General features: G+C 51.4%; 186 protein-coding genes and 1 pseudogene (1 of these 187 cut by a window edge). 162 read left to right on the top strand and 25 right to left on the bottom strand.

Features of this window, described 5'->3' with window-relative positions:
• Nucleotides 1-645 carry the 5' portion of a Dph6-related ATP pyrophosphatase gene (locus AC6ESO_RS19120; protein WP_497092740.1) on the bottom strand. It extends 60 nt beyond the left edge of the window, so only the first 645 of its 705 coding nucleotides appear in the window; its start codon is at nt 643-645; its stop codon lies beyond the left edge, outside the window.
• 106 nt (nt 646-751) lie between these two features.
• Between AC6ESO_RS19120 and AC6ESO_RS19115 the strand changes: the two genes are divergently transcribed.
• The 3 genes from AC6ESO_RS19115 (at nt 752) to AC6ESO_RS19105 (ending at nt 3,789) form a co-directional block, all read left to right on the top strand.
• A complete protein-coding gene (locus AC6ESO_RS19115) occupies nt 752-1,885 on the top strand; it encodes a glycerate kinase (RefSeq protein WP_497092739.1) in 1,134 nt (377 codons plus the stop codon).
• A 95-nt stretch (nt 1,886-1,980) separates the two neighbouring features.
• A complete protein-coding gene (locus tag AC6ESO_RS19110) occupies nt 1,981-2,568 on the top strand; it encodes a sigma-70 family RNA polymerase sigma factor (protein WP_494820884.1) in 588 nt (195 codons plus the stop codon).
• Between the two features lie 201 nt (nt 2,569-2,769).
• A complete protein-coding gene (locus AC6ESO_RS19105) occupies nt 2,770-3,789 on the top strand; it encodes an HD-GYP domain-containing protein (RefSeq protein ID WP_497092738.1) in 1,020 nt (339 codons plus the stop codon).
• A 79-nt stretch (nt 3,790-3,868) separates the two neighbouring features.
• Here the strand turns inward: AC6ESO_RS19105 and AC6ESO_RS19100 are convergent, their stop codons facing one another.
• Nucleotides 3,869-4,201 (bottom strand): winged helix-turn-helix transcriptional regulator, encoded by a 333-nt coding sequence (locus tag AC6ESO_RS19100; protein WP_494820882.1) that lies wholly within the window; start codon nt 4,199-4,201, stop codon nt 3,869-3,871.
• A 172-nt stretch (nt 4,202-4,373) separates the two neighbouring features.
• Here AC6ESO_RS19100 and AC6ESO_RS19095 point away from each other — a divergent pair, with 172 nt between their 5' ends.
• Together AC6ESO_RS19095 and AC6ESO_RS19090 are read left to right on the top strand one after the other, a co-directional pair.
• Nucleotides 4,374-5,312, top strand: coding sequence for an aldo/keto reductase family protein (locus AC6ESO_RS19095; RefSeq protein WP_497092737.1), 939 nt, complete (start codon nt 4,374-4,376; stop codon nt 5,310-5,312).
• A gap of 911 nt (nt 5,313-6,223) precedes the next feature.
• Nucleotides 6,224-13,051, top strand: a complete 6,828-nt coding sequence (locus AC6ESO_RS19090) for a LamG-like jellyroll fold domain-containing protein (RefSeq protein WP_497092736.1) — start codon at nt 6,224-6,226, stop codon at nt 13,049-13,051.
• Nucleotides 13,052-13,126: 75 nt separating this feature from the next.
• Here AC6ESO_RS19090 and ligD read toward each other — a convergent pair whose 3' ends face one another.
• The 3 genes from ligD to ku are packed head-to-tail and all read right to left on the bottom strand — an operon-like array spanning nt 13,127 to nt 16,020.
• Nucleotides 13,127-14,026 (bottom strand): non-homologous end-joining DNA ligase, encoded by a 900-nt coding sequence (gene ligD, locus AC6ESO_RS19085; RefSeq protein ID WP_497092735.1) that lies wholly within the window; start codon nt 14,024-14,026, stop codon nt 13,127-13,129.
• Entirely contained in the window at nt 14,023-15,075 is a 1,053-nt protein-coding gene (locus AC6ESO_RS19080; RefSeq protein ID WP_497092734.1) for an ATP-dependent DNA ligase, read from the bottom strand. The genes ligD and AC6ESO_RS19080 overlap by 4 nt, the downstream gene beginning before the upstream one ends.
• A gap of 3 nt (nt 15,076-15,078) precedes the next feature.
• On the bottom strand, nt 15,079-16,020 hold the full coding sequence (gene ku, locus AC6ESO_RS19075; protein ID WP_497092733.1) for a non-homologous end joining protein Ku: 942 nt from the start codon (nt 16,018-16,020) through the stop codon (nt 15,079-15,081).
• Between the two features lie 134 nt (nt 16,021-16,154).
• On the opposite strand from ku, the gene AC6ESO_RS19070 reads away from it, so the two are divergent.
• The 9 genes from AC6ESO_RS19070 (at nt 16,155) to AC6ESO_RS19030 (ending at nt 22,131) form a co-directional block, all read left to right on the top strand.
• Nucleotides 16,155-16,340, top strand: a complete 186-nt coding sequence (locus AC6ESO_RS19070) for a hypothetical protein (protein ID WP_497092732.1) — start codon at nt 16,155-16,157, stop codon at nt 16,338-16,340.
• A gap of 3 nt (nt 16,341-16,343) precedes the next feature.
• On the top strand, nt 16,344-16,532 hold the full coding sequence (locus tag AC6ESO_RS19065; RefSeq protein WP_090984223.1) for an H-type small acid-soluble spore protein: 189 nt from the start codon (nt 16,344-16,346) through the stop codon (nt 16,530-16,532).
• Between the two features lie 235 nt (nt 16,533-16,767).
• Nucleotides 16,768-17,634, top strand: a complete 867-nt coding sequence (locus AC6ESO_RS19060; RefSeq protein ID WP_497092731.1) for a YitT family protein — start codon at nt 16,768-16,770, stop codon at nt 17,632-17,634.
• Nucleotides 17,635-17,781: 147 nt separating this feature from the next.
• Nucleotides 17,782-18,954 carry a thiamine-phosphate kinase gene (gene thiL, locus AC6ESO_RS19055; RefSeq protein ID WP_497093008.1) on the top strand — a complete coding sequence of 391 codons (1,173 nt, stop codon included), beginning with the start codon at nt 17,782-17,784 and terminating at the stop codon, nt 18,952-18,954.
• 13 nt (nt 18,955-18,967) lie between these two features.
• Nucleotides 18,968-19,450, top strand: coding sequence for a tRNA (adenosine(37)-N6)-threonylcarbamoyltransferase complex ATPase subunit type 1 TsaE (tsaE, locus tag AC6ESO_RS19050; RefSeq protein WP_494820873.1), 483 nt, complete (start codon nt 18,968-18,970; stop codon nt 19,448-19,450).
• Between the two features lie 14 nt (nt 19,451-19,464).
• Nucleotides 19,465-20,358 carry a tRNA (adenosine(37)-N6)-threonylcarbamoyltransferase complex dimerization subunit type 1 TsaB gene (gene tsaB / locus AC6ESO_RS19045; protein WP_497092730.1) on the top strand — a complete coding sequence of 298 codons (894 nt, stop codon included), beginning with the start codon at nt 19,465-19,467 and terminating at the stop codon, nt 20,356-20,358.
• Complete coding sequence (gene rimI, locus AC6ESO_RS19040) at nt 20,345-20,848, top strand: ribosomal protein S18-alanine N-acetyltransferase (RefSeq protein WP_494820871.1); 504 nt, start codon at nt 20,345-20,347, stop codon at nt 20,846-20,848. Before tsaB ends, rimI begins: the two co-directional genes overlap by 14 nt.
• Complete coding sequence (tsaD, locus tag AC6ESO_RS19035; RefSeq protein WP_497092729.1) at nt 20,832-21,863, top strand: tRNA (adenosine(37)-N6)-threonylcarbamoyltransferase complex transferase subunit TsaD; 1,032 nt, start codon at nt 20,832-20,834, stop codon at nt 21,861-21,863. The genes rimI and tsaD overlap by 17 nt, the downstream gene beginning before the upstream one ends.
• Before the next feature lie 49 nt (nt 21,864-21,912).
• Nucleotides 21,913-22,131 carry a hypothetical protein gene (locus tag AC6ESO_RS19030; RefSeq protein ID WP_497092728.1) on the top strand — a complete coding sequence of 73 codons (219 nt, stop codon included), beginning with the start codon at nt 21,913-21,915 and terminating at the stop codon, nt 22,129-22,131.
• Nucleotides 22,132-22,755: 624 nt separating this feature from the next.
• Here the strand turns inward: AC6ESO_RS19030 and AC6ESO_RS19025 are convergent.
• On the bottom strand, nt 22,756-23,238 hold the full coding sequence (locus AC6ESO_RS19025; RefSeq protein ID WP_497092727.1) for a hypothetical protein: 483 nt from the start codon (nt 23,236-23,238) through the stop codon (nt 22,756-22,758).
• Nucleotides 23,239-23,519: 281 nt separating this feature from the next.
• Between AC6ESO_RS19025 and AC6ESO_RS19020 the strand changes: the two genes are divergently transcribed.
• The 5 genes from AC6ESO_RS19020 (at nt 23,520) to AC6ESO_RS19000 (ending at nt 29,793) form a co-directional block, all read left to right on the top strand.
• On the top strand, nt 23,520-23,666 hold the full coding sequence (locus AC6ESO_RS19020) for a hypothetical protein (protein ID WP_497092726.1): 147 nt from the start codon (nt 23,520-23,522) through the stop codon (nt 23,664-23,666).
• Between the two features lie 124 nt (nt 23,667-23,790).
• The gene (locus AC6ESO_RS19015) at nt 23,791-25,383 is read left to right on the top strand and encodes a 2-isopropylmalate synthase (RefSeq protein WP_497092725.1); all 1,593 of its coding nucleotides are present in this window, start codon (nt 23,791-23,793) and stop codon (nt 25,381-25,383) included.
• Nucleotides 25,384-25,432: 49 nt separating this feature from the next.
• Nucleotides 25,433-25,894 carry an HIT family protein gene (locus AC6ESO_RS19010; RefSeq protein ID WP_497092724.1) on the top strand — a complete coding sequence of 154 codons (462 nt, stop codon included), beginning with the start codon at nt 25,433-25,435 and terminating at the stop codon, nt 25,892-25,894.
• Nucleotides 25,895-25,921: 27 nt separating this feature from the next.
• Entirely contained in the window at nt 25,922-26,770 is an 849-nt protein-coding gene (locus tag AC6ESO_RS19005; RefSeq protein ID WP_497093007.1) for a class I SAM-dependent methyltransferase, read from the top strand.
• Nucleotides 26,771-27,582: 812 nt separating this feature from the next.
• Nucleotides 27,583-29,793 carry a YhgE/Pip family protein gene (locus AC6ESO_RS19000; protein ID WP_497092723.1) on the top strand — a complete coding sequence of 737 codons (2,211 nt, stop codon included), beginning with the start codon at nt 27,583-27,585 and terminating at the stop codon, nt 29,791-29,793.
• A gap of 48 nt (nt 29,794-29,841) precedes the next feature.
• Here AC6ESO_RS19000 and AC6ESO_RS18995 read toward each other — a convergent pair whose 3' ends face one another.
• Entirely contained in the window at nt 29,842-31,782 is a 1,941-nt protein-coding gene (locus AC6ESO_RS18995) for an ABC-F family ATP-binding cassette domain-containing protein (RefSeq protein WP_497092722.1), read from the bottom strand.
• A gap of 210 nt (nt 31,783-31,992) precedes the next feature.
• Between AC6ESO_RS18995 and AC6ESO_RS18990 the strand changes: the two genes are divergently transcribed.
• The 9 genes from AC6ESO_RS18990 (at nt 31,993) to AC6ESO_RS18950 (ending at nt 39,838) form a co-directional block, all read left to right on the top strand.
• A complete protein-coding gene (locus tag AC6ESO_RS18990; RefSeq protein WP_497092721.1) occupies nt 31,993-32,616 on the top strand; it encodes a 5-formyltetrahydrofolate cyclo-ligase in 624 nt (207 codons plus the stop codon).
• Nucleotides 32,617-32,620: 4 nt separating this feature from the next.
• A complete protein-coding gene (gene moaC, locus AC6ESO_RS18985; protein ID WP_497092720.1) occupies nt 32,621-33,088 on the top strand; it encodes a cyclic pyranopterin monophosphate synthase MoaC in 468 nt (155 codons plus the stop codon).
• A 135-nt stretch (nt 33,089-33,223) separates the two neighbouring features.
• On the top strand, nt 33,224-33,718 hold the full coding sequence (locus AC6ESO_RS18980; protein WP_090983463.1) for a MogA/MoaB family molybdenum cofactor biosynthesis protein: 495 nt from the start codon (nt 33,224-33,226) through the stop codon (nt 33,716-33,718).
• Nucleotides 33,715-34,746 carry a molybdopterin-binding protein gene (locus AC6ESO_RS18975; RefSeq protein WP_497092719.1) on the top strand — a complete coding sequence of 344 codons (1,032 nt, stop codon included), beginning with the start codon at nt 33,715-33,717 and terminating at the stop codon, nt 34,744-34,746. The genes AC6ESO_RS18980 and AC6ESO_RS18975 overlap by 4 nt, the downstream gene beginning before the upstream one ends.
• A gap of 111 nt (nt 34,747-34,857) precedes the next feature.
• The gene (locus AC6ESO_RS18970) at nt 34,858-35,091 is read left to right on the top strand and encodes a twin-arginine translocase TatA/TatE family subunit (RefSeq protein ID WP_494820860.1); all 234 of its coding nucleotides are present in this window, start codon (nt 34,858-34,860) and stop codon (nt 35,089-35,091) included.
• A gap of 147 nt (nt 35,092-35,238) precedes the next feature.
• Entirely contained in the window at nt 35,239-35,979 is a 741-nt protein-coding gene (gene tatC, locus AC6ESO_RS18965; RefSeq protein WP_497093006.1) for a twin-arginine translocase subunit TatC, read from the top strand.
• 217 nt (nt 35,980-36,196) lie between these two features.
• A complete protein-coding gene (groES, locus tag AC6ESO_RS18960; protein ID WP_090983460.1) occupies nt 36,197-36,478 on the top strand; it encodes a co-chaperone GroES in 282 nt (93 codons plus the stop codon).
• A gap of 72 nt (nt 36,479-36,550) precedes the next feature.
• Entirely contained in the window at nt 36,551-38,188 is a 1,638-nt protein-coding gene (groL, locus tag AC6ESO_RS18955; protein ID WP_091223635.1) for a chaperonin GroEL, read from the top strand.
• A gap of 435 nt (nt 38,189-38,623) precedes the next feature.
• Nucleotides 38,624-39,838 carry an MFS transporter gene (locus AC6ESO_RS18950; RefSeq protein ID WP_497092718.1) on the top strand — a complete coding sequence of 405 codons (1,215 nt, stop codon included), beginning with the start codon at nt 38,624-38,626 and terminating at the stop codon, nt 39,836-39,838.
• Nucleotides 39,839-39,852: 14 nt separating this feature from the next.
• Here the strand turns inward: AC6ESO_RS18950 and AC6ESO_RS18945 are convergent, their stop codons facing one another.
• Nucleotides 39,853-40,257: a DUF6691 family protein gene (locus tag AC6ESO_RS18945; protein WP_497092717.1), complete on the bottom strand. Its 405-nt coding sequence runs from the start codon at nt 40,255-40,257 to the stop codon at nt 39,853-39,855.
• Nucleotides 40,254-40,643, bottom strand: a complete 390-nt coding sequence (locus AC6ESO_RS18940) for a YeeE/YedE family protein (protein WP_497092716.1) — start codon at nt 40,641-40,643, stop codon at nt 40,254-40,256. Before AC6ESO_RS18940 ends, AC6ESO_RS18945 begins: the two co-directional genes overlap by 4 nt.
• Nucleotides 40,644-40,841: 198 nt before the next feature.
• On the opposite strand from AC6ESO_RS18940, the gene AC6ESO_RS18935 reads away from it, so the two are divergent.
• The 3 genes from AC6ESO_RS18935 to AC6ESO_RS18925 all read left to right on the top strand — a co-directional run bounded on the left by AC6ESO_RS18935 (nt 40,842) and on the right by AC6ESO_RS18925 (nt 44,111).
• Nucleotides 40,842-41,447, top strand: coding sequence for an MSMEG_1061 family FMN-dependent PPOX-type flavoprotein (locus AC6ESO_RS18935; protein WP_497092715.1), 606 nt, complete (start codon nt 40,842-40,844; stop codon nt 41,445-41,447).
• 74 nt (nt 41,448-41,521) lie between these two features.
• Nucleotides 41,522-42,430: an ATP-dependent DNA ligase gene (locus tag AC6ESO_RS18930; RefSeq protein WP_497092714.1), complete on the top strand. Its 909-nt coding sequence runs from the start codon at nt 41,522-41,524 to the stop codon at nt 42,428-42,430.
• A 94-nt stretch (nt 42,431-42,524) separates the two neighbouring features.
• Nucleotides 42,525-44,111, top strand: a complete 1,587-nt coding sequence (locus tag AC6ESO_RS18925; protein ID WP_497092713.1) for a hypothetical protein — start codon at nt 42,525-42,527, stop codon at nt 44,109-44,111.
• A 311-nt stretch (nt 44,112-44,422) separates the two neighbouring features.
• On the opposite strand, the gene AC6ESO_RS18920 is transcribed toward AC6ESO_RS18925, so the two are convergent.
• Nucleotides 44,423-45,247 carry an RMD1 family protein gene (locus AC6ESO_RS18920; RefSeq protein WP_497092712.1) on the bottom strand — a complete coding sequence of 275 codons (825 nt, stop codon included), beginning with the start codon at nt 45,245-45,247 and terminating at the stop codon, nt 44,423-44,425.
• Nucleotides 45,248-45,401: 154 nt separating this feature from the next.
• Between AC6ESO_RS18920 and AC6ESO_RS18915 the strand changes: the two genes are divergently transcribed.
• The 13 genes from AC6ESO_RS18915 to AC6ESO_RS18855 all read left to right on the top strand — a co-directional run bounded on the left by AC6ESO_RS18915 (nt 45,402) and on the right by AC6ESO_RS18855 (nt 67,876).
• A complete protein-coding gene (locus tag AC6ESO_RS18915) occupies nt 45,402-46,670 on the top strand; it encodes an FAD-binding protein (RefSeq protein ID WP_497092711.1) in 1,269 nt (422 codons plus the stop codon).
• Between the two features lie 584 nt (nt 46,671-47,254).
• On the top strand, nt 47,255-49,276 hold the full coding sequence (locus tag AC6ESO_RS18910) for a GxGYxYP domain-containing protein (RefSeq protein ID WP_497092710.1): 2,022 nt from the start codon (nt 47,255-47,257) through the stop codon (nt 49,274-49,276).
• Nucleotides 49,277-49,356: 80 nt separating this feature from the next.
• Complete coding sequence (locus AC6ESO_RS18905; RefSeq protein ID WP_497092709.1) at nt 49,357-50,553, top strand: GntR family transcriptional regulator; 1,197 nt, start codon at nt 49,357-49,359, stop codon at nt 50,551-50,553.
• Nucleotides 50,554-50,871: 318 nt separating this feature from the next.
• Nucleotides 50,872-53,706 carry a GxGYxYP domain-containing protein gene (locus AC6ESO_RS18900; RefSeq protein WP_497092708.1) on the top strand — a complete coding sequence of 945 codons (2,835 nt, stop codon included), beginning with the start codon at nt 50,872-50,874 and terminating at the stop codon, nt 53,704-53,706.
• Nucleotides 53,707-54,571: 865 nt separating this feature from the next.
• Complete coding sequence (locus tag AC6ESO_RS18895; protein WP_497092707.1) at nt 54,572-55,750, top strand: GntR family transcriptional regulator; 1,179 nt, start codon at nt 54,572-54,574, stop codon at nt 55,748-55,750.
• A gap of 257 nt (nt 55,751-56,007) precedes the next feature.
• Nucleotides 56,008-56,190, top strand: a complete 183-nt coding sequence (locus AC6ESO_RS18890; protein WP_497092706.1) for a hypothetical protein — start codon at nt 56,008-56,010, stop codon at nt 56,188-56,190.
• 157 nt (nt 56,191-56,347) lie between these two features.
• Nucleotides 56,348-57,334: a carbohydrate ABC transporter permease gene (locus AC6ESO_RS18885; RefSeq protein WP_497092705.1), complete on the top strand. Its 987-nt coding sequence runs from the start codon at nt 56,348-56,350 to the stop codon at nt 57,332-57,334.
• A gap of 3 nt (nt 57,335-57,337) precedes the next feature.
• A complete protein-coding gene (locus AC6ESO_RS18880) occupies nt 57,338-58,267 on the top strand; it encodes an ABC transporter permease subunit (protein ID WP_494820841.1) in 930 nt (309 codons plus the stop codon).
• A gap of 89 nt (nt 58,268-58,356) precedes the next feature.
• On the top strand, nt 58,357-59,823 hold the full coding sequence (locus AC6ESO_RS18875; RefSeq protein ID WP_497092704.1) for an extracellular solute-binding protein: 1,467 nt from the start codon (nt 58,357-58,359) through the stop codon (nt 59,821-59,823).
• 77 nt (nt 59,824-59,900) lie between these two features.
• Nucleotides 59,901-62,918 carry an alpha-mannosidase gene (locus tag AC6ESO_RS18870; RefSeq protein ID WP_497092703.1) on the top strand — a complete coding sequence of 1,006 codons (3,018 nt, stop codon included), beginning with the start codon at nt 59,901-59,903 and terminating at the stop codon, nt 62,916-62,918.
• Nucleotides 62,919-62,978: 60 nt separating this feature from the next.
• On the top strand, nt 62,979-65,189 hold the full coding sequence (locus AC6ESO_RS18865; RefSeq protein ID WP_497092702.1) for a hypothetical protein: 2,211 nt from the start codon (nt 62,979-62,981) through the stop codon (nt 65,187-65,189).
• Between the two features lie 281 nt (nt 65,190-65,470).
• Nucleotides 65,471-67,558 carry a GxGYxYP domain-containing protein gene (locus tag AC6ESO_RS18860; protein WP_497092701.1) on the top strand — a complete coding sequence of 696 codons (2,088 nt, stop codon included), beginning with the start codon at nt 65,471-65,473 and terminating at the stop codon, nt 67,556-67,558.
• A 183-nt stretch (nt 67,559-67,741) separates the two neighbouring features.
• On the top strand, nt 67,742-67,876 hold the full coding sequence (locus AC6ESO_RS18855) for a hypothetical protein (protein WP_497092700.1): 135 nt from the start codon (nt 67,742-67,744) through the stop codon (nt 67,874-67,876).
• Here the strand turns inward: AC6ESO_RS18855 and AC6ESO_RS18850 are convergent.
• On the bottom strand, nt 67,845-68,189 hold the full coding sequence (locus AC6ESO_RS18850) for a helix-turn-helix domain-containing protein (protein ID WP_497092699.1): 345 nt from the start codon (nt 68,187-68,189) through the stop codon (nt 67,845-67,847). The genes AC6ESO_RS18855 and AC6ESO_RS18850 overlap by 32 nt on opposite strands.
• A gap of 174 nt (nt 68,190-68,363) precedes the next feature.
• Between AC6ESO_RS18850 and AC6ESO_RS18845 the strand changes: the two genes are divergently transcribed.
• Complete coding sequence (locus tag AC6ESO_RS18845; RefSeq protein ID WP_497092698.1) at nt 68,364-68,780, top strand: hypothetical protein; 417 nt, start codon at nt 68,364-68,366, stop codon at nt 68,778-68,780.
• Nucleotides 68,781-68,856: 76 nt separating this feature from the next.
• Here AC6ESO_RS18845 and AC6ESO_RS18840 read toward each other — a convergent pair whose 3' ends face one another.
• A complete protein-coding gene (locus tag AC6ESO_RS18840) occupies nt 68,857-69,912 on the bottom strand; it encodes a LacI family DNA-binding transcriptional regulator (RefSeq protein WP_497092697.1) in 1,056 nt (351 codons plus the stop codon).
• Nucleotides 69,913-70,309: 397 nt separating this feature from the next.
• Here AC6ESO_RS18840 and AC6ESO_RS18835 point away from each other — a divergent pair, with 397 nt between their 5' ends.
• The 9 genes from AC6ESO_RS18835 (at nt 70,310) to AC6ESO_RS18795 (ending at nt 84,053) form a co-directional block, all read left to right on the top strand.
• The gene (locus tag AC6ESO_RS18835; protein WP_497092696.1) at nt 70,310-72,925 is read left to right on the top strand and encodes a cadherin-like beta sandwich domain-containing protein; all 2,616 of its coding nucleotides are present in this window, start codon (nt 70,310-70,312) and stop codon (nt 72,923-72,925) included.
• 184 nt (nt 72,926-73,109) lie between these two features.
• Nucleotides 73,110-74,216 carry a glycoside hydrolase family protein gene (locus AC6ESO_RS18830; RefSeq protein WP_497092695.1) on the top strand — a complete coding sequence of 369 codons (1,107 nt, stop codon included), beginning with the start codon at nt 73,110-73,112 and terminating at the stop codon, nt 74,214-74,216.
• Between the two features lie 200 nt (nt 74,217-74,416).
• A complete protein-coding gene (locus AC6ESO_RS18825; protein WP_497092694.1) occupies nt 74,417-76,165 on the top strand; it encodes a sensor histidine kinase in 1,749 nt (582 codons plus the stop codon).
• Nucleotides 76,162-76,935 carry a response regulator transcription factor gene (locus AC6ESO_RS18820; protein ID WP_497092693.1) on the top strand — a complete coding sequence of 258 codons (774 nt, stop codon included), beginning with the start codon at nt 76,162-76,164 and terminating at the stop codon, nt 76,933-76,935. Before AC6ESO_RS18825 ends, AC6ESO_RS18820 begins: the two co-directional genes overlap by 4 nt.
• A 200-nt stretch (nt 76,936-77,135) precedes the next feature.
• Complete coding sequence (locus AC6ESO_RS18815) at nt 77,136-78,866, top strand: type 2 periplasmic-binding domain-containing protein (protein WP_497092692.1); 1,731 nt, start codon at nt 77,136-77,138, stop codon at nt 78,864-78,866.
• 80 nt (nt 78,867-78,946) lie between these two features.
• A complete protein-coding gene (locus tag AC6ESO_RS18810) occupies nt 78,947-79,852 on the top strand; it encodes an ABC transporter permease subunit (RefSeq protein WP_494820828.1) in 906 nt (301 codons plus the stop codon).
• An 18-nt stretch (nt 79,853-79,870) separates the two neighbouring features.
• A complete protein-coding gene (locus AC6ESO_RS18805; RefSeq protein ID WP_494820827.1) occupies nt 79,871-80,755 on the top strand; it encodes an ABC transporter permease subunit in 885 nt (294 codons plus the stop codon).
• Between the two features lie 143 nt (nt 80,756-80,898).
• Complete coding sequence (locus tag AC6ESO_RS18800; RefSeq protein WP_497092691.1) at nt 80,899-82,005, top strand: glycoside hydrolase family 172 protein; 1,107 nt, start codon at nt 80,899-80,901, stop codon at nt 82,003-82,005.
• Nucleotides 82,006-82,040: 35 nt separating this feature from the next.
• Complete coding sequence (locus AC6ESO_RS18795; protein ID WP_497092690.1) at nt 82,041-84,053, top strand: hypothetical protein; 2,013 nt, start codon at nt 82,041-82,043, stop codon at nt 84,051-84,053.
• A 14-nt stretch (nt 84,054-84,067) separates the two neighbouring features.
• Here AC6ESO_RS18795 and AC6ESO_RS18790 read toward each other — a convergent pair whose 3' ends face one another.
• The 4 genes from AC6ESO_RS18790 to AC6ESO_RS18775 all read right to left on the bottom strand — a co-directional run bounded on the left by AC6ESO_RS18790 (nt 84,068) and on the right by AC6ESO_RS18775 (nt 86,211).
• Entirely contained in the window at nt 84,068-84,235 is a 168-nt protein-coding gene (locus AC6ESO_RS18790; protein WP_497092689.1) for a helix-turn-helix transcriptional regulator, read from the bottom strand.
• A gap of 75 nt (nt 84,236-84,310) precedes the next feature.
• A complete protein-coding gene (locus AC6ESO_RS18785) occupies nt 84,311-85,216 on the bottom strand; it encodes a hypothetical protein (protein ID WP_497092688.1) in 906 nt (301 codons plus the stop codon).
• 86 nt (nt 85,217-85,302) lie between these two features.
• Nucleotides 85,303-85,761 (bottom strand): Calx-beta domain-containing protein, encoded by a 459-nt coding sequence (locus AC6ESO_RS18780; protein ID WP_497092687.1) that lies wholly within the window; start codon nt 85,759-85,761, stop codon nt 85,303-85,305.
• Nucleotides 85,762-86,052: 291 nt separating this feature from the next.
• Nucleotides 86,053-86,211 carry a hypothetical protein gene (locus AC6ESO_RS18775; protein WP_497092686.1) on the bottom strand — a complete coding sequence of 53 codons (159 nt, stop codon included), beginning with the start codon at nt 86,209-86,211 and terminating at the stop codon, nt 86,053-86,055.
• Between the two features lie 150 nt (nt 86,212-86,361).
• Here AC6ESO_RS18775 and AC6ESO_RS18770 point away from each other — a divergent pair, with 150 nt between their 5' ends.
• The 14 genes from AC6ESO_RS18770 (at nt 86,362) to AC6ESO_RS18705 (ending at nt 106,906) form a co-directional block, all read left to right on the top strand.
• Complete coding sequence (locus tag AC6ESO_RS18770) at nt 86,362-86,724, top strand: VOC family protein (protein WP_494820821.1); 363 nt, start codon at nt 86,362-86,364, stop codon at nt 86,722-86,724.
• 48 nt (nt 86,725-86,772) lie between these two features.
• Nucleotides 86,773-87,351, top strand: a complete 579-nt coding sequence (locus AC6ESO_RS18765) for a GNAT family N-acetyltransferase (protein ID WP_497092685.1) — start codon at nt 86,773-86,775, stop codon at nt 87,349-87,351.
• Nucleotides 87,352-87,974: 623 nt separating this feature from the next.
• Nucleotides 87,975-88,946 carry an ABC transporter permease gene (locus AC6ESO_RS18760; RefSeq protein ID WP_497092684.1) on the top strand — a complete coding sequence of 324 codons (972 nt, stop codon included), beginning with the start codon at nt 87,975-87,977 and terminating at the stop codon, nt 88,944-88,946.
• A 27-nt stretch (nt 88,947-88,973) separates the two neighbouring features.
• On the top strand, nt 88,974-89,867 hold the full coding sequence (locus AC6ESO_RS18755) for an ABC transporter permease subunit (RefSeq protein WP_494820818.1): 894 nt from the start codon (nt 88,974-88,976) through the stop codon (nt 89,865-89,867).
• 73 nt (nt 89,868-89,940) lie between these two features.
• Entirely contained in the window at nt 89,941-91,659 is a 1,719-nt protein-coding gene (locus AC6ESO_RS18750) for a type 2 periplasmic-binding domain-containing protein (protein ID WP_497092683.1), read from the top strand.
• A gap of 176 nt (nt 91,660-91,835) precedes the next feature.
• Nucleotides 91,836-93,743: a cache domain-containing sensor histidine kinase gene (locus AC6ESO_RS18745; RefSeq protein ID WP_497092682.1), complete on the top strand. Its 1,908-nt coding sequence runs from the start codon at nt 91,836-91,838 to the stop codon at nt 93,741-93,743.
• A 1-nt stretch (nt 93,744) separates the two neighbouring features.
• Nucleotides 93,745-95,379: a response regulator gene (locus tag AC6ESO_RS18740; RefSeq protein WP_497092681.1), complete on the top strand. Its 1,635-nt coding sequence runs from the start codon at nt 93,745-93,747 to the stop codon at nt 95,377-95,379.
• 469 nt (nt 95,380-95,848) lie between these two features.
• Nucleotides 95,849-97,333 (top strand): glycoside hydrolase family 32 protein, encoded by a 1,485-nt coding sequence (locus AC6ESO_RS18735; RefSeq protein ID WP_497092680.1) that lies wholly within the window; start codon nt 95,849-95,851, stop codon nt 97,331-97,333.
• 217 nt (nt 97,334-97,550) lie between these two features.
• Nucleotides 97,551-99,566 carry a beta-galactosidase gene (locus AC6ESO_RS18730; RefSeq protein ID WP_497092679.1) on the top strand — a complete coding sequence of 672 codons (2,016 nt, stop codon included), beginning with the start codon at nt 97,551-97,553 and terminating at the stop codon, nt 99,564-99,566.
• A gap of 98 nt (nt 99,567-99,664) precedes the next feature.
• Entirely contained in the window at nt 99,665-100,618 is a 954-nt protein-coding gene (locus AC6ESO_RS18725) for an ABC transporter permease subunit (protein ID WP_494820812.1), read from the top strand.
• A gap of 56 nt (nt 100,619-100,674) precedes the next feature.
• Nucleotides 100,675-101,562, top strand: coding sequence for a carbohydrate ABC transporter permease (locus AC6ESO_RS18720; RefSeq protein WP_497092678.1), 888 nt, complete (start codon nt 100,675-100,677; stop codon nt 101,560-101,562).
• Nucleotides 101,563-101,653: 91 nt separating this feature from the next.
• Complete coding sequence (locus AC6ESO_RS18715; protein ID WP_497092677.1) at nt 101,654-103,411, top strand: extracellular solute-binding protein; 1,758 nt, start codon at nt 101,654-101,656, stop codon at nt 103,409-103,411.
• A gap of 137 nt (nt 103,412-103,548) precedes the next feature.
• The gene (locus AC6ESO_RS18710) at nt 103,549-105,330 is read left to right on the top strand and encodes a sensor histidine kinase (protein ID WP_497092676.1); all 1,782 of its coding nucleotides are present in this window, start codon (nt 103,549-103,551) and stop codon (nt 105,328-105,330) included.
• Nucleotides 105,323-106,906: a response regulator transcription factor gene (locus tag AC6ESO_RS18705; RefSeq protein WP_497092675.1), complete on the top strand. Its 1,584-nt coding sequence runs from the start codon at nt 105,323-105,325 to the stop codon at nt 106,904-106,906. Before AC6ESO_RS18710 ends, AC6ESO_RS18705 begins: the two co-directional genes overlap by 8 nt.
• 47 nt (nt 106,907-106,953) lie before the next feature.
• On the opposite strand, the gene AC6ESO_RS18700 is transcribed toward AC6ESO_RS18705, so the two are convergent.
• Nucleotides 106,954-107,817 carry a helix-turn-helix domain-containing protein gene (locus tag AC6ESO_RS18700; RefSeq protein ID WP_497092674.1) on the bottom strand — a complete coding sequence of 288 codons (864 nt, stop codon included), beginning with the start codon at nt 107,815-107,817 and terminating at the stop codon, nt 106,954-106,956.
• Nucleotides 107,818-107,977: 160 nt separating this feature from the next.
• On the opposite strand from AC6ESO_RS18700, the gene uxaC reads away from it, so the two are divergent.
• Complete coding sequence (uxaC, locus tag AC6ESO_RS18695; protein WP_497092673.1) at nt 107,978-109,387, top strand: glucuronate isomerase; 1,410 nt, start codon at nt 107,978-107,980, stop codon at nt 109,385-109,387.
• 51 nt (nt 109,388-109,438) lie between these two features.
• On the top strand, nt 109,439-110,269 hold the full coding sequence (locus AC6ESO_RS18690) for a phytanoyl-CoA dioxygenase family protein (protein ID WP_497092672.1): 831 nt from the start codon (nt 109,439-109,441) through the stop codon (nt 110,267-110,269).
• 67 nt (nt 110,270-110,336) lie between these two features.
• Here the strand turns inward: AC6ESO_RS18690 and AC6ESO_RS18685 are convergent, their stop codons facing one another.
• Nucleotides 110,337-111,431 carry a CobW family GTP-binding protein gene (locus tag AC6ESO_RS18685; protein WP_497092671.1) on the bottom strand — a complete coding sequence of 365 codons (1,095 nt, stop codon included), beginning with the start codon at nt 111,429-111,431 and terminating at the stop codon, nt 110,337-110,339.
• Nucleotides 111,432-111,672: 241 nt separating this feature from the next.
• Between AC6ESO_RS18685 and AC6ESO_RS18680 the strand changes: the two genes are divergently transcribed.
• Complete coding sequence (locus AC6ESO_RS18680) at nt 111,673-112,692, top strand: CobW family GTP-binding protein (protein WP_497092670.1); 1,020 nt, start codon at nt 111,673-111,675, stop codon at nt 112,690-112,692.
• An 82-nt stretch (nt 112,693-112,774) separates the two neighbouring features.
• Nucleotides 112,775-113,278, top strand: coding sequence for a hypothetical protein (locus AC6ESO_RS18675; RefSeq protein WP_497092669.1), 504 nt, complete (start codon nt 112,775-112,777; stop codon nt 113,276-113,278).
• A 373-nt stretch (nt 113,279-113,651) separates the two neighbouring features.
• On the opposite strand, the gene AC6ESO_RS18670 is transcribed toward AC6ESO_RS18675, so the two are convergent.
• A complete protein-coding gene (locus AC6ESO_RS18670; protein ID WP_497092668.1) occupies nt 113,652-115,055 on the bottom strand; it encodes an ADP-ribosylglycohydrolase family protein in 1,404 nt (467 codons plus the stop codon).
• 62 nt (nt 115,056-115,117) lie between these two features.
• Nucleotides 115,118-116,008 carry a helix-turn-helix transcriptional regulator gene (locus AC6ESO_RS18665; protein ID WP_497092667.1) on the bottom strand — a complete coding sequence of 297 codons (891 nt, stop codon included), beginning with the start codon at nt 116,006-116,008 and terminating at the stop codon, nt 115,118-115,120.
• A gap of 372 nt (nt 116,009-116,380) precedes the next feature.
• Here AC6ESO_RS18665 and AC6ESO_RS18660 point away from each other — a divergent pair, with 372 nt between their 5' ends.
• A complete protein-coding gene (locus tag AC6ESO_RS18660; protein WP_497092666.1) occupies nt 116,381-117,721 on the top strand; it encodes an MFS transporter in 1,341 nt (446 codons plus the stop codon).
• Between the two features lie 80 nt (nt 117,722-117,801).
• Nucleotides 117,802-118,185 carry a hypothetical protein gene (locus AC6ESO_RS18655; RefSeq protein ID WP_497092665.1) on the top strand — a complete coding sequence of 128 codons (384 nt, stop codon included), beginning with the start codon at nt 117,802-117,804 and terminating at the stop codon, nt 118,183-118,185.
• 124 nt (nt 118,186-118,309) lie between these two features.
• On the opposite strand, the gene murG is transcribed toward AC6ESO_RS18655, so the two are convergent.
• On the bottom strand, nt 118,310-119,401 hold the full coding sequence (gene murG, locus AC6ESO_RS18650; protein WP_497093005.1) for an undecaprenyldiphospho-muramoylpentapeptide beta-N-acetylglucosaminyltransferase: 1,092 nt from the start codon (nt 119,399-119,401) through the stop codon (nt 118,310-118,312).
• Nucleotides 119,402-119,690: 289 nt separating this feature from the next.
• Between murG and AC6ESO_RS18645 the strand changes: the two genes are divergently transcribed.
• The 29 genes from AC6ESO_RS18645 to AC6ESO_RS18505 all read left to right on the top strand — a co-directional run bounded on the left by AC6ESO_RS18645 (nt 119,691) and on the right by AC6ESO_RS18505 (nt 168,838).
• Complete coding sequence (locus AC6ESO_RS18645; protein ID WP_497092664.1) at nt 119,691-120,692, top strand: iron-hydroxamate ABC transporter substrate-binding protein; 1,002 nt, start codon at nt 119,691-119,693, stop codon at nt 120,690-120,692.
• Nucleotides 120,693-120,856: 164 nt separating this feature from the next.
• Nucleotides 120,857-122,632 carry a sensor histidine kinase gene (locus AC6ESO_RS18640; protein WP_497092663.1) on the top strand — a complete coding sequence of 592 codons (1,776 nt, stop codon included), beginning with the start codon at nt 120,857-120,859 and terminating at the stop codon, nt 122,630-122,632.
• Entirely contained in the window at nt 122,625-124,040 is a 1,416-nt protein-coding gene (locus tag AC6ESO_RS18635) for a response regulator transcription factor (RefSeq protein WP_497092662.1), read from the top strand. Before AC6ESO_RS18640 ends, AC6ESO_RS18635 begins: the two co-directional genes overlap by 8 nt.
• A gap of 230 nt (nt 124,041-124,270) precedes the next feature.
• Nucleotides 124,271-125,188, top strand: a complete 918-nt coding sequence (locus AC6ESO_RS18630) for an ABC transporter permease (protein ID WP_497092661.1) — start codon at nt 124,271-124,273, stop codon at nt 125,186-125,188.
• Entirely contained in the window at nt 125,188-126,102 is a 915-nt protein-coding gene (locus tag AC6ESO_RS18625) for a carbohydrate ABC transporter permease (RefSeq protein WP_497092660.1), read from the top strand. Before AC6ESO_RS18630 ends, AC6ESO_RS18625 begins: the two co-directional genes overlap by 1 nt.
• A gap of 70 nt (nt 126,103-126,172) precedes the next feature.
• Nucleotides 126,173-127,774 carry an extracellular solute-binding protein gene (locus AC6ESO_RS18620; protein ID WP_497092659.1) on the top strand — a complete coding sequence of 534 codons (1,602 nt, stop codon included), beginning with the start codon at nt 126,173-126,175 and terminating at the stop codon, nt 127,772-127,774.
• 221 nt (nt 127,775-127,995) lie between these two features.
• Complete coding sequence (locus AC6ESO_RS18615) at nt 127,996-129,006, top strand: LacI family DNA-binding transcriptional regulator (RefSeq protein WP_497092658.1); 1,011 nt, start codon at nt 127,996-127,998, stop codon at nt 129,004-129,006.
• A 164-nt stretch (nt 129,007-129,170) separates the two neighbouring features.
• Nucleotides 129,171-130,598, top strand: a complete 1,428-nt coding sequence (locus AC6ESO_RS18610) for an ABC transporter substrate-binding protein (RefSeq protein ID WP_497092657.1) — start codon at nt 129,171-129,173, stop codon at nt 130,596-130,598.
• Nucleotides 130,599-130,682: 84 nt separating this feature from the next.
• Nucleotides 130,683-133,655: an extracellular solute-binding protein gene (locus AC6ESO_RS18605; RefSeq protein ID WP_497092656.1), complete on the top strand. Its 2,973-nt coding sequence runs from the start codon at nt 130,683-130,685 to the stop codon at nt 133,653-133,655.
• Complete coding sequence (locus AC6ESO_RS18600) at nt 133,652-134,539, top strand: carbohydrate ABC transporter permease (RefSeq protein WP_497092655.1); 888 nt, start codon at nt 133,652-133,654, stop codon at nt 134,537-134,539. The genes AC6ESO_RS18605 and AC6ESO_RS18600 overlap by 4 nt, the downstream gene beginning before the upstream one ends.
• A 15-nt stretch (nt 134,540-134,554) precedes the next feature.
• Nucleotides 134,555-135,427, top strand: coding sequence for an ABC transporter permease subunit (locus AC6ESO_RS18595; RefSeq protein ID WP_494820787.1), 873 nt, complete (start codon nt 134,555-134,557; stop codon nt 135,425-135,427).
• 14 nt (nt 135,428-135,441) lie between these two features.
• The gene (locus AC6ESO_RS18590) at nt 135,442-137,472 is read left to right on the top strand and encodes a YIP1 family protein (protein WP_497092654.1); all 2,031 of its coding nucleotides are present in this window, start codon (nt 135,442-135,444) and stop codon (nt 137,470-137,472) included.
• The gene (locus AC6ESO_RS18585) at nt 137,459-139,726 is read left to right on the top strand and encodes a DUF5696 domain-containing protein (RefSeq protein ID WP_497092653.1); all 2,268 of its coding nucleotides are present in this window, start codon (nt 137,459-137,461) and stop codon (nt 139,724-139,726) included. Before AC6ESO_RS18590 ends, AC6ESO_RS18585 begins: the two co-directional genes overlap by 14 nt.
• Entirely contained in the window at nt 139,726-140,586 is an 861-nt protein-coding gene (locus AC6ESO_RS18580) for a carbohydrate ABC transporter permease (protein WP_497092652.1), read from the top strand. The genes AC6ESO_RS18585 and AC6ESO_RS18580 overlap by 1 nt, the downstream gene beginning before the upstream one ends.
• A gap of 12 nt (nt 140,587-140,598) precedes the next feature.
• The gene (locus AC6ESO_RS18575) at nt 140,599-141,534 is read left to right on the top strand and encodes a carbohydrate ABC transporter permease (RefSeq protein ID WP_497092651.1); all 936 of its coding nucleotides are present in this window, start codon (nt 140,599-140,601) and stop codon (nt 141,532-141,534) included.
• A 273-nt stretch (nt 141,535-141,807) separates the two neighbouring features.
• Nucleotides 141,808-142,599, top strand: coding sequence for a glycoside hydrolase family 16 protein (locus tag AC6ESO_RS18570; RefSeq protein ID WP_497092650.1), 792 nt, complete (start codon nt 141,808-141,810; stop codon nt 142,597-142,599).
• Between the two features lie 24 nt (nt 142,600-142,623).
• Nucleotides 142,624-144,624 carry a glycoside hydrolase family 2 TIM barrel-domain containing protein gene (locus AC6ESO_RS18565; protein WP_497092649.1) on the top strand — a complete coding sequence of 667 codons (2,001 nt, stop codon included), beginning with the start codon at nt 142,624-142,626 and terminating at the stop codon, nt 144,622-144,624.
• A 26-nt stretch (nt 144,625-144,650) separates the two neighbouring features.
• On the top strand, nt 144,651-146,237 hold the full coding sequence (locus AC6ESO_RS18560) for a DUF4091 domain-containing protein (protein WP_497092648.1): 1,587 nt from the start codon (nt 144,651-144,653) through the stop codon (nt 146,235-146,237).
• 1 nt (nt 146,238) lies between these two features.
• A complete protein-coding gene (locus tag AC6ESO_RS18555) occupies nt 146,239-147,927 on the top strand; it encodes a DUF4091 domain-containing protein (RefSeq protein WP_497092647.1) in 1,689 nt (562 codons plus the stop codon).
• Nucleotides 147,921-149,678, top strand: a complete 1,758-nt coding sequence (locus AC6ESO_RS18550; RefSeq protein ID WP_497092646.1) for a DUF5107 domain-containing protein — start codon at nt 147,921-147,923, stop codon at nt 149,676-149,678. Before AC6ESO_RS18555 ends, AC6ESO_RS18550 begins: the two co-directional genes overlap by 7 nt.
• A gap of 115 nt (nt 149,679-149,793) precedes the next feature.
• Nucleotides 149,794-153,117, top strand: coding sequence for a fused isobutyryl-CoA mutase/GTPase IcmF (gene icmF / locus AC6ESO_RS18545; protein ID WP_497092645.1), 3,324 nt, complete (start codon nt 149,794-149,796; stop codon nt 153,115-153,117).
• 203 nt (nt 153,118-153,320) lie between these two features.
• A complete protein-coding gene (locus AC6ESO_RS18540) occupies nt 153,321-155,090 on the top strand; it encodes a cache domain-containing sensor histidine kinase (RefSeq protein ID WP_497092644.1) in 1,770 nt (589 codons plus the stop codon).
• Nucleotides 155,091-155,092: 2 nt separating this feature from the next.
• Complete coding sequence (locus AC6ESO_RS18535) at nt 155,093-156,655, top strand: response regulator (RefSeq protein ID WP_497092643.1); 1,563 nt, start codon at nt 155,093-155,095, stop codon at nt 156,653-156,655.
• Nucleotides 156,656-156,787: 132 nt separating this feature from the next.
• Complete coding sequence (locus AC6ESO_RS18530; protein WP_497092642.1) at nt 156,788-158,128, top strand: ABC transporter substrate-binding protein; 1,341 nt, start codon at nt 156,788-156,790, stop codon at nt 158,126-158,128.
• A gap of 76 nt (nt 158,129-158,204) precedes the next feature.
• Complete coding sequence (locus AC6ESO_RS18525) at nt 158,205-159,092, top strand: ABC transporter permease subunit (RefSeq protein WP_494820773.1); 888 nt, start codon at nt 158,205-158,207, stop codon at nt 159,090-159,092.
• A 9-nt stretch (nt 159,093-159,101) separates the two neighbouring features.
• Nucleotides 159,102-159,938: a carbohydrate ABC transporter permease gene (locus AC6ESO_RS18520; RefSeq protein ID WP_497092641.1), complete on the top strand. Its 837-nt coding sequence runs from the start codon at nt 159,102-159,104 to the stop codon at nt 159,936-159,938.
• Nucleotides 159,939-159,980: 42 nt separating this feature from the next.
• Entirely contained in the window at nt 159,981-165,635 is a 5,655-nt protein-coding gene (locus tag AC6ESO_RS18515) for a CIA30 family protein (RefSeq protein ID WP_497092640.1), read from the top strand.
• Between the two features lie 342 nt (nt 165,636-165,977).
• On the top strand, nt 165,978-168,110 hold the full coding sequence (locus AC6ESO_RS18510) for a helix-turn-helix transcriptional regulator (RefSeq protein WP_497092639.1): 2,133 nt from the start codon (nt 165,978-165,980) through the stop codon (nt 168,108-168,110).
• A 65-nt stretch (nt 168,111-168,175) separates the two neighbouring features.
• Entirely contained in the window at nt 168,176-168,838 is a 663-nt protein-coding gene (locus AC6ESO_RS18505) for a DUF4386 domain-containing protein (protein ID WP_497092638.1), read from the top strand.
• A gap of 92 nt (nt 168,839-168,930) precedes the next feature.
• On the opposite strand, the gene AC6ESO_RS18500 is transcribed toward AC6ESO_RS18505, so the two are convergent.
• A complete protein-coding gene (locus AC6ESO_RS18500; protein WP_497092637.1) occupies nt 168,931-170,502 on the bottom strand; it encodes a methyl-accepting chemotaxis protein in 1,572 nt (523 codons plus the stop codon).
• A 389-nt stretch (nt 170,503-170,891) separates the two neighbouring features.
• Here AC6ESO_RS18500 and AC6ESO_RS18495 point away from each other — a divergent pair, with 389 nt between their 5' ends.
• From AC6ESO_RS18495 to AC6ESO_RS18475, 5 genes and pseudogenes are all read left to right on the top strand, one after another.
• A complete protein-coding gene (locus tag AC6ESO_RS18495) occupies nt 170,892-172,163 on the top strand; it encodes an ABC transporter substrate-binding protein (protein ID WP_497092636.1) in 1,272 nt (423 codons plus the stop codon).
• A 4-nt stretch (nt 172,164-172,167) separates the two neighbouring features.
• The gene (locus tag AC6ESO_RS18490) at nt 172,168-173,196 is read left to right on the top strand and encodes a FecCD family ABC transporter permease (protein ID WP_497092635.1); all 1,029 of its coding nucleotides are present in this window, start codon (nt 172,168-172,170) and stop codon (nt 173,194-173,196) included.
• A complete protein-coding gene (locus AC6ESO_RS18485) occupies nt 173,193-174,002 on the top strand; it encodes an ABC transporter ATP-binding protein (RefSeq protein ID WP_497092634.1) in 810 nt (269 codons plus the stop codon). The genes AC6ESO_RS18490 and AC6ESO_RS18485 overlap by 4 nt, the downstream gene beginning before the upstream one ends.
• A 29-nt stretch (nt 174,003-174,031) precedes the next feature.
• Nucleotides 174,032-174,418 (top strand): annotated as a pseudogene (locus AC6ESO_RS18480) (ankyrin repeat domain-containing protein); the annotation flags it as partial.
• 30 nt (nt 174,419-174,448) lie between these two features.
• Entirely contained in the window at nt 174,449-174,862 is a 414-nt protein-coding gene (locus AC6ESO_RS18475) for an antibiotic biosynthesis monooxygenase (RefSeq protein ID WP_497093004.1), read from the top strand.
• 362 nt (nt 174,863-175,224) lie between these two features.
• Here the strand turns inward: AC6ESO_RS18475 and AC6ESO_RS18470 are convergent, their stop codons facing one another.
• Nucleotides 175,225-176,700 (bottom strand): esterase-like activity of phytase family protein, encoded by a 1,476-nt coding sequence (locus AC6ESO_RS18470; RefSeq protein ID WP_497092633.1) that lies wholly within the window; start codon nt 176,698-176,700, stop codon nt 175,225-175,227.
• A 457-nt stretch (nt 176,701-177,157) separates the two neighbouring features.
• Between AC6ESO_RS18470 and AC6ESO_RS18465 the strand changes: the two genes are divergently transcribed.
• The 44 genes from AC6ESO_RS18465 to AC6ESO_RS18250 all read left to right on the top strand — a co-directional run bounded on the left by AC6ESO_RS18465 (nt 177,158) and on the right by AC6ESO_RS18250 (nt 216,950).
• Nucleotides 177,158-178,351 carry an outer membrane lipoprotein-sorting protein gene (locus AC6ESO_RS18465; protein ID WP_497092632.1) on the top strand — a complete coding sequence of 398 codons (1,194 nt, stop codon included), beginning with the start codon at nt 177,158-177,160 and terminating at the stop codon, nt 178,349-178,351.
• Between the two features lie 170 nt (nt 178,352-178,521).
• The gene (gene alr / locus AC6ESO_RS18460) at nt 178,522-179,697 is read left to right on the top strand and encodes an alanine racemase (protein WP_497093003.1); all 1,176 of its coding nucleotides are present in this window, start codon (nt 178,522-178,524) and stop codon (nt 179,695-179,697) included.
• 236 nt (nt 179,698-179,933) lie between these two features.
• Entirely contained in the window at nt 179,934-180,215 is a 282-nt protein-coding gene (locus tag AC6ESO_RS18455) for a CopG family ribbon-helix-helix protein (protein WP_090581236.1), read from the top strand.
• Nucleotides 180,216-180,218: 3 nt separating this feature from the next.
• Complete coding sequence (locus AC6ESO_RS18450; RefSeq protein ID WP_090581240.1) at nt 180,219-180,569, top strand: type II toxin-antitoxin system PemK/MazF family toxin; 351 nt, start codon at nt 180,219-180,221, stop codon at nt 180,567-180,569.
• 164 nt (nt 180,570-180,733) lie between these two features.
• Nucleotides 180,734-181,426: a hypothetical protein gene (locus AC6ESO_RS18445; protein ID WP_497092631.1), complete on the top strand. Its 693-nt coding sequence runs from the start codon at nt 180,734-180,736 to the stop codon at nt 181,424-181,426.
• A gap of 19 nt (nt 181,427-181,445) precedes the next feature.
• Nucleotides 181,446-182,117: a hypothetical protein gene (locus tag AC6ESO_RS18440; RefSeq protein WP_497092630.1), complete on the top strand. Its 672-nt coding sequence runs from the start codon at nt 181,446-181,448 to the stop codon at nt 182,115-182,117.
• A gap of 180 nt (nt 182,118-182,297) precedes the next feature.
• Complete coding sequence (locus AC6ESO_RS18435) at nt 182,298-183,020, top strand: SAF domain-containing protein (RefSeq protein WP_497092629.1); 723 nt, start codon at nt 182,298-182,300, stop codon at nt 183,018-183,020.
• A complete protein-coding gene (locus tag AC6ESO_RS18430) occupies nt 183,017-183,922 on the top strand; it encodes a CpaE/TadZ family protein (protein ID WP_497092628.1) in 906 nt (301 codons plus the stop codon). Before AC6ESO_RS18435 ends, AC6ESO_RS18430 begins: the two co-directional genes overlap by 4 nt.
• Nucleotides 183,922-185,337 carry an ATPase, T2SS/T4P/T4SS family gene (locus AC6ESO_RS18425; RefSeq protein WP_497092627.1) on the top strand — a complete coding sequence of 472 codons (1,416 nt, stop codon included), beginning with the start codon at nt 183,922-183,924 and terminating at the stop codon, nt 185,335-185,337. Before AC6ESO_RS18430 ends, AC6ESO_RS18425 begins: the two co-directional genes overlap by 1 nt.
• Nucleotides 185,334-186,272: a type II secretion system F family protein gene (locus tag AC6ESO_RS18420; protein ID WP_497092626.1), complete on the top strand. Its 939-nt coding sequence runs from the start codon at nt 185,334-185,336 to the stop codon at nt 186,270-186,272. The genes AC6ESO_RS18425 and AC6ESO_RS18420 overlap by 4 nt, the downstream gene beginning before the upstream one ends.
• Before the next feature lie 18 nt (nt 186,273-186,290).
• Nucleotides 186,291-187,181 carry a hypothetical protein gene (locus tag AC6ESO_RS18415; protein WP_497092625.1) on the top strand — a complete coding sequence of 297 codons (891 nt, stop codon included), beginning with the start codon at nt 186,291-186,293 and terminating at the stop codon, nt 187,179-187,181.
• Nucleotides 187,182-187,210: 29 nt separating this feature from the next.
• A complete protein-coding gene (locus tag AC6ESO_RS18410; RefSeq protein ID WP_177246046.1) occupies nt 187,211-187,363 on the top strand; it encodes a hypothetical protein in 153 nt (50 codons plus the stop codon).
• A 12-nt stretch (nt 187,364-187,375) separates the two neighbouring features.
• Complete coding sequence (locus tag AC6ESO_RS18405; RefSeq protein WP_494820754.1) at nt 187,376-187,522, top strand: hypothetical protein; 147 nt, start codon at nt 187,376-187,378, stop codon at nt 187,520-187,522.
• Complete coding sequence (locus AC6ESO_RS18400; protein WP_497092624.1) at nt 187,519-187,944, top strand: hypothetical protein; 426 nt, start codon at nt 187,519-187,521, stop codon at nt 187,942-187,944. The genes AC6ESO_RS18405 and AC6ESO_RS18400 overlap by 4 nt, the downstream gene beginning before the upstream one ends.
• A 26-nt stretch (nt 187,945-187,970) precedes the next feature.
• Nucleotides 187,971-188,456: a hypothetical protein gene (locus tag AC6ESO_RS18395; RefSeq protein WP_497092623.1), complete on the top strand. Its 486-nt coding sequence runs from the start codon at nt 187,971-187,973 to the stop codon at nt 188,454-188,456.
• Nucleotides 188,457-188,722: 266 nt separating this feature from the next.
• Nucleotides 188,723-189,694 (top strand): ABC transporter permease, encoded by a 972-nt coding sequence (locus AC6ESO_RS18390; RefSeq protein ID WP_497092622.1) that lies wholly within the window; start codon nt 188,723-188,725, stop codon nt 189,692-189,694.
• A gap of 15 nt (nt 189,695-189,709) precedes the next feature.
• Nucleotides 189,710-190,591: a carbohydrate ABC transporter permease gene (locus AC6ESO_RS18385; RefSeq protein ID WP_497092621.1), complete on the top strand. Its 882-nt coding sequence runs from the start codon at nt 189,710-189,712 to the stop codon at nt 190,589-190,591.
• A 90-nt stretch (nt 190,592-190,681) separates the two neighbouring features.
• Nucleotides 190,682-192,391 (top strand): type 2 periplasmic-binding domain-containing protein, encoded by a 1,710-nt coding sequence (locus tag AC6ESO_RS18380; RefSeq protein ID WP_497092620.1) that lies wholly within the window; start codon nt 190,682-190,684, stop codon nt 192,389-192,391.
• Nucleotides 192,392-192,493: 102 nt separating this feature from the next.
• Nucleotides 192,494-194,221, top strand: coding sequence for a sensor histidine kinase (locus tag AC6ESO_RS18375; RefSeq protein WP_497092619.1), 1,728 nt, complete (start codon nt 192,494-192,496; stop codon nt 194,219-194,221).
• A 66-nt stretch (nt 194,222-194,287) separates the two neighbouring features.
• On the top strand, nt 194,288-195,838 hold the full coding sequence (locus AC6ESO_RS18370) for a response regulator (protein ID WP_497092618.1): 1,551 nt from the start codon (nt 194,288-194,290) through the stop codon (nt 195,836-195,838).
• 128 nt (nt 195,839-195,966) lie between these two features.
• Nucleotides 195,967-197,223 (top strand): M24 family metallopeptidase, encoded by a 1,257-nt coding sequence (locus AC6ESO_RS18365; RefSeq protein WP_497092617.1) that lies wholly within the window; start codon nt 195,967-195,969, stop codon nt 197,221-197,223.
• Between the two features lie 228 nt (nt 197,224-197,451).
• Entirely contained in the window at nt 197,452-198,498 is a 1,047-nt protein-coding gene (gene uxuA / locus AC6ESO_RS18360) for a mannonate dehydratase (protein ID WP_497092616.1), read from the top strand.
• Between the two features lie 14 nt (nt 198,499-198,512).
• Nucleotides 198,513-199,382, top strand: coding sequence for a sugar phosphate isomerase/epimerase family protein (locus AC6ESO_RS18355; RefSeq protein ID WP_497093002.1), 870 nt, complete (start codon nt 198,513-198,515; stop codon nt 199,380-199,382).
• Nucleotides 199,379-200,551, top strand: coding sequence for a Gfo/Idh/MocA family protein (locus tag AC6ESO_RS18350; RefSeq protein ID WP_497092615.1), 1,173 nt, complete (start codon nt 199,379-199,381; stop codon nt 200,549-200,551). Before AC6ESO_RS18355 ends, AC6ESO_RS18350 begins: the two co-directional genes overlap by 4 nt.
• Nucleotides 200,552-200,587: 36 nt before the next feature.
• Nucleotides 200,588-201,391, top strand: a complete 804-nt coding sequence (locus AC6ESO_RS18345) for a sugar phosphate isomerase/epimerase family protein (protein ID WP_497092614.1) — start codon at nt 200,588-200,590, stop codon at nt 201,389-201,391.
• Nucleotides 201,378-202,463, top strand: a complete 1,086-nt coding sequence (locus AC6ESO_RS18340; protein ID WP_497092613.1) for a Gfo/Idh/MocA family protein — start codon at nt 201,378-201,380, stop codon at nt 202,461-202,463. Before AC6ESO_RS18345 ends, AC6ESO_RS18340 begins: the two co-directional genes overlap by 14 nt.
• A 92-nt stretch (nt 202,464-202,555) precedes the next feature.
• The gene (locus AC6ESO_RS18335; protein WP_494820741.1) at nt 202,556-203,425 is read left to right on the top strand and encodes a helix-turn-helix domain-containing protein; all 870 of its coding nucleotides are present in this window, start codon (nt 202,556-202,558) and stop codon (nt 203,423-203,425) included.
• 39 nt (nt 203,426-203,464) lie between these two features.
• Nucleotides 203,465-204,241 carry an SDR family oxidoreductase gene (locus AC6ESO_RS18330; RefSeq protein ID WP_497093001.1) on the top strand — a complete coding sequence of 259 codons (777 nt, stop codon included), beginning with the start codon at nt 203,465-203,467 and terminating at the stop codon, nt 204,239-204,241.
• 103 nt (nt 204,242-204,344) lie between these two features.
• Entirely contained in the window at nt 204,345-205,271 is a 927-nt protein-coding gene (locus AC6ESO_RS18325; protein ID WP_497092612.1) for a LysR family transcriptional regulator, read from the top strand.
• Nucleotides 205,272-205,479: 208 nt separating this feature from the next.
• Nucleotides 205,480-206,346, top strand: a complete 867-nt coding sequence (locus tag AC6ESO_RS18320) for a transporter substrate-binding domain-containing protein (RefSeq protein ID WP_497092611.1) — start codon at nt 205,480-205,482, stop codon at nt 206,344-206,346.
• A 30-nt stretch (nt 206,347-206,376) separates the two neighbouring features.
• Nucleotides 206,377-207,159, top strand: coding sequence for an amino acid ABC transporter permease (locus tag AC6ESO_RS18315; protein ID WP_497092610.1), 783 nt, complete (start codon nt 206,377-206,379; stop codon nt 207,157-207,159).
• Nucleotides 207,156-207,866: an amino acid ABC transporter permease gene (locus AC6ESO_RS18310; protein ID WP_497092609.1), complete on the top strand. Its 711-nt coding sequence runs from the start codon at nt 207,156-207,158 to the stop codon at nt 207,864-207,866. The genes AC6ESO_RS18315 and AC6ESO_RS18310 overlap by 4 nt, the downstream gene beginning before the upstream one ends.
• Nucleotides 207,863-208,615: an amino acid ABC transporter ATP-binding protein gene (locus AC6ESO_RS18305; protein WP_497092608.1), complete on the top strand. Its 753-nt coding sequence runs from the start codon at nt 207,863-207,865 to the stop codon at nt 208,613-208,615. The genes AC6ESO_RS18310 and AC6ESO_RS18305 overlap by 4 nt, the downstream gene beginning before the upstream one ends.
• Before the next feature lie 21 nt (nt 208,616-208,636).
• Nucleotides 208,637-209,647 carry an LLM class flavin-dependent oxidoreductase gene (locus tag AC6ESO_RS18300; protein WP_497092607.1) on the top strand — a complete coding sequence of 337 codons (1,011 nt, stop codon included), beginning with the start codon at nt 208,637-208,639 and terminating at the stop codon, nt 209,645-209,647.
• Nucleotides 209,648-209,681: 34 nt separating this feature from the next.
• The gene (locus AC6ESO_RS18295; protein WP_497092606.1) at nt 209,682-210,839 is read left to right on the top strand and encodes an amidohydrolase; all 1,158 of its coding nucleotides are present in this window, start codon (nt 209,682-209,684) and stop codon (nt 210,837-210,839) included.
• Between the two features lie 21 nt (nt 210,840-210,860).
• Nucleotides 210,861-211,871, top strand: a complete 1,011-nt coding sequence (locus AC6ESO_RS18290) for a GNAT family N-acetyltransferase (RefSeq protein ID WP_497092605.1) — start codon at nt 210,861-210,863, stop codon at nt 211,869-211,871.
• A gap of 19 nt (nt 211,872-211,890) precedes the next feature.
• Complete coding sequence (locus AC6ESO_RS18285) at nt 211,891-213,222, top strand: LLM class flavin-dependent oxidoreductase (RefSeq protein WP_497092604.1); 1,332 nt, start codon at nt 211,891-211,893, stop codon at nt 213,220-213,222.
• A gap of 95 nt (nt 213,223-213,317) precedes the next feature.
• Nucleotides 213,318-213,947, top strand: coding sequence for an RNA polymerase sigma factor SigY (gene sigY / locus AC6ESO_RS18280; RefSeq protein ID WP_497092603.1), 630 nt, complete (start codon nt 213,318-213,320; stop codon nt 213,945-213,947).
• Nucleotides 213,940-214,320: a DUF5345 family protein gene (locus AC6ESO_RS18275; RefSeq protein WP_497092602.1), complete on the top strand. Its 381-nt coding sequence runs from the start codon at nt 213,940-213,942 to the stop codon at nt 214,318-214,320. Before sigY ends, AC6ESO_RS18275 begins: the two co-directional genes overlap by 8 nt.
• A complete protein-coding gene (locus AC6ESO_RS18270; protein WP_497092601.1) occupies nt 214,302-214,502 on the top strand; it encodes a sigmaY antisigma factor component in 201 nt (66 codons plus the stop codon). The genes AC6ESO_RS18275 and AC6ESO_RS18270 overlap by 19 nt, the downstream gene beginning before the upstream one ends.
• 18 nt (nt 214,503-214,520) lie before the next feature.
• Nucleotides 214,521-214,727: a PLD nuclease N-terminal domain-containing protein gene (locus AC6ESO_RS18265; RefSeq protein ID WP_497092600.1), complete on the top strand. Its 207-nt coding sequence runs from the start codon at nt 214,521-214,523 to the stop codon at nt 214,725-214,727.
• Nucleotides 214,724-215,686 (top strand): ABC transporter ATP-binding protein, encoded by a 963-nt coding sequence (locus AC6ESO_RS18260; RefSeq protein WP_497092599.1) that lies wholly within the window; start codon nt 214,724-214,726, stop codon nt 215,684-215,686. Before AC6ESO_RS18265 ends, AC6ESO_RS18260 begins: the two co-directional genes overlap by 4 nt.
• Entirely contained in the window at nt 215,683-216,468 is a 786-nt protein-coding gene (locus tag AC6ESO_RS18255; protein WP_497092598.1) for an ABC transporter permease, read from the top strand. Before AC6ESO_RS18260 ends, AC6ESO_RS18255 begins: the two co-directional genes overlap by 4 nt.
• 101 nt (nt 216,469-216,569) lie before the next feature.
• Entirely contained in the window at nt 216,570-216,950 is a 381-nt protein-coding gene (locus tag AC6ESO_RS18250; RefSeq protein ID WP_497092597.1) for an ATPase, read from the top strand.
• Between the two features lie 496 nt (nt 216,951-217,446).
• Here AC6ESO_RS18250 and AC6ESO_RS18245 read toward each other — a convergent pair whose 3' ends face one another.
• On the bottom strand, nt 217,447-218,307 hold the full coding sequence (locus AC6ESO_RS18245; protein ID WP_497092596.1) for a hypothetical protein: 861 nt from the start codon (nt 218,305-218,307) through the stop codon (nt 217,447-217,449).
• Nucleotides 218,308-218,514: 207 nt separating this feature from the next.
• On the opposite strand from AC6ESO_RS18245, the gene AC6ESO_RS18240 reads away from it, so the two are divergent.
• The 9 genes from AC6ESO_RS18240 (at nt 218,515) to AC6ESO_RS18200 (ending at nt 228,888) form a co-directional block, all read left to right on the top strand.
• Entirely contained in the window at nt 218,515-219,306 is a 792-nt protein-coding gene (locus AC6ESO_RS18240; protein WP_497092595.1) for an ABC transporter permease, read from the top strand.
• A 6-nt stretch (nt 219,307-219,312) separates the two neighbouring features.
• Nucleotides 219,313-220,128 (top strand): ABC transporter permease, encoded by an 816-nt coding sequence (locus AC6ESO_RS18235; RefSeq protein WP_497092594.1) that lies wholly within the window; start codon nt 219,313-219,315, stop codon nt 220,126-220,128.
• 29 nt (nt 220,129-220,157) lie between these two features.
• Entirely contained in the window at nt 220,158-221,144 is a 987-nt protein-coding gene (locus tag AC6ESO_RS18230) for an ABC transporter ATP-binding protein (RefSeq protein ID WP_497092593.1), read from the top strand.
• 100 nt (nt 221,145-221,244) lie between these two features.
• Nucleotides 221,245-221,532, top strand: a complete 288-nt coding sequence (gene gatC / locus AC6ESO_RS18225) for an Asp-tRNA(Asn)/Glu-tRNA(Gln) amidotransferase subunit GatC (RefSeq protein WP_091223885.1) — start codon at nt 221,245-221,247, stop codon at nt 221,530-221,532.
• Nucleotides 221,533-221,568: 36 nt separating this feature from the next.
• Nucleotides 221,569-223,026, top strand: coding sequence for an Asp-tRNA(Asn)/Glu-tRNA(Gln) amidotransferase subunit GatA (gatA, locus tag AC6ESO_RS18220; protein ID WP_497092592.1), 1,458 nt, complete (start codon nt 221,569-221,571; stop codon nt 223,024-223,026).
• Nucleotides 223,027-223,060: 34 nt separating this feature from the next.
• On the top strand, nt 223,061-224,503 hold the full coding sequence (gene gatB, locus AC6ESO_RS18215) for an Asp-tRNA(Asn)/Glu-tRNA(Gln) amidotransferase subunit GatB (RefSeq protein ID WP_497092591.1): 1,443 nt from the start codon (nt 223,061-223,063) through the stop codon (nt 224,501-224,503).
• Nucleotides 224,504-224,610: 107 nt separating this feature from the next.
• A complete protein-coding gene (locus AC6ESO_RS18210; protein WP_497092590.1) occupies nt 224,611-226,518 on the top strand; it encodes a DUF4097 family beta strand repeat-containing protein in 1,908 nt (635 codons plus the stop codon).
• Nucleotides 226,519-226,601: 83 nt separating this feature from the next.
• A complete protein-coding gene (locus AC6ESO_RS18205) occupies nt 226,602-227,036 on the top strand; it encodes a transcriptional repressor (RefSeq protein ID WP_494820718.1) in 435 nt (144 codons plus the stop codon).
• A gap of 124 nt (nt 227,037-227,160) precedes the next feature.
• Nucleotides 227,161-228,888, top strand: a complete 1,728-nt coding sequence (locus AC6ESO_RS18200) for a glycosyl hydrolase family 18 protein (RefSeq protein WP_497092589.1) — start codon at nt 227,161-227,163, stop codon at nt 228,886-228,888.
• A 68-nt stretch (nt 228,889-228,956) separates the two neighbouring features.
• Here the strand turns inward: AC6ESO_RS18200 and AC6ESO_RS18195 are convergent, their stop codons facing one another.
• Nucleotides 228,957-229,331, bottom strand: a complete 375-nt coding sequence (locus AC6ESO_RS18195) for a YgzB family protein (RefSeq protein ID WP_497092588.1) — start codon at nt 229,329-229,331, stop codon at nt 228,957-228,959.
• 143 nt (nt 229,332-229,474) lie between these two features.
• Between AC6ESO_RS18195 and AC6ESO_RS18190 the strand changes: the two genes are divergently transcribed.
• Entirely contained in the window at nt 229,475-230,350 is an 876-nt protein-coding gene (locus AC6ESO_RS18190) for a nucleotidyltransferase-like protein (RefSeq protein WP_494820715.1), read from the top strand.
• The last annotated feature ends 336 nt before the right edge of the window (nt 230,351-230,686 follow it).

Here is a 230,686-nt window from a genome sequence, read left to right as displayed (position 1 = left end):
GATTTCACATTTGCGAACCGGAATTGGCGACTTGAAGATTGGCCCGTCCAGCACGGTTGTGTGAAATTCGCCGCCTTCTCCGCAAGGGTCGATGCCGCGTTCGAGGAGCTCTTTTACAAACTCATGGTCCAGCATGCGTCCGAGATCGGATTCTCGCATACCGAGCGATAAGTTGACGGTCACCACGATCGATAGGAAACCGAGATTGATGAACGTTTCTACGGTTTCTAGATGATCCATTTGCCAAAGCGGCATGCCAAGCTGTAATCCCGCCTTCGCCGAAACTTCGTCCTGCCAGCAGCCATAATCCGTCATTTCCAAGTCGCCTGTCACGAGCACCTCGGCTCCGCGTTCCTTGGCTTGTACCAATAGGCCGATAAAAGCTTGCTCATAATCAGTCCAGCTCGCAGCCGCAGTATAGAGGGGCAGTCCGATCGAATCCGCTTGGGCGCGTATAAGCTCGGGTGGCATACCATGGGATCTGGAACGTTTTCCTTCTTCCTCCAGCATCACGATAAGGCCGATCGCTTCACCAACCTGCATCGCTTTATATAAAGCTAGCGCGCTGTCCTTGCCGCCGCTGAAAGAGGCAATAAATCGATGTCCGACTTTCATGCCATTCTTCCAATCCTTCATTTCTTCCATCGTGATCATTCCCCGTTATGAATTGTAGTGATGTAGAACAAATTATATAGGATAATTGGAGCTATAATAAATAACATAGAAATATTCGACGGGAGTAGATAATGAGATGAAAGTTGTCATTGCACCCGATTCATTCAAAGGCTCCGCATCGGCAAGGGAGCTGTGCCAAGCCATTGCCCAGGGCATTCGGTCCGTCATGCCGGAGGCAGAGCTGCTGGAGCTGCCGATGGCCGATGGCGGAGAAGGCATTATGGACAACCTCGTGCACGCTACCGGCGGCAAGCGGATTGAGGCAGAAGCGACAGACCCGCTTGGTCGCGCCATGGCAGCCGCCTATGGCGTACTAGGCGATGGCGAGACCGTGATTATTGAAATGGCCCAGGCATCAGGTCTCCCGCTGCTAACCGCAGAAGAGAGACAGCCGCTGCTGACATCAAGCCGCGGCACAGGCGAGCTGATCAAGCATGCACTCGATCAGGGCTATCGCAAATTCATTATCGGCCTTGGCGGCAGTGCGACCAATGATGGAGGCGCCGGCATGCTGCGAGCGCTGGGTCTGCAGCTGCAAGACGCGAAGGGACAGCCCCTCGCCGAAGGCGGCGGTGCGCTGAGCAAGCTCGCGGAGCTGGATGCCGCCGGGCTGGATCCGCGTCTAGCGGAATCGCAGGTCACGATCGCTAGCGACGTCACCAATCCGCTGTGCGGTCCGCAAGGCGCATCGGCTATCTTCGGCCCGCAGAAAGGGGCAACGCCGGAGATGGTTGCGGTCCTCGATGAGGGGCTGCGTCTATTCGCCGAGCAGATCCGCGCCACGCGCGGAATCGATGTGCTAACCCTCCCGGGCGGCGGTGCTGCCGGAGGTATGGGTGCTGGGATTGCCGGATTCATGAATGCAGTGGTCCGCCCCGGCATTGAGGTGGTTATGGAAGCAAGCGGGTTTGCGGCAGCGGCGAAGGACGCCGATTACATCATTACCGGTGAAGGCAAGCTGGACGAGCAGACGTTATCCGGAAAGGTTGCGGCAGGGGTGTGCAAAGCTGCGGGGCCGCTTGGCGTTCCGGTTATTATTTTGTGCGGGCTGCGGGTGTTGGCGATGGACGAGCTTAGTAAGCTGGGGAAGGTGAGTGCATTCTCCATCGTTCCCGGCCCATGCAGCTTAGAAGAGGCGATGGCGCATACGGCCGAGTGGGCAGAGGCTTGCGCCGCTCAGCTGTTCGGACTTTTAAAAAATTCATTTTGATTTCTCCTCTTTTTCACATCATGTTCACAATGGCCTGTTAGACTGAGGGTCAGGATCAGTGAAACAGGACAAAAGCAGGAGGGAGACCAGATAGCATGAAGCCGTGGACCGAGTTCGAAGAAGCAATCAAGCCGCATCTCCGGCATGTGCGGACATATTGTTATTATTTGACCGCATCCAAATGGGAATCGGAGGATCTGCTGCAGGAGGCGCTGCTTCGGGCATTCAAGCATTATCGGGATACCGGCATTCTTCGTCACCCTAGGTCGCTGCTGTACAAAATCGCCCGCAACGTGCATATTGACGCACATCGCAGACGACGCGGCATAACCGTTCCGATCGATGAGGCGCTTCAGCTGCCGTATTACGATAACAACTACGCCAACATTCGCGGGACGCTGGAGTGGGTAACAGAGCATCTGTCCGCCCGCGAGATGGAGATGCTGCTGCTCGCAGAGGTGTTCGATTATTCCTACCAAGACATTGCCGATGAGCTGCAATGTACGGTTCCGGCTGTCAAAATGGTGCTGCACCGCTCCAAATCCACGCTCCGTAAGCGCGGAACCCAGCAAGAGCCGACGACTACTTCTCCTCGCAGTCGGGCCGGCAAGCGTAAAAGCCCGCCCGCACTTCCCTATATGGTAGACCGGTGGACAACGGCATTGATGACCGGCGAGTTGTAAATGATTTTGACCAGATAAAAAATGGGCCTCTTGGTAGAGAAAGAGGCTCTTTTTGGCGTTTGGAGTAGTTCTTTTGAATCATTATTACGGTCTGTAAAACAATACCATAGGACAATGGCTGCATCATCATGGTACAGTAGAGTAAACAGTAAACATTTACCTTGGAAAAAAGGAACAAGTACGACTTTTGTTGGAGGCGCTATGCGAAACTATTTGGGGAAAACCTTAAAAAATGAAGTCGTAAATGCATTTGGTGTCACCGTGCTGCCTGCTAACATCATGCTGCAAGAAGAGCACTTGGTCCTACTGGAGAAGCACAAAATCGATCATATTTCCGTTATCTTTGACGTAGTGGAACCGACGAAGACGGCAAAGCCGAGTGCCCCCCATTCCGCTGTGAGCCAGGTATCGAACCGGGCCAAGGAAATGTATAACTCGATTTGGGAAACAGGCAAGGTTCCGATGGACGAGCTGCAGAACAATATTATTCCCGCTGTTAAGAGCGTGGCCAGCCATCCGAATATTTTTGAGTTGTTCGAGGCGGTCAAGGCGCAGGGGGGTTATACGTATCAGCACAACATCGGTGTTGGCGTGCTGGCGACGATGATCGGCAAATGGCTGAATCTTAAAGAAGATGAATTGACAGCGCTTACGCTTGCGGCAACCCTGCATGATGTAGGTAAAGTGAAAATTCCGCCGGAAATTATTAATAAACCAGGCAAGCTGACAGAGGCAGAATTCGAGGTCGTGAAGAAACATACCATTTACGGCTATGAAATATTGAAGAAAACAAAAGGCATCAGCTACCGCGCTGCGTTAGTTGCGCTTCAGCATCATGAGCGCGAAGACGGCAGAGGATATCCGCTCGGACTAACCTCGGATAAAATCGATAGTTTCAGCAAAATCGTTGCGGTGGCGGATATCTTCCATGCGATGTCCTCCGATCGCCCCTATCATAAAGCATTGCCATTTTACGAGGTGGTTCGCCAGCTTCGCGAAGGCTATTTCGGGCAGTTGGACCCGCATATCGTATCGGTTTTCCTGGATAATATTACGACCAAAATGATCGGCCAGAAAGTCGTGCTTACAGATGACCGCGTCGGCGAGATCGTATTTATTAATCCGCATGACGAGGAAGCGCCGCTCGTGCGGATCGGAGAAGAGTTCGTGGATTTGTCCGCGGAGCGCCAGCTGCAAATCAAACAGATTATCGGACTGTAGCAGTTAGGGTTCGAGACATAGCAAGAGCAGGGTTCACGTCATGATGTGATGTCCCTGCTCTTTTTCTTTGTGCCGGAGATTAGGTCCACTTGGCAGCCCATAGCTTCATTTCATGCAAAATTTGATGCAGATCGACGCCCTTAGGCGTCAGCGAATATTCAACAGTTACCGGAACAGTAGGGAATACATGGCGCTCAAGCACGCCTTGTCCCTCCAAGTGACGAAGCGTACTCGTCAGCGCTCGCGGACTAACCGAGGGGATCAACCGCTGCAGCTCGCCAAAACGGCGCTTCTCGCAGAATAGCTCGCGCAGGACAAGAAAGGCCCATTTTCCGCCGATAACATCCAGTGTTCTCTCAATATTGCAGGCGATTTCGGCTGGTACCTTCGGGACATAATTGTTTACAGACATCAGGTAATCCTCCGTTTTAATTAGTTACATAAAGTATAGTATGTATATTAAGTATAATATAATGACAAATATTTCACTACTTTAAAATCTATAATGATATGAGTAGAATAGGGGGTGCGTCGGTTTGACAGCGCATGCAGGCAACTGCAATTATCTTTAGGAGGTTGGAGAAATGAATTTTAGAAGACTAGGCGGCAGTGGACTAAAGGTGAGCGAAGTCAGCTTGGGAAGCTGGCTTACATATGGCGGTTATGTTGAACGTGAGAATGCGGTAAAAGCGATCGAGAAGGCGTACGAGCTTGGCGTTAATTTCTTCGATACTGCGAATGTGTACGAGCGTGGTGCTGCGGAAGTATTGCTCGGCGAAACGATTAAGCAGTTCCCTCGTGAATCTTATGTGCTTGCTACCAAAGCGTTCTGGCCAATGGGTGACGGCCCGAATGACCGCGGCTTGTCCCGCAAGCATGTGATCGAGCAGGCGAATGCCAGCTTGAAGCGTCTGAATACGGATTATGTAGATATTTTCTATTGCCACCGTTATGATCCGGAAACGCCGCTGCAAGAGACGCTGCGCGCGATCGACGATCTGATCCGCTCCGGCAAGGTGCTGTATGCAGGTGTCAGCGAGTGGACCGCATCGCAAATGGCAGATGCTTTAGGAACGGCTGACCGTTATTTGCTCGACCGTATCGTAGTAAGCCAGCCGATCTACAACATGTTCGAGCGTTATATCGAGAAAGAAGTCATCCCTTACGGGGAGAAGAACGGCATCGGTCAAGTGGTCTTCTCGCCGCTTGCGCAAGGGTTGCTAACGGGCAAATACACATCCGCAGCAGACCTGCCGGAGGGCAGCCGTGCAGCGAAACTCGATTGGATGCGCAAAGGCATCACGGACGAGAAGCTTGCAAAAGTACGCGCCTTGTCCGAAATCGCGGGCGAGCTCGAGATTACGACCGGCCAACTGGCGCTCGCATGGATTCTGCGCCAACCGAACGTAGCAAGTGCCTTAGTAGGCGCAAGCCGTCCGGAGCAGGTCGTCGAGAACGTAGCCGCTTCCGGCATCAAGCTGTCGGAAGACGTGCTGGCACGGATTGAAACGATTTTGGGATAGGTTGTTGCGGCCGGACCGGCTTTGCTGGTCCGGCTTTTTTATTGCCGCTCTCAACGGTAAATGCTGTAACAGTGCTCCGAAGCTGCAGATTAGCTGATAGTGGCTATATCGCTATCGGTGGTTTTTGATACGACGATAGCGCCTGTGAGAGTCGCAGAATGGAACTCTCACAGGCGAAACCGCGAGAAAAAGCAGCTGAGAGTCTCGAAATCGAACTCTCAGCATCGAAAAACCCTTGATCTCGCCCAGTCTCGTCGGTGAGAGTCGCAGAATGGAACTCTCGCAGGCGAACCCGCGAGAAAAAGCAGCTGAGAATCTCGAAATCGAACTCTCAGCATCGAAAAACCATTGATCTCGCCCAGTCTTGTCGGTGAGAGTCGCAGAATGGAACTCTCGCAGGCGAACCCGCGAGAAAAAGCAGCTGAGAATCTCGAAATCGAACTCTCAGCATTGAAAAACCCTTGATCTCGCCCAGTCTTGTCGGTGAGAGTCGCAGAATGGAACTCTCGCAGGCGAACCCGCGAGAAAAAGCAGCTGAGAGTCTCGAAATCGAACTCTCAGCACCCACTATAACCCTATACAGAACGGCTGCCAGAACAAGGGGCAGCCGTTTTATTTTTGCTAGCTGCTCATTCCAATCGGAAGAAAGAGGCGTAATTTGGGACTTCAACATGTTTTGTCCGAAAATCGTAGAATAGTTCATTTTCTCCTTTTAGTGCTGACACTAAAATACAAGTTGACAATGAATAAGCGCTGCATCTTGACACCTGTTTTTGGAGTTGGGGCGAACAGCTAGAGTAGCTATCTTGCAACACGTCAAAAAAGTATTTCAATATGGGAGATGATGATTCCTTTGCCATGATGATAACCCATGATCGACTCACAAAATGTACCATAGAAGGGATGAGAAAATGAACAAGCACAAACTGACATCACGCTTGGCTTCACGTCTGACATCTTTGGTTCTCAGCATTTTGATGGTTGTAATTACACTCCTACCGGCGACAGCTTTCGCCGATACCCCTACCGGCGGCGATCCCTTCCAAGGCGAGATCCTGTTCCCCTTCAATGAGGGTAGCGGTTCGACCTCAAGCGCCTATTCGGGCGGTCTAACAGCTGCATTAGACAACTATGTGTGGGATCAAAACGGCCGGGGCAATACTTCCGCAATCTCCAATGACCAAACAGGCAAGAACGGGCTCACAATCGACTATGGCACTCCGTTCGCGAGTGTAAATGATCTTACCATGGGCGTTTGGGTAAAGCCTTCAGCTCCCAATTCTGGACAAACCAGTTCTTTGATGGCCCCGCCTTATGGCGGCACTACAGGCAACTGGGGATTCAGTAATGGAGAAATCTGGTGGAGCATCAACTGGGGCACCAGTGCAAACAACTTCGCTGACACAAGTATAAGCTTGTTATCTTACGGATCGGACGGTTCCGAATGGGATGGCGGCATTTCAGCGCCAGCAGGGAACCTGGCCGACGGCAACTGGCACTATTTGGCGTACTCCTTAAGTGCGACGGCGAAAACAATCGCGCTGTATGTGGACGGCAATCTGATCGGCGAAAAAGATTATAGTTCCCTATATCCTGTCAATCTGCAAGCATACAAATGGTTCGGCGGGAATGGGTACCAGGATAAGTCGTACACCGGCCTTCTGGATGAGCTGTCCGTTTTCCCTTCGGTTCTGGGCGACAGCGCGCATGAAGCGCTATATAACAGAGCGCCTAATACTAGCGTTGGCGGCAATCCGGGCGACCCTGGCGATCCCCTTCAGGGCGAGATTCTTTTCCCTTTCAATGAGGGTAATGGTTCGACCTCCAGCGCCCTTTCGGACGGTCTGACGGCCACATTGGACAACTATGTGTGGGGTCAAAACGGCCGGGGCAATACTTCCGCAATCTCCAATGACCAAACAGGCAAGAACGGGCTCACAATCGACTACGGTGCTGAGTTCGCGAGTGTAAATGAGCTTACCATGGGCGTTTGGGTTAAGCCCTCGGCTCCAAGTCCTGGAACATCCAGTTCTTTAATGGCCCCACCTTATGCCGGTACCACAGGCAATTGGGGGTTAAACGCCGGAGAAATCTGGTGGAATATCGGATGGGGCACCAGTGAAAACAATTACGATGACACAACAATAAACTTCACATCTTACGGATCGGATGGCTCTGAGTGGGGAAGCAGCCTTTCGGCACCAGCGGGGAATTTGGCCGACGGCGACTGGCACTACCTGTCGTTCTCCTTCAGCGCGACGGCAAAAACAGTCGCTCTGTATCTGGACGGCAGTCTGATCGGTGAAAAGACCTACACGTCCACCTTCCCTGTTAATCTGCAAGCATACAAATGGTTCGGCGGGGCTGGCTATAATGGAAGCGCGTACACGGGTCTTCTGGATGAGCTGTCCGTTTTCCCTTCGGTTCTGGGCGACAGCGCGCATGAAGCGCTATATAACAGAGCGCCTAATACGAGCGTTGGCGGCAATCCGGGCGATACCTTACACGATGAGATCCTTTTCCCCTTCAATGAGGGGAATGGTTTGACCTCAAGCGCTCTTTCGGACGGTCTGACGGCCACATTGAACAACTATGTGTGGGATAACGATCACAACGGCCGGGGCGACACTTCCGCGATCTCTACTGACAGCAGAGGTGCGAGCGGGCTCACAATCGACTACGGCGCACAGTTCGCGAATGTAAATGATCTTTCTATGGGCGTTTGGGTTAAGCCTGGAGCTCCAAGCCCTGGAACATCCAGTTCGTTGTTAGCCCCGCCTTATGGCGGCTCCGATGGCAGTTGGGGGCTAAATAATGGGGAAATCTGGTGGAATATCGGATGGGGCACCAGTGAAAACAATTACACAGACACCAAGATAAGCTTCTTATCTTACGGATCGGATGGCTCCTCTTGGGATAGCAGCTTATCAGCGCCAGCAGCGAATCTGGCTGACGGCAACTGGCACTATCTGTCGTTCTCCTTCAGCGCGACGGAGAAAACAGTTGCTCTGTATCTGGATGGCAGTCTGATCGGTGAAAAGACCTACACCTCCACTTTCCCGGTTAATCTGCAAGCATACAAATGGTTCGGCGGGGGCGGCTATAATGAAAGCGCGTATACCGGACTTCTGGATGAGCTGTCCGTGTTCCCTTCCGTTCTCGACGCCGCCGCGCATGCAGCGCTATATAACAGAGCGCCGAATACAGACGGCACCGGCCAGCAGGCTGATCCAGCCGACACCAATCAGGTAGGCGACAAAACCTATCATGTGGCCAAGACCGGCAGCGACAGCAACCCCGGCACCGAGGCCGAACCTTTCCTTACGATTCAGAAGGCAGCCGATGTTCTTCTGCCTGGCGAAACAGTAATCATTCACGAGGGCGTATATGAGGAATCCGTACGTCCCAAGTACAACGGCACGGCTGATCACCCCATTTCATATCAAACAAACAACGGAGAGAAAGTCGTTATCTCCGGCGCGAACCTGATTTCCGAGGCATGGCAGACGGCGTCAAACCCGAGCGCGGTGCAATATAACGCGAATGATGCAAACCTCTGGAAAGTAAACGTTAGCTTGCCGATGGGCAATTACCGCAATCAAATTTTTGTGGATGGCGAAGCCATGCTTCCTTCACGGTATCCGAACGTTGCGAAGGAAGACGCGTACTATCGTCCAAACTGGCTGACTTATGTGTTCGACGGCGAGAACGCAAGCACAGGGGGATGGTCTACCCCTACGGGCAAGCTGCGTGATCCCGAGCTGAACCAACCTGCCGGTACATGGGACGGAGCAGCCATCGTGGGCATGGACAACCGCGGATGGAACCTATCCGGTGGGGAAGTCGTCTCATCCACGCCAGGCTGGCTTAATCTTGCGAACATGAACTTCTACGAGCTGGGCCCAACCGGCTACGCCTCAGGCGACGATTTCCATTACTATATCCAAAACGCGATGGCCGCTCTGGACGCGCCATATGAGTGGTTCTATAACCAGAATAGCGAAACCCTGTATCTACAGCTCCCGAAAGGCATGAACCCCAACGACCTGGATGTTCGTTACAAGGCACGTGAATGGGGCTTGGATCTGTCCAGCCGTAAGTACATCCATATCGAAGGTATTGACCTGAACGGCTGCAGCATGACCATGCGTAACGGCGTGAGCAATGTAGTCGATAAAATGACGGCGAAGTACGTTACCGAATTTATGTCCCCACAGGGTGAGCGAGGCGGCATCATCGTGGGCGGAAAGAACAATACCTTGATCAACAGCGAGATCGCTTATTCTGCCGGCGCGCTGGTCACCGTCGAGGGCGAGGGCAACAAGATCGTCAATAGCAAGCTGCATGACGCTACTACCGGCCCTACCTTGTTTACCTTCTCGATTACCATTTCGGGAATAAACCACTTGATCAGCCACAACCAGATCTATAACGCCAGCGGCACGCTGATCGGCGGCAGCTTCTATGCCAGCGAAATCTCCTACAACGATATCCATGACGGTAACTGGCACAGCACCGACGCAGGTCTGATGTATTTTGCTTACAACGATTTTGGTAACAGCCAAATTCACCACAACAAAATCCATGATTCCCACAGCGAATTTTCCAATGGCGTGTACTTCGATCTGGGCTGCAAAAACGCTCTGGTATACGGCAATGTGTTCTGGAATTTGCCATGGACGGCTGTTTTCATTAACTCGAGCTCCGAGTTTATATCCGTGGTCAACAATACGGTATACAAAGGAGCAACCAGTCACTCGAACCCTGAAATTTATACGAACTCGCCCGGCGACGCGTACATGGACGTTTTTATGAACAACATTGTGGATTCCCGCGGTGTGGGTACGGACAACGTCAACGTTGGCGCGGTAGTGCTGGACAACTACAGCAGACCAAATGACGACCTTGATGGAACTGCAACGTTCAACAACCCATCGGCGTTAGACTTTACCTTGAAATCCGGTTCCGGTGCGGTCGGTATGGGCGCCTATCAGCCGGGAGATACCTGGACTGCGGGTCTGAAGGGCACTCCGGTAACGGCCGAAGAAGTTAGCAGCGGTCCGCAATTCCTGCCTTATGCGAACAGAAATCTGCTGTTCAACAGCGGTTTTGAGTGGCCGCGCGTAGACTTCCCGAGCATGGGCTCGATGCCATACTGGAAAAAGACAGGGACAGGAAGCGCATCGCTCGTCAGAGCCGGTTCATCTGCCGACAATGCTCATGCCCGCGATCAGAACGCCGTGGAGCTGACCGGTCAGAACACTGGACTAGAGCAGGAGATTACAGGTCTGGAGCCTGGAGTGGAATACGTGCTGCGCGGCTTTGCTCGTATGGGAAACGGCAGCAGCGCCGAAGGGCAAAAGGCGGAAATAGGCGTGAACGTCGGTGCAACTAACCTCAAAGATGAATTGGACCGGCCGGCATGGCGATCGGTATCGATCAAATTTACAGCTGACGAGACAGGAACAGCCACAGTTTACGCCAAAAAGACAACAACCGGATCACGGGCACTGGTAGACGACTTCTCGGTTGTGCGTGCCGACGTTACGCCGGATCAAGGACCGATCAGCGACGATCTGTACCCGATGCTTAATTCCCCAGTGGCATTGGTGGACGATATGTTGTTTGAGAATTCCAAATGGACTGCAGCCAACCAATCGTCGTTTGTAAAAGACGAAACGTCCGGCCTCACTCTGGTAGCGCAGCCCGGCCAGTCAGCCGCCGCGTTCTACACCCAGGATAAGTACAGTAACAAGGACTTCTATTTGAAATTGGATCAAAGTGAAAATCTTGACGATCTTGATCTGAACATCATACTCCGGGCAACCGCAGCGACGCGAGCTGCCAACAGGTATGAAATTGATATTCAAGGCACGACAGCCACACTGACCCGTTATTACAACGGATCGGGTCTCCAATTGGGACAGTGGACGGTAGACATTAACGACCGGCTCTTGAAGGCCGGCGCAGTATGGGATGACGTCAACGAAAGCGGCTACGGCGGCGTGACCGTGACGCTAAAGAGCGGAAACGAAACGCTGTTCTCCGTTCGAGATGAAAATAACTTAAACGTCTCCGCCCCAGGCTACTTCGGCCTGTCGACTGAATCCTCCATCAAACTCGGACGCGTGACCGAATATGTGGATATGGGCACAGTCATCGCGGATAAGAACAACTGGCAATCCGGAGGGACTTCCATCAACTGGGCGAATAACGATACCGAGTTGACCCCCGTCGGGGCTGGAACTGCAGGTTACACAGGCAGAAAATTCGGCGATGCAGAGTTCGTGGTTGGATTTGAGTCCGGCATGAACACCGGGGCATTCCCTAACTTTACCCTGCGGGCTCCGACCGACGTAGATCTGCTGAACAACCCTTGGAGCGGCACGAAATACAGCGTTATCTTCAAGGAGGGCTCCTTTGAAATTCAGCACTGGCCGGAACTCTGGAAGCCCGGTTCAAGCATTCTGTCGGATGACGGAAGATCGGCGCTGGCGGACAACAAAGGCTTTGTACCGGCGTATACAAACACACTCGTTAAAATTAGTACAGTGAACACCGACTATGGCGTGTGGATCCGAGTCAAGGCGGGCGACACGATCGTCGCAAGTTGGATTGACGAGAACAATTATCTTCCGAATGCTGGGTATTTGGGCATCTGCGGCTACACCGAGCCAATGACGATCTCAGCGCCAAGCGAGAGTACTTATATTCCTGTCATCGGTAACCCGGACGATAAGCCAGGCAATGTCACTGTGGATACCTCCGCGCTGCAACAGCTGATAGCCGAGGGCGGTGCGCTTGTTGAAGCCGAGTACACGGAGGCGAGTTGGGCAGCTTTAGAAACAGCCTTAGACGCTGCGATAGCTGTTGTGTCAAACAACGCCGCGACCCAAGCTCAGATTGATGCGGCGGTTACGGCACTGCAGGCGGCGATAACCGACTTGGTTCAAGCGGATGTAGCCGTTACCGACATTACCGTAACAGGAGCGAACGGCGCTTCCTCGATCTCGAGCCTCGGCGGCACGCTGCAAATGAATGCCGCAGTGACGCCTGACAACGCGACCGATAAATCCGTCTCCTGGACGGTCGTCGGCACGAATGGCAACGCAACGAACAAAGCGACGATCGACTCGAACGGCCTACTGACTGCGGTTGCTGACGGCGTAGTCAAAGTCGTCGCCACGGCGAAGGACGGATCGGGCGTAACGGCCGAAAGCCTCATCACCATTGATTCGACGCCGCCGGTAATCGTTGCACCGAGCGATCTGTCGTACTTGCAAACGGAAGCGGTATCGCTTGCGTTCTCCGCAAGCGACAGCGGAAGCGGCTTGCAATCGTTGACCGTATTCTTTAACGGCAAGACGACATCCGGAACGGTTTCCGTAAATCCGCTCGGCCTCGCGGTTGGAACGTATCCAATCGTTGTTACAGCGACGGATAATCTCGGTCATCAGACGACGAAGACGTTCAGCTTGGAAATCACGATGGAAGTCGCACAACTAGACGAAGTGATCTCTCTCGGGGAAACCCGCGGTTTGATCGCGGATGCCAAAACCGCGAAGTCTCTTCAATCGGAAATCGACAAAATCCAAAAGGCTCAAGCAAATGGCAAGCTTGACGCGAAAGATTTCAAACAGATAGAAAAGGATATCAACAAGGAGAAAGGCAAAAAGATCGACGCTGCTTTCGCGGATCAGTTGCTGCAAAGCATCGAAGCTCTGAAGAGTTCCCTATAAGAATAAGCAAAAAACCGACTTGCGAGTGCAAGTCGGTTTTTTATTTCGTTATCCAATCTCGGATAACTCAGCCGCTCAGCGTTTCCCGCCGCCGATAAACTGCAAGATCGAGCGGAGCGACTGCGGGGCGACCATGTCCAGCAGGTCGCCTTCCTTGTGCAGCCGAGCCTCGATGTTCAGCAGGTTGTAGTCGGCGATCGCGACGTTACGGCGCACTTCGTCCCAGTGGAGCGGTGTGGATACGCTGGCGGCTCGGCGGGCGCGCGGGGAGTAGGGGGCGATGATGGTTTTGCCCTGATAGTGCTGCAGATAGTCGATGTAGATCAGGTCGCCGCGGTTCTTTTTCAGCCGTTCGATGGTGAATAGGCGGGGGTGCTTGTCAGAGAGAAAAGCGCCGACAAACTCACCGATCCGGCGCAGTTCATCGAAAGTGAGATCCTGCACGATCGGAATAATGACCTGCACACCTGTAGCACCCGACGTCTTAGGCACAGAGGAGATGCCGAGCGAGCGCAGCAGATCCCCGACGAGCAGTGCGGCTTCCATAATACGCGGCTCCTCTTCAAGGGTCGGATCCAGATCAAGCACCCATTCCGTCGGATGCTCCGGGTTGCTCACTCGGTCGAAGGAAGCGTGATATTCGAGACAGGCCAAATTGCCGAGCCATAGCAGCACCGGGAGGGAGGTCAGCTTCACGTAGTTAATGCTCTCCCGGGTCACGGTTTCGACAAAGGCCGGCGCAGGAGAAGGGCTGTTTTTCTGATAAAAGGATTTCCCATTCACCCCGTCCGGGAACCGAATGGTCGTCAGCAGCCGATCCTGGCAGTGCTTCAGCAGCCATGGTGAAAGAGCGGCAAGCCGCTGCAAAAATATCGCCTTCGTAATCCCCATCTCCGGCCAAAACAGCTTCTCGGGATTGCTGACCGTCAGCTCCTGTCCGTCAACAACAACAGTGCCTTTGACAGAACGGCTCATGACAGCGGCTCCTTTGGCAGGAACGTCACGAGCTTCGGATGGCGAAGCTGCCCGGCAGTAGTGAGCTCAAGGCCGGAAACCCGGCATTTGAACGGCAGCGACAGCCACTGAATCTCCTCGCGCTTCAGATCCTCCGGCACCGCAGGGAAAGGACAAGCGACAACGGCTAAGTGCGAATGCTGCGGCTTAAAAGTCGCGGCCAGCACTCTGCGCAGCGCGTCATTTAACCCCAGCGACACACTGCCCAGATAGTAGCCCTCGTGCTCCATGACCAGACTTGCGACGATGCCGCCCCGCCACTTGAGTCCGACTATATCGACGTCGAGGACTAAGACGATCTTCTTCTTCAGCCAGTCGCGATGTTTCTTGCCTTCTCGATAAGGGCTGTTCAGCCGTTTGCTGACAACGCCCTCCCATTTATTCGTCTGCACCCATTCCCACAGCGCGGCACCATCCTGAAAAAGATCCGTCACGAACATGCGCGGATCGTCAGATGGACATAACTCGGTTAGCCGACGATGGCGCTCCTCGTATGGAAGGTCACGCAAATCGCCGGAGGCATCCGCGAGAATATCGAACAACACCAATACGAGCCCGCCTCGCGCACCCGCACCGCCACCAGCCCCAATAGTTGAACTGCCGCCAACAACCTCCGGTTGCGGCTGTCTCAAGAGCCCGCGCGATCGTTCCCTCTTCAGCACATGTTGAAAATTCGGCCGGACGCCATCCCACCAGACGATTTCGCCATCCAGCAGGCATCGGCCCAGAGCCGCTGCTTTCGACTCCAGCAGCGACGTGATTTCAGGATAAATACTGTTCTTCAAGTACAGTTTGCGCGAAAAGATCTCCACCTGCCCATGCCCATTCAATCGAGCAAGGATGCGCACGCCGTCCCATTTAAGCTGATAGCCCCATTCGCTGCCGACTGGGAGCTCATCATCGGAGATCGGGGCCATGGGCTCAACAGGCAAAGGCAGCGGCTGCTCATCATGAACTTCCTGATGCAAGCTCACATCAGGAAGCGATTCCTCGGACCACGGCTGTTCCATCGCCTATGACACCGTGTCCTTCTTCGTTTTGCGTGCACGCGGCGCTTTCACTTTGGCCACGACCTCGCTGGCTCCATCGGCAGCAGCTGAAGGATTTGAGGCAGCATCGCCTGCACCTGCCGCAACCCCGCCGGCTCCGGCCGTATTCGTGTCCAAGCCGCCGGGCGCATTCGGCGGCAGCTTAACCGCCTCCAGGCTGGCTTGCAGCGCAGCCATGAGGTCAAGCACATTCGTGCGCTGCTGCTCCGGCGCAACGCGTACGTCTTCGCCGGCGATTTTGTGCTGGATGAGATCCATCAAGCGATCCCGATAATCATCGGTATATTTGGCCGGCTCGAACGGGGTAGAGAGCTGCTCGATCAGCATGCGCGCCATCATGAGCTCCTTTTCGTTCACATTGACGGTTTCCGGCAGCCCCGGAACCTGATCGACGGAGCGAATTTCATCCGGATAGAAAATCGTCTCCATCGCTAAACAATCATCGATAATACGAATGGCTGCAAGCGAGCTTTTGGAACGGATCGACACTTTGGCAATCCCGATTCGCCCCGACTGCCGCATCGCTTCCATTAGCAGGTTATAGGCATTGCCGCCGGCCTGATCCGGAGAGAGATAGTAGGTTTTCTGAAAATAAATCGGGTCAATCTCCTCCAGCGCGACAAAATCCAGAATGGTGATCGTCTTAGTCGCATCGCTGGACAACGACTCCAGCTCGTCCTTCTCAAACAGCACATAGCGGCCTTTCTCATATTCATAGCCTTTAACGATCGCGTCCCAATCGACTTCAACGTCGCAGGTCGGGCATTTGCGGATATAAGAGATGTTGCTGCCGCAGTCGCGGTGAATCATTTTCAGAGAGATATCTTTATCCTCCGTGGCTGAAAACATTTTGACAGGCACATGCACGAGACCGAAGCTGATGGCCCCTTTCCATACGGTATGCATTTCATTTCCCCCTCAGATTAAAATGGATTAAAGTCCTATAAGTTCATTGTTCCCCGAATGCATGAAAGTAAGCTGGTTCGGGCATATTTTCGTGTAGCAAGAGCCAACATCATCATCTAAAGGAGGCAAATGGAATGACCGAAGCGGGCAATTCCCCGACTGGGAACAGCAACGATAAGCAGCATGAAGGCCGCGATGATTATTTTATGGACATCGACCGGATGGTGAATGAAGGATTAGGCGGCGGGCAAGTGACCTTGAACAACGGGTTAATTGCCGAGTCCACCACGGATACCATGGAGCCTGAAGCGAGGGATTAAGCAGTGGATACTAAACGCGCAATGCAGATTTACAGCTCGAAAGACACGTTTGCCGTTCATTTAGGCGATAAGCCGGTGTGGATTGAAAATGTAGACGAAGCCAATGGCATGGCAACCGTTCAAGTGGGTTCAGACCCGCTCAATACGCAAACCGTTTCGGTCGACCGTTTGAAAGAAGAAGGCGACGAATAGGAAGCGGTAATTTAGAGCAGGCCCTCGGACACCGACTAAATGTTGGATACCGAGGGTCTTATCCTTTTTATTAATAAATAGATTATTGTGAAAACGTTCGATATTTGACGATTTCGAGACATAACGAAATATAAATGGCGAAAAGATGTGCTTATTCTTGGAAATCGAGCTAAATTGGAGTATAATGAATAAATAAGCTTGATTTTTAAGTTTTTATCAGTAGAGGGGGGAAAGTATGGCGAAACAGCACTATAAGCTTACCAAGCTGGAGTTGCTGCTGCGGATTGTATTACTCACCATCGGTGCAGGGCTCGTTTCCGTAGCTCTTGAGATTTTTCTTGTACCAAACAACATTATTGATGGCGGAATAGTCGGTATTTCCATCATTGTGGCGCACCTGACGAACCTGCCGCTCGGTCTATTTCTATTCTTGTTCAACTTGCCGTTTCTAGTCATAGGTTACAAACAGATCGGTAAAACATTCGCGATATCAACGCTCTATGGCGTTGTGGTCATGTCCATCGGCACGACCTTGCTTCATCCGGTCAAAGCTTTAACGTACAGCCCGTTTTTGGCTCCGGTATTCGGCGGCGTCATTCTCGGCATCGGGGTTGGTTTGGTTATCCGTTCAGGGGGATCGCTCGATGGAACGGAGATTATCGCCATCTTATTTACGAAGAAAACACCATTCTCTGTCGGCGAAATTGTCATGTTTTTCAATCTATTTATCTTGGCGAGTGCAGGGTTCGTGTTCTCGTGGGATAGCGCGATGTATTCACTCATTGCCTACTACATTGCCTTTAAAGTCATAGATGTGACCTTAGAGGGGATCGATCAATCGAAGTCGGTTTGGATTATTAGCAAGGAATCCAAGGAAATCGGCGATGCCATCATGAGCCGGCTCGGTCGCGGCGTTACGTATTTGCATGGCGAAGGAGCGTTCTCCGGCGGCACGAAGCGTGTGATCTTCTGCGTCATTACGCGTCTGGAAGAAGCAAAGATGAAGTCCATTGTCCAAGAGCTCGATCCGACAGCCTTCCTCGCGGTTGGCAACATTCACGACGTGAAGGGCGGCCGCTTTAAGAAGCGAGCCATCCACTAACCAAGCAATCAAGCAGGTCTGCTCGCAGACATTCATACAGGCAAGGCTGTGCAACCAAGCATGGCCTTGCCTGCTTTTGTTGCGGGTCTTTGTGCTGACCGATATAATAGGGACAACTAACTGTGAAAATAAGGCTGAGGCCGGCGACTGGAGGCGGAGAAACTGGACGAGTTTGAGCGTATTCGAAATTGGACGGATGACCGCCAACATCAGTCCGCGCTGGCGGAGAAGCAAGGCGTGGTGCTTGGGATCGGCGACGATGCGGCTATTGTTGGGCTGCCGCCGGGTGAGCATGGCGGCAGTCTGGAATGGCTGCTCGCGGTCGACACGATGGTGGAGACCGTCCATTTCAACGACGCGACGATGGGCGAGGCCGACATCGGCTGGAAAGCGCTGGCCGCGAACGTCAGCGATATCGCGGCAATGGGGGGCGTGCCCCGGCATGCGCTCGTGTCCGTGAGCGTGCCGCCGGCATGGGGGCCGGCACGTATGCGCCTGCTCTATGATGGGCTTTACGCGTGCGCCGAGCATTACGGCGTCGCGGTAGTTGGCGGCGATACGACGAGTTCGCCGCTGCACTTGGTTGTGTCCGTGACGGTCGTGGGCACCGCCCCGGCCGGCAAGGCGATTCGCCGGGCAGGCGCGCAGCCCGGCGACGCCGTGTTCGTGACCGGAGCGGCGGGGATGGCCGCGGCCGGTCTGCATGGGCTGCTCGCCGCCGCGGCTGCGCGCGCGGGGGCTGCGGCGCAGCCGAATGGCGGCGGCGCGGGCTCGCCGCCGGCCTCTATGTCGCCGCCGGTGGCGGCTGCGCCGGGCACGGCGGCGCTGGTGCAGGCGCACCGCCGGCCGGCGCCTTCGGTGCGCGCGGCGCTGCTGCTTGCCGCGCGCGGAACCGTGACGTCGCTGAATGACGTCAGCGACGGACTGGCCAGCGAAGCCTGGGAAATCGCCGGGGCTTCGGGCGTAACCATCGTGCTCCGCGACTCGGACTTGCCGCGCAGCGGCAGCATGACCGCTTACGCGCACGGCTGCGGCGTGAATCCGCTGGAGTGGATTCTCTACGGCGGCGAAGACTACGTGCTGCTCGGCACGATAGCTGCCGCGGATGCGCGGGCAGCGAAAGCCGAGCTGGCCGAAGCCGGCCTGCCGATGTTCATCATCGGCGAGGTAGAAGCCGGCGGCGCAGGCGTGGAGCTGATTCGCGACCTAGACGGCGGCAATAGCGCCAACAGCGAAGGCGGCAATCGGCGCGGAACGGGGCGCTATGAAGTGCTGCGGGAAGCAATTGCGAAGCGCGGATATAATCATTTTGGGAATTAGGAGCGGCCGAAGCATGAACGAAAGCTACGAATTGATTTGGACGGCAGAGACCGAGGAAGATACGGTTCGATTGGCAGAGAAGCTTGCAGCGCTGGCGGTTCCGGGAACGGTACTGGCGCTAGACGGTGACCTCGGAGCAGGCAAAACGCGGTTCTCAAAGGCTTTTGCAGCCGGAATCGGCGTACCGGGCGTTGTGAACAGTCCTACGTTTACCATCATTAAAGAATATCAAGGGGCGCAATTGCCGCTTTATCATATGGATGTGTACCGACTATCCGAGCAAGAAGCGGACGAGCTCGGTTTGGACGATTATTTTTTCGGTGAAGGTGTCACGATTGTCGAGTGGGCCAGCCTCATTGAGGCGCTGCTGCCTCCCGATCGGCTTCAGCTTTACATTGCGCACTTAGGCGGTGAAGCGCGCCGCATTACGATTACAGGCATTGGCGCGCCGTATGTGGCTTGGTGTCAACAATTACAGGCAATTGATCATAGATAGGAGTACGTAATCAGATGAGTGAAATTACTACGCCGGGCAGCCGGGAAGGACAGCTTGTGCTTGCGCTGGATACATCAACCGCTTCGCTCGCCGCCGCACTCGTGCGCGGAGATGAGGTGCTGCGCGACATTCAGTCGCTTGCCGAACGCAATCATTCCGTCCATACGGTGTCGGTCGTCAAGGAGCTGCTAAGCGATTGCGGCGTTGCGCCGGAGGAGCTTGCAGGCATCGCGATCGGCCGTGGACCAGGCTCGTACACAGGCATGAGAATCGCGGTATCCGTCGGCAAAACCTTAGCATGGGTATGGCAGAAGCCGCTCGTTGGCGTGTCCAGTCTTGAAGCTCTCGCTTATGGGGCATGGCAAACGGGAGCAGACAAGAATTCAGCTACCGCCAACGCTTCTGCAGGGGATCGTCCGGTTTGGATCGTCCCGATTATGGATGCGCGGCGCGGTCAAGTGTATACTGGAGCGTTTGAGGCTTCTGCTTCAGGCAACTCTGAAGGGGCAGCTGCCTTCCCAGGGGCATGGAAACGGCTGGCCAAAGACGGCATCCGACTGATGCACGATTGGGTAGACCGGCTCGCTTCAGATGTGAAGGCGATGGACGTCGCTTCGAGACCTTCCGCGATTTGGATTGTCGGTGAATTACAGCTTCACGAGGCGGAGGCCGACCGATTGCGGAACATTTGCCCTGAGGCGGAAGTCGCGGCATTCACTTATATCTTAGAAGGACGATCCGTTGCTGCTCTGGGACTTTCGCGTCTGGCGGCAGGAGAATCCGATGATGTGCATACCTTTATTCCGAATTACACGCAGTTAACGGAAGCAGAAGTGAAACTGCAGGAACGGACGGCTTCGCAGCAGCAAAGCGCGGTGGAAGGAGCGGGTAAACGTGACGGTCATTGATGTCAACCGGCTTGTTTTTCGGTTAATGACGATGAGCGATGTGAAGACGATCGTTGCTATAGAGCAAGAGAGCTTCACTTCGCCGTGGACGGAAGAAGCGTTCGTTAACGAGCTGACTAATAATCATTTTGCCCGCTATATGGTGATGGATTACGAAGGCGAAGTCCTTGGTTACGGCGGCATGTGGACCATCATGGATGAAGCGCATGTGACAAATGTGGCCGTGCGCGAACCGTATCGCGGACGCGGACTTGGCGAGAAGCTCATGGTGGAGCTGCAGCGTGCGGCGGTTATGTTTGGCGCGAAGAGAATGACGCTTGAAGTGCGCGTATCCAACGAAGTGGCGCAGCGGCTATACAGAAAACTTGGCTTTGAACCGTCCGGAATCCGGCCCGGCTATTATTCAGACAATAAAGAGGATGCGCTCATCATGTGGGCTGAACTGGATGCCTCAGGTGAAGTGGAGAATATGTATGACGACTACAAGTGAACTGATTCTCGCCGTGGAAACAAGCTGTGATGAAACAGCGGTTGCGCTTATTCGCGGCGGCAAAAAGATTGTAACTAATATTGTTTCGAGCCAGATCGAGACGCATCAGCGTTTCGGCGGCGTTGTGCCGGAGATTGCATCCCGTAAGCATGTGGAATCGATCACGCTCATTATGGAGCAGGCGATGGAGGAAGCCGGAGCGGGGTTCCGCGACCTGTCCGCGATTGCGGTTACGCAAGGACCGGGACTTGTAGGCGCACTGCTGGTTGGAATCGTAGCTGCGAAGAGCTTAGCGATGGCCCTTGACCTCCCGCTAATCGGCACCCATCATATCGCAGGGCATATTTATGCCAACCAGCTGGTGCATGAGATCGAATATCCGTGCCTTGCGCTCGTAGCGTCCGGCGGTCATACGGAGCTTGTCGTTCTGGAGAGCGAAGGCGTGTTCCGGATCATCGGCCGGACTCGTGACGATGCTGTCGGCGAAGCGTATGATAAAGTGGCGCGCACGCTGAATTTCCCTTATCCCGGCGGGCCCTACATTGATAGGCTTGCGCAGCAGTCGGAGGAAGAGTTCCAGCTGCCACGGGCATGGCTGGAGCCGGATTCGTATGATTTCAGCTTCAGCGGGTTGAAATCTGCCGTTCTTGCGGCCATCAATTCGGCTAAAATGAAAGGCGAAACACCGCGCGAAGCTGCTCTAGCCCGCGGGTTCCAAGCGTCCGTCATCGACGTGCTTGTAACGAAGTCGCTTCGTGCCGTTCGCGAAGTCGGCGCCAAACAGCTGTTGCTGTGCGGCGGCGTTGCGGCTAACGGCGGCTTGCGCGCAGCCTTGACGGCGCGCTGCCAAGAGGCGGGCATACCGCTGCTCATTCCGCCGCTTAAGCTTTGCACGGACAACGCGGCGATGATCGGCGCAGCAGCGCACCTGAAGTGGAAGCGCGGCGAGTTTACGCCGCTCGACATGAAGGCTGAGCCGGGCTTGTCCCTTGAAGAATGGTCGGTTCGGAGCTAACATTTTTCGGCAGGCGCTGTTCGTGCAGTTTGCGTACGGATGTAGACGTATGGGGGAGCTGATTGTCGTGAATTCGAAGCCCTATTTCTATGGCACAATTTTCGTTTTATTCGTTTTTATCTTTATCTGCGCGATCGTTGGCGGAGGGGATGAGTTCTTCGGCGGAGAGCGGCTGGTTCATGCTTTCGAGTGGGTGACCCGGTATATCTTACCTTGGGGAATCCTCTTGCTGCTGTACAAGATTTACAAGAATAAATATCGATCATAACGACGCTGCCTCAAACCGTGCATGATACGGCTTTGAGGCAGCTTTTTTGTGCTATCGCATTAATTCCCCACCCACCTGGTATTTCCGTATAAATAAAGCCCTCATGTTCTCTCCGCATTCAAAGATGAACCCAATTCCTCTCTTGGGCTAGAAAACACGATTGCCCGATCATGAGCGGTACTCAGTACCTCACTTTGGTCCAAAACTCCAATTGCCGGACCATGAACGGTACCTATTACCTATCTTGGCTTAAAAAGCTGAGAGTACCTAAAGCAAAATCTCAGCGTCCAAACTAACCACAAATCAACCGCGTCGGTAGCCGAGAGTCTCGAAATCGAACTCTGCACCAATACCAACTAAAAAAGAAGCTGAGAGTACCGAAATCGAACTCCCAGCGTCCAAACTAACCCCAAATCAACCGCGTCGGTGACCGAGAGTCTCGAAATCGAACGCTCAGCACCAACACCAACCAAAAAAGAAGCTGAGAGTACCTAAATCGAACTCTCAGCGTCCAAACTAACCCCAAATCAACCGCGTCGGTAGCCGAGAGTCTCGAAATCGAACGCTCAGCACCAACACCAACCGAAAAAGAAGCTGAGAGTACCGGAATCGAACTCTCAGCATTCAAACTAACCCCAAATCAACCGCGTCGGTGACCGAGAGTCTCGAAATCGAACTCTCAGCATCCAAACAAACCACAATTCCGCTGTTTTGGTGGAAACGTTGCTTTTTGTTAAATTCAACTCTCTCAACGACAACATGGAGCGCGCCGTCAATTCGAATTATCCATCCCGCAAAATTTTTATAAATCGAATTGACAGACGATTCCGACAGGCATATAATAAGCAACAATACTTCAAACATCTGACAAACGCGACGAACAGGAGCAGTAAAGCGCATAGCCGGGATTAGAGAGCTGCGGGTTGGTGCAACGCAGTCGAAGGCCGCTTGAACCTCGCCTGGGAGCGGATTTACGGAAATGAGCTTCGCTGTCGGCCGAAGGCCAAGGCTTACGGAATGCTCATGTACGTCTTTACGGTTGACCTCCGTGATCGGGTGCATGGCTTCGACTTCTAGAATCGTCGTCATGCTTAAGCGGACGTTCATTGCTTCCTTAGGAAGGAACGTCAACAAGGGTGGTACCGCGCCGGACCTAACAGTCTGTCGTCTCTTGAATAAGAGACGTCAGGCTTTTTTTGTTTTCCGAAATAGCGGTTTTGAAGAAAGATGCTGTCACAATCACTGGAATATCGACACACGCATGAACGACCAATAGATCAAACGCGATGAACAGGAGCAGTAGGAACAATCCGGGAAAGCAGAGAGCTGCGGGGTGGTGCGACGCAGCCGAAGGATATCCGAAACTCGCCTGGGAGCGGAACGAGGGAATGTCGCGAAGTTGTAACTATAGCTTCGCATACCCTACCTCAGTTACGGTTAACCGCCGTCATCAGGTGCAGCAGCTGCCCGGCATCCAAGCCGGTGGCGATCTATGCTGCATAAGCGGGTTCGGCCTCGATAGGCGGGGCAACTAGAGTGGTACCGCGGCAAGCTCACGAAGCCTGTCGTCTCTTGATTCATCAGGAGACGTCGGGCTTTTTCTGTTTTCTCCATTCGATTCTATTCCAAACCAACCAAACCTTTAGGAGGCTAACCCTTATGACCATTAACAATCAAACACAACCCCAATCCGGTAACAAAATCATCCGTATCTTCGACACCACCCTTCGTGACGGCGAGCAATCACCGGGCGCAACGCTGCGTCCCGAGCAGAAGATCGTACTTGCCCGCCAGTTGGCAAAGCTTGGCGTCGACATTATCGAGCCTGGATTCCCAATCTCAAGCCCGGGCGAATTCGCTGCGGTACAGCAAATCTCGCGCGAGCTGCAAGGTGTTGAAATCGTTGGCTTCGCTCGTGCGATCAAAGGCGATATCGATGCAGCAGTCCGCTCCACGATGGATGCTGCCCGTCGCCGCCTGCATCTGTTTATCTCCTCCTCGGACATCCATTTGGATTTCCAATTAAAAAAATCCCGCGAGCAGGTGCTGGCCATCGCTCGTGAGATGGTTGCTTACGGCAAGCAGTTCGTGGACGAAATTGAATTCTCTCCGATGGACGCAAGCCGCTCGGGACGTGACTTTGTCATTGAGATGGTTGAGGCTGTCATCGCTGAAGGCGCTACCGTCATCAATCTGCCGGATACGCTCGGTTATGCACTTCCGGAAGAGTACGGCGAGCTGTTCCGCAGCGTGAGAGCAGGTGCAAGAGGCGGAGATAAAGTGCAGTACAGCGCGCACTGTCATAATGATCTTGGTCTTGCGGTAGCCAACAGCCTAGCTGCGATTAGCGCAGGAGCGACGCAGGTGGAAGTGACAGTGAACGGAATCGGCGAGCGTGCCGGGAACTGTTCGCTGGAGGAGCTTGTTATGGCGATTGAAACGCGTAAATCGGCGATCGGCGCGGAGACGGGCATCGTCCAAAGCGAGATTTACGAAACGTCGCGGATGGTGAGCCGGGCAATGAATTTCCCGATTGCTTACAATAAGCCAATCGTGGGGCGGAACGCTTTTCAGCACGAGTCGGGTATCCATCAGGATGGACTGCTTAAGAACCGGAACACGTACGAGATTATGGATCCGGAAGCGATGGGTATCCCTCGCAGCATGATCGTCCTTGGCAAACATTCCGGCCGACATGCGATCAAGCATCGCCTGGCTGATTACGGCATTGAACTGAACGACGAGCAATTGCTGGATGTGTATAACCGCTTCATCGAGAAAGCAGATGAGATGAAAATCGTGCCTGACGATGTTCTGGTCCGGTTGGCAAGCGAATCCACAGACACGCAGCATGATCCGTATACACTTGTTGATCTGCAGGTGCTTGCAGGGACGCAGCGTTCTCGCATTGCATCGGTTACCATTCGCGAACGCGATTCGCAAGAGGAGCGCACGCTGACGGGTACGGGCAAAGGTCCGCTGGAGGCTGTCATTCACTGCCTGCAGCAAGCAATCCCGGTAACCGCGGAGTTCGAGGACCTGGAGCTGCATTCGTTATCGACGGGCGAAGATGCGCGCGGGGAAGCGATCGTCAGCATTGTGCATAACAATCGCCGCTATACGGGGACGGCTGTGCATAACGATATTATTTTGGCGGCGGCTGAGGCTTATGTGAGTGCTTGCAATCAACTCCTGATGAGTGTGCAGGATGAAGATGGGGTTGAAGACCTCATGCAGAAGAAGAGCAGCTGATGCATTGAGAATAGAGGTTCAAGGTTCGTTCGTGAGGGGGCGGCAACAGGTGTCTAAGAACGTTCAAGACTGCTTTATTTGCCGGAAGCATCGTGGCGACATCCGGTCAGTAGGGAGCACTATATATGAGGATGGGCATGTACACGTGGGTCATATGGGGTTTCGGGGTGAAGAGCAAACCACTTACTTAGGCTATGTCATGGTGGAGTTGAAGCGACATACGCCGGGTCTTGGAGACCTGTCCGTACAGGAAGCTGCGGCTGTAGGAGTTGTTGTGAACGAGGTTAGTCGAGCGCTCAAGGATGTGCTGCGTGCGGAGCATATTTACAGCTTCGTTCAAGGAGATGGTGTAGCGCATTTTCATATGCATCTCATCCCCAGGTATGCAGGCACGCCGGATCACTTCCGGAATCCGATGAACCTCATGAATTGGCCTGATGCCCCGCGTGGGGGAGAAGCGGAAGTAGAGAAGATTTGCTCGAGGCTTAACGGTTACTTGCGTGCAATCTGAAGGGTTCGTACGGGAGGTGGAACCGTGATGGGGCAGCTGGAAGATCAAGGAAACAAGGAACGTGTGCTGGCGTATTATACCGGCTTCGGCGAGCGGGAATGGAGCCGGCTTGACCGGGAGCCGCTGGAGTTCACGGTGAACATGCATTATCTGAAACAGTATTTGCCCACTACCGGCCAGGTGCTGGACAATGGGGCCGGTCCTGGCAAATATGCGATGGCTCTGGCAGCTGCAGGCTATGAGCTGACGCTGACGGACCTTACGCCTGCACTTGTTGAACTTGCCGAGGTTAAAGCCGATGAGCTGGGGCTTGCCGAACGTTTCACAGGCGGCTTCCATGTCTGCAATGCTTGCGAGCTTGCTCCACTGGCTGATTGCAGCTATGATGCCACGCTTCTCATGGGACCGCTGTATCATTTGCAGGATGCAGAGGATCGTGCTAAGGCCGTCCGCGAGCTTCACCGAGTTACAAAGCCGGGAGGCGTCGTATTCGTAGCTTTTCGCAGCCGAGTTAATCAAGTGATGACTGCGCTGCGGAGCCCGGAGCAATGGAAGCCGCTACATCGCTTGGATGCCATCGAGGCATTCGCAGCAAACGGCAAATTTGATCATGCAGATGAAGGACGTTACACAGGAGCTTACTTTTATGAGCTGGAAGCCATCCAGCCGTTTATGGAATCGCATGGCTTTCAGACGCTGGAATTGATCGGCTCCACAAACATGGGCACAGTTCTCGGAGCGGACCAATGGCGCTATTGGTCGGAGCAGGGTGAGGAAACGTACCAGCAGCTTATTCAACTGCTCATTCGAATGGCCAGGGATTCGACGGTGCTGGGGATGTCCTCGCATCTACTCTACATCGGAAGACGCGTATAGGCTTGAGGAAATATTGTTAAGGGGCAGTCTCAAAAGTGTGCAGGGTGACTTTTGAGAGGCCTCTTTTTGCTGCGTGGATTTACGGCGGCGTCGACGGGGAGCAGAAAACGCAGAACACAGAACGATTACCACAATACGCCGCCGCCCACTACTCATCACCCATCACCTGCCATCCGCCACCCGCCAATCTGAACCCCCAGAACTCTAACGAACCTCAGAGCGCTTATTTCGGTGAAATGCTACCATTTGAAATTCTAACGAACCATGCAGGTTCTATTTCGTATCCAAAACCCTATTTTCGCCTCTTTTCCACTAAATAGCGTCCCCATTGTTCGTTAGATTCGGTTAGCAGCCATTTTCACTTAAATAAGGCCTTCACGGTTCGTTAGCCAGAAAAAACGCCAATAATCTGTTCCGCTATCGTAACATTGGCACTTATCCCCAAGGTTACCCACAATTACAGCAGGGAATGTGTATAAGTATGGGAAACCCGCATAAATCGGGCATTTACAATGTGAACAAATTCGGGATAAGTTTTTCACAGCCTAACTGTGGATAATGTTGATAATGTGGGTAAAATGCCACCGTCTGTATCCACATCCGATGAATTGTTAAAGAAACGTTAAATTTATTATTGTTTTACGTCGTTAATAGTGCCAGAATTGCCGCACAATTCATCCCGGACTGTGGATATGTCTGTGGACAAGGGGGATAGATTGCTGAGTTGTCCCAATCGAGCTGAAATCTTAGCATGTTTCCTATCTTTGGGGAGAATGCTAGTTCTCAGAAGATGCCAAAGGGGCGGTAACAACATGAGCGAGAGTAGAAGCGGTCTGAGACTGGCCTGGCTTGATGTGAAAACGATGTGGATTTCCCGAGCTGTGCGCATCTCACTGTTAGGGCTGCTGGTTCTGCCGCTTTTGTATAGCTTCATTTATTTATGGGCGTTCTGGGACCCGACCGGACGCACCGATCAGCTCCCGCTCGCTGTTGTAAATGAGGACATCGGAGCGAAGCGCAGTGGCGAACAACGCAATCTGGGGCAGGAGCTTACGGACAAATTAGTAAAAAGCGACGAGACGTATTGGATCGCAACGAATCGCAAGCAAGCCCATAACGGGTTAATGAATGACCGCTATGCGATGGTGCTGTATCTGCCGGCGGATTTCTCCAAGCTGGCTTTCAGTGTAAGCGGCGATGATCCGAAGCCAACTACACTGGATGTGGAGTTAAATGAGGGAGCGAACGCTTTATCCGCGAAGGTTGTCCGAGCCATAGCGGGAAAAGTTCAAGAAAATTTACGCAAGGAGCTGCAGGGCAACTATTTGAGCGTGATTTTCGAACAAGTGCTTAATGGGGCGGAAGGTTTACAAGAAGCGGCGGACGGTGCTGCTAAATTATCGGATGCCTCGGAACGGGCCTATCAAGGTGCGACTCAATTGACACAAGGGCTGCGGCAAACGGAAGGGGGCCTCACGAAGCTGTCAGGTGGAGTGCTGGCACTTACAGCTGGCGCAGATGAGTTAAACAAAGGAATCGCGATGATGAATACTTATGCGGAGCGTGTTGCTGCGGAATGGAAAAATTGGAGTGGCAAGCTGTCTGCTGTGAATCAGTCACTGGGTGCGCTGCTTGGTGCTTCGAAACCTGATTTCATTGCTTCATTAGAGAAGTTACTTGGAGATCTCGCTGGCTTAGAGAACGATCTTAATGCGATTAAGGCATCATCGAGTAAATTAGGGGACTTAACTACCCAATTGCAAAATGTGAAGAAGTCGTTAGATGAGGGGAGCGGGAGCCTCGATACAGCGACAGGGCTAATGCAAGACTTAGGCGATAAGTTTCCGAAGCTCGCAGCAGATGCCCGGTTCAAGCAGCTCTCGGGTGAGCTGTTGAATGCGCAGCAAGCCGGAACGTCAGCATCGACAAAGCTAAACGAGATTGTGCAAACGATCGATTCACTTGCGACTTCGCTAGATGAATCTGTAAGCAAGTTAAATAAACGGCTCACGCAGCTGAGCCCGGGTCTCGAACAGTTCCGTTTACAACTTCGCGAGCTTCAGTATGCTCTGGAGGAAGCGGCAGGAGAACTGAATCAGCAGCATATCGCACTCGGTACGATCGATGAGCGCGTGAACGATGTGACGAATGGTGTTGATCGACTTCAAACGGGGAGCGGGAAGCTGAAGACCGGTTTAGCGGAGCTGACCGATGGAGTGAGTGCGTTGCAATCGGGCAATGCCAAACTAGTGGCCGGCGCTGAATCCTTGACGGGAGGACTTTCGCACATCCATCAAGGCCAAGCAGAGCTTGCGGATAAGCTGACAGATGCAGCCGGACTTGCCTCGAATGACGGACAGGCTGATGCCCGCCAAGCCGTCATTAATGATCCCGTGAAGCTGGAGGAGCATAACTTGCATCCCGTGCCGAACAACGGTGTCGGATTTGCGCCTTATTTTATCGCGTTGTCCCTATGGGTGGGTGCGTTAGTATTGTTCTTCGTGATCGATATTTGGCAGGTGCTGGAGCGGCCTCACGGGCCATTGGCCTATATCGTGAGCAAATATATCGCCCTTGCTACTATTAGTGTCTGCCAAGCGCTGCTGTCTGTCTTTATCCTTCATGTTGGTCTCGGAATTCCGACTGTTGTACCGTCGATTGCGATGTATGGCTATGCGGCACTGGTTGGAGTCGTTTTCACCGCGATCCTGTACATGCTGATTGCAGTGCTTGGCAGCGACAAAGGACGTTTCGCGGCTGTGCTCATCCTCATGCTCCAGCTGACATCTAGCTCCGGTTCGTATCCGGTGGAGCTGGAACCGTCCTTCTTTCAGTACATTCACCGACTGCTGCCGATGACATATGCCGTGGAGGGATTACGCCATCTAATCTCGATCGGCGGATGGAATGCAATAATCCGGACAGCAGGTGTGCTGTCCGGATTCGGATTGGGGTCGCTTCTCTTATTTTATCTGCTTAAACGACGTAAAATCATGGATGAAATCAGGCTGGCCGGTAGGTAGACGGAGTACAAGAGAGCTGGCAATAGCATTGCTCGATCGGAGGCGTCGTTATGCCAGCAGCTCTTCCCATGACTCGTAAACGGTTTGCAGCTGCGCTTTGAGTCCATCCAATTCCGTTTGGATATTCTGCACACGCACATAATCGTTATAGATTTCAGGGTCGACAAGCTGCTCCTCGAGTGCCGTGATTTCGCCCTCAAGCCGGGCGATTTCGTTCTCCAGCTGCTCTTGTTTACGCTGGCGATTTCGTTCGTCACGCTTCGCTTGTTTGTCGGCTTCATAAGAGGAAACAGGGGCCGGATCCGGCGCTGCTGTAGGCTTTCCCTGTTTTCCTTGCGGAAATGACAGCGTTTCCATCTGCAGTTCATCGTTTTCACGTTTTTTCTGGATCATTTCGTCATAATTTCCCAGGAAATGCTGTGTTCCCTGCGGCTCCAGTTCGACAATCCGTTCCGCCATTTTGTTAAGGAAGTACCGGTCATGGGAGATGAACAGCAGCGTGCCATCGTAATCCATAAGCGCGGACTCCAGCACCTCTTTGCTATAGAGGTCCAAGTGGTTGGTAGGCTCATCGAGAATGAGCATATTGGCGCGTGCCAGCATCAGCTTCGACAACGAGACGCGTGCGCGTTCTCCGCCGCTTAAGGAGCTAATCCGTTTCTTTACATCGTCACCGCTGAAAAGAAAGTTGCCAAGGACGGTGCGGATACGTGCTTCTTCTATAGAAGGGTAAGTGCCCCAGAGCTCCTCTAGCACCGTATTGGCGTGGTTTAGCCCGGTGTGTTCCTGGTCATAATAACCAATCTTAACGTTGGTGCCCCAGCGAATCGTACCGTGTTCATAGGGCTGTTGGCCAACAAGTGATTTCAGCAATGTCGATTTGCCGATCCCGTTCGGTCCAATAAGCGCAACATTCTCGCCGCGTTCCAGACGGAATGATACATTTTGGAACAACGGGTCGGATTTCTCTTGGAATTTAATCGACAAATCACGGACATCCAGCACGTCATTGCCGCTTTGACGTTCAATTTCGAAGGAGAAGTTCGCTTTCTTCAAGTCGCCGAGCGGCTTGTCGAGTCGGTCCATTTTCTCCAGCGCTTTGCGTCTGCTCTGGGCACGCTTCGTGGTGGAGGCGCGCACGATGTTGCGCTGCACGAAGTCCTCCAGCTTGGCGATCTCATCCTGCTGCTTGTCGAACTGCTTCATTTGCGCTTCGTACTCAGCTGCTTTGATTTCAATATAACGGGAGTAATTGCCGGTGTAGCGTTTGGCCGTGTGGCGCTCAATTTCGACGATCGTCTGTACGACCGCATCGAGGAAATACCGGTCATGGGATACGACCAGAATGCCGCCATCGTAGCCGCGCAGGTAATCCTCCAGCCAAGTGAGCGTTTCAATGTCCAGATAGTTCGTAGGCTCATCGAGCATCAGCAGGTCGGGGGATTGCAGCAAAATGCGCGCAAGTGCCAGACGTGTCTTCTGCCCGCCGCTTAATGTCGAGATGATCGTATCCGGAGGGAATTGACCGAAGCCCATCCCATGCAAAATGCCGCGGATCTTCGTTTCAACCTCAAAGCCGCCCTTCTCGCGGAACCAATCGGAGAGCGTGGAATACCGATTCAATACGGCCTCATATTGCTTGGCATCCTCATGCAGCTTCGGATCGGCAATTTGCTGCTCCAGCGCGCGAAGCTCCTGCTCGGCTTCCGTCAGATGGGCAAATACGGCATGCATCTCCGCATCGATGGTTTGATCAGACTGCAGGCCGCTCGACTGCGCGAGATAGCCGATGGTCGTTTCTTTGGATTTATAGATGGTACCGGAATCGGCGGACATCTCGCCGGCGATAATACGAAGCAGCGTCGATTTGCCTGCGCCGTTGACACCGACCAGCCCGACCCGCTCACGAGGCTGCACTTGGAAGGTGATGGAAGAGAGCACACTGCTAACTCCGTAGCTTTTGGATATATCGGATACTTGAAGAAGCATGATACGTGAAACCTCCAAATAAGTTGAATTCCTATACGGTTTAGTGTACATGAAAAAGACGCATAACGCGACAATGTTCACGCCTTCGGGCACCAATTTGGGATGCCTTCGCCTTATTGGCGAAATCTGGGCAACAGTGGTAAACTAAATAACAACTATGACTGAAACTTACGCCATTGCGGCCAATAAGAGGCAAAGCGGTGACCATGAATGAGTCAATCGGAGAAGAAAACAGCCCGGCTGTCAGCGACTAAGAAACGCGACGGCTACCCTGAACAGCTGCGTTTGGCCTGGTCCGATACGGCCTGCCAGCGTGCGGTAGAATGGCTGCAGGCAAGACCGGGCAAGGCGGTCCGCAGTGTAATGGTTTATGTTCCTTTTCGCTCGGAACTTGACCCCACCCTGCTCATTGAGTGGTGCTGGCGCAAAGGAATCGAAGTTGCCGCACCGAGGTGCATTCAAGCGAGCCGAGGGATGGAGCTATACCTGCTGCGGGCCTGGGATGAACTTATGCCCGGCGCTTATGGCATTAAGGAACCCGATCCTCAGGCAGCACAGCGCTGCGAACCGGATTTCATGCCGGACATTGTGTTCGTGCCGGGACTTGCTTTTGATAAACGCGGGGGTCGATTAGGTTATGGAGGCGGTTATTATGACCGGTTCCATGCACTCATGAGAGGGCTTGCGGCGGCGTCCGGCAGACCGATGCCCGAGTGGATCGGTTTAGGATATGAGGCCCAGTGGGTGGAGGAGTATACTCCTATTCCTATGGATGAGCATGATGCTTATGTGGATGCAGTCATTACTGAACAAGGGTTAACAAGGAGGCGCTAGGCGCGTGGATTTGACGCATTTCAACGAACAAGGGCGAGCTCGTATGGTGGATGTGTCCGATAAGGAGATCACTTCCCGCATCGCTGTCGCGCGTACAACGGTTACGATGGCGCCGGATACATTATCTCGCATCAAAGCGGGCACAATCGGCAAGGGAGATGTGCTGGCCGTTGCGCAGGTGGCCGGCATTATGGCGGCGAAGAATACATCCAACTGGATTCCGATGTGTCATCCGCTTCCGCTGACCGGCGTTAACCTGGCTTTCGCAGATAATGGCAAGGATGAGCTGTACATAGAAGGAACGGTTAAAACCACCGGCAAAACCGGTGTTGAAATGGAAGCTCTAACGGCCGTTTCGGCGGCTGCGCTGACCGTGTACGATATGTGCAAGGCGCTGCAGAAGGATATGGTGATCGGGCCAACCCTGCTGACAGAGAAGAGCGGCGGCAAGAACGGCGATTATAAGCGATAAAATCGATAGAGCGTGAAACGATGCACCGAGTACAGCGCGCAGCGTAGTACTCCACAGTGTATAACGTTAATGGCATTTAGGTTTCATGCTGTACATGACATATCTTTTTCGAAAATGTGAACGGGGGAGAAGCTCATGCGGTGGAAAGTGGCGTTGTTGACAGCCAGCGACAAAGGATCGCGCGGCGAGCGGGAAGATACCAGTGCACAGGTAATTCGGGAACTGGTGGAAGAGGAGCTTAGCGGCGAAATTGTCGATTACCGGATTGTACCTGACGAACAGGATGAAATCATGGCTGCTCTTATAGAAATGACGGATTATTTTCAAGCGGATCTCGTGATTACGACAGGCGGAACGGGACTTGCTCCGCGTGATCTGACACCGGAAGCCACGATGAAGGTCATTGACCGTTTCGTGCCGGGACTCGCGGAAGCGATGCGCATGGGGGCTATGCAGCGTACACGACGGGCGATGCTCTCGCGCGGTGTTTGCGGCATTCGCGGCCGCTCTCTCATCATCAACTTGCCGGGCAGTCCCAAAGGCGTGCATGAGAATCTGATGGCCATTATGGACCAGCTGCCCCACGCGCTCAACATCCTCTCGGGACGAATGGGGGAGCATAACGAATGACGAAGCCGAAGAGTGGAACGATTCTCAAGGAAGTGCCGGTTCAAGAAGCGATCGGCTTGCGGCTCGCACATGACTTGACTCAAATTATTCCCGGGCAATTTAAAGGCAGATTGTTCAAAAAGGGACATGTTATTGAAGAGAATGACATTTCGAAGCTCCTTGATATAGGCAAGGAGCATATTTATATTATGGAGCTTGGCGAAGGTGAGCTTCATGAAGACGATGCAGCGAAGCGAATGGCGGCAGCACTTCAGAGTGAAGGTCTGCAGCTATCAGAGCCCCATGAAGGTAAGGTAGCGGTAAAGTCTGCGCTTGATGTGCCTGCTATAACGGAGATCGATCCGGCAATCGTTCACGCAATTAATGATATAGGCGAAATCGCTTTGGCTACGCTGCGTACGAATGCGGTCGTAATGCCCGGCGGTCAGCTAGCCGCGACACGGGTCATCCCGCTCGTCGTGCCTGAGGCGAAAGTACAGGCGGTGGAGGAGCTGATCAGCAGCTACCGCGCGCAGCATGATGGGCAATCGCCGCTGCGTCTCAAGCCGCTGCGCAAGTTTAGAATTGGACTCTTAACGACAGGCGGCGAGGTGTTCTCCGGCCGTATTGAAGATAAGTTCGGGCCTGCTGTCAGACGCATCGTGGAGTCACTCGGTTCCCAAGTTATGGAGCAGCGTTTTGCACCGGACGAACGCCATATAATTGTCAAGGAAATACACTACTTGCTGCAGCAGTCCTATGATATGATAGTGGTAACGGGCGGGATGTCAGTGGATCCAGATGACCGTACGCCTGCAGCAATTGCAGAGTCCGGTGCACAGATTGTCAGCTACGGAACACCCATGCTTCCGGGATCGATGCTGCTTATGGGCTATTTGAACGGCGTTCCCATTATGGGGCTCCCAGGCTGCGTCATGCATGATCCTTATACTTCGTTTAATGTGTTATTACCGCGTGTCTTGGCAGGCGATATCATCACCAGAGAGGACATTGTCTCCATGGGATACGGCGGCTTAAACAGCTGCTAATCCGATTATGTGAGAGATGTACCCGGGCGAAGCGTATTATTTCTTTCTGCTCGTATAAGCGAGTGGAATTCCGTGTATGTATAACTCAACCTGTAAAGGAGGCTACCAACGATGTTTAGTGGAATTGGCGTAACAGGATTTCTACTTATTGCACTTGTCGCTTTGTTGTTGTTCGGACCGAATAAGCTGCCTGAGCTCGGACGCGCTTTCGGCCGTACGTTGAAGGAATTCAAAGCCGGTGCGAAAGAAATCATGGAAGACGATGATGATCGCAACCGCAAGCCAGTGAGTCGGGTTGAAGTTAACCGCGATGAGCAAAAAGACGAAAAGCGGCTCCCAGAGTAAGTGGGGCCCGCTTTTTTTATGATTGATGGCTACTGCCCGTGGCAGGGCGGCGGTACAAGCTGTTTTCAGGCGTGAGAAGAGGTGAGCATTGCAGTGGTTGAGAAAGATGAAGCGGCCGAGAAGGAATCGGCGCGCGGCGATCAGTTAATGACCTTGTTCGATCATATCGGCGAGCTTAGACGCAGAATTATCATCATTCTGGTCATCCTCGTCATTGGGATGGTTATCGGGCTCTTCTTGGCCAATCCGGTTTATAAATTTTTGCTGGACCAAGAACCGGTTAAGGGCATGAAATTCTATGCCTTCTCCTTGTGGGATGGTATTGGCATGTATATGAAATTTGCCCTTGTCATTGCCCTTATCTTTGCATTGCCGGCAGCGGCTTATCAGCTATGGGCTTTCGTTCGGCCTGCACTTGGCCGCAAGGAACAGCGTGCGGCGCTTTTGTTTGTCCCATTCGTGCTGATTATGTTTTTAATCGGCTTAACCTTCTCTTATTATGTAGTGTTCCCGATGGCGTTTAATTTTACGACCGATGTGGCGAAGCACCTGAACCTGGAAGAGAACTACGGGATCATCCAATACTTCACGTTTCTGTTTAACATCCTTATTCCGATTTCGCTGCTCTTCGAGCTGCCGATCGTCATTATGTTTCTGACGCAGCTGCGCATCGTGAACCCGAAGCGACTTAAGAAAATGAGACGTCTGGCGTATTTCTTATTGATCATCGTCGGAATCGTCGTGACGCCGCCGGATTTCATATCCGATTCCTTAGTGGCTGTCCCGCTTATTCTGCTCTATGAAATCAGCGTGATGCTCTCGAGTGTCGTCTATCGGAAACAATTGAAGGCTGCTCAGGCTTGGGAAGAAGAATACGGAGAGAAATAGGAAAGTCGGCGAAAGCCGGCTTTTTTGGCGTCTTGTTCATGGATGATGGTATCATTCACCCAGGAATGGAATGTAAAAATCATATAAATTGAGTGCGAGAGACTTGAAATCTGCAATCAAAATCGGTATTATTAGAAATGTTATTAGCACTTGATGATTGTGAGTGCTAACGGGACAAACAATTTGCAGCATTAATATCAAAAGGAGGCTATTTTTCATGATCAGACCTTTGGGTGAGCGCGTATTGATCGAACCAATCGCGAAAGAAGAAACGACTGCTAGCGGCATTTTGTTGCCGGAAACAGCTAAAGAAAAGCCGCAAGAAGGCAAAGTAATCGCTGTAGGCAGCGGAGCGGTTAAGGACGGCGTACGTATTGCGCTTGAAGTTAAGGAAGGCGACCGCGTATTGTTCTCCAAATATGCAGGTACCGAAGTGAAATACGAAGGTAAAGAGCTTTTGATTATGAAAGAAAGCGACATTCACGCGATCCTGGGTTAAGCCTTCGTGCTGACTCCACATACATGTAACGCTTTTTACTTAAACTAATGATTAACTGGGAGGTTATCTACGATGGCGAAGGAAATTAAATTCGGCGAAGACGCTCGTCGCGCAATGCTGCGCGGTGTTGATGCACTTGCAAATGCCGTTAAGGTTACACTTGGTCCTAAAGGCCGCAACGTGGTGCTTGAGAAGAAATTCGGCAGCCCATTGATCACGAACGATGGTGTTTCCATCGCGAAAGAAATCGAGCTTGACGATGCATTCGAGAACATGGGTGCTCAGCTCGTTAAAGAAGTAGCTACTAAAACGAACGATGTTGCCGGTGACGGTACAACTACAGCTACCGTTCTTGCACAAGCGATGATTCGCGAAGGCTTGAAAAACGTAACTGCAGGCGCTAACCCGATGGTTATCCGCAAAGGTATCGAGAAAGCAGTTCGGGCAGCGGTTGAAGAGCTTAAAGCGATTGCTAAGCCAATCGAAAGCCAACAATCGATCGCGCAAGTTGCTTCGATCTCTTCCGCTGACGACGAAGTCGGCCAATTGATCGCAGAAGCTATGCAAAAAGTCGGCAACGACGGCGTTATCACTGTTGAAGAATCCAAAGGCTTCGTAACGGAGCTTGAAGTGGTTGAAGGTATGCAATTTGACCGCGGTTACCTCTCCCCTTACATGATCACAGACACAGATAAAATGGAAGCTGTCCTGGACAACCCATTCATTCTGATCACGGATAAAAAAATCTCCAACATTCAAGAGATCCTTCCGGTTCTTGAGAAAGTTGTACAATCCGGCAAGCAATTGCTGATCATCGCTGAAGACGTTGAAGGCGAAGCATTGGCAACATTGCTCGTTAACCGTCTGCGCGGTACATTCACTTGCGTAGCTGTTAAAGCTCCTGGCTTCGGCGACCGTCGTAAAGCAATGCTTGGCGATATCGCTGCTCTTACAGGCGGCCAAGTGATCACAGAAGAGCTGGGCCTTGAGCTTAAAGCTACTACTGTTGACCAACTGGGTACAGCTCGTCAAATCCGCGTTACGAAAGAAAACACAATCCTTGTTGATGGTGCTGGCGACAAGAAAGACATCGACGTTCGCATCGGCCAAATCCGTGCGCAGCTGGAAGAAACAACTTCCGACTTCGACCGTGAGAAGCTGCAAGAGCGTCTTGCTAAACTTGCTGGCGGCGTAGCTGTCATCAAAGTTGGCGCAGCGACTGAAACGGAATTGAAAGAGCGCAAACTGCGCATCGAAGATGCTCTGAACTCCACTCGCGCAGCAGTGGAAGAAGGTATCGTATCCGGTGGCGGTACTGCACTCGTGAACGTATACGCAGCAGTTGCAGCAGTTAATGCTGTAGGCGACGAGAAAACAGGCGTAAACATCGTGCTTCGCGCGTTGGAAGAGCCAGTTCGCACAATCGCAGCCAACGCGGGTCAAGAAGGCTCCGTTATCGTTGAGCGCCTGAAAAAAGAAGCAATCGGCATCGGCTACAACGCAGCTACTGGCGAGTGGGTTAACATGTTTGATGCAGGTATCGTTGACCCTGCAAAAGTAACGCGTTCCGCGCTTCAAAACGCAGCATCCGTTGCAGCTATGTTCCTGACAACCGAGGCTGTAGTAGCTGACAAACCGGAAAAAGACAAACCAGGCATGCCTGACATGGGCGGCATGGGTGGCATGGGCGGAATGGGCGGCATGATGTAATAAAGCCTGGGATCCCTTGCATAGCAAGGGATTTCAAGTTAAACAACATTATTTGCTAACTTTTTGGCCATAATAGAAAGGCATCTCACATGTTCGAGTAGAACTGTGGGATGCCTTTTTTGCATCATGCGGTTTTCTCTAACGAACCGTACAGGCTTTATTTACCCGAAAATAGCGTCGTATAAATGCTAACGAACCGTAGAGGTCTTATTTGAAGGTTTTTGGGTTGTTGGGAGTCGATTTTCTCAGAATAACGTCCGTATGGTTCGTTAGCATTTCGGAGGCCCGAAATCTGGCCTAATAAGGCCTGTACGGTTCGTTAGCATTACGCAAGACTACTTCCTGCCCAAGGAGGTAGTCTTTTTTACGAATATCGAGTACAATTCCCATGACTAGTATGGAAAAAAGCGATCTAAAAAGGGCGTGAAATGCACCGTGTTGGAAACGGAATCTACACTCCGGCAGCCTTCTTTTACGAAGTTTTGGGTATCGCGAACGTTATCCTCGACTTCCTTCCAGATGCTTTCGGTTGCGATTGGCTGGCAGATGTATGCGCTGACGCATGATGCATACAGCCTCGGGCTCGTGGGACTGGCACAGTTTCTGCCGATGATGCTGCTAACGTTGGTTGTCGGTCAAGTCGCGGATCGGTTCGACCGAAGACAAATCGTTTTCTTGTGCCAAATTATCGAAAGCGGTATCGCTGCGCTGCTGCTTGTTGGGAACTTAGCTGGTTGGTTGGGGCGAAATGAAATCCTGGTGGCTGCAGCGGTACTCGGCGCTTGCCGGGCATTCGAAGGGCCGTCGTCTTCATCGTTGCTCCCGATGCTGGTTCCGAAGGAACTCATGCAGAAAGCGATTGCGTGGACAACCTCGACCGGACAAAGCTCTCAGATTATAGGGCCGACCCTGGGAGGAGTGCTTATTGCGGTGGGACCGGTATTCGTCTATGTAACGGCAGCATCGGCACTATTCGTTGCGGGGATTCTTACTTTCCTCATCCGCATGGAGAAAGCCGTTAGGAAATCCGAGCCGGTGACGGCCAGCTCCATCTTCTCCGGCTTGGTCTTCGTCAGACGTAATCCCGTCATCTTGGGGACGATATCGCTTGACCTGTTTGCCGTTCTACTTGGCGGCGCAACAGCGCTGCTGCCTATATTCGCGGAGGATATTTTACATACAGGTCCGCTAGGCTTAGGGATAATGAGGACCGCTCCTGCTGTTGGTGCGCTGTTGATGTCCATTACACTCGTCTATTACCCCTTGAGGAAAGCGCTCGGTCCGATTCTGTTCGGAGCACTCGGCGTTTTTGGATTAGCTACGATGCTCTTTGCGGTATCGACGAATTTGATCATTTCGTTGGTTGCCCTACTGCTTATCGGAGGTTCGGATGTCATCAGCGTGGTGATTCGTTCTTCCCTTGTGCAGCTGCAAACGCCGGATGAGATGAGGGGCCGCGTAAATGCGGTAAACTCGCTCTTCATCGGAACCTCCAATCAGCTGGGAGAATTCGAGTCGGGCACGCTTGCCGGCATGGTTGGACCCGTTCCTGCTGCATTTATCGGAGGGATCGGAACCATCGTCGTAGCAGGCTTGTGGATGTTTCTGTTTCCGTCGCTAAGGCGCCTGCGATCTTTATCTAATGAATAAGAGGCTTCTCGCGGTCACGGCTTCCGATTGCTCCAAACATCCTTTAGCAATACCCCAACGAATAAGCCGGCCATTACGCTCAGGCCCAGAAGCTTTCCCGTGCCAAGCATGGCCGCCGAAACAGTGGGGCACGTTCCTGTAATCGCCCAACCCGTTCCAAACAGAGCCCCGCCCCAGATGTGATGCTTGCGGATCGGGAGTTTCGGTAGGTTAAGAGGACCACCCAGCAGCGTGCGCCATTTAAGCTTCGTTAACAGCCAGAGCAGAATCATCGATACGATGACGGACGAAGCCATGACGAGATAAATATAAGCATGCTTCATTAACAGCCCTTGATGGATGACATTGTAATCCGTAAATTGGGCCAGAGCGATTAAGAACCCAAAGCATAGGCCAAATAAGAAACCCGTACGTTTCATAAAGCTCCTCCCGTTACAACATGCAAGATGAACGTGACGACTACAGCCACACCGAAAAAAACAATTGTCGATACGATGCTGCCGGGAGATAACGTGGCAGTTCCACTTAAGCCATGTCCGGATGTGCATCCGCCTGCAGATCTAGCCCCGATCCCCATAAACAGGCCGCCAATGAACAAAATAGGGACAAGAGCCTGTATCGGGAGCGATTCTCCCATTTTCCCGTAGTAGGAGGCAGGGCCCAAATCTCCACCCATTAAAGCTGCTGCTGCACCTCCCATCATAACGCCTAACAAGTACCATAGACGCCATGCTTCTTTCATTGGGCGACCCAGGATCATGTCCGTAAGCTGAGCGTAAAATCCAGTTGCACCGAGTGACCGCATACATGGCCGCCACCGTAATTCCAAATATAGGGCCTAGGATGTACCACTCCGGATGGTCTAGAAATAAGGTCACGTATAAAACCCCCGATTCAACGTATTATTCCAGTGTATGCACGGAAAGGATAAGGCAATGCGGAGTAAGCTGTTCTTCGTGTACAATGAATACTAAGATTCAATATAGGAAGGAAATCATTATTTATGAGTTATAACTATCTGGAAGACGAAATTATTGATTCCATTGAGCGATTGCGAGAGTTAGTCGGCGTTCCGCACGAGGCCGTTGTGAAGAAAACCATCGATCATATCGATGATCATGTCCGTGCCTATTTGGCAAAATGTCCGCTGTTCTTTCTATCAACCGCGAATGCCAAAGGCCAATGCGATGTATCGCCGCGCGGCGATCAGCCCGGATTTGTGAAGGTATTGGATGACCATACATTAGCGTTTCCTGAGCGAATGGGGAACAGACGCGTTGATTCGATGATGAACCTGCTGGAAAATCCGCGGCTCGGCATGATCTTCATTTTGCCTGGGATGAATGAGGTGCTCCGCATTAACGGAACTGCGCGAATGGTCGTTAACGAGACCTTGCAGCAGAGCATGGCGCTGAATGGCAGACCTCCGCAATTCGCAGTTAAGGTAACCGTCGAGGAATGTTTCATTCATTGCCCGCGTGCGCTGAATACGTCGAGCGTATGGAAAACGGAATCATGGCTGGAACGTGAGCAGTTCCCTAATATTCAGCGGATATTCGAGGAGCATATTACGAAGAACGGTTATGTGATCGAGAAGGACGAGAAGTAACAGGAGATGAAGCTAGCTGGTTTGCGCTCTTTTATATGGGAGACACTAGAGTATAGGGGGAGGGATTCCAGCCTATGCTCTTTTCTGCATTAAAGCCCATGATTGTGAGCGTTGGAAAAGAAGCCTTCGACGATGAAGGCTATATTTTCGAGCCTAAATATGACGGTTGGCGTATGCTCATTCACAAGCAAAATGATCGTATTGAAGCCTACACGCGTTACGGAGTTCTTGTTACAGCCAAGTTCCCCGAATTGAAAGAAGCGGCCGCCGCGATCAAGGCCAAGTCGGCTATTTTGGATTGTGAAGGCATCTGTATGCGCGGGGGCCGGCCTGTGTTCGATGATTTTTTGCATCGCGGAAGACTAAGCCACTCTTCAACAATTGCCCAAGCGACGCTCACGCATCCGGTAACCTTCGTGGCATTCGATATTTTATATACCGATCAAGAGCATATACAGGAGCCATTGATGCAAAGGAAGGAGCGTTTAGCCGAGGTGGTTTCCGATTCATCGGCTATCACCAAAACCATGTTTGTCGACGGGATGGGCAAAGCGCTATTCGCGATGACGAAGGAGAAAGGCTTGGAAGGTATTGTCGCGAAACGGAAGGCTTCGAGCTATCAATTGAACCGGACATCGCCGGATTGGCTGAAAATCAAACATTTCAAATCCATTGACACGGTCATCTTAGGCTATCGGACGGAACCATTCGCCCTAGTCCTCGGACTTCACTTCCGGACGATAAGGAACAAACTTGTAGGAACCGTTGAAGTCGGCATCAAGCCTGAAGAAAAACAAGCTTTCTTGGCGGTCGCACAGCGGATCCTTACCTTCGAGGATCAACAAACAAAGTGGATCGAGCCGCGCCTGTGCTGCCGTATTGAGTACCAGGATCGGACGGATATGCATCAGCTTAGTGTTACGATTTTCAAAGAATTCCTGCCAGATAAACGACCGGAGGATTGTGTCTGGGATTATGGGTGAGAAGTAAGAGAGTAGTCTTCTTCTGACCGTTTGGGATATAATGGGTTGGAAAAAATCTAGTAGGGGACTACTAATAGAATCGGAGCGTGAAATCTTGAATCATTTACCTGCGATTTATCCGAATCACGTGAATATCATTAATTTTATTCGCGGTGTTGAGCCTAGGGAACCTATCGATCTGGTTGAACCAGTGAGAGAGCAGCTAGCGCTTGTAAAGAAACATGGCTTACGGGCAACATGGCTGCTGCAGTACGATGCACTAATTAATCCGGCTTTTACCGATTTAATGACGAGCGAGGCGGATGCTGCGCAGGAGATTGGCGTTTGGTTTGAAGTCGTGCAGCCGCTCGCGGAGAAGGCCGGAATTCCCTGGAGAGGCCGTTTCCCTTGGGACTGGCATGCTCATATTGCCTTTTCGGTAGGTTATACGCCGGAAGAACGTGAACGGCTTGCAGATGTGCTCATGGAGGATTTCCGTGCTCAATTTGGTCATTATCCGCAATCGGTAGGCTCTTGGTTTATGGATGCGCATTTACTGGCTTATCTATCGGATCGTTATCATATTGTGGCATCATGCAACTGTAAAGATCAGTGGGGAACGGATGGATACACGCTTTGGGGTGGCTACTACAACCAGGCCTACTATCCAAGCCGCTTAAACGGTTTTATGCCCGCACAGACAGAAGCATGTCAAATACCGGTTCCGGTCTTCCGTATGCTGGGAAGCGATCCTATCTATCAATATGATGCGAAGCTCGGCGGCAACGGTCAGAGTGTCATTACGCTGGAACCGGTGTATTCCGGAGAAGAAGGCGGAGGCGGTATTCCGGCATGGGTGAGATGGTTCTATGATGTCAATTTTCGTAAGGAGCAGGTTTCCTTCGGGTATACGCAAGTGGGTCAAGAAAACTCCTTTGGCTGGGAATTGATGAGGGACGGTTTAATCGATCAGGTTGAGCTGCTAGCAAGCAAACAAGCCGAAGGTGTTCTGAAAGTAGAAACATTGGCGGAATCGGGACAATGGTTCAGACGTCAATATCCGGTTACTCCTGCTTCCTCTATCAGCGCGCTTACAGACTGGCGTGAAGAAGGACGTCAATCGGTCTGGTACTATAATCGGTTTTACCGGCTCAACCTATTGAATAATGACGGTGAACTCTGGATTCGCGATATTCATCTGTTTGATGAGCGGTACGAAGAACGATATCTAAATGCGATCTGTCTGGATAAGAATAGTCACTACGATACGCTGCCCGTCATAGACAGCACGCGCTGGAGCGATAGGATCACCTCAGCAGGTATCCGTCCTGTTTCTTATGATAGCGATGGGAATGCAGTGCCGGTGAAAGTTCGAGCTTTGGAAACGGATGAATCCGTGGCCGGGGAGCTTACCATACTGGCCCATTTGGAAGGTGAGCATACGCTTCGCATTCACTGCATGGAGCGGTCTATGACCTTCTCCGCAGATGGCTTGGACTTCGGACTTCATATGGAGTGGAGCGGCACGGAAGGACTGCCGGAGATGACAATGAAGCCGGATGCGATTGAATATGTATTTAATGGTCATTTTTACAAGCTCCAGCTAATTGGCGCTCAACCATTGGTATCTGTTCAAGGCGATGCTGCGAATCGGATCGAGCTTCGTCCTGTAGATGGAGAATTGAAGCTGCTGTTTAGTTAAGCTAGAAAATAGAAGACTACTTCCTGATCTGGAGGTAGTCTTCTTTGTTTCGGTATGATGGATTGATCTTTTCAGGTTACAACGGTCGGCGTCGTGGCGTCACCAATCTCACGCCTAGGAGATCCGGTTAAGCCAGACGCTCTTTGCCGTTTTTTCGATAAGAGTGGATAGCTCGGTCAGCGTTGCCATATGTGCAGCCTCTCGTTTCTGGGTGGAGTTTGTTTTTACTAGAAACAAATCGGATGGATTTATTCAATTATACGCTGTAAACTAGTTGCTCGGATATTACTGCTTTAGCGATTTGTTCTAAATCAAGCAATCTTAAATATCGAAAGCGCCACCTCAATAACGATGAGGATCACGACGACCCACTCTACGAATAGCCCCCTAATGGAGTGGCTGATGGTCGAGAAACCCTCCATGATGTTGTATAACACGTCCGTTTTGCTTTTTAATATTTTGTACCGATCATTTAATTCGAAAAACTCCAGCATTTTATCGTAAAATTCGCCGGCTGTGCTGCTTGTCCATGTAATATCAGGCTTATCCAAAATCATGATATACCCAAGGGTGTTATACTCATGCCGAATGATGGTTGCCATCGTCCGCGCGAGCTCCTTATTGCCGATTCTGAGTTTGCCCTTTTCCAATCGGTCGATCATCGTTTCGAGCTTGTCGTGAATCTTTCCAAGCTGCTCTTCTATTTTCTCCAGCGCTACCGATTTGGCTAGTACAGTGGATATTAACTCAGGGTAGAAAAGCTCATACTGGGGAACGACAACATATTCATCGGTAAGCACCATATTCTCAGCTTCCGCGGTATGAAGACTGTAATCATCGGTATAGCTGTCTGTGGCATGAAGGTCAATGTTCGGCTCGAAAGAACGGATGAAGGTGAAAAAACGGAGTATCTCATCGCGGTGCTTGTGATTAATAAAAACGACGCTGCCAAAGGAGAAAACGAGCACCTGCTGCGAGGCATCAATTTGGCGCTGGAGAATCGATTCCAAGATGCTGTCCCTCAGGATTAGCGGTTCTTCCCATGTATATTTCTTAGGAATGCCACATCGGATGGCTATTTTGTTCAAATCAATTTCATTCGTAATTGCAAATGCCCGAATTGAAATCTCTTTCATAGGCTCGCCACCTTATAGGAATCTAGTTCATTTTATGCTACGGAACGAAACATTAGAAGAAAGGGATATGGAGGGTGTTGCAGGGATATCTCCAACCGAGAGCGAAGCAAGTAATAACACTAACGACGCGTAGTACAGGAAGGGATGTCTGACTGTGGAAAATAATCGTAACTGGGCAGGGAACTACAGGTACAACGCCTCGGAGTTCCATGCGCCTGAACATGTGGAAGAAATACAAGCATTGGTTGCTCGCAGCAATCGAATCAAGGTACTTGGCACACGGCATTCGTTCAATGGCATCGCCGACTCTATTGGATGTCACCTCTCGCTCCAGAAACTGAACCGCATCATAGCTTTAGATCGCACCAACCATCGAGTGACTGTGGAAGCAGGAATCCGCTATGGTGAGCTGTGCCACTATCTGCATAACAACGGCTATGCGCTGCATAACCTGGCCTCGCTGCCGCATATTTCGGTAGGAGGTGCGGTAGCGACAGCGACGCATGGTTCAGGGGATTTGAATGGCAACCTCGCTACGGTGGTCCATTCCCTTGAGGTTGTAAAAGCGGATGGAGAGACAATTGTGTGCTCTCGCGATCAAGATGATGGCGTATTTGCCGGTGTGGTCGTGGGTTTAGGAGCATTAGGCGTCGTTACGAAACTCACGCTAGACGTCGTCCCAGCCTTCCAAATGAGCCAGTATATCTATGAAAACTTGCCGCTAACGCAGCTGGAAGACCAGTTTGACGCAATCTTCTCCAGTGCCTATAGTGTTAGTTTGTTTACGGATTGGAAGTCATCTTCGTTTAATCAGGTGTGGCGGAAGAAACAGCTGACAGATTCTGAAGCGGTAACTCCGGTAGAGTCTGAGTTTTACGGCGCCACACTTGCACCTTCGAATCGGCACCCGGTACCGGGCGTTTCTCCGGAGAATTGCAGTGAACAGATGGGAATCGCAGGACCGTGGTATGAGCGTTTACCGCATTTCCGCATGGACTTTACCCCGAGTGCAGGGGAGGAGTTACAAAGCGAGTATTTCGTGCCGCGCCAAGACGCTTATTCGGCTTTGTGTGCAATTAACCGCCTGCGTGATCAGATATCGCCGCTCCTTCATGTATCGGAGATCCGCACCATTGCCGCAGATCATCTGTGGATGAGCCCTTGTTACAAGCAGGAGATGGTAGCCATCCATTTTACATGGAAAGATAATTGGGCCGCTGTTCAACAATTGCTGCCTGTTATCGAAGAGCAGCTTGGGCCATTCCATGCTCGTCCTCACTGGGGTAAGCTATTCACCATGTCACCGGCCCGGGTACAATCGCACTACGAGAAGTTACCCGACTTTCAGCAGCTGATTCGTCGCTATGATCCGGAAGGTAAGTTTGGCAATGATTTTATCAATCAATATATATTGGGGACTTAACGCAAGTTGTTCCTAGAAATGTAAAGCTGCCGGCTTAGTCGGCGGCTTTTTCGTTGTTTCCGACACGCGATGCTAGTAGCGGAAAGTGCTAACGAATTGTACAGGCCTTATTTGCCCGATTATAGCTCCAAAAAAGGGCTAACGAATCGTACGGGCCTTATTTGACGGTTACTAGGTGTATTGATGCTGATTTTCCCGCAATAAGACCTCTACGGTTCGTTAGAATCTTAGAGCCCCGATATTCGGCCGAATAAGGCCCCTACGATTCGTTAGATTTTTACGGCAAGAGAGACGCCAGTTCTGGCATGTGGCAGGGTTGTGAGGGCGTTGCGGCATACGGAATCCGGAACGGGGAACGAGAGATGTAAGCTGTGGCATGACATGGGATTGAGAATACGGAACGCGAGATGTGAGCTGTGGCGTGGTGGAGGAAGAGGAATGCGTCAAAGTGGTAGGCGAATGTTCGGTTCGGTGAGATCTATTTCATTCTAGATATTATTTGTTATATATATTATAGTAAATATTAAGAACTTTGACATCATGGGAAGATTCATCAACCATTCACCTAAATAGGAGGAGATCCATTGAAAGGCAGATTCATTCTACTCAGTTCCTTAGTTGTCGTAGCTGCTGCAGCCGTCACCACTTATTTTGCCTGGCCTGATAAAGAGGAGGGGGTTCATTGGCCGAAGGGGCAGGCGTTGCCTTCGTTCGAGGAGCCGGCTTCGACGCTCGATCTGATGTACACCACAGATAACTTCTACTACCAGGCGGAAGATGCCTCGTTCGCGCATAAAACCGGCAAAGCCGACGGAGATGGCTGGCTCGCCACAGCTGGCAGCGATGCGCCGAATGTTCCCATGCTGGACGTTACGAATCAAACGAACATTCCGTCCGGTGAGAATAAGGCAATCGTAAACTTGCAGGTAGACAACTTTGCGAATGAGAACGGGGTTGTGGCGAAACTGGAAGTGCTCGATCAAGAAGCGGGTACGAGTCTTGCTTCGCTGGAGATAACGAACTGGGATTTCAAGCTGCCGAATGCGTCCCAGAGCTTCGAGCTTCCTTTTACCGTCCCGGATAATGGGCATGCACTGGAGTTTCGGGTGTTATGGACCGGCAAATCCACTGTAAAGCTGTTCGACATCGGCATCTCCTGGGCGCTCCGCAAGGATGAGAACCTCGTGTTCACTTCCCTGAAAGGCGTGGTCAATAAAACCAAACCTCGCTTGTACGCCTTCACGGATAATGTGAATGGCAGCACAGGAACATCATGGCTAACCTCGCTCGGACTTGCATATAAAGAAGAGAAGGATAACTGGAAGCTGCTGGACAAATATCGCTCGGAAGTAAGCGGCATTGTGGTGTACGATGACAGTCAGCCGGATACCGTCAATCTGGCAACGACGATTGCCGGCTTGAAGGACGGAATTGTCGCACCGCCGGCACTGGTGGAGAAGCTGACCGGAGCTCCGTACAACCTGCCTATACTGGAGGATCTGCGCGGTGATTTCACATCAAAACTGGATGTATACGAATATATGCTCGAGCACTATTGGCCCAAGGTTACGCACCGCGTGATCATCGGCCTAGATCCTTCGCTCAAGTCCTATCTCAGGGATTATGCGATGAATCTTACAGCCGCTGTCGTCTGGCTTAATCCGAAAGAGCCGAAGGAAAGCGAGCTGCTGGATAAATTTCTGAAGGATATGCCATACGGAAGCGGGCTCTATATGGGGTGGTGGCCGGATGAAGGCGAAGGGGTGAAGAAGACATCTGACTTCGGATTAGCTACGGTTGCGAGCGACTACTCATCCAACTTAAGCGTATTTAGCGGAACCTCGCGCGAGATCACCGTGCCTGAACTGCCGAAGAAACCGCCATTGGAAAATAAAATCTACGTATCGTTCATCTTGAGCGATGGCGACAATTTGCAGTACATGGAGCATTCGTTCAAGCGATTCTGGGATACGCCTGACCGCGGCGAAGTTCCGCTTGGCTGGACGGTTTCGCCGCTGATGGTGGATACGATGCCCGGCATCCTAAATTACTTGTACAAGACAGCAACGCCTAACGATGCGTTGATTTCAGGTCCCTCGGGAATGGGCTATACGTATCCGAACTTCTGGCAGGACGGAGACGGGCTCGACAACTTTGTGACACGTACGAATGACTACATGTCGCGAGCAGGACTGAGGGTGTTGACCATTTGGAACTACGTCAAGGGCGAGATTACGCCGGAGGCTGCGAATCATTTTGCCGAACATGCGCCTTCGCTGCTTGGTTTTACCTCCCAGTTCGGTACGGGCAAGATCGAAGTCTACAAGAATGAGCTTCCCGGACAAGAGCTGAACGTTTCCTATGGCAGTGCGGAAAGCGACCTGACCAATGGAATTGAAGCAGCCGTTAAGAAATGGGATGGTAAATCGCCTGCTTTCGTAGCCATTCAAGCGAACCCTTGGCAAGTATCTTATCAGAATTTCGTGAATGCAAGGGATCAATACTTGTCGAATAAGGATGTCGTTTTTGTACGTCCGGACACGTATTTCCAGCTGGTTCGTGAAAGCAAAGGCTTGCCGATTGAGCCTAATTCATCGTCTAAATAAGTCATTGACAATATATGATATATCAAAGTATTGTATTTATTATATTAAATGAGTTATTAACTATGGGTTGGGAGTCCTGAATGATGCAGAAAGAGCGGCAGCCGCTATATCTCCAAGTGCAGGAGCATTTCAAGAAGCTGATCGGTTCCGGTGCGCTGGCGATTGACGAGAAGATCCCTTCGGAGAAGGAATTGATGGTCGATTTCAATGTGAGCCGGATTACAGTTGCCAATGCATTAACCCAGCTAGCCAAGGAAGGTTGGATTTATCGGATTCCGGGCAGGGGCAGCTTTGTTAGCAAGGATATGCCTTTCGTTCCCGAAGTGCCTTCGCAACAACCTGAGAGTGCGCCGGCGTTAAATGAGATCGTGCGTGAGAAGCAGGAAATCACGCAGCGCGAGCGTCCGGCTGGCAAAAGAATGATCGGATTTATCATCCCAACGCTGGATGATTATTTTGCCCTTCGTTTAATTGAAGGCATGAATAAGATTATGAGGCACAGCGACTATTACCTAGCGGTCATCTTAACGAATCATTCCAACGAGTTCGAGAAGGAAGCGATTGTTCAGCTGCTGCAGAAGGATGTAGCGGGCTTGATCATCTTCCCGATTGATGCCGAGACGTATAACGAGGAGATCTTGTCGCTCAAAATGAATCATTTCCCATTCGTGCTCATTGACCGTTATTTACCGGGGGTGGAAACGCATTTCGTATGCTCAGACAGCAGGCTGGGCGCGCAATTGGCCGTCTCTCATCTATGGGAGCTGGGCCACCGGAATATTGCGATCTGCTCGGACTCACCGCTTCCGACGGTTACGGTTGAAGAGCGGATTGCCGGATACGTTGAGGCTCTCAAGCAAAGAGGAGCGATGATCGATCCGGCGCTTATTCTGACTGAGCTTGTGGTCGATTATGATCACAAGGACGATGCGCATGCACTGGCTCACTGCCTTAAGAACGGTCATGCAACAGCTTATATTACGCTGAATGCGAAGCTCGCGCTCTACATCTCCGGGCTGGCCCGCAGTATGAAGCTGGATGTTCCGGGACAATTGTCGATCTTGTCATTCGATGATCCGTCTTCAGAGGTGGACAGCCAGGAATGGTATACGCATATCGCGCAATCGGAAGAGGAAATCGGAAGCCGCGCGGCTGGGATATTAACCAATTTGCTGGACCGTCCGGGTGAAGAAGAAGGATACCACAAAATCGTTCTCGAACCAAAGCTGGTCGTCGGTCAGTCGACTGGACCTGTCATGCGATACGCAAAGAAGTAGGCTGCGTCTGCAGCTGCACGCAAGGAAGGCTGCTTCCTCCGCATAGGAGGAAGCAGCTTTTTTGACGTTGTTTTTCCATTAAACGACAAGGGTCGGTCGCGTTACAAACAAGCTGTTTTTTATGTAATTTCTGTCAATAAAACATATTGTTATTATAAGATATATACGATATATTTAATTTACATTGTAAGCACTTACAGCATAGGGAAGTGGAAATAATCCCGAGGCAAAGGAGGATACACGTTATATCGAGCAAAGAATTACACGAGAGCCGGCGTCCATTTAGATTCCCGATTACAATCGTATAGGAGGATGAAAATGAGAGTAAAGAAATGGATTGGTTTAGGATTGGCAGCCGTTATCATCGCATCGGCATCACCGCTGCCGATTCTCCCGACTTCACCTGCAGCAGCAGCTGGGCTTACTTGGCCATCGGGTCAAGTGCTTCCTTCCTTCTCGGCACCTGCCGCAACGCTTGATCTGATCGACGTCCGAACAGAGGATGTCGAATACAAATATGAAGGGGAGGGTGCAGCGGTCGGACATGCCACAGGTCACTTGGACGGAGATGGCTGGCTGGCACAAACCTCAATCGATGCGCCGAATCTCAACATGATTACCGGTCCGAATGTGACTACCATCCCTACGGGAAGCTTCAGTGCCTTCTATGATTTGAAGATCGATAATAACACGGCAAATGATGATGTCATGGTAACCGTAGATGTCAGAGACAGCACAAGCGGCGTCGTATTGGCGAGCAGAAGCATTACGCGGAAAGAATGGAGGCAGGCCTCCGTCTATGAGCGGTTTGAGGTTCCTTTCAAGAATGCGACTGCTGGGCATGCGCTGGAATTCAGGGTGTTCTGGCACGGTGGCGCGTATATGAAGGTCAATGATGTAGGCGCAAGGCCGTTGATTAAAGAAGAAGAAGCGGTGTTGTTCACGACGCTCAAAGGGCTCGTCAACAAAACGCAGCCTCGAATTTATACATTCGATAACGCGGTTAACAACGAGGAAGGCAAATACAACTGGCCGAACTCCTTGGGACTCGGCTATGCCGATGTGGCAGATAAATATACGCTTATTACCAAATACAGAAGTGAAATTAGCGGGATCGTCGTGTATGACGATGCGCTTCCGGATACCATCAACTTGGCGACTACGATCGCATCGCTAAGCGGCGGAATAGTTGCCTCGCCAAGCATGGTTGCGAAGCTCACCGCTGCGCCGTACAATCTGCCGATTCTTAATGATTTGCGCGGCGATTTCACAACTAAACTGCAAGTGTATCAATACTTATATACGAATTACTGGTCATTGGTCACGCATAAGCTGATTGTCGGATTGAATCCGGGTATCAAAGGTTTTCTGCGCGATTACGCGACTGCGGTAGGGGCGGCTACTATTTGGCTGAACCCGGCAATTGCCGCCGAGAATACACTGCTTCGCCAATTCCTGGCCGACATGCCATATGGCAGCGGGATCTACATGGGCTGGTGGCCGGATGAGGGCTTGGGCATTCAGACCGTGTCCGAGTATGGCGTGTCGACGATTGCCAGCGATTTTGCATCCAATTTAACTGTGTTCGGCGGTACATCCAGAACGGTCAACGTGAAGGGCACACCAAATAAGCCGCCGCTGGAGAACAAAATCTATATTTCCCTCATCTTGAGCGATGGCGATAACATTCAATATTTGGAGCACCGCTTCAAAACATTCTGGGATCATCCGCAAAGAGGTACAGTGCCTCTGGGGTGGACCGTATCCCCGGCGATGCTGGACGCTATGCCCGGCGTGCTGAACTACCTGTACAATACGGCCACGCCGAATGACGAATTGATTTCCGGTCCGACGGGAATCGGCTATACGTACCCGAATTATTGGGGCAACCAGACGTACCTGAACAACTATGTGGCGCTCACGAACAATTATATGAACCGGGCGGGCCTCAGGGTTCTTACGGTCTGGAATCAAATCAATGGCGCGACGAACGCAAACGTAGGAAACAGCTTTGCTCAATATGCCCCTTCCCTGTACGGTTTGACGGCTCAGAACGCGGGTGGCGCGATCTCGGTGTATGATAATACGCTTCCAAGCCAAGGGCTGAACGCGACGTATTGCTACTCGGAGGCGTCCATCATTTCCGAAATCAATGGGGCCATCTCAGGCTGGAACGGAACGTCGCCTCGCTTCGTTACCATTCAGTCGAATCCGTGGGAAGGCATCACGTACCAGAGCTTTATCAATGCCGTCAACAATTTCAGCAGCAACAGCAACATCGTGTTCGTCAGACCGGACACGTACTTCCAGCTCATGCGGGAAAATAATCAGCTGCCGATCGATCCGGCTACAGTTGTGAAGAAGTATGAAGCTGAATCTGCGTTCTCGCACACGGTTGGCCGTGCGAACGATAATGGCTGGAGTGCAAACGTCGCTCAGGATAACGCTGGCTTCATGATGTGGGGGCCGTATGACAATACCCTTCCGGTCGGTCAATTGACAGCCTCATTCAAGATGAAGATCGATTCCATCACCGGTGTAAACGATAATGTCGTTACGCTGGATGTACGGGATAATTCGACCGGACAGAGTCTCGCCGTCCTCGATGTGTACCGGAATCAATTCAAAGCGAACAATACGTATCAGGATTTCAGCCTGAGCTTTACCAATCCAACGGGAAGTGCGCTGGAATTCAGGGTGAATTACAAAGATAAAGCCGCAATCAACGTCGATAAGGTAGCCGTTACAACTAGACTTGGCAACTATGAAGCGGAAGGTACCGTATTAGGTCATGGTATCGGACGCGTAAACGGAGATGGCTGGCAGGCGACTCCATCGCTGGATAACGGCGGACATATGGTTTACGGTCCATATGACACCCAAGTGCCGATCGGTAATCGCAAAATCACATTCCGCCTCAAAGTGGACAACAACACGCTGGACAACTTGAATGTCGCCAAAATCGATGTTTGGGACGCGCAAGCGGGTGCTGTTGTGGCACAGGCAGATATTACGAGGCAGCAGTTTACGGCGGCTAACACGTATCAGGATTTCAACCTGACATTTAATCAAACGCTTAATCGTAAACTGGAGTACCGCGTGTACTTCTATGATGTAGCTGCGATAACGGCAGATCGGATTACGATCAATTAATGTTCGATTGCAGTCAGTATTGCTAGCCTGAGTGATAGTGGTTAGCGAGCGGTGGTAGATAGTAGATGGTAGATAGCAGTTAGCGAAAGGCTACCTTGGCTGGATCCGGCCGCTAATCCGGAGAGGAGCGCTACCTTGCGCTCCTTCTTTGTGTAGAAAGAAAGGAACCCACGGTTAATAAACCGCTCGGGTTCCTCTTTGTTTTTCTAAGTTTGTTGGGAAAGATAATTTGAGAAGCCAAGGGGGATGTGGGGGCAAGGTTGTGTTCTGCGATAGGATCCGAGGATGAAACGAGATGTTGCTATCCGCGCAACATTTTAATGGTTTTAAGACCAACTGAACTTAATTGTTGCGTAATGTGCAACATTTGGGTTAAGTTGGCTCCGTTATGCCGCTTGTGAGTTGAAAATGTTGCAATAGCAGCAGCAATTTCTGAATGTAGGTCTGAATCCGCCGAAAATGTTGCATTTTGGGCAACTTATTCGACGCTCGTGGGGAGGCAGCTCCCATAGCACGCGCGAAAAGCTTGATGGATTGCTAAAGGCAGCCAGCAGTCACTCCAACAGCTCAGCTAACCAATCCAACCCATTCACTTCAGCGATGCTTGTCGCATTATCATAGAACCTTTCTCGCATTTATTGTTCTGCATCCGCGTTCAATGCCACAAGTTGACATGATTGTTATATCTTTAATACGTCAATTTTATAAATTGAATAACTTTTTTGTGCATAAATGTTTGATTATGGATGAGGTGCGATTTTTTATTGGAGTGCCATGTTAGGTTGCTTTATAATCGAGAATGTTTATGATATATTTGATATAAAGGTACGTGCGGTGAAATTAATAGATAATGGGGGATTGGCTCATGAGTCAGGATAGAGAGCCTCTATATATTCAGATTCAAAATTATTTTAAGGACCTGATTATAAGCAGGAAACTGGTAGAGGATGATAAAATTCCGACAGAGAAGGACCTAATGGATCAGTTCGAGGTCAGTCGGATCACGGTTGTCAATGCATTGGCGGAGCTGGCGAAGGACGGCTGGATCTATCGGATACCGGGTAGAGGCAGCTTTATCAAAGGCATTCCGGAGACATACATCGCGACAGGCACAATTATTGAAACGCCTGTGCCGGAGCGCGCGACATATCGGGCGAAGATCGGTTTGGTTTTTCCGTTCATCGGCGATTACTTCGCGATCCGGCTGCTTCATGGGATAACGGAAATGCTGGAGGCAAGCAAGTATTCCGTGGTGGTCATGTTCACTTACAACTCCAAGGAAATGGAGAAAGAAGTCATTCGTGAACTGAAGAATAACGTTGACGGCTTGATTATTTTCCCGGTGGATGCCGAAGTGTACAATGAAGAAATTATCGCGCTCAAGATGCAAAATTATCCGTTCGTGCTTATTGATCGTCATCTGCCGGGCGTAGAAACGAATGTCGTATCCTCGGACAGTGTCCAAGCCTCCATATTGGCGGTTGATCATCTATGGAATCTCGGCCACCGGAATATTGCGATCTGTTCGGACTCGCCGCTAATGACAGTATCGGTGGAGGAACGGATTCAAGGCTACAACGAAGCGCTGAAGCAGAAAGGCGCATTGATTAATCCGGCGCTGATTCTGACCGATTTCCTTGTGAATGCAAAGCAAGAGAGCGTAAATACGCTATTCACCACATCGAGCGAGAATCAAACCATATTGAATCAGGAACACCCGCTGTACCGCTTCATCAAGAACCGGATGGCGACGGCCTACATTGCGCTGAACTGTGCGCTCGGCGTCCACATCTTGTCGATTGCCAAGCAAGTCGGACTGCGCGTGCCGGAGGATATCTCCATTATTACCTTCGATAACCCGAGCCCGCTGCTGGAGGAATTCAGCCTGCTGACGCACATCGACCAATCCGAGCAAGAGATCGGCAGAGAAGCCGCCCGCTTGTTATTGCAAGTGATAGACAATAGAGGCAAACAGCCAAGCTACAAGAAGATAAACCTACAGCCGAGTCTTGTCATTCGCAAAACAACAGGTCAGTTAAACTAACCGTGTACCACGACACAAATGAAGGACCGATAGCGCTGTGGATGTATCATTCACAGCGCTATCGGTTTTTTTTATAAAATTTCAATTGACTATAATGATATAATTAATATAATTTATATTATAGTGGTTAATATATGGAATGTTACGTATGAGACGAGGGGGGACGGGGATGGTAGCCGGGAAGTCATCTCGCCGCATTTATGCCGCATGTATTGCAATTGCTGGCCACGTTAATTGATAAAGCAAAGCAGATCGGATTGAAACAAATTCAAGATGTAAGTGATAAAGATGACAGCTCGGCGTTTAATGAATATGGAACAAAGTTCGCCAAGGATTTCTTCGTGCAGCAGGATGTAGCTAATCAATACCTGCGCGATATCGGTGTAGCGCATAAAGCGATGTACATATATAACAGCGCTTCCACGACTATGCGGTTGTGAACGTGCATCCTTGGAGCCATACGATGGATGACGTGTCCACCGTGATAAAACATTTAGATATACATGTCAAAGTCATTTCACCTGAAGAGGTACTCGAGCGAGTAAACCGTGATTTGAAACGAGAAGGCAACTAATTCGGCATGGGAGGCGTGTGAATATGGAGAAGGGCAATTTAACTGTGAGTGCTCAAGCTTCGCTGCATGGCAGCGTAAATGCGAGCAGTCAGTCTTCACTGAAGAAATTCACCAAGAAACATCGAGATGCGATTATTGCAACCGTTATTTTGGGTCCAATGATATTGTGGTGGCTTGTGCTATCTGGTTTTCCGATTTTATTCGGATTTATGCTTGGGTTCTTCGAATGGATTGGGATTACAGGCAGTCCGAAGTTTGTTGGGTTAGATAACTACGTTAGGTTCTTCCAGGATCCGCAGTATTACAATGCGCTCTGGAGATCGATATGGATGGGCGGTTTGGTGACGGTCGTTACTTTAATGGCTGGCTTTGGCGCAGCTTTGCTAATGAATATGCCCTTATTCGGCAAAGGGGTATACCGCTCTATCTGGTACATTCCGGCCGTCACCTCGGCCGTTGCAACGACCCAAATATTCAACCTTCTTCTGGATACGAATAACGGGGTCATTAATAACTTCTTGAAATCGATTGGCAAGGAACCGATCGTATGGCAGTATTCCGTGTTCTGGGGCGTGTTCTGGATCGTGGTGTACTCCGTGTGGAAAGGCGTAGGCGGAGCGGCGCTTATCTGGCTGGCCGGGCTTCAATCCGTAGATCCGACGTTGTATGAAGCAGCGGAAATCGACGGGGCCGGCCGGTGGGGGAAACTGGTGAATGTCACCTTGCCCGGTTTGAAGCCAATTGCAACTTATATCATTATCACAAGTTTGATCGGTGCGATTCAAATTTACGAGCAGGTCTTGTTTATGACAAATGGCGGTCCTTACGGACAGACGGAAGTGCTCGTGTTCCGTATTTATCGGGATGCTTTCTGGGATTTCAACATGGGGATGGCAGGAGCCTCGTCGCTTGTTATGGCAGTCGTTGTATTCGCGGTGACGGTGCTTTACTACCGCTGGTCCACGAATGCAGACAGAAGTAATACAATCCCGTTGAAAAGGAGGAAATAAACTATGGCAGCAACAGCAGGATTTCGTAAACAAGTCGCCGTGCAATTAAAGCCAACCCATTTATTCGCACATATCGTATTGTTCGGTGTCGGTCTCGTATTGTTATATCCTTTAGTATTTATGATATTAGCGGGTTTCTTCTCAAGGACGGAATTCACATCATCCGTACTGGGACTGCTCCCGATTCCGAAAGAACCGACGCTGCGAAACTACTTGGTGCTGTTCTATGGATCTACTGAGGCGGGCGTGCAGAAATATTTCCTCAATTCCTCCATCCGTACGGTCTACAACACGTTCTGGGCGCTGTTGACCTCTTTCTTAGCGGGTTATGTGTTCGCGAGGCTGAAGTTTAAAGGGAAAGACCAGTTATTCTTGTTCTTGCTCGGCACGCAAATGATTCCGGGTACGATCGCATTAATCCCTACTTATTTGGAGTATGCGAGATTTCCGTTTGCCGGAGGCAATCACATCTTTAATGGCGGTACGGGTATTCTGGACACGTGGTGGGTGTATCTCATCGGTGGGCCAAGCATTAATATCATGGGTGCATTCCTAGTGAAACAGTCCATTGAGAAGATACCTTTCGAATTGGATGAAGCGGCAAAGGTGGACGGTGCGAGTACGATTCGGATTATTTTCCAGCTCTTATTGCCGCTCCAGCTGCCGATTATGGCATATATAGCAATTACGACAGCGCTTGGCACATGGAATGACTTTGCTACGCCGTTCTTCTATACATCAACAGACTCCCTGCAGACACTTCCTGCTGCGATTACGAGGCTGTCGTCGGCTGCAGCCGGCCCTGGCGGAATACCGAACTGGCCGCTCATTATTACGCTCGGACTTGGCGCTACCATTCCCGCGCTATTGATGTTCTTCTTCTTCCAGAAATACATCGTGCAAGGCTTGGCGAACACTGGAATAAAGGGTTAAAATATTTCTAAATAACATATTGAATATATTATATTAGTATGTTATATTTCAGATGTAGCAAATAGTCATCCACAAATGGAGGGGTTCAAGTGAAATTTAAAAAGACCACAGCCTTGATGGGAACAGCGCTATTGATGGTTGCTCTGACGGCGTGCGGCGGGAATAACAGTAATACCGCAGCAGAGAATGAGAAACCAAGCAACACAGCAACAACGGAAACAAATGATGCAACGAATGAGGCGGCTAATACAACGGAGAATACGCCCGCTGCTGCAGAACCTGTTACGCTTACTGTATTGAATGAAGGCGCTGTCGGCATTGGCGTGGGCTTGGTGGATGATTTGCTCGTTTCGAAGGAGAAAGAACTGAAAGATGGCGGCACGGATACGAGCTATACTCCGGGCAACCAGTTTGAAGGTGCAGCATTCGGTCTTTATTATCAAAAATTCATTAGCACGAAATTGAAAGAAAAAAATATAAGCATCAAAACGGAAGACTGGGGCTGGGGCGAGCCGCTGATCCAGAAAGAAACAGCGGGCTTCCTGGCTAAGAACATTCCGGACATCATCGTCGGTGAAACGCAAATGCCTGGTTTTGCTCAACAAGGATTGCTTGAGGCGTTCCCGGATGATATGGCAGCAGAGATTCGTGAGAAGCTTGCTCCTGCAGCATGGAAGCCGATGGAAATCGATGGTAAGATCTACGGATTGGCTTCCCAGCCGGGCGTAAGCAGCTTGTTCTGGAATAAGAAATTGGTGAAAGAAGCGGGCTTGGATCCTGAGAAAGCAATCACGACTTGGGCTGAGCTTGTAGACAATGCGAAGAAAGTAACAGATGCAGGTAAAGGCAAATTCTATGGCGGCGGCGTATATGGCGCTCCTAACTTCGGCGGATACCTTCGTTATGGTGCACTGGTTGCCATCAATGGCGGAACATTTGCGGATGGAAACGGACAACCGACATTCAATTCCCAGGCTAACGTTGAAGTGATCGAGCTTCTGAGAGCGTTGAATGCTAACCATCCTGCAGGCTTGATGTTGAACAACAACGAAGGTACATACTTCGATGCTTGGAATAAAGGGCAACTGGCCTACTTGATTGATGGCCCGTGGCGCGCGCAAGAATGTAAGAATGTTGGTCTGGAGTGCGGTATGGCGCCGATTCCATTGTCGCCAAACGGCAAGCCGGGTAACGTAACGATCGGAGCTGCTTTCCACTCCGTGCCGGTAGATGCTAAGAATAAAGAAGCTGCTTTTGATTACATCAGAGCGATGTACAGCAAAGAAGTGCAACAGCTGATTGCGGATTCCAACACTCGCTCGCCGATTCTGAAAGAAATCGCGGAGACGGATGACTACAAAACGAAGCATCCGGAAATGTACCTGCACTATCAAGCGATGATTGGCAACGTTCAAGGTCTTCCAACCTTTGCGAAAGACAACTCGAAGGCTTGGCAAATCTTTGGCGATGCTGCCGTGAAATCGCTCATGACAGACGGCGACATCAAAGCGATTCTGGATGATGCTCAGAAGAAGGCGGAATTGGTAACCAAATAAATAGAAGCAAAGACGAGAGGACTGTTTTTGTCAGTCCTCTTTCTTAATAAACATTCAGGGAATGGGGAGGGACCGTAATGCCCTACGAGACAAAGAAAATAATACTGGAAAAGGCAAAGGGGCTCTTGCCTAGAATACGGAACGCCATCTATGAACCGGTTGCTGCTTTGACAGTTTCAGCATGGGTGACTAAGGAGCCGGTTCCTTATTCGGAACGTACATCCGGCGAATACATGGAAGTGAAGCCGGGCGATAAATGGGGGAACTTATGGGATTGCGCATGGTTTCGTTTCGAAGGCCGCGTACCGGAGCGTGCCTCAGGAAAGAAGGTTGTGCTGCTCATTGATGTGAACGGTGAGCTGTGCTTGGTCGACAACAACGGTTCGCCTTACCAAGGACTTACCAACATTAACTCTGAATTTGATTTCAGCCTCGGCCTGCCGGGAAAACGCGTGGTGGATATCAGTGAATCAGCTGCCGGAGAAACGATCCACTTGTGGGCCGATGCCGGATGCAATGACTTATTCGGGAAATATCGAAGCGGTACGCTCAAGGAAGCGGATATTGCGATATGCAGCGACGAAACGCGCCGCCTCTATTATGACTATGAAGTGCTGCTGGAGCTGGCGGAGCAAGTACCTGATGCCAGCGCAAGGAAAGACCGCGTCATTCAGAGCCTATACGAAGCGGCGCTTGTGCTGGAAGTCATTAATGAAGAAACCGTTGCGCGTGCCAGAGCGATTCTAGCCAAGCAGCTTGCCAAGCGCGGGGGAGATCCAACGCTGACTGTCAGTGCGATCGGGCATGCACATATGGATTTGGCATGGCTATGGCCGATTCGGGAGACGATTCGCAAAGGGGCACGGACATTCTCGACCGTACTTCGCAACATGGAGAAGTATCCCGACTATGTATTCGGCGCAAGCCAGCCGCAGTTGTATCAATGGATGAAAGAGTATTATCCAACGCTCTACGAGCAGATTAAGGCCAGGGTGAAGGAAGGGCGCTGGGAAGTGCAAGGCGCGATGTGGGTGGAGCCGGATACGAATATTTCCGGCGGTGAAGCGCTGGTAAGACAGATCCTATATGGAAAGAAGTTTTTCCAAGAAGAATTTGGCCAGGAGATGAAGGTGCTGTGGCTTCCGGATGTATTCGGCTATAACGCGAGTCTTCCGCAAATTCTGAAGAAGTCCGGCGTGGACTATATGATGACGCAGAAGCTGTCATGGAGCGTATACAATACGCATCCGCATCATAGCTTTCATTGGGAAGGTATTGATGGCAGCAAAGTGCTTGCCCATCTGCCGCCCGAGGATACGTACAACAGCCCGGGAGCACCGAGATCGCTTGCCAAGATTGAGAGTCAATATTTAGACCGCAACGTTTCCGAGCATGCGTTAATGTTGTTTGGGATCGGCGATGGCGGCGGCGGCCCTGGCGAGGAGCACTTGGAACGTTTGGCACGTGAGCATAACCTGCTCGGATTGCCGCCGGTCGTTCAGGAATCATCGCTATCCTTCTTCGAGAAGCTGGCGCAGGAAGGGCCGCGATTCCAAACCTACCGCGGGGAGCTGTATTTGGAGAAACATCAAGGGACGCTGACGTCGCAAGCGAGAAACAAATGGTATAACCGCAAGATGGAGAAGTCGCTGCGGGAGCTGGAGTTTGCAGCATCCTTGGCGCTGGCACTCGGAGAACAGGCGTATCCGACAGCGGAACTTGACGAGATTTGGAAAGAAGTTTTGTTATATCAATTCCATGATATCCTGCCAGGCTCTTCGATTACGCGAGTGTTCGACGAATCGCTGGCCCGCTACGAAATCCTTCATACCCGAGTAGCTGAGATGATCGAGCAGACCTATGCGCATGTTGCGGGACTGTCCGGCATTGCTGGCGGGCAGGCGATCGTTGTGAATTCGCTGCCGTGGGAACGTGAAGAACTGGTGGAACAGAATGGCGCGCAGTACGCTGTAAAAGTGCCGCCAATGGGCTTTGCCGCACTCTCGGAAGAGCTGCGCAGCACCCAGAACAAACAGTCTCAACAGCTGCATGCAGATGAAGCTTTGCTCGAGAACCGCAACCTGCGCGTTACTTTTGCAGCCGATGGAAGCATTCTATCGATTTATGACAAAGTTGCGGGCAGAGAATCTATTGAAGCAGGCAAGAAAGCTAATGTGCTGACCCTCTATCATGACAAAGGCGATGCATGGGATTTCCCGCGAGATTACCGGGATACAGTAGCGGGCACGATGCAGCTCGAAAGCTCCGCGGCTTCCGTTCAAGGCTCGAATGCAGTGCTTGTGCAAACTTATCGGTACGGCGAATCCTCGCTGGAGCAGCGTATCGTACTCGCTGAAGATGGAACGACGATTCAGTTCGAAACGAAGGTAGATTGGCAGGAGTCGGAGAAAATGCTTCGCACTTCCTTCCCGGTCAGCGTGATGTCGGAGCAAGTCAATTGCGAGATTCAGTTTGGTTATTTGAAGCGGCCAACAACGCGCAATACGATGGTAGAGTTCGTTAGAGATGAAATTTGCGCACATCAATATATAGATTTATCGCAGCCTGATTATGGTGTCGCGCTGCTTAGTGACAGCAAGTATGGCTTCAGTGCGGAACGAAATGTGCTGGATATGAATTTGCTGCGCAGCCCGGGCTACCCGGATCCTGCCTGCGACCGTGCCGAGCATCAGTTCGTTTATGCGATCTACCCGCATCAGGGGGATTTCGTGCAGGCGAAAGTATATCGCAAAGGCTATGAATTGAATACGCCGCTTACGGTTGCGAAGTCCGCTGGTGCCGCGACTGCAGCAGGGCGTACTGATCTGCGTTCCCTGATTCAAATCGATAATCCGGATGTGATGGTCGAGGCCGTGAAGAAAGCGGAGGATAGCCAGCATCTAATCATCCGTTTGTACGAAGCTTCAGGCACACGGGCGCAGGCGAAAGTGAATTTCGGTCTGATATGCCAGACCATCGAAGAAACCGATCTGCTGGAGAATCCGATTGCTGCTTTGCAGGAGAAGTCGAGCTCGGCCGAGCTGACCTTCCAGCCTTTTGAGATTAAGACGCTTCGCATAAAGTTGAATGCATAACCGGAAAGGGAAGGGCGAGCCTTCCCTTTTATTTTTACTTTTAGAAGGAGGCATGCAGCCGTGTCCTTGATTTCAAGAGATCGCTTGAGTGAATTAACCGGGTTTCAGGAGGGTGGTCCGTACCATCCGTCGTACGATTTGCAGACTGACTTTGTCATGGTGTATGGGATTCGCGGAGACTTGGAGGAACGCATTCGTACGTGGAAGGACAAGGGCTATGTCGTTCATCTGATGACCGGCGTATCTTGGGGCGGTTATCAGCATTATTTGAACGGCGAAGTGGATGGCAGAACACACTGGGATGAAGCGCAGAAGAATCGTAGAAACGAACATATCATTCACGGAACCTCCGAGGATATTCCTTATATGGTGCCAACCATTGCGTATGCGGATTTCCTAACGGAGCAGATTCGCGTCGCGGTTGATGCTGGCGTAGAAGCGATCCATCTGGAAGAACCGGAGTTCTGGGTTGAAGGCGGTTATTCGGACGCTTTTAAACGAGAGTGGGAAATTTACTATCGGGAGCCGTGGCAGCCTCCGCATGCGACGGTAGACGCGCAATATCGGGCATCGAAGCTGAAAGTGCATCTCTATGCCCGTACGCTGGACCGGATTTGCAATACGCTGAAGGAATATGCGAAGGTCAAGTATGACCGGAATATTCGATTCTATGTGCCGACGCATAGTCTAATTAACTATACCCAGTGGCGAATTGTGAGCCCGGAGTCGAAGCTGCTGGAGCTGCCGGGCGTTGATGGTTATATTGCGCAGGTATGGACGGGAACGGCTCAGACGCCGAATGTCTATAATGGCGTGCGTAAGGAACGTACCTTCGAGACGGCTTTTCTGGAATATGGCATTATGCAGGAGCTTGTTCGCGGCACGGATCGCCGGATGTGGTTCCTGCATGATCCGATTGCCGATGATCCGAAGCATACGTGGGAGGATTACCGCCAGAACTATATTCGCACCTTGGTTGCCTCGCTGCTGCATCCGCATGTAAGTCGTTATGAGGTATGCCCGTGGCCTAGACGGATTTATCAAGGGACCTATCCGAAGCAAGGGGAAGAGGGTCGCGTGAACATTCCGGCAGCGTATGCGACTGAACTGCAGGTTGTGCTTAATTCGCTGGCAGACATGGATCAGCCGGATACGGAATGGCTGACCTCGAATTTGCAAATCGGCGTGCTGCTGGCCGATTCCGCTATGTTCCAGCGCAATCATCCGGACTGGAGCGAAGAGGCGACGGCATTCAAATATGACGGTACGGAAGTGGCTTCGGCGCTAGGAAGCGAGTTTATGGAGCTGCTCGATTGGTCGCCATTCTATGGGTTGACTTTGCCGTTGCTGAAGCACGGTGCGGCTGTGCGGCCTGTACAGCTGGATAACGCAGGAAGATTCGCAGGTTATTTGGATGATTACAAGGCGCTGGTTCTGAGCTATGAGTATATGAAGCCGGAATCAGCCGGTCTTCATAACGTATTGGCGGAATGGGTGAAGGATGGGGGCGCGCTCATCTATGTCGGCGATGGCAGCGACGACTTCCATACGGTTCGTGAATGGTGGAACCAGGGAGCGAAGCAATATGCTTCCCCAATGGAGCATCTATTTACTTGTCTGGGCTTGGAGGCCTCCTTGCAGCCGGGCGTCTATTCCGTTGGCCAAGGGAGCTTGGCTTATCTGGATGTTCATCCGGCGCAATGCGCGCTTCATGCCGACGTGGCCGACCAGCTGCGTTTGACGGTCAGGGGGGCGCTTGCGGCTGCTGGAAGCTCGCAGGCGCAAGGGCAGGAGACAGCTGCCTCGCAGTGGGAAACGATGAACAGCATGGCGCTGCGCCGTGGTCCTTATGTAGTAGCGGCCGTGCTGGAAGAGTCGGTTGATGCGCAGCCGTTCGTTCTGAGCGGCGCTTATGTGGATTTGCTGAACGCTGACCTGCCTGTACTTCATGAGGTAACGGTAGAGCCGGGCCAACAAGCGCTGCTCTATGATCTGAGCAGAGCGGGAGAGGGCGTGCAGCTTATTGCCGCGGCATCCCGAATCGATGGAATCGAGGAGCGGGACGGCGGGTTCGCATTCGCGGCTCGAGGACCGGAAGGGATTCAAGCTTCTGCGCGCTTCCGCTGTCCGCGTGAGCCGGGGCGGGTTATTCTGGGTGGAGCGGATGCCCCGAAGACGCAAGGGGCTTACGTTTGGGATGAGGGGAGCATGACGTTATTGCTTCGTTATGCTAACAATCCCAGCGGTGTTCATGTAGAGGTATTGTGGTAGAGGATTAATGGAGTTTGTTTGGTCGATATCGATAAGACCGCAGCCGCTGGCTCGGTCTTTTTTTATTTGTCGAATAGGGTTTGGGAAGTCCTGAATGTAGGGCTAGCTGTTTATTTTTATGGGAAATTTTGTCGAAACGATTGTGTAATCATAAAAGATATATTAAATATATAGATGAGGTTAAAGTTCTGGTTCGCTTCAAGCAGCAGCTGTTAAGGAGGTGTGACTGAAAGCGTCTAGGACAGTTCTATAATCCCATAAATGGAGAGGTGTAAGTAAAAATGATCCGAAAGCTAACCGCAATCAGTCTGGCCTTAGTATGTACGATGACATTCTCATCCGGCACCTTCGCCGATTCTCCGCAGGACAAATCTGCGGAGCCTCAGAACGCAGCGAATCCTACTGCGAGTAATCCATCCATCTCTTGGCCGAAGGAGCAAATGCTCCCAAGCTTCAAACAAGCGAAGCAGCTGGATGTTGCTGATATTTATGATGCACCGGGCGACATTAAGCTGTTGTTTAGTACGTTGCAGGGTATTATAAATTGTCAGGAGCCGCGGATCTACCTGCTTGAGAACAAGGAAGAAGGTAAATTCAAATGGCTGAACGATTTGGATGTTAACTACCGTGTCTATGACAGCTACTGGGATATTCTGAAGCGTTATAAAGGCGAAGTCAAAGGCATTATCATTTACGATCCGGCCGTCCCGGATTCGATTAACGTTGCCACTACGTTGGCTGGGCTAAAAGGCGGCGTGGCTGTAAGTCCGGAGCTTGCCGCACAGCTGAAGGCCGCTCCTTATAACCTAAGCGTCATTGAGGATCTGCAAGGGAAATTCAAGGACCGGTTAGATGCTTACACGTGGCAGTATGAGAATCTATGGAAAGATTCCACGCACCGCATGCTGGTCGGACTTAGCCCGGATACAACAGCGCGCGTACCGGTGGAACAGCCGGATCGCTTCGAAACGGTTGCTCAGGAACCGACGGAAGAGCGAGATGCAGCGAATCGTAAAGTATATGACCTTGATTTGAGCAAGTATCTGAGCAAGCCGGATGTGTACGTGAAGTTCGGAGATGCATTCCCGGCAGACGGATGGGGAGCAGCGGTACATGAGGTCACCGTGAAAGCGGATGGTCAAGTCATTGCTCATTTCCTCCCTGGGAAGCCGGAGGAAGAACCATTCCTCTACGATCCGCAAAGCTCGCAAGTTTCGGACGGCAGCGGCGGCCACCGTTTCGCCGATAACGGCCGTTACTTCACGTATAAATTCACGCCGCCGGCTGGAACGAAGGAACTGGTTGTGTCCGCTGACATGTGGAACCAATACAAAGTGAGTGCCAGCAATGAGAAGCCGTTCACTTCACTGACGAAGGAGCCGTATGGTTATCTGCGCGACTACGCCGTTGCCAATAAAGCGATGGTGTTCTGGCTCGATTCCAATGTTCCCGAGCAGAAAGCGCTCTTTGAGAAAATCCTCTCTGACGTTAAACCGGGCACCCCTTACTTAGGCTGGTTCAACAATGATGTGCAAGGCGAGTTTAATGGTGTTGAAGTCACCTCCAACCATGGCGTTTATGTCCTGGCGGCAGACTGGTTTAGCAATTTGACGGTGTTCTCCGGCTCCAAACCGCAGGACGTGAAGTCGAAAGAGCCGGCGCCGGTGAAGCTGGAGAACAAAATCTATGTCACCTACACGTTCAGTGAAGGAGATAATCTCCAATATAACCAGCACCGGATGCGTATACTGTGGGATGACCCAAGCCGCGGCCAAGTGCCGATCAACTGGACATCCAGCCCGCTCTTATACGATGCTGCTCCGGTAATGCTAAATTACTTCCGAAGCACGGCAACAGCGAATGATCAAATTATCGCCGGCCCTTCCGGTGCCGGATACTTCTATCCGGACGCTTGGCCGGACAGCTCGTTCGCCGATTTCCTGAAGAACAGCAAGAAGTACTTGAAACAGACAGGGATGGACATTCCGTATATCCTTAACCGCGTAGACGGACAGAATATCCCGCTCAGTGATGCGAAGAGCACGGCATACCGCAAAGAGTACAATCCATCTGGGGTATTCTTAAGCTGGGGCGATACTTCCGAAGTGCAAATCAGCAATGGACTGCCGGTTTCGACGATTAGAGGAATTAGCGCTGTGAGCGAAGGGAAGAATATTCTTGCCGACGCCAAAGCGAAATGGGATGGCAAATCGCCGCTCTTCATCTCCATTGGCCTGCTGGCTTGGAGTCTGACGCCTACGGACGTCGCTGCCATTACCGACTCTCTCGGACCGGAATATGACGTCGTTCTGGCAGATCAGTATTTCTCGCTCATCCGTCAAGCGAACAAACTGCCTAGCAAGCCGTAACGCAATCACAAAAGGCTTCCCTGCCACGTTTAACCATAACGTGAGGGGAAGCCTCTTTCATTACCATGTTTTACTAGTTTATGTCAACAACAATCGGCCAATCTGAATCGATGTTCCAAATCTTCCAATTCGAATTATACTAATACTATTAAGAACAGCTGCCAAAGGGGTAAGCCGAAGTTCATGGAAGACGTTCAGCATATCATCGAAGAACTGAAGAAGGAAATACCGGAGTTGCGTGATGTACCGACTGAGGAACTGATTGCGTTCATTCAGAATGCGATCATCATGTCGTTTCTTCGAAAACAAGCTGAATAATCTTCTCCAGCTTCTCTCGGGTACGCTCTCTTGTCAGATCAATATGATAGCGCTGCACGAGGTCCTTAATAATGATCTCCTCTTGCGTAGAAGCCATCGGCGTATAGGCGAATTCTTTGCCTGTCGTTAACCAATCCACGCTAACTTCGAAGAATGCTGCAATATGGGATGTCATATCATGGCCCGGCTCGCGTTTATTCGTCTCGTACATGCCCAACGTGCTTTTTCCAATTGATAGCAGCTTCGAAAACTCCTCTTGCGACAACCCCTTACGATGCCTCAAGTAAGAAAGTCGTTCTCCGAACGTACGCATCCGTTCACCTCCATGACGTCATCCAATCATTTGCTATTATAGCTTACAACCAATGGCCGAGGAAAATCGGACTCGAAAAGCGTCTTTTATTATTTACAATCACGTAGTGTGAACGTATACTAGAAGCTAAGGAAGTCGCGATATGTGATTGTTACGGGAGGTAGAATACAATAGGTGGTCAACAAGAGCAACGAGAGAACGGACTCCATTTATGTGTACTGCGTCAAAATGGAATCGGTCAACAACCAGGTCATCTGCAGAAATTTGAATCTGGCCACAGAAGTGCTGTACATGGGAGTTACGCCGCAGTTAAGGGGGAAGTCTAGCTATAAAGCTGGAATTCCAATGTTTGTAACGAGGGATGGCGTCTATCTGCAATTAGTCAACGTGGAACACTATAAGCAGGTATTGTCGCCGCTTGGCTATGATTTGTTTCATCCGTCCTGCCTTGTTAATGTACCTCTCGTGGACCGAATTGAGGTTGGTCTATACGGTAATGATGCCTATTTCAAGGGGGCAGCCGGAATAAGCGTACCCATTTCGAAGGCGAAGATTAAGAAATATTCGCATCTGCTGGTTAAGGAGAACTAACGGTTTCTATAGCATGACAAACAAAGGCTTCTTACCTCGCGTTCACTTGAACGCCGGAGGTGAGAAGCCTTTGTTGCTAGTACGACTGTCTCAGCGACGACGAGCTCTCGCCAATGACGACCTTGGCCGCTAAGCGAACCGTCTCGAACGCGCGGTCCGGTTTGCTCATGCGGGTGAGCAGCTGCTCTGTTGCCCGCTGGCCAAGCTGGTATTCATCGAGAGCGACGGTCGTAAGGGTGAAGCCGAGAAATTCAGCTTCGCTAATCTGGTCAAATCCGGTAACGGCGATATCGCGGGGAATCGTTTTACCGATTTCATAGAGATATTTGATGACATGCAGGGCGATTTTGTCATTCGCACATACGAAGGCAGTCGGCAGCTTCGGCAGCTCTTTCAAGGACCGAGCGATTCCTTCGTAGTTCTGGTAGATCTCCTCGTTCCGGACGGTAAGGCATAGTGATGGCTGAATGGGTAAACTCGTATCGAAATGAGCGCGCTGAAAGCCGAACCAACGCTCCATGAAGCTGCGGCACGAGAAGATTTCGCCGATGAATCCGATCTCCGTATGGCCGAGATTCATCAGATGCCTAGTCATTTGATAGATGCTGTCCTCATTCTCCATAAAGACGACGTCTGCCTGAAGGTCGGATAACGGTATATCAGGATGGATATTAATGAACACCTTCGGATGCGGGAGTGCCATCAGTTTCTCGGTATAGGGCTTGTCGAAGCTGCCTGCTACAATAATGCCGGCAATGTCGCTTGCGAGCAGGGCAGGGAGCTCAAGCGCTTCAATATCCTCATTCTTAACAAAGCTAAGCTTCATTTCATAGCCGTTCCGGCTGATCATCTGCTCGACGCCGCTCAGGACATTCAACCAGAAGCCTGTCCCGTGATTAATTTGACTCTTGGTGATGTAGGCGATACTCCGTGCTTTGCCCGCGGTTTCAACAGCAGTATCTCCGCTAGTAATAGGCTTCAATTTCTTGTATCCCATCGCAATGGCTTGATCGACGATTTTCTTCCTTGTTTCTATGGTAATGCTGGGATGGCCGTTAAGCGCCTTAGATACCGTGTTCCGAGAAAGGCCGAGTGCTAAGGAAATATCGCTGGTTGTAATTTTTCTGCTCACGATTAACCATCCTTCAATATTGAAATCTCTCTCTTTATTGTAAGTTAGCCGCATTTTTTGTCAATAAACAAAACATCAATTTTGTAAGTAAACAAAAACATAATAAAGCTCTAACTAGACAAACAATGAATTCGATAATTGCATATTTACAGAATGAAATTGAATCAACTATAATCGAAATCACCAAAGAGTTGATGGGTAAGGTTTAATTTGTAATCTTAAATGTTACAAAAATAACAAATTGTAAAGTTTGAGTTGCGACACGGAAACCAATCAACTTTCTATTTTCATAAGAAATGTAAGCGCTTCACGACGGTGAGAGGGGGAGTTCTGGCGGCAATGTCGATGCTTGGCTGTAGGAAATCTACTAAAATACATTAGTTGGGGTGAATGAAGAATGATAAAGCTTCGTAAGCAGATCGCCTTATTCCTCATCATGTCTATGTTGGCAGCCTTAATCGTCGTACCTGTAAGCGCAGACGCTGCAGCAGATACAGCACAGTTCAATTTCGAGACGAATACGCAAGGATTCACAGGAACGACAGGGGCGACGCTGGCAGTCAGTTCCGAGAAGGCATACCAAGGGAATCAATCCTTGAAAATGACGCTTAATGTGACAGGCTCCCAAGGACCATTCGCAAAACTGAGCTCACCTGCAGGACTTACCGCAGGAAGCACCTATGAATTCCATGTTTGGGTACCGGGCGGCGCAGCAATCGCAGGCATCCAGCCTTATATGATGGACAGCACCTGGTCATGGACAGGCAACTTCATACCGTACAGCAATTTGACGAAGGATGCATGGAATACGCTGACGCTAACCATTCCTGCAGGTGCTAAGACGCCATTCAATGAATTCGGCGTTCAAGTACAATCGAGCGGCGACTTTGCAGGCAGCGTTTATATCGACAGCATCGGTATTCTCGGCGGTACGCCTGTTGAAGTTCCAAATCCTGCTGGTTTAAGCGATCTTCGTGTCAACGGCACGACGGTAGCCGGTTTCACAAGCAAAGATCTTTCTTATATTGCACACGTTCCGAACGGTACAACTTCGGCTGCGATAACGGCTACTGCTACTGCTGCTGATGCAACTGTTGCGATTACCGGTAGCAGCAATCTTGCTGTTGGCGAGAATGCGGTTACGGTAGAGGTAACGGCGAAGGACCTGACCAAACAAACGTATACGATTAAACTGATCCGCGATCTTCCAGCAAGCCAAGGCAATCCAATTACGATCAAAGGCAACAAATTTTACGGCGGTCATAATGAGGAAATTTGGTTTAACGGTGCCAACACGCCGTGGGACAACTGGAATGATTTTGGCGGCGATTTCGATTATGACTTCTGGGACACACACTTCGCGCTGCTGCATGCTAACGGCGTGAATGCCTCACGCGTTTGGATCACTTCAAATGGAGAAGTTGGCATCAGCATCGATGCGACAGGGCATGTGTCAGGCGCAACCGCGGCACATTGGAATGACCTGGACAGCTTGTTCTATCTGGCTCAGAAGCACGGCATCTACATTATGGCAACACTGATGTCTTTTGACCACATGAAGAATTCCCATCCGAGCTATGACAGCTGGAGAAAGATGTTGATGAGCGACGCTAATATTGACTCCTATGTTAATAATTACGTGATTCCGTTCACGAATCGATACAAAAACAACCCTTATCTATGGTCGATCGACTTTATGAATGAGCCGGACTGGGTATTCGAGGAAAGCAAGCTTCCTTGGGAGAATTTGCAGTCTCTCTTCGCGAAAATGAGCGTAGGCGTTCATGCCAACAGCAGCGTGCTTACAACGGTAGGCGTCGCAATGATCAAATACAACAGCGACACCTGTACGGAAGGCTGCCAAGGCAATAAAGTTGGCGATGAAGCGATGATGGCCAAAGCCGGCGGCAATCCGCAGGCGAAGCTGGATTTCTGGGCACCGCATTACTACGACTGGATGGGTCAATATTGGGGTAACCCGATGTACATGACACCGGAGCAGTTCGGATTGTCTGCGGATCGTCCGGCAGTGATTGGCGAGACAGCTGCACTGGGTACGAATGGCCATACATTAACACAGGATTACGCAAGTGCTTTTGCAAATGGTTGGGCGGGCATGATGCCATGGACTTCCAATGGCGTAGACGGACTTGGCGATATTACTAGAGTCGGCCCGGCAGCAAGCAGCTTCTACAATCAACATCCTGACCTTGTGTTCCCATCCGGCATTTCCAAGAACGCGAACCTCAGTGATCTGAAGGTCGATGGTGTCACAGTTGCAGGCTTCAATGCGGATACGCTTTCGTATTCGTTGCAAGTACCTAACACAACAACATCGGTCTCGGTAACAGCGACAGCTGATCCATATGCAACGGTTGCCATAAATGGCGGCTCGGCGCTTGCTGTTGGCAACAACACGGCATCGGTAACGGTAACGGCAGAGAACGGCAGCACGAAGGTGTACACGCTGACCGTGAATCGTTCGAAGTCCAGCAATGCGAAGCTAAGCGACCTTCGCTTAAACGGGAAAACGATTGCGGGCTTTACGCCTGGACAGCAGACGTATTCAATCACGGTGCCTTTTGACACGCTTGTGGTGTATGCAACGGCTCAAGCGTCCGATTCAACGGCGAAGGTTGTAATCGACAAGCCGCTCACGCTGGTCATTGGCACGAACCGAGTCATGGTTTATGTAACGGCCGAGGACGGCACTAAGCAAACCTACATGATTACGGTTACACGCGCTAAATCAAGCAATGCAAATCTAAGCTTGCTATTAATAGACGGGAACCCGGTTCCGGGCTTCTCGCCTGACAAACTCTCTTACAAGGTAAACGTGTCTAAGAGCACGAAGTCGGTTAAAGTTATCGCGCTACCGGCATTCCCTACGGCCAAAGCAGTGATTACCGGTGGCAGCAGCTTGGTAAAAGGCAGCAACACGGTGACGGTGAACGTAACAGCACCGGATGGTACTACGCAGCAAACCTACACGGTAGTCGTTGTCCGCGGTTAATCCGAGGCCATCAAAAATTTGATTTTTCGGGAGGTATCGAACAGTCAGCATAGAGCGGCTTGAAGACGGAGGCCTTTCGTTTGAGAGGGGGAATGTCTGATGTAACTGCCAGCATGGCCATACTAGCGGATTAGCTAACGCAAGAGATGACTACCCTATTCTGATGAACATGGGAGTGATTGGAATGACGTTAACGACTCGTCGGACTTTATCCTTGCTTATGGTGATGTGTATGCTCGCAACCTTGCTGACGCTCGTACCGAAGAAGGCGAGCGCTGCGTTCGGGGACCGTATTACGGTATCCGGCACGCAGTTTATGGCCGGTGGAAAGCGGATTTGGATGAATGCCGCGAATACGCCATGGAATTCCTGGAATGATTTTGGCGGGAGCTTTAACGCCACCTGGTGGGGCAATCATTTCAAAGCGCTACACGACAACGGCGTCAATGCAACGCGGGTTTGGATTACGTGCGACGGCGAAGTCGGCATTAACATCGCAGCTGACGGCACGGTATCCGGCGCAACGACAGCACATTGGAACAACCTTGATACGCTGTTCCAGCTGGCACAGCAGAATGGCATTTATATTATGGCAACGCTCATCTCGTTTGACCATTTCAAGAACACGCACGCAGGCTACACGAAATGGCGGAACATGATTAACAGCAGCAGCAAGACGGATACCTTCGTGAATAACTACATCATTCCGTTCGTGAACCGCTACAAGAACAATCCGTTCCTCTGGTCCATCGATCTGGCCAACGAGCCGGACTGGATCTTTGAGGATGCAGCGGCAGGGCAGCTGCCTTGGAATGTACTTCAGCGTTACTTTGCCAAAGCTGCGGTCGCGATTCACAACAACAGCCAAATTCTCGTGACGGTCGGCATGGCGATGATCAAGTATAACAGCGATACTGTATCCGGCGCACAAGGCAATAAGATCAGCAACGCGGCGCTGCAGGCCCAAGTGAACAACACGAAGGCGAAAGTCGACTTCTACTCGGTGCACTACTATGACTGGATGGGGCAGTATTGGGGCAATCCGTTCTACATGTCGCCTGCATCCTTCGGCCTCGAAACCAGCAAGCCGGCGTTGCTCGGCGAAACGCCGGGCGTAGGAACATCCGGGCATACGCTGACGCAGGATTACGAGAACGGCTATTTGAACGGCTGGCAAGGAGCGCAGGCATGGACGTCGAATGGGGTAGATTCGGCAGGCAACTTCAGCACGCTAACGCCTGCCACGAATGCGTTCCGCAATAACCATCCCGCATTGGTATTCCCTTCGTAAGGGTCATACAGCATCATCCATCAAAGGCTGGTCCTTAGTCCATTGACTAAGGCCAGCCTTGCTTCGTAGGCCGGAGTGCGGAAATATGTAAGATATTGAAAGATTATGATGTATTATGGCGGATTGACGGTTCCCTTTAACATTCCTTACAATAATAACAATCAATGGAAACCAACCATCAGGAGCGGGGGAACCTCAATATGCTGCCGAAATCATCGTACTCTCTTAAGAACAGAGCGTATTTCTTCCTCATCCTAAGCTCTATTATTCCGTTAACGTTAATCGGCTATATCTCCTATGTATCTATGATCTCCCTACTGAACACGAATATCGATGACGGCATTCACAGCAATATGAAACAGTTCCAAATCAGCGTCGACCATGTATTCTCGAATTTAGAAGATTCGGCGCTCCAGCTTGCGATGTATAACGGGCGAGTGGCTGATGATATTGAAACTTTTATCGATACGAAAGATATTTTGACCAAATACGAGAAGAAGAAAGCGGTTATAGAGAGCATCTCGCTCATTAATGCCGCGAAACCGGATCTGGGGCTCATTTTCTTCTATTATGCCAATAAGAATCAGGTCATGTTCGAGAATCAGAGCGTGTCGGAGGGGTTTAGCCTAGAGCTGCTGCCCAAGCTTGCGGATGGCATTAATGCCACTTTCTATGGGCCTCATATGACCGTAAAGTCTACGAAGGATATGCAGGTTTTCTCGATCGCGCGCAAGGTGAACCTCATTGAGGGAGCTGATCTATACGTTTATGTCGAGACCGGCATTAAGCTGTTTGAGGATCTTCTGAAATCGCAGCGGTATAAGCTCGATGTAGCCTCCATTCTGCTGAACGATAAAGGGCAGGTAATGTATAGTCAGCGTCCGGAGGACTTCGCAATTGGTGAGCGAATCGATGTGAAGAAGCTCAGCAGCACAAGCAAATCGGATGCGATCAAGAAAGGCTACTATGTTTTCTCGCAGAAAGGCGAGCAGGGATGGTACATCCTCTCCGCGGTGAAGACGAAAGCCTACAGTGCGGATGTGAAGAAATGGATCGGCAAATTCGCGCTGTTCGCCGTACTGTCCATTGTCATCAGTTTGTTTCTGGGGCTCTCCATATGGAGAATTGTCTCGCGGCCGCTGCGGACCATTAACAGGGAAATTATTTTGCTGGCGCATAACAAATTTAATTCCAAGGTGAAGATGACCGGAATTCTTGAGTTTGATAGTTTGCTAGAGCAGTTTAACGATATGAAAATCAAAATTTCGGACTTGTTTAAGGAACTGGAAGAGAAGGAGCGTAAGAAGAGAGTCATCGAGGTGGAGAAAATTTTGCACCAGATTAATCCTCATTTCTTGCACAATACGCTGAACACCGTCCAGTGGCTGGCAAGAATGAACGGGCAGGACGAGATTGACCGATTGGTCGCGCTCTTTACGAGAGTGCTTCACTATAATTTGGGCAAGGAAGGCGGGATCGTCTCCTTAAACGAAGAAGTGGAGGCGCTTCAGAATTATGTGGATTTGCAGCGCATTCGGTATGCCTATCATTTTGACGTCCAAATTGTCGTAGATCCTACGCTTGGCGATGTCAGTATTCCGCGTTTTATTATGCAGCCGATTGTGGAGAATGCCATCTATCATGGTCTCAAGGATGAAAGCGGATCTATTAAGATTGCTGTATATGAGCAGGACAAGCAATTGATTATTACCGTTGAAGACAGCGGAGAAGGGATGACTGATGCGGACATTGCGCGAATGATGGAGCCGCAATCCGAGGAACACAAGAAGGTTGGCATGGGAATCGGGCTCAGCTATGTCAAATACATGCTTGAAGTGAATTACGGGCAAGAGGCTGAAATGGACATCAAAGGCGAGAAGGGTGTAGGGACCGTATTCAAGCTCCGTCTACCCATCAACCGCAGAGAGCATAAGGAGGAATTACAATGATCAGAACTTTAATCGTAGACGATGAAATCTATGTGAGAAAAGGGCTCATTTCCGTACTTCCGTGGGAGAAATTCAGCTTTAAGATCGTTGGCGACGTCAGCAGCGGGGACAAAGCGCTTGAGTTCCTTAAAGGCAATGGCGTCGATGTCATGTTCATGGACCTGACGATGCCGGGGATGTCCGGGTTCGAGCTCATGAAGGAGACGCGAAACAGCTTCCCCGATTTGAAGGTGGTCGTGCTGACCTGTCATCAAGACTTTGAATTCATACAAGAGACGATGCGCCTGGGCGCTATTGATTATATTGTGAAAACACAGCTGGAGAAGGAGAAACTCGAGGATGTGCTGGAGCGAATCGAGAGCCGCATACGGCGCGAGAACAAAGACCGGAGCGGGAGTGAGTATGCGCCGATCTTCAAGAACGAACAAGGGAAACGCTACTCCGAGGAAGTGGTCTCCTGCATTAATAATGCGGTCAAATTCATGAACGAGCATTTATTCCATGGCATTAACCAAGAAGAGGTTGCCAAGGCCGTGAATATGAGCAGAGGATATTTCAGCCTGTGCTTCAAGGATATCGTGGGAACGCCATTCAGCGACTACTTGAAAAACATGAAAATCCAATCCGCCGAGTCGCTGCTGCGCAAAACGAGCAAGCCGGTCTACTTGATCGCGGATCAGCTCGGCTTCCAAGATGAGAAGTATTTCAGCAAGCTGTTTCGAGAGCATTGCGGCATGACCCCTACGGAGTTCCGGGAACGGAACCGGTAGCGCTGAATTCACAATTTAAGCGCTTTCAACAACAAGGGAAGATTATGCTGAAAAGGTACGAAATTTGTTATGGAAACGCGTACATTTGATAACCGGATTCCCAGTTGCTGATGATGATTGTCTATCTCGTCCTTCCGCAATTCAGGCTTACTATAGAGATACGCAATATAACAAATTCACAGAGGTCAAGGGGGATTCAAGTGAACAAAAAAGTAAAGGCAGCAGCATCGATTTCACTGATCGCGGCATTAATGTTGACTAGCGCAGCATGCGGTAATTCGAACAACGCAAGCGAGAACGGCAACACTGCAGCAACAAACAATGCGGCAGCAACGAATGACGCAGGTGCAACGAACGCGGCAGCAGAAAACACTGCGCCTGCCGAGAAGCCTGATCCGTTTGCCAAGATGGACGAGTTGGTTGAATTCACTACAGGGATCTCGATTTCCGCGGAAGCGAAACCGCCTGCCGGAGAGAGCTTTGAGAATAACGATGTACAGAAATGGTTCGAACAGAATTTGAATGTAAAGCCGAAGATGGCTTGGTCGACAAGTGACCAGAACTTTGCTTTCGAGCAAAAGGTCAGCTTGCTGATTGCCGCTAATAACATTCCGGACGTGCTTTCGATCAGCGTGGATCCGAATGGTCTGAGCATCTTGAAGAAACTGATTAAAGCAGACATGATCGAGGATCTGTCTAAGGTATATGAAGATTATGCATCGCCATTCCTGAAAGAAAGCATTGCACTAGGTGGACCGGATGCACTGAACTCGGTTTCCTCCGACGGTAAGCTGTATGCGATTCCTTCGATCGCGGACGTTGAAACGGCTATCCCGGTCATTTGGACACGTAAGGATTGGCTGGATCAAGTTGGCCTTCCTGAGCCGCAAACGCTTGATGATGTAGAGACAGCGCTTAAAGCGTTCAAAGACAAATTCGGTGCAGGCGTGCTTCCTGCCCAACAAAATATTTACGGCGCAGACACGAACTCCTTCGACTTCGTATTCGGAGCTTATAACTCCTATCCGGGTCAATGGATCAAAACAGCTGACGGCAGCGTTGGATATGGTTCCGTTCAGCCGGAAATGAAAGGCGCACTGGAAAGACTGGCAAAATGGTATAAAGAAGGCATGATTGCGCCTGATTTCATCATGAATGACAGCAACAAATCGGTTGAGCAGATCGCCAAAGGCAAAGCCGGCGTGTTCGAAGGCGCTTGGTGGTCCACATGGTATCCGCTTCCAGACTCCATTAAGAACGATCACAATGCAAACTGGCAGGCGACTGTACTTAAAGGTGTAGACGGCGTTGCTCATGCTAAAGGCTACGGCGCAGTTAGATCGTTTGTTGTCGTGAAGAAAGGCTTCAGCCATCCGGAAGCGATTATGAAATTGCTGAACTATGCACAAGAAGCAAACACGAAACATCTGGATTGGTACAACAAGCTTACAATTGACGAAGGCGCTAAATACTTGAATGCCAAAATGCCTTTGCTTCCAGTCAGCGTAAGCGCGAAGGATCCGCATGAAATCACAGTACGTTACAAAGCGATCCAAGATGTACTGAACGGCACAACGCCAATGGACAAAGCAGATCCAGAGTCGAAAGCACAAGCAACAGCAATTCAGAACTATGAGAAAGCAACAGACAAGTTTGCAGATCTGGGATTGTGGAGCCTTGCTAACCAATTCGCGGTCGGCGCAGCAGGTCTGGTGAAGAACCCGGTTCAACAAACGCTTCCGGCATTTATCGGTTCGACAGATTTGATGCAGAAGAAGAAAGCCTCGATGGATGACCTGGAGAAGAAGACTTTCCTTGAAATCATCACAGGCAAGAAGTCGATTGACGAGTTCGATAACTTCGTGAAGCTCTGGAATGACATGGGCGGTAAAGACATCACGGCTGAAGTGAATGATATCGTAGGCAAATAATTCAGATTATAACTCTTTAACAAGTGCTGAGCTGACCCCAGCCTCAGCACTTGTTCTATCCGAATTGAGGTGGAATGATGTTGAAGACGAACAGAGTGCGTAGCAAGGAAGCCATCCACTATCACTTCATGTTGTTTCCGAGTATTATCCTATTGGCTATTTTCAGCATTTACCCTACGCTTGGATCCATTATGGCTTTCAAATATTTCGATCCGATTGCGGGCATATGGGGATCGCCCTGGGCGGGGCTGGACCATTTCAAAATGCTGTTTCAAATACCGGAGTTTAAACAAATTACCATTAATACCATTACGATCTCGGTGATCAAAATCATTCTGAATATTTCCTGCGCACTGGCTTTCGCTTTGCTGCTGCACGAAATTAAGAAGAAGTGGTTCAAGAGATCGGTGCAGACGATCGTCTATCTGCCGTTCTTTCTATCGTGGGTTATTATGGCTGGTATTTTCAAAGACTTCTTCTCCATCGATGGATTAATTAACGGTTTGGTTCACAAAATATCCGGCGGCGAGCCGACGATGTTCTTCAACAACAACACTTGGTTTATGATCATCATTTATTTAACGGATGTGTGGAAGGGCTTCGGATTTAATGCCATCGTATTCTTGGCGGCACTCACGGCCATTAATCCGAACTTGTATGAGGCAGCTGATGTAGATGGCGCTTCAAGATGGGCGAAATTAGTTAATATTACGCTGCCGAGTATCAAAGGTACGGTAATCCTGATTCTGATCCTGAGTCTTCAAGGCATCCTTAGCGGAGGATTCGATCAAATCTTCAACCTGTATAATCCGCTTGTCTATCAAGTGGCTGATATTTACGACACGTACATTTACCGAATGGGTTTCCAGAGCAATCAATATGAATTTGCTACTGCAGTAGGGCTGTTCCGATCGGCAGTTGCCTTTATATTTATTCTAATCTCGCAATGGCTGGCAGAAAAATACGGCGAATATAAGGTGTTCTAGACGATTGGGGTGAAACAGATGGGTATTCGATTAACGAAAAGCGATATTATCACCAACACGATCATATACGGTATTCTGACCTTGTTGGCCGTCATTACACTTGTTCCGCTGCTCAACATACTAGCCATTTCTTTGAGCGACAGCGCCAAAGCGACGGCCGGTCTTGTTACCATTTATCCGCTCGGTCTGAGTTGGAAAACGTACTCGACAATATTCCAAGATCACGCGATTCTAACTGCGGCCGGCGTATCGGTCAAACGGGTTATTCTTGCTTTAATCATTAATATGGTACTGGTAGTCCTGGCTGCTTACCCGCTGTCCAGAAGTAAGAAGGCATTCCGCTCCAGAGGCATCTACATGTGGATCATTATCGGAACGATGCTGTTTGGACCGAGTGTGGTACCGATGTTCTTCACCGTGAAGGATATGCATATGCTTGGTACGATCTGGGCGCTTGTCATTCCCGGTGCAGTCGGACAATTCAATATCATTCTCATGCTCAACTATTTCCGTAACATCCCTTCAGAGCTTGAAGAATCCGCGAGTATAGATGGAGCGGGGCCTTGGCGCCGGTTGCTGCAAATCTATGTTCCGCTGTCGATGCCGATTATGGCGACCATTGCACTCTTCGTCGTCGTAGGGAACTGGAACGCTTACTATGATGGACTGATCTACTCGATGCAAACCAGTGATTTCCCTCTGCAAACGTATATCCAGCAGCTTGTCGTTAAGTTCGATACGACTGTTCGCGATGTAGAGCAGATTAAGAGCATGGCTTCGGTATCCAATCGAAGCTTGACGGCAGCGAAGCTAGTCGTCACGATGATTCCGATTCTGGTTGTGTATCCGTTCATGCAGAAGTACTTCATTAGCGGTATTATGCTTGGTTCGGTGAAAGAGTAATTCGCAAGGAAGGAGAGGCCTCGAAGCGTGTTCGCTGAACCGATTCGGGGTCTTTTTTATTTTACTAGACAACTCCGTATTAATAGTGGCATTAATAGGTAGAGAAACAATAAAATCCCTGAATAGATGGAGGTAGCTGCAGCATGCTGTATGAGTTGAAGAACATAGAGAGCCGTGCATTTACATCGGAAAATAAGACAGGGGCAGTTGGCGCTGGCGGACAATCGCAGAATGGCCGGAAGGGTTCGCCGTGTATCGAAGGCTTCCGCAAAGGTGAGACGATCGAACTGGTTAATTGCGATGGGCCGGGTATGATTCGGCATATATGGATCACGATTCCGCCGGGCAACGTCGACCATATGCGTAATGTCATTATTCGGATGTATTGGGATGGTCAGACGCATCCGAGCGTGGAAGCGCCGATCGGGGATTTCTTTGGTGTGGCACATGGCCGGCAGAAGGTGATGTTATCCGACTGCGTCACCATGCAGAGCGGGAAAGGGCTGAACTGCTGGATTCCGATGCCCTTCAAGAAGAAGGCGATCGTCACGATCGAGAACGATTCCGGCTCCGATGTTTCTCATTTGTTCTATCAATTCGATGTCACGCGCGGCGATGAGCTGGACGATTCGACCGGGTATTTTCATGCACAGTTTAGACGCAGTAATCCATGCCCGATGCACGAGGATTTCGTCATCGCGGATAATATTAAAGGACAGGGTGTCTACCTCGGAACGACTCTTGGCGTACGCAGCATTTATCGGGATTGCTGGTGGGGCGAAGGGGAAGTGAAGTTCTATATCGATGGCGATTCGGATTATCCGACCATCTGCGGAACAGGCGCCGAGGACTATATGGGCTCCGCTTGGGGACTCGATGAGGTGCTGACACCGTATCAAGGGGCACCGCTCGTTGATCATGACAACGGCCTTTATTCCATCTATCGTTTCCATGTCCGCGATCCAATCTATTTCCAAGACAGCTTGAAGGTGACGGTACAGCAAATCGGCTATGGCTCTAGCACCAAAGCGCAGGCGTATTTGGGAGATGCCTTTACGAAGTATCGGGCGGCGGGAAGCGAGCCGGATGCGGAGGATTGTTATTTTGAGCTGAGCGATGATTATTGCGCGGTTGCTTACTGGTATCAGTCGCTGCCTTCGCAGCCTTTTGCCAGCTTTCCGGATAGAGAGGATCGAATTAAAGATTTGCTTCATGGTGAAGCAGAAGGCCCGAAACGCAGTGACGTTTAATCCCAATAGAATCCGTACGCAGGGAGGATCTTTAGATGCGGCATAGTTCTTGGCTTGGTAATGAGTTAGGCTACCGGTGGTTTGAGAATGGACAGTGGCACACCTACGGATTGGATCAGTCCGATTCCGGCTCAGCGGAATGGAATGGTTCCACAGCGGATGGCGGTAGGGTTCACGTTAAGCTTGCACCCGATGAAGGTCGGTCGGGCGCCTACAGCTGCAGTCATGTGGAAGTGCGCCTAAATGCAGGCAGTGAAGGCTTGCTTGGTGGATTTCAACTCGTGATGCCCGTCGATTCGGAGCTTGCGCTTAGCTGGAAAACCCATCTTACGCCGCTTGAGGGGATGACGATTGGGGATATCGTTTTTCGCTCACCGGCTATTATTCTGGAGAACGAGTCGAGGATGTGCGCACTGATTCCGGATATCGCACATCTAGCGTCGAATCGGGTAATCCCACACATCATGGATTATGAGCTGTCCGCTCATGCGCTCTATTATGGGGTCTCCGATTATCGCGATACAGGCCATACTTACTATCAACTGGAGCCGAAGCCGCGTGCTGTACAAGCGCCGATTGTGCTTAGCTTCTATTTGGTGGAATGGATGAAATCGGAAGCGGGTGTGCCGCGGGATTATAGGCCGGTGGAGCATTTCCTTTGGGAACGTTTTGCATCCCCCGCCATGACTGCCGTGGAACCTGACAATGGAATCAGGGAGCTGGAGCGTTACGCCAAATACGCCTATGAATGGGCATTCGAACGGTGGGAGTCGGTCAGCTGGCAGCAATTTGAGCTGGACGGTCAGGAAGTCGGCGGCGTTGTGTTCATCGTTACAACGCGGCAGCAGCCAGGTTACGGCCAAGAAGATGTTTGGCGTGAGAAGAAGAGCATCTGGAATCAAGCCTGGTTCTGCAGTCTTCGCAGTGCATATGGCTACTGGATGTGGGGGAAGGCATGGGGCAAACAGGACTGGATGCAGAAGGCGGAGAAGTCGCTGGCCTTCGCGCTTGCTGCGCCGCAGACGAACGGATTGTTCCCGGCCTGTTATATGGCAGGGCCGGATAATCGCTGGGAGGATGGACGCTGGATTATGTCTCACTCCCGTGTTCCGAAGGGACAGCATGATTATGCGCATTTGCTCGATTGCTCGTGGACAAGCATCTGGCTGCTGAAGTGGTACAGGGATATCCATAAGGACGAACGCATCATGAACTATGTGGATCGTTATGTGCAGACACTGCTTAAGCTGCAGGAAGAGAATGGCAGCTTCCCGGCATGGGTTCATCCGCAGACCTTGGAAGGTTCAGCCTATCTTACGGTCAGCTCGGAAACGGCAGCGCATACTATGCTCCTCTGCAGCTTGTACCGGCTGCGGCCTGAACCGGCTTATCTGGAAGCGGCTGAACGGGCAGCAGCTTTCCTTGAGAAGCAGGTTATAGCGGAAGGACGCTGGGAAGATTTCGAGACCTATTGGTCATGCGCCAGCATGTGGGGGCAGAAGCAGCCGGGTGTTCGCGATGCAAGAAGCGGGTTGTACAGCCAATGTAATTTCGGCATGTACTGGACAGCGGAAGCGATGCGCGATCTGTATCTATTGACGGGCAGCGCACATTATCTGGAGCAAGGGCAGATTGTACTTGCTGAAGCATCGCTGTACCAGCAAATATGGCAGCCGCCTTTCCACACCGTTCCTACGGTTGGCGGCTTCGGCGTAATGAACTGCGACTCGGAGTGGAACGACGCCAGACAAAGCTTATTTGCCGGCATCTACATGGGCTACTACGAAACGACAGGCGATGAAGCCTATCGATACCGCGCCTACTGGGCGATGAAGGCATCGTTCTATATGATGTACTGCCCGGAGAATGCCGATGTGAAGGCAAAGTACGAGCAGGTCCATCCCCATATGAAGGAAAGCGATTACGGCTTTCACATGGAGAATGTCAATCATTCCGATGGTCTTGCGGTCGGTGAATTTACGATTTTCGATTGGGGCTGCGGTGCGGCGTCCACTGCGCTGTATGAGCTGAGCAAGAAGCAGCTGTAGCGCGAGAAACCGACCTACAATTCCTGATTTGCAGGAGCGTTAATAATTTGCTCCACCGGAATGTTAAACGTTGCAGCCAATAGAACAATGATGTCAAGTGGGGGTTTCCTTCTGTTCTTCTCGTAATGCGAGAGCGTAGATCTGGAAATCCCCAGCGTTCTGGCTAAGTCTTCTTGCTTCATTGCCCTGGATTCCCTTAGCTCTGCAATGGTATTACCAAGGTGTAACACCAACTTAATCCCTCCATTAGTGAAGCATCATTTGTTCTTTACTTGGATGATTCCTTGCACGTTGCTTGAAGCTTTGCCTGCGATTTGAATCGACAGATTCTCTTCCGTCGCGAGATCGGCAATAGGAGAGAAAGAGAGGAGTCCCTCTTTGCTGTAGGTTACGTTTTGTAACGTGAAAGGCTTATCATTACGCGTTGCTGTAATGTCGAAATCATGGAGCGAGAGCTCTCGGTCCGCATCCATTTGAAGGGTAAGCTGAATGGTGCCGGCTGGCAAATCCAGCATGGCGCTTTTAATCTGGACCGGTATGGGGCTCCAGCTGTAGACGGTATTGGATAGAATGATTGGTTTAGCAAATGTAATGGCGTAATTCACGGATGGCTGTGCAAGCGGAATTGTGATAATCCAGTGGAAACCGTCATTCTCCGAAGCAGGCTCTACGTTAACCGGCGCATTGTTTGCTTTTATGTTTTTTTGGAGCTGTTCTGCATTGGTTTTCGTGGTCGATGTCAATTCGAAAGTACCTATTTCCAGAAAAAAGCCCAGTTCGCCGTCGATATAATCTTTGCGCCACAACAGGCTGAGATCGACGGTTTTGGCCCGATCGAGCCCTTTGCCAAGTTTAACGAAATAGTCGTGCCCTTTGGTGGCATTGTCGATAACGCCATAGTAGGACTTGTTGTACCCGCCGTATAGCTGGGTATACCACTTGATTTTCTTATTCGGGATGGTGAAATTTGCTTCAAGATGCTTCAGACTGATCGGTCTAGAGAAGGTTACCGAAAATTGGCCGGGCTGGAGCTGTTCGTCCAGAGTTAGGATTATAGGGTTGGTATATGGGGCTGGCTTGTCTTTTGTTTGGGCATGGGCGGCTGTTCCAGCAGACAGCGCGAGGAACAGCGAAAGCAGGAGAACGATACCTTTTTTGAACATGTGCGATATCCTTTCCATCCGGGTAGTGGTGAATGGGCGGCTCAGCCTTTTTATGCTGCTGCTCCGAGCCACCCGGTCATAGCGGTTTAATCGTTATCGATTATGTTTACGAAGGAGAAGAAGATTGGGCCTACCGTTGCACCGCCGGTCGGATCCTTCAGATAGACGTTAAACGCTTCCAAAAACTCCTTCTTGGAATCGTCTACAATTGGCACCGAGAACGTTTTCTTCGTTTCGCCGTCGCCAAACACGAGAACGCCTGAAACATGATTGAAGTCTTCGCCTGCTTTGGCCGTCAAGCTGCAGTTGCAGTACTTCACCGATACTTCGCCGTCTTTACCGCCAATTCGATTCACGGTAATCGTAACTGTACCTTTGTTTTCCTTCACATCGTAAATAAAGTCAGACAGGGTTAGTTTCCCGGGCTTTTTCGGTTCGTCGCGCGGCTTTGCCGATGCTTGAAGCGGCATCGCCAGCAGGAAGACCATGCAGAAAGCGAGAAACAGGAAAGATAGCTTTTTGAACCTTTGAGTCGAACTAAGCATGAAACGACCTCCATTACCTAATTTTATGATACAATATGTAACAATAACTATTCTATGATACTGTATGTAACATGTCAATTCTATTTTTCTAGCAGTTGAATGAAGTAGATCGACCCGGGTCGGAGGCGAATAGAAGCCTCGAAGAACGTCGTTTCGAAGCGTTTGAGCGACTTCGTAAGCGGCATACCGGCTAATAGCACCTAGTAAGAATATTAGCTCAATTGTTCCATCTCTATTAAAAAAGCCGAGCGTGCAAAATCGCACTCTCAGCTTCACCCCGCTATATGCCTGCTACTTCTTCTGCTCACGGCGCTTCTTGATGGCCGCATAGTTCATATAAATACCGATAATCAGCAGCACAACGCCAAGCACCCAATTGACGAACAAAATATCAATAATGCCGTAACCGATAAAGAAAATGCTCACAACCTGCAGTAATCGCGGACTCATTTTCATAGGTGCCCCCATCATCGCTAGATTTCTTTTGCCCAAGTATAGCGTACAAGATGCGGAAATGCTAGACGTAGAAGGAGATTGCGCGGCTATCGCGAATAGGGTTGTATTGTAAATTCGCACAATGACAGGGAGGCAAGCAACGACATGAAAGCGACTAAATTAAGACCTTTTGTTCCGTCCGGCGCGGATTATGAGCTAGCGCAGCGATTCTTCAAGGCACTTGGCTTCGAATGCACGCTTTCCGTACAGGACATCAGCATCTTTCGCTTATCCGATCAGGAGTTTATTCTTCAAAATTACCATGACCAGTCGTTCCAGAACAATTACATGCTGGATCTGACCGTTGACGATTTGGACGCTTGGTGGACACATATCCAATCTATTATAGAGAGCGGACAATTCCCGACGATCCGCGCAAAAGAGCCAACGCTATTCCCATGGGGCCGTCGCGAACTCCATCTCATCGATCCGGCAGGTGTATGCTGGCATCTCGCGCAGGCTGATTAATTGCCAACCAACACAACTCAATAAGCAACAGCTGGGAGGAACATCACCATGAACGTACAACCAATCACACTGACCGGCGCCAAAGTAGAGCTGGTTCCGATGGCTGTCGAGCATATCGAAGGCATCTATGAAGCAGGCCGATATCCCGAGATATGGACACTTACGGCCAAAGGCATAGCTTCACTGGACGATGCGAAAGCTGATGTCGACAAGGCGCTGTCGCAACCGGCGGCACTGCCGTTTGTCATATTCGATCGGACAACGGGGCGTATCGTTGGCAGCACGAAGCTCTTCGATATCTCTATCGCGAACAAAGGGCTGGAGATCGGATCGACGTGGCTGACCCCTTCGGTATGGCGCACTTCAATTAATACGGAGTGTAAATATTTGCTGCTGAAGCATTGTTTCGAAACGCTGGGTACCATCCGCGTCCAACTCAAGACGGATTCGCGGAATACGCGCTCCCAGCAAGCGATTGAACGTCTAGGCGCTGTAAAAGAAGGCGTGCTTCGCAACCATATGATCTATCCGAACGGCTATGTAAGAGACTCCGTCTACTACAGCATTCTCGATCGAGAATGGCCGGTCATCAAAGAGCGGCTGCAGAGCCTGCTGAATCCGCAATAAGCAATGCAGCAACCAGCACAGCAACCTATAAAAGAAAGCTCCACAAAAAACAGTCCGACGAGCAGGGTTTCATCATGCTCCCGGGCTGTTTTTTGTTGAAGGAGTTGGGGAAGCACGCGTGGTATGTGAAATGCTCTAACGAATCGTACAGCGCTTATTTGCCCGAAAATAGCTTCATAAAAATTCTAACGAATCGTAGAGGCACTATTCGACGGGTTTTAGGTATTTTGGAGCTAGATTCTCCTCAATAAGACCTCCACGATTCGTTAGATTCTCGCTGCATCGAGAATCGGCAAAATAAGACCTCTACGATTCGTTAGAAATTCGCCGCATGCGTCGAACAAGTTGGGGGAGTGGGGGAGCGGAATGCAAGATAAGCGAGCTGACGGCACAAGCATGAAAAGAGCGTGAAAAAGCAGTTGCATGTGGGAGAGAGTAGCGCCGGGAGCAACACATCGACGCGAAAGCGGCGGAAATGGCGGACGAAAGAGCAACCTGAAATTTTGCGACCGAATGCAAAATTTGAGACCTTATATTGCCACTGTCCGGCGGCTTACAATAAGTCCAGAAGAATGAAAGCACTTACATCGTTGAACCCATTAACTCCCTGGAGGTCTGCCAGCATGAGCGCCAATCTGAGCTATGAGCTGTCTACGAGGCAGCAGCCGGCAAGCCGGAAGGACAAGGCCGTCAAAGTGATCCGCAAGATGATCGGCCAGAAGTATTTACAGGTAATGGCGCTGCTAGGCGTAGCCTGGATGATTATTTTCAACTACATTCCCATGTACAGCGTCATAATCGCCTTTAAGGAATACAACATCATTCATTCCGTTCACGATGCGCCTTGGGTTGGTTTCCAGCATTTCCGCGAATTTCTCGAGGATGAGGAGCTGCCAAACGTCATCTGGAACACCGTCGGGATGAGCCTGATTAAGCTCATCATCGCATTCCCGCTGCCGATCATCTTCGCCCTCTTCCTCAACGAGCTGCGCTCGCTGAAGCTGAAGAAGTTTGTACAGACGATCTCCTACCTGCCTCACTTTCTCTCGTGGGTCATTCTCGGAGGGATCCTGACAACATGGCTCGCCGATGTCGGCATCATCAACCATCTGTTAATGGCACTGGGCTTCATCGACGAACCGATCAGCTACTTGGCGGAGCCGAGCTACTTCTGGTCCATCGTCATCACATCGGATATTTGGAAGGAACTCGGTTGGTCGGCCATCATCTACTTGGCTGCAATCGCAGGCGTTTCGCCGGAAATGTATGAGGCTGCAACGATCGACGGCGCGGGACGTTTTCAGAAAATGTGGTTTGTGACGCTTCCGAGCATCAATGGTACGATCGCGATCTTGTTCATCCTAGCGGTCAGCGGCATTCTGAATTCGAACTTCGATCAAATTCTCGTCCTGCGCAATTCGCTCAATGAGAGCGCGAGCAACGTAATCGACGTGTATGTCTACCAAACCGGTCTCTTAAGCGGGCGTTACTCCTACTCGGCCGCAGTTGGATTGTTTAAATCGATTATCGCGCTGATTCTGCTGATTATGGCGAATCAAGTGTCGAAGAAGTTGAACGATACGTCGCTATTTTAATAAAAGATAAGGTGGTTGCGCCGACTGATGTATACATCCCTACTCCGAAGAAAAACCGCCGGCGAGGCACTATTCGATGTCGTGAATACGATCGGCATGCTAATTGTCTGCTTCGTGACGATCTATCCGATCTGGTACGTGCTCGTCAATGCCTTTAATGAAGGGCAGGACGCCATGCGCGGCGGCATTTACTGGTGGCCTCGTCTGGTCAGTCTCGATAACTTCCAAGCCGTGTTCAATAACCCCGGCATTATGCTGGCCATGGGCGTAACGGTTGCGAAGACGGTTATAGGTACTCCCGCCCATGTATTCTTTACGGCAATGGTCGCCTACGCCTTCTCCAGAAGAGAGTTGGTTGGGCGCAAAGCCTACATGCTGCTCGGCACGATCACGATGTTTTTCAATGGAGGTCTCATCCCGTTCTATCTGCTTATTCGCGACTTGCATATGCTCGATAATTTCCTGGTTTATATCATTCCGGCCATGTTCAACTTCTTTGATCTCATCATCTTCCTGGCCTTCTTCCGAGAAATTCCCGCAGGGCTTGAGGAAGCCGCGAGGATCGACGGAGCCAATGACTTCTCCATCTTCGTTCGCGTCGTCATTCCGGTATCCATGCCGGTGATCGCCACGATCGCTCTGTTCCACGGGGTGTATCAATGGAACGATTATTTTACCGGGATGATCTATATCAACAATATGGATTTGCAGCCGATTCAGACGTACTTGTACCGGGTTATCGCGCAGTCGAGCTCGAACATCATGATGGCGGCGATGCCGGGCGGCATTACGAAGAGCGTGACCTCGCAGTCGATTAAGCTCGCGACGATGGTGGTCACAACGCTGCCAATCGTGCTGGTGTATCCGTTCCTGCAGAAATATTTTGTCAAAGGCATGATGATCGGTTCGATCAAGGGTTAGGTTATTCGTCCTAGCAGGCTGGATTCCGGGTCGGCAAAGACATTATAATAAGCGAAGCAAAGGGGTAGAACACATGAGAAAAGGTAAGGTTCAGCGCTTAATTGCTTTAACGACAGTGTTTGCGCTTGTCTTCACGCTGGCGGCTTGCTCCAGCGGCAACAACAACGATAAGAACAATGAAGCGGCAGCGGGCAATAACAAAAGCACGAATACTGCGGACAACACAGCGGCGGCAGACAACACCAAAGCGGAGAACAAACCCGCCGTTTCCGCGGATGAGCCGGGCTGGAAAGCGGACACGTCACCGATTACGTTCGATTGGTATCTGAACTTCTCCTGGTTCCCGAATAAATGGGGCGTAGACGCGACTTCCCAATACATCACGAAGAAAACCGGCGTAAACATCAACTTCATCGTACCGGCGGGCAATGAGAACGAGAAACTGAACACGATGATCGCTTCAGGCTCGCTTCCGGATTTCATCACGCTTGGCTGGTATGAGGACGGCGTGAAGAAGATGATCGAAGGCGGCTTGGTAGAACCGCTGAACAAGCTGGCAGATCAGTATGACCCTTACTTCATCAAGGTTGCTGACCCTGCGAAAACATCGTGGTATACCCAAGAAGACGGCAATGTGTACGGATATCCGAACGCATCGTCCTCGCCGAAGGATTTCGAGAAGTATGCACGCGACTACACGTCGAACCAAACATTCGTCGTACGCAAAGATATGTATGAAGCGCTTGGCAAACCAGACATGCGCACCAAGGAAGGTTTCCTGAACGCGCTTAAAGCAGCGAAGGAGAAATTCCCGGAAGTAAACGGACAGCCGCTTATTCCGCTTGGCCTGCATGAGTTTGGCGAGACCGGCAACAGCTCGCTGGAAGGTTACCTGCAGAACTTCCTTGCTGTTCCTTATGAGAAAGACGGCAAGCTGTACGACCGCGTAACCGATCCGGAATATGTAAGCTGGCTCAAAACCTTCCGCAAAGCCAATGAAATGGATTTGCTGGCGAAAGATATCTTCATCGACAAACGTCCGCAAATGGAAGAAAAAATCGCGCAAGGCCGTTACTTCGCGATGCTGTACCAACGCAGTGATTTTGCCGCACAACAGAATGCCCTGTATGCCAAAGATCCAAATTCCGTCTACATTGCAATCGATGGTCCTGGCAATAATGCCGGCGACCAACCGACACTTGCAGGCCCTGGCATCTCCGGCTGGACCGTAACGCTTATTTCCAAGAACGTGAAAGACAAAGCGAGAGCAATCCGTTTCCTTAGCTACCTCATAAGTGAAGAAGGCAACAAAGACTTGTTCATGGGCGAGCCGGGCGTTACGTATGACACAGCTGACGGCAAAGACGTATTCAAGCCGGAAGTCCTTGACCTGCTGAACAAAGACCGCTCTTCCTTCGATAAGAAGTATGGCGCGTCGTACACCTTCTGGATGCTGATGGATACCAATATGAACCTGAAGTGGGCGCCGCCAAGCGTGGAACCGTCCAAACAAATGGAAGATTGGACCAAAGGCAAAACGCAAAGCTTCTCGCAATACGATCAAATCAACCCGACGGGCAACTCCGAAGAAGGGATTGCGAATACGAAGATCGCGCAAACATGGGGCAAAACGCTTCCGAAGCTGCTGCTTAGCAAGTCCGACGAGGACTTCGACAAAACATTCGCGGAGTTCGTAGAGAAACGTAAGGACGCAGGCTTCGACAAAGTGCAGGCGTTCCAACAGAAGAAATATGAAGAGAACGTAGCGAAGCTGAAAGAATTCCTGAAATAAAATTAACATTCGGAATCGGGTAACAATCGAACAGCCGGCGGTGTAAGCCTCGGCCAAGAAGAGTGGTGAAGTCTGCCGCCCTTCTTGGCCGGGGCTGACTGCCCGGCTGTTCATGCTCGTTTTCTGCGTTATACTGGAGACTAGGCATTCATCCCACACTATGGACGTGATTTCATTTGCTAAACAGACCTCGCATGATCAGCCGTGAAACGATTATTTATAAGCTGGAACAGCTGTCCTTGCAGAAGCGACTGTTTATTTCGTACATACTCATCCTGCTGCTGCCTAGTATCCTGATTTCGCTCTATATTTTCAAAGAACTGAACGACAATTATATGAAAGACATTATTAAGAAGTACGAGAATACGCTGGAGATCGAGCGGGTCAACATGAATAACAACATCGAGACGATGGAGCGGGCTGCACAGCTGTCGGTCTCGGATAAAGAAGTGCTCTATTATTTGGAGCGGACCAGTGAGCCCAACGCTACTGAACTGATTGAGTTTGATACAACGGTGGTCTCGAATATTTTGCGCTTACAGTTCAACAATCCAAATATCGAGCATATTCGGCTGTTCTCCAACAATAAACGGATTAATGAAATATGGCCTGTTATCATGCTGGAGCGCCGTATTCAAGGAGATCCTTGGTATGCGAAGGTGAACCGCTTAGACGGACAGGAATTATGGTACTTTGACCGGATGGACCGAGAGCCGATCCGCTCACTTGTTCCCGACGCGAAGGAATCCAGGCCGAAGCTCTCGCTGCTGCGCGAGATTGAATATCCGGCAGGGCGCCATGTCGGCATTATGCAGGTGGATATGCTGCTGACGAATTTCTTTCAGGGTGTATTTCATGGAACGGATTCAGGCCAGTCGGAGATGTTCGTTATTGATGGCGAAGGCAAAATGTTCCGCAATGACGCCAGCCCGTTTCTGGCGAGCACGGGGCTTACGGAGACAGATGTGCGTAGTGCGCTGAATCAGCATGTTTCACATGGCACCGGTCATTTCCTGTTTAACCACAACAAAACCCCGTTTCTGGGCAACTACATGTATATCGACAAGCTGAATGCCTATGTGGTGAATGTCGTATCGCTGAAGAATGTGTTTGCCGACATTAATAAGACCCGTAACAAACTCATCATGGTGAATGTGAGTCTGCTGGCGATTCTGTCTATTTCGACTTACTTCCTGAATGCGCTTATTCTGAAGAAATTGCATACGCTCGCTCATTTCATGAAGCGGGTGCGCCAGGGGGATTTCAACTTTGATTTCACGATCCGCGGCGGCGGCGAAGTCGGAGAGTTGGCGCATCATTTTCGCAAAATGTTAAAGAAAATCAATTCGCTCATCGCCGAAGCCGTCACAAAACAGGCCGCTTCCAAGGAAGCGGAGCTGCGGACGCTCAAGAATCAGATCGATGCCCATTTCCTCTACAACACGCTTGAGAATATTAAGATGCTGGCGGAAATCGAGAATCAGCCCGTCATCTCGGATGCGCTTACTTCGCTTGGCGGCATGATGCGCTACAACTTGAAGTGGACGAGTGAGTACGTGCGGCTCAAGGATGAGCTTGGACATATTACCAACTATATCGCCATTATGAACGTTCGGTTTGATCATACGGTCAGCTTGCAAATCAACATTCCGCCGGATTACTTGGATCAGGAGCTGCTGAAGATGTCGCTGCAGCCGATCGTGGAGAACTCCGTCAAGCACGGCATGAAGTTTAAACCATCGGAAGCGCGAAACGTTGTTATTTCGATTAAGGCGGAGGTCGTCGACTCCACCATCGTCATCGAGATTGAGGATAACGGGATTGGCATGACAGCAGAGATGGCGGAGGAGCTGAACCGGAAAATCAACCTTGAAGATGTAGGCGGGCCTACAGATAAGCGGGATGTATATGCACAGCAAGAGAAGCAAACGGAAGGCAGCGGGATCGGTTTGCGCAATGTGCATCAGCGTATTCAATTATTCTATGGCACGGAATACGGCTTGTTAGTCGAAAGCAGAGAGGGTGCCTACACGCGCGTCATTATGCGTGTACCCTATTTCATATTAAGCGGAGGGGTGACCTGAGATGCGTACACTGCTGATTGTGGACGATGAACGTAATATCAGGCTCGGGCTGAAGGCGATCATTGAGCGAGGATATCCCGGACGATATGAGATGTTATTTGCCGCTGATGGGGAAGAAGCGCTCGGGTTAATTCAAGGTGGCCAAGTGGAGATCGTCATCACGGATATTCGTATGCCGGGGATGGATGGTCTGGCATTAATTCGCGAATTGGCGCAGCTTCCGCAGAAACCGGTCGTCATGATTCTCAGCGGCCATGATGATTTCCACTATGCGAAGGAAGCGATGCTCTACGATGTGCGGGAGTATTTGCTGAAGCCGATTGTACGGGATGAGCTGTTCACGGCGCTAGAGCGGGTGGAACGGGAGCTGGAGCGGCAAGCGGCGCTATCCGAGCGGCTGGGGGAAGTGCATCATTATCGGGATGAGCTGCTGGCGAGCCAGTTGAACTATATCTTCCTGCATCCGGATTTGAAGGTACAAGAAATCGCGGAACGATGTGCAAAAGCAGGCTGGGATGCGCTTGTTGAAGCTCGGGATGCCTCGGAGGCGGGGGCTGGAGCAGGTGCGAGTAATGGACCGGGGCCGGGGCAGGCTCAGGTTCAGGCGCGCGGTTATGTGATCGCCCTGCTAAAGCTTCGCGGCGGCTTGTCCTCCGGGAAAGCGGGCCAGCTTGAGGCGATGCTGGCGACTCGGCCTAGCGGAGTTCGGTTTTATTTTAAAGATAAGGATGAGCGGCTGGTCGTCATTTGCGAGGAGACCGAGGGACCAAGCAGCCTGCTGGCATTCATGAAGGAGCATCATGTTTCGGGGCAAATCGGAGTCAGCGAGCGGTTGAATGGTGCAGGCGGCGTCAAACAAGCATACGAGGAAGCTCTCGAGGCTCTGCGATATGGCTTCTTGCAGGCGGTAACGGCGGAGCCGGTGCTGCTGCATTACGACCGTAAGAGAGCGCGACATCAGGAGAGCCATTTGCCGCTTGAAGACATTCGGCGTCTGGCGAATATGCTCGGTACCGAGCGGGATAAGGAAATGAAGCAGATTCTTACGGAGCTTCTGGATCCGAAGAAGCTGGCTGGCTTCGATATCGCGTCGATCGAGGAAATCAGCAAACAGCTGAACGAGCTTGTGTTTGACCGCGTCTTCAATCAGTACGGCGAGGAATCGGTGGAAATTCTGCGGATCTACAAAAAGGTCGGCTGTATGTATAACTTCGAGACGATTCATGATTATTTTCACAGCGTGGAGGATCTGCTGCTGCGGTTGAACGATTACGTGAAAGGGCTCCGCCTTGTGCATGTCGAGCATAAGGAGATGAAGAAAGCGGTCAGCTACATTCACGATCATTACCATCGGGACCTGAATATGGCGACGGTATCGAACCATGTTTCGCTGAACTACTCGTATTTCAGCCAGGCGTTCAAGGAGTTTACCGGCGAGAGCTTCGTCGTCTACTTGAAGCGGGTGCGCATTCAGAAAGCCAAGTCGCTGCTGGAGGAAACAGACCACAAAATCTACGAGATCAGCGAGCAGGTCGGCTTCGAGAATTCGAAGCAGTTCAATCGCGTTTTCCGCGAGATGGAAGGCATCTCGGCGATGGAATATCGGACGAAACACGCGGTGCAGCATCGTGTGTGAGAGGGAGGGCAGCCGCTAGCGGGCTGCCTTTTTTTCGGTGTGGGTGATGAGGTAGCTATCGCCGGAACGGCGGCGGAATGTGCCATCGGTTTCTTCTCCAATGTTGCCTAATATGCAACATATCTTCCTTCTCAAGTGCTAAACCGCGCATATGTTGCTCAAAAGACAACATTTGCTCAGAATACGAGCCCGCAAGGATCATATCGGGTCCCAATGTTGCATAATGCGCAACATATCCAGCTTTCCAGCCGCAATACGCCAATTTTGTTGCACGAAATGCAACATCCCCACGTTTGACGAGCCCCGAAGGGCCTTATCAGCCTCTAATTCAATACTTCGCAGGTGCATCTACTCCGCTCCATTTTATAGATGAAAAAAAGGGAAATGATAGGTTAATAGTGTGCTATAATCCGGGTAAAAGTGGTTTGCTGTATACGTGCATGGAACCCCACTCGAGCAGGAGGCTGGCATGGAAACCAATCAAGCTAAGAAGCATGAAGAGCACATAGCAAGGGCGAATCAAGCCACGGAGGAAGGAAGCTCGCGGATTTCGGAGGATCGCTTCCGACTTCGCTATCATTTGATGCCGAGAACCGGCTGGATGAACGATCCGAATGGACTTGTATACTTCAAGGGCAGCTATCATGCCTTCTATCAGTATTATCCGTACGAGCCGAGTTGGGGACCGATGCACTGGGGGCATGCCAAGAGCGAAGACCTCGTCAATTGGACCCATCTTCCGGTCGCACTGGCACCTTCAGAAGCCTATGATCAGGGCGAAACCGGCGGCTACGGCTGTTTTTCTGGAAGCGCTGTCGTCGTTGGCGATACGCTTGCTCTGCTGTACACCGGACATGTTTCCGGCAAATCTCCGGTTGAGGTACAGTGTTTGGCTGTCAGTTCGGACGACGGCAATACGTTCGCGAAAAGCGAAGCGAATCCGGTCATTCCGGGGCCGCCGGAAGAAGGATTATTCGGCTTCCGCGATCCGAAGGTCTGGAAGCATGAAGATACGTGGTACATGGTAATTGGAAGCGGTCAACAAGGCCGGGGCAATGTGCGGCTGTATGCTTCTTCGGATTTGCACGAGTGGCGCTACATAAGTATTGCCGCTGACAGCGATGGCTCGCAGGGGGATATGTGGGAATGCCCGGATCTGTTCCCGCTTGGCGGCGGAGAGAACCATGTGCTGATTGTCTCCCCGATGAACATGGGGGCAACGAAGACGATGTATTTGTCCGGCGCTTTCGATTACGAGAACGGCAGGCTCACGACAACTCGTGCCGAAAGACTTGATTACGGCTTCGATTTCTATGCGCCTCAGACGCTTGGGGATGATCAAGGCCGACGCATTCTATTCGGATGGATGAATATGTGGGGTGCAACGATGCCCGAACAGCAGGATGGATGGGCAGGCGCGATGACGATTCCGCGTGAGCTGATCCTGCAGCCGGACGGCAGTGTCCGCATGCTTCCCGTGCCGGAGCTGGAGAAGCTTCGGGGAGAGCGATATGATGCGGAATCGCAGGTAATCGAAGCAGATACGGAAGTAGCTCTGCCGGGCATCGCATCGGATGCGGTGGAAATCATCGCCCTGTTTGGCGGCGATGCGGCCGAATACGGCCTGCGGCTGCGCTGCTCGGCGGACGGCAGCGAATACACCGAAATCGGGTACCGCGCCGCGGACCGCATGCTCTATGTGAACCGCGAACATGCCGGTCTGGGCGATGGCGGAATCAGTGAAGTTCAGCTTGCGCCTCAGGATGGCGGGCTGCTGAAGCTACATCTGTTCCTCGATCGTTCATCGCTTGAGCTGTTTGCCAATGATGGCGAGAAAACAATGACGAACCGCATCTATCCGCAGCCGGATAGTTTGGGGGCCTGTCTGTTCAGTCGCGGGGGGAGTTCGGTTCTTCGCTCATTGGAGTCCTATGTTTTACAGCGGATTTACTGAGGGTGAAAATCAGCATGGCGTTAACCTCTATAGTGAAGATTGCCATCAAGAAATCGAATCGGGCGTTTATCAATTATAGAGAGTAGATTAAAAGGCTAACAGACCAATCCACCCCGGATTGGTCTGTTTTCTATGGTCAAAAGGTTGAATCTATAAGGTTTTGACCTTGCTGCACTTCCTCCATAATGAGGTAGACAACCAAGGGGGAGGGAAGCAGATGAAATTTGGCGCTTGTTATTATCCGGAGCATTGGCCGGAGGAACGCTGGGAGCTGGATGTGAGGCTCATGAAGGAAGCCGGGCTGAACGTCCTGCGGATCGGCGAATTTGCTTGGTCGAAGCTTGAGCGCTATGAAGGCAGCTGCGATTTCTCATGGATGGATCGCATCATCGGGCTGCTGGCGGCACAAGGGATTGAGGTCATCCTAGGAACACCAACCGCAACACCGCCGAAATGGCTGATGGATAAACACCCTGACATCTATATGCGGGACAATAAAGGCATCGCGAGGGGCTTTGGCAATCGGAGGCATTACTGCTACAACAATCCCAACTACATGGAGGCGTCGGATCGCATTGTAACCGCAGTTGCGCAGCATTATGGCAAACATCCGAATGTCATCGCATGGCAGACGGATAATGAATTCGGCTGCAACGATACGGTTTATTGCTATTGTGATAATTGCCGATCAGCCTTTCAGGCTTGGCTGCGCCTAAAATATACAAGCATCGATCAGCTCAACGAAAGCTGGGGAACGGTGTTCTGGAGTCAAACCTACAATGAATGGGAGCAAATCGTGCTTCCTGCGTATACCGTCTTCCATCTGCATAATCCGGGGCTGGAGCTCGATTATCGCCGGTTTGCTTCCGATTCCGTCATCGCGTATCAGAAGCGGCAAATTGACCTATTGAAGCAGCTTGCCCCAAGTCAGCCCGTCACCCATAACATGTGGTCGGAGATGAACGAGATAAACAGCTTCGAGCTGTCCAAGGATCTCGATTTCGCTTCCTGGGACATCTACCCCAACCTCTGTTTTACCGATCAACCGGATCCCCGCGAAAGCGCAATCCAGCTTGATATGGCCCGCGGCGTGAAGCAAAGCCCCTTCTGGGTGCTGGAGCATCAGAGCGGCGCGCCCGGCGGCAACATCATGTTTCCGACGCCGCGCCCGGGGGAGCTTCGCAGATGGACGTATCATTCGGTCGCCCATGGCGCCGATGCGATTGTCTATTTCCGCTGGCGGACATGCCTATTCGGCGCGGAGCAGTTCTGGCATGGCATATTGCCCCATGACGGCATTCCGGGCAGGCGGTATGACGAAGTCAAGCAGGTTGGGGAGGAGCTGAAACGAATCATGCCGCGCATTGAAGGCAGCAGTGCAGGAGCGGAAGTCGCAATCATTCGTTCCTACGAGAATGAATGGGTCATGGACATACAGCCTCAGGTGATGGGGCACCGGTATATCCGTCATCTCAAAGGCTATTATCGTTATTTCTATGATCATCGTATTCCGGTGGATATCCTATCCGACGAAGCGGATTTTAGCCGTTATCGTGTCGTCGTCCTGCCGCACTATATGCTGTCCAAGCCGGGAGCCAAGCAGCGAATCTACGATTATACGTCGCAAGGGGGGACGGTGCTGCTCGATTTCCGTTCCGGCTCGCGGCTGTGGGACAACCGGATGTCGGATCAAACGCTGCCCGGCATTTATCGGGAGCTTCTTGGCATCTCGATTAGCGACTACGGTATCCTGCGAGAAGGTCAAACGCGCAGCGTCCAACTAGCCCAAGACACAAACAGCTACAAAGCAAATACCTGGTATGACGTCATTCAACCGGAGACGGCGGAGCCAATCGCTTGGTTCGGCGAAGACTATTTTGCCGGTTCGCCCGCAGCGACATGCAATCGTTATGGCCAAGGCGCCGCCTATTACTTGGGCATGGAGCCGCAGCCTGCCTTAATGAATGCGCTTATGGATCGCATATGCGCGGATGCCGGAGTAGCTTCAATAAAGGGCATACAGGTCCCGGAAAGTATTGAGCTAACGCGAAGGGTTAGCGGTGAAGGGCAGGAATATATTTTCGCGATCAATCATGGTACAGACCGTCAGGCCATCACGCTCGCAGAGCCGTTGTACGAACTTACCACGGAGCAAACCATAGTAGCGGGCACGATCGATTTACCGGGCAACGGCGTGTTTCTCTTCCGCAAGGATCACCCGCTACTAGGGTGATAAGTTGCAGTTTATCAGGTTGTTGGCGTTGCCGGCCCCCTGCATAATAAAACTAGAACAACACGGATGAGAAACAGGGTAGAAAGGAGTACGGCAGTGTGAAATCAATCGCACCAACTAGGCAAGACACGGCACCAAACAAACGCAGCTTCGGCAGAAAAGTCATCATGCAAAGACAGCTGATCTATATGTCTGTTCCGTTCGTCCTGCTGATCGTCCTGTTCTCCTACGTCCCGCTCTGGGGATGGATTATGGCGTTTCAGCGGTACACGCTCGGCAAAGGGATCAAACACAGTCCTTTCGTCGGCTTCGATAATTTCGTCGCGCTCTTCCAAGACGAGCAGTTCTACCATGTGCTCCGCAACACGCTCGCCATGGGACTGCTGCAGCTGATCACCGGTTTCGTATGCGCCATTGCGCTGGCACTGCTGCTGAATGAGGTCAGGTTCGTCTGGTTCAAACGGGTTATCCAAACGATTACCTACATTCCGCATTTTGTATCTTGGGTCGTCATTGCGAACATTACGCTCACGATGCTTTCTCCGGATGACGGTATGCTAAACCGCATTCTGATGAAGCTTGGCATCATCCAGGAACCGCTCTATTTCATGGGCGAGGAAAAATGGTTCTGGTTTATCCATACGACAGTCAGCTTGTGGAAGGAGCTGGGCTGGAGCACCATTATCTACTTGGCGGTCTTGGTGGGGCTGAATCCCGAGCAGTATGAAGCGGCTGAGGTCGACGGTGCGAGCCGCTTTCAGAAGATGTGGTACATCTCCATTCCCGGCATCATGCCGACCGCGATTCTGCTGCTCATCTTAAATGTAGGCTGGATCATACAGGGCGGCTTCGAGTCGCAGTATCTGCTCGGCAATCCAATCGTCGTTGATTATTCCGAGGTACTCGATCTCTATGCACTCCGCTACTCGACACAGCTTGGAGACTTCTCATTCGGGGTAGCAATCAGCATGTTTAAATCAGTCGTAAGCGTAGTCATGGTGCTGGCCGTTAATTATTTGGCCAAGAAAACGAATCAAAGCCGGCTAATCTAGCAGCTGCTATACACGTACAGTACACAATCCCGATAAGAGAAGGAGGGTGGTCAAGAATGGACCGCAATCAGGCGTGGGGCGCATTCGCGTTCAACACCTTTAACTTTACGCTGCTGCTTCTCATCGGCATGGCAACCTTGTTCCCCTTCTTGAACCTCATTGCGGTGTCGCTAAACGATCCGCTCGATTCCTTGAAGGGAGGAATAACCCTCCTGCCCAGAGAATGGACACTAATGAATTATAGAGCGATATTGAGTGATGACACGCTTGCGTGGTCCGCTGTCCGTTCCGTTATTCGTACCGTGCTTGGCACCGTGCTCGGTGTTACGGCCACCGTCATGATTGCTTATACGCTTAGCCGCAAGCAATTCATCTTCCGCAAAGCGTTTAACGTCATCTTGGTCATTACCCTTTACGTGAACGGCGGCCTCATTCCAACCTATCTGCTGATCAAGAACTTGGGGTTGATGAATCATTTTGCCGTCTATATCATTCCCGGATTAATCGGGGTGTTCAATGTTATTATTATTCGCAGCTATTTCGATCAGCTTCCGGAAGGACTGGTAGAATCGGCGCAAATCGACGGGGCAACCGACTTTCAGACGCTGTTTCGGATTGTCGTGCCAATCAGCTTGCCGGTTATTTCGACCATCACGTTATTTATCGCGGTTGGCCATTGGAATTCCTGGTTCGATAACAATCTCTATGCCAGCCGTAATCCCGATTTGAGCCTCCTGCAGTTTGAATTACAGAAGATTCTGATGCAAAGCGTTAGCCAAGTTGCGAATGCGAATGAACATGTGGACGGCAAAGCGATTCAGTCCAACCCCGATACGATTCGGGCTGCTCTGACCATTGTGGTTACGATGCCGATCCTGCTCGTCTATCCATTCCTGCAAAGGTACTTCGTCAAAGGCGTCACATTGGCTGCTATTAAGGAATAACCGGCTGCGCAGCCGGATGATCAAGAGGTTATCAAACGGAGCGATCGATCCGTTGATATATACAAAACGATGATTGAAAGGGAGTCTAAAGATGAAGGGTACTAGGTTAAAACGCAGACTTACAATCGGACTCATCATTACCGTACTGACCGTGCTTATCTCAGGCTGCGGTTCCTCCAATAACAACGATAACGAAGGGGCAGCTAACGAACCAACGAAGAGCACGAACAACGCTGCAAACAATGGCAAGACCAATGAAGCAGCTTCCGGCGATAACGCCGCAGCTGAGCCTGCGGCGGATTTAAGTCCAATCGAATTTACGATCAACACGGCCGATGACAAGCTGAAATGGGATACGCCAATTACGAAAGCGATTACAGAGAAAACAGGCGTATCGCTCAAGTATGACCTCTCCGTCGGCGACCAATTTCAGAAATGGGATCTGTGGCTGGCAGCCGGTGACTATCCGGATGTCGTCGTGCTCGATGCCAACTACACGCAGAAGTTTAAAGATGCCGGCGCCATTATTCCGCTTAACGATCTGATCGACAAATATGGCTCGAACATTAAAGAAAAATATGGCAAGTACTTCAACCTGCTCAAAGACAAAGACGGCAATATCTACTCCTTGTCCGGCGTCAACAAGAGCGAAGAAGCGGCAGCTAACTCGAGTGCCAACTTTGTCGTGCAATATGATGTGCTGAAGGAAGCCGGTTATCCGGAAATCAAAACGTTCGATCAGCTTTACGATGTTATCAAAGCGTATGCCGATAAACACCCGCAAATCGACGGGAAGGATACGATTGGCTTCGCCGCTTCCATGGCAAGCTGGACGATGAAGATTGAATTCAACAATCCGGTCATCAATGCGCTTGGACTTCCTGACCATGACCGTTCCCGAATTGATGCTAACGGCAATGTCACGTACAACCCGGTTTCCGAGGAATCCAAAGCCTACCTGAAATTCCTAAACAAGCTGTATAACAACGGGCTGTTCGATAAAGAAGCGTTCTCGCTCGACAACATCTCTACGAAAGCTGCGCAAGGCCGCGTCCTTGCTGCCTATTCACCGGGCTGGTTCTTAGGCGATGCCGAAGCCTCGCTGCGTAATTCAGGTCATCCGGAACGTGCCTATGCCCATATTCCGATTTATTTCTCGGAAGGCACCGAAGATCACTCCAACACGCTGACGCCAACGCAAGCAGGAAGCTACCAGTGGACCATCAGCAAGAATGCGAAGAACCCGGAGCGCATGATTCAAATGATCGATTTCCTCTTCTCCGATGAAGGTCAAATTCTGACGCAGTGGGGCATTGAAGGTACTCACTTCGATGTAAAAGACGGTCACCGTGTACTGAAGCCGGAGCTTATCCAACAGCGTCTTGCAGATCCGGATACGGATTACAAAGAAGGCTTCCACGGCATTGGAACAGGCAACTTCTCGTGGTTTGGCATCGGCAATGGCGCGAAGCTGGCCGATGGCGACTACTCCACGCCGCTTACCAAAGACATGGTTATCGCCAACTACGATGACATGACGAAGGAAGTGCTGGCGAAGTACGGCAAGCAGGTATGGGCGGATTTCTTACCGCCGGTTGAATATGTACCGGGCTATATCTGGCAGCTTACGCCTCCGGATACCACTAAGGTGGAGGAACAGAAGATCGATGATACATGGCGTAAATACTTGCCGAAGATCATCATGTCGAAGGATGATGCCGCATTCGATTCCAATTGGAAGGATATGCAGGATGGCATCAACAAGAATGGTCTGGAGAAAGTAGAGGCGGCTTATACGCAGCTATGGGCGGATTTTAATGCCAAGTACAACAGCATCTTAGGCCAATAATGGTTTGAAGTTACGCTACTCCTTGCTCGCAGCACTTGCGGGCAAGGAGTATGTTTCGTGCAGCGGGAGGAAAAGAGCGCAGGTGAAGCGAATGAGTGAGAAACGTACAGCCACGAAAGGTGCGAGGTAGCCGCGACATGAAAATACGGACAAAGCTGATCGTAGCCAACTTATTCGTTGTTTTGCTTCTGCTGGGCTCCCTTACTTATGTGCTCATGAAACGCAGCAGCGACTTGGTCTATGAGCATATCATCGAGAATGCCGAGCTCTCCCTGTCTCAAGTAAGCGCGAACTTGGATAATAAGCTGAGCTCCTATGAGGAGAATGCGAACACGTTATTTTTGAACTCTTCCTTGAATGAGAAACTGCAGAAGCCGTATAAGGATGAGCAGGAAGCGTACGATACGTATTTTGACTATTACCAGCCCTTTATCTCTGCCGTTCAAGCGACCAAAGCGATCTCTCACCTCAACTTATATACCGATAATCCCACCTTTCTATTCGCCAATGTGTTCCTGATCGACCAGGAGACGCGCGATAGCGATTGGTATCGCAAGGTGTTTCATAATCGAATTGGCGGCTACTGGACCGGACCCTACATACCGCTCCTTGAGCATAAACCGGTGTTCAGCTTCCGCAAGCGAATGAACAATTTCGATCCGGCTTCCCCGAACGTGGTCTCGATTGAAATCCAGCTTCGTGTGTTATCGGAGCTTATTAATGTAGAGAGTAAAAGCAAGCGGTTTATTTTCTCGCTCGCAGACGGTACGGTGCTGATAGATAGCGTGGAGACCGGCGGTATTCAGCAATTAAAGGAACTGCCTTTTTATTCGAAAATCATGAAGGAAACAGAGGGTAGCTTCAGCTACGAGGATGAGCGTAACAGCTATCAGATTATGTTCCAGACGCTCGAATCTCATAACTCCGTGCGAGGGATGAAGGTACTGACCTTTATTCCGGTTAACGAGCTGATGCCCAAGATCGAACAGCTTCGCTCGCTCTCGATACTCTTGTTCCTGCTTGCCATAGTCGTTTCTGCGCTCTTCATTTCAACGATATCGGTAGGATTGACGCGCCGGTTGACGGAACTGTCGTTTCGGATGAAGCGGGTGCATAAGGATAATTTTCAGAGCTTCGTCGAGGTGAAAGGCAAGGATGAGGTCGCGCAGCTGGGTCAAATGTTCAATCTGATGGTGCAGCGGGTCGGGCAGCTCATTCAAGAGGTGTACCAGTCGGAGATCGATCAGAAGGAGCAGGCACTGCGGACGAAGGAAGTGGAGCTGTACGCGCTGCAGACGCAGATTAATCCGCATTTTCTGTTCAACGTGCTGAATATGATTCGAGGCAAGCTATTGATTGCAGGCGAACGGGATACAGCCAAAGTCGTCGGGCTTCTGGCGAAGTCGTTCCGAATGATGCTCCGTAATGGCGGCCCTACAATTACGCTGAGCGAAGAGATGGAGTTTATCTCGATTTATTTGCAGATTCAGCAGCACCGGTTCGGCGATAAATTCACCTTTGCTATTGCCATTCCCCCTGAAGCACTTGCTGTAAATTTACCGAAATTATGCATTCAGCCGTTGGTGGAAAATGCGATCACGCACGGGGTGGAGCTGAGCCCGACGCAGTCCCGCATTCAGATTAAAGGCGAGCTGGTGGAAGGTACGCTTCAGATCACCGTGGAAGACGACGGTCTAGGCATGACGCCTGAGCGTCTGACTGAAATTAAAGCCGGCTTGCAGCAGGATTCACTGGAGGTTACCTCCAACATCGGACTTCGCAACGTGAATCGGCGATTGAAGGTCAGATATGGGGACAGCTACGGGCTGAACGTGCAAAGTGAGCAAGGAGCCGGAACGAAAGTGACGATATTCATTCCCATGCAGCAGGCGGATAATGGAGGCGAAACAGATGTATAGCGTACTGATCGTGGAAGACGAGCCGCTCGCAAGAGAATCGCTTAAATATGTGATTGATTGGGAGACCTACGGGTTCCAAATCCGAGCGGAAGCGGAGGACGGCAAACGGGCGCTTGAGCTCATGCAGCGAAACCATTATTCGCTCGTGCTTACGGACATTCGCATGCCGACGATGAACGGCCTGGAGCTGATTGCCAAGCTGCGGGAATTCACGGACGTGCCCGTCATTATTCTCAGCGGGTATGAGGACTTTGAATATGCACGGCAAGCGCTCAAAATGGGCGTCCACGATTACCTGTTGAAGCCTGTGGAGGAAGAAGAATTAATCGCGATCTTGGAGCGAATGGGCCAGAGCATCTCGGAGAAGCGGTCGTTTCAGCGACAGCATCATCGGGGTATATCCGCTCTTCGCGATCAAGTGCTTCGGAAGCTTGCGCATGGCCCTGTCAGCCGAAGCGAGTACGAGGACGCAATCAGAACCATTGGCAGCGGGATGGAGGAAGGACCGCTTCGTACGCTACTGGTGGAGATGGACTCCCTCTCGTCGCCCAGCCAGGCACTGACCGAACATGATGCGGAGCTCAAGCGTTATGCGGTGCGTAATATTTTGGAAGAGCTGTGCGGCGGGGACGGTCTTGTGTTCGAAATGACCGATGAACGATACGGCATCGTTATTATGGGGATGCAAGGCGAGCTTGAAGGTGAGGGGCTGCTTACATTCGCTCGGAAGATCAGAGACGCGGTTGCCGTGAATGCGAAAGAAACGATTAGCATAGGCGTGGGGAGCATGGTCACGAATGGGCGAGAGCTCATGCATGCATTCGCCGCAGCGGAGGAAGCGCTCGATGGGAAGTTTCTGGTGGGCAGCGGTTCGATCCTGCTTGGACGGAATGCGGTGGAGCTTTCCGGAGGCGGCAGCGGCGGTTTCCAAAGTACCGCTAAGCTGCAGGCAGGCGTGCTCGAGGTGATTTCCAATTTACAGGATGAGCCGCAGGTTGATGATGCCATTGATCGATTATGGGAGGGCTTCAAGGCGGAGCAAGCGCCGGGAAATGTCGTCCGTAAGAGTGTGCTGGAGCTGCTTGTCCGGTTGCAGCAGCTTGTCAGGGAGCTCGGCGCGAGTGCCGACGGGCTATTCGAATATGAGCTTGGCGATTACGAGCGGGTGATGAAATGCAAGACGATGGAGGAGCTGCAGCTTCTGGCAAGTCGGAAAGCGAAGGACGTGCGAGCACGGTTATGCGGGATCAAACAGCTGCAGCCGAGTACGCTCGTTACAACGGTGAAGAAGCTCGTTCAGGAGCAGTATCACACCAATATCAGCTTGCGGAGCATCGCGCAGCAGGTGTTCTTGAACCCGAATTATTTGGGCAAAATGTTCAAGGCCGGAACCGAAGAGTCATTCAACGATTATTTGCTAAAGGTGCGGATGGAGAAGGCAAAGGAGCTGCTCAGACAGTCGGATAAGAAGGTTTACGAGATTGCCGAGGCTGTCGGTTATGGCGAGCTGGATTGGTTTTATAAGCGGTTTAAGAGTTATGCCGGCATGAGCGCCGGGGAATATCGGATGAAATGATAGCTTTAGTGAGAGCGATGGAGGTCAGCCTTCCATCGCTTATTTTTTTATAAAGGGTTCGTTTTGCGGTAGGCAAGCGGCGTCATGCTCGTCACTTTCTTGAAGATGCGGTCAAAATGTCCCGTGTTCTCGAACCCGGTCCGCTCCGCGACGACAATGACTTTAAGATCCGTCTCCTTGAGCAGGCGCTGCGCCTCGCGAATTCGCGTCAGATGAACATACTCGATCAAGGTGAAGCCCGTGACGGTCTTGAAGCTGCGGCTGAGATAATAGGGGCTCATAAAGAATTGTTTGGCGAGATCAGCCAGTGCGAGCTTGGCGTCATAATGCTCGTTGATGTGCAGGGCGACCTCGGATATTTTCTGATGGAGAGCGGTCGGCTGCTCGGGTGCAGCAGATTCGGATTGCGCCGGTGCGGGATGTCTGGCCGCGAATAGCAGCAGCTCGGTCAGCAGCAGCCGCAGATAGGATTCAAAGCCGGGCCGCAGCTCGGAGGCTTCGGTGATCATTTTGCCAAGCAGTTGGCGGACGAATAGCTGCTCTTGCGGCGTGAGATGCAGCAGAAGAGCACGATGTCCGAATGGTTGCAGCAGCAGCGGGTCATAGAAGGGATGCTCCGTTCCGAGAAAGGCATCGCTGAAATTGATAACGATCCGTTCATGTTCCGGCGGGCCAAGCTCGGAGGAGTTGTGGACGACCTGTTTATTCACGAGCAGCAAGTCACCGGACGTTATCGAATAGGAGCGGTCCTCGATGAAATGCACGCGCTTCCCCGACACCAAATAATAGATTTCATAGGTAGGGTGAAAGTGATTGTTGCGTCCAAACGGCTTCGTTCGATGTACATGCTGAATATAGAAATCGCCTTCCTCATCTCCGTAGGAGAGCGGTTCGTCGACGATGAGCTTCATCGGAAATCCTCCTTGCAAACCTCAAATCAGGATATCTTTACTTTAGCGCAAGATAGGTGAATAAACCATCATTTTGAGCAAAATATGTCACGATATTCGGCAAATATTGCGTTATGCTAAGTGGAGATATGGACTTTAGAGGAAGGTGGTACATCCCACTATGCGTAATTTTATGGATGATGATTTTTTACTACATAACGAGACGGCGAAACGGCTTTATCATGAATATGCGAAGGCCATGCCGATTCTGGATTATCACTGTCACCTAAGTCAGCAGGACATTTACGAGAATAAAAGCTATAACAACCTGACGGAAGTCTGGCTGTATGGCGATCATTATAAGTGGCGCGCGATGCGTGCGAACGGTATCGAAGAGAAGTATATTACCGGCGGCGAAGGGGTCGGCGATTACGACCGTTTCCTCGCATGGGCAAGGACGGTGCCGATGACGCTCGGCAATCCGCTCTATCATTGGTCGCATCTGGAGCTGCGCCGACTGTTCGGCATTGAAGAGCTGATCAATGAGAAGAATGCGCCGGTCATCTGGGAGAAAGCGAATGCCAAGCTGCGCGGCGGCGGTTTTACCGTTCGCGCTTTCATCCGTGACGCGGGCGTGGAAGTGGTCTGTACGACTGATGATCCGATCGATTCGTTGGAGCACCATATGCTGCTGGCGCAGGAACCGGATCTCGGCTTCCGCGTACTGCCTTCATTCCGTCCGGATAAGGTGCTGGAGATTAATCGCGCGCCGTTCGTCACCTATATCGCGAAGCTGGCCGAGGCAACAGGCCGGAGCAGCATCGAGAGCTACGACGAGCTGCTGCTTGCGCTGAAGGAGCGGGTTCAGTTCTTCCATTCCGTTGGCGGCCGAGTGTCCGACCATGCGCTCGATTATGTGCCTTGGGCGGAGACAACGCGGGAGGAAGCGGCGGAAATTTTTGCTCGGGCACTTGAAGGCGGCGGCGTAACGCTTGAGGACGAGAAGAAATACAAATCGTTCACGCTGGTCTACTTAGGCGAGCTCTATGCGGAGCTTGGCTGGTCGATGCAGCTGCATATGAATGCGCACCGCAACAATAATGCGCGAACCCTTCGCGAGCTTGGGGTAGATACGGGGTTCGATTCCATGAACGACAGTCCGGTAGCTGTGCCGCTTGTGCGACTGCTGAGCAAGCTGGATGAGCGGAATAAACTGCCGCGGACGATCGTGTATTCGCTCAATCCGGCGGATAACAACGTGCTGGCATCGCTGATCGGCAGCTTCCAAGGCGGCGGCATTCCCGGCAAAATCCAGCTTGGCGCCGCTTGGTGGTTCAACGATACGAAGGATGGCATGCTGGAGCAGCTGAAGTCGCTTGCGAATATTGGCCTGCTCAGCCGGTTTGTCGGCATGCTGACGGACTCGCGCAGCTTCCTCTCGTATACGCGGCATGAATATTTCCGTCGTATTTTCTGCAACTTGCTTGGGGAATGGGCGGAGAACGGGGAAGTGCCGAATGATGCAGAGCTGCTTGGCGGACTTGTGCAAGCGGTGTGCTATGAGAATGCGAAGGGGTATTTTCGATTCTAGTTTCTAGTTCTAGCAAAGCGACGAGGTAGAAGACCATTCAGGAGGGATACCATGAGCGGCAAACTGACATCACCCGATGAGATCAACAAGCAGTTGTATCCGCACGGCGAGATTCATAAGGCTGTTCACCGCGTTGCCGATGTTGGGGAAGAGCAGGTTCAGTCCTATCGGCAGCAGGGGTACGCGACGGTATTGGATGTGTTGACCGGTGCCGAAATCGATCGCGCGATCGAAGCGATCATGGCGCATATTAGCGATGATCAGACGGCGGTGAAGGTGCAGTTTGTGAAGCCGCGGAGCGAGCTTCGCGGCGACGAGGAGCGCGAGCTCGCCGTCCGCAAGCTATATGAATTTGTAGAGGTGGATAATCGGCTGCGAGCGGTTGCCTATCATCCGGATTTATTGGCCGTCGTGGAGAAGCTGCTTGGGGCGAAGCCGAAGCTGGTGCAGGATATTGCGCTGCTCAAGCCGCCGAAGGGCGGGGGCGAGAAGCCGTGGCATCAAGATATGGCCTACGGCAACCTCGCATATGATCAGCCCGTGATCGGCGTTTGGATTGCGCTTGATGAAGCGGGGCTCGATAACGGCTGCATGCAAATTATCCCCCGTTCGCATATGAACGGCGGCATCCCGCATTATGCGGAGCGGGATTGGCAGCTTTGCGACACGGTTGTGCCTGTCGAGCGCAATGTCGCCGTGCCGCTCGCACCCGGCAGCGCGCTGTTCTTCCATGGGCTGCTCATGCACGGCACGGCATTCAATTTCTCGCAGAAGCGCCGGCGTGCGCTGCAGTTTCATTATGCGCCGGATACCGCGGAGAAGATCAGTCCCCGAGAGTATAAGCGCATGTTTACGAGCGAGATGACGGGGGCGGATTGCTAGCCTTTGTATGAATAAAGGGATATCTCATCCAAGCTGCCGTGGCGGCGGCTGGTGAGATATCCCTTATTTATTTGCGGGCCGTAAACCTCGCCCATTCTTGCTTGATCTTGTTCTCATCGAGTTCGATGCCGATCATGACAAAATACGGCTCGCCCTCGTAGCTGCTCGGCGACCATTCCAGCCGCTTGCCCGCCAGCTGGAACAGCATCAGGCTGCCATCCTTGCCGTATGGCAAATAGCCCTTGGCGCGCAGGCAATTGTTGCCGCGCCCGCTAATGAAAGCTTCGAACTGGCGCCGCGTGAGCCCGGCTGCATCCGCGCCGGGATAAATCGCTGCCGTTCGAATGCGCGAATACGAGCTCGGCGCTTTGGTTGCGGTGGAGGCAGCGAGCTGGCTAGACGCTGCTGCAGCCGCTTGCGACTTGGCGGCGGCACTGCCGATGCTGCTGCCCGGCAGCTTCTCGGGCATTACTCGGCCGCCGGTCGCGATGGCCGTCCGCATGCCGGATATTGCCGGCTGCCGCCTCATGGGCGAAGGCGCAATTCCCGCGAATACAAGCGCGGGATCGATTTCGCAGCGCGTTGCCGTTATGAGATCGGCAGCTTGGTTGCGATCTCGAATAAGCTGCTTCACTTTATCCGCGGTTCGATTGGAGATGAGGTCGAATTTATTGGCGATAATAAAGTCCGCCGCCTCAATCTGCTTGCGCAGCGTACGAATCAGCTCGCGGTCAGAGGAGAAGATGCTGTTATAGTCGAGGGCATGCTCGGCATCCAGCACCGTAACGATCCGGTGCAGCTGCACCTTGCCGATAATCGTCGGCTCTGTGATCGCCTCCGCAATTTCCTCCGGATTCGCCACGCCTGTCAGCTCCATCACGATTACATCCGGCTGCATCAGCGCAAGCCGCTCCAAGCAGGACGCTAGCTCGCTCTTCTTGCTGCAGCACAGGCAGCCTTCCGTAATCCGCTCCAGCATCTGCGCTGCAGATGCACTGCTCACCAACGTTCCATCCACATCAACGGCTCCGATTTCATTCATCAGTACAGATGCGCGTAAACCGGTAGCCTTGGCATGCTGCAGCAGCCTCAGAAGCAGTGTTGTTTTTCCGCTGCCCAGAAAACCGCTTAATACGATTACCGGAATTGCTGATTGTTCCATGTTCGAGCGCTCACACTCCCTCCAAGGTCCACATTCAAAGAAGGATATGCGGCATACGGCCAAAATAAAACCTCTTCGACATAATCTCTGGCGTGCGCAGCAGCGAGAGTAAAACGGAATTCGGCTATACGCACAAGCTGTTAAATTCGTAAAAATAACGGTATAATTTAGCCAGCTTCGTTCAGAGAACAAATCATCACAATTTGTACTCTGAACAATTGACGAGAGGACGAATCCAACCATGACTGCCATTCCAATCCATTTGCTGTCAGGTTTCCTGGGCAGCGGCAAAACAACGCTCCTAAACCATGCCGTAGATTACTATAAAGCACAAGATGTGAAGGTCGCGATCATCATGAATGAGCTCGGCGACGTCAACTTAGACGGACAATTCGTCGATCAGGATGTACCCATGGCAGAAATGCTGAGCGGCTGTATCTGCTGTACCATTCGCGGCGATCTCAGTATCGAGCTGAAAGAGCTGATCGAGGAGCATCAGCCCGACGTCGTGCTGATCGAATCCACCGGCGCAGCTAATCCGATGGAAATCATCGACGCGATTACAGAAGCGGCGATGTTCCTGCGCATCGATCTGCGCACGATCGCAACTGTCGTCGACGGACCGGAGCTGCTCGCTCGCAGCCGCCGGGGCGGCAAAACCTTCAAGCTGATGCAGGATCAAATTCGCTGCGCGACCGATCTGATCGTGAACAAAGCCGACAAGCTTGCACCGGAAGAGCTCGTAGAGGTCCAACAGCTGGTGCGCGAGCTAAATGCATTTGCTCCGCTGACGGTGACGGTTCGCTGCGTCGTCGATCTGGGGATGTTTGATCAAGCAGCCTCGGCAAAAGCGAAACCGGAAGCCCGCGCAGCACGGCCGGCGCAGACCAGCCATGTCTGCGGCGCCAACTGCGAGCATGACCATGAGCATGACCATGACCATGACCACGCCGACGGGACCTACAACTCGCACGCGCATGTCATGACCTTGACGCATTATTTGTCCGGTCCCGTAGACAGCCACGCCTTCGAAGCGCTCATTAACCGGCTGCCGAAGGAAGTCTATCGCGCCAAAGGCATCGTCACCTTCAGCGATACGAATAGCCGTTTCCTCTTCCAATACGCGTATCGCGAGGTGGAGTTTATTCGGATTACGCCGCAGGGAACGGTGAATGACGTTGCCGTGTTCATCGGGGAGCATTTTGCCAAAGACGTCTTGGAGAGGGAATTAGCCGAGCTGATGGATCCTAATCATGCATGAAAATAATGGAATAATGGATCGGCCGCCGGGGATACTATCGCAGAATGGGCAGTTTCACAGCCCGCGAAAGGAGCTGAAGTGCATGACAACGAATCGGTTGCGTACACGGCTGGCCATCCTCGGCACAGCTGCGGCATTGATTCTGACGACAGGAACGGTAAGCGCGAATCGCGCTGAAGTTACAATACCATCCTCGGACCAGCTGCAGGCGCAGCATGAACAGAAGCAAGACCACTGGAGACATGGCGATCACGGTAAAGGCCGTGAGCATCGTGAAGCCCGCAAGCTGGAGCATCTGCAGAAGGCGGCCGTTTACTTCGGGATTTCAACCGAAGGGAAAACAGCCGAGCAATTGCATAATGAGCTCAAAGCTGCCATTAAGAAGGATCCTACGAAGTGGGAGAAGTTCAAAGCAGCGAAGAAAGCGGAGCGTTTGGCGCATCTGCAGGAGAAAGCGACACGTCTTGGCATCAACACACAAGGGAAAACAGCTGGGCAGCTGCGCGAGGAAATCCACGCAGCCTGCAAGGAGCACGGCATGAAGAAGGACCAGAAGGAGAAATCCAAGTCTTATTCTGCTTCATAGCAGACCGTAAACAAGGGCAGTCCCGAAAGTTGCAAGGCGACTTTTGAGGCGAGCCCTTGTTTCGTTCTACGGTGGTAGAGGTTCCTAGGGTTGCGAAGCTGCAAAGAGGATCCACATTGAGTAGGAATGTTGCCTGAAATGCAGCAAATCCGACTCGACAATACCTTCATTCACGATTTGATGCTGAGCATGCAACATTTTCTCAAATAGGGGTACTCATCGGTCATAGAGAGGTGATAATGTTGCAGATTAGGCAACATATCGATCATACCAATGGCTAAACGCCATGAATGCTGCAGGGAATGCAGCATTTTCACAAGCGAATGCCCAAAACAAAAGAGCTAAGCGCATTGAGCCGCTTAGCTCTTTTTCATTACGCAGTAACCGCTGCCGTCTGGGCTTGAATCTTGCGGAACACCTCATAGCTTCTCCGAGCGCATTCCGAAATCGCAATGGGATGAAACCCGGTCACTTCCGCGTACAGCTTATCGTTCAATGGTGTCGTCCAAGATGCAGGCAGTGCGCCGGCTCCCAGCATAGCGCCGAGTATGGAGCCGACAGTCGCGCCGTTGCAGTCCGTATCCCACCCGCCGAGAACGGCTGTCGTAATGCCTTTCTCGAAATCGCCGCCGGAGTAGATCAGAGCAGCCGCGCAGAGCGCTGCATTGTTGTTCGTATGCACGGCATCATACTGCTTGAAAGCTTCCCAGATGCGGCTGACAAGCTCGACTTGATCCGTCGTCGAATTCGCAATCTCAATGGCGAGCCGGACATCGTGCGCGAGCCTGCTTCCCGCCGGGATGACGCTAAGACCGATATCTACGATGCGACGAACGTCCGTCTCTGCGAAAGCAGCTGCGATCATAGCCGAGCAGAACATCGCGCCATAGATTCCGTTCTTCACATGGGAGAACGAGGAATCCCTCCAAGCGAGCTCCGCCGCCAGCTCCGGATTGCCGGCAGCGCCGTACGCGTATCCATCGACGCGAATTTGCGCACCGATCCATTCCCGGTAAGGATTCAGGTGGGTTCTCACCCAGTCCTTGGAGGCAAGACGCTCTTCCCGGCTGGAATCGCCGATATGCGAGGTCACTTGCGCGAAGTTCAAATACGCCTGTGTTTCAGCGGTGCAAACTTGGGCGTAGCTGAGCTTGCTGTGCCACATTTTGCCGACATCCCATGAATCAAAATCAGTTCCGCGTTCCTCCAGCATATGAAGGCCAAGCACGGTGTAGCGGATATCGTCATCCGTTTCCATGTAAGCGATATGCTCGCGTGTGCTGGCTTTGCACCACATCGAAATATGAAGATCCGGGTAGTCCGCGACACTTGCGGACTCGATCGGCGTATAACCATGAATCGGCCATGCATTGGCGCCTTCAAACCACAGCTTCACGTTCGCCCAGCCGGGTCTGCCGCCCGAACCGTTCATGAACGGACCTGCTTCAAGCGGCTTGCCGAGTGCGCAGCCGACGGAACGACCGAGCCATGCGCCGTTAAATTTATCGAGCCATTCGCTATCACGCAATGAAGGTGCTGCAATTGCCGGCCCTCCTGGGCTTTCAGCGCGGATCGTCTCCAGGTCGGAAGGCTCCGAGTAAGGGAAATCCGCCCGAATCGGAAGTGCCATCAGTTCCTTGTATACATCCATTAGTGCGGACTCGTTATTGTCAGCCGCTTGCAGCTTCTCTGCAAAACCGGTTACGTCACAACCCTCTTCGCCGCGCTGTTTGATCTCTTCTTGAATCAGTGAAAATAAGGGAACCCAACCTGCCATGCTTTCACCAGTCCTCTCTATCGAATAGCTTTATTGTAACGGATAAAGGATGGCTCATCTTCTCATAGTGCAGACGGAAAACTCTCATTTTTTGCGGGAGCTGTCCCGGGGTCCAGGCCGAGTGTTTGTCGAAAATGGATCGGCGATATGCCCGTCGACTCCTTGAATACGCGGTAAAAGGTAGCTAAACTCTGGAAGCCGCATTCGAACCCGATATGGGCCACCTGCTTGTCACTTCCGGCAAGAAGCCGCTTCGCCTCTTGAACACGAAGCATGGCAACGTAGTCGGCGAAGCGACGGCCCGTCGTCTCGTGAAACACGCGGCTGGCACGGGAGACGCTGATGCCGAGCTCCTGCGCGATGTCCTGCAGACTGATCGGTTCGCGGTAGCGCTGCTCGACCAGCGAGGCCAGCGCCTTGGTCTGATTGACCGATTGCACCATCGTTCGCTGCTGCGAGGCGGTAAGCCCGCTATGGTAATGCCTCAGAAGCAAGCCGCACAGCTGAATGAGCGCGCTCTTGGCGAGCGCTTTGTAACCTGGCTTTCCTTCGCGCAGCTCCCGTTCAATCGTCGTTATCCATGGCTTGATGGCCGCAGCAAGCGGAGTATCTGAGGCGATGAGGTTGCTGAAATGCTCGGAGCGGTAAGAGAAAGGAAGCAGCAGGCTCGGATCCTCCTTCATGAGCAGGTCACTATCGAAATTCAGAAACAGGTAATGACTTGGATGGTGTGGATCGGACTGCGCTATATGCAGCTCCTCATTATTAACGAGAAAGAAGTCACCTTCCCGGACATGATACTGTTTATTGCCGAAATAAAACGTCCCCGTGCCCGACAAGCACAGTCCCATTTCTAAACTTGCATGGGCATGCAGGGGCTGCCGATAGGATTTAGGCGTCCAGTAGAAGGCATTAATCGGAATTTCATGCTCATAAGTAATCGTAAGCTTCATGGCCTGCTGATTCCTCCTTGGGCGGACCGATTGTGCGGAATCGGTTTTGGCGATACTATTGGAGTAGATAGACTAGAGGTGAAGCATGCAGCGAATGCGGTTCAAATGGGGCTATCTTGCAGCGGTAGCTATATCACTGGCGCTCTGGGCAATCATCATCCTGGGCGTGAAGAATCTGCTGCACTAGAAAGATGTCAGTCGCAAGGGAGTTTCCAGTTTCCCGGAGCGAAAGGCATCTTTTTTAGTTTAGCAAGCACTAGAATTAAAGCATACCATCTTGCAACAATCGGTCAACCAAATTACACTGATAGGCGAGTAGTACTAGGACTTCTAGTAGATAGCAAGGAAAGATGAACCGGAGGAGACAGTGGGATGAAGGCATTAAGCGCAAAGGAAAAATGGTCTTACGGATTAGGCGCACTTGGGCAAAACCTGATTTACGGTCTTGTATCTACATTCCTCATGGTTTTCTACACGGATGAATTTGGCATTGATGCCGCGATTGTCGGTACGTTGTTTCTGATTGCTCGGATTTGGGACGCCGTGCTTGACCCGGTAGTGGCGGTCTTTATCGACCGCATCAATACGAGATGGGGCAAATTCAGACCCTTCGTCCTGCTTGGCGGCTTGATCGTCGCATTGCTTACGGTCATGTGCTTCTATGCGCCTGAGCTTAGCATGCCAATGAAAATCGTCTACATCTATATCACGTACATGCTCTGGAATACCGCGTATTCCTTATTCGACGTACCTTATTGGTCACTTGCACCAACGCTTACGAACGATCCGGCTGAACGTACCAAAATCATTGCTTTCCCCAAAATCCTCGGTGCAGTCGGCATCATTATCGCCAGCGGCGCGGTCAGTCCGCTCGTGAAGGCGCTTGGCGGCGGCATTGATGCAAACGGTTACTTGTGGACCGCGGTTATTTTTGCCCTGATCTGCGTCTTGCTTATCATGCTGATGTTCCGAAACACGCAGGAGCGACTTGTCGGAACCCGAACGGAGCATGAGTCGCTGAAAGCCAGCGTAAACGTGGTCATTCGCAATAAGCCGCTGCTTATTGTGACGCTTGCCGGCTTCTTCGCGACAACGCCGCTGGTACTGAAGAATACGATGGCGATTTATTTTATGAAATATAACGCGGGTGACGAAGACAAGCTCCCGCTATTCCTATTAAGCGCCATGCTGCTGATGCTCGTAGCCATGGGCATTACGCCGAGAATTGCCGCGAAGAGAGGGAAGAAAACAACCTTTATGATCGGCGGCATTGTTGGAATCGCGGCCAATCTCGTGCTTTTCTTTATCCAACCGGAGAATACGCCGGTCCTGTTCGCCGTTAATGCGATCAGCATGTTCGGCCTCGGTTTTATTCTTGTCCTGATTACATCCATGCAGGCGGATACCATTGAATATGCGGAGTGGAACACGGGGAAACGATCAGAGAGCATTGTAACTTCGGTCGGGACGTTCAATGCGAAGCTTTGCTCCGCGATCGCAGGTGCGATAGCGGGATACGGACTTTCACTTTCAGGCTATGTGGCCGATCGGGAGCAAACGGATTCCGTGCTGACAGGCATCCATGTGATGATGTCCGTCTTACCGGCGATCGGATTGCTGCTTTGCGTCATTTGTATCTCCTTCTACCCATTATCTGAACGTCGTTATGCGGAAATGATGGTAAGCTTGAACGCAAGGAAGAATGGTTCCTAGTTTATTACGCAAAACCCCAGTCAATGTAGACAGCTTGTCATATAATACAGCATGTCTACTTGAAAGGAGTTGATGCGTATATGGCTTATTCAACAGGCGTAGTTACCAATACCAGAGCGTCTGGGACTGCAGCTACCAATATCGTCGTGAGCACGAGAAATCTGGACACCGAGGAATCGGTCTGGATTATCGTTGAAGTGTTTGCTTCTGTTGATTCCAGCACGTTCTATACGGCATACGTGTCCATGTATGAGGTGCTCGCAGATTCATACGATGTGCGGGAATTTTATATTGCAGGCAACGTCACGTATGAAGTTCAATTGTCGTTGACTGTGGAAGCAGGGGTTCCGAATGCGCTGATGTCCGTAACCGGACTCGACGAATTCGGCAACTTGGTCGAAGACCAACGCTACACGCAAGCTGATCTAGCTTTCATTACCTCCCTTAGCCCTGTCATGGTGTAACCACACATTAAGATGGCTCGTTTGCAGAGATCTGCGAACGAGCCATTTTTCAATTTCTAAGTATTAATAAGTTTCACATCTATAAACGAGCTTAGAAATCTCCGGAATGAAGCGCGCTACGCCGTCAAAGGACAGCGTCAGCCGATTCGCCTTGTTCCATAATAAGGGCCATCAGTCGGCCGATAGCATCCTCTTGCCCGTGCTGCCTCATCCGTGCCTTGATTGTATCTCGATTGTTGTACAGCTCGGCAAGCCGGGATAAGAACGCTTCATCGGTCAGCTCTTCCTCCTGCAGCACCTCGCAATAACCGGATTGCCGGAACGATTCGGCATTCAGAATCTGATCGCCGCGGCTCGCATCCTTAGATAGCGGAATGAGCAGCATCGGCTTGCAGAGCGCGAGAAACTCGAAGATCGAATTCGAGCCCGCACGCGAAATGACCAATTCGGTGCAAGCGAGTGCATCCGCGAGCTCATCATGGATATATTCATATTGCCGGTAGCCGGGAATGCCGTCGCAGCTTGCATCGAGCTCCCCTTTACCGCAAATATGAATGATTTGATACGTCCGCGTAAGCTCAGCGACATTGCGCCGAATCGCTTCGTTGATGCGATGGGAGCCTAGACTTCCGCCCATAATGAGAAGGACAGGCTTGCCCGGCGTGAATTTGCACCACTTGATGCCTTTCCACGCGCTCCCATTGCGCAGCTCACTGCGTATGATCGGGCCGACATGAACCGCTTTGTCGCCTTTAATATGCTTGGCGGTCTCCGCGAAGGTGATACAGATCCGCTTGGCGAACGGTCCGGCTATCCGGTTCGCAAGGCCGGGGGTCAAATCCGATTCGTGGATGATCACGGGCACGCGGTTCAGCCAAGCTCCGATGACAACCGGGACGGAGACGAAGCCGCCTTTGGAGAAGAGCACGTCGGGCTTTAGCCCTCGGATGAGGCGGAAGGCTTGGAAGACGCCCTTTACGACGCGGAATGGATCTTTCACATTTTCCAAATCGATATAGCGGCGCAGCTTTCCCGTCGAAATGCCATAATAGTCGACGTTCGAGAGTCGGCTCACGAGCTGTTTCTCAATTCCGTTCTTCGAGCCGATATACGAGACCTTCCAGCCTCGCTCAAGCAGTGTTGGGATCAGTGCCGTATTGACGGTCACATGTCCCGCTGAGCCGCCGCCGGTAAACAGAATATGGCGCGGCTTCATTTCCCGTGGAGGGGAAAGGGTTTGATTTGGCATGAAGGGCACTCCTTGAAAGAATCGTTATGACAAGCGTACCACAAGTTTCTTGAAGCCGGGAGAAGCAGGAGAACATGATGTGACCATTTCCTATATCTTAGAACACTATGCGCGTAAGCAGGGAGAACATGACACAATATTGTCAACGGGCGAATGAGCCGTAATCGGAATCGCTATTTCGGCTTGACTTTGATAATGAGATTCATTATCATTCAGTATAGTGAAGAAATCATTTATCACCCAGGGGGCACTTACATTGTATAAGACAAGCGCGGTTAGAAAGTTTAGTTTGATCATGACGGGATTGCTGGCATTGATGCTGGTTTTGTCCGCATGCGGCAACAAATCCGAGAATAACGCAAACAATAGCGGCAACACGGCAACTGAGAACGGCGGCAACAACACGGCAGCCGAGCCTCCAACTGAGAAAGTCGTGAAGGACGGCATGGGCCACGATGTTACAATTCCTGCTGAACCGAAGCGTATCCTCGCTTCTTACTTAGAAGATCCTATAGTAACGCTCGGCAAGACGCCTGTTGCGCAGTGGTCTGTTGCAAACGGCATTCAAGATTACCTGGCTCCGCAATTGAAAGATGTGCCTACAATTGGCTGGGATTTGCCGGTTGAGAATGTTCTTAGCTTGACACCGGATCTAATCATTGTCGGTTCCGAGTCCGCTGTACAGAAAGGGCTTTACGAGCAATATGCGAAGATCGCTCCTACATACGTACTTGGCGACAAAGTAAACAACGACTGGCGTGAAACGCTTAAAACAATCGGCGGTCTGCTAGGCCAGAGCGCAGATGCAGATAAAGCAATCGCAGAATACGATCAGAAAGCAGCTGACACGAAAGCGAAGCTTGCCGCCGCGATTGATAAGCAGTCCGTAGCGGTTCTATGGCTCGTAGCGAAGAACTTCTACATCGTAGACGAAACCAAATCAAGCGGAGCTGTTCTTTACAAGGATCTTGGCGTAACGCCTCCGAACCTCGTTAACGAAATTCCTGAGAAGACCAAAGCAACTTGGAATCCGGTAGCGATGGAGAAGCTGGCAGCATTGACTGCAGATCACATCATTCTTGTGAACAGCGACAAAACAGATGCAGCTGAAACATTGAAAAACCCGGTATGGAAAAACATCCCTGCCGTGAAAAACAACCATGTTTACGAAGTTCCGGCTTCAAGCGCTTGGTTGTACTCCGGTAAAATCGCCGGTGAGCAAATGATGGACGATGCGGTTAAATTGCTCGTGAAATAAGAATCCTCAATGAGAAGCGTGTAATTCCTTTCATTCCGATGAAAGGAGTTGCACGCTTTTTATTTTTACAGGGTAGAAGGACCCTGACAGCGGTTTCATTTTGTGTGCTATAATCGAGGTGGAATCGAAACGTTTCAATTCATATCGAGGCAGGATGACAGACGATGAATGTATTGCGCAAGCTGCCAATCAGAGGGCAGATGTTTCTCATTGCTACCTTAACAATGGGCTTAATTATCGCAATCCTGCTGTTTAACTACAGCCGGAGCGCTGCGTTTCTGACTAAGAACAATGAAGTCTACACAAACGATATGTTCAGCCAGATTGAACAAACGATTCTATCGAATTACGATGTCGTCAAATGGCTGACCTACAATGTCGCTTACAATAAATCCATCCAGGATTATTTGCTGGACGAAGATCCTTTGACCAAGCTGCAGCGTTATCCGACGCTGAGGAACTTGTTCATCAACTTATCCACGGTAAAGCCGGGGATCTTAGATTTCCTGATTATCGGTAAGAACGGCGAAACCTTCTCGCTGCAGGGCAGTACGCTCAATCTAATGAACGTTAAGATACCGAAGAAGGCGGATTCGTATTTCTCGGCCATTCAAACCTGCAAGAACCTGGGGATCGAGAAAAATTGCTTTGCGGTCAGCACGAACATTTTCTCAAGCGACATCCATGATCGCTACACGAACGAAATCGGACAGATTGTTCTGCTGATCGACGCGACGACACTTACCGGAGGTTATGACATCAAATCCCTCCAGCCCGGAACCAGTGTGTACCTGCTCGATCGGAATAACACCATATTCATGAGCAATGCTCGCGATAAGATCGGACAACCCTTTATCTTTCCAAGCGAGGGGCTTGGGAGCGGCATTGTAGAGCTGGATGGCAAGCTGCAGCATATCCAAGTGAAGGAGCTGCCGCAGATCGGCGGGAAATTCGTCCGTTTGATTCCGGATGACGTCTTCTTCAAGGATATTCGCAAGCTGCGCAAGCAGACGGTTATCGCGTTAACCGTCGGTATATTGCTGCTGTTGATTCCGTTCTTCCTCATCCTGAACAATATGATTCTGCCGCTGCGCAAACTTTATCACTATATGAGAATTCATCATAAAGAGGATTTGAACAAACGGGTAGACCTGCAAGGCTCTGCTGAAGCGGAGGTTATCGGCATCCGGTATAATCAGATGCTCTCGGACGTCCAGGATCTGACCGGACAGCTCGTCGATTCCAATGAACGGCTGTTAAAGTCGGAAATCGAGAAGAAGCGGGCCGAGTTTGATTTTCTCAAAAGTCAGGTGAATCCGCATTTTCTCTATAACACGCTCGATACGATTCGCGGGCTTGCCTCCGAGCGCGGCGTGCCGGAAATCCGCGAGATGACCGGGGCATTGTCGCGGATATTCCGCTACAGCATCAAAGGTCAGGACACCGTGTCCTTATCGGATGAAATCCGCATTGCCCAAGCTTATATGAACATTCAGATGATCCGTTTCTCCCATCGCTTTGCTTTTAAGCACGATATCCCGGACGGTTTGAAGGAGGTAATTGTACCGAAAATGATCCTGCAGCCGCTGGTCGAGAACGCCGTCTTTCATGGACTTGAACCGAGATATGAACAAGGTACGCTGACGATTACCGCTCACTATGATCTGAACAGCGGACATGATCTTATACTGACCGTCAGCGATGACGGCATTGGGATGGCTGAGGAGAAATTGGCCGGCCTGAAGAGCCTGATTCATACGGGGAGCCGGGGGACGGATTCCGGCATGCAAGCCGGTGTGGGACTGCTTAATGTCCATCATCGCCTGCAATTTCAATATGACCATGATTACGGACTGGATATATGGAGCCAAGCCAATAAAGGAACTGTCGTTACGATCCGGATTCCCATTCAGATGGAAGGAAGGGCTGAACATGTATAGAGCTATAATCGTTGACGATGAGCAGTGGGTAGTGAAAAATTTGCTGGATGCCATCGAGTGGTCTCGCTTTGGTTTTGATATTATCGCTACGGAAACGCAAAGCCCCAGAGCGCTTCAGCTCATGCAAGAGCTCCATCCTGATTTGGCGTTCATCGATATTCGGATGCCGCAGATTAGCGGCTTGGAGCTCATCAAGAAATGCAATGAGCTGCAGCTGGACACGCTCTTCATTGTCGTCAGCGGCTTCGCCGAGTTCTCGTACGTGCAGAAATGCATGAACTTAGGGGCGATCGGGTACTGTCTCAAGCCGATTGAGGAAGAGGAAATTATCCCATTGCTTAAGAAAGCCAAAGAGAAGCTGGATGAACGTTCGGCCAAAGACGTGCCTTCCGTGCTGGAATGGGTTGTAGAGGATAAGCAAGAAGGCAGTGAGCGCGTTATGAAGCTGCTGAGCAATGCCGGCTTCGATGCTGCAAGCGGTTTACGCGTGGTTGTCGGCTTAGATGTAACGGATGCGAATCTGCTGCGTCCGTATCGCCACTTGAAGCTGAGCGCCGGCGGCGGTAAATGCTTATATATAGCGATGGAAGAGGATCAACCGATATCGCTTTACGAGCATTTGGCGAATAGCGGCTCGACATTCCGCGGCATTGGGATTAGCGGCGCGTTCGATAACGTTACTAGTCTGAAGGGGGCTATCGAAGACGCGGAGATGGCGGCCTTTCAATATTTTATAACCGGTCAGCCAACCGTGCTCCAAGTCGGGGAGTCGAAAGGGTTCTCGGATTTCAAACAGCTGCCCGCTGCACTTCAGAACCGAAACTTGTCCGAATTAATGTCCTTATATGAACAATATGAACAGTCCTTTCGTACCGGCTGTTATCAGATCAAGCACGCTTTCTTCCTCCACAACACCGTATTGACGACTATTATACATTCGCAAACTAACGATTCAGAAATGCTTGCCAGATACCTGCTGGTCGACTATGAGCGATTAATCGAGCGGTACCAGGATATCGGCGAATTGATACAGGATTTGAAACGGATGTCCGGGGCTTACTTGGGCGGCATGTACCATCAAGGGCATTTCCGCAGCGAGTCCTTCGTTGCCGTCATCGAGTACGTGAACAATCACTACCAAGAGAATCTATCGCTTCAAATGCTTGCCGATGAATTTTATATGAACCGCAATTATATCAGCCAGCTGTTTATCAAGCATGTCAGCCAATCGTTTACGGATTACCTGGCCGAGTTGCGCGTGCGTCATGCCTGTGAGCTGCTGAGGAACAGCAACCTGCCGATTCACCGTGTGGGGGAACGTGCGGGCTATCCGGATGCCTATTATTTCAGCAAAATATTCAAGAAAATTGTCGGCAAGACGCCGCGAGAATATCGGGCGAACATGTAGGAGACGGCATATGGCCGTCTTTTTTATTTTCCCGTTTCGGAAATAGACAAATATTATTTATTCTTGTCTCTTTGTTAGATTGTTGGAGAAGCTTCGCCCGAAAACTTCGATTATAAGGACAAAAGCAGCTGTGTTTTGTACATGGGAAGCGCTTTCATTTATGGCTAATATAGATTTATACCTTATAGAACAGCAGGTAAGACGACATACGTATATTGGAGATGGTTCATTTGAACGGTACAGTGCTTTGGAAACGGATCATGCAATATAAAATGTTTTATTTGTTTTTAGTGCCGATTGTCGTCTACTACGCGATCTTCGCGTACATCCCCATGTACGGCGTCACCCTTTCCTTCAAGAAATTTATGTACAACAAAGGCATACTGGGCAGTCCGTGGGTGGGACTGGACAACTTCCGATATATTTTCAAGTACTCCGACTTCTGGACAGCATTTCAGAATACGATCGTCATTAGCATCGGCAGGCTGATCATTGAGTTTCCGATGGCGATTATCGTAGCCTTGCTGCTTAACGAGGTTGCAGGCTCCAAGCTGAAGAAGCTGTACCAAACCGTATTCACGTTTCCCCATTTTCTATCCTGGGTCGTGCTTGGCGGTATTCTCGTAAATATTCTCGGCAACACAGGCGCGGTACATTTGGTGCTTTCGCATATAGGCCTTGAGAATGTCAGCTTGCTGTCGGACCCTCATACGTTCAGAGGTTTGCTGTATGCAACTAATATATGGAAAGAGGCGGGCTGGGGCGCGATTATCTATCTGGCTGCCATCGCCGGCATCAGTCCGGAGCTCTACGAAGCCGCTTATATGGACGGCGCGAACAGATGGAAGCAGATGCTACACATTACTTGGCCTTCGATTAACGGCGTTGCTGCAATGATGCTGATCCTGGCCGTGAGCGGGATCATGAACGGCGGCTTCGATCAAATTTTCAACCTGTACAGCCCCGGTGTTTATGATGTTTCGGACATTCTAGATACCTTTATGTATCGTCTATCGTTCTCCGGCAAAGTAAACCTTGGCTTCGGCATTATTACGGCAGTCGGTTTGTTTAAGTCGGTTATCAGTTTGGCCCTCTTGATGATTGCCAACTACTTAGTGAAACGTATGGGTCAGGAGGGATTGGTGTAATGGCAGAAGCGACAGTTGTGAATCCGAAAATCGGCGGGCAAGACGAGCATCGTTTGGCAAACAGGGGAAAGAGCAGTGCAGATATTGTGCTGCATGCTATCTTTATCCTCGCAGCTATTTGCGCCATATTTCCTTTCTACACCGTCCTGATCAGTTCATTCGGCACACCGACCGGCTTGATATGGCCGACGACCTTTACACTTGAAGGCTATCAGCAGATTATTAAATACGGTGTCGGCAGAGCATTCACGGTCTCGATGTCTGTTACAATCATTGGTACGTTCATCAGTTTGTTTCTGACAACGGTTGCCGCTTATGCTCTCAGCAAGAGGGGCATGCCGGGCTGGAAGTATATTATGGGCTTCATTATCTTTACGATGTTCTTCGGAGGCGGCCTCATTCCGTACTACCTCACGATTAAGGGTGTCGGCTTGCAGAACAGCTATTGGGTTATGATTCTTCCATCAGCGCTCAACACGTTCTATATTTGGATCATGCTCTCCTTCTTCCGGGAATTTCCGGCAAGTCTGGAGGAATCGGCCAAGATTGACGGGGCAGGCGACTTTGCAATTCTTATGCGCATCGTCATTCCGACCTCGATGCCGGTCATTGCTTCTATCTCACTCTTCTACGCGGTGGATCGCTGGAACGACTGGTATACGCCGATGCTGTTCTTGACCGATGCGGATAAATATCCGATGCAGCTCATGCTGCGCAACATGCTGACAAGTATTTCTCAAATATTAAGTATGAATAACGGCGTATCGGTCATCGACCAATCGAAAGTGAAAATTCCGCAGGATTCGCTCAAGATGGCAGCAATCATGGTAACCAGCTTACCGATCATGGCCGTCTATCCCTTCCTGCAAAAGTATTTCACTAAGGGGGTGATGATCGGTTCGATCAAAGGTTAATTCCTTTGAAGCTGATTACCAGTAACGGGGCCTTGAAAGACGATATATTACTTGAGGGGGAAAAAGAGATATGAGGAACAGGAAAACTCTTACCGTAGGTCTTAGCGCAGCACTGCTTGCAACCGGATTACTGACAGGCTGTGGATCGAATAACGATACATCGAACAATGCAGGCAATACGGCACCTGCCAATAACGCCGCGAATGCAGGCAATGGCAACACAGCTGAAGCCGATCTATTTAAGGATCATCTGGAAGTGTCCATTGCCTACTTTGATATCGCTTCGGCGATTAAAGAAGGCCAGCCGGACGATATGCTGAAGATGATCGAAGATAAATTCAACATCACAATCAAACCGGTAAATGAATCGTGGAGCGATTATTCCGACAGAACGAAGCTATGGGCTGCTTCCGGTCAACTGCCGGATGCGTTCTTCTCGGATGCGACAAGCGGCGATTTGTTCAATCAATGGGTTGATCAAGGGATCATTAAGCCGCTGCCTGATGATATGAGCAAATTTCCGAATCTGAAGAAATACGTCGATCTTCCGGACGTTCAAGGTGCGAATGCTGCCGACGGCAAGAGCTACTTTGTACCAAGGATGCTTGCTAATCGCAATGAGCTTCCAAACGACCGCGGCATTCTGATTCGTAAAGATTGGATGGAAGAGCTGGGTCTGAAAGATCCAACGACTTATGATGAACTGAAGAACGTGCTGAAAACCATTGCCGATAAGAAAGGCGTTATCGCCCTTACAACGAACAATATCGGTTGGACGCATGACAGCGTATTCCACAACATCGCTCCTGCTGGCGGCTGGTGGCAGAAGGTGGACGGGAAATGGATCCCGGGCTGGATGACAGACAGCTATGCTGAGGTGGTTGAGCACGAGAGAGACCTGTTCAAATCCGGACTGATGGATAAAGATTTTGCGGTTCCGAACATGGATGCCGAGGGCAAGTTTGACCAAGGCAAAGCAGCTGCAATCGTCACGACAGTGAAAACGATGACAGGTATGATTCCGGGCTGGACTGCAGCAAATCCGGGCTCGAAAATTATCGATCATGTGAAAATCTTGCCTAACATTCCGGCAGCGGACGGTAAAAATTACTTGTACGGCTACTTTGACTACTGGTCCGGTACGCTCTTTAACGGAGAAGTCAGTGATGAGAAGCAAGAGCGCATTCTAGCTCTGCTGGATTGGCTTGCGTCCCCGGAAGGCCAGAAAACCGCGTTCTACGGACTTGAAGGCGTAGATTGGGAGCCGAACGGCGATAAAATCACCAATAAACATGCTGGTGAGGCAGACTTTGATCTAGCGAAAAAGTACCCGTCTTCAACCGTGTTTAACGGTCTGTCCATCTGGGGTGACGGCGTGCGCTACATCGAAGGGTATGGTCCGTCGGAGACGGAGCAAGTACAACAGTACTTGGATGGCGTTGAAGCAGAGGCACTGAAAACCGGCGAGAAAGCACCTGTAAACTGGGTTGTCAATTCTTATGCAAGCTCGCTTAGCACTGGCGGCGGTGACCTTGACGGCTTGGTAACGAAGCTGGTCATGGGCAATGACGATATTAAAGCGGCGCTTAAGAAATTTGCCGATGAGCAAATGGGTCTTGGCTTGCAGACTGCCATTGATCAAGTAAACGAGAAGTTTAAGGATGAGAACTAAATCGCGTTATAATCGGAGTGGGAGCCTGACTGCAGGCGACCACTCCTCGCTTTTACATATATAGATAAAAAATCTTAATATATTCAGGAGAAATAAATGATTGAAATCGATTTCAAAGAATGATATCTTAAAACAAGACCACCAAGGTAAGCGCATTCAATACTGAATTTACCATGCGCAAACCAAGAGTTGTCATAAACTTAGAGAAAAGGCGAATGCAAATGGACATTAAGATTGTAGATGTCGCAAAAATCGCTAACGTCTCTCAGGCGACGGTTTCCCGGGTGCTCAACAACAATCCGATCGTGAAACCGAAAACGAGAGATGCCGTTCTCAAAGTCATTGAGGACCTGAAATATGTCCCGCATGCGGCCGCTAAGAATTTAAGGCAGCAGAAAACGATGACCATTGGCGTTATCGTGTCGGACATTAAGGTTTCCTACAATGGGGATATCGTGAAGGGCATTCAGAATAAGGCATACGCTCAGAAGTACAAAGTCGTTATTTGTGATACCCAGAACGATATGGAGATCGAACGGGAATACTTGCGGCTGCTGACGGATCGGAGTGTCGATTGCCTGATTCTGGTCGCTTCTTTGCTGCCGGAGAAGGAAGTGCTGAGCATTGCCGAAAGAGGGTATTTGGTTGGCCTCGTAGGGCGCAGCATTGAGCATGAGAACGTGCTAAACGTACATACGGACAACGTGAAAGCAGCGAAACAAGCGGTTGAGCATTTAATCGCGCAAGGGCATCGCGATATCGTTTTCTTAAGCGGCTATGCCAATGCCAAGGACAGCTATGATCGCCTGGAAGGGTACATTAAAGCATTAGGCGCAAACGGTATACCGTTTCGTCCGGAGCTTGTCGAGAATGGCAACTTCAATGAAACCGGCGGCTATGCAGCGATGAAGCGACTCATGGATAAGGATGCGGTATTCACGGCCGTCTTCTCGGCCAATGATGAAATGGCACTCGGGGTGTACGAATACTGCAATGAAACAGGGATTAGCATACCAAGCGAGTTGGCCATTATCGGTGTCGATAATGATAGGGTATCCAAGTATTTGACACCTTCATTAAGTACAATTGACCAACCCAAGAACGATATGGGCTCCTTAATTGCGGATAAGCTGATCCGCAGCATGAACGGCGAGGTTGACTTGCCGCGTGTATCGGTTTTGGAATCGCAGCTGATCATACGTCAGTCATCGGTATTTAATAGAGCAGAATAGGATGGCTCTATTTCAGTGAAATTGAAATCGATTTCACTAATTAGATGGGTATTAAGCCCTATTGAATCGTTTCTAATGGGTTATTTTATGAAATCGATTCCATTGCTATCGGATACATTACACTTTACGTGTGTATCAACATAAATCGAAGTGGGGGATTCTGAATGAAATCCAGTAAGTTTATCACTGTGTTTATGATTCTGGCTGTTGTATTGACCCTGTTAGCGGGATGCTCAAGCAAGAACAATGCGACCGAGAATGCCGCAGATAATACTGCTAGCACGGAACCGGCCAATGAGCCTGCAACCGAGGCAACAAACGCACCTGAAGAGAAGCCGGCATGGCAAACGGAGAAGTTCACGTTGAAATATGCCGATGGCGGCGACAGCAAAATTGAAGATGACATGATGAAGGCCTTTATGGAGAAATATCCGAACATTACCGTCGAGCATGACAAGAGCATCACATTCCCGCCCGAGCCGACATTGACGGCGGCGGCGGCGGCTGGCACAATGCCTGACGTGTTCGGGATGAAAGATATCCCGCTCGCGATTACAAGTGACTGGCTGCTTGATTTGAGCCCTTACTGGGACAAAGACGAGGAGTCGAAACAGGTGTACAAGAACCTTGCGGAAATGGCCGTATTTAACGGAAAACGTTATGCCATGGCAAACTTCCAATTCGCGGAAGGCGTGTTCGTGAATAAGACCTTGTTCGAGAAAAACAATGTCCCTCTGCCTGCTTACAACTGGACGTTCGACGAAATGATCGATTTGGCGAAGAAGTTCTCGAAGCCGGATCAACATTACTATGGAATCGGCGGACCTTGGGGCGATCTGGCTTTCCAAGAGTGGGTGCCGATGAACAACGATAATGAACTTGGTTGGAACACCTATGACGGAGAGAAATTCCACTTCACGAACCAAGAATGGATCGACGCGTACAACTTGAAATTAGAGCTTCGCCGCACGAAAGTGGATGATGTGATGACAGGCGAAGAGAAGAAGAAGCTATGGGGCGACGAAGGCTCGTGGACATTCCAAAAAGGACATGTAGCGATGGCAGTCGATTTCTCCTGGAATATGGGCTGGATCCCGGGCGAGATGAAGAAGGGCGGCGCCGGCGATGTTGATTTCTACCCGATGCCTGCCGGCAAAGCAGGTCAACGCATTCCGACGATCGTAGACTTCGTAGGCGTTTCCTCTACGACGAAATATCCTGAAGCGGCTTACGAGCTCGCTAAATTCATGACATGGGGTCAAGAAGGCTTCCTGAAACGGATCGACATCGAGAAAGCCGCAGGACAGCCGGTTACGAAGTACCCGGTAGCGGATCAACCGGAAGTATGGGCGAAGCTTGAAGCGAACCTGACTTTGCCTGGTGAGAAAGAAGTTATGAAGCTGATGTCTAACGCGGTTCCATATCCGATTGTTCCGGGCTGGAACGATTTCGCGGCATGGGATACAGAGAACAAGTTCACGGAGAAGCTCATGTCCGGCGAATATAAAGTCGCTGACAAGGCCAAAGAGTTCGAGGATAAAGTAAACGAGTTTGTTGCGAGCGCAAGAGCGAAAATGCTCGAGAATCAATAATTTCATAGCAAATGTCGCCCATAAGTGTGAAAGATAAACTCTTTCACACTTATGGCATTAATAAGCATAGGTAGGGAAGAGACTATGAAAAAAACGTTTCGCACTTTATTTTCAACATCCCTTATCGCATCTCTCATGGTCGGAGCTTGTCATCCGCTTTCGGCTGCAGCTGAAGGCGAAGCTGCGAATAAACCATTATCTGCACAGGCCAAAGCCGGAACCGAAGCGAAGCCGCTTGAGCAAACCTATTCACAGATGCTGAAGGAATGGTCGGCTATTCCCTCCGCTTCTCAAGCAGGCATACTCATGAAACCAAATGAGGAGCCAATGAATAAGAGTCACGTTGTCACAGCAGCTGACAGTCAAGGATATCCGTCCGCAACCGTGCGCCTCTCAGAAGGCTCGCAAGTGACGGTTCAGGTAGAAGTCGCGCAAGAGGGACTCTATCAAATTGGATTCGACTATCTGGTCACAGATGACGGCATTATGCCGACCGAGGGCTATATTCAGGTCAACCACCAATATCCGTTCTATGAAAGCCGCAGAATTCTATTTCCAAACTTGTGGGAAAACCAGCAGCTTAAAGAGAAATACGACCGTTACGGCAATGAATTGCTGCCCCGTCCCGTTAAAGTGAAAGTATGGCAGCATACTTACGCAATGGACGCGAGCTATCTGTATATGAAACCGCTGAAGTACAAATTGAACAAAGGCTTGAATACCATAACCTTTGCCAGTACAAGAGGAGAATTGCTGCTGGGCAATATTACAGTAGACTCCCCTTCTGAAATAAATAGCTACGAGACGTATTCGAAGCAGCAGAGGACAGCAACTGACGACAACGAGATCATGCGGAATCCGATTGTCATCGAAGCAGAGGTCCCGAAGTATAAGAACAGCTCCTCCATGCGGGCCGTTCCCGTCTCTGAACCGGGGATGACTCCCTACGATACGAAGAGGCAGCTATTAAATGCGTTCGGCGGTTCCTGGATGGATGGCGGACAATCCGCCTCATGGGAAATCGATGCCCCGCATGACGGTTATTACAAGATTGCATTGAAATATAAGCAGGATGCTTTGAAGGGCATGCCGGCTTTTCGCGAAATAAAATTGGATGGTAAAGTACCTTTCCAAGAGGCGGAGCACAGCGCGTTTCTCTACAGCAAGAAATGGCGGAACGACACGCTGGGATCGGGCGACAAACCCTATGAATTTTACTTAACCAAGGGCAAGCATCTATTCACGCTGACCGTTGATTTAGATCCGATTAGGCCGCTGATCGAGAGTATCGAGAGCCAAATGAAAGAAATAAGCCGGCTGTCCCTCGAGATCAAGAAGCTGACCGGTAATCGCATGGATGCCTACCGGGACTGGAACCTATCCGAGTATATTCCGAACTTGGGTCAAACGTTGAATGCTTGGGCCGACCAGCTGGATCAAGAATATAGCCATATTCAGAAGCTTAATCCGGATGCTGCCGAAATCGTCGAATTGATTAATCTGAAGACGGCGGCGAAGCAGCTGCGTTCCCTTGCGGCCGCACCCGATAAGCTGCCTAACCGCATGCCCTTATTCTCGGAAGGAGGGTCCTCCGTCTCGCAGCTGCTAGGCGATCTGCTGCAGCGCGTATCCCAATCTCCGATGTTGGTCGATAAGCTCTACGTCTACCAGCAAGGAAAGCTGCCGAAGCCCAATGCCGGCTTCTTCGTTCATTTGCGAGAGTCGATCAAACGGTTCTTCCTCTCGTTTACGAAACAATCGTATTCCGCATCCGCCAAATCGAGCTCGGAGCTGAACATATGGATTAATCGTTCCAGACCCGAGGTTGAATTAATGCAGAAACTCATTGACGAGGAATTCACGCCGGAAACCGGCGTAGCGGTGAAACTTTCGATTATGCCGGATCAGAACAAGCTTGTTCTGGCGAATGCGACGGGCAGTCAGCCGGATGCGGCGCTTGGCGTGGACAGCTGGATTCCTTACGATCTTGCTGCGCGCAACGCGGCAGTCGACCTGCGCAAATTCGCTGACTTCGATCAAGTCGTCAAACCCTTCTCCAAAGGGATGATGATTCCGCTTGCTTATGGCAACGGCATCTATGCGCTCCCGGAGACGCAGAACTTCTGGGTGATGTTTTACCGCAAGGATATCTTGGATAATTTGAAGCTTGCCGTGCCGGATACTTGGGATGATGTCGTCAATATGCTGCCTGAATTGCAGCGCCTGGGCATGAACTTCTTCGATCCGCTTGCCCAGTACAAAGGCTTCAAGCCGTTGAATGCTACAACTCCGTTTATCTACCAAATGAACGGCGAGTTGTTTAATAGCGAGGGAACGAAGACGGCGATCAACAGCGAGCAGGCGCTGAAGGGCATAAAGTTTATGACCGACCTGTTTACGATCTACAACCTGCCGCAGGACGTACCGAGCTTCTACCAGCATTTCCGCAACGGGACATTGCCTATCGGTATCTCTGATCTGACAAGCTATCTACAGCTGCGGGCAGCTGCTCCGGAGATTGCAAACAGCTGGAAAATCGCGCTTCACCCCGGCATACTGCAGGATGGCGTCGTGCAGCGCTGGTCTCCGGCCGGCGGCGCAACCGGTATGATCTTTAAGGGCTCCAAGCACGAGGAAGAGGCATGGACATTCCTGAAATGGTGGGTATCCACGAATATTCAAGTGGAGTATGCGAACTTGGAGCAAACGACGTTTGGACCCCTGTTTATGTGGAACAGCGCGAATATGGACGCTTTTGCCCAGTCAGCTTGGCCGGAGGAAGATAAGAAGGTCATTCTCGAGCAGAGCAAGTGGGTACGCGAAGCTTCGCGCGTTCCGGGCGCCTATATGGTAGAGCGGGAGCTTAGCAACGTGTTCAACAGCGTCGTATTCAGCGGGACCAATCCGCGAACGGCTATCGATGATTCCGTCATTCGGGCGAATCGCGAGATCGATAAGAAGATGGAGGAGTTCGGGTTCTACAAGGATGGCAAGCTCGTGAAGCCAAACCCGGTTCCGACAATCAATACGATAGATAAGTGGGTTGAAAAGAAATGAAGAAACCAAACAAATACGAAGCCTATTGGTATTTATCGCCCTATCTTCTTATGTTCCTCATGTTTATCGTCGTCCCGGTCTTAGTCGCCATCTATCTCTCGTTTACGAGCTTCAATACGATCGAACTGCCGAAGTGGATCGGCTTCAAGAACTATACGGCGATTTTTACGCAGGATGATGTATTTATGCAGAACGTCCTTCCCAATACGATTAAGTTTGCACTGATCGTAGGACCGGGCGGCTATGTCATCTCGTTTCTGTTAGCTTGGATGCTGGCGCAAATTTCGCCCAAACCGCGGACTATACTCGCGCTGATCATTTATTCGCCATCGATGACAATAGGCGTAGCGATGACTGTCGTCTGGTCGATCTTCTTCAGCGGGGATCAGACCGGCTATCTGAACGCATTCTTAATGCGCATGGGACTTATTAATATGCCGATTCAATGGCTGCAGTCGCCGGAGTACTTGATGTCGATCATGATTATCGTTTCCCTATGGGGCAGCATGGGCGTAGGCTTCCTCGCCATGCTTGCCGGCGTGCTGAACATTGATCAATCGATCTACGAGGCCGGTTATATCGACGGCATCAAGAATCGGTTCCAAGAAATCATTCATATTACGATTCCGTCTATGAAACCGCAAATGCTGTTCGGTGCCGTCATGGCGGTCGTGACAACCTTTCAATCCGGCGATCTCGGGGTGCAGCTCTCGGGCGGTAACCCGACACCGCAGAATTCCGGACAGGTCATGGTCAACCACATTGCCGACTACGGATTAATTCGCTATGAGATGGGCTACGCCTCAGCGCTGTCCGTTATCTTGCTGGTTGGCATCTATGGATTGTCCAAGCTTTCTTGGAGGCTGTTTGGCGAGAAAGATTAAGAGGAGGTGCGCTTTATGTCTTATCAAGGCACGAAAATAAATCCGTCGAAATTTCACCGGAGTCAATTGAAATTCTATGTCATCTTAATCCCGCTTGCGATGGTGATGATGCTGCCGATCGTGTTTATCGTGTTTCATGCGTTCAAGCCGGTCAATGAGCTGTTTGCGTTTCCGCCTCAATTTCTCGTTCATCATCCAACGCTTGCGAACTTTCAACAGCTTGCAGGATTTACTGGAGATTCCGGTATTCCCTTTAGCCGATACGTCTTTAATAGTTTGTTTGTCACGTTAAGCGTCATGTTTCTATCGGTATTCATCAGCTCACTGGCGGCATATACCTTGTCCAAAATGAAGTTCAAGCTGCGTGCCACGCTGTTTGAAATTAATACGGTCGCCCTTATGTTTGTGCCGATTGCGGTACAAATTCCGCGGTTTCTGGTCGTGGATGAGAGCGGCATTATGGACACGTATCTGGCGCATATCTTACCGCTGCTGGCCATGCCGATCGGCCTGTTCCTGCTGAAGCAGTTCATCGACCAGGTGCCGGATGAGTTGAAAGAAGCAGCAGTCATGGATGGGGCGGGCGAGTTTCTCGTATTCCGTAAAGTCATCATTCCGGTCATTAAGCCTGCTTTGGCAACGGTAGCGATTCTGGCGTTCCAGGCCGTCTGGAATAACATCGATACCTCATCGTACTACGTCAATGACGAGAGCATGAAAACGGTGGGCTTTTATATGAGCACGCTTGTCAGCACCAATGGAAATACGGTTGCCGGACAAGGGATGTCTGCTGCCGCATCGCTGCTGATGTTCCTGCCGAATTTGATTATCTTTATTTTCTTGCAAAGCAAGGTCATGAACACCATGGCACATTCCGGATTGAAGTAGGCAGGGAGGCACTCATGAGATCGCGATTATTATCCATTTCCATGCTTATGGCTGCATTTGCAATCTGCCTATCGGTATTTCCGGGCTTTGCGCATGCAGAAGCAACTTATAAAACCTATTCGCAAGACGCTTTCCGAACACCCGATGCCTACGAACCTGTGGGGGCAATCGAGAAAGCCGGAGAAACCGATTTCCTGGGGCCTTCGGATATTTACATAGACGAGAAGGATGTCCTCTACGTCGCAGATACGGGTAACAAACGAATCGTCGAGCTTACGCGCGACGGCAAGCTGATCCGGGCTATCGGGACGGATGTGCTTCAATCGCCAACAGGGGTATTCGTGGATACGAAAGGTTCGATTTTTGTAGCGGACAATGGTTTGGAGCAAGTCTTAAAGTTGAACGGCGAGGGCAAGGTAGTGCAGACGTTCAGCAGACCGGATTCTCCCCTGTATGGGAAAAGCACCCCTTACAAGCCAATGAAGGTTACCGTAGATAAACGCGGGAACGTCTACATTATTAGTGAAGGCACGACCAACGGAGTCATTCAGATGAGTCCGGCCGGGGATTTCGTAGGCTTCTTCGGTACCAACCAAACACAGCCGACCTTGAAGCTGCGACTGCAGCGGTTTTTCTTCACCGAGAAACAGATGGAGAAGCTGTTCAAAAGCGTTCCGAACACGCCAACGAATATTGCGATCGATACAAAAGGGTTAGTGTACACCGTCACGCAGGGGGATGCCAGCGAATCGATTAAACGGCTGAATATTTCCGGCTATAATCTGCTTCCTTCCGGGATCTTCTGGGATCCTACCTATACGGATATGTTTGTTTCCGCCAGCGGCAATATGTTCTTGGTCAGTCAGAAGGGCTATTTCTACGAAATCAGCTCCGAAGGCGACTTGCTGTTCCAATCGGGCTCGCCTGACGACGGTAAATCGCGCAGAGGCTTACTGCTGAACGGATCTGGCATCGCGCTTGACTCCACTGGTCATATCTACATTACGGATAAAGAACGAAACATCATCCAAATGTACGAGCCGACCGAATTCGCCGGACTTGTCCATACTGCGCTTGATCTGTACAAGGAAGGTTTCTACGTGAAGAGCCAGCAGCCATGGCACGAGGTGGAACAACGAAACAGTCTCTTCTTCCTTGCGCATAGAGGGCTTGGCGATGCTTTTATCAAGCAGCAGCAGTACGCGGATGCGATGGATGAATACAAGAAGGCAAACGATGTCGCCGGTTACTCCAATGCCTTCTGGGAGATACGCAACCGATGGCTGCAGCAGCACCTGTTGAACGTGATTTTAATCGTCCTTGGTCTCATGCTGCTTCGTTCCATTCTGAAAGGGGTGCATCGCAAAACGGGAGCGTTCGCTGCGATAATTCGCTTAAACGGCCGCTTACTTCACATTCGGATCATGCAAGAGCTTCTCTTCCTGTTCCGATTTATGAAGAAACCGATGGATGGCATCTATGGGCTGAAAGAAGAGAGCCGAATCTCGAATCTATCCGCAACGCTGCTCTATGCGCTGCTTCTGATCGAATATGTGTTCACGCTGTACAATACCGGTTTTATCTTTAACCAGGTCGATTCCACCTCGATTAACCTGACCAAAGAGCTGGCGATGCTGATCGTGCCGCTTGCCGTCTGGGTCATATCGAACTACCTGGTCAGCACGATCAGCGAAGGTGAAGGAAAGTTCTCGGAGGTCTATCAAGGGACGATCTATTCTCTTGCGCCGTATCTCATCTTTCACCCGTTTGTGGTGATCGCGTCCAATTGGCTCACGCTGAATGACTCGTTTCTCTTTAGCTTCGCGAACACGATCATTACGGCATGGTGTGCCGTCCTTCTCTTCATCATGGTGAAGGAAGTGCATGACTATACGATTCGAGAGACGTTCCGTAATTTATTTATCACGTTGTTCACGATGCTGATCGTCAGTTTGGTGGTCTTTATCGTGTACGTCATTTTACATCAGGTTTACGACTTCGGTTACTCTGTCATACAGGAGATGATTACGCGTGCGGAACTATAAATGGATAAAACGACTGCTATCAATTGGCTTGATAGCCGCATGCGTGGCATTCTTCGCACATCTTTATATGGGCGGGTCCTCGAAGGAACAGGAGGATACGTCTTCCGCTGAAGTGCTGGCAGCCGCCTTCCCGGATAAGCCTGCCTCACAAGGGCCGCTGTCTTCCGACTATCGGCAGGTTGCGGAGAACGAACAGCTGATCTTGAAGCTGAAGGAAGATACGCTTGGTATTCAAGTCGTCAATAAACAATCAGGCTATGTATGGTCTTCCGATATCGCCAAGCCGGATGCGAACGATACCTGGCTGAATTTCATCCATTCGGCGATTTCCTTTGATTATTTCAATAAAGTGGACAACAACCCGATCCGCACGGACCTAACCAGTCAAGCGAATAGGAGCGTGCAAGTGAAGCCGATTGATCAAGGCTTTCAGGCTTCGATTCGCTTCAACGATCTGAAGATTGGCATGGATCTGGTCGTCAAGCTGGAGGGCAGTCAGGTGGTTGTCGACGTTCCGAAGGAGAGTATCATCGAAGGCGCGGACAGCAAGCTTGCATCGTTGATTCTGTATCCGTTTCTCGGCGCAACCAAAGGCGGCGATATCGAGGGCTACATGTTCATCCCGGACGGATCAGGTGCGTTAATCAACTATGCGGACAATAAGGGCAAATTCAAAACACAGTATGAAACGAAAATATACGGCGCTAATAACGGGATAGAGATTGCGCGGACAACGGACAATCTCAAAGATGGCGCGAAGGATCCGTATACCGCGCAGTTTCCCGTATTCGGAATGGTCCACGGGGAAGGCCGGCATGCGATGCTGGGGATTGTGGAGAATGGGCGCTATAATGCCAAAATTCTCGGCTACGCGAATGGCGTGAATACGCCTTATAACTGGACGACTGCGCAGTTTCTTATCCGAGAATCGTATTTGCAGCCGACAAGCCGCACGATGGGCGGTATCGTCGTTTATGAGAAGAACCGGAACCCGGAAGATATGCAGCTTCGCTACTCCTTCCTAGAGGGAGAGAACGCTAGTTACATCGGAATGGCGAACGATTACCGAAGCTATCTGATCAAGCAAGGAGCCTTCCCGGCTGAGCCGCAGCCTGCGGGGGAAACGGATATTCCGATTCATTTGGACATTCTGGGAGCGGAGACAGAGAAAGGCCTCTTCTCTAATGGGATCATCCCGATGACAACGGCGGCGCAGCTTGAATCCATGGTGAATCAGCTGGATACCGAAGGCGTTAAACGACCGTCAGTCGTATATAAAGGCTGGAACAAAGGCGGATTGTCGGGCACGAATCCTGCTCCTGTCAGTTTTGAGTCGGCTCTAGGATCGGCAGGGGATTTTGCCGGACTGAACAGCCGCATTGCAGAGCTAGGCGGCAAGCTATATTACTACACGGATTTCACGGCCGCTTATGAAGAATCGAAGCACTTCTCCGCACGTGCCGGAGCTGCAAGAAAATTAGACAAGTCGCTGCTGACGCTTCCAACCTACCAAGAGGTATACCCATCCATGTACTACATGTCCGCCGATTATGCGCAGCAGCTTGCTCGCAATAATGTCAGCGCGTACAGCAAGAAGGGCATTGGTTCAATCGCAGTCGATAGTACGCCTTACGAGCTGTTCTCCGAGCGTGTAGACAGCATGGTCTCAAGCCGCAGCCAAACAGCGGATGCCTATGGCAGGATCATGGACATGCTTAAGCCAACTATGGCTTCGATGGCCATGTATCGGCCAAACGATTATATGTTCCAGTATGCGGATGAGCTGCTCAATATTCCAATGCACTCGTCTCAGTACACGTATACGAGCGAAGAAGTGCCGTTCGAGCAAATTGTGCTGAAGGGCTATCGGAACTATTTTGCCGAGCCGATCAACTTCTTTGCCAATCCGCGTAAAGAGCTGCTCAAAATGATCGAAACCGGCTCGTATCCATCCTATTACTTGACGAGTGAGCCATCCTTCCGATTGATGCATACCAATTCCAGTGACGTCTACGCATCGTCGTTCGCCGACTGGAAGGGGAATATCGTGAGTACGTACCGGATGGTTAACGACGCGCTGAAGCCCGTGCAATATGCCACCATGAAGGAACGGAAGTGGCTAACCGAAGGCGTAGTTCAGGTTACGTATTCAAACGGAAAAGCCATTATCGTGAATTATAACGACCAATCCTATGACAGCAAGAACGGTTCTGTGCCGGCGCTTGGTTTTAAAGTAATTGAGGTGAATCTGTAATGGCTGCCATTCGATTAACGAACAAACGGAGAAAAGCATTAGTCGGTACGGCCTTCGTCGCGCCTTGGATCCTCGGATTCTTCTTATTCGCGCTGCGGCCGATGATTTACTCCCTATATCTAAGCTTCCAGAAGGTGAAAGTGACGCCGCTTGGGATTAAGACGGATTATGTAGGGTGGGATAACTACAAATACGCGTTTGTGTCGGATGCCACTTTCGTCGAGAAGGTGCTTCATTATTTAAGAGACATGGCGCTTAATGTACCGATTATCGTAACCTTCTCTCTGATCATCGCGATGCTGATCAATCAGAAGATCAACTTCCGCGGCGTATTCCGGACGATCTTCTTCTTGCCGGTCATCATTACTAGCGGACCGGTTATCAACGAGCTGCTCAGCCAGGGCGTGACGACCATACCGAACATTGAATCGTATGGCATGTTTGCCCTTGTGAAGGAGAGCTTGTCGCCTGCCGTTGCCGGGCCGGTCATGTACTTGTTCAAACAAATCATTATGGTGCTTTGGTTCTCGGGCGTGCAAATCTTGATTTTCTTAGCCGGTCTGCAAAAGGTCGATCATGCGCTCTATGAAGCTGCAAGAATCGACGGGGCTTCGCGCTGGGAGATGTTCTGGAAGCTGACGCTTCCGATGCTGATGCCGCTTGTAGCCGTCAATTTCATTTATACGATCGTGTATATCTCGACCTTTGCACTGAATGAAATTATCGCGATGATTCGAGATAACATGTTCAATACCTCGACCGGATTTGGCTATGCAACGGCGATCGCGTGGATTTATTTCGTCATTATTGCCATTGTGCTCGGCATCTGGACCGCACTGCTGCGGACGAGAAAGAATTAGGGAGGGGACAGTATGGGGAATCCAAGTATAAAGGCCGTGCTGAGCCGTATCCGCAGGATCGTGTTCGGCGTAGGGGAGAATGACGGTTTGGTCTTTAAAGCGGTCGTTTATCTGCTGCTTATCGGGATCGGGTTTATTTACTTATATCCGCTGATTTACATGTTCGTCAACAGCTTCATGAGCCTGGATGACCTGGTAAACTCGATGGTCAAATGGATACCGACGGAGTTATATACGGAGAACTACACCAAGGCGCTGCAAGTGCTGGATTTCAATAAAACGCTGCTGCAAACCATTCTGGTGGCAAGCGTGCCCGCCATTGTCCAAACCATTATGTCGGCCGTTATCGGATACGGCTTTGCACGGTTCGACTTCCCGCTGAAACGGTTATGGTTCGTGCTGATGATCGCGACCTTTATCATCCCGCCTCAGGTGACTATGATTCCGACTTATTTGATGTTCAAGGATTATCATTTGCTGGGCACGCTGCAAACGTTTATTTACCCGGCGCTTCTGGGTCAGGGCTTGAAGGGCGCGCTTTTTATTATGATTTTCTATCAATTCTTCAAACGGCTGCCTGCCGTATTGGAAGAAGCGGCTCAAATCGACGGCGCCGGTTATTTCAAAATGTTCTATCGCATCGCCGTCCCGACAGCCGGACCGGCTTTTATCATCGTCTTCCTGTTCTCCTTCGTATGGTATTGGAATGAATCGTATTTGGCGGCTCTGTATTTCGGCAATTCGCTTACGATTCTTCCGCTTGAGCTGCAGCGATTCAGCGACAGCTACTCGAAGATGTTCCCGCCGGGAACGCCGGGAAGCCAGCTGAACGAGGCCATCAAGATGGCGGGTACGATGCTGACGATCGCGCCGTTATTGGTGGTGTACTTCTTGCTGCAACGATGGTTTGTGGAAGGTGTGGACCGTACGGGGATTACGGGAGAGTAAAGACAAGTGGGGCTGAGTCGCTGCGCATGTCGGAATCATTGTTTCGATCGCTGTTGTCCCCCGGAATCCCGGGGACAAAGGCGAACACTATCGTTTCTACACAACGATCCGCCCCGCTCCGCTTTAGCCCCACTTCCCCGTGCGCTGTCCGCACGGTTTTTTAAAGCGACTTTCCGCTCGCTGTATGACATTGCTCGCGTATTTGTGCGCTTCGCGCACATAACAAGCGTATTTGTACGCTTCGCGTACCTAAATAACATTGGAGGGACAACGATGATAACGAATAATTTCGATAAATCAGATAATGGATGGAAGCTGGTATGGAACGAGGAGTTTGATGGGCCGGAGATTGATTTGTCGCGCTTTGATTATGACATCGATGGCCATGGCTGGGGAAATAACGAGCTGCAGTATTATACGAGAGAAGCTAGAAACGCTTATATCGAGGACTCCAAGCTTATTATTAAAGCGATCAAAGAGGATTACGAGGGAAGTCCTTATACTTCGGCGAAGTTAGTTACGAGGAACAAGGTGGATTGGACGTATGGACGTTTTGAGATTCGTGCGAGGCTGCCGTATGGTCAAGGGATTTGGCCGGCCTTCTGGATGATGTCTACGGATCTGCAGGTTCATGGCGATTGGCCGAGCGCCGGCGAGATCGACCTCATGGAGATGTGCGGACATGAGCCAAACAAAGTGCACGGCACGCTCCATATGGGCAATCCGCATTACTATAAAGGCGATTGCTACACGCTGGAATCCGGTATTTTCGCAGATGATTTCCATACGTTCACGGTGGATTGGACGCCGACTCAGATGCGCTGGTACATCGATGGCCAGCTGTACTATAAGAGCAGTGAATGGTATACACGTGAGACGGAGTCTGCTGCAGTAGAGCCTTATCCGGCACCTTTCAATAAGCCTTTCTACTTGATGCTGAACCTTGCGGTAGGCGGCAATTGGCCCGGTTATCCCGACGAGACCACTGTTTTCCCGCAAACGCTGGAAGTGGACTATATTCGAGTCTATCAACCGGAAGACGGCATTTATGGACCTGCAATTTAAACGAGCTTAGGGGGATATCCTGCGATGACAGATCAACTATGCACCTACACCGGTATTCGTACGACATTATCGCTGCAGCCGATCGACGGGGTTCAGGTCCCGTTCCAGAACGGCATTCCGGTCCCTTCCTTTGATCCGCAGGACCGGTTGAAGCTGGACTTGGGCGGCGCATGGAAGAAGCAGCGTTTCGAGGCCGATCATGATTTCTCGATGTCGAGGCGCGATGAGCGCTGGTTCATTCAAGCCAGAGAAGAGGCCGGGGGCCGTACGGAAATCAGCTACAATGATTCCGCATGGGAAACGATCAACCTGCCTATTCCCGAGAATAAGCTCCAGGGCGTGGAAGCGGCCGGCTCCAGCGAAACGTATGAGAATGGTGTCTGGTACCGCCGATCATTCAAGCTGGGGACGGAATGGACCGGCAAAGCAGTCACCCTGCATGCACTGTCGATCAGCTACGTGGCCGATGTGTGGGTGAACGGCAAATGGATCGGTTATCACGAAGGCGGGTATACGCCCTTTGCCCTTGATCTTACGCTGCATGTTCGTTATGGCGGCGAAAACACGATTGTCATTCGCGTGGATAATCCGCCATGGGGCAGCCGCAGCGATATCATTCCGGCTACGGCGGGAACGGATTTCTTCAACTACACCGGCGTCATTCATGATTTGTACTTGAGCGGCAGCGCGCCTTGCCATTTGGCAAGAGTAGATGTCGTCCCTCTTGACGTTGAAGGGAATTTAAGAGTAACGGCTATCATGGAGAACCGTTCGGACCTGCCTGCTGCCTGCAAGCTGCAAGGCTCGTTGTATGAGGCGGATCAGACAGCGGATGCGTTTCTGGACTCTCCGTATGCCTCACGGATCATAGGCGCAGAGGCATCATGGTATGGCGATTTGTCCGCCCGGCTCACCCTGCAAGCAAGAGAAACAAGAGCGGTTGTTTTCGGCGTGCGCGTGGAGGATGCGAAGCTATGGGCTTTCTGGAAGCCGAACCTATACATCGCAGCATTCACGCTGATTAATAGCGAAGGGGAGACAACCGACTGCTTCCATACGCAATTCGGGATTCGGACGATTGCGACGGAAGGAACCGACATGCTGTTAAATGCGCGCGCGATCTTCCTGGCCGGCATTGCCCGTCATGAAGAATGGCCGAACTACGGGCGTACGGCTTCCTGGGATCGCATTCGCGATGATCTGCTCCAAATGAGGGAAGAGCTGCATGTCAACTACGTGCGCACTGCCCATTATCCGAACCATGTATGTACGGGAATGCTGCTCGATCGTCTTGGTCTTGCAACGGCTAGTGAAATTCCGCTGTGGCAGTTTACGCGCGAGCATTTCGAGGTACAAGAAGAGAAGCGGCTGAGCGACCAAATGTGGCGTGAGATGGTCTTCTCGCAATACAATCGTCCTTCAGTGCTTATGTGGAGCACGCAGAACGAATCGATCGAGGTGGAGCTGCGGACGGTCTATAATAAACGGCTCGTTCATGATCTGAAGACCCGCTATCCGGACGGCCGCTTGACGACGCAAAGCGCTGCGGCAGATCAACCGGGTGCACATGATCCTTCAATGGAGCCGCTTGATGTGGCGAGCTGGACGATGTACTTCGGCATTTTTCACGGAAGCACTTACTACGAAGGAACCCGTCAGTTCCTAGAGGATGCTCATCGCTTATGGCCGAATAAGCCGATCGTAAACACCGAATACGGGCACTGGTCTGGCGAGAACGACATCGTCAGCGACACTCAGATCGAGACCTACAAGGAAACATTGAAGGCATTAATGGAGCAAGCGGTCATTTTGCCGGATGGTACGAGAAATAAAGAGGGATTCTTGGCTGGCATTGACTACTGGATTATGTATGATTGGTATGTAAACCACAATAATTGGATCGATACCTTCGGCATCTATCATATGGATCGCAAAACGATTAAGCCTGTCGGGGAGCTCATCAAGCAGGATTATCAAGCGTTTACCAAACACGAAGGCGGTTTCGTCAACGAAGAGAATAAATAGCGAATCGTTCAGGAGGAACAGCACGCATGAATTATCAAGTCTTCAGCATGAATGAGTGGATTTACCCGGATAGCATCGTTTCGGAGAATGGTAACACCGCGATAAAGCTTGCGACAGCAAGAGGCAGCTATGCCGCTTGTCAGATTTTATTTAACGACGTGGCGCCAAATGCGGAGATTCAGTGTGAGTTTGTACGTTCGACGAGCAGCGTGATTGTGCGCCAGCCTGAAGTCTATCAATTAATTGATATTTTTGTGGAAAAGAATACGGGTCCGATCAGCCATTGCGTGAATGAAGGCGAATCGGCTGAAGGATACACGACGCGCCAGGCGCCGTTCCGCGTATACGAAGCCATGAAACCGCTAACGGAGGGTGTCGTAACTCGCGCCGCTACAGAAGCACTCTATCTGTGCTGGGAGATTCCGGCCGATGCAGGGACGGGCTGTTTCATAGGCGAGCTGTCTGTAACAATGGGCGAAGAGACTTGCCTCATTCCGGTTGAAATCGAAGTGTATCAGGCTGCGGTTCCGGCTAAAGAGACGCTGGCGGTTACCAACTGGTTCAGCCTGCCGAATATGGCCAAACGGTACCAGGTAGAGCTGTGGTCGGAAGGGCACTGGACGATGATCGAGAAGTACGGCAGACTCATGCGTCGTGCGCGGCAAACGTATTTCTGGGTACCGATGGATGCGGTTCAGGTGAGCCTTGTTGGCGAAGACAGCTATCAGTTTAATTTTGAACGGGCAGAGCGGCTCATTCGGATGTACTTCAGCCTCGGATTTACCCATATCGAAGGCGGTTTAGTCGCGGGCCGTAAAGACTTCTGGGGCTCGGAATTCTTTATATGGAATACATGGAACGGCGGCGAAGCGCTAAAAGCAATTTCGACGGAAGGTTATGCCTATTTGTCGCAATTTCTGCCTGCATGGCGGACATTCCTCGAACAAAACGGCTGGTTAGGTTCGCTGGTGCAGCATGTAGCGGATGAGCCGATCGGAACCAGCGTAGAGGAGTACCGCATTCTGTCGGGTATCGTGCGGAAATTCATGCCGGGCATTCCGCTGCTTGAAGCGGTAGAAACCTATGATCTGGCAGGGTCTGTCGACATTCTGGTACCGAAAAATATTTACTACCTCGAGCATCGCGAACAGTTTGAGAAGCTGAGATCGCTTGGCGATAAACTGTGGTTTTATACCTGCTGCTTCCCTGGAGGCACTTCGATGAATCGTCTGTGGGACATGCCTTTGCTGCGGACGAGGTATTTGCATTGGGGCAATTATAAATATGATTTGGAAGGGTTCCTGCATTGGGGACTTAATCATTGCGACGATGATAAAGATCCATACGAGCAGACGGATCTGTGCTTCCCGCCGGGGGATACGCATATCACGTTCCCGGGAACGAACGGTCCGATTGGCAGCGTGCGCTTGGAGGCGATGCGTGCCGGGATAGAGGATTATGAGCTTCTGAGACAGCTTGCGAAGAAGGATAAGGCGCTGGCGGATGAGCTGACGCATAGCTGCTTGATCAGCTTCAATGAAGCAAACGAAGATCCGGCGCACTTCGAACGGGTGCACCGTAAGCTGCTCGCGGCACTTTCGGAGGAGGGGTAAGATGACACAGACTTTTGAGACGAGATGCGTCCATTCTCTTGTGAAGGTGTTTGCCGACGAGGAGCTGCTTGAGTCCACGTATGGAGAAGGCTCAGCGCTGCTTGGCGAATATTATTCCTTCCAGGTTGCCTACCGCGCCGCATATCTGATGAAGAACATTCGGGTAACCGCTGAATCGCCGGAATTGGCGGATGCCATTACGATTAGAAGCGTCGGCCTTGCGCCATCCGAGCTGACCAACTATAACGATCCCGACGATTATTTGCTGCGGACAACGCCGGGGCTATATCCGGATCCGCTTTATCCGCTTGAAGACGGCACTGTACATGCGCTGCCGAAGCAATGGCGCTCTGTGTGGGTTACTGTTCAGCTCCGAAGTGACGTTACGCCAGGCGACCATCCCGTTGTAATCCGGTTCACGGATGAATCGGGCGTGGAGCTTGGCTCGGAGTCTTTCCGGCTCCAAGTTATTGGCGCCGAGCTGCCGGAGCAGCGTCTTCTTCATACGGAATGGTTTTACTTCGACTGCCTCGCCACCCAGTACAAGGTTGAGATGTTCTCGGAAGCACATTGGGGCATGATCGAGACCTATGTTGCTCATTACGCCGAATACGGCATGAATCTAATCTTGACGCCGCTGTTCTCGCCGCCGCTTGAGCTGGATTACGGGAAATATCGACCTACTGTCCAACTGATTGGCGTGAAGTGCGTCGACAAAGGACAAGGGAGCGGGCGTCAGTATCAGTTTAATTTCTCGCTGCTTGAGAAGTGGGTGGAGTTATGTCGCCGCAATGGGATTCAGCGATTCGAGTTTTCCCATTTGTTCACGCAGTGGGGCGCGAAGCATGCACCGAAGATCATTGCGGAGGTCGAGGGCGAGCATGTGCACATTTTCGGTTGGGAGTCCGATGCCGCCGGCGAAGAATACAAATCATTTCTGACTCAATTCATTCCGGAATTGGTGCAGTTCATCCGATTGCAGGGTCTGGATGAGAGCTGTTATTTCCATCTTTCCGATGAGCCGACACTCCATGATTTGGAATCGTATACGCATGCAAGCACACTGGTGCGCTCGTTATTTGATAAGGAATTTCCGATCATCGATGCCTTATCCGAGTATGCGTTCTATGAGAAAGGGCTGCTGACGCATCCCGTTGTATCGACCGAGCATATCCACGCCTACATTGCCGGAGAGGCTGATCCGCTCTGGGCCTATTACTGCTGCTGCGAGTACAAGCATTATGAATCGAACCGCTTCTTCAACATGCCATCGGCTCGCAACCGAATTATTGGCGTTCAGCTGTATAAGCACAATATTCAAGGGTTCCTGCACTGGGGCTACAACCATTGGTACTCCCAGCGCTCACGCCGTGCTATCGATCCGTTCACGGTGACGGATGCTGACCATGCTTTCCCTTCAGGAGATGCTTTCTTGGTTTATCCGGGCAAGGATGGCCCAATTACGTCCATTCGTTTAGAGGTGCTGCGCGAGGCTTTCCAAGATATTCGGGCGCTTCAATTGCTGGAGAGCTGCATTGGCAAAGAAGCGACGGTTGCACTGCTGGAGGAGGATATGGCGGGGCCTCTTACGTTTAGAGATTATAAGAAAGGCAGTGCATGGCTGCTGCGCATGCGGCAGCGCGTGAATCAGTGGATCTATGCTTGTAAGCAGGGGGAGTTCTCATGCTGAAGCATAGCGAGTGGCGGGAACCGACGCTCGTCCATGAGTCGCAGCCTTGCGGCCCTGTGCCAACGATCTGCGATGAAGAAGGCATCTATCCGTATGTGAGCTTTAGCGAAACGGCCGAGCGGCCGGTGCTCCGCAAGCTGCGGATGATCGCTATCGAGAATGACTGGCTGAAGGTAACGGTGTGTCCGGATTTGGGCGGTAAAATCCATTCCATCGTCGATAAAGCCAGCGGCAAGGAGATTCTGTTCCACGCCGGCTCGGTGCGGCCGGTGCGTATCTTGCCACGCATGGCATTCATCAGCGGCGGCATCGAGGTGAGTTTTCCGATAGCACACACACCTGTGCAGATCGAAGCCGTACATGCCGCTGCCGAGCCAATCGGCGATCGGCTGTATGTCTGGTGCGGCGAGCGGGAAGTGCGCTACGGGATGCATTGGACGGTGGAGTATTCGCTTGGAGAGCAGGACCGATTCCTGACGCAGCGGACAACGTTCATGAATCCCACTTCGCAGGCGCACGCGTGGATGTCTTGGTCGAATGCCGCACTTCCGGCGCGTGCGGATTCCCAGTTTCACTTTCCGGCCGGCCGCGTGCTTCGGCATGCCGATGTGCTTGAAGAGCTGGCGTGGAGCGGGGATCGCGAGTACCGCTTAGCGGATTTTGATCGGATGCAGGGGTTCTTCTGGAAGACCTCCGATTGCACGGCATTCGGGATGTATACGCCGAGTCTTGGGAGCGGCCTCTACCATATCGCTGATCCGGCGGTAACGCCCGGGATGAAGCTTTGGTTATACGGCACCGGGCGACATGAAGCCTGGGCGCATCAGACTGCGCAGCGCAAAGAGAGCTACGTCGAGATTCAAGCGGGGCCATTGCTGGAGCAAGCGGACAATAACAAGCTGCAGCCCGGTGCACGGCATACGCATGTGGAATACTGGCTGCCAAGCACGGGGCCGCTGGATATAAGGGCAATTGCGCTTCCGGCTCCGCAGCTTGTGGAGCTTAGCCAAGTGCCGGTATTCGATTGGGCCAAGCGGGAGAGGACGCTGCCGTGGCTTGCGCTGTTAGCTGCTTACGACGGTGGCTGCAAAGGCGAGGCGATTCCTTCCCCGCCCGAACCGGAGAGCGGCTGCTGGCCTCCGTCCGGAATGGAGCGGCTCGGCGAGGCACTGCAATGGGCAGCAACGGAAGAAGCGGATGAAGCGAACCGATCGCTCTGGACCTATTACCGAGCGGTATGGCTAGCGGCGCAGGATGAGATAGAGGATGCCACCGCGCTGCTGCAAACGCTGGAATTGGACTGCGCCTATGCGCTGCTTGGAAGGCTGCTGCGCGCGGTGAAGCAGGACTATGAGGCGTCCAGAGCTGCGTATGATAGCATGGAATCGGCAGCTTGGAAGCTGCATCCGCAGCTGTTCATTGAGCGGGATATGACGCTGGAAGCGATCGGGCATTCCACGCTGGAGGAGCGGGAGCGCTGGTTCAAGCAGGTGGATTCGCTGCAGGATGACGGGCTGGTGGAGCGCAAAGCAGCGATGTTAGTCGCCCGTGGCTCGCATATTGAAGCGAAGGCGCTCTTGGAGAGCTATCCATTCGGCTGCATCCATCAGCGCTATGAACGAACGCTCCTATGGATGCGAATCCATGAAGCGCTTGGCTCCCCCAATGTCGATATTCCCGAGCATCTGGGTGAGGACGATTTGGCCATATACGGTGCATACCGGGTATCGGATGCGAATAAGGAAGTATAGTTAAATCAGCGATGAGCCGCCCCTTCACATGGTGAAGGAGGCGGCTTTTTGGATATAAGGGCACTCTGCATCGCATAAAGATAACAGACAACGCTAACATTCGGAGGCGATCGGTATGAGCGAAGAGGTCAGTCGGTACGTGCCGGTACATCAGGTTCGTTTCGTTACAGCATCCGCATTGTTTGACGGGCATGACGCATCGATTACCATTATGCGAAGAATCTTGCAGGCGAGCGGGGCAGAGGTGATCCACCTTGGGCATAATCGCTCCGTTCGGGAAATTATAAAAGCGGCCATTCAAGAGGATGTTCAAGGGATAGCGGTATCTTCGTATCAAGGCGGCCATGTTGCGTTCTTTAAATACATGGTGGAGCTACTTCGTGAATTAGGCGCCGGCCACATTCGCATATTCGGGGGAGGCGGGGGCGTTATTCTCCCGGCGGAAGCGGAAGAGCTTCATCGCTACGGTGTAACGCGCATCTTCTCTCCGGAGGACGGAAGGCGTCTTGGCCTGCAAGGCATGATTAACTTCATGCTGGAGGCTTGCGATTATTCGACGGTGGCGGACTTTAGTGAGAAGCCGGCAGAGCTGGAGGCTGGAAACGATCGCACGACCGCGCGCTTTATGACCTTGGCAGAGCGAAGAGTGGCAGCTGCGGCGGCGGATGAGGCGGCGCGGCTGGGAGAGCTGTTCGCCGAGGTTGCTCTGGCAGCCGGAAACGCGCCAATTCTAGGCATTACGGGCACAGGCGGCGCGGGAAAAAGCTCCTTGACCGACGAGTTCGTGCACCGTTATCTGCAGCATGACCCGGCTAAGACGATTGCCGTATTGTCGGTTGATCCAACCAAACAGAAGACCGGCGGAGCGCTGCTTGGCGACCGCATTCGAATGAATGCGGTATATTCAGATCGTGTATTTATGCGGAGTTTTGCAACCCGCGGGTCACGAACCGAGCTGTCCGCAGCTATCGCGGATGCCATCCTGACAGCGAAAGCCGCCGGCTATGATCTGATCGTCGTGGAGACAAGCGGAATTGGCCAAGCGGACAACCAAATTACGGCGGTAGCGGATCTCTCGGTCTATGTGATGACGAGTGAATTCGGCGCGCCGAGCCAGCTGGAGAAGATTGAAATGATCGATTACGGCGATCTGATCGTCATTAATAAGTTCGATCGCCGCGGCTCCGAGGATGCGCTGCGAGAGGTGAAGAGGCAAGTCCAGCGCAGCCGGCAGCAGTTTGACCGGAATTGGCAGGACATGCCGGTTTACGGCACGAATGCGAGTCAATTCAACGATGCGGGGATGAGCCGGTTATTCGCGGCTATCATGCAGAAGCTTAGCGAGCGAAGCGGCGAAGCGGGCGCGGGTGCGACTGGTGGTGTGCACGGTAGTGGCCCGGCCAGCCCGCCGAATCCGGCGTCACCCGCCGTCACCGACGGCCATCCTGCTCAGCCCTCGCAGAAGCAAACGATCATCCCGGATGAGCGCAGCGGCTATCTGAGTGAAATCGTGCAAACGGTGCGGCGCTACAAACAGCTGGCCGAGGAGCAGGCCGCAGCCGCGCGAATGTGCTACCGCATCGAAGGAGCGCTTGAGGCTGCGCGTTCAGAGGGCGACGAGTCCGCGATTGCCTCACTAGAGCGGATGCGTGACACGTATTTCGGCAAGCTGAACGCGGCGTCGCGAACGGTCCTACAGCAGTGGCCTGCGATCACTAAAGCCTACCGAGCGCCTTCATTCACCACCACAATTCGGAGTCACACGATTACGAATGAGCTGTACAGCAGAAGCTTATCCGGTTTGGACATTCCGCGGGTTGTACTCCCGTCCTATGAGGACTGGGGCCAGCTCATCCGCTGGACGTATAGCGAGAATCGCCCCGGCGAGTTCCCGTACACGGCGGGCGTGTTCCCGTTCAAGCGCGAAGGGGAGGATCCGAAGCGTCAGTTTGCCGGAGAAGGCACCCCGGAACGAACGAACCGCAGATTCCACTACCTCTCCAAGGGAGAGCAGGCCAAGCGGCTCAGCACGGCATTCGATTCCGTAACCCTATACGGGGAAGACCCGGCGTACAGACCCGACATCTACGGCAAAATCGGCGAGAGCGGCGTCAGTGTATGCACACTGGACGACATGCGTAAACTGTACGCCGGCTTTGAGCTGTGTCATCCGGCTACATCGGTCTCGATGACGATAAACGGACCGGCGCCCATGCTGCTGGCGATGTTTCTGAATATCGCCATCGAACAGCAGCTGGAAGCGGCAGCTAGCAAGCTCGGCCGCACACTCACTTCGGAGGAAACGGCGGAAACCCGCCGGCAAACCCTCCGCACCGTTCGCGGGACTGTGCAGGCGGACATTCTCAAGGAAGATCAAGGGCAGAATACATGCCTCTTCTCCATGCCGTTCGCGCTTCGCATGATGGGGGATATCCAGCACTATTTTATCGACCAGGAGGTACGCAATTACTACTCCGTATCCATCTCCGGCTACCATATCGCGGAGGCGGGAGCGAATCCCATTACGCAGCTTGCGTTCACGCTGGCAAACGGATTTACGTATGTCGAGTATTACCTGAGCCGGGGGATGCCGATTAATGCGTTTGCGCCGAACCTTTCGTTCTTCTTCAGCAACGGCTTGGATGCAGAGTATTCGGTTATCGGTAGAGTAGCGCGGCGAATCTGGGCGGTTGTAATGCGCGATCGGTACGGAGCCGATGAGCGAAGCCAGAAGCTGAAATATCATATCCAAACGTCGGGTCGTTCCCTGCATGCGCAGGAGGTAGACTTCAACGACATTCGCACCTCACTCCAAGCACTGATGGCGATTATGGACAACTGCAATTCCTTGCACACAAACTCCTATGACGAAGCCGTTACGACACCGTCCGAAGAAGCCGTCCGCCGGGCGATGGCGATCCAGCTCATCATTAACAAAGAACTTGGGCTGATGCGGTGCGAGAATTTGCTGCAAGGCTCGTATCTGATCGAGCAGCTGACGGACATGGTAGAGGAAGCGGTGCTGCTGGAATTCGAGCGGCTGCATGTGCGAGGCGGCGTGCTCGGGGCGATGGAATCCCAATATCAGCGCGGCAAAATCCAAGATGAATCCTTCGTCTACGAAATGAAGAAGCACAGCGGCGAGCTCCCCATTATTGGCGTGAATACCTTTCTGAATCCACAGCCGAAGGAGCTTGTAGCGGAGCTGCAGGTTGCGCGGGCGACGGAAGAAGAGAAGGAGCAGCAGATAACGGGCTTACGAAGCTTCCATGAGAGGCATAAGCTTGCCGCGCCTGAAGCATTGCAGCGTTTGAAGCAGATCGCAGTGAGCGGCGGCAATCTGTTCGAGGAGCTGATGGAAACCGTCAAAGTAGCCAGCCTAGGGCAAATTACGCATGCGCTCTATGAGGTCGGAGGCCAGTACCGGCGCAACATTTAGCCTCCCATTGATTGAGCAAACCCGCAGCCTTCCAAGCGAAGGAGCGGGTTTATTTTCGTTCGCCTAACAACTCTAATTCTATGATTTGCATTGCTAGGATAAGAGAGGTGATGTACGATGTACTGAAAATAGGATGATGGCGAGGATGGCTCATGCGCGGTTCGATTAGGCGATTATGGTCTTTTTTTATGGTGCAAAACAGTATGCAGAAGAAGCTGACGGCAGTTTTTCTTTTTCTTATTATCAGCCCTATCATTGCCATCAGTTATATTTCGTATCAGAACTATGTCGGCTCCATCAATGACAATACGACGAAATATATGAACGAAGCGATTTATAACTTTCAGAGCAAGCTGGAAGAGAACATTTCCAACATGATGATGATTACGAAGATCCCCCTGTTCTCCTCGGAGCTGCAGCAGTTTCTCGTTTCGCCGAGCCTCGATTTGTCAAAGCAGAAGAAGATCGATTTCTACATTGGCCTGATGAACAATATGAACAAGGATATGAGCTCCACGTATATTTTGGATCTCTACGGCAACGTCTTTTACAGAATGAAAACGGATTCAGTCCGTTCCGATCTCAAGGAACAATTCCCCAAGTGGAAGAAGCTGGCCGCTCAAAGCAAAGGCAATCCGGTCATTCTGAGCACGCAAGAGATATCGATTCCGGGTCATACCCCTTACTATGTATTCTCGGTGATTCGAGATATTCGCGATGTCAGCTCCTATAAGTCGATTGGAACCATCGTCGTCGATACGAAGCTGAGCATCATCGAAGATACGGTCAAGCAGATGGACTCCATCACCAAAGGCAGAACGCTCATCATCGACAATGCGCATCAGGTCATCTACGACAGTCTTAAGCAGTCGATTGGGAAACCGCTCTCGGATCAGCAGCTGCTTGCGGATATTAAGGGAAAACAAGGCAGCGTGGAGACTACGATTGACGGAGAAAGCTATATTGCGACGTACAACGAATCTCAGATTACCGGCTGGCGTACGATCGTCTATATCCCGGTCAAGCATCTGCACAAGGACGCCAAAATTACGCGGAACCTTACAACAGGCTTAACGATCATCATTATGATCGGCGCTCTCATCGTTTCGATTGTGATTTCCTTCCGGCTCACGCATCCGCTTCGCAAACTGTCGAGTCTTATGGGAGCTGTTCAGCAGGGTAACCTCGATATCAGCTTCAAGGTCAAGAATAAAGACGAAATCGGCGTGCTTGGCACGCAGTTCAATCGCATGCTAAGGCGTATTAAGGATCTGATCGACGAGATTTACGTTATTCAGAACCGCAAGAACGAAGCGGAGCTCGAAGCGCTGCAAAGCCAAATCAACCCTCATTTTATCTATAACACGCTGGAGACCATTCGCATGAAGGCGATCTTAAACGACGATAACGATGTGGCCGATATGACCTTCATTCTTGGCAAGCTCATGCAGTACAGCATTAACCGCGGCAAAGAGATGGTGACGGTGCAAGAGGAGCTCCAGCATCTGGGCAACTATCTCGATCTGCTCAAATATCGCTTCAAGAACCAGTTCCAATGGGAGGCGGATTTACCTCCTGAAGTACTGGGCTATCACATGCTGAAGCTGACGTTCCAGCCGATTGTGGAGAATGCGATTTTGCATGGTGTAGAGGGGAAGAAAGCCAAGGTGCACATCCGCGTCTACGCGACGCTGGAGAGAGAGCTGCTGCATATCCACATTCAAGACGAGGGCAACGGCATCAATCCGCATACGCTCCAGCATCTGCAGCACTATTTGAACGGGCAAACGGAACAAACAGACATGAAATCCGGCATTGGCCTGAAGAACGTGAATGAGCGCATCAAGCTGCGCTACGGAAACGCATACGGCGTTGCGATCGACAGCCGTGTCGGCGAAGGCACAATTGTGACGCTCTCACTGCCATATCCATCCGCCGCATTCAGCATAGATCAGAACATTGGGGGAATATAACGATGCTCAACATCGCCATCGTAGACGATGAAGAAATAATAAGGCTCGGTCTTGAGAAAATGATTAAGAGATTCTCGAGCGACTACCGCATTGTCGGCAGCTACGAGGACGGAGCCGAAGCACTTGCGGCGATCGGCACGCCGGATCTTCAAGTAGATCTCATCATTACGGATATTAAGATGCCTTACATGGACGGGCTCCGGTTCATCGAACTGGTGAAGGAGAAGCTTCCCGGCATCCGCTGCCTGATTCTGAGCGGCTATAACGACTTTGAATATGCGCGTAAAGCCATTCAGTTTGGCGTGGATGATTATATGATTAAGCCTGTAGATTTGCAGGAACTGTCGAAGCTGCTGCAGACCGTAGACCAGCAGCTGTCGGCGCGTCGCGAGAACGAGGAGAAGCTGGCCGTGGCAGCGAAGCAGCAGAAGGGGCAGGAATTAGAGCAGCAGCTGCGAAAACTGCTTCACAACAGTGCAACCGATCGTGCAGAGTCGGGCTTGTTGCCTGAGCTTCAGTCCGGTCGGGGGGCCGTAATGGTATTCCGCACCTCTAATATGCTCGCTCATGAGAGCCTGCTGCATTACCTTGACGAGATCAAAGCGACGTTCCGCCATGTTGTCGTCATGGACAACAACCTCATCGCGGTACTGCTTTCCGTACAGGAGGATAGCAAGCAGCCCGAGAAGAACGTGCGTGCCATCAGTCTTCGGCTGATGGACTATATGCACAACCGCAGCGGCGGCTTTATCGCCATCGGGGAAAGCGTGCTGCCGCACGGCAGCGATACTTGGCATAGCGCCTACGTAGATGCGCTCGCCGCGAGCAGGCATCAGTTCTACAAAGAACGCGAGACGTTCGCGATGAATTTGAAGGATCTGCCCGCGAAGGCAGAGCTGTGGAAGTTCAATATGCCCGCGCTCGATGAGCAGTTTAAGACGGCATGCGAGATGCTCGACTCCCAGACGATCAAGCATGTCATTCCGCTGTTCTTTGCAGAAGCGGAGCGGGGGAAAGCCGGCTATGACGAGATCATGCATATGGCCGGACATCTGTTCTACACGCTCACGACGAAGATCGACGGCTTCTTAGATGCGCTCTATGAGCTGCAAGGGGCGACGTTTGATTTTCATCGGACGGTTGCCTCTCATTTTGCGATGCGAGATTTGAAGGAGTGGCTGATCGCGATCGTCGATCAAGTGGTGAAGGCGCTGGAGCCGACGCGCAATGCCAGCAGCAAACGCGTCATCGAGACGGTGAAGCTGTGGATTCAGGAGCATTATCAGGAGGAAATCGAGCTGACCGCGCTCTCTGAGACCGTCTTCTTGAACGCGAGCTACCTCAGCTTCCTGTTCAAGCGGGAGACGAATCAGACCATTACGGAGTATATCACTGCAGTGCGCATGGCCAAAGCGAAGGAGTATCTGAAGGATAGGCTCGACCTTAAGGCCTATCAGATCGGGGAGCTCGTAGGTTATGCCGACGGCATCTACTTCAACAAGCTATTTAAGAAAACTGTCGGCGTCACGCCGCAGAAATATAGGAATCAGACGAGCGGCAGCTAATCGACCGGTGGGTATCCAAAAAGAAGACAATAAATACAAAACGGCTGCATAGAAAGCGTTCTCAAATTCCTCCATAATTCAAAATGTAAACGATAACAAAACGCTCCAGTACGGATGAGGGGGAAGAAGGAAATGAAGAAGTGGGCATCACTGGTGTTGTCGACGGTTGTATTCGGGGCCGCGCTTGCAGGCTGTTCATCAGGCGGCAACAACGAGAGTAACGAGGGGAATAAAGAAGCGGCAGCGACAGAGAGCACAACCAATGCAACTACGAATGAGGCTGCGACGAACGAAGCTGCGCCAGCTGCGGAGAGCGCGATTAAAGGGAAGATCGTATTCGCGACAAACCGCACGGATCTAGTAGAAACCGAGCTGAAGGAATACGCCAAGCGTTTCCATGAGAAGTATCCGGAAGCAACGGTTGAGTTCGAAGCCATCAAGGACTATGAGGAATCGATGAAGGTGCGCCTGGCATCCAATGAGCTGCCTGATGTCATTCTCGTTCCGAAGACGGTAACGAAAGCGAATTTGCCGGAGTTCTTCGCTCCGCTGGATGATTTGGGCCTGAACGACCGCATTTATTTTAAAGAAAATTACACGCAGGACGGCTCTACTTACGGTATCGTATCCGGAAGCTCCGCGATGGGAATTACCTACAACAAGAAAGCCTTCGAGAAAGCAGGCATTACCGCGGTTCCGAAAACATTGGATGAGTTCTATGCCGCTTGCGAGAAGCTCAAAGCAGCCGGTATCGTCGCCCTCTCCACGAACTTCAAGGACAAATGGCCGCTGATGGGCTGGGATCAAGAAGCGTTCCTATTCGCGAATGACCCGGGTCTGCACAACACGATGGCCGGACAAGACGAGCCATTCCCTGTAGATGGCCCGCATTGGAAAGCGATGAACATTATCAAGACCATCGTAGATAAAGGCTATGTCGAGAAAGACCTGATGTCCACGAACTGGGAAGGCTCGAAGAAGGACGTTGCTTCCGGCACGACTGCGATGTACCTCCTTGGCAACTGGGTCATCAATCAAGTCATCGATAATGGCGCGAAGTCCGAGGATGTCGGTTTCTTCCCGCTTCCGATTGACAACAGCGGCGAAGCCAAAGCACTTCTGAGCCCTGACTACGCTTATGCAGTCAGCAAGAACAGTGCAAATGTGGAAACAGCCAAAGCATTCTTGAAATGGCTCGTTGAGGAATCCGGCTATGACGATTTCGGCGGCTTCATTCCGGTACTGAAGGATAAAGAATCCAAGCTGCCGCAGCTGGCAGAATTCATGTCCTTCAAGCCGCAAGTGGTTGAAATGGTAGCGGAGAGCGACGAGTATGTGAGCATCGGCAACAAAATGCAATTCGATACGAGCGGCTTTGCACAAGATGTCATTATGGCAGACGATGTGGCCAAAGTATTCGCCGACTACAACAAGCGCTGGAAAGAAGCACGCGCCGCAGTAGCATCGAAATAACATTTTTTGAGAGAGGGGCATGACGTGAACGGTTCATGTCATGCCCCGTTTCTATTGAACCAGGAAGGGGCTTTGCATGTATTCCTCCATTTACAAGAAGCAGAAGATCATCGTGTTATTCACCTTTCTGCTGCTGCCTGTCACCCTGTTGGTCCTCTTCTCCTTGTATCCGGGCGTGATGCTGCTCTATTTAAGCTTAACCTCTTGGGATGGCTATAGCGCGGCGAAGGGGTGGGTTGGCTTAGACAACTATAGGGAGATCTTCCGCAACAGTGAAATTTTCAGCGTGTTCTCCCACAACCTGTATTACTTCTTCGGCGGCATTATTCAAAATATCATTGCCCTCTACTTCGCCGTCGTGCTCAATAAGAAGCTGCGCGGCCGCAACATCTATCGCGTGCTGATTTTCCTGCCCTACATCATGAACAGCGTAGCCATTGCGTATATGTTCTCGTATGTGTACGACTCGCAGGATGGCTCGCTTAACGGGCTGCTGACAGCGCTTGGACTCGACAGTCTCATTACGAGCTGGCTCGGCAACAAGCACACGGTCAATATCTCGCTTGCTTTCATTTCGATGTGGAAGTATCTCGGTTTTAATATGGTCATTTACCTGGGCGCATTGCAGTCGATTCCGGATGATCTGTATGAAGCGGCGCTGATCGACGGAGCGAATGAAAGGCAGTCTTTCTATTACATCACATGGCCGAGTATTCTCAAGATCGTCGAGCTCTCCATGCTGCTAACCGTAACAGGCGCGCTTGAAGTGTTTGATTTGCCGTTTATTATGACCAAAGGCGGACCGGCGGGAGCCAGCGATACCTTTGTGACGAAGACGGTGGATACGGCTTTCCACTACAGCAACTACGGTCTTGCTTCGGCGATGGGCGTTGTACTGCTGCTGATTGTCATTGTAGTCATTACGATTCAGCGTAAATTTATTCTGCGGGAAGAGAAGGGATGATAGAAACGCATGTCGATAATTAAACGCAACAATCCCTTACTTGCCATTCACTATTCGCTGCTGACGCTGGCTGCCTTTCTCGTTCTCTTCCCGCCTTATGTGGTCATTCTGAATGCCTTCAAGGGAACGGAGGAGTATAACACTTCGTCCGTATTCGAGATGCCGCGCAGCTTCTTCAACCTGGAGAACTTCGAAACGGTGATGCGAATCGGCCATATGGGGCGTGCCTTCTGGAATACGAGCATCATTCTCGTGCTGGCGCTGATCGGCAACATCATTATTGGCACGATGGCGGCTTACGCCCTTGGCCGCTTCGATTTCAAGCTCAAGAAATATTTGCTCGGCGGCTATGTGCTCGCTACGCTGATTCCTTCGGTGACGACGCAGGTTGCTACGTTCTCGATCGTGAAGCACCTTGGATTATTCAACTCGCATATGGCGCCGGTGCTGCTATATTTGGGCACAGATGTGGTGCAAATTTATATCTTCCTGCAATTCATCCGCAGTATTCCGTTTGATCTCGATGAGAGTGCGATGATGGAAGGCGCGAGCTTGGTGAGGATTTTCCGCTCGGTTATTTTCCCGCTGCTCATTCCGGCAACGGCAACGGTCACGATCATTAAGACGATTTCCATCTATAACGATATGTATATTCCGTATCTGTACATGCCGGCGCAGAAGCTGGGCGTCGTCTCGACGTCGCTTATGAAATTCGCCGGGGTGAACAGTGCCCAGTGGAATTTAATCAGCGCGGCTGTCGTCATTATCTTGATTCCTACCGTGATTATGTATTTATTTCTGCAGCGTTATATCTTCTCGGGAATTGTAAGCGGTTCGGTAAAATAAGCTTTGCTTCTCCACACATTCCATGTTCGGGAGGTAACGATCTTGTTCAAACGTTATATACCTATCCTGATGACCCTGGCTCTTACGGTGTCATCTTTTTTATCGGTTTTTACTGCCCCTCGGCAGGCTGAGGCAGAGGATTTGCCTGCAGCTGCATCTGTTTTTGAGCATTTCATTACGCGTGACGGCGATACATTGAAGGACGGCGGGGCTGCGTTCCGGTTTATTTCGGCCAACGTGCCCACGCTTAGCATGATCGAGGATATTTATTGGCGGATTCCGACGGCATGGGAGCAGGAGGATGCCTTCAAAGCGCTCGTTCAACTGGGCGGAACGGTAACGCGGCCGTATGTACTTTCCGTGAAGAAAGCGGATGACACGACGGAGGAGCGGGCTGTTAGGGGACCTGCCGCGCCGGGCGGTCCGCTGCAGTTTAACGAAGAGGTGTTCAAGGCGCTGGATAAAATGCTGCAGTTGGCCAATCAGTACGGCGTGCGCATTATTCTGCCATTCGTCGATCAGTATCAGTGGCAAGGCGGCATTAAGGAGTACGCGGCTTTTCGCGGTAAGAGCGAAGCGGCCTTCTGGAGCGATCCGCAGCTGATCGCAGACTTTAAGTCGGTCATTGCTCACGTGCTGAACAGAGTGAACAGCTATACCGGTGTGGCGTATAAGGATGATCCTGCGATCCTCGGCTGGGAGACTGGCAACGAGCTGGTACCGGCGTCACAAGCATGGACCCGCGATATTGCAGCTTATATCAAGAGCCTGGATACGAATCACTTGGTCATTGACGGCAAATATGGCATTGACGATGCTTCGCTGGATGATCCCAACATCGACATCGTATCCAATCACTATTATCCGGACCATTATTCCGATTACGGCGCGCAGGCCAATCTGGATATGGGCAAGGCGCGCGGCAAGAAAGCCTTCATCATTGGCGAGTTCGGCTTTAAGCCGACGGCGCAGGTGGATGATTTCTTGAGCATCGTGGAGGAAAGCGGTGCGAGCGGCGCTATGATCTGGAGCATGCGCATGCATAATCGTGACGGAGGCTTCTACCCGCATACGGAGAGTGTGAAGGATGGCGTCTTCTACGGCGCGTATCGCTGGCCGGGCTTCCCTTCCGGCGATGGCTTCGATGAGACGAATCTGCTGCGGACCCTTAGCAAACATGCTTATCACATTCGCGGCATTGACGAAGTTCCGCCGTTGCCGGTTCCAGATGTGCCGCATCTGCTGCCTATCGGCGAGGTCTCCACGATATCGTGGCTCGGCTCTGTCGGAGCCAGCTCGTATACCGTTGAACGTTCGGATGCGGCGGATGGAACGTGGAGCATTGTCGGCGACGGCGTATCCGATGCGGTTGAGGGAGAAACACAGCTGTTCCATGATACGTCAGCCGTAACCGGCTCGTCCTATTACTACCGATTGAAAGCGAATAATGCATCCGGCTCATCCGATTATTCGAATGTGGTCGGTCCGGTTGTTGCCAAACATGTCATTAAGGATGTCATGCGCAATTTCTCGAAGCTGTATGACTATTCGACCGATTTGGAATTCGAAGCGAAAAACCCGGCTCGATTCGGCGGTGATCCTTCGCGATTGAAGCAGCTGGAAACCTCGCAGGAGCAGTACATTACGTACGCGCTGCCGACATCTGACTCCGGTGTGACGGGGCTGCAGGTGAAGGCGACGGCTTATATTGACCCTGAGAAGCTGGCTTCTTCCGCTTATAGCGTGTTCACGTCGGCAGATGGAGAGTCCTATGAGGCACTTGAAGTTACGCCAGTAGATAACGGCGGCCCGTGGCATCAGATTCAGTATTCAGGCAGTCTGCCGGAAACGGCGAAGTTTGTAAGAATCGTGTTCCCAAGCGACTACAGCGCCTCTGAGCTTGGTGAAGTGGCAATCGAGTACGGCACGGACGGCAGCGCGCTGATCTTCCCGGATTCCATCCAACGTCCGGAACTGGATAACGGCGTGCTGATCGATGATATGAACAATTTCGTCAAAATGAATGCCCGCAGCATTAACCTTAGTTTCAGCACCGACAACCCGGATACGTATTTTGGCGGCGATAACAAACGACTTACCCGCAGTTCCGATACGGAGGAGTTCTTCCAGTATAAGACGAGCGGCGACATGAATTACTTCAAGCTGCTTACGTATGCAAGGCAGGATCCAAGCGCGTATCTCGTGGGGGATTTCAAGTTCTTCACGTCAGCGGACGGTATTAGTTTTACGGAATACGGCACGGCCGTGAAAGCAAGCAAAGGCGGGGACGGCTGGTGGACGCGCACCGAATATACGGCCTACAAGCTGCCAGCGGGAACGCGGTATTTGAAGGTTCAGTTCCCGTTAAGCCAAGCGGATCAAACCTGGAACCCGCAAGTGAGCCGAATTGCCATTGGCGTAGGCGACGAGCAGCTCGAAGCACCGCCTGAGCTGTCGAAGAGCCAGCTGATCGACGGGTTTGAAGGTTATAGCGGTTCGAGTGCCGCTCTTCGCAGCGCCTATGCTGTGAACGAGTCCGGTTCGCCGATTACGCTCACACTGGATTCCGCGCATAAGAACGAAGGCGACTATGGCTTGAAGCTGGAGACCTCCATGAGCCAAGGCTGGGGCGGCCTCGAGATGGCGCTTGATAATGCCGACTGGTCTGGGAACAGCGGTATCCAGTTCTGGGTTCAGCCAACCGGCGCGGATATGGGCGTTACGCTGCAGCTAACAGAGGGACTGGATACGGCAGGCGAGGTGTGGAAGACAGACCTGCGGATTTCCGGCACCGACCCGGTTCTCGTACAGGTACCGTTCAGTAAGTTCTATATTCCGCAGTGGTGGAAGGATAGTCATCCATCGCAGGGCAATGGCATGATTGATGCCGGTAAGGTGGCATCCTTTGGGCTTTACGTGGACGGAGCGCCGGCGGAGAATTATGTGGTTTATTTTGACAGTATCAAGCTGTATCGGCTTCCGACTATCGACACCTTCGAATCGTATGATGGAGATAATGCACGTCTCCAAGCAGCTTATACGCCGAATGCCGGCGGAGACGCATTGAGTCTGTCGCTCTCTCCGGATGTGAAGGCCGGCGGAGATTATGGACTGCAGCTGGATTATGCACTTACCGATGCGAAGGGTTATGCAGGCGTTTCGAAGAACATGGAAGGCATCGATTGGAGCGGCAACAATGGCATCGAGCTGTGGTATAAGCCTGATGGCCGAAATCGCGGAATCACGGTGCAGTTCAAAGAAACAAGCGGCGAGTATTGGGAAGCGAAGCTGCGCGTGCCGGGCGATGAAGCAAGACTTGTGCGAATCCCGTTCCATGCCTTTGCCAGACCGGGTTGGAACGCGCCTGTCAATGGCGTGATCGACCTGGCTTCCATTGCAGAATTCTCACTCTATGTGGAGAAGGGCGGCAGCGGAGCGGGTGAAGGGACGTTGTATTTTGATTCCATTCAAGTTGCTAAGATCGGCAATATCGAAGGCTTTGAGTATTATCAGGGCTCGAACAATCTAGCATCTGCTGCGTATGTGAGTAAAAGCGACGGCGATGAGATCGTTGCAAGCTTGGATGCTGCGCATAAGTCTGAAGGCGATTACGGCCTCAAGCTGTCCTACACGCTGACGGATGAGAAAGGTTATGCCGGCGTTACCAAATCGCTTGGCGGAATGAATCTGGCCTCCGGCGGCAACGCCGTTTCACTGTGGCTCCAATCGGATGGCTCGCAGAACGGTGTCACGCTGCAGTTGAAGGATGCGGATGGCGACTATTGGGAAGCGCAGCTGTTGCCTAACGGAACGGAAGGCGCTGTATACGAGGTACCGTTTAGCGGTTTTGCACGTAACCAGTGGTCGAGCGGAGACGGCTTGCTCTCCTTGTCGGCGCTGACGGAATTCTCGATTTTCGTCAACAAGGGTGCGGGCTCGGCAGGCAGTCATGTGCTCTACGTTGATGATTTGAAGCTCGGCAATGTACCCATTATCGACAACTTTGACTATTATGGCGGGGGCGAGCTGCTTGCGCAGAAAGCCTACACGAGCAATACGTGGGGCGGTCCTGTTACTCTGACGCCGGACAGCGAGCATAAGGAAGCAGGCAAATACGGGCTTCGTTATACGTATACGTTGACTGCGGCTACGAACTTTGCCGGTATGACGAAGAACCTGAATGGCATGTCATGGGCAGGCTACGATGGTGTCTCTTTCTGGCTGACACCGGACGGATCGGGCCGCAAGCTGACCATTCAATTTATTGAACCGGACGGTGAAGCATGGGAGGCTTACCGCGTTCTCTCCGGCACGGAGGCAGGCGTCCTGAAGCTTCCGTTCTCCGAATTCCGGCATGCGCCTTGGAATACGAAAGGCAATGGCATCATTGATCTAGGCTCCGTCTCAGAGTTCTCGCTGTACATTAATCAAGGAGATGGACCGGTAGGCGAAGGTACGCTCTATGTCGATTCGATTGGCGTATATCATGGTGCGGTGGACCCGGAGGATCCGGATGGCGACGGCAGTGGAACGGGTTACGTTTATGTACCGGATCAGCTGCTGCAGAGCCAAGAGAAACTAAGTGACGCTGCTGTGAAGAACGGTACTAAGGATGGCAAAATTTCTGTTACGCTGCAAGGCGGTAAGAATGAATTGCTGATTCCTGCGGCTTTGGCGAATACGTTTGGGAGCCACACCCTTGTGGTGGACGCTCAAGGAGTGAAGACTTCTATCGCACCTGAGGTGCTTCAAGCTTTACTATCACAAGTGGAGCCGAATGCACGGGGGGAAGCGACGATTTCTCTCCAAATTGCAACGAAGGATCAGAATACCGACGGGGCTCCTTTGCAAGAGGGTTATCTGTTCGAAGGTAAAGTCTATCAACTTGAGCTGACTATCGTAACGAAGGACGGGAAGCAGCATAAGCTGACGAAGTTCGAGAAGCCTGTCATTCTTACTGTACCGGTGAATGTTGAATCGGCAGAACACCCGGAGCTTCTGGGCATCTACTATTTCAATTCAACTTCCGGCGCTTGGGAGTATGTAGGCGGACAGGTCGATAGGCAAGGGGGCAGCATCTCTGCACCGCTCTCTCATTTCAGCACCTACGCTGTTATGACGTATAAGAAAGTGTTCAAAGATCTGCCAGCTGCACACTGGGCATATGCAGCTGTAACAGAAGCTGCGGCACATCATCTGGTGAAAGGTGTTACTGTTGATCGTTTCGCACCGGCACAAGCGATCAGCCGTGCGGAATTCGTTCAACTGATGGTGAATACATTACAGCTATCGGCAGCCAATAGCACGAAACAGATCTTCGCCGATGTTGCTTCCGATGCGTGGTATGCGGATGCGGTCAATGCCGCATACGAACATGGATTCATTCAAGGCAGAAGCGCTGCGTTGTTTGCTCCACAAGCAACAATCAGCCGTCAGGAGATGGCGGTGCTGATTAACAGACTGCTGGCTTTCGGCGGATTGCAGCCAGCTGCCGGTAACTCTACTCCAGCTTCGGAGCCGCAGAAGTTCGCTGATGCGGAGCAAATTGCTTCATGGGCGAAGGATGACGTGAATCAAGCTGTTGCTTCCGGACTGATGAAAGGAACCGGAGATCAGCAATTCTCGCCACTTAGCACAGCTACTCGTGCAGAAGCTGTACAGGCGATTATTAATCTCGTACATCTGTTAAAAGCATAACAAATAGGCCGGTTGCGTTCTGCGCAGCCGGCCTATTTGTGAGATGACTATCCCGATTGATGCAATTTCGGACAAGGGTATCCGTTTTCCGGTAGAAATTCTTTGCAAGTATGCGGTCTTTTAATGCTATTATATTATCAAAGCAACTTAGAAGGACGATTGCCGTAATGCAGAGCCGTATTATCAACGGTGCACATTGATTAATAAGACTAAGGAGCAGTTTGCCGGTGGCAACTGCTCCATTTTTCAATTATACGAACGGGTAGTAGAGCACTAATAGGATAGGTATCCCAAAAATAGGCTTGATTCGGTTTTAAGCTAACAGGCAGGAGGGTTGAATATATGTCTACTCCTATCATAGCCACCAAATTTTATATCCCCATGCCTCGGCCGGAGGCGGTTCTCCGCCCACGATTGACCGAAAGGCTCAGCAGGGGTTTTTACCGCAAGTTTACCCTAATCTCCGCACCAGCGGGCTATGGCAAAACGACTTTAGTTTGCGAATGGCTCGCCAATTGCGGAAGGCCTGTAGCATGGCTGTCGTTAGAAGAAGGGGACAACGAACTTACGCGCTTTTTAACCTGCATGGTCTTAGCGTTAAAGACAATTGAGGAGAATATAGGAAAAGGCGTACTTGATATGTTTCAACTTCCCCAACTGCCGCCGACCGAGTCGATTCTGACTGCTCTTCTTAATGAGATTGCAGCCATGCCGGCTCCTTTCATGCTTGTTCTTGACGATTATCACGCGGCGAATTCGAAACCGGTCTCCGATGCCATGTGCTTCATTCTTGACCATCTTCCTGTTCAGATGCACCTTGTCATGACGACCCGCGAGGACCCGAGTATTCCGCTCGCTCAATTGCGAGCGAGGGACCAATTGACCGAGATACGAGCAGCCGACATGAGATTTACTCTCTCCGAATCCGAAGATTTTTTGAACCGTATCATGGGTCTTAACCTGTCCATGGATAAAATAGCCTCGCTGGAGTCACGCACCGAAGGCTGGGTTGCGGGTTTGCATTTGGCTGCGATCTCCATTCAAGGAGACCATGACGCCGATCGGCTTATTAAGACTTTCACCGGCAGACATCATTTCGTGCTAGATTATCTTGTTGAAGAAGTCCTGCGGCGGCAGCCTGGAGCCGTTCAAAGCTTTTTGCTGCGGACATCGATCCTTGACCGTCTGTGCGGGCCTCTTTGCGATGGCGTTATGCTCGATCCTACGGTTTCCAGTGAGAAAACTTTAATGGATCTTGAACACAAGAACTTATTCATCGTGCCGCTGGACAATGAACGGCGGTGGTATCGCTATCACCATTTGTTTGCCGATTTACTCCGCAAAAGGCTGCAGGAAAGTCTCGATGGAAGCAATATCGCGGAATTACATAAACGAGCAAGCGACTGGTATGAAAATAATGGTTTCGAAATCGAAGCCTTTAGCCATGCAGTGGAATGCCAAGACATCAATTGCGCCGCGCGTCTGCTTGAAGGCAAAGGAATGCCGCTGCACCTTCGCGGGGCTGTTCGCATTTCTCTTAACTGGCTTGAGTCATTGCCTGCCGCTGAATTGGATGTCAGACCTGCCTTGTGGGTGATATATGGTTCAGCGCTTCTGATTACGGGCAAGCTGACCGGCATCGAACACAAGCTGCGAGCGGCAGAGGTGGCACTGAAAGGTGTGGAACAAGACGTTCGCATCAGGGACCTGATTGGACTGATTGCGGCGACTCGGGCAACATTGGCATCACTGGTGTTGATCGGCAATCCACACAGTGCTGAAAGAAAATTACAGGTAGCCGAAGCGGTAATGCAAAGCACGGAACACGATGACAAGACCGATGAGCTTGTCGGACTGATTGCACCTGCAAGTGATGTATGGATAAGCGGAAATCAAGGAATTGAGCATGTTATTATTCAATCACGCCGTGCGTTGGCGTATCTGCGACCGGATAATATTCCCGTTCGAACAGCAGCCGCTTGGATGCTGGGCGTCGCTTGCCAGCGAAGCGGAGATCATTCCAACGCTCGTGAAGCCTATTACGAAGTCATTTCGAATAGCCTTAAGATCGGTCATCAACTAATGGCTGTAATGGCCATGATTGGGGTAGGGCAAATAGAAGAAGCTGAAAATCGGACCAGTTTAGCGGAGGAATGTTACCAAGAGGCTCTGCGTCTGGGCGGTGATCTACCGATTCCAGCTCTCCGTGAAGCACAACATGCTTTGGAACGTGTGAGCAAACGCGGGAAGAGCAACCTGATCGAACCGCTCAGCCAGCGAGAAATGGAAGTGCTCGAGCTCATAGCTAAGGGGTTCTCGAACAGAGAAATCGGAGAGAAACTCTTTTTGGCCTTGGACACGGTCAAAGGGCATAATCGCAGGATTTTTGAAAAGCTTCAGGTGCAAAGACGTACGGAAGCGATCGCACGTGCCAGTGAGTTAAATTTATTCCCCAACACCCGTAAACCACACTAAAGTGTCTTCATGCCCCAATCCTCTTCGAGCTATACTTCTCCTAAATTAGCAAAGAGGAGATAAACATGAAAAAAATCGCAAGAGTGGCAGGGGCATTGTTTCTGATTTCGACGGGTGCTTACTTGATAGGAAACGGACTTCTGGATCCGGTTCTAAATCGCCCGGATTTTCTCGCCAAACTGTATCCAGACCGAACAAACGTGGTTTCCGGATCGATTTTGGAGTTGATAAACGCCTTAGCAGTAGTGGGGATTGCTATGCTTCTGTATCCCATCTTAAAAAAGCATAACGAAGCATTTGCGCTGGGATACTTCGGATCCCGTATCATGGAGTCTACACTGCTTATCATTAGTGCAATAGGTCCGTTTGTACTTATCGAGCTGAGCAAAAATTACATTTCCGTAGGCACTCCCAAGGGTTCGTACTTTGAAACGATAGGAAATTTATTGGTAGAAGCGCATTCTTTGCTCTTCCAACTAGCCATGATCGTGCTCAGCTTAGGCAGCGTGTTGCTTTGTAATGTCCTCTATCGATCGAGGTTGGTTCCACGATTTTTGTCAGTCATCGGTTTCTTCGGGTATGCGGCATTGTTGGTGAGCGGATGTCAGGCGATCCTCGGCCAAGAAATCGAGCCCATCCTATATGTTCCGGGAGCAATATTCGAAATTGTGTTTCCCGTTTGGATCATTGTTAAGGGATTCAACCTTCGCTCGGAGGAAAGCCCATAATATTGCCAGATGGCAGCAGAGCATACAAGTACGAGAAAGCGGTACGGTCACGGGTTTGATTAATCCCTTGACCGTACCGCTTTATATTTTGCTTATACTTTGAAGAAATTGATGTTCTTGTTGAGCTCTTCCGACAGATGTGCGAGCGTCTGCGAGGAGCTTGCTGTTTCTTCGGCTGCCGCAGCGGATTCTTCGCTAGCTGCTGCGATCGTTTCAACCGCACGCATGACCTCTTCGGATTGTGCAGCTTGCTCTTCGCTGGCTGCCGCGATTTCTGTTACTTGATCGGCAGTCTCGCTAACCATGCGTACAATGCTTTCGAAGGTTTGTCCGGTTTTGGATGTTTGCAACGTCGCATGCTCCATCGCTCTTAAGCTTTGATCGGTATTATGCTGCATGCCTTTAATGATTTCGGCAATTTGCTGCGTAGCTTCGCTGCTGCGCTCTGCCAGTTTGCGAACCTCATCGGCAACAACGGCAAACCCGCGTCCTTGATCTCCGGCGCGTGCCGCTTCAATGGCAGCATTAAGGGCAAGCAAGTTGGTTTGTTCGGAGATTTCGTCGATAACCTCAATAATTTGACCAATCTTCTGTGAATCTTTTTCTAGCAATTGCATCTGGGCCGATAGATTTTCCATACTCTGCACGGATGCACTAACCGTATCGCTGCCGTCTTCAGCACCGCGTTTTGTTTTGTCGGACAGCTCCGCCACGACTGATGCTTTGTTCGCGACATCGTTAACGGCGATCGACATTTCACGTACAAGCTCACTAATCACTTGGGCCGATTCCGCCTGCTCGGTGCTTCCCTTAGCTATCTCTTCCGTCGTAGCGGAGATTTCTTCGGAAGCCGCCGCAACGCTCTGTGCGGAGGAGACGGTATGGCCGATAAGCTGGCGTAAATTATCCATCATATCGTTAAAAGCCAGCGCAAGCGTGCCAAGCTCGTCCTTGCTCTTGGCGACAGCTTGATCGCGCAAATCGCCTTTAGCCGCTTTGGTCGCCACATTCAGAATGGAGCGGATCGATTTGACCATGGACTCGGAGATAAGAAGTGCAAGCCCGATGCCTGCCGCTACTGCAAAAATACCGAATCCGATAATGAGTGATTTACCGACTGCATTCGTACGTGCCGCGCTGTCCACTTCGGCTTTTACCCCGTCATTATTAAACACAATCCAACGCTCGAAGTCGGCCGTTACCTTCTTGCGCTGCGGAGTCAATTCATTTACCAGCTCATATCCCTTATCAGGATTATTGTCTTTTCTGGCTTGTATAATAGCCGGCAGCTTGTCGGCATAAGCTTGTATGTTAGCGCGTAGCGAGTTGAAAATTTCAGTTTCCTCCGGTGAAATAAGGAGATGCTCATAATCGGCAAGCTCTTTCATGGCTTTAGCCATGCTGTCATTGATAGTTTGTTCAATAGTTGCGATTTGGGTCGGATTGCTTTCCAGATTGATTTTATTGACATTTACGCGTGCTTCCATGAAGTCATCTTTAATGACCCCAATATTATTTAGACTCGGCAACCAATTGGTTTGAACGATGGAACTGGATTTTTGAAGCGATCCCATTTGTACAATAGCAAGTACCCCGATCCCGGTCAGCAGTGCAAGGATGGCAAGAAAGCTGGACATCAGTTTGACGCGTATGGACAATTTCACATGTTTCACTCCTGTTTGATAGGATTAGGTTTATCTTTGATACTAAAGATACAGGGAAAGTGTTAAAACAAATGGGTAAAAACTATTTGATTTCTGTATGGAATTGGGCGAAAACAGGTTCATTTCACGATCAAATGCTAGGAAAGTGCGAGGCGAAGTCCAACTGAATTATTAGGCTAGTTCAAAGTATGAACAACGGCCTTAGCCTGAATAGATGAGCAGCAAAGTCCGTACCGGATCAATGAAAATAAGCTATTTAGTAGAAGAGAAATCACAAGCTGCGAGATCTACTATTATAATTAAAGTTATCATTGACAATGAGAATCATTATCGATTATCATTGTCAATATTGATTGAGAGTAATTATCATTATCAGGGAGAGTGGTCATGTGTTTTCCAAAGTTTTAACACGTTCAGTATTAGCGGCATCGGTGCTTCTTGCTCCGTTAGCAGCAGAGGCAGGTCAAGCTGCGCAAGCGGCAAGTTCGTCTATCGGTGTAACTCTCGATGGCAAATCGGTTTCGCTGGATGCCGCACCTAAAGTGATCAACGGCAGAACGCTCGTTCCATACAGCAGCCTCGTTCAAGCGCTTGGCGGTCGCGCAACTTGGGATGCGAAGAATAAGGCTGTCTCGGCTGTACAAGGCGGCGTTACGGTTAAACTAACCGTTGGTTCTGCTTCCGCATACATAAACGGTGATTACAAAGCATTGGAATCTGCACCGCTCATTTCTGGCGGCAAAACCTATGTACCGCTTCGATTGATCTCCGAGGCTTTTGGCAAATGGGTGACTTACAATAAGAACCTCAATTCCGTTGCAATCAACAGCACGTTGACAGTAACGACTAGCACCGGTCCGTTTACATTGAAGAAGAAACCGAGCCGCATCGTAACGCTTTCTTCCTCCGATACGGAAATTATCTATTCACTCGGCAGCAAGGTTGTCGGCCGTTCCACTGCTATTGGCAAAGTATTCCCTTCTGAAGCGCAGTCTGTTCCGGAAGCAGGCAGCTCGCACGGTATTGATTTCGAGAAACTGGCTACTTTGAAACCGGATCTCGTTATTGCAAGCCCTGCACTTAAAACACAACGAGCGACAATCGAGAAACTCGGCGCACAAGTGATGTTCAACTGGCACAACTCTTATACGGAAATTCAAGCTTCGATCAAACTTTACGGACGCATTCTTGGTCAAGAATCGAAAGCAGCGCAGCTGATTGCTAAGATGAACAGCGATGTTGCAGGTTTGAAAAAACCGGATAAAGCACCGAAAACGTTGATCGTTTACGGCGCACCGGGCAGTTTCGTTATTGCGCTTCCTACCAGCTACCCGGGCAATTTCTTGGAGCTTGCAGGCGGTAAGAACGTAGCTTCCTCGTTCAAAGGAATGGATGGCATGCCGCAATATGCGGAGCTTAGCCTTGAGCGGATCGTTGCTGCGAACCCGGACATTATTCTATTCATTACACATGGTGATGCAGCAGATGTGAAAGCGAGCTTCAAGAAAGAATTCGAAACAAACGCGGCTTGGAAGAGCCTGCCTGCCGTGAAGAATGACAAGTTCGAAGTGCTGCCTTCCGATCTCTTCGCTGCAAACCCAGGTATCAGAGCACCGCAAGCGATCGAAACAATCAACAAATTGCTTCTAACGGTGGACTAATCCGATGGCTACAATCGTAACCGGACAAAGAGCGCAAGAGGTGCGGACCCCGAGAAGTATTCGCAGAGGCAGTGTACTAATTATTAGTCTTGTCCTGCTGCTGCTTGCAGGGTTGTATGGCTTGATGTCAGGCTCAATTCCGATTCCGGCGCGCGAGGTGTGGAGCTCATTGCTTCACGCCTCCGACTCGGAGTCGAGGCAAATTGTATGGAATCTCAGGCTTCCGCGTGTACTGACCGGCATGCTTGCAGGAATCTGCCTCGCTATCTCCGGCACCTTCCTGCAAGGTGTCTTCCGTAATCCGCTGGCTGATCCCGGTATTATCGGTGTTTCCTCCGGCGGCGGGCTTGCGGCTGTCGTTATTATGATTTTGTTCCCCGAGAAAATCGCTTATTTACCCATCGCGGCTTTCCTTGGCGCATTGACTGCGGCAGCAGTTGTGTATGCCCTTTCGTGGAAAGGCGGCGCTTCACCCATGCGGCTGATTTTGGCGGGCGTTGCGGTAAATTCGCTGCTAGGCGCAGCGATGACGGCGCTGATGATTTTGAACAGTGAGAAGGTTCAATCCGTTCTGCCTTGGATGTCAGGCAGCTTGAACGGACGAAGCTGGCCGCATTTTCAAACATTGCTGCCGTATGCCGTTATTGGCATCATCGCTTCGATCTTCTTGATTAAAACGGCTAACCTGCTCGTCCTTGGTGACGATGCCGCTAAACTGCTAGGAAGTCGAGTTGAAATCGGACGATTGCTTATTATTTTGCTGTCTACGTTCCTGGCGGGTGCTTCGATCAGCATCGTGGGGATGGTCGGCTTCGTCGGCCTTGTTGTACCGCATATCGTACGGCTGTTAGTCGGTAATGACTATCGAATTTTACTGCCTATTTCAGCAATTGGCGGGGGAACGTTGGTTATGGCGGCGGATACGGCTGCGCGCAGCTGGTTTGATCCGATCGAATTCCCGGTAGGTATTTTACTTGCACTTCTCGGTGCACCTTTCTTCCTCTATTTGCTTAGGAAAGGGGTCAAACGATGAATCCTGCAATAACTGCCGATCAATTGAAGTATGGCTATGAGCGTTCTGCTCCGATCGTAAACGGCTTCAATCTTAAAGTTGCTGCCGGGGAATGGCTCGGCATCGTCGGTCCTAACGGCTCGGGGAAATCGACCGCTCTGCGCATGTTGGCAAGACTTGCTGCGCCTCAATCAGGTAAGATTGAATTGGAAGGTCGAGATCTCGCAGGGATGGATAACAAGTCCGTTGCGAGAACGATGGCAATGCTTGCGCAAACCCAGGAAGGTGCCTTAGACATTACGGTGCGTGACCTGGTGCGCCGTGGACGTAATCCGCATCTGAAATGGTATGAAGAGTGTAGAGGCGAGCACGAAGAAGTAGTGGATTGGGCTTTGCAGGTTACCGGCATGACGAGGCTGCAGCATCGTTCCCTGTTGGAATTGTCGGGCGGAGAACGGCAGCGTGCATGGCTTGCCATGTGTATGGCACAGACGCCGCGGATTCTGCTGCTCGATGAACCGACGACCTATTTGGATATTGCGCATCAATTGGAATTGATGGAGCTGATCCGCAGCATGAATCAGGATCAAGGCATTACAGTTGTGATGGTCCTGCATGATTTGAATCAAGCGGCACGTTTCTGCGACCGAATTGTAGCGATGAAGAACGGGGCGATCGTTAAGCAAGGAACGCCGGGAGAAGTATTCCGCGTGGAGTTCTTCCGCGAGGTATTCGGCATCGAAGCCAAAGTTTACAACGATGACGGTGTTCCGGTTTATTTGCCAAGCGGTATTGTAAACAAACAGCCTCATGAAGCGACAGCATAAATTTGAGTTATAATGAGGAGGAGATTCGATTGGCTAAAGCAGCATTAAGCACCGAATTGGTACGAGAATTCGTAGGCGCAGCACACGCGGATTTGAATAAGGTCCAAACTCTGCTTGCGCAAGAACCTGCTTTGTTGCACGCCTCCATGAACTGGGGAGGCGATGATTGGGAGACCGCACTCGGAGCGGCATCGCATGTTGGACGCCGTGACATTGCAGAGTGGCTGTTGTCCAAAGGTGCACGGATCGACTTGTTTGCCGCAGCTATGCTTGGTGAACTGGAAGTGATCAAATCGACGCTTACCCGGTATCCGGAATCGATTCATGCGCGTGGACCGCACGGCATTACGCTCCTGCAGCATGCCATGATCGGCGGCGAGCAAGCGAAAGAGGTTGTCTCTTATTTGAAATCACTCTTGAATATCGATGTGAAAGGGAGTAAAACGATGATCGTAGTGGAAAATCGGATTGAGGTTCGTGCCGGCTTTGCAGAGGCGGTATTGGAACGCTTCAAGACACCTAAGAGCGTACATACATTCCCTGGATTTGTCCGGATGGATGTTCTGCATGCAGTCGTTTCCGAAGAAACGGAAGAGATCCGCGTTTGCACAACATGGGAGAAGGAAGAAGACTTCCAAGCCTGGGCTAACAGCGATTCTTTCCGTCATGCACATACACGCCGCGAGGGAGCACAAGGTTCTCCTCACGGTCAAGGGCAAGGTCATGGACACGGCCAAGGACACGGCCAGCCGGCTGCCGAAGCTGCAGCAGGTCCGATCGTAGGCAACAAAGTGACGATCTATCAAGTCGTGGTCTCGCATCTGCCAGAGTCCGCGCCAGTTGAATCAGGCGCTAACTAATGCAGCAGCGAAAAGAAGCCTCCAAGCGGCGGCTTCTTTTCGTTTGTGCTCGTTTGAATCGTGAGAGTAGGAAAAACCGACTCTCGGTGCCCAAACCGCGGCGAATTGAAGCTGAGAGTCGTGAAAACCGATACTCAGTTACCACCCACCCACCCACATTGCCCCGGGTTATTATGATGAGTTTGAAATAGTAGATATAATCGTAAGCACTCTATAGCGACTATTCCGCTTTCACTCTCCGGCTATGAGCCCCTTTACTGCAAACTCGACTATTTCGTCGTATCGAGGGCAGCTTACCTCCGATAACTAAAAGAAAGGCTGCCCTAGTCATCGAAGATGGCCGGGACAGCCCTTCATACGTACTACCACATCTCTTTTACTTTAATTACCCACACTTGAGTTTGCTTATCCGTTAGTTTGAGGACGCCGTTAGCATCGTACTCACCAACGCCGAAGTCGTTATCATTAGCGATAACCAGCGTGTTCTTGTTCAACACGGTCAAACCTTCGAATTTCTCGAACGGATAATCGAGCTTCGTCAGATCCACGACCAGCTCTTTCGGTGCAGTTGTAACGCTCAGTGCTTTCCAATCCGACGTACCTTCAACGTTTCCGCTAACAGCGGCGTTGTTAAGGATGTTCGTGGCTTTCGCCAGGTCAATGCGGTAGACGCGTTTGATTTGCGCTGCCGCTCCTTCATTCTTATCGCGCTCATCAACGAGCAGGACATCGTCGGACAAGGCTTGAAGATCGGAGATAACAACGTCTTTCTGCGAAACGTTTACGAATGATTTTGCATCCTCGGCAACATACACATATTCGCCTACAAGCTTCTTGGTGGCTAAATCCATTTTCAGTATGCGCAGATTGCGTGAGGCTTCGCCTGTCGCTTTATCCGGCACAGCCATCGGGCTTTGAATGGAAGCATAGAGGAATTTGCCATCCGGGCTGATCGTAACGCCTTCGAATCCGCGGTTGACGATCCGTTTCGCATAAACGGCAGGGATCGATTCGATGACCGGAATTTGTGCGTTCGCGAGCTTCGCTTTATCGCCCACCGGAACATAGCGGCTGATAATGGTGCCGTCACGTTTCAATTGAATGAGTGATGGGCGGTACTCGTCGGACATCCAGAACGTATCATCCGTCGGGTTATAGGCGATGCCTTCGGGATCGAGTCCATCCGGATCAAGCGGCAGCAAAGTTTTGCCCGTATTGTCGTATGATTTCTCATCGGAGGCGATGTTGCTTAGGCCGGTTGTGAAACGGCTGCCCGAAACGACGCCTTTTGCACCCTCAGGGAGCAGAAGCTTGTTCGTCTCAAGGATGTTCACGGAGCTGCCCTCAAGCTTGATTTTATAGAAACGAGGCACATAATCCTGTACCGGGAATGTACGGTTAACCGTCTTATCGATTGTAATTTGGCCGTTTGGTCCACGGTCTGCTAGCGTATAGAAGACATTGTCCGGATCGCCCGGCAAATGGGCCAGACCGGAGAAACCGCCTTCCTTCAAACCGAGTCCAAGGCTCGGAGGGTTCGTCCATGTGTACTTGCCGGCAACGTAAGGATACGCGCGCAAAGTTACTTTCTTGCTGGTGCTGTCCCAAGCCACTTCTTGTCCAAGTGCCTCGCCCATTACTCTCACAGGCAGGTATAGGCTGCCATTGATCGTTACCGCATCTTTATCGAGCTTCACTTCGGTATCGCCAGTAAACAGCTTGATCTGGACTGCCAGGGCTTTAAGTGCTGTATCGGCTGCTTGTACAATTTGCGTACTGCCGATAGCGATGCAAGCAGCGCCTGCAACGGCAACCCATTTCTTCGTTACAGCTTTCATTCTCATCTCTCCTCTATTATACATGCTGGCTTAGCCATATATCTGATCAGCATAGAGGAGAAGGATTAAGGTAATATGATAGTTACTTGAAGAAATTGTAAAATGGGGCTTTGTCTTCTTGAATCGGAAGGTCTGGAAATGATTACAGAAACTCTTGATTCAGTATTGGAAGAGGAGTATGTGGAAGTGGATTTAGCTTTGTATAAGGCCTGGCTGCAAGTTATCAATAATCTGGAAAACCGATTATAAGTTAGTGGTAAATATCCTATTGGTACACATAGAAGGAGAGCCTGCCGAGGCTCTTCTTTTTTATATCGATATCGATCCATAAGCTTGTCATGCTAGTCTGCATAATTGTCCAAGTCCTCTCATAGACATAGTACAAGTCAAGCGTAAACGGCTTTCGTCAATGTGCAACTCCGGATACGTTTAAAATTTGTGATGAGGGGTGGATCTCATGCGTCGTCGATTCAGTTTAATCGCAGCTATTTTGCTTTGCCTTACGGCGGTGCTCGCAGGCTGCGGGACTAAGGACGCGGAATCGGTTGTCAAGGAATTGGACAAAACACTAACTAACTTGGGCAGCTATCACGGCAAAGGCACGATGACGCTGTACACGGGCCAGCAGCCGCTGGAGTATCAGGTGGATGTCTCTTATCAGAAGCCGCAGTACTATCGTATCGCTTTGACGAACGCGAAGAAGGACATCACGCAAATCGTGTTGCGCAACGATGAGGGCGTATTTGTCTTGACGCCGCGACTGAATAAAGTGTTCCGCTTCCAAAGCGATTGGCCGGCCAACCAAGGCCAAGTGTACCTGTATCAAACGCTGGTCCAAAGCATTCTGCTCGACAACTCGCGCCAATTCGCAGTCGATAACGATGCTTATGTATTTGATGTAATGGCTAATTATCAGAACGGATCGCTTGCTAGGCAGAAAATTTGGCTGAACAAATCCGACTATGCTCCTAGCAAAGTGGAAGTCAGCGATGCCAATGCAGCCGTAATGGTGTCCGTCCAGTTCGACTCGTTCGAGTTCGGCTCTAAGCTGGAGAAGAGCGTGTTCGATACGCAGACCAATATGGGCGCAGCAGCAGACAAACCGACAACAGCTGAGCCGGATTCAGATCAAAGCAATACGAATGTGAATGCAGATACAAATGCGAATACAAATACCAATTCAAATACCAATTCAAATGCAAATAATTCCGTCGATTCCGATGCAACAGCGAACCCGGACAATAATGGAACAAGCAGTGAAGAGTCCGACGATGGCTCGCAAGGCACGCTCGGACCGATCAATAAAGCATTTACAGCTATGGAGCCGTCCTATCTCCCTGATGGCGTATCGGAGAAAGACCAGCAGGATATCGTGTTCGGCGGCAATGCGGGCATCCTTATTCGTTATGCAGGCAGCTTCGATTACACATTGATTCAAACACAACCTAAGGATGTTGCGGTGTCTGCAATGAAAGGTGAGCTGATCGATCTGGGCTTTACGTACGGCTCGCTCACCGGTGACGACAGCGAAGCACAGCGTACGCTGACATGGACCTACGACGGCACGGAATTCCGAATCACAAGCGGCAACTTACCGCAAAATGAAATGATTAAAGTCGCGCAATCCGTACAAGGCGAGATGAGTAAATAGTGTGTACAAAAAACATTTTCCAGCATGAAACGGGCCTGTTCGACCCTCCAATTCATTGACATCAGGAAGCCAAAACGTTTAACATATAGGCTACGGGTTAATAAGATAAACGCCTGCCCTTACCAAGGCGGGCGTTTACTTTTTGGAAATGAAGGTGGAGCAAGTTGAATGTGAACGCTTATTATCGCCCCACTAGGGCAGAGATATCTTTAGATGCGCTTTCTCATAATTTGCAGTCTTTTCGGAAGGCAATGCCTGAAGGCATGCTGCTTATGGCATCGGTGAAAGCGAATGCTTACGGCCATGGTGCCGTCGAAACGGCTCGGGAAGCCGAACGCTGCGGCGTTGACTTTCTCGGTGTCGCGTTTCTTGATGAAGCTCTTCAGCTCCGGCAGGCCGGTATTAAGACGAACATTCTGGTGCTTGGCTATGTACCGCCGCAAGGCTTAGCTGCTGCGCGGGATGCGGATATTGCTATTGCGCTTTTTAGTGATGAAATTTTGGAAGCTGCGGCAGCCCTGCCGGCAAACGGGAAGAAACTCGCTGTTCATGTGAAAATCGATACGGGCATGGGCCGATTGGGCCTGTTTGCAGGTGATGCTGCATTGACGTTTATTTCGCGCGCAATGGAGCAGCCTGGCATCGATGTCGAAGGGTTATTCACCCATTATGCGCGAGCGGATGAAGCGGACAAAGGCTATACGCAGCTGCAATATGAGCGTTTCTCTGCGTTCGTCAAACAGCTTAAGGCGGCAGATCTTCATATTCCGATCATTCATGCTGCTAACAGTGCAGCCGGAATTGATACACCGGAGATGGGCGGCGGCATGCTGCGCCTTGGTATTAGCATGTACGGCATCTATCCATCGGAATATGTGAATAAGCAGCGGATCACGCTTCAACCTATCCTAACGCTGAAAACCGCAGTCGTGATGGTGAAGGAAGCTCCGAAGGGCTGGGGAATCAGCTACGGTTCACGTTATGTGACGACCGGAGAAGAGAAGATCGGAACGCTGCCGGTTGGATATGCGGATGGCTTTAGTCGCATGCTGACAGGTAAGGCAGAAGTGCTGCTGCGCGGTCAGCGCGCACCGGTACTCGGTACGATTTGCATGGATCAATGTATGATAGCGCTTGATGGTGCTGATGCCTCTGATGGTCCGGTTCAAGTCGGCGAAGAAGTCGTGCTCATCGGTGGGCAGGGCGACGAAGTAATCTCCGTTGAGGAAGTTGCTGAGAAGCTTGGCACCATCCCATATGAGATCACATGTATGGTAGCAGTGCGTGTACCGCGCGTATATCTGCGAGGGCAGCAGGTTGTTGCGGTGTCGAATCCGCTGCTGTAAGCGGCATGCATGAGGAACGAATTACCATCTAAGGATTTTCAATGGATTTAAAGGATTTTATCGTCTTATCTCGAATAATGTTGTTAAGATGTTCTTTGTTGTCGGTCTAAAGCGTTTATCTTCAATGCAGCATACTTGATATACGGTCTGCATACATATGAAGGTGTATAATACGGACCAAACAATGACATACTGTTACTGTTTTTTGCTGGAAATGTTTTGGGGGTGCGAGTTCGGTGGCCAATATGCAAAACACCAAAAGGATTATGATCAGTTTACCGGATCATTTGCTGGAGGAAGTCGACGGAATCGTCGCCAAAGAAAACTCGAACCGAAGCGAATTCATTCGTCAGGCTATGAAATTGTATTTAATCGAGCGGAAGAAACGACAGATTCGCGATTCGATGCAGCGAGGCTATCTGGAAATGGCAAAAATCAACCTAGTGATGGCGTCGGAAGCTTTTCAAGCGGAGGAAGATGCCGGCGATACGCTCGGCCGACTCGTAAGCGGGGTGTAAAGCTTGATCGTTAAACGCGGCGATGTGTTTTTTGCGGACTTGTCACCTGTTGTCGGTTCTGAACAGGGGGGCGTTCGTCCTGTTCTGGTTATTCAAAATGATATTGGCAATCGCTTCAGTCCAACCGTCATTGTAGCAGCCATTACAGCCCAGATCCAGAAGGCTAAGCTGCCGACACATGTGGAGATTGATGCGGCATTGCATGGATTTGACCGTGATTCCGTTCTGCTTTTGGAACAAATCCGCACGATTGATAAGCAGCGTCTGACCGACAAAATCACTCACCTGGATGATGAGACGATGCGTAAGGTAGACGAGGCACTTCAAATCAGTGTCGGTCTAATCGATTTTTGAACAAAAGAGCATTACACGACAGCAGGGCCAGATGGCTCTGTTTTTTTTTGCCTATTTAATCCGCCTTCGGACGTAGCTTATGTTCCATCCTGCGCCGCTGTTTGCCAGCGTCGTTTCACTCCATAATGAAAGTAACATATTGAATTGATGGAGGGATCATAGGAATGACGACAATGAATCGGCCGGATTTTGCAATTTCAGGTATGGGTACTACGGGTGGAGGGGATTTTCACCGCGTGGAGCTGGAAGGGGTCAGTAAGGTAGACGGAAACTTGGATTGTTACTCCTTTCGGATGAACGGTTTAGCAAAGGTGAAAGGCAGCATTCGCGCAGAAGAACGCTTCGAAGCAGCTGGCAAGTTAACTTTAGAAGGCTCGCTGAGAGCTGCCATAACCAAGATTGAAGGTCAGGTTACGGTACGCGGTCATTTGGCTAGCGAGGTTTATGAAGCGAATGGTTTTATCAAAGTTCAAGGCGATTGCAGGACGCAGCGATGCGATGTAAGAGGTGCGATGACCGTGGATGGCGTGCTGGATGCGGACCGTCTGAATATTTACATGGATGGCCCGGTGAGAGCGGATAGGATTCGGGCTAAGCAAATCAGCGTCATGATTACGAAAAGCGGTACACTTAAACGTCTGATGCAATCGATTCTTCCGTCAAACTGGCAAACGCAGCTGCGTGCAGATCGCATTGAAGGCGATGAAATCAATGTGGTCGAAACTACGGCAGCGCTCGTACGCGGCCGTCAGATTAAGATCGGTGCAGGCTGCGTGATTGATCGCGTCGAGTATGAATCGGAGCTCATCGTGCATCCGGACGCGGTTGTTCGCACACGAGCGCGGATTTCTGGGTAAAGGCGAGGTGAAGCTGCAGATGATGACGGGGACAAGAAGAAAAGTGCGCATTACCGGAACAGGCTCAACCTCTGGCGGTTCTTATGAAAGTATCCGCGTATTAGGTGAGGGGCAAGTGCTTGGCTCTATTGAGAGCGAATCTCTCCACAGCGTGGGGAACCTAACCGTATCAGGCGATTTGAAGGTCGGACTTTATCGCCAGGTTGGGGAAACGAACGTTCGAGGCGATATATATGGCGCTCAGATGCATGTGCTGGGCGAGTTGGATGCGACGGGAAGCATTCGCAGCAAGTCGATGAAGGTTCGCGGCCAGATGGCTGTTCACGGGGAATGCGAGGCTGAATATTTTGACGTTCGGGGCGGATTCCATATTCATGGCTTATTAAGCGCGAACGTGGTCGAGATTCGTCCATGGGGACCTTGTTATGCCAAAGAAATTGGCGGCGGGCGGATCAATGTTCGGCAGAGCAAGTGGGGCGGAATGAAACAATGGTTTACTAAGCCGCATTCGATGGAACTGAACAGCGAGCTGATCGAAGGCGAGAATATTTACTTGGAGCATACGACTGCCGATGTTGTAAGGGGAACGAATGTTAGCATTGGGCCGGGCTGCCGGATCGGGTTGATCGAGTATCGCAAGTCGCTCAAGGTAAGCAAGGATTCGATCGTGAATGAAGAGGTTAAAAGATAACATTTTATGAGAAAATGCCAATTTATGCTAGACAGCATTTGCCTGGTCTGTTATTATGAGTTCAATATTATAGTAGCAGATATTTAGCGACCGCTATGCGAAGAACGCAAGCTTGGGCTCCATGCCCTGCTTGCGTTCTTTTTTTGTTTTTCGCTATTTTAGCTGCAGAAAGGAATCGCCATGAATCGAAAGCGCCATGTATGGGTTACCGCTTCGGCAGCCCTCCTATCAGGCTTACTTGTATACGGAGTGTACGTGTTGCAGCTGCGTCAGGTGAAGTTTCAAGAGACAGTGGACGTTGTCGTTCCGGTTCGGTTCGTTGCTGCCGGTGAGCGGCTGACAACGGGAATGCTGGGTGTGAAGCAAATTGCGAAAGCCTCCTATGTACCTGAGATGTTCTTGCGAGCAGAAGAGATGGACGGCATGGAGGTGATTGTGCCGCTAGGCGCGAACGAGCCTTTGCTTAGCTGGAAGGTGGATAAATTCCGGCTGCTGCCAAGCCGTGAGCAGTCTACTTTTCAAATCCCTCGCGACTATGTCCTTTCCGTCTCGAATGGCATTCGTGCCGGAGATAAAGTCATGCTGTATTTGTCGGGAGAATCCGTAGCATCTGCCAGGTTGTTTGCCGAATCGGTGACGGTTGCCTCGGTGAAAACCTCGGGCAATCTCGAAATTGACGATACGAGCAATTCGAACCTGATGTCGCTGGCTAACTCGGATAAAGAAGGCATGTATGCCGCCAGACGTGATGCGAACGGCATGATTGATTCCGTCAATTTGAATTTGACGGAGGCACAGTGGCTGAAGCTCGATTCGATCTGTAAAGGCGGTAATAGCAAAGTGGTTATCGCCTACTCGCCCGAATCGCTTAATATTGCAGCAGCCAAGGAGGGGGCGCGATGAATGATTTCGGTGCTGTTCCCGCTAGCGGTATCGGCATAGGTGTCAGTGTTGATATCAGTGCCGCGGCAGCCAATCCGATTATCACCTTTCTCGGAACGACGCCGAATATCGGCACGACAACCGCGGCTTTCGCTTCGGCCTGCCGAATCGCAGAGGAGAGCGGAAGATCTGTTGGTTATCTTTGCTTGAATCTAAAAAGTGCCAAGGCACATCGTTTTCTTGGCGTAGATAAACCCGGCGCAACATTGGATTCGTTACGGCCGGAGCTGCTTACGGGTTCATTGCAACCCGATAAACTGCTTCGCTCCATGCACCGCTGCCGAGGAGTCCCGGATCTGCACGTGCTGTTCGGCAACATTATGCGGGATCAAGCGGAGTTTTTCACGATTGAAGAAATGGAGCATTTGTTAGCCGTCGCTGAACAGACATTTAGCGTAGTGATCGCAGATGTCGGTGCTTATTGGGATAATGCAGCAACACTGTGTGCGCTTCGTAAGGCGCATAAACGGATTATCGTAACGACAAGCGCGTTGTCTCACTTTCAGGAGGACGGACAGCGCTGGATGAAGCAGCTTTCCGCCATGTACGGCATTGCTGCTCACGGTTATGAAGCCATTATCATACAGCAGCCCTGGGGCAAAGGAGGATTTCATGTGAAGGAGATTTGTAAAGAGCTAGGCGTGACGTTTCTAGGGGAGCTGGCGTTATCGGAACCGCTGCTGTCTCAGCTTGATAGCGGAACACTCGATGAGTGGCTGTTACATGACGAGAGAGGGAAAACGGTCATGAAGGAGCCATCAAGGAAACTCATTGAGCATTATGGCTTGAAGCGTCAATTAAGAATGACGGTTCAGCCTTGGTATAAGAAGCTGTTGACCCATCGCGGCGGAGTTAGCTCCTGATGAGAGGCGAGGGGCGCTTCTCGCCATCGGCCTTCTCGGCGAAGCTGCTGGCGGTTGAAACGGTGGCAGACGCTGCTGCTCCGGTAACAGAGTATGATGCGCAGCGGGACTTTAGCCGGTTATCGGAAGACGTGCGCGCCTATTTGGCGCTGCCGCGCGGTGAGACAGAGGAAGAACGGCGTGAATACAACGAGAGCTTGAATCGGGCGGTACTTGGTTATACGTATGATCGCGAGCGCATACTCGCGGTCATTGCGGATCGTCTGCTCCGGCAGCGGATTCATGATTTGCCCGGTTACCGGCATCCGTATGCGACGCTTGCAGAGGCGCTGTTCGCGGAAGTGATTGGGATGAACGTACTGGAGCTGGTGCTGCAGAAGCGGGATGGGCTGGAGGAAATTCAAGTTGTCGGCAAGAGGATTTTTGAAGTGCGTGACGGACGAAGTATGCCGTCCCAGTATGCCTTTGATTCACTTCGCGAGGTTGAGCGCATTCAACAGAACCTGGTGCTCTACAATAACGATCGTATCAATCCGCGCAAGCGATGGGCGGAAGTGATGCTGCGCGACGGTACACGGGTTACGATGACAGGCCATGGGTTTACGGCGCAGCCAACGCTGACATTGCGATTCTATACAGTTAGGCGATTTCAACTGGAACAGCTGGGGCGAGAGGAGTTAGGAACGATCAATGAGCGGCTTCGGCGGATGCTCATAGGGATTCTGGAAGCGCGATTCAACATTGTTGTAATTGGGCCAACGAACTCCGGTAAGACCAATCTCATCAAGGCGCTGATTGGGGAACTGCCGGACGAGGAACGTATTGTCACAATTGAGGGCAGACATGAGCTGATGCTGATGCGAGATTTCCCAACGAAAAACGTGATCGAATATGAAGCGGATGAAGAGGATGTGATGCATCGCTCCACGCAGGCGTTCAAGCTGGCGCTGCGCCAGTCGCCGCAACGAATCATTCATGCTGAGATTCGAGATGAGGATGCCAACATCTATGTGCGAGCGTGCACGAGGGGACATGCAGGCAGCATGACGACGCTGCATGCCAATATGCTGGAGGATGTGCCCGAAGCAATTGCTGATATGTGCATGCTCGATGGTCGGGGGATGAACCCGGAGCGGCTGACGAAGCGGATCGCTGAGTACGTGACCCAAATCGGCATTGAAATGCGTATTGCGGCGGGACGACGTCGTTTAGTGCGACTGGCGGAGATGGGATGGGCGGATGGAGACGTGTTTGTTAGGGATTGGGCCGTATTTGATGAGGAATTGGGTGATTGGCGATATCCGCAAGGACCGTCCGCAGCTGCGCAAGCAAGGCTGAAGACAGCGTCTGTAGAACATTGGGGCGTAGCATGGCTGCCGGACTTCGCGAATATGGAGGGAACTGAACCCAAATGATCGTTAAGCTGGGGCTTCTTTCATTCATCATAGCGCTCTTTGGCACGGTGTATGTTGCAGTGCGAGGAATGATGGGAATATGGCTGCATCGGCAGCAGGTTATCGGCAGGCTGAATTATCGACGTGATCGTGGTGTCCATGAACGGATTTCACGTTTTCTGCAGCGCTTCGACCGTTCCTATCGTCATCTATCTGAGCTGCTTGAATCCCTGCAGTTAAGCTGGGGGCCTGTCTCGTTTGCCGTCACAAGCCTGCTTCTTCTGTTGATAGGAACATCCTTTGGAGCGTTATTTTTTGAGAGCGCGAAAGGCGCGTTCATGCTGGGCGGTGTGATGGTCACGGCACCTTACATGCTGCTTCGGACGATGCTTGTGCATCGCCAAATGAAGACTCGTATCGATTTCCTGCCCGCCGTAGAGCTGTTCTATCAGTGCTGCCTTGTCAGCGGCGGCAGGCAGATTAAAGCGGCGCTTCAGCGAACGGTTGAAGAGAAGCGGCTTCTTGGTCCGATGCAGGCGGTGTTTGAACAGCTGTACCGGAACGTATCCGTCCGAGGCGATGATGAAGCCAGTTTGCGGATCTTTGCGGCATCGCTCGGCCATGTGTGGGCGGATTATTTTGTGAATATAGTCCGGGCGGGGCTGGCAGAGGGACATCCGATCGCCGGCAACTTAAAGGATCTGATTACCGATATGCGTAAGGCGCGCAGAGCTAATCAGCAGGAGCGCAATAAGCTGCTCGAGATCCGTATCGCGAACTTCTCGCCTATATTGTTTCTCCTGCTGTTTATCGGAATCAACTTTCATTACAATCCCGAGAATGCCTACCAGTACTATATTGTCGATCCCGCAGGGCGAGATTTATTGCTTAACGCAGGAATGATGATATTCGGTTCTTTCGTTATGGGGTTGTGGTTATCTCGCAAGAAAATGTAAGGAGGTTCATAGCCAACCATGAGTGACTCTTTTGCAAAGGCGGTCATGTGGGCAGCACTTAGCGGCCAATATGCAGCATTATTCGTGCTCTTCGCCTCGCTATTGAAGCTGCTGACGTTTAAGAAGCCGCGTTATGTGCATGTATTGCTGCAGCATTGGCGGAAGAAGACAGTCAGCGATCAATGGCTTGCATTTACGAGGATTAGCCGTGAAAGCAGCTCGTTTAAGGAGCGAGAACGTTTACTCGCCGGATGCGGTTTTACAGGTGATGCGGCGTTGTACGTGCTGCTGCGCAGACTGTTCTTCATGCTAATTCCGCTCTGGTCGGCAGTGGCGTATGGTTTCACTTATGCGGAAGTGGAAGCTTTGCCACGCGTGAGTGCGCCATTATTGCTTGCTATCGTGATCCTTCTCCTACTATGGGACATCCCTTGGCTAGAGGCCATTAGGAAAACGAGAGCAGAACGAATGACGAAGGAGATTTATATCGTCAGTAATCAACTGCTCTATCTGGCAGGCTCCTCGCTTCATATTCATACGAAGCTGATGCGCTGCTTGCCTTACACTCGGACGATGCGAAGCGAGCTGCAGATGCTGCTTGGCGAGTGGTATCACGATGCGGAAGGCTCATTGAGACGGCTAAAGCTGCGGCTTGGAACCGAGGAGGGACTGAGCTTCGTAGAGACGATCGATTCCTTGCGGCTTCATGAGAGCGAGCAATATTATGAGCTGCTGCGAGAACGAATCCAGGATTACAAGGAGAAGCTGGAATTGGCGAAGGACAGTCGCAAGGAATCGACATCCTACTTCTTGTTTGCTATAGCAGGACTTCCGATCATGTACACCTTTCAAATTTTTATATACCCGTGGGTCCGAGAAGGACAGAAGCTGTTTAACTCCCTCAATTAACAGGTTGAGGTGACGAAGGAGGTGAGGGCATGCGGAATATCTTGATTACTGTGATGATGCTTGTTGTCGTTGTCCTGTTGTTTAATGCGATTGTAGCTAAGGATACGACCGGAACGAAGGATCAAATCGAAACGCAAGGAAATGCTGCGAATACGAAAATCAACACGATTACGATTCCATAAGGAGGCAGTAGCATGCGATCGTTATTGATGACGCTGCTGCTAATCATCGTTGCGGTCATTTTATACAATGGTGTAACCGGCGGCGAGCAAGGAACGAAGGCTCAACTGGAGCAGTCCGGCCGGCATATGAGCGACGGGATTCGGAGGATGAGCCCTTGAAGAGTCTGCTTGTATTTATCCTTCTGTCCGGCATGATGTGTTGGTTTATGTTTTCTCCGATTTATAAACATGTTCTGATTGTCCGCCAGGCTGTTCTTCAGCAAGAGGTAGATTACTTGCTGGAGATTGGGGCTAACGGCGACCATGGATATATTGATGCCGCAATGCTGCAGGAATCGAGGCTTCGATTAGCCAAATATGGACTCGTCCCTGGCTCCTTACAGTTCGTAGTCAGCTCAGGGAGCGGAGATTCAGCCACCGACGCCACTAAGCCGCTGCTTAGGGGAACCGCCTTGTCGCTGACGGCGAGCTATCCCATCGAAGGTTTGCTCGCCATTGACCGTTTGATTGGGCTGGCACCGCCACCGGCGAATACGAAGCTGCGAGCAACCGGAATGAAGATGAGCGAATATGTCCCGTAAGCATCCCGGGGAGAGGAAGCTGTCGTATGTATAAGCTGGTGCTTGTCATGCTGATGATGGTCGTATGGATGCTGCTGCACGCACTTCAAACCGATGAGGAGCTGGCGATAACGGCGCTGTTTCAGGGTAAACACGCGGTTAATCGCGCTGCACATGCCGCGGTACAGCAGGTGGATGAAGGCGCATTGGCAGAAGGCCGACTACACATTGATGAGCTTGCCGCTAGCAGGGCGGCCGGGCTGTACTTGCAACGCAACCTGCAGTTGGATGAGAGCGGGAAGCCCTTACCCGGCGCTTATTTGCGGGAGCGGGTGGATGTCGTTGATTTTCAAGTGATCAACGGAGACAGGACGTTTCCATACACCTATCGCAATGATACCTACGACTACGAGGTAACGTTGCAGCGACCCGGCGTCATTCTGATCGCCAGGATCGTGTATCCCCGCATTTTTACTGTGATAGAACCCATAGAGTGGACGATCAAAGGAGCAGCGGAGCTGACGTCAAGTTGACGGAGCCGCTGCTCTTTTTGTTAATATCTAAGAATTTATAAGTTTCACACTTATAAATGAGCTTAGAAATCTTCGGAATGAAACGAGCTACGCCGTCAAAGCACGGCGCCAGCCGTTTCACCTTGTGGGAGTAGAATCTCGCAGTGAGAACTCAGTGTATTTGTGCACCTTTTCAGTTTCACAGTGTACCTTTCTGATGAAAGCGTTTGCTATACTGTGTTTATCAAACCGGCAAAGCTTCGGCAAGGAAGAAGGAGGAAGCAAAAGTGGCAAAATCAGGCCTAAAGTCGATCGCAGCGCTGCATCCCATGAGGACTGCGGCACCGTCGAAACGCGGCCTTTGGCAGCGGATCGCGGATCATCGTGTGCTGTATCTGATGTTTCTGCCCGTCATCGCGTATTACGTTATTTTTCGGTATTGGCCGATTGTGCTGGCATGGATCGTAGCCTTTAAGGACTTGCAGCTGGGTACAGGCGTGTTCAACAGCGAGTGGGTGGGCTTCGGTAATTTTCGGATCATGTTCGAGGACCCCGAAATCGTCAACGTGCTGCGGAATACGGTCGAGATCAGCCTGCTTCGTATTGTGGTCGGCTTCTTCCCGCCTATTATCCTTGCGATCATGTTCCATGATCTTGCGTCGAGCAGAACGAAGAAATGGCTGCAAAGCGCAGTCTATATTCCGCATTTCTTCTCATGGGTCATCGTATACGGGATCGTGTTTGCGTTTTTCTCCACAGGGTCTGGTTTCGTTAACAATGTGCTGGCATGGTTGGGTTACAACCGGTTCGAGTTTTTTCTATCGGAAACGTGGTTTCGTCCGCTGCTGCTCGGTTCCGCGCTGTGGAAGGAAATCGGCTGGAGTACGATCATTTACCTGGCAGCACTGACGACCGTCGACCCGCAGCTGTATGAGGCTGCCACAATCGATGGCGCGGGGCCGATGAGGCGAATTACGGCGATAACGTTGCCAAGCATTCTCCCTGTAATCACCTTTGTGCTTTGTATCAGTCTCGGAAATATTCTGTTCGCAGGCGGCGAGCAAATTCTACTCTTCTATAATAAGGCCGTGCTCGATTCCGCAGATGTCATTGAGACTTGGGTGTATCGTGAAGGACTTAATCGGCTTCAATTCAGTATCGGAACGGCTGTCGGCGTCTTCCAGTCCATTATAGGCATGGTCTTCATTATATCGAGCAACTTCATCGCCAAAAAATACACCGGCCGTGGCATCTGGTAGAATGGGGGGCTACCTATGATCTATAAATCGCGAAGCGAAAAGATTTACCAAACCATCATTCATATCATCGTTATTCTCGTGGCGATCACCGCCATCTTCCCGCTAATCTACGTCCTTGGGATGTCGTTTACGACCAAAGCGGAGATGATTCAACGCAATTATTTTGTCATTATCCCAAAGGAGCCAACTCTTGAGGCATATAAGCGGATCATGGCTTCCTCCGTCGTGTGGCACTCGTTCATGATTTCCGTCTTCCGCAGTACAGTCGGACCCCTGCTTTCATTGGCGCTGACGACGATTGGGGCATATGTCTTGGCGCAGCGGACGCTGCCCGGAAGGAAGCTGTTCCTCTTCTTCATTCTGGCGACCATTCTGCTCAATGGCGGCATGATTCCCACTTATCTCGTCATTAAGCAGCTGGGGCTCATCAACTCGCTATGGTCGATGGTGCTGCCGCTCATGGTGGATAGTTTCGGTCTGCTCGTCATCAAGATTTTCATCGAGAACCTGCCGGATGGCCTCGTCGAATCCGCCAAAATCGATGGAGCCGGAGAATGGAGCACATTGACGCGTATCGTGATTCCGCTTGCGGCGCCGGCGCTGGCTGCCATTGGGTTATTTAACCTCGTAGCGCATTGGAACAGTTGGTTTGACGCGTTGCTTTATTTGAATGATAAGTCGCTCTATCCGCTGCAGATGGTGCTCAAGAACATGCTGACCGTCGATTCTATCAGCGGCGACAATATGAATGGTATGTTGAAGTCTACTCAAGCCGTGAGTACAGAAACGATCAAGATGGCAACGGTCGTCATCGGCCTCGTCCCGATTCTATGCGTCTACCCGTTCCTGCAAAAGCATTTTGTCAAAGGGATGTACATGGGTGCTGTCAAAGGATAAATACCAAGCAAGTGTAACAGAGGTGTCGAGAAGCCATCCGGAGGCGCTTCTTCACATATATCATTGGTTTCAGAGAGGGGATCAAGAGCCATGAGAAAGAAAATGTCCTATTCCGTATTAGCCGTTCTATTGGCTTCCGTTACGATGCTGAACGCCTGCTCCGACAACTCGACAAACAACGGCGCTGCCAATAATGGGGGGACGGATAACGGAGGCGGCAATAACGCAGCGACGGATAATAGCAGCGGAAATGCGGGCAGCGGCAAGGCTGAACCGCCGCTCAAAGAGCTTAATTTTCCGGATGCGTTTCCGAAAGTCCCCGCGGCAGTGGATAAATCCAGCTATGCCTACGACGATATGAGCAAATCCTACGACCTGGATATTATGGTATCCGGCTCCTTCAACCAGTCGGTACCTGAGGATAAGGTGAAGGAATTTCTGGAGAAGCAGTTCAACGTGAAGCTGAAATTCACGAGCATGAACGCGGATGATCTGAAGAATTCCGTCAGCGTGCGTTTTGCTTCCGGGGACGAACCGGACATGGTCATGATGCCGAACAAGGATGTCGCCTTATCGCTATATAATGCCGGCCAGCTGCTTGATGGCAAAGAAGTGCTGCCATATATGCCGCAGGCTATGGAATATGTCACGAAGGAATACAAGAACTGGGCCACCACGAAGGATGACCAACTGATTGGGGTGCCGCGTTACAGCGTGTTCCCGGACAACTGGGCTTATTTTATCCGCCAAGACTGGCTGAAGGAATTTGGCATGAGCATGCCAACGAATGAAGACGAGCTGTTCGCTTATGCGAAAGCAGTCGTCGAGAAGGATCCTAACAAGAACGGCAAAGCCGATACCTGGTTGATGGGCGCTGCGGGTGCAGGCAACGGGTGGTCCATGATGGATGCGCTGAAGACGATATATGGCCATCCAAGCTGGAATGAGCAGGACGGCAAGATCAATCATCCGATGCTGGATGGTACGACCAAACAGTTCCTGCAGTTTGTGAAGAAATTGTACGACAACAAGCTGCTTGCGCCGGACTGGTATACGATTGGCTGGGAGCCGTTCAAAGCCTACAGCTTGAACGATCAGATCGGCCTCGTCTGGTACCCGGGCTGGAATATCGTGCAGGAGCAGTACGATGCGAAGAAGAAGGATGCAGTCGCAGCTACGCTGTGGGAACCGCTTAATCCGCTTAAATCAAGCGACGGTAAAGGCGGCATGTACGGACCGGGCGGCAATCCGGGCGGCATGTTCATCTTCTCCAAGAAGCTGCAGGATGACCAAGGCAAAATGATGCGTCTTGCCCATATGCTCGATACAATGATTTATCCAAACGAGAATTACTGGGCCGTTTCACAAGGCGGCGGGCCGGAAATCTTCCCGGATGACTCTACCGTAAAGCTGAACGATGACGGTACGAACGTCTTCTTCATCAAGGATTCGCACCTCTCGAAGGTGAAGCCGGAATATCAATCGCTCGCAGACTGGCAGTTCTTCGGCTACACACTGATCTGGCAAGTTTATGACGACGAGCCGGTTGGCGTAACCGGAAGCAAATGGAATCAGCAGGTTATCGCCATGCCGCGGTATAAGAACTTTGATATGAATCTGACGCTCGACGGCCCGACAAGCCAGAAGCTGACGGATTTCCAGAACAAGAATGAAATCTCCTTCGTACTCGGCAAACGTTCCTTTGACGATTGGGACAATTATGTGGAAGAATGGAAGAAAGCAGGCGGACAGAAGCTCATCGACGATGCTGCCGCGCAGCTGGGCGTAGAGAAACAATAAGGTACTACTGGTATTCGGTATACTCATGAATGTGCATTCGTGCATTCGTGAGTATACTTGTCTATATACGGGATAACGCCGCCATGGAAGGGTGCATCTGGATTGAATCCTCGCTTCGCGCTTGGTTCACGCGCTAAATTGATTCTACTTTTGTTCATACCAAGCACGTTGTTCGTGTTTTTCGTCGTTCAGATCGCCAAGGACTATACGCTCGGGTTCCTCAGGGAAACGCAGAACGAAGCACTTGCCGGCATGTCCAGTCAGGTCACGCACTTAATCTCTATCTACAATAGCGAAATCACCTATAACATGCTGGAAATGGAGCAGACGATCAAGCAGGAGGGCGGCTCTGGCGATAATTTAAGCAGCTCCATGCATACAGCCGCGCAAATCCGCTCGGACTTTGTTCGAGGCATCGTTTATATTCGCAAGGATGGCGTCATTACGGGGTATCCGCAAAATTTCTGGGGCAATTTCTCGGAGAAGGAAGAACAGCTCGTGCGGAAGCAGGCGGAAGAGAGCCGGGGCGTGTTCGAATGGTCGGATACGATCCGCTCCGATATCGGCCGAACGGGGGCTTATGGCCCGACAAGCCTAGTGACGAAGACCGTTTTCGACGAAGAAGGCCATCCGTCCGGTTATCTGGCCTTTCTCGTAGATTTATCTGCATTTCTGGATCGAAGCGCAGCCTTCGCCGGCAGCTACGATACGCAGACGCTGCTCTATGGCAGCGATAATCAATTGATCGACTATATCTGGGCAAGCCCGTCAACGCAGTTCAGAAGAAAGCTTGTTGAGGAGAAGAACGTAGAGACGCTGCCGCAGGCACTGCAGTATTTCAAAGAAGCCGGCGTCTATCATTCCGTCTCGTATATGAATACGAACCTGAAATGGAAGGTCATCGTCGTTGGTGACGTCAATAAGCTGGAGAACCGGTTCAAGCCGCTCGGGCAGATCGCTTGGTCGCTGCTGCTGTTCGGTCTAATCGGGTTTCTGGGTATATATATTACGGTTTCTTGGTGGTTTACGAGGCCGATTCTCGCATTGACCAAAGGAATTCGCAAGGTTGCAAGAGGCGACCTGGAAGCAAAGGTGCAGGTGAAGCAGCGAGACGAGTTAGGTGAGCTGGCGAATCAGTTCAACCAGATGACCGGCAAAATATCCGATCTTGTCATCGGCCTGCAGCGAACGGAGGAGGCAAAACGCCAATCCGACATGCAGGTGCTGCTGTCGCAGATCAATCCGCATTTTCTGTACAATACGCTGAATACGATCGACATCATGATTGACGTCAGCCCCAAACCGGAGCTGCACGAGATGATGGAGGTACTGTGTCGGCTGCTCCAATACAGTCTGGACGACAACAAACAGCCGCCTCTGGTAGATGAACTGCGTTATGCCAGCGACTATTTGCATATCTTATCCGTCCGCTACGGCAACCGCTTCCAATTTCGGATTGGATCGGCCCCGCCGGAGATTGCGCAGATGCCGGTCATGAAGCTGGTGCTGCAGCCGATCGTAGAGAACGCGGTGTTCCACGGCCTGCATGCATTGGAAGGGCGGCAAGGTGAGCTTGACGTCTCGGTTCATGTCGAGGAACGAGCGGTCGCGATTGATGTGCGAGACAACGGTGTCGGCATTCCGAAAGAGAGGCTGGAATGGCTGCGGCAGGCACTACGGGAGGATGTGGATCCGGGCAGTGAGCGCGGCATCGGAGTGCTAAACGTTCATCGGCGGATCCGGCTTCATTTTGGAGAACGTTATGGCTTATCCATCCGGAGTGAATACGGGGAAGGAACGACTGTCGTCATTCTGTTGCCACGGCTTTAAAGGAGTGAAACTCCAAAGCGGTGAGAGTTTGACTCTGTCAAACTCCCTATTACAGGAGGTTAGCGAATGAATGAACCTACTTTTCGCCTGCTTATCGTCGATGATGAACCTTTAGCCAGGATGCGGATTCGTTCATTCGATTTGGCGGCCCGCGGTTATGAGATCGCTGGGGAAGCGGAGAATGGCGAGCAGGCTTGGCGGATGATTGAGAAACTGCAGCCGGATATAGTGATCGCGGATATTGGCATGCCGATACTTGATGGTTTGGGCTTATTAAAGCGAATCCACGGCATGACGTCCCCGCCTGCAGTTATTCTATTAACGTGTTTCGAGGATTTCGAGAAGGTGCAAAGCGCGATGCGAAACGGTGCAGCCGATTATTTGACCAAGCTGCTGCTAAGCGAGACGGAATTCATTTCCTGTCTGGACAGGGCGGTCGAGGAAATCCGCAAGGCGCGGATGCAGAAGCATTGGACGCTGAGGCAGCTGCTGCAGGATTGGCTGCTCTCGGGGGGCGCATCCGCATCCGCGGAGGCGTTGGCAAACGAATTGTCGGCCTTCAAGCAATTCAGGCTCGGACTGCTGCGATTTCCCAGTGATGTCAAACATGATGCGGCGCTGATGATCGATGCTTATGAGAAGGAATTTGCCCCGTACACGTCTTTCATTATTCGGTTGACGGAGCCGTTGTGGGCAGTCCTGCTCGCATCGAGCGAGCCCAATGGCAGCGCGGATTTCAATGCCTGGACCCTGCACACGCTGAAGCAGGGCTATGACGAATGCCTGGGCCGAGGTATTGAGCCGCTCCAAGCGCTATCGGGCTTCAAGTATAAACTGGCCCAGCTGCCGGATGCACTCGCAACATGCCGCAAGCTTCTCGAGCAGGCTTTCTATGAACCTAAAGGCTGCGTCATCGTCGGTGAAAACAGCCCGGAAGCAGAAGCCTCATCATCATCGAATGCCAGACTGAAGGCGCTCTATGCCGATATTAAGAAGGCGGCGGAAGAAGACGACACTGCTGCACTTGCGACACTGCTGAATGCATGGCGAGATGAGATTGCCATGTATGCAAAGCCGGGCACCGAACAGCTGAAGCACGCGGGCTTCGAGCTCAGCAGCTGTTTCCGGGAGGACTTTGATTTGGAAACAGCGGAGAGAGCGATTGCCGCTCGCGAATGGATTCTGTCCGCGATTGAGCATTGCGAGCATGTCAGCAGCCTCTCTATCATCATCACGCAGTTGATAGACAACTTAAACCGCAGGACAATGCCCGTTCATCGCTGCCGCCAAGAAATCCGCGACGCGATCAAGTATATCCGCAGCAACTATCAAGAGGACATTGATCTGGTCACCGTAGCCCGCCAGGTTAACTTGAGTCCGAGTTGGTTCGGAACGCTGTTCCGCAATGAGACGGGACACAGCTTCTTGGATTACCTTCAGGATTTTCGGCTGGAACAGGCAAAGGCTATGGTGGCACAATCGGATCTCAAAATCTATGAAATCTCCACGTTAGTCGGGATTGCGAACCCGAGATATTTCTCACGGTTGTTCAGTGATAAGTACCGGATTAGTCCGCAGGATTACCGAAGCAAGGCAAGAAGCAAGCTGCTTGGATAACCTGCTGGATAGCAAATAACCAAACGATTGGACAATCACAAGAGCAGCGGGGCTGACGTCAAGTTGACGGAGCCGCTGTTCTTTTGTTGTAATGGAGGAAATAAGCTTGGAGCAAGGAGCGATTGCGCGTGCAGGTGAACAGTGGAACGGTAGAAACGATACAGGTGCAGCAGAACGAAATCGCGGAGCGCATTAATCGGCTGCAGCAGCTTATGGCCCAAGCGGGCATCCATGCTTTTCTGGTCACGCAGCATGTGGACCTTTATTATTTTACAGGCTCGATGCAGGCCGGGTATGCCTTTATCCCGGCTGAAGGGACGGCAGTATTCTATGTGAGACGCAGCGTGGAGCGGGCTATTCAGGAGTCGGCTATTCAAGTGAAGGCGTTGAATTCATTGCGCCAATTCCGCGCTCAGCTGGAGCAGGACCATCCTGCTGTGTTTGGCAGCGGCAATGCCAATGGAGATCAACCGGTGAAGATTGCAACGGAGATGGATGTGCTGCCGGCATCCACATTCGCCAAGCTGGCCGAAGCACTGGCGGGCAGCAGCAACGATTGCTCTCTGGTAGACGGTTCGACGCTTGTTCGACGAGTTCGGATGGTGAAGTCGCCGTGGGAGATTGGCCGTATTGAAGCAGCCGCAGAGGTTGTCGCAGAAGCGCTGGAAGCCGCTGTAGGCATCATTAAAGAAGGTCTGACGGAGCTTGAGCTGATGGCCCGAATCGAATATGAAATTCGTATTCGCGGTCATATCGGATTAATGCGCACCCGCAGCTACAACATGGAAATTACAACCGGCATGCTGGGCTCAGGCGCTGCGGCTGCCGTTCCGAGTGCGTTCGATGGTCCGGCAGGCGGCCTCGGCCTTGGACCTGCGTTTCCGCAAAGCACGAGCCGCAAATCCATCGGCAGAGGGGAGCCGATCCTCATTGACATCGGCTGCTGCATCGATGGCTATATTATCGATCAGACGCGAACCGCAGTGATTGGAATTCTGCCTGATGACTTGGCGGAAGCCTATGCGCAGGCGGAGCGCATCATTCGCCAATCGGAAGTGCTGATGCGTCCGGGCACATCCAGCGAATCGATCTATGCGGCTGCGCTGAAACAAGCTGCTGATGCAGGGCTTGCCGATCATTTTATGGGGTATGGCATCAATCAGGTCAAATTTCTCGGTCATGGCATCGGGCTTGAAGTCGATGAGTGGCCCGTGCTTGCGAAAGGTTTCAGCGATCCGCTCGAAGCAGGCATTACACTTGCGGTAGAGCCCAAATTCACATTTCCGGGACGCGGTGTCGTCGGCATCGAGAATAGTTACCTCATTACCGATACCGGCTGCCGGCCTCTCACAAGATCGCCTGAAGGGCTGATCCTAATCCCATAATGAAGAAGCTGTTTGCGAGTCAACGATAGGTTGCCGCAGACAGCTTCTTTGCGTTTCCAGCTGCCTCCAGCTTGACTCAGATGCGGTACTTCTCTATTAGATTTAACTGTGGTTAAGGTAATCGGCAAAGCCGATTTCTATTGGACTTTGCTGTGCTACAATAATGCTGAATCTATATGCCAATAAGCGGAAATCGACCAATCTACCCAATCTAAGAGGTGCTGTACGATGAAAATGACGTTTAGATGGTTTGGCAATGATGACCCGGTCACCTTGCAAAATATCCGCCAAATTCCTGGGATTCACGGGATTGTAACCGCACTTTACGACGTGCCGGTCGGTGAAGCGTGGCCGGTGGAATCCATCAATCGGCTTAAAGAAACCATCGAGGCTGCAGGGCTGCGGCTTGCGGTGATCGAGAGTGTTCCCGTGCATGAGGACATCAAGCTGGGACGACCTTCACGAGACCGTCTTATTGAAAATTACAGTCAAACGATACGCCGCCTTGGCGAAGCCGGTGTGCCGGTCATCTGCTACAACTTTATGCCCGTGTTCGACTGGACACGCTCGCAATTAGCTTACACACTGCCGGATGGGTCCACGACCTTGACGTTCGAGGACGAAACGATTTCCCGCATGGATCCGGTGAACGGCGACTTGTCGCTGCCGGGCTGGGATCAGAGCTACACCAAGGAAGAGATGGGCCAGCTCATTGACGCTTACGCCGAAGTAACGGAAGACGTGCTTTGGAGCAATCTCGCTTACTTCTTGGAGCGCGTCATTCCCGTCGCCGAAGAGGCTGGCATCGTCATGGCCATTCATCCCGATGATCCGCCATGGCCAATCTTTGGCCTGCCGCGTATCGTAAGCAATTTCAGTCAATTGAAACGGCTGACCGAGCATGTGAACAGCCCATCGAACGGCATTACCTTCTGTTCCGGCTCGCTCGGTGCGAACGAAGATAACGACTTAACCGCGATCATCCGCCATTTCGGCTCGCAAGGTAAACTGCATTTTGCCCATACAAGAAACATCCTTCGCACAGGTCCGCGTTCCTTCCAAGAATCGTCGCACCGCTCGTCCGACGGCTCCATCGATATGGTGCGGATATTGGAGGCACTGCACGAAACCGGATTTACGGGACCGCTTCGTCCGGATCACGGCCGTATGATTTGGGGCGAGCAAGGCCGTCCCGGCTACGGACTCTATGATCGCGCGCTCGGAGCAACGTATTTGAACGGGATTTGGGAAGCGATTTCAAAGACAAGGAGCTGACCGCGAGCCTTATGTTGAAATTATCTGTATTTACGGTTGCGACACCGGATCTTACACCGGAGGCGTTATGCGAAGCGGCAGCAGCTGCAGGAATCAGCGGCATCGAATGGCGCTGCAAAGACACGCCGGCAGAGCTCCGCAAGGAGGCGCCTTCCTTCTGGGGAAACAATATCTGCACACTCTCGCAGCATGCAGATGAGGAAGAGATCAGCCGTTTCGAGCAGGCGGCGAACCGATCCGGTATGAAGCCCATCTCCATTACGCCCTATATCCAATGCGGCGATATCGAAAGTACGGAGCAGGTCATGCGGCTTGCGAAACGTTTTGGCGCATCCATGATTCGCGTTGGCGTTCCCGGCTATAACCGCACTCGCAACTACAACGAGCTCTACGAGGAAGCGATCTCGTACCTCAAGGTGGTAGAGCAGCTGTCCCGCCAATATGGTGTCAAAGCGCTGGTTGAAGCCCACCACGTGACAATCGCGCCAAGTGCATCGCTCGCGCACCGGCTCGTATCGCCTTTCGATCCGGATTGCATCGGCGTGCTCTATGACCCGGGCAACATGGTATACGAAGGCTTCGAGAATTACCGGATGGGTTTGGAGCTGCTGGGACCGTATTTGGCCCATGTTCATGTTAAGAATGCAGGCTGGCAGCCGCCACGCACGGCATCATCGGACCCGTTGCAATCGCAAGAATGGTCTTGCAGCTGGAGTCCCATCGCCAATGGCCAAGTGCCGTGGAAACAAGTACTCCGCGACCTGAGGGCAGTCGGCTATGATGGCTGGTTTGGCGTGGAGGATTTCAGCACGACCTTTGATACAAGAACGATGCTGCAAACGTATGCCAATCAAATGAAAACTTGGATGGAGGAGATCGAATGAAACAGCTTCGCTACGGCATTATCGGAATCGGAAACATGGGCTCAGGCCACGCAAATATCCTGACTTCGGGCACTATCAAGGGGGCCGTGCTCACCGCGGTCTGTGATGGTTTCGAGAGCAAACGGGATTGGGCAAGAGAGAAGTTCGGCGATAAAGTCGCCGTGTTTGAGAGCGCCGAGGCCATGATCGATTCGGGCCTTATCGACGCCGTCGTTGTGGCTACTCCGCATTACGATCATCCAACGGAAGCCATTCAAGCTTTCAACAAAGGCATGCATGTACTGATCGAGAAACCTGCGGGCGTCTATGCCAAACAGGTGCGGGAGATGAACGAAGCGGCTGCGGCAAGCGGCAAAACCTTCGGTATCGTCTACAACCAGCGGATGAATCCGCTCTATCAGAAGCTGCGCGAAATGATTCAATCCGGCGAGATCGGCGAAGTCCGCCGCATCAACTGGATTATTACGAACTGGTACCGGACGCAGGCGTATTACGACTCCGGCACATGGCGCGCAACATGGGGCGGCGAAGGCGGCGGCGTACTGATCAACCAATGCCCGCATAACCTTGATTTGTGGCAGTGGACAACGGGCATGATGCCAACCCGGATGCGCGCATTCTGCCAATTCGGCAAGAATCGGAATATTGAGGTCGAGAACGACGTCACGGCTTACGCCGAATATGAGAACGGGGCAACGGCGGTATTCATCACATCCACCTCGGATGCGCCGGGCACGAATCGTCTTGAAGTATCGGGAAGCCGCGGCAAAATCGTCATCGAGAACGATAAAATGACCTTCTGGCGTCTGCGCGAAGAAGAAGCTGCATTCAACGCCCGCAACACGGAGCCGTTCGCTTCGCCGGAATGCTGGAAAATCGATATCCCAAGCTCAGGACCGAGCCCGGAGCATGCAGGTATTTTGCAAAACTTCACGGATGCCGTTCTGCTTGGAACGCCGCTAGTTGCGCCAGGCGAAGAAGGAATCAAAGGCTTAACGCTTTCCAATGCGATGCATTTGTCCACTTGGCTGGATGGATGGGTGGATTTGCCGCTGGACGAAGCGCTGCATGAAGCGGAGCTGAATAAACGCATCGCAAGCTCAACGTTCCAGAAGCCATCTACGGCTGCAGCAGAAACCAAACCGGCTGATCTGACAGGTACGTTCTAATACATCCAATTTATCCAATTAAGGAGAGTGACCCGATTGTATAAGAAGCAAATCGCTGCTCAGCTCTACACGCTCCGTGACTATTGCAAGACAGCCGAGGAGCTGGATGCCGCGCTGAAGCGCGTCAAAGCCATCGGCTACGATGCTGTGCAAGTGTCCGGCATTGGCCCCATCGCACCGGATGAAGTGAAACGCATTTGCGTCAGCCACGGCTTGGCTATTTGCGCCACTCACGTACCGACGAACCGTCTGCTGAACGATCTTGACGCGCTGATTGCGGAGCACCAAGCATGGGGCTGCAAATATGTCGGCATCGGCTCTATTCCGCCGGAATACCGGAATGACAAAGCGGGCTACGCGGCCTTTGCCGGAATTATGAACGAGATCGGCGATAAGCTGGCGGAAGCCGGCCTGGAACTCATCTATCACAATCATAAATTCGAATTCGAGAAGTTCGAAGGCAAGACCGGCATGGATTGGCTGCTTGATGCCAAAGACGGCCCAAGCGGCGCATTCAGCTTCGAGCTGGATACGTACTGGGTGCAGGCAGGCGGAGCCGACCCTGTAAGCTGGATCATGAAGGTTGCAGACATGAAGGTCGTCCATCTCAAGGATATGGCGATCGTAAACGATCAGCAGGTATTCGCCGAAATCGGCGAAGGCAACCTGAACTGGCCGGCGATTATCGAAGCTTGCCGCGAAACGGGCGTTGAATGGTATGTCGTGGAGCAGGACGTTTGCCCCGGCGATCCGTTCGAGAGCTTAGCGATCAGCTACCGCGCGCTTCAGCAGCTAGCCTACCAAACGGAAGAGGAGCTGAAGGGCGATGTCAGGGTTTAATCGCAGCGACGGGATGAACTATGCGCCGGTAGCGATCAAGAAACCGGAACCGGTCGTCGGCATCGGCGAGTTCGTATTCGCCGCCATGGGCCTCGACCACGGCCATATTTACGGTCAGACGAACGGCCTCCTCGAAGCGGGCGCGACGCTGAAATGGGTATACGACCGCGATCCGGCTAAGGTGGAGCAGTTTCTGAAGGTCTACCCGCAGGCGACAGCTGCCGCCTCGCCGGAGGTGATCCTCGAAGACCCGCAGGTCAAGCTGGTCGCGTCTGCCGCCATTCCATCTGATCGTGGGCCGCTTGGCGTCGCGGTCATGAAGCACGGCAAAGATTATTTTACCGACAAAACCCCGTTCACCACGCTGGAGCAGCTCGCGGAGGCGCGGGAAGTAGCGGCGGCGACTGGACGCAAGTACATGGTCTACTACAGCGAACGCCTGCACAACGAAAGTGCGATCTATGCCGGCAAGTTGCTGGAGGAAGGCGCCATCGGACGCGTCGTTCAGGTGATCGGCACCGGCCCGCACAGGCTGAACAAGCCATCGCGTCCGGATTGGTTTTTCCGCAAGGAACAGTACGGCGGCATTCTGTGCGATATCGGCAGCCATCAAATCGAGCAATTCCTGCACTTTGCAGGCTGTAAGGACGCCACTGTGGCGAGCAGTAAAGTGGCCAACTACAGCAACCCGGATTATCCGGAGCTCGAGGACTTTGGCGATGCGACGCTCATCGGCGACAACGGGGCGACGAATTATTTTCGCGTGGACTGGTTAACGCCGAACGGGTTAGGCACTTGGGGCGACGGTCGGACGATTATTCTCGGCACGGACGGGTATATCGAGCTGCGCAAATATATCGATGTGGCGCGCGACAAGAGCGGCGATCACATCTATCTGGTCAACCACGAAGGGGAGCATCACCTCTCCGTTGGCGGTCAGGTCGGATTCCCGTACTTCGGCGAGTTGATTCTCGATTGCCTTAACCGGACGGAGAATGCCATGACGCAGGCACATGCCTTTAAGGCGGCGGAGCTCTGTATGCTCGCGCAAAATAAAGCCGTCCGTTTGTAAAGGAATCTATACAATGGTGATGTGCGACATGGTAAAATCATTTCATTAGGATGCGCCGCCCTGACACGGCGCCTCAAATGGAGGGGAACTGTGTGCCGCTCACGATGCAATGGCAGCAGCCGATCGAGCTGATGTACCGGAACGACGAACCGTATCCGGGCGCTCAATTTCATTCGCATGCCTTTTATGAACTGTATTATTTTCAAGAAGGCGAATGCAATTATTTGATCGGCGATAAGCTGATTACACTCCAGCCCGGTGATTTAATCCTCATGCATGGAATGACGCTTCATTGTCCAAACCCAGCACCGCATAGGCCTTATATTCGCACGATTATACATATGGATCCCGCTTACATCCATAAAGTGCTTCAAGCGGATACGGCGGCGATGCTGCTGAAACCGTTCGATGAGCTGCGCAATATCCGTATTTCGCTCAGCCCGCAGGATCAAGCAGAGCTTGAAACGCTGCTTGCGGAGATGGATCAGCTGTATAAGCGAACGAACGACGCGGGCGTGCGAACGGCCTATAATCGGTTTGTCATGCGGGTCATCGAGCTGCTGCATCTCATTCGGGATTGGTGCAGCGAGCCGGTCAATGAGCGGGAGCATCGTTCCCAGAAAGAGCAGCATGTTCAGCGTGTCATCTCTTACTTGGAGGATCATTACCTCGAGGAAGTGACGCTCGATCATATTGCCAGTGCGCTCCATTTAACGAAACCTTACCTGTCCAACCTCTTCAAAGATGTTACCGGCACAACGGTATTCAAATACTTATACAACCGGCGGATCAATCAGGCCAAAATGATGTTTCGGCTCGAGCCCAGGCAGTCGGTTTCGGAGGTTTGCCGCGCTGTAGGGTTCCACCATCTGCCGCATTTCAGCAGACTGTTCAAAACGACAGTCGGTGCAAGTCCGGAAACGTACCGGAAGCGGATGCTCCAGCTCGTTGCCGAAAGCTAAAGCCTTGCGTGCGCCGCCGCACATTCGGAGGCGTTCAATATCGGAAGCTCATTGTTTGATTTAACGGGCCGTACGGCGGTCCTAATTGGCGGCGCAAGTACGCTTGGCAGCGTCATGGCTGAAGCGATGCTTGACCATGGCGCGCATGTGGCACTAGTCGTCCGCAGCAAGGAAAGAGCGGAAGAGAAGCTTGCCCATCTGCTTGAAACAGGCCGTGCTGCGCTGTTTGAGGCGGATGCCGCGGTGAAGGCAGATCTCGAGCGCGTGCTCGGCGAGATTAAAGGCTGGGCGCCAAACGGTCGAGCGGATATTCTGCTCCATGCGGCCGGCACCAACAGCGCGACACCGTTCTTCGATATTACGGAAGAAGAATGGGATCGGATCATGGACGTCAACGCGAAGAGCGTTATGCTGGCCTGCCAGGTGTTCGGCCGATCGATGATTGATGCCGGTCATGGCGGAAGCATCATTACGATCAGCTCCGTTTCATCGGGACCGCCGCTCTCGCGCGTGTTCACGTATTCGGCTTCGAAGCATGCCGTGAACAGCATGACGCAATTTCTGGCGCGTGAATTCGCGCCGCATGGCGTACGTGTCAACGGCATCGTACCGGGGTTCTTCCCGGCGGAGCAGAACCGTGCCATTCTGTCGCCGGAGCGGGTGGAAAGCATTATGAGCCATACGCCGATGAAGCGCTTTGGCGATCCGAAAGAACTGCAAGGGGCAGTCGTTTGGCTAGCTTCCGAGGCGGCGTCCGGCTATGTCACGGGCTCGCTGATTCGCGTAGACGGTGGCTTTGGATCGATGACGATTTAATAATCCATACGGCTTGTTCCGCATTACATGTGGAACGGCCGTATTTTTTTACGAATATTCCGCTTTACAATATACAAATTCCGAGTTATCTTATTGGATAAATATGCATTGGTCTACTAGCGATCCGGAGGTGGTTACCGTCAACATAGAAAATATCGAAGCGTTTGTGTACGTCATCCACTGCGGAAGCTTTAATAAAGCCGCAGAAGCTTTATTTTTATCCCAACCCTCTGTAACGGCACGCATACAATCACTGGAGCGTGAGCTTGATTGCAAGCTGTTCGACCGGAACGGCAAGCAGGTTCAAATAACGGAGGAGGGAAGAAGGTTCCTTCCGTATGCACAACAGCTGTTACTGACCTATCAGAAGGGGAAGCTGAACATAAGCCGAAAGAAGATGCCGGAGGAATTCAGGATCGGCTGTACGGTTTCCGTATCCAACTACATCATCCCGCAGCTTATGCCGCGGCTTCAGCTTCAATTTCCGAACATCCACTATAAATTCGTCACAGGCACCACCGATGAGATTGTCTCCAAAACGCTCAATAAGGAAGTGGACGTCGGCTTCGTTCGCAAGGTGAATCATCCCTCCCTGCATTCGGTCAAATTTTACGAAGATCCCATTTCTCTCTATGCCTACGAGGATCATCCTTTCATCGGAAGAACAGACCTGTCAGTCGAAGAGATTGCACTGCAACCGCTCGTCTTCTTCGAATGCGGAGCACTGGACTGGCTCAGAATTCACCGCGTATTTGAACATTTGGAGCAGCCGCCCAATATTCGGATTCAGACGGACAATTCGGAGATGGCTAAACGGCTCGTCTTAGGTAAAAACGGCATTTCTTTCCTTCCCGGTCTAAGCGTACGAGGAGAAGTCGCCCAAGGAAAGCTGATTCCGCTTCGGGTGACGGAGACGGAAGGGATATCTTTGCAAACGAACGTCATCGCCTGCCTTGGCGAGCATACGCAATTACTTTCGGAGATTATGGAAATTGGCAAACACCTATTCGACGAGCAAAACAAGGGCTGAACTAGATGTCGCAAGACAGGGTCAGCCCTTTCGTTTTATCTATACACTTAGTAAATGAATAGGAATTATCGGATTTTTTGATTCACATATTGAAAATCTCTATTAGACGATCGTTGATTGCGATGATATCGTTAATCTCAACATTAATTCTTAGTTAACCACTAGGAATTATAAGTTTAAATGATCGAACAAAAACGGAGGGGTTACAATGAAAAAATCTATCGTCATGGCAGCAAGTCTTATTCTGATTCTCACCATGTCGGCTTGCGGTACCAAGAACAATAATGCAAGCAATGCAGCCACAAACAAGGTCTCGTCCGACACCACGGCTGCAGCCAACTCCGAAGCGCCGAAAGAAGTAAAGAAGATCGTCGTAGGAACAGGCAATCAATTTCCCAAGGTTGCATTCGTCGACGAAAGCGGCAAGCTGACCGGCTATGACGTTGAATTGATCAGAGAGATCGATAAGCGTCTTCCCGAATACGAGTTCGATATTCAAGTACTGGAGTTCAAAAATATTTTGCTAAGCCTTGAGACGAAGAAAATCGATTTGGCCGCTCACGAATTCGAGAAAAACCCGGAGCGCGAAGCCAAATACTTGTTCAACAAAGAGTCTTATGCACATTGGAAAAACAAGATCATCGTTGCCAAAGACAACAATGATGCGATTGAATCGCTCGACGATCTGAAAGGCAAAAAGATATTCACGACGGCTACGAGCGCCGAAGCAACGATTCTGGAGAACTACAACAAAGACCACGATAATGCGCTTAAGATTGTGTATTCCAGCGGGGCGGCGAATGACGCCTTATCCCAAATTACATCCGGCCGCGTTGATGCTACCGTAGGTGCGGACTTCGTACTGCCGATCATCGATCCGGAAGGCAAGCTGAAAACCGTCGGCAAAGAGCTTAGCGAAGCGGATATTCTGTTCTTGTTCCGCAAGAACGATCCGGAGCAGCAGACGCTTGCGGATGCTGTTGACCGGGCGATTCTGGAAATCAAGGCAGACGGCACGTTATCCAAAATCAGCAACCAGTGGCTTGGATTCGACGCAACCGTATCTGAAAAATAGACACTATTCAAGAAAGGGTGAGGTCGGTCTATGGGTGCTCCATTCGATATCGCCTATGTTGTCGAATATTTCTGGAAGCTGCTTCCGTTTATACGGATTTCGCTGATTATCGTAGCGAGCTCTATCTTGGTCGGGCTGGGCGTCGGTTTTCTCGTCGCCCTTCCCCGGCTTTACCGGGTGCCGCTGGTGCAGCGGGTTTCCCAGCTCTATGCCTCTTTTTTCAGAGGAACGCCGATTATTATTCAGCTGTTCTTGATCTATTACGGCTTGCCGGAAGTGCTGAAAGCCGTGCATGTTGACGTAAGCAAGGTGTCGGCATTGTACTTCGTTATTCTGGCTTACGGGCTGCATAGCGGAGCCTACATTTCAGAAGGAATCCGGGCTGCGGTGTCCGCCGTAGATCGGGGACAAGTCGAAGCGGCTTACGCGGTTGGCATGACCGGCTATCAAGCTTTCACGCGGATCGTATTCCCGCAAGCGCTGGCCATATCGATCCCCATTCTGGCTAACTTGGTAATCGCAACGCTGAAAGACACGTCGCTGGCTTTTACGCTCGGCGTTATGGAGCTTACGGGGAAATCGCAGACGCTGCCTACGATGTCCAGGCATTTGTTAGAAAGCTATATCGCATTGGCTATCGTTTATTTCATCATCAGCTTCTTCTTGGAGAAATTGTTCTATTACACGGAGCGCAGGCTGCTTAAACATGAAACGGCCATAACGACCGCTAGCAAACTTCCTATGGGCAAAAAAGGGCTAAATCGGCTGTTGGATGCAAAAGTAGCATGGGGTAAAGGAGGCACAGGCGTATGACATTGGATTTTGCGTTCATCTGGCAAGCCTTTCTGCTGCTGCTTCCGGCGATTCCGAACACGATTTACATCACGGTCGTCTCCGTTGGTTGCGGATTTATCATCGGCCTGATTGTTGCGCTGTCCCGTATATTCGCCATTCCTGTGCTGAGCCAGATCGGTACGGCTTACGTTACGTTTATTCGAGGCACGCCGATGCTGACTCACCTGCTCCTTATTTATGTCGGATTGCCCATGATCGTCGACAGCTTAGCCGACAAGTACCATTGGTCGTTCCACTCGGTCTCGATTCCGATGATCGGTTTCGCGTATCTCTCCTTCTCCATCACCGCAGGCGCTTATTTATCCGAAGTCATTCGTTCAGGCATTCTCGCAGTAAATAAAGGTCAAATGGAGGCGGCTCATTCAATCGGGATGACCACTTTCCAGGCGCTGCGCCGAATCGTATTGCCGCAAGCCTTCGCGGCTGCGCTCCCCAATTTATCCAACAGCTTGATCGGCATGCTGCATGGCTCCACGCTAGCTTTTACCGTATCGGTTGTGGAAGTGAACGCCAAGGCAGATATCATCGCAACGACGAACTGGAAGTTTTTTGAGGCGTACCTTGCCGCGGCGCTAATTTTCTGGGGCCTTACCTTTCTGATTGAACGAGCAACTGCGCTGCTGGAGAAGCGCATTAATGCTTATAACCGCGGAGGTGTAGCATGATCAAACTTACGAATATATCGAAATCCTTCGGCCGAAACGAAGTGTTGAAAGGAATCGATCTGGCCGTTCGAAAAGGCGAAGTCGTTGCTATCCTTGGGCCGAGCGGCTCTGGCAAGACGACGCTTCTCCGATGCATCAATTATTTGGAGAAGCCGAGTGACGGGGAGATTTCGATCGGCGATTTTAAGGTGAATTGCCGGAAACCGTTGAAGAAGGACATCCATACCTTGCGTGGGAAAACCGCGATGGTGTTTCAGAACTATAATCTTTTTCGTCATAAGACCGCCCTTGAGAACGTGATGGAGGGGCTCGTTATCGTGAAGAACATCCCGAAAGAACAAGCTCGCCAGAGAAGCATCGAGCTGCTGGAGAAGGTGGGACTCGGTAACAAGCTGGATTCCTACCCAAGTCAGCTGTCAGGAGGACAGCAGCAGCGCGTTGGCATTGCACGGGCGCTTGCCCTGAATCCGGACGTGATACTGTTCGATGAACCGACCTCCGCGCTTGATCCGGAGCTCGTCGGTGAAGTGCTTGCCGTCATCCGCAAAATTGCTAAGGAAGGCATCACGATGATCATCGTCACGCACGAGATGGGTTTTGCCCAAGACGTCGCAAATCACGTCGTGTTTATGGACGAAGGCGTAATCGTCGAGGAAGGCCCGCCGAATCTCATTTTTCAGTCGCCTAAGGAGGCTAGGACCAAACAGTTTCTGGCAAGGATTACACCGGAGAGCGCTTATTCTATTTAATCGAAATGGAGCGGATGGTAGATGGTATTGAAATTCGGCATTTTGGACCAAAGCATCGTGTTTCCCGGACAGACGCCGCCGGAAGCACTGGGCAATACGATTAAGCTGGCTCAATTGGCGGAGAAGCTTGGCTACGAACGTTTCTGGGTATCGGAGCATCATGATTCCCCGCAAATAGCCGGCGCTTCGCCGGAGGTGCTGATCTCGCATTTGCTAGCTCGTACGAACAAGATTCGCGTCGGATCAGGCGGAGTCATGCTGCAGCATTATAGTGCTTACAAAGTGGCCGAAAACTTTAACGTTCTGGCGACGCTCGCACCGGGACGGGTCGATCTTGGCATCGGACGTGCGCCGGGCGGCTTGCCTCGTTCCACGAAGGCGCTGCAGAAAGGCTTAGCCGAGTCGGAATCGCTCGATAGTAAGCTGATTGAGCTGGAACAATTGCTCCATGGCTCGTTTGGGGATGACCATCCGCTAGCTGGGCTGCAAGCCAACCCGCTGCCGGTACAGCCCGCTGACATCTATTTGCTAGGCACGAGCGTTTCAAGCGCGAAGCTGGCCGCCGAGCGAGGGTATCCTTACGCATTCGCGTTGTTCATCAACAACGATCCGGAAACGGCTCGACTAGCCTTCGAGAGCTATCGCGAGCATTTTAATAGAGACAACGGAAGCGAACCGTACGCCATCCTTGCGTTATCGGTCATCACGTCGGATACCGAAGAAGAGGCTGCGGAGCTCGCGGGTAACTTCAAGAGCGTTCGCGTCACGCTCGCAAGCGGCAAGGTGGTAAACGTCGGTTCATTGGAGCAAGCAGAAGAATTCGCCAAGCAAGCAGGCGAGACGTATACCGCGGAGATTCGCGATGCGGATATTACGAGAGGAACGAAAGAGACCGTAAGAAAGCGGCTGATCGAGCTGCGCGATACGTACGACGCGGATGAACTGATCTTCACGACAATCATCCCCGACTTTACCAAACGAGTTCGAAATTTTGAGCTGCTGAAGGAAGCCTTCGAGGAACAGCCGGTTTAATCGTCATGCAGCTTAGGAATGAGGAGAGAACAAGATGAGCTTTCAGGTAGCCGACAAGCTCCAAGAGCGATTGATCGCGTATCGGCGTCATTTGCATGCCAACCCCGAATTGTCCCATGAAGAATTCAAAACGACGGCAGCTCTAAGCGCCTGGCTGAAGGAGTCGAACATCCGAATCGCGGAATATCCGCTAAGAACCGGTCTTGTCGCCGAGATAGGCGGCCACCGCGGAGGGCCGATCATCGCCATTCGCGCGGATATCGATGCCTTGCCGATTCAAGAGGAAACGGGCCTTCCCTTCGCTTCTACTGTTCCGGGTGTTATGCATGCCTGCGGCCATGATGTTCATACCGCGATTCTGCTGGGTGCGGCGCTCTTATTGAAGCAGCGAGAACAGGAGCTGGAAGGGACGGTCAGGCTGATATTTCAGCCGGCGGAGGAGAAGGCGAAAGGGGCGTCGCAGGTAATTGCGAGCGGCGCGCTTGAAGGCGTGCAGGCGGTGTTCGGCTTGCACAATAAGCCGAACTTGCCGGTAGGCACAATTGGCATAAAGGCTGGACCGATTATGGCGGCGGCGGACGGGTTCATCGTCGAAGTCGAGGGACGCGGATCTCATGCCGCCGTGCCGGAAGCGGGGCTGGACCCGATCGTAGCCTCTGCCCATATTATTACGGCGCTGCAGTCTATCGTCAGCCGCAACGTTAGTGCGCTGGATAGTGCGGTCATTAGCGTTACTCGGCTGAACAGCGGAACGGCTTGGAATGTGATCGCGGACAAAGCCGTATTCGACGGAACGCTTCGCACATTCGATGAGCGAGTACGTGATCGAGTGCGCACGCGGTTCGAGCAAGTGGTCGTCGGTGTCGGGACGGCGCTCGATACGAAAGCCTCGGTCAAATGGATTACCGGACCGCCTGCCGTTGTGAACGATCCGACTTGGGCTGAGCGTGCCGCCAAGACTGCGGAGTCGCTGGGGTTGACGGTTGTAGAGCCTGCGCCTTCTCCGGCAGGTGAAGATTTTGCATTCTACTTGCAAGAGACGCCGGGCATTTTCTTTTTCTTAGGCACATCCGGCCTGCAAGAGTGGCATCATCCGGCCTTTGACGCGGATGAAAGAGCGCTGTCGATTGGAGCATTATTTTTCGAGAAGTTAGCAGTGGATGCCATACGTGCATTGAAGGTATCGACATAACGGTCTGGGAGGCGTGTATAGATGAGTCAAAGTAACCTGCAAGATCTCGTTCAAATTGACCACTACCTGCATACTTGCGAACAACTGCAGCAAGCCATCGAAGGGTTGTCCGATGAGCAATTGCGCTGGAAGGCTGCAGCAGATAAATGGAGCATTATCGAAGTTCTTACTCATTTGGCCGACCACAATGTCGTCGTTTCGTTTCGTATTCGCGAAATTTTGTCCGACTCTGAGGTGCGCTTGCCCGCGTTTAACCAAGATCGTTGGGTTGCGGGGCAGAAGGCGAACGAGGGGAATGCCGCGGATATCTTGACGTTCTATAACCAGTTGTTGAACTATAACCGAGTGCTGTTTCACCGTCTCACGATCGAGGATTGGAACAAGACAGGTATTAATTTCAAAGGGGAAAGCGTCACTCTTGCTGCTAGTGTTCAGTCTTTCATTTCGCATGTACAACGCCATCTGGGGCAAATCGCGAGGATTAAGCAGGCGGAAGAAGAAGCGCGTAATAAAGTGAGAATCAGAGAGGCTGGTCCTTCTGATCGCGATGCGGTTGTTCAAGTGCTGTTAGATGCCTATCAGCAATATGAAATTACGCTGGATGCCGCAAGATGGGAGCAGTATAAGGAAAATATTTTGCAAGCAGTCGATACGCCTTCGACGAAGTCGAGGCTTGTTGCGGAGTTGGATGGGCAAATCATGGGCAGCGTGTTCATCTATGATTCCTCGGAGACCGCATATGGAGCGCCGGAGCTGGACATTCACAATCCGATTATTCGGCTGCTCGGCGTATCGCGACAAGCGCGTGGACGCGGGATAGCGACGGAGCTCATTCGAGAGAGCGCGAAGCTGGTACTGGAGTGGGGAGCCGATACGCTTCACCTGCATACCTCCGACATTATGGACTCCGCGGTGCGGTTGTACGAACGGCTGGGATTCGAGAGAGCGCTCGATAAGGAGTTTAAGAACGGAGATATCTTAGTGAAGAGCTACCGGCTCCGGTTGAAAGAATCCGCGTTATTGCAATCCTAAACTTAGGGAGGTATCCGTTATGGCGAACAATAAAAAGTTGAAGTTAGGTGCGATTATTCACGGGGTAGGCGGCAATGTATCCGCATGGCGGCATCCGGAGGTACCGGTGGACGCAAGCGTGAACTTCGAATTTTACCTGAAACAAGCGCAAACGGCCGAAGCGGGGAAATTCGATCTCGTTTTCATCGCGGATGGCCTTTATATTAACGAAAAGTCGATCCCTCATTTTCTAAACCGCTTCGAGCCGATTACGATATTGTCTGCGCTTGCGGCAGTCACTTCCAAGATCGGCCTTGTTGGCACTCTATCCACCTCGTATAGCGAACCATTTACGGTTTCGCGCCAATTTGGATCCCTCGACCATATTAGTGGAGGACGCGCGGGCTGGAACGTAGTCACTTCTCCTCTTGAAGGCTCAGCCAAAAACTATGGGAAGCCCGAGCATCCGACGCATGACGAACGGTACAGAATCGCCGAAGAATACTTAGAAGTGTCTCGCGGCCTGTGGGATTCGTGGGAAGACGATGCGTTCATCCGGGATAAGGAGTCCGGCGTGTTTTTCGACCCGTCCAAAATGCATCGGCTCGATCATAAAGGCGAGTATTTCTCCGTGCAAGGACCTTTAAATATCGCGCGTTCCAAGCAGGGACATCCGGTGATCTTCCAAGCGGGCTCGTCCGAGAGCGGCAGGAAATTAGCTGCAAGCAGCGCGGACGCCGTATTCACCGGACATGAGAATATTGAAGAAGCTAAGGCGTTCTATAAGGATGTAAAAGATCGCGCAGTTGCGCTGGGCCGATCGCGCGATGATATCGTGATTTTGCCGGGCGTCGGTCCGATTATCGGGGCTACGGAAGAAGAAGCTGAGCGCAAGTATTTGGAATACGCGAACTTGGTGACCATCGATAAGGCGCTGGAATACCTCGGAAGGTTTTTCGATCACCATGACTTCTCCCAATATCCGCTGGACGATCCATTCCCTGAGCTCGGCGAACTCGGCAAGAACAGTTTCCGCAGCGGAACGGATAAAATTAAGCAGCTCGCGCGCGAGCAAAACCTAACGCTGCGCGAAGTAGCGATTCGCACGGCGACGCCTCGCAGCGAGTTCATAGGGACGCCTGAGAAAGTGGCGAATTTGCTCCAGCGTTGGCATGCGGAGGAAGCGGCGGACGGCTTTATCTTATATGCGCCGACGCCGGACTCTCTGCGCGATTTCGTAGAGTCGGTCGTTCCGCTTCTCCAGGAACGCGGCGTGTATCGGACTGAATATGAGTCCGATACATTACGCGGAAATTTAGGCTTGCCGGTGCCGGAAAACCGCTATACAGCTGCTGCCAAAGTGAAACAATAATTGTTAAAGGCCATCCATGCGGATGGCCTTTTGCTGCATCTTGCCTCCTAATTCTTTACAATATAAGGGCAACGCCAGAAGTTTTTGCGGCGCAAGTGAACAAACGGGCAACCTTCGGCGTCATATTGGCGAGACTGAAGGAAAGAGGCTTATTTCATGCAGCAGGTGAGGGGAACACGATGATCGGGATGGAACAGCTGGGAGATGAAGCGCAGCTAGTGAAACGGGCAATTCGCGGCGACGATCATGCGCTGTCGACCCTGCTGCGCAGCCATTACCCCTTGTTGTATCGGTACATGTTGAAGGTAACGATGAACAAGGCGATGGCGGAAGACTTGGTGCAGGATACGATGCTGAAGGCTATCGAGAAGATCGGCCAGTTCAGGCAGCAAAGTAAATTTTCAACATGGCTGATTTCGATCGCAACCCGGCGTTATATCGACGAGATGCGCAAGCAGCAGAGAGAGCAGAAGTGGCAAACGGAAGAGCAAGCGCTGCAATCCATTCGGTTTCATGCCGCGATGCGGCAGCAGGAATGGCCGCATGCACTCGATGCGCTTGGGGCGTTGTCGTATGAGATCCGTGTGCCGATATTGCTCAAATATTATTACGGCTATGTCTACGAGGAAATTGCCTCGTGGCTTGACATTCCTGTCGGTACAGTGAAGTCGCGGCTGCATAACGGCCTGAAACAGCTAAGGAAGGAGCTTAACGAGGATGAATAGAAACGGTAAGCGCAGCAAGAAAAGTGACATCGACGACGAACAGCAAGAAGAGCAGCAATTTCGGCAGCTGCTTGGCGTTCATTTGGAAGAATGGGATCGCTCCATTCAGCCGGATATTCCTTCAGTCGACTCGATAACGGAGCTGGTTCATGAACATAAGCAAGAGCTGAACAGCCGCTATCGGCGGGAGCTCGCCTTATTCTGGCTGGTCAGCGCTCTTGTATTAAGCGGCTTGCTGCTGCTGTGGGTGAGCAGCATCGTGCTATTCGTAATTATCCAAATCTTAGCCTTTGCAGCTGCGGCGGCATTTGTTTTCTTTTTCATGATCAAAGGCAAGGAAAGGCGGCGTCCCAGATGGTCGGATGGGAAATAGCAACACTTATCGGCGTCGTCATTATTCTACTGTGCCAATCTTCCTGGCTGTTCAAGGATGCGAAGAAACGGAGCCGTTATCCATGGTTTTGGGGGATATGGGGACTGATTCAGTTCCCGATGCCCTTCTTGTTTTACTTGCTGATCGTTCGAGTGAACTGGTCGAAGCGAAGGGATAATTAAGAGAGAGGGGTTACGAACATGGATCAATTAACGAATGCGAAGCTGCTTTCCCTTATATTGCCGCTCGCCGTTGTGCAGCTAATCCTGATGGTAACGGCGCTTGTCGTTTGCGCGCGCGCCGCTGAAACGAGAGGGCCGAAGTGGATGTGGGTGCTCATTATTATTTTCATGAATTTACTTGGTTCGGTGCTGTTCTTCCTCTTCGGCAGGAAACAGTCGTCATGATGGGACTCGTTACTATCGACGGACTTAGCAAAACATTCAGCGGAGCAACGTCCGCGCTGCGGGACATTGGCTTTACGCTTGGGGAAGGGCGCTGCACGGCGCTGCTCGGTCCAAACGGAGCGGGAAAAACAACGACGATCCGCATTCTCAGCGGGCTGCTGCAGCCTTCGTCAGGAAGCATCCGCTTCCGAGATCTGAAGCCGGGCGACGATCATCGCGCGCTCATCGGCTATTTGCCGCAAACGCCGGCGTTTCACGGCTGGATGACGGGCGAAGAATTTCTTCGCTACGCTGCGGGCTTATGCGGGCTGTCGAAACGGGAAGCAGCTGCCCGCAGCCTCGAATTGCTGGAGCGGGTCGGCATCGCAGATGCCGGTAAGCGCCGAATCGCGGGGTATTCCGGCGGGATGAAGCAGCGCCTTGGCCTGGCGCAGGCGCTCATTCACCGGCCAAAGCTGCTTATTCTGGACGAGCCGGTATCTGCGCTTGACCCCATTGGACGCCGTGAAGTGATGCAGCTGCTTGGAGAGCTGAAGCACGAGACGACGATCTTATTCTCTACGCATGTGCTTCATGACGCAGAAGAGCTGTGTGACGACGTGCTCATTATGAAGAGCGGTCGTATTGTCATTAGCGGGGCGATCCATGATATTCGCGCAGCTTATCGTGAGCCGGTGCTGCTGGTTGAAGTCGAGAATACCGATGAAGCGCGGACGGCTTTGTCACAGTGGGTTTCACTGATGGTCTCTTCGTCGTCGACGTCATCGGAACTCTTTCACTCCGCGGAGCAGCTATCTGGCGGCAACGGAGTCAAGCTTCGTGTACGGAACAACCGAATCGACGAAGCCCGAAAGATCGTTCTGCAGCAGCTGCTGGGACGAGGAGTGCCCGTAACCAAGCTGGAATTTGGTTCGACGACACTGGAGGACTTATTTATGAAGGCGGTGCAGCACCTATGAACCGGTGGCTTGTGTTATTCGGCAAAGAATGGACAGAGCTGATCCGCAGCTACAAGCTTGTATGGGTTCCGCTTGTCTATATTTTATTTGGTGCGATGCAGCCCCTTTCCACGTATTTTCTGCCGGACATCCTAGCGCATGCCGGCAATTTACCGGAAGGAGCGGTCATTTCGATCCCGCAGCCTTCAGCGAACGAAGTTATGGCGCAGACGCTGCAGCAGTTCAACACGATGGGGCTGCTGGTGCTAGCCTTATCGGTCATGGGCAGCATTTCCGCGGAACGCACGAGTGGCTTGACCGCTATGATTCTGGTAAAGCCAATCTCGTATCTCTCGTTCGTCTCGGCAAAATGGGCTGCCATGCTGGTGCTCATCACGCTCGCATTCGCAGGCGGCTTCGGCGCCGCGTGGTATTACACGGCGGCACTGTTCGATAACGTGGATTGGCAGCACGGCCTCTATGCCTATCTGCTGTTCTTGCTCTGGCTGAGCTTCGCGGGCTCGCTTACGCTGCTGTTTAGCGCATTGCTGCGCAGCGGAGCAGCAGCGGCTGCGTGCGCGCTCGGCGCAGCGGCCGTGCTCGCGCTGACGGCTTCCGCGTTCCCGCACGCGCTCGCGGCCAGCCCGGGCATGCTGCCGACGCTTGCCTCCGCGCAGTTCACGGCTTCGCCAAGCGGGCAAAGCAGCCTATGGCCGGCTGTCTGCATCGCGATTGGCATCATGGCTGCCATAATGGCAATCGCCGCTTGGTCACTGCGTCGACGTCCATCACTGGAAATGTAATAACCAATAACCATTCTCATCTATTGGACTTCCTTTCTGAATTTTAGTAGGATAGAGTAGAGTCATAGAGTATGGTTATTGGTGACAGGAGTGAGACGCTAATGTATAAGCTTGGCCAACGTATCATTATCATATCGGACTTATTTGAACAGACCCTCCCGGTTGGGGAGTATGGTTATATAATTGCATATGATCGCAATGCCGATAACGCATTCGATTATGTCATTCGGGTTCCGAAGGCAAACCGTAATTTCTACGTGCCTGCAGCTGATATCGAGCTGGAGGAAGTGCTGATGAAGCAAGAGGTGGACCGCTTGGAGCGCGAAGCGCTGATCGACTTTGCATTGGCAACTCACAATGCGGAGCTGTTCCATCGCATCATGAACGGCGGGGAAGAAGCGATTCAAGAAGAGGACAACGAAGGCGAACCGCAGACTCGCGAAGAGTTTATTCGTCAAGTCCATCTGAAGGCTTGGATCTAACGCGAACGCGCCGGGTAACCAAGCTGTTCATACAGAGAAAGCCTCCGTCCGATTCATCGGAAGGAGGCTTTTCTTGTTCTTGAAGGCATTCTGCCTAGCAGCCGGCAGTCGGCATAACCGCTTAATGAGCTTAATTCGCAACGAGGATCGGCTCGATAAGCGGAATATCCGCCAATAAAGCCCTATACTAACTAATTTCTTTGTAATAAGCGGCATATCCGCTTATATCGTCCCCAAAAATATTAGTTTCGGCTCTGAGAGTTCAATTTCGGAACTCTCAGCTCATTTTTGCACCAGTTGCGACGTTGAGAGTTCAATTTTCAGACTCTCACGAAACAGCGAGACGGATTTCAGCTAGTTTAATCAACTGAGCGTCCTATTTCGGAACTCTCAGCCCCATCTCTTCCGCATCTACGCCTCGCACCCGGCGCCCTGCGCCTAGCCATCCCAAACAAACAAATGGCACAGGGATACCCCTGTACCATTTGTTCAATCCCTAGGCGTCAGTACCGGGCGACACAGTCGCCGATGTACCCGTATCTGCTTTGGTGCCGGCATCCTGCTTCACGCCATTACGTTCGATTTTAATCGTATGTGGTTTTTTGTCCATTTTCCCGTTCACGATCCGTGTTGCGATATCAGCCGCTTTGGCGATCTCCTTATCGGCCTCAGCTTGCGTAATCTTGCCTGCTTTTACGGCGGCATTTAAATTGTCCACGATAACCTGCTTCTGCGCATCAATCAGCTTTTGGACGTCGATGCCTTTATCTTTTGCCAAGTCAGCAAGCGTCTTACCGCCGCTCAGAGCCGTTTTCAATTCCTCATCGCTAAGCCCTAGAACCTTCGCGGATGCACTAAGGTCGGCTGCGCCGGCATGTGATCTGAACTCCATCTTGAAGTTACCGCCTCGTTCGCCACCTCTTCCGAACCCGATACCATCTTTCAGCGTGGAATCAAGCGATTTATCGAGATTGTCGGTAAATGCCTTCTTCTGATCTGCCTGCTGCTTCTCGAAAGCCGTTGTCAGGGTTGCCTTCAGCTGATCCCGCGTTACGCCTTGTTCCTCCGCAATTTGAGCCAGCGTTTTGCCAGCTTCGATCTTCTCTTTAAACGCCTTCATATCCAGTTTCAGCAAATCCAGAACCTCTTGACTGACGAAGCCGCCTGCACGTTGTTTGAAGCCGCCGCCTTTTCCATCATGACCGAATGGCCCTTGTGCGATTACCGCCGTAGATGTAGCCGTAGTAGTAGACTTCGTGCTGTCCGTAGTTGAAGTGCTTGTTGCGGCATAGGCGCTTAGTGGAATCATCACCGCGATTGCGGCCGTTAAACCGAGGGCTTTCATGGTTTTGTTCATTATTTCTTCCTCCTTGAAATTAGGTGTGCTTGGTTACATTCTCCAGTATGGGCAGTTAACCTTAAAGAAAGCTGAAGGCAACGTAAAAGCTCCCTTAGCCCTGTATGAAGATTCACTTCACATCAAGGTATTGCCCAAACCGCAATGGCAACGTTATCCTATAACAAAAACATCCAATTATTGGACAGGTTTGGAAGGGGGCCTCGTATGTCTGCCTATTACTATTTTTTCAAAATGAGAATTTTAACGACGATTGCCTATCGGTTCGAAGTGTTCACCGGCATGGCTTCTAACGCGGTTATGCTCCTTGCGTCTGTATTCCTCTGGAAGGCAGCTTACCGGGGCATGGGTTCCGTGCAAGAGGTGAGCCAGCATCAAATGGTCGTCTACGCCATCTTAGCCGTTGTGATGGGGGCGATCCTATCGGTCAATGTTCAAAATGATATGTACTATCGGGTCCGGGAGGGACATATCGCGACCGATTTCATTAAGCCTATCCATCTGCTGGGCATGTTCCTGGCCGAGGATCTCGGCACCACGGTAAGCGCGCTCGTGAATCAAGCCATTCCGCTTATTCTGCTGGCTTCGATTCTATTTACCCCGCCGCTGCCTGTCAGCTTAATTGCCTTTCTCCTCTTTATACCAAGCCTGATGCTGAGCTTTCTACTGCTCTGGCTCATGGGTGCGATCGTCGGCATGATCTCATTCTGGGTCATGGAGCTTGGGAACCTCGGCATCGTGAAGGATGCGATCGTGCGCGTGCTGTCCGGCAGCCTGATTCCGATTTGGTTCTTCCCCGGCTGGATGGCGACCGTGTCGAGCTACCTTCCTTTCCAGTACATGTACCAAACCCCGCTTTCCATTTATATTGGCAAAATCTCATACGCACAGGCAGGAACAGCGCTTGTTATTCAAGCGGTTTGGATTGCGGCGCTTGCTTTTATCGCCTACGTCGTGTGGCAGCGTGCCCAGCGTGTCACGCTCATTCAAGGAGGTTAGTCCGTCATGGTTACCGCGATTCGCTATCATGCATCCGTTGCTTATTTCTTCGCCAAACTGGCCGTTCAGCGTCAATTGGAATATCCGCTGTTCTTGGTCAGCTGGTTTCTTATGATCCCTTTGCAGTACATCAGCGGGGTATGGGTGCTGAAGCTGATGGTGGAGCAATTTCAGGCGCTGGCAGGTTGGACCTTCCCTCAGCTGGCATTTCTGTATGGACTAGGGCTGCTGAGCCACGGCCTGTCCGTAATCTTCTTCATTCAAACCTGGCATATCGATAACATGGTGATCCGCGGTGACTTCGATCGCATGCTGCTTCGCCCAATGAACGTCTTTTTTCAATTTGTCATCAACTACGTCAACTTTATCGGCTTTATCGATCTTATTCCCGGCTTCCTTATCTTCTTCTACGGCTGCGCTCAGATTGGCTTTGATTGGAATGTCATCAACGTACTGAAGCTGCTTGGGGTTGTCATCGGCGGGATGTTCATCCGGGCCTCGATCTGCACGATCATGGGGTCGGCTGCGTTCTGGACCAAGCGCAGCGGCTCGCTCGTATCATTGACTTTGGCGACGATGGAACGGACGACGATGTACCCGCTCTCCTTATATCCAAGACTCATTCAGCTGGCCTTGACCTTTGTGCTGCCGATCGGGTTTATCAGCTTTTATCCCGCATCGGATTTCATTGGCCAAGAGGACGGGTTCACGTTCCCAGTCGGACTGGCGATTTGGACGCCGGTTGTCGGACTTATTGTTTTTGCGCTATGCCATTTTATTTTCCAAAGCGGACTGAAGAGATATGAAAGCGCCGGCTCGTAGCGGACGAGGCAGAGAGAGGATGCGTGCATATGATTGAACTGACGAATGTCGTCAAAGAATACACCGTCATTAAGAAGAAAAGCGGACTGAGCGGCTCCATCCAGAGCTTGTTCCGGCCGGAGAAAACGATCGTGCGCGGCGTAGATGGGATCAGCTTCCGTATCGAGCCGGGTGAGATGGTTGGCTACTTGGGCCCGAACGGAGCGGGCAAGTCGACGACTATTAAGATGCTGACAGGCATCCTTCACCCCACTTCAGGATCGGTGAGAATTGGGGGCATTTCGCCGCAGGAAAGTCGGAAGTCCGTCGTCAAACAGCTTGGCGTCGTCTTCGGACAGCGCACGCAGCTTTACTGGGATTTACGGCTGGGCGAAACATTTGAGCTGTTGAAACGCATTTACCGCATTGATGAGGATACGTATAAGACAAATTTGGCGATGATGCATGAAGTGCTTGGCATCGACCAACTGATCAATACACCTGTAAGGCAGCTGTCTCTCGGACAGCGTATGAAAGGCGACTTGGCGGCAGCGATGCTGCACTCGCCATCCGTTCTGTTTCTCGATGAGCCGACTATTGGTCTCGATGTGGAAGCCAAGCAGAACATCAGGACTTTTATCAAAGAGATGAATATGAAACGCGGCACGACGATTATTTTGACGACCCATGATTTGGACGATGTGGAGCAGCTGTGCAAGCGTCTGATTGTCATCAATCACGGCAAGGTGGTCGAAGACGGTCCGTTGTCAGAGTTGATCCTGCGTATGGCGCCTTACCGGTTGCTCGTCCTCGATCTGAGCCAGCTTCCGGAGCCGTCAGCCCTGCAGCATCCTGGAGCAGAGTTGATCAAACAAGAGGGACTTAAGCTGACCTATCGATTCCACAAAAGCGATATTTCCGCATCCGAGCTGATCAGCGGTTTATCGGCCAAGCTTTCGGTTGTCGATCTCAGCGTGAAGGAGCCTGACATCGAGGATATGATTCGGGAAATGTACCGCAGCTCCTCACCCGCTTAAGCGGATTCGCATTCAGTATTCTCATTGAGTTTAAATGCAGGCTTACGTTATAATAGGTAGAATGTGTGCAAAATGGATGGAAAGGACGGGACCATAGACAATGAGCATAACCATCAAAGACGTCGAGCATGTGGCCAATTTGGCCCGACTGGAGCTTTCTGAGCAAGAGAAGGAGCAGTTTACAGGTCAGCTTAACGCGATTCTTAAATATGCCGAGAAGCTGGACGAGCTGCAAACAGACGGCGTGGAACCAACCAGCCATGTGCTGCCGGTTCACAATGTCATGCGTGACGACGTTATTCGCGAGTCGGTTACGAACGAGACTGCACTGCGAAATGCGCCGGATGATGAAGACGGCCAGTTCAAAGTGCCGGCTGTTCTTGAATAATAGTGTGAGGGTTTATACCGAAGGGAGGAACGGCTGTTGGCACTCTTTGACTTACGCCTACAGGAAGTACATAACCAATTAAAGAAGAAAGAGCTGTCGGTAGGCGATTTGGTGGATGCTTCTTATTCACGCATTGCGGCTACCGATGCTTCCATACAAGCGTTCTTGACGCTGAATGAAGAAGGCGCGCGCGCCGCGGCAGCTGAGCTGGACAGCGCTTTGGCAGCTGGCGGAGAGCAAGGCTTGCTGTTCGGTTTGCCGGCTGGCATTAAGGATAACATCGTGACGGAAGGCTTGCTTACGACTTGCGCGAGCCAATTTCTGCGCAACTACGATCCGATCTATAACGCAACAGTAATGAAGAAACTGAATGCAGCCCAATCGGTAACGATCGGTAAGCTGAATATGGACGAGTTCGCAATGGGCGGCTCCAACGAGAATTCGAGCTTCCACCCGACACGCAACCCGTGGAATACGGATTATGTACCGGGCGGCTCAAGCGGCGGCTCTGCGGCATCCGTTGCGGCAGGGCAAGTCTATTTCGCGCTTGGTTCCGACACTGGCGGTTCGATCCGTCAACCGGCGGCTTATTGCGGTATCGTTGGTTTGAAGCCGACTTACGGCTTGGTTTCGCGTTTCGGCCTCGTGGCGTTCGCTTCTTCTCTTGATCAGATCGGTCCGCTTACGAAGAACGTTGAAGATTCCGCTTATGTACTGCAAGCAATTGCAGGCTACGATGCAGGCGATTCAACTTCGGCTAACGTGGAAATTCCAGACTATGTTGGCGCATTAAGCGGCGATGTCAAAGGGCTTCGCATCGGCGTGCCGAAGGAATACCTCGGACAAGGTATCGATCCGAAGGTCAAAGAAGCGGTACTTGCAGCGCTGAAACAATTCGAAAGCCTCGGCGCAACTTGGGAAGAAGTGTCTCTGCCGCACACGGAATACGCGGTAGCGACTTACTATTTGCTCGCTTCCTCTGAAGCTTCGTCCAACCTCGCTCGTTTTGACGGCGTTCGTTATGGCGTTCGCGCCGAGAATCCGGATAATTTGCTTGAGCTTTACCGCAAATCCCGCAGCCAAGGCTTCGGGCCGGAAGTGAAACGCCGTATTATGCTCGGGACTTATGCACTCAGCTCCGGCTATTATGATGCGTATTATTTGAAGGCACAGAAAGTGCGCACGCTGATCAAGCAAGATTTTGACAACGTGTTCCAGAACTTTGACCTGATCATCGGGCCGACTGCGCCTACTCCTGCTTTCCGTATCGGCGAGCAAGTGGGCGACCCGCTCACCATGTACTTGAACGATATTTGCACCATTCCGGTCAGCCTTGCCGGTATCCCGGCAATCAGCGTACCTTGCGGCTTCGCAGACGGCCTGCCTGTTGGTTTGCAAATTATCGGCAAAGCGTTCGATGAGCGCACGGTGCTTCGCGCCGCGCATGCTTTCGAACAGCATACTGAGCATCATAAACAGCGTCCGCAGCTATAATTCTCGGATGCCAATAAAGCAGGAGGGCTAAACGATGTTTGAACCGAACACTTACGAAACGGTTGTCGGGCTGGAAGTGCATGTCGAGCTCCACACGAAGAGTAAAATCTTCTGCGGCTGCTCCACCTCCTTCGGCGCCCCGCCGAATACCCATACATGTCCGATCTGTCTCGGACACCCTGGCGTGCTGCCGGTATTGAACCGTCAGGCGCTGGAATTCGCGATGAAAGCAGCGATGGCGCTCAACTGCCAAATTGCCGACATCAGTAAATTCGACCGCAAAAACTATTTCTACCCGGACTCTCCCAAAGCCTACCAAATCTCGCAATTCGATAAGCCGATCGGCGAGCATGGCTGGATCGACATCGAAGTAAACGGACAAACGAAACGAATCGGCATTACGCGCCTCCACTTGGAGGAAGACGCGGGCAAGCTGACGCATGTTGAAGGCGGCTTTGCATCATTGGTCGACTTTAACCGTGTCGGTACTCCGCTTGTCGAGATCGTTTCCGAGCCGGACATCCGTACGCCGGAAGAAGCGAAGGCCTACCTGGAGAAGCTGAAAGCCATCATGCTATACTGCGAAGTGTCCGACGTGAAGATGGAGGAAGGCTCGCTTCGCTGCGATGCCAACGTCAGTCTGCGTCCTTACGATCAAGAGCAGTTCGGCACACGCGCCGAGCTGAAGAACATGAACTCCTTCCGCGGCGTTCAGCGCGGTCTCGAGTATGAGCAAATGCGCCAAGCGGATATTCTCGACAGCGGCGGCAAGGTCGTTCAGGAAACACGCCGCTGGGACGAAGCGCAAGGCAAAACGTTCACCATGCGCAGCAAGGAAGAAGCGCATGATTACCGCTACTTCCCGGATCCTGACCTTGTGCAGATCCACATCGACGAAGAGTGGAAGGCACGTGTCCTTGCTTCCATTCCGGAGCTTCCGGATGCGCGTCAAGCTCGTTACACCGCTGAATTCGGTCTCCCTTCCTACGATGCGGGTGTTATCACGGCATCCAAGAAGCTGGCTGATTTCTTCGAGGAGAGCCTGCAATTTACGAAGGATGCGAAAGCGGTATCCAACTGGATCATGGGCGATCTGCTCGGATATTTGAATGCGGGCGGTCTTGAGCTGGAAGATATCATGCTGACAGGTCAAGGACTCGGCGAGATGATCGGTCTGATGGAGAAAGGCACGATTAGCAGCAAGATCGCGAAGACGGTCTTTAAGGAAATGCTCGAAACAGGCAAACGTCCTCAGCAAATCGTTGAAGAGCAAGGTCTTGTTCAAATTAGCGATGAAGGTGCGATCGCAGAAGTGGTTGACCGCATCGTGAGCGGCAATCCGCAATCCGTCGAAGACTTCAAAGCCGGCAAAGAGAAAGCCATCGGCTTCCTGGTTGGTCAGGTTATGAAAGAGACGAAGGGGAAAGCGAATCCGGCGCTCGTGAACAAGCTGCTGCTTGCACGCTTGAATCAATAATTTCAATAAGAGGCATGTCCGGCGTAATGCGGACATGCCTCTTTTGCTGCAGGAAATTATGATACAATATTTGTAATCAACAACAGCCAGGAGGTGCCTACCATCTCATGCGTGAATCATCTCGAAGTACACTGCTCGCGTCGCTGCTCGCTTTTCTTATACCGGGCGGCGGCCATCTTGCGCTGGGACGGCATTTAACCGGCATGCTGCTGCTGCTTGGCACGCTGACCGATATCGCTGCAATGATTCGTTACGCCGATGAAGGCGGAGGTAAATATGCATTACTTATCCTCTTTTTAGGATTAGCGCTGCCGTTCTTTTGGTTTTACAGCGTATTCGATACGCTCCAGCAGGCGGCTAAACAGCGAGAAGCGGCAATGAATCCATCGGTGGAAGAATCGCCGCGTTTAGGAATAGGTACGATTGTGCAGGGGCTTGCTGTCATTGGGCTTGCTTTCCTCTTGCTCGTGTTTGTCCAAGCACCTGTTGTCTTTCAAACCATTGTGGATACGATAGGCACCTATGCACCGGGCATTGGTTTTATCGTACTGGCGATCGGATTTGCTTCAAGGAGGAATGGACTCATGTTTAAGTTGGGGAGATTCACTGCGGCGGCGGTGATGATTACGGTAGGGGCATTATTGCTCTGGGACCAAATTCGCGATCGCAATGATATGGAGCTGATTGGACAATGGTGGCCGGCAGCTTTTGTCTTGCTCGGCATTGAAGTTGTCATCATGAGTCTTGCGTATCGGACCGCTTCCAAACGGCCGTCCTTCGATATCGGAGGGACCTTCCTTGCTGCACTTATAGCGGTTACTGCTTTTAGCGTGACACAGTTCGCTTCCATGCCTTTTCGCTGGCTGGATGAATTTAAGGTTAATTTGACCGGAACGAGTGCTTACGGAGAAGAGAAAGGTTTCCGTTATGCGAAGGAAACCATTCACGCCCCGGTTACGTATGAAACTACAGGTATCGAGATCGTGAACCCGAATGGCAAAGTTACAGTCAAGAAGGGGAATGTAAGCGAGCTGACGGTCGAAACGATTATGTGGGTGGATGCACCCGAGCAGACGGAAGCAGACGATACGGCGAGCAAGTCGGAAATAACGGTCAGCGGCGAGGACGAGTTGAAAATCGAGGCAAAAGGTCATCCGTATGGTGCTAATGGAGATCGTGTGCCGCGTATGAATATAGTAGTGACCGTACCCGCTGAGTCTCCGTTTGGGAAGCTTGTACCAGTCGAGACCACGGCAAACGATACGGAATCGACTACTACCGATGAATCGACAGATGCATCGCAAACGAACACAGCCGAATTACCGGATCAAACCTCAACAGTTGATGAAACAACGGGTGCAGGTCAAGCGGATACGGATACGACTAGCCCGCAGATCGCTTACGTCCAATCCGAACTCGCCATCCAAATTGTGAACGGTTCTGTAGATGTAACAGGGCTGTCATTACCGGGAGGACTAAGCATCAAAGCGACAACCGGTTCGATCGCGATGCATGGCCTGACGGGTTCAGTGAAGGCTGAGACGAAGAATGGCAGCATCGATGCATCGACGCTGACTGGCGACGCGGAGCTGAGCACCTATAATGGCGACGTGAAAGCGGGTTATGTAACTGGCGCCATTGAAGCTTCTACGCTTAGTGGCAGTATCAACTTGCAGCAAGTGACCGGCGACATCGATACGGACACGAAGAACGGCGAGATCGTCATTAAAGAAGGTACGGGCGCAATTAAAGCAGATACCCTCAATGGTGATATTCGGATTGCGAGCTCCCAAGTCGGCGGCGACTGGGATATCGACAGTTCCATTGGCGAGATCGCCTTATCGATTCCTCTATATGGGAATTATTCCGTCAACGGCTCGGCTACTTTTGGCGAAGTGACAAGCGATTTACCACTGACAATCAGCAAGAAAACGATACGTGGCAGCATCGGAACAGCGAACTTCAGGATCAATATCGACGCGAACAGCAGCATTCAGGTAAATCGTTACAAATGATAAAATGATTCCCGCTTTCATTGACAAAATGAAAAGTATCCACGTACAATGGTTCTAACAAAAGCAGAAAGGACGTGTTGGGCATGGGTGCGACCGTTGAGCAGGCGCTTGAACAATTGAAAAGTACCGGCGTACGAATGACCCCGCAGCGTCATGCAATCTTAAGCTTTCTCATGCACTCCATGACTCACCCCACTGCAGACGAAATTTATAAATCACTTTCGCCATCGTTTCCTAGTATGAGCGTGGCGACCATTTATAATAATCTCCGGCTGTTTGTCGATGCGGGCTTGCTTCGCGAATTGACTTACGGCGATGATTCAAGCAGATTTGATGCCGACTTAACCGATCATTATCACGCCATTTGCCGTTCATGCGGCACCATCGTTGATTTTGATTATCCGCCTCTAACGGATGTGGAAGCAGCGGCTTCCAGAGAAACGGGCTTTAAAGTAGAGGGGCATCGAATGGAGATTTATGGGTATTGCGCAGATTGCTCCGCGCGGCACACGAATTAACATGCGATGATTGAAAGACTAATAAACGCGCAGGGGTAGAGGCAGCTCACCATCATGCGCGTTTTTTATTTGGATCGTTCCCACATCGGTGGACTAGCTTAACTTGGAGAGGAGCGCTTTACAAGTGGAAACCGTTCGAATGCGGCCTAGACGACAAAGTGGCGGCGGTTGGTTGAAATGGGTGGTACTAATTAGCGGAATAGTAGCTGCAACAGCAGTTATTTGGTTAGGCTGGCAGCGACTTGCCCCTAATAATACAGAAGTTAAACCGGAATACGGTGCAGCGCATCCGATTCTGTTTCATGGCCAAGTGGCCGAAGGTCATGCAGAGGTCAATCAAGATATCATTAGTCTTCCCTTAAGCTTTATTCATGATCAGCTGGGACTTAAGGAAGAAGTGTATTATGAAGCCAAGACCGGTTCCATTGTGCTGACAAATGCGAATAAAGTGCTGCGGATGAAAACAAATGCATTAACCGCCACAATCAATAAGAAGCCTTATCCGCTTCGCATTGCGGCACAGGTGAAAGATGATGCCGTCTATCTGCCGATTACACCGCTTGAAGAGCTTTATGGACTTCATGCTGAATATAATGCGCAAGACGATATTATCACGATTATGCGAGCAGGAGACGCGGTTCAGCGCGGAGTCGTGAATGACGATGTGGTCATCAGACGCGGGCCAACCATTAAAGAGCCGATTGTAGATCGCCTTGCGAATTCCGATGCTGTGCGCATATGGGGAGAGAAGGATGGCTGGTACACGGTTCAAAATACGGAAGGGATTTTGGGCTATGCTCAGAAACGAGATATTGAACTGACGGAAGCGGAGCAAATTAAGCAGCAGATCGAACCGCCCCCCTTCACAGCGTGGAAAGCGGTCGGCAGCAAAATCAATCTAACGTGGGAAGCAATCTACGAGAAAGCGCCTGACACCGATCAAATCAGTGATATGCCGGGTGTGAACGTTGTTTCGCCGACTTGGTTCGAGCTTCTTGACGGTGAAGGTAATATTAGAAGCAAAGCGGATATGCATTATGTGAAATGGGCCCAAAACAGGGGCATGCAAGTGTGGGCGGTGTTCAGCAACGGTTTCGATCCGGATCGGACGACGGCCGCATTAACGAAGGCCGATACCCGCTTGCAGATGATCCATCAGCTTGCTGCTTATGCGCAGATGTACAAGCTGAAAGGAATCAACCTGGATTTTGAAAATGTGAACACGTCAGACAAGGCGAACCTGGTTCAATTTGTGCGTGAGCTGACACCTCTCATGCATGAGCAGAATGTCGTTGTCTCCATAGATGTAACGCCTAAATCGAACAGTGAAATGTGGTCCTTATTTCTTGATCGTGCAGCACTGGGCAAAGTGGTTGATTATATGATGATCATGGCCTATGACGAGCACTGGGCATCCAGTCCTACGGCGGGTTCGGTTGCTTCATTGCCGTGGACAGAGCAGTCGCTTTCGCGGATTATTGAAGAAGACGGGGTCCCGGCTAATAAAGTGGTGTTAGGCATGCCGCTGTATGCCCGGTTGTGGACAGAGAAGAAAGACGATTCCGGCAATGTCAAAGTAAGCTCGAAGGCGCTGGGGATGGAAGCCGTGAAGTCGATTATTAAAGAACATCAGCTTAAGCCGACATTTGACGCCGATTCCGGACAGAATTACGTGGAATACGAGGCTGACGGCGCATTGCAGCGTATTTGGATTGAAGATGGCGTCTCATTGAAGGCAAGAACCGCATTAGCCAAGAAGTACGGGATAGCCGGTGTTGCGTCATGGCAGCGCCAGTTCCAGTCCGATGATATTTGGGCAATCATTCATCAATCTTTAAATAAACTTCCGTAATCATATATTGCAAAAACGCCCTTCGCCGGCTGGATACCGGTCGAAGGGCGTTTTTATTATCGTGTATGCTAGGCTTGGGGCTGGGTAACTTCTTCTGCTTCTTCCGTATCATCTAGATCAGTTGCCTGGGTAGGATCAAGTGTCAGCTTCGTTTTGCAATACATACAACGGTCTGTTTTGCCTAGCATTTTCGTATGTCTGCCGCATTCCGGGCAATTCAGGATAACTGCGCTGGTCGACAGCATGCCTGCCCAGAAGTAAATACCTACGCTTGCCAACATGGCAATCATACCAATAACCATAAAGATTCCCGCGAATACTTTACCGGCTTGTCCCCAGAAAACAATCCCGGCTGTACCCAGTATCATTAGTCCCATTCCAAACAGCGTGAACATAAGGCCCCAGAGCCGAAATTCATTGATTTTACTTGATTTTCCGAACATATCACAAATCCTTTCTGACATTTGCGTACGGTTTTCTAAGACCTTAGGCAGGAAAACGTGCGTACATTGTCGAACAAGAGTATAAACAACTGCGAAATCATTATAGCTTAAACAAGAGCATGAAGCTATATGGGGGATAGACCGTGGAACATATAAAGGCACATTTTAAAACATTCTTTGAACATAATGAGGCGCTTATTAGTCTGGCAGCCATCGAGAACCCGGTTCCGTACAATCCAATGATCGACGGATTGGATCTGCTAATACTGGTTGTTTCTACGCAGAACGACCCAAACCGGGGAATCGAACATGTACGCATCGGCGAAGATCGGGTGCAGATTAGAACGGTAACACCTACGATGCTGGAGCAATGGACAGCGGGCGGCGAGAACCGCAGTATCATACAATGGCTTGTTCGGGGGGAGATCCTGGTGGATCGAGACAATTATTTGTTCAACCTCAGGGAAAGCTTGCTTTCTTTCCCGGCATCCTTGCGCGGACAGAAGGAACTTGTGGAGTTCTCACATTTCATTCGCTCTTATCTGCAGGCTAAACAGGATTTGCAGGACAACAATTTGCTCGATGCTTACTCGAATGTATTAACCGCTCTTCATCATTGGGCGCATATTGCGTTTATTGAAGAAGGTGTGCATCCGGAGCTCACGGTTTGGCGCCAGATGAGACGGTTCAACCCAGGCATCTATAAACTATATGAAGAGCTGACCATTTCGCCGGAGTCACTTGAGAAGAGAGTGCAGCTTGTTTTGCTGGCTTGCGAGTTCTCGGTTATGAGCAAAATGAAATCGTCCTGCGGGCTGCTCTTCTCTATTCTCAGCAGCCGTGAAGAGCCGTGGAGCGTGATGGAGCTTCAAACTCATCCACACCTCATGGACTTGCATATGGACTTGTCGCTGCTTCTTCAGAAACTTGTCATGCGTGGCTATATCCGAGAGGTCGCTTATATGCCGCTTCTGGGGGATACAGAAGCGCTTGAGCTGCGATATCATAGTGTTTCGTAGAAGGATTCATCGCGGGCAGCTTGCCCGCGATTTTTTTATGAATTAATGCTTGACGTAGTATGCTGGCTTGTGATAAATTCTTTATTACCGCCTCCGAGGCAAACATGAAACAGCGCAATGCTGGCAAGCGAGTAAGAAAAAAGAAATAAAAAAAAGCTTGCAATTGAAATGCCGGATGTGATATATTAATCAAGTCGCCGCTGAGACATGGGCGAGCAAAACACGAAGTATTTGTTCTTTGAAAACTGAACAATGAGCGACCAGTCAAATGGTCATAAATCGCGAAACGAACGTTTCGCAAAGCTAGTTTTTTGAATGAGCTAACAAGCGAATTCT

The organism is Paenibacillus rhizoryzae (genome assembly GCF_059686995.1).
The sequence above is the reverse complement of the archived record's forward strand: the minus strand, read 5'-3'. Positions and strand labels throughout refer to the sequence as shown.

Coding starts and splice junctions, on each gene's coding strand:
- AC6ESO_RS18935 (WP_497092715.1), top strand. CDS start 40,842: ATGAGTTATAACTATCTGGAAGACGAAATTATTGATTCCATTGAGCGA.
- AC6ESO_RS18860 (WP_497092701.1), top strand. CDS start 65,471: ATGATCCGAAAGCTAACCGCAATCAGTCTGGCCTTAGTATGTACGATG.
- AC6ESO_RS18255 (WP_497092598.1), top strand. CDS start 215,683: ATGAACCGGTGGCTTGTGTTATTCGGCAAAGAATGGACAGAGCTGATC.
- AC6ESO_RS18580 (WP_497092652.1), top strand. CDS start 139,726: ATGGCTGCCATTCGATTAACGAACAAACGGAGAAAAGCATTAGTCGGT.
- tatC (WP_497093006.1), top strand. CDS start 35,239: ATGACCTTGTTCGATCATATCGGCGAGCTTAGACGCAGAATTATCATC.
- AC6ESO_RS18295 (WP_497092606.1), top strand. CDS start 209,682: ATGAGCTTTCAGGTAGCCGACAAGCTCCAAGAGCGATTGATCGCGTAT.
- AC6ESO_RS18370 (WP_497092618.1), top strand. CDS start 194,288: ATGAATGAACCTACTTTTCGCCTGCTTATCGTCGATGATGAACCTTTA.
- AC6ESO_RS18800 (WP_497092691.1), top strand. CDS start 80,899: ATGCTGTATGAGTTGAAGAACATAGAGAGCCGTGCATTTACATCGGAA.
- AC6ESO_RS18485 (WP_497092634.1), top strand. CDS start 173,193: ATGAATCCTGCAATAACTGCCGATCAATTGAAGTATGGCTATGAGCGT.
- AC6ESO_RS18685 (WP_497092671.1), bottom strand. CDS start 111,431: ATGGAACAATCAGCAATTCCGGTAATCGTATTAAGCGGTTTTCTGGGC.
- AC6ESO_RS19025 (WP_497092727.1), bottom strand. CDS start 23,238: ATGAACGTCCGCTTAAGCATGACGACGATTCTAGAAGTCGAAGCCATG.
- AC6ESO_RS18700 (WP_497092674.1), bottom strand. CDS start 107,817: ATGAAGCTCATCGTCGACGAACCGCTCTCCTACGGAGATGAGGAAGGC.
- AC6ESO_RS19100 (WP_494820882.1), bottom strand. CDS start 4,201: ATGTCTGTAAACAATTATGTCCCGAAGGTACCAGCCGAAATCGCCTGC.
- AC6ESO_RS18690 (WP_497092672.1), top strand. CDS start 109,439: ATGAGCGGCAAACTGACATCACCCGATGAGATCAACAAGCAGTTGTAT.
- AC6ESO_RS18555 (WP_497092647.1), top strand. CDS start 146,239: ATGACACAGACTTTTGAGACGAGATGCGTCCATTCTCTTGTGAAGGTG.
- AC6ESO_RS18795 (WP_497092690.1), top strand. CDS start 82,041: ATGCGGCATAGTTCTTGGCTTGGTAATGAGTTAGGCTACCGGTGGTTT.
- AC6ESO_RS18300 (WP_497092607.1), top strand. CDS start 208,637: ATGGTATTGAAATTCGGCATTTTGGACCAAAGCATCGTGTTTCCCGGA.
- AC6ESO_RS18970 (WP_494820860.1), top strand. CDS start 34,858: ATGTTTAGTGGAATTGGCGTAACAGGATTTCTACTTATTGCACTTGTC.
- AC6ESO_RS18405 (WP_494820754.1), top strand. CDS start 187,376: ATGCGATCGTTATTGATGACGCTGCTGCTAATCATCGTTGCGGTCATT.
- AC6ESO_RS18660 (WP_497092666.1), top strand. CDS start 116,381: ATGAAGGCATTAAGCGCAAAGGAAAAATGGTCTTACGGATTAGGCGCA.
- AC6ESO_RS18605 (WP_497092656.1), top strand. CDS start 130,683: ATGAAAAAAACGTTTCGCACTTTATTTTCAACATCCCTTATCGCATCT.
- AC6ESO_RS18205 (WP_494820718.1), top strand. CDS start 226,602: ATGGGTGCGACCGTTGAGCAGGCGCTTGAACAATTGAAAAGTACCGGC.
- groES (WP_090983460.1), top strand. CDS start 36,197: ATGATCAGACCTTTGGGTGAGCGCGTATTGATCGAACCAATCGCGAAA.
- AC6ESO_RS19015 (WP_497092725.1), top strand. CDS start 23,791: ATGACCATTAACAATCAAACACAACCCCAATCCGGTAACAAAATCATC.
- AC6ESO_RS18785 (WP_497092688.1), bottom strand. CDS start 85,216: ATGTTCAAAAAAGGTATCGTTCTCCTGCTTTCGCTGTTCCTCGCGCTG.
- AC6ESO_RS18805 (WP_494820827.1), top strand. CDS start 79,871: ATGGGTATTCGATTAACGAAAAGCGATATTATCACCAACACGATCATA.
- AC6ESO_RS18235 (WP_497092594.1), top strand. CDS start 219,313: ATGGTTACCGCGATTCGCTATCATGCATCCGTTGCTTATTTCTTCGCC.
- AC6ESO_RS18265 (WP_497092600.1), top strand. CDS start 214,521: ATGGATCAATTAACGAATGCGAAGCTGCTTTCCCTTATATTGCCGCTC.
- AC6ESO_RS18325 (WP_497092612.1), top strand. CDS start 204,345: ATGCATTGGTCTACTAGCGATCCGGAGGTGGTTACCGTCAACATAGAA.
- AC6ESO_RS18760 (WP_497092684.1), top strand. CDS start 87,975: ATGAGCGCCAATCTGAGCTATGAGCTGTCTACGAGGCAGCAGCCGGCA.
- AC6ESO_RS18305 (WP_497092608.1), top strand. CDS start 207,863: ATGATCAAACTTACGAATATATCGAAATCCTTCGGCCGAAACGAAGTG.
- AC6ESO_RS18395 (WP_497092623.1), top strand. CDS start 187,971: ATGTATAAGCTGGTGCTTGTCATGCTGATGATGGTCGTATGGATGCTG.
- AC6ESO_RS18620 (WP_497092659.1), top strand. CDS start 126,173: ATGAGGAACAGGAAAACTCTTACCGTAGGTCTTAGCGCAGCACTGCTT.
- AC6ESO_RS18275 (WP_497092602.1), top strand. CDS start 213,940: ATGAATAGAAACGGTAAGCGCAGCAAGAAAAGTGACATCGACGACGAA.
- AC6ESO_RS18490 (WP_497092635.1), top strand. CDS start 172,168: ATGGCTACAATCGTAACCGGACAAAGAGCGCAAGAGGTGCGGACCCCG.
- AC6ESO_RS18430 (WP_497092628.1), top strand. CDS start 183,017: ATGAATGATTTCGGTGCTGTTCCCGCTAGCGGTATCGGCATAGGTGTC.
- AC6ESO_RS18445 (WP_497092631.1), top strand. CDS start 180,734: ATGACGACAATGAATCGGCCGGATTTTGCAATTTCAGGTATGGGTACT.
- AC6ESO_RS18470 (WP_497092633.1), bottom strand. CDS start 176,700: ATGAAAGCTGTAACGAAGAAATGGGTTGCCGTTGCAGGCGCTGCTTGC.
- AC6ESO_RS18340 (WP_497092613.1), top strand. CDS start 201,378: ATGTCAGGGTTTAATCGCAGCGACGGGATGAACTATGCGCCGGTAGCG.
- AC6ESO_RS18945 (WP_497092717.1), bottom strand. CDS start 40,257: ATGAAACGTACGGGTTTCTTATTTGGCCTATGCTTTGGGTTCTTAATC.
- AC6ESO_RS19110 (WP_494820884.1), top strand. CDS start 1,981: ATGAAGCCGTGGACCGAGTTCGAAGAAGCAATCAAGCCGCATCTCCGG.
- AC6ESO_RS18940 (WP_497092716.1), bottom strand. CDS start 40,643: ATGCGGTCACTCGGTGCAACTGGATTTTACGCTCAGCTTACGGACATG.
- AC6ESO_RS18435 (WP_497092629.1), top strand. CDS start 182,298: ATGAATCGAAAGCGCCATGTATGGGTTACCGCTTCGGCAGCCCTCCTA.
- AC6ESO_RS19105 (WP_497092738.1), top strand. CDS start 2,770: ATGCGAAACTATTTGGGGAAAACCTTAAAAAATGAAGTCGTAAATGCA.
- AC6ESO_RS18565 (WP_497092649.1), top strand. CDS start 142,624: ATGACAGATCAACTATGCACCTACACCGGTATTCGTACGACATTATCG.
- AC6ESO_RS18350 (WP_497092615.1), top strand. CDS start 199,379: ATGAAACAGCTTCGCTACGGCATTATCGGAATCGGAAACATGGGCTCA.
- AC6ESO_RS18850 (WP_497092699.1), bottom strand. CDS start 68,189: ATGCGTACGTTCGGAGAACGACTTTCTTACTTGAGGCATCGTAAGGGG.
- AC6ESO_RS18465 (WP_497092632.1), top strand. CDS start 177,158: ATGCGTCGTCGATTCAGTTTAATCGCAGCTATTTTGCTTTGCCTTACG.
- AC6ESO_RS18540 (WP_497092644.1), top strand. CDS start 153,321: ATGCAGAAGAAGCTGACGGCAGTTTTTCTTTTTCTTATTATCAGCCCT.
- AC6ESO_RS18750 (WP_497092683.1), top strand. CDS start 89,941: ATGAGAAAAGGTAAGGTTCAGCGCTTAATTGCTTTAACGACAGTGTTT.
- AC6ESO_RS18425 (WP_497092627.1), top strand. CDS start 183,922: ATGAGAGGCGAGGGGCGCTTCTCGCCATCGGCCTTCTCGGCGAAGCTG.
- AC6ESO_RS18680 (WP_497092670.1), top strand. CDS start 111,673: ATGACTGCCATTCCAATCCATTTGCTGTCAGGTTTCCTGGGCAGCGGC.
- uxaC (WP_497092673.1), top strand. CDS start 107,978: ATGCGTAATTTTATGGATGATGATTTTTTACTACATAACGAGACGGCG.
- gatB (WP_497092591.1), top strand. CDS start 223,061: ATGTTTGAACCGAACACTTACGAAACGGTTGTCGGGCTGGAAGTGCAT.
- AC6ESO_RS18975 (WP_497092719.1), top strand. CDS start 33,715: ATGACGAAGCCGAAGAGTGGAACGATTCTCAAGGAAGTGCCGGTTCAA.
- AC6ESO_RS18245 (WP_497092596.1), bottom strand. CDS start 218,307: ATGAACAAAACCATGAAAGCCCTCGGTTTAACGGCCGCAATCGCGGTG.
- AC6ESO_RS18720 (WP_497092678.1), top strand. CDS start 100,675: ATGGACCGCAATCAGGCGTGGGGCGCATTCGCGTTCAACACCTTTAAC.
- AC6ESO_RS18385 (WP_497092621.1), top strand. CDS start 189,710: ATGATCTATAAATCGCGAAGCGAAAAGATTTACCAAACCATCATTCAT.
- AC6ESO_RS19080 (WP_497092734.1), bottom strand. CDS start 15,075: ATGGAACAGCCGTGGTCCGAGGAATCGCTTCCTGATGTGAGCTTGCAT.
- AC6ESO_RS19115 (WP_497092739.1), top strand. CDS start 752: ATGAAAGTTGTCATTGCACCCGATTCATTCAAAGGCTCCGCATCGGCA.
- AC6ESO_RS18510 (WP_497092639.1), top strand. CDS start 165,978: ATGTCTACTCCTATCATAGCCACCAAATTTTATATCCCCATGCCTCGG.
- AC6ESO_RS18920 (WP_497092712.1), bottom strand. CDS start 45,247: ATGAAAGAGATTTCAATTCGGGCATTTGCAATTACGAATGAAATTGAT.
- AC6ESO_RS18380 (WP_497092620.1), top strand. CDS start 190,682: ATGAGAAAGAAAATGTCCTATTCCGTATTAGCCGTTCTATTGGCTTCC.
- AC6ESO_RS18600 (WP_497092655.1), top strand. CDS start 133,652: ATGAAGAAACCAAACAAATACGAAGCCTATTGGTATTTATCGCCCTAT.
- AC6ESO_RS18535 (WP_497092643.1), top strand. CDS start 155,093: ATGCTCAACATCGCCATCGTAGACGATGAAGAAATAATAAGGCTCGGT.
- AC6ESO_RS18525 (WP_494820773.1), top strand. CDS start 158,205: ATGTATTCCTCCATTTACAAGAAGCAGAAGATCATCGTGTTATTCACC.
- AC6ESO_RS18315 (WP_497092610.1), top strand. CDS start 206,377: ATGGGTGCTCCATTCGATATCGCCTATGTTGTCGAATATTTCTGGAAG.
- AC6ESO_RS18835 (WP_497092696.1), top strand. CDS start 70,310: ATGATAAAGCTTCGTAAGCAGATCGCCTTATTCCTCATCATGTCTATG.
- AC6ESO_RS18240 (WP_497092595.1), top strand. CDS start 218,515: ATGTCTGCCTATTACTATTTTTTCAAAATGAGAATTTTAACGACGATT.
- groL (WP_091223635.1), top strand. CDS start 36,551: ATGGCGAAGGAAATTAAATTCGGCGAAGACGCTCGTCGCGCAATGCTG.
- AC6ESO_RS18830 (WP_497092695.1), top strand. CDS start 73,110: ATGACGTTAACGACTCGTCGGACTTTATCCTTGCTTATGGTGATGTGT.
- AC6ESO_RS18790 (WP_497092689.1), bottom strand. CDS start 84,235: ATGAAGCAAGAAGACTTAGCCAGAACGCTGGGGATTTCCAGATCTACG.
- AC6ESO_RS18670 (WP_497092668.1), bottom strand. CDS start 115,055: ATGGCAGGTTGGGTTCCCTTATTTTCACTGATTCAAGAAGAGATCAAA.
- AC6ESO_RS18770 (WP_494820821.1), top strand. CDS start 86,362: ATGAAAGCGACTAAATTAAGACCTTTTGTTCCGTCCGGCGCGGATTAT.
- AC6ESO_RS18735 (WP_497092680.1), top strand. CDS start 95,849: ATGGAAACCAATCAAGCTAAGAAGCATGAAGAGCACATAGCAAGGGCG.
- AC6ESO_RS18825 (WP_497092694.1), top strand. CDS start 74,417: ATGCTGCCGAAATCATCGTACTCTCTTAAGAACAGAGCGTATTTCTTC.
- AC6ESO_RS18705 (WP_497092675.1), top strand. CDS start 105,323: ATGTATAGCGTACTGATCGTGGAAGACGAGCCGCTCGCAAGAGAATCG.
- AC6ESO_RS19005 (WP_497093007.1), top strand. CDS start 25,922: ATGGGGCAGCTGGAAGATCAAGGAAACAAGGAACGTGTGCTGGCGTAT.
- gatC (WP_091223885.1), top strand. CDS start 221,245: ATGAGCATAACCATCAAAGACGTCGAGCATGTGGCCAATTTGGCCCGA.
- AC6ESO_RS18590 (WP_497092654.1), top strand. CDS start 135,442: ATGAGATCGCGATTATTATCCATTTCCATGCTTATGGCTGCATTTGCA.
- icmF (WP_497092645.1), top strand. CDS start 149,794: ATGAGCGAAGAGGTCAGTCGGTACGTGCCGGTACATCAGGTTCGTTTC.
- AC6ESO_RS18905 (WP_497092709.1), top strand. CDS start 49,357: ATGATGCAGAAAGAGCGGCAGCCGCTATATCTCCAAGTGCAGGAGCAT.
- AC6ESO_RS18655 (WP_497092665.1), top strand. CDS start 117,802: ATGGCTTATTCAACAGGCGTAGTTACCAATACCAGAGCGTCTGGGACT.
- AC6ESO_RS18635 (WP_497092662.1), top strand. CDS start 122,625: ATGTATAGAGCTATAATCGTTGACGATGAGCAGTGGGTAGTGAAAAAT.
- AC6ESO_RS18420 (WP_497092626.1), top strand. CDS start 185,334: ATGATCGTTAAGCTGGGGCTTCTTTCATTCATCATAGCGCTCTTTGGC.
- uxuA (WP_497092616.1), top strand. CDS start 197,452: ATGAAAATGACGTTTAGATGGTTTGGCAATGATGACCCGGTCACCTTG.
- AC6ESO_RS19070 (WP_497092732.1), top strand. CDS start 16,155: ATGACCGAAGCGGGCAATTCCCCGACTGGGAACAGCAACGATAAGCAG.
- AC6ESO_RS18995 (WP_497092722.1), bottom strand. CDS start 31,782: ATGCTTCTTCAAGTATCCGATATATCCAAAAGCTACGGAGTTAGCAGT.
- AC6ESO_RS18320 (WP_497092611.1), top strand. CDS start 205,480: ATGAAAAAATCTATCGTCATGGCAGCAAGTCTTATTCTGATTCTCACC.
- AC6ESO_RS18775 (WP_497092686.1), bottom strand. CDS start 86,211: ATGAGTCCGCGATTACTGCAGGTTGTGAGCATTTTCTTTATCGGTTAC.
- AC6ESO_RS18415 (WP_497092625.1), top strand. CDS start 186,291: ATGAGTGACTCTTTTGCAAAGGCGGTCATGTGGGCAGCACTTAGCGGC.
- AC6ESO_RS18505 (WP_497092638.1), top strand. CDS start 168,176: ATGAAAAAAATCGCAAGAGTGGCAGGGGCATTGTTTCTGATTTCGACG.
- AC6ESO_RS18550 (WP_497092646.1), top strand. CDS start 147,921: ATGCTGAAGCATAGCGAGTGGCGGGAACCGACGCTCGTCCATGAGTCG.
- AC6ESO_RS18755 (WP_494820818.1), top strand. CDS start 88,974: ATGTATACATCCCTACTCCGAAGAAAAACCGCCGGCGAGGCACTATTC.
- AC6ESO_RS18410 (WP_177246046.1), top strand. CDS start 187,211: ATGCGGAATATCTTGATTACTGTGATGATGCTTGTTGTCGTTGTCCTG.
- AC6ESO_RS18260 (WP_497092599.1), top strand. CDS start 214,724: ATGATGGGACTCGTTACTATCGACGGACTTAGCAAAACATTCAGCGGA.
- AC6ESO_RS18440 (WP_497092630.1), top strand. CDS start 181,446: ATGATGACGGGGACAAGAAGAAAAGTGCGCATTACCGGAACAGGCTCA.
- AC6ESO_RS18780 (WP_497092687.1), bottom strand. CDS start 85,761: ATGCTTAGTTCGACTCAAAGGTTCAAAAAGCTATCTTTCCTGTTTCTC.
- AC6ESO_RS18520 (WP_497092641.1), top strand. CDS start 159,102: ATGTCGATAATTAAACGCAACAATCCCTTACTTGCCATTCACTATTCG.
- AC6ESO_RS18475 (WP_497093004.1), top strand. CDS start 174,449: ATGATCGTAGTGGAAAATCGGATTGAGGTTCGTGCCGGCTTTGCAGAG.
- AC6ESO_RS18715 (WP_497092677.1), top strand. CDS start 101,654: ATGAAGGGTACTAGGTTAAAACGCAGACTTACAATCGGACTCATCATT.
- AC6ESO_RS18870 (WP_497092703.1), top strand. CDS start 59,901: ATGCCCTACGAGACAAAGAAAATAATACTGGAAAAGGCAAAGGGGCTC.
- AC6ESO_RS18595 (WP_494820787.1), top strand. CDS start 134,555: ATGTCTTATCAAGGCACGAAAATAAATCCGTCGAAATTTCACCGGAGT.
- AC6ESO_RS18710 (WP_497092676.1), top strand. CDS start 103,549: ATGAAAATACGGACAAAGCTGATCGTAGCCAACTTATTCGTTGTTTTG.
- AC6ESO_RS18530 (WP_497092642.1), top strand. CDS start 156,788: ATGAAGAAGTGGGCATCACTGGTGTTGTCGACGGTTGTATTCGGGGCC.
- AC6ESO_RS19030 (WP_497092728.1), top strand. CDS start 21,913: ATGGGGGAGCTGATTGTCGTGAATTCGAAGCCCTATTTCTATGGCACA.
- AC6ESO_RS18665 (WP_497092667.1), bottom strand. CDS start 116,008: ATGAAGCTTACGATTACTTATGAGCATGAAATTCCGATTAATGCCTTC.
- AC6ESO_RS19095 (WP_497092737.1), top strand. CDS start 4,374: ATGAATTTTAGAAGACTAGGCGGCAGTGGACTAAAGGTGAGCGAAGTC.
- AC6ESO_RS18615 (WP_497092658.1), top strand. CDS start 127,996: ATGGACATTAAGATTGTAGATGTCGCAAAAATCGCTAACGTCTCTCAG.
- AC6ESO_RS18880 (WP_494820841.1), top strand. CDS start 57,338: ATGGCAGCAACAGCAGGATTTCGTAAACAAGTCGCCGTGCAATTAAAG.
- AC6ESO_RS19020 (WP_497092726.1), top strand. CDS start 23,520: ATGTCGCGAAGTTGTAACTATAGCTTCGCATACCCTACCTCAGTTACG.
- AC6ESO_RS18310 (WP_497092609.1), top strand. CDS start 207,156: ATGACATTGGATTTTGCGTTCATCTGGCAAGCCTTTCTGCTGCTGCTT.
- ku (WP_497092733.1), bottom strand. CDS start 16,020: ATGCATACCGTATGGAAAGGGGCCATCAGCTTCGGTCTCGTGCATGTG.
- AC6ESO_RS18900 (WP_497092708.1), top strand. CDS start 50,872: ATGAGAGTAAAGAAATGGATTGGTTTAGGATTGGCAGCCGTTATCATC.
- AC6ESO_RS18990 (WP_497092721.1), top strand. CDS start 31,993: ATGAGTCAATCGGAGAAGAAAACAGCCCGGCTGTCAGCGACTAAGAAA.
- AC6ESO_RS18270 (WP_497092601.1), top strand. CDS start 214,302: ATGGTCGGATGGGAAATAGCAACACTTATCGGCGTCGTCATTATTCTA.
- AC6ESO_RS18730 (WP_497092679.1), top strand. CDS start 97,551: ATGAAATTTGGCGCTTGTTATTATCCGGAGCATTGGCCGGAGGAACGC.
- murG (WP_497093005.1), bottom strand. CDS start 119,401: ATGAAGCCGCGCCATATTCTGTTTACCGGCGGCGGCTCAGCGGGACAT.
- AC6ESO_RS18210 (WP_497092590.1), top strand. CDS start 224,611: ATGCGTGAATCATCTCGAAGTACACTGCTCGCGTCGCTGCTCGCTTTT.
- AC6ESO_RS18230 (WP_497092593.1), top strand. CDS start 220,158: ATGATTGAACTGACGAATGTCGTCAAAGAATACACCGTCATTAAGAAG.
- AC6ESO_RS18855 (WP_497092700.1), top strand. CDS start 67,742: ATGGAAGACGTTCAGCATATCATCGAAGAACTGAAGAAGGAAATACCG.
- AC6ESO_RS19060 (WP_497092731.1), top strand. CDS start 16,768: ATGGCGAAACAGCACTATAAGCTTACCAAGCTGGAGTTGCTGCTGCGG.
- ligD (WP_497092735.1), bottom strand. CDS start 14,026: ATGAGCCGTTCTGTCAAAGGCACTGTTGTTGTTGACGGACAGGAGCTG.
- AC6ESO_RS18820 (WP_497092693.1), top strand. CDS start 76,162: ATGATCAGAACTTTAATCGTAGACGATGAAATCTATGTGAGAAAAGGG.
- AC6ESO_RS18195 (WP_497092588.1), bottom strand. CDS start 229,331: ATGTTCGGAAAATCAAGTAAAATCAATGAATTTCGGCTCTGGGGCCTT.
- AC6ESO_RS18250 (WP_497092597.1), top strand. CDS start 216,570: ATGTATAAGCTTGGCCAACGTATCATTATCATATCGGACTTATTTGAA.
- AC6ESO_RS18570 (WP_497092650.1), top strand. CDS start 141,808: ATGATAACGAATAATTTCGATAAATCAGATAATGGATGGAAGCTGGTA.
- AC6ESO_RS18625 (WP_497092660.1), top strand. CDS start 125,188: ATGGCAGAAGCGACAGTTGTGAATCCGAAAATCGGCGGGCAAGACGAG.
- AC6ESO_RS18980 (WP_090983463.1), top strand. CDS start 33,224: ATGCGGTGGAAAGTGGCGTTGTTGACAGCCAGCGACAAAGGATCGCGC.
- AC6ESO_RS19000 (WP_497092723.1), top strand. CDS start 27,583: ATGAGCGAGAGTAGAAGCGGTCTGAGACTGGCCTGGCTTGATGTGAAA.
- AC6ESO_RS18290 (WP_497092605.1), top strand. CDS start 210,861: ATGAGTCAAAGTAACCTGCAAGATCTCGTTCAAATTGACCACTACCTG.
- AC6ESO_RS18610 (WP_497092657.1), top strand. CDS start 129,171: ATGAAATCCAGTAAGTTTATCACTGTGTTTATGATTCTGGCTGTTGTA.
- AC6ESO_RS18765 (WP_497092685.1), top strand. CDS start 86,773: ATGAACGTACAACCAATCACACTGACCGGCGCCAAAGTAGAGCTGGTT.
- AC6ESO_RS18285 (WP_497092604.1), top strand. CDS start 211,891: ATGGCGAACAATAAAAAGTTGAAGTTAGGTGCGATTATTCACGGGGTA.
- AC6ESO_RS18885 (WP_497092705.1), top strand. CDS start 56,348: ATGGAGAAGGGCAATTTAACTGTGAGTGCTCAAGCTTCGCTGCATGGC.
- tsaE (WP_494820873.1), top strand. CDS start 18,968: ATGAACGAAAGCTACGAATTGATTTGGACGGCAGAGACCGAGGAAGAT.
- AC6ESO_RS18895 (WP_497092707.1), top strand. CDS start 54,572: ATGAGTCAGGATAGAGAGCCTCTATATATTCAGATTCAAAATTATTTT.
- AC6ESO_RS19090 (WP_497092736.1), top strand. CDS start 6,224: ATGAACAAGCACAAACTGACATCACGCTTGGCTTCACGTCTGACATCT.
- AC6ESO_RS18675 (WP_497092669.1), top strand. CDS start 112,775: ATGACAACGAATCGGTTGCGTACACGGCTGGCCATCCTCGGCACAGCT.
- AC6ESO_RS18560 (WP_497092648.1), top strand. CDS start 144,651: ATGAATTATCAAGTCTTCAGCATGAATGAGTGGATTTACCCGGATAGC.
- tsaB (WP_497092730.1), top strand. CDS start 19,465: ATGAGTGAAATTACTACGCCGGGCAGCCGGGAAGGACAGCTTGTGCTT.
- AC6ESO_RS18740 (WP_497092681.1), top strand. CDS start 93,745: ATGCGTACACTGCTGATTGTGGACGATGAACGTAATATCAGGCTCGGG.
- tsaD (WP_497092729.1), top strand. CDS start 20,832: ATGACGACTACAAGTGAACTGATTCTCGCCGTGGAAACAAGCTGTGAT.
- AC6ESO_RS18575 (WP_497092651.1), top strand. CDS start 140,599: ATGGGGAATCCAAGTATAAAGGCCGTGCTGAGCCGTATCCGCAGGATC.
- AC6ESO_RS18640 (WP_497092663.1), top strand. CDS start 120,857: ATGAATGTATTGCGCAAGCTGCCAATCAGAGGGCAGATGTTTCTCATT.
- AC6ESO_RS18930 (WP_497092714.1), top strand. CDS start 41,522: ATGCTCTTTTCTGCATTAAAGCCCATGATTGTGAGCGTTGGAAAAGAA.